Annotated in this window: 223 protein-coding genes and 1 pseudogene (1 of these 224 cut by a window edge); 120 read left to right on the top strand and 104 right to left on the bottom strand. The window is 55.1% G+C overall.

Going from position 1 to position 230686, the window contains the following annotated elements; all coding sequences use genetic code 11:
• Positions 1–245 precede the first annotated feature (245 nt).
• From DSD30_RS16625 to DSD30_RS21630, 9 genes are all read right to left on the bottom strand, one after another.
• Positions 246–665, bottom strand: a complete 420-nt coding sequence (locus DSD30_RS16625; RefSeq protein ID WP_114010873.1) for a c-type cytochrome — start codon at positions 663–665, stop codon at positions 246–248.
• A complete protein-coding gene (locus tag DSD30_RS16630) occupies positions 662–1105 on the bottom strand; it encodes a DUF2933 domain-containing protein (RefSeq protein ID WP_157967747.1) in 444 nt (147 codons plus the stop codon). The genes DSD30_RS16625 and DSD30_RS16630 overlap by 4 nt, the downstream gene beginning before the upstream one ends.
• 43 nt (positions 1106–1148) lie before the next feature.
• Complete coding sequence (locus DSD30_RS16635; protein ID WP_114010875.1) at positions 1149–1505, bottom strand: hypothetical protein; 357 nt, start codon at positions 1503–1505, stop codon at positions 1149–1151.
• 47 nt (positions 1506–1552) lie between these two features.
• A complete protein-coding gene (locus DSD30_RS21625) occupies positions 1553–1789 on the bottom strand; it encodes a hypothetical protein (RefSeq protein ID WP_157967748.1) in 237 nt (78 codons plus the stop codon).
• Positions 1790–1988: 199 nt separating this feature from the next.
• On the bottom strand, positions 1989–2426 hold the full coding sequence (cueR, locus tag DSD30_RS16645) for a Cu(I)-responsive transcriptional regulator (protein ID WP_114010877.1): 438 nt from the start codon (positions 2424–2426) through the stop codon (positions 1989–1991).
• The gene (locus tag DSD30_RS16650; protein WP_114010878.1) at positions 2423–2611 is read right to left on the bottom strand and encodes a hypothetical protein; all 189 of its coding nucleotides are present in this window, start codon (positions 2609–2611) and stop codon (positions 2423–2425) included. The genes cueR and DSD30_RS16650 overlap by 4 nt, the downstream gene beginning before the upstream one ends.
• A gap of 141 nt (positions 2612–2752) precedes the next feature.
• Positions 2753–3181 (bottom strand): hypothetical protein, encoded by a 429-nt coding sequence (locus tag DSD30_RS16655; RefSeq protein WP_114010879.1) that lies wholly within the window; start codon positions 3179–3181, stop codon positions 2753–2755.
• A gap of 11 nt (positions 3182–3192) precedes the next feature.
• Positions 3193–3561 (bottom strand): EF-hand domain-containing protein, encoded by a 369-nt coding sequence (locus DSD30_RS16660; protein ID WP_114010880.1) that lies wholly within the window; start codon positions 3559–3561, stop codon positions 3193–3195.
• A 184-nt stretch (positions 3562–3745) separates the two neighbouring features.
• A complete protein-coding gene (locus tag DSD30_RS21630; RefSeq protein ID WP_157967749.1) occupies positions 3746–3916 on the bottom strand; it encodes a hypothetical protein in 171 nt (56 codons plus the stop codon).
• Between the two features lie 439 nt (positions 3917–4355).
• Between DSD30_RS21630 and DSD30_RS16670 the strand changes: the two genes are divergently transcribed.
• The 4 genes from DSD30_RS16670 to DSD30_RS22100 all read left to right on the top strand — a co-directional run bounded on the left by DSD30_RS16670 (position 4356) and on the right by DSD30_RS22100 (position 9362).
• Positions 4356–4778: a heavy-metal-associated domain-containing protein gene (locus tag DSD30_RS16670; RefSeq protein ID WP_198663004.1), complete on the top strand. Its 423-nt coding sequence runs from the start codon at positions 4356–4358 to the stop codon at positions 4776–4778.
• Between the two features lie 75 nt (positions 4779–4853).
• Positions 4854–7247: a heavy metal translocating P-type ATPase gene (locus DSD30_RS16675; RefSeq protein WP_114011117.1), complete on the top strand. Its 2394-nt coding sequence runs from the start codon at positions 4854–4856 to the stop codon at positions 7245–7247.
• A gap of 392 nt (positions 7248–7639) precedes the next feature.
• Positions 7640–8698, top strand: a complete 1059-nt coding sequence (locus tag DSD30_RS16680; protein ID WP_114010883.1) for an IS110 family RNA-guided transposase — start codon at positions 7640–7642, stop codon at positions 8696–8698.
• A 328-nt stretch (positions 8699–9026) separates the two neighbouring features.
• Entirely contained in the window at positions 9027–9362 is a 336-nt protein-coding gene (locus DSD30_RS22100) for a sunset domain-containing protein (protein WP_483458436.1), read from the top strand.
• Positions 9363–9549: 187 nt separating this feature from the next.
• On the opposite strand, the gene DSD30_RS16690 is transcribed toward DSD30_RS22100, so the two are convergent.
• From DSD30_RS16690 to DSD30_RS16705, 3 genes are all read right to left on the bottom strand, one after another.
• Positions 9550–10773, bottom strand: coding sequence for a site-specific integrase (locus tag DSD30_RS16690; protein WP_114010884.1), 1224 nt, complete (start codon positions 10771–10773; stop codon positions 9550–9552).
• 520 nt (positions 10774–11293) lie between these two features.
• Positions 11294–11620: a hypothetical protein gene (locus tag DSD30_RS16700; RefSeq protein ID WP_245418518.1), complete on the bottom strand. Its 327-nt coding sequence runs from the start codon at positions 11618–11620 to the stop codon at positions 11294–11296.
• Positions 11617–12438 (bottom strand): hypothetical protein, encoded by an 822-nt coding sequence (locus DSD30_RS16705; RefSeq protein WP_245418519.1) that lies wholly within the window; start codon positions 12436–12438, stop codon positions 11617–11619. Before DSD30_RS16705 ends, DSD30_RS16700 begins: the two co-directional genes overlap by 4 nt.
• A 499-nt stretch (positions 12439–12937) precedes the next feature.
• Here DSD30_RS16705 and DSD30_RS16710 point away from each other — a divergent pair, with 499 nt between their 5' ends.
• The 13 genes from DSD30_RS16710 (at position 12938) to DSD30_RS16770 (ending at position 28462) form a co-directional block, all read left to right on the top strand.
• Entirely contained in the window at positions 12938–13816 is an 879-nt protein-coding gene (locus tag DSD30_RS16710) for an RNA polymerase sigma factor (protein ID WP_114010886.1), read from the top strand.
• On the top strand, positions 13806–14372 hold the full coding sequence (locus DSD30_RS16715; protein WP_114010887.1) for a hypothetical protein: 567 nt from the start codon (positions 13806–13808) through the stop codon (positions 14370–14372). Before DSD30_RS16710 ends, DSD30_RS16715 begins: the two co-directional genes overlap by 11 nt.
• Complete coding sequence (locus DSD30_RS16720) at positions 14317–17745, top strand: ATP-dependent helicase (protein WP_198663005.1); 3429 nt, start codon at positions 14317–14319, stop codon at positions 17743–17745. Before DSD30_RS16715 ends, DSD30_RS16720 begins: the two co-directional genes overlap by 56 nt.
• A gap of 88 nt (positions 17746–17833) precedes the next feature.
• On the top strand, positions 17834–18685 hold the full coding sequence (locus DSD30_RS16725) for a multiubiquitin domain-containing protein (RefSeq protein ID WP_114010889.1): 852 nt from the start codon (positions 17834–17836) through the stop codon (positions 18683–18685).
• Positions 18682–20070: a ThiF family adenylyltransferase gene (locus DSD30_RS16730; protein WP_114010890.1), complete on the top strand. Its 1389-nt coding sequence runs from the start codon at positions 18682–18684 to the stop codon at positions 20068–20070. Before DSD30_RS16725 ends, DSD30_RS16730 begins: the two co-directional genes overlap by 4 nt.
• Before the next feature lies 1 nt (position 20071).
• A complete protein-coding gene (locus DSD30_RS16735; protein WP_114010891.1) occupies positions 20072–20440 on the top strand; it encodes a ubiquitination-like system serine protease family protein in 369 nt (122 codons plus the stop codon).
• A gap of 905 nt (positions 20441–21345) precedes the next feature.
• Complete coding sequence (locus DSD30_RS16740; protein ID WP_198663006.1) at positions 21346–22020, top strand: ParA family protein; 675 nt, start codon at positions 21346–21348, stop codon at positions 22018–22020.
• Between the two features lie 505 nt (positions 22021–22525).
• Positions 22526–22780 carry a hypothetical protein gene (locus DSD30_RS21635; RefSeq protein WP_157967750.1) on the top strand — a complete coding sequence of 85 codons (255 nt, stop codon included), beginning with the start codon at positions 22526–22528 and terminating at the stop codon, positions 22778–22780.
• Positions 22777–23238 (top strand): plasmid mobilization protein, encoded by a 462-nt coding sequence (locus tag DSD30_RS16750; protein WP_114010894.1) that lies wholly within the window; start codon positions 22777–22779, stop codon positions 23236–23238. The genes DSD30_RS21635 and DSD30_RS16750 overlap by 4 nt, the downstream gene beginning before the upstream one ends.
• Entirely contained in the window at positions 23228–25351 is a 2124-nt protein-coding gene (locus DSD30_RS16755) for a relaxase family protein (RefSeq protein ID WP_157967751.1), read from the top strand. The genes DSD30_RS16750 and DSD30_RS16755 overlap by 11 nt, the downstream gene beginning before the upstream one ends.
• Before the next feature lie 141 nt (positions 25352–25492).
• On the top strand, positions 25493–26041 hold the full coding sequence (locus DSD30_RS16760; RefSeq protein ID WP_114010896.1) for a hypothetical protein: 549 nt from the start codon (positions 25493–25495) through the stop codon (positions 26039–26041).
• A 107-nt stretch (positions 26042–26148) separates the two neighbouring features.
• Positions 26149–26559 (top strand): hypothetical protein, encoded by a 411-nt coding sequence (locus DSD30_RS16765; RefSeq protein ID WP_114010897.1) that lies wholly within the window; start codon positions 26149–26151, stop codon positions 26557–26559.
• 838 nt (positions 26560–27397) lie between these two features.
• Positions 27398–28462, top strand: coding sequence for a tyrosine-type recombinase/integrase (locus tag DSD30_RS16770; protein ID WP_114010898.1), 1065 nt, complete (start codon positions 27398–27400; stop codon positions 28460–28462).
• A 654-nt stretch (positions 28463–29116) separates the two neighbouring features.
• Here DSD30_RS16770 and DSD30_RS16775 read toward each other — a convergent pair.
• From DSD30_RS16775 to DSD30_RS16795, 5 genes are all read right to left on the bottom strand, one after another.
• Entirely contained in the window at positions 29117–30661 is a 1545-nt protein-coding gene (locus tag DSD30_RS16775) for an ABC transporter substrate-binding protein (RefSeq protein ID WP_114010899.1), read from the bottom strand.
• The gene (locus DSD30_RS16780; protein ID WP_114010900.1) at positions 30662–31528 is read right to left on the bottom strand and encodes an ABC transporter permease; all 867 of its coding nucleotides are present in this window, start codon (positions 31526–31528) and stop codon (positions 30662–30664) included.
• Positions 31529–32467 carry an ABC transporter permease gene (locus DSD30_RS16785; RefSeq protein ID WP_114010901.1) on the bottom strand — a complete coding sequence of 313 codons (939 nt, stop codon included), beginning with the start codon at positions 32465–32467 and terminating at the stop codon, positions 31529–31531.
• A gap of 83 nt (positions 32468–32550) precedes the next feature.
• Entirely contained in the window at positions 32551–33186 is a 636-nt protein-coding gene (locus DSD30_RS16790; protein WP_114010902.1) for a hypothetical protein, read from the bottom strand.
• Positions 33187–33199: 13 nt separating this feature from the next.
• Positions 33200–33841: a hypothetical protein gene (locus DSD30_RS16795; protein WP_114010903.1), complete on the bottom strand. Its 642-nt coding sequence runs from the start codon at positions 33839–33841 to the stop codon at positions 33200–33202.
• A gap of 125 nt (positions 33842–33966) precedes the next feature.
• Between DSD30_RS16795 and DSD30_RS16800 the strand changes: the two genes are divergently transcribed.
• The 3 genes and pseudogenes from DSD30_RS16800 to DSD30_RS16810 form a co-directional block, all read left to right on the top strand.
• The gene (locus DSD30_RS16800) at positions 33967–34530 is read left to right on the top strand and encodes a hypothetical protein (protein ID WP_114010904.1); all 564 of its coding nucleotides are present in this window, start codon (positions 33967–33969) and stop codon (positions 34528–34530) included.
• A 317-nt stretch (positions 34531–34847) separates the two neighbouring features.
• A complete protein-coding gene (locus tag DSD30_RS16805) occupies positions 34848–35339 on the top strand; it encodes a bacterioferritin (protein ID WP_114010905.1) in 492 nt (163 codons plus the stop codon).
• Between the two features lie 20 nt (positions 35340–35359).
• Positions 35360–35479, top strand: a pseudogene (locus tag DSD30_RS16810) (IMP dehydrogenase); the annotation flags it as partial.
• 263 nt (positions 35480–35742) lie between these two features.
• On the opposite strand, the gene DSD30_RS16815 reads toward DSD30_RS16810, so the two are convergent.
• The gene (locus tag DSD30_RS16815) at positions 35743–37122 is read right to left on the bottom strand and encodes a hypothetical protein (RefSeq protein ID WP_114011119.1); all 1380 of its coding nucleotides are present in this window, start codon (positions 37120–37122) and stop codon (positions 35743–35745) included.
• Positions 37123–37874: 752 nt separating this feature from the next.
• Positions 37875–38465 (bottom strand): TetR/AcrR family transcriptional regulator, encoded by a 591-nt coding sequence (locus DSD30_RS16820; protein WP_114010906.1) that lies wholly within the window; start codon positions 38463–38465, stop codon positions 37875–37877.
• Between the two features lie 69 nt (positions 38466–38534).
• Here DSD30_RS16820 and DSD30_RS16825 point away from each other — a divergent pair, with 69 nt between their 5' ends.
• Positions 38535–38960 carry a VOC family protein gene (locus DSD30_RS16825; RefSeq protein ID WP_114010907.1) on the top strand — a complete coding sequence of 142 codons (426 nt, stop codon included), beginning with the start codon at positions 38535–38537 and terminating at the stop codon, positions 38958–38960.
• A 94-nt stretch (positions 38961–39054) separates the two neighbouring features.
• Here the strand turns inward: DSD30_RS16825 and DSD30_RS16830 are convergent, their stop codons facing one another.
• The gene (locus tag DSD30_RS16830; RefSeq protein WP_114010908.1) at positions 39055–39903 is read right to left on the bottom strand and encodes a MurR/RpiR family transcriptional regulator; all 849 of its coding nucleotides are present in this window, start codon (positions 39901–39903) and stop codon (positions 39055–39057) included.
• A gap of 125 nt (positions 39904–40028) precedes the next feature.
• Here DSD30_RS16830 and DSD30_RS16835 point away from each other — a divergent pair, with 125 nt between their 5' ends.
• From DSD30_RS16835 to DSD30_RS16865, 7 genes are all read left to right on the top strand, one after another.
• On the top strand, positions 40029–40547 hold the full coding sequence (locus tag DSD30_RS16835) for a TRAP transporter small permease (RefSeq protein WP_198663007.1): 519 nt from the start codon (positions 40029–40031) through the stop codon (positions 40545–40547).
• A 3-nt stretch (positions 40548–40550) separates the two neighbouring features.
• The gene (locus tag DSD30_RS16840) at positions 40551–41834 is read left to right on the top strand and encodes a TRAP transporter large permease (RefSeq protein WP_171022110.1); all 1284 of its coding nucleotides are present in this window, start codon (positions 40551–40553) and stop codon (positions 41832–41834) included.
• 44 nt (positions 41835–41878) lie between these two features.
• Positions 41879–42919, top strand: a complete 1041-nt coding sequence (locus DSD30_RS16845; protein ID WP_114010909.1) for a TRAP transporter substrate-binding protein — start codon at positions 41879–41881, stop codon at positions 42917–42919.
• Positions 42920–43052: 133 nt separating this feature from the next.
• Positions 43053–44258 (top strand): diaminopropionate ammonia-lyase, encoded by a 1206-nt coding sequence (locus DSD30_RS16850; RefSeq protein WP_114010910.1) that lies wholly within the window; start codon positions 43053–43055, stop codon positions 44256–44258.
• Positions 44255–45502 carry a Zn-dependent hydrolase gene (locus DSD30_RS16855; protein ID WP_114010911.1) on the top strand — a complete coding sequence of 416 codons (1248 nt, stop codon included), beginning with the start codon at positions 44255–44257 and terminating at the stop codon, positions 45500–45502. Before DSD30_RS16850 ends, DSD30_RS16855 begins: the two co-directional genes overlap by 4 nt.
• A 13-nt stretch (positions 45503–45515) precedes the next feature.
• Positions 45516–46451 (top strand): N-carbamoyl-D-amino-acid hydrolase, encoded by a 936-nt coding sequence (locus DSD30_RS16860; protein WP_114010912.1) that lies wholly within the window; start codon positions 45516–45518, stop codon positions 46449–46451.
• Positions 46452–46463: 12 nt separating this feature from the next.
• Complete coding sequence (locus DSD30_RS16865; protein ID WP_114010913.1) at positions 46464–47927, top strand: pyridoxal-phosphate dependent enzyme; 1464 nt, start codon at positions 46464–46466, stop codon at positions 47925–47927.
• A 287-nt stretch (positions 47928–48214) separates the two neighbouring features.
• Here the strand turns inward: DSD30_RS16865 and DSD30_RS16870 are convergent, their stop codons facing one another.
• Positions 48215–48961, bottom strand: a complete 747-nt coding sequence (locus DSD30_RS16870; RefSeq protein ID WP_114010914.1) for a hypothetical protein — start codon at positions 48959–48961, stop codon at positions 48215–48217.
• A gap of 121 nt (positions 48962–49082) precedes the next feature.
• Here DSD30_RS16870 and DSD30_RS16875 point away from each other — a divergent pair, with 121 nt between their 5' ends.
• The 8 genes from DSD30_RS16875 to DSD30_RS16910 all read left to right on the top strand — a co-directional run bounded on the left by DSD30_RS16875 (position 49083) and on the right by DSD30_RS16910 (position 57671).
• The gene (locus tag DSD30_RS16875) at positions 49083–49610 is read left to right on the top strand and encodes a MarR family winged helix-turn-helix transcriptional regulator (protein WP_114010915.1); all 528 of its coding nucleotides are present in this window, start codon (positions 49083–49085) and stop codon (positions 49608–49610) included.
• Positions 49610–50299, top strand: a complete 690-nt coding sequence (locus tag DSD30_RS16880; protein WP_114010916.1) for an MOSC domain-containing protein — start codon at positions 49610–49612, stop codon at positions 50297–50299. Before DSD30_RS16875 ends, DSD30_RS16880 begins: the two co-directional genes overlap by 1 nt.
• A 498-nt stretch (positions 50300–50797) precedes the next feature.
• Positions 50798–51727 carry an ArsR/SmtB family transcription factor gene (locus DSD30_RS16885; protein WP_114010917.1) on the top strand — a complete coding sequence of 310 codons (930 nt, stop codon included), beginning with the start codon at positions 50798–50800 and terminating at the stop codon, positions 51725–51727.
• Positions 51728–51850: 123 nt separating this feature from the next.
• The gene (arfA, locus tag DSD30_RS16890) at positions 51851–53353 is read left to right on the top strand and encodes an arabinosylfuranosidase ArfA (RefSeq protein WP_114010918.1); all 1503 of its coding nucleotides are present in this window, start codon (positions 51851–51853) and stop codon (positions 53351–53353) included.
• An 84-nt stretch (positions 53354–53437) separates the two neighbouring features.
• Complete coding sequence (locus DSD30_RS16895) at positions 53438–54544, top strand: ABC transporter ATP-binding protein (protein ID WP_114011122.1); 1107 nt, start codon at positions 53438–53440, stop codon at positions 54542–54544.
• Entirely contained in the window at positions 54537–55412 is an 876-nt protein-coding gene (locus DSD30_RS16900; protein WP_114010919.1) for a carbohydrate ABC transporter permease, read from the top strand. The genes DSD30_RS16895 and DSD30_RS16900 overlap by 8 nt, the downstream gene beginning before the upstream one ends.
• Positions 55413–55481: 69 nt before the next feature.
• On the top strand, positions 55482–56270 hold the full coding sequence (locus tag DSD30_RS16905; protein ID WP_114011123.1) for a carbohydrate ABC transporter permease: 789 nt from the start codon (positions 55482–55484) through the stop codon (positions 56268–56270).
• Between the two features lie 90 nt (positions 56271–56360).
• Complete coding sequence (locus DSD30_RS16910) at positions 56361–57671, top strand: extracellular solute-binding protein (protein WP_114010920.1); 1311 nt, start codon at positions 56361–56363, stop codon at positions 57669–57671.
• A gap of 310 nt (positions 57672–57981) precedes the next feature.
• On the opposite strand, the gene DSD30_RS16915 is transcribed toward DSD30_RS16910, so the two are convergent.
• Entirely contained in the window at positions 57982–58194 is a 213-nt protein-coding gene (locus DSD30_RS16915) for a tautomerase family protein (RefSeq protein ID WP_114010921.1), read from the bottom strand.
• Positions 58195–58219: 25 nt separating this feature from the next.
• Entirely contained in the window at positions 58220–58957 is a 738-nt protein-coding gene (locus DSD30_RS16920; protein WP_114010922.1) for an SDR family oxidoreductase, read from the bottom strand.
• Between the two features lie 97 nt (positions 58958–59054).
• Between DSD30_RS16920 and DSD30_RS16925 the strand changes: the two genes are divergently transcribed.
• Positions 59055–59948 carry a LysR family transcriptional regulator gene (locus DSD30_RS16925; protein ID WP_114011124.1) on the top strand — a complete coding sequence of 298 codons (894 nt, stop codon included), beginning with the start codon at positions 59055–59057 and terminating at the stop codon, positions 59946–59948.
• Positions 59949–60154: 206 nt separating this feature from the next.
• On the opposite strand, the gene DSD30_RS16930 is transcribed toward DSD30_RS16925, so the two are convergent.
• Positions 60155–60814, bottom strand: a complete 660-nt coding sequence (locus tag DSD30_RS16930) for an RraA family protein (RefSeq protein WP_114010923.1) — start codon at positions 60812–60814, stop codon at positions 60155–60157.
• The gene (locus tag DSD30_RS16935) at positions 60807–61589 is read right to left on the bottom strand and encodes a FadR/GntR family transcriptional regulator (protein ID WP_171022112.1); all 783 of its coding nucleotides are present in this window, start codon (positions 61587–61589) and stop codon (positions 60807–60809) included. Before DSD30_RS16935 ends, DSD30_RS16930 begins: the two co-directional genes overlap by 8 nt.
• 132 nt (positions 61590–61721) lie before the next feature.
• Here DSD30_RS16935 and DSD30_RS16940 point away from each other — a divergent pair, with 132 nt between their 5' ends.
• The 6 genes from DSD30_RS16940 to DSD30_RS16965 all read left to right on the top strand — a co-directional run bounded on the left by DSD30_RS16940 (position 61722) and on the right by DSD30_RS16965 (position 68102).
• The gene (locus tag DSD30_RS16940) at positions 61722–62699 is read left to right on the top strand and encodes a Bug family tripartite tricarboxylate transporter substrate binding protein (RefSeq protein WP_245418520.1); all 978 of its coding nucleotides are present in this window, start codon (positions 61722–61724) and stop codon (positions 62697–62699) included.
• A gap of 20 nt (positions 62700–62719) precedes the next feature.
• Positions 62720–63190: a tripartite tricarboxylate transporter TctB family protein gene (locus DSD30_RS16945; RefSeq protein WP_114010925.1), complete on the top strand. Its 471-nt coding sequence runs from the start codon at positions 62720–62722 to the stop codon at positions 63188–63190.
• Positions 63187–64752: a tripartite tricarboxylate transporter permease gene (locus DSD30_RS16950; protein ID WP_114010926.1), complete on the top strand. Its 1566-nt coding sequence runs from the start codon at positions 63187–63189 to the stop codon at positions 64750–64752. Before DSD30_RS16945 ends, DSD30_RS16950 begins: the two co-directional genes overlap by 4 nt.
• 76 nt (positions 64753–64828) lie before the next feature.
• Positions 64829–65647: an SDR family oxidoreductase gene (locus DSD30_RS16955; RefSeq protein WP_114010927.1), complete on the top strand. Its 819-nt coding sequence runs from the start codon at positions 64829–64831 to the stop codon at positions 65645–65647.
• 101 nt (positions 65648–65748) lie between these two features.
• Positions 65749–67341 carry a fucose isomerase gene (locus tag DSD30_RS16960; RefSeq protein ID WP_114010928.1) on the top strand — a complete coding sequence of 531 codons (1593 nt, stop codon included), beginning with the start codon at positions 65749–65751 and terminating at the stop codon, positions 67339–67341.
• 14 nt (positions 67342–67355) lie between these two features.
• A complete protein-coding gene (locus DSD30_RS16965; RefSeq protein WP_198663009.1) occupies positions 67356–68102 on the top strand; it encodes an Lcl C-terminal domain-containing protein in 747 nt (248 codons plus the stop codon).
• Positions 68103–68284: 182 nt separating this feature from the next.
• On the opposite strand, the gene DSD30_RS16970 is transcribed toward DSD30_RS16965, so the two are convergent.
• The 4 genes from DSD30_RS16970 to DSD30_RS16990 form a co-directional block, all read right to left on the bottom strand.
• Positions 68285–69130, bottom strand: coding sequence for a hypothetical protein (locus DSD30_RS16970; protein ID WP_157967752.1), 846 nt, complete (start codon positions 69128–69130; stop codon positions 68285–68287).
• A 205-nt stretch (positions 69131–69335) separates the two neighbouring features.
• Positions 69336–69923: a class IV adenylate cyclase gene (locus tag DSD30_RS16975; RefSeq protein ID WP_114010931.1), complete on the bottom strand. Its 588-nt coding sequence runs from the start codon at positions 69921–69923 to the stop codon at positions 69336–69338.
• Positions 69924–70220: 297 nt separating this feature from the next.
• On the bottom strand, positions 70221–72284 hold the full coding sequence (locus DSD30_RS16980) for a putative bifunctional diguanylate cyclase/phosphodiesterase (protein ID WP_245418521.1): 2064 nt from the start codon (positions 72282–72284) through the stop codon (positions 70221–70223).
• 329 nt (positions 72285–72613) lie between these two features.
• Positions 72614–73090 (bottom strand): MarR family winged helix-turn-helix transcriptional regulator, encoded by a 477-nt coding sequence (locus tag DSD30_RS16990; RefSeq protein WP_114011126.1) that lies wholly within the window; start codon positions 73088–73090, stop codon positions 72614–72616.
• Between the two features lie 247 nt (positions 73091–73337).
• On the opposite strand from DSD30_RS16990, the gene ectA reads away from it, so the two are divergent.
• The 5 genes from ectA to DSD30_RS17015 all read left to right on the top strand — a co-directional run bounded on the left by ectA (position 73338) and on the right by DSD30_RS17015 (position 79557).
• Positions 73338–73868, top strand: a complete 531-nt coding sequence (gene ectA, locus DSD30_RS16995; protein WP_114010934.1) for a diaminobutyrate acetyltransferase — start codon at positions 73338–73340, stop codon at positions 73866–73868.
• Between the two features lie 63 nt (positions 73869–73931).
• Positions 73932–75218 (top strand): diaminobutyrate--2-oxoglutarate transaminase, encoded by a 1287-nt coding sequence (gene ectB / locus DSD30_RS17000; protein WP_114010935.1) that lies wholly within the window; start codon positions 73932–73934, stop codon positions 75216–75218.
• A gap of 4 nt (positions 75219–75222) precedes the next feature.
• A complete protein-coding gene (locus tag DSD30_RS17005; RefSeq protein WP_114010936.1) occupies positions 75223–75627 on the top strand; it encodes an ectoine synthase in 405 nt (134 codons plus the stop codon).
• Positions 75628–75657: 30 nt separating this feature from the next.
• Complete coding sequence (locus tag DSD30_RS17010) at positions 75658–77094, top strand: aspartate kinase (protein ID WP_114010937.1); 1437 nt, start codon at positions 75658–75660, stop codon at positions 77092–77094.
• A gap of 180 nt (positions 77095–77274) precedes the next feature.
• A complete protein-coding gene (locus DSD30_RS17015; protein ID WP_245418522.1) occupies positions 77275–79557 on the top strand; it encodes a Tex family protein in 2283 nt (760 codons plus the stop codon).
• 172 nt (positions 79558–79729) lie between these two features.
• Here the strand turns inward: DSD30_RS17015 and DSD30_RS17020 are convergent, their stop codons facing one another.
• Both DSD30_RS17020 and gcvA read right to left on the bottom strand, forming a co-directional pair.
• Positions 79730–80392 (bottom strand): FMN-dependent NADH-azoreductase, encoded by a 663-nt coding sequence (locus DSD30_RS17020; protein WP_114010938.1) that lies wholly within the window; start codon positions 80390–80392, stop codon positions 79730–79732.
• 182 nt (positions 80393–80574) lie between these two features.
• The gene (gcvA, locus tag DSD30_RS17025; protein WP_114010939.1) at positions 80575–81513 is read right to left on the bottom strand and encodes a transcriptional regulator GcvA; all 939 of its coding nucleotides are present in this window, start codon (positions 81511–81513) and stop codon (positions 80575–80577) included.
• Positions 81514–82179: 666 nt separating this feature from the next.
• Between gcvA and DSD30_RS17035 the strand changes: the two genes are divergently transcribed.
• Positions 82180–84126, top strand: coding sequence for a methyl-accepting chemotaxis protein (locus DSD30_RS17035; RefSeq protein WP_198663011.1), 1947 nt, complete (start codon positions 82180–82182; stop codon positions 84124–84126).
• Between the two features lie 145 nt (positions 84127–84271).
• Here DSD30_RS17035 and rhaD read toward each other — a convergent pair whose 3' ends face one another.
• From rhaD to DSD30_RS17050, 3 genes are all read right to left on the bottom strand, one after another.
• A complete protein-coding gene (gene rhaD / locus DSD30_RS17040; protein WP_157967753.1) occupies positions 84272–85114 on the bottom strand; it encodes a rhamnulose-1-phosphate aldolase in 843 nt (280 codons plus the stop codon).
• Positions 85115–85124: 10 nt separating this feature from the next.
• On the bottom strand, positions 85125–86372 hold the full coding sequence (locus tag DSD30_RS17045) for an L-rhamnose isomerase (protein ID WP_114010943.1): 1248 nt from the start codon (positions 86370–86372) through the stop codon (positions 85125–85127).
• Between the two features lie 119 nt (positions 86373–86491).
• Entirely contained in the window at positions 86492–88594 is a 2103-nt protein-coding gene (locus DSD30_RS17050) for a bifunctional rhamnulose-1-phosphate aldolase/short-chain dehydrogenase (RefSeq protein WP_114011128.1), read from the bottom strand.
• Between the two features lie 184 nt (positions 88595–88778).
• Between DSD30_RS17050 and DSD30_RS17055 the strand changes: the two genes are divergently transcribed.
• The 13 genes from DSD30_RS17055 (at position 88779) to DSD30_RS17115 (ending at position 102523) form a co-directional block, all read left to right on the top strand.
• Positions 88779–89585, top strand: coding sequence for a DeoR/GlpR family DNA-binding transcription regulator (locus DSD30_RS17055; protein WP_114010944.1), 807 nt, complete (start codon positions 88779–88781; stop codon positions 89583–89585).
• A gap of 56 nt (positions 89586–89641) precedes the next feature.
• Positions 89642–90634: a rhamnose ABC transporter substrate-binding protein gene (gene rhaS, locus DSD30_RS17060; RefSeq protein ID WP_114010945.1), complete on the top strand. Its 993-nt coding sequence runs from the start codon at positions 89642–89644 to the stop codon at positions 90632–90634.
• 69 nt (positions 90635–90703) lie between these two features.
• The gene (locus tag DSD30_RS17065) at positions 90704–92251 is read left to right on the top strand and encodes a sugar ABC transporter ATP-binding protein (protein ID WP_114011129.1); all 1548 of its coding nucleotides are present in this window, start codon (positions 90704–90706) and stop codon (positions 92249–92251) included.
• Between the two features lie 3 nt (positions 92252–92254).
• Positions 92255–93238, top strand: coding sequence for an ABC transporter permease (locus DSD30_RS17070; protein WP_114010946.1), 984 nt, complete (start codon positions 92255–92257; stop codon positions 93236–93238).
• Positions 93235–94227, top strand: coding sequence for an ABC transporter permease (locus DSD30_RS17075; protein ID WP_114010947.1), 993 nt, complete (start codon positions 93235–93237; stop codon positions 94225–94227). Before DSD30_RS17070 ends, DSD30_RS17075 begins: the two co-directional genes overlap by 4 nt.
• On the top strand, positions 94227–94541 hold the full coding sequence (gene rhaM, locus DSD30_RS17080) for an L-rhamnose mutarotase (protein WP_171022114.1): 315 nt from the start codon (positions 94227–94229) through the stop codon (positions 94539–94541). The genes DSD30_RS17075 and rhaM overlap by 1 nt, the downstream gene beginning before the upstream one ends.
• A gap of 22 nt (positions 94542–94563) precedes the next feature.
• Complete coding sequence (locus tag DSD30_RS17085) at positions 94564–95943, top strand: FGGY-family carbohydrate kinase (RefSeq protein ID WP_425359474.1); 1380 nt, start codon at positions 94564–94566, stop codon at positions 95941–95943.
• Positions 95944–96112: 169 nt separating this feature from the next.
• On the top strand, positions 96113–97168 hold the full coding sequence (locus DSD30_RS17090) for a LacI family DNA-binding transcriptional regulator (RefSeq protein ID WP_114010949.1): 1056 nt from the start codon (positions 96113–96115) through the stop codon (positions 97166–97168).
• Between the two features lie 21 nt (positions 97169–97189).
• Complete coding sequence (locus tag DSD30_RS17095) at positions 97190–98449, top strand: ABC transporter substrate-binding protein (RefSeq protein WP_114010950.1); 1260 nt, start codon at positions 97190–97192, stop codon at positions 98447–98449.
• A 62-nt stretch (positions 98450–98511) separates the two neighbouring features.
• On the top strand, positions 98512–99582 hold the full coding sequence (locus tag DSD30_RS17100; protein ID WP_114010951.1) for a carbohydrate ABC transporter permease: 1071 nt from the start codon (positions 98512–98514) through the stop codon (positions 99580–99582).
• Positions 99582–100463, top strand: coding sequence for a carbohydrate ABC transporter permease (locus DSD30_RS17105; RefSeq protein ID WP_114010952.1), 882 nt, complete (start codon positions 99582–99584; stop codon positions 100461–100463). Before DSD30_RS17100 ends, DSD30_RS17105 begins: the two co-directional genes overlap by 1 nt.
• A 6-nt stretch (positions 100464–100469) precedes the next feature.
• Positions 100470–101456, top strand: a complete 987-nt coding sequence (locus DSD30_RS17110; protein WP_114010953.1) for a glycoside hydrolase family protein — start codon at positions 100470–100472, stop codon at positions 101454–101456.
• Positions 101456–102523 (top strand): ABC transporter ATP-binding protein, encoded by a 1068-nt coding sequence (locus DSD30_RS17115; protein WP_114010954.1) that lies wholly within the window; start codon positions 101456–101458, stop codon positions 102521–102523. Before DSD30_RS17110 ends, DSD30_RS17115 begins: the two co-directional genes overlap by 1 nt.
• 101 nt (positions 102524–102624) lie before the next feature.
• Here the strand turns inward: DSD30_RS17115 and DSD30_RS17120 are convergent, their stop codons facing one another.
• The 11 genes from DSD30_RS17120 to DSD30_RS17170 form a co-directional block, all read right to left on the bottom strand.
• Positions 102625–103119, bottom strand: coding sequence for a GNAT family N-acetyltransferase (locus DSD30_RS17120; RefSeq protein WP_198663012.1), 495 nt, complete (start codon positions 103117–103119; stop codon positions 102625–102627).
• Between the two features lie 171 nt (positions 103120–103290).
• Positions 103291–104469 carry an acetyl-CoA C-acyltransferase gene (locus DSD30_RS17125; protein WP_114010955.1) on the bottom strand — a complete coding sequence of 393 codons (1179 nt, stop codon included), beginning with the start codon at positions 104467–104469 and terminating at the stop codon, positions 103291–103293.
• Positions 104470–104478: 9 nt separating this feature from the next.
• A complete protein-coding gene (locus DSD30_RS17130; protein WP_114010956.1) occupies positions 104479–105771 on the bottom strand; it encodes an ArgE/DapE family deacylase in 1293 nt (430 codons plus the stop codon).
• A gap of 59 nt (positions 105772–105830) precedes the next feature.
• A complete protein-coding gene (locus DSD30_RS17135) occupies positions 105831–106490 on the bottom strand; it encodes a 3-oxoacid CoA-transferase subunit B (RefSeq protein ID WP_245418523.1) in 660 nt (219 codons plus the stop codon).
• Complete coding sequence (locus tag DSD30_RS17140) at positions 106471–107163, bottom strand: CoA transferase subunit A (RefSeq protein WP_114010958.1); 693 nt, start codon at positions 107161–107163, stop codon at positions 106471–106473. Before DSD30_RS17140 ends, DSD30_RS17135 begins: the two co-directional genes overlap by 20 nt.
• Positions 107160–108509, bottom strand: coding sequence for an aminotransferase family protein (locus tag DSD30_RS17145; protein WP_114010959.1), 1350 nt, complete (start codon positions 108507–108509; stop codon positions 107160–107162). Before DSD30_RS17145 ends, DSD30_RS17140 begins: the two co-directional genes overlap by 4 nt.
• Positions 108506–109276: an amino acid ABC transporter ATP-binding protein gene (locus tag DSD30_RS17150; protein ID WP_114010960.1), complete on the bottom strand. Its 771-nt coding sequence runs from the start codon at positions 109274–109276 to the stop codon at positions 108506–108508. The genes DSD30_RS17145 and DSD30_RS17150 overlap by 4 nt, the downstream gene beginning before the upstream one ends.
• A 21-nt stretch (positions 109277–109297) precedes the next feature.
• Positions 109298–109954 (bottom strand): amino acid ABC transporter permease, encoded by a 657-nt coding sequence (locus DSD30_RS17155; protein WP_114010961.1) that lies wholly within the window; start codon positions 109952–109954, stop codon positions 109298–109300.
• Between the two features lie 27 nt (positions 109955–109981).
• On the bottom strand, positions 109982–110629 hold the full coding sequence (locus DSD30_RS17160) for an amino acid ABC transporter permease (protein WP_114010962.1): 648 nt from the start codon (positions 110627–110629) through the stop codon (positions 109982–109984).
• 12 nt (positions 110630–110641) lie between these two features.
• Positions 110642–111433, bottom strand: a complete 792-nt coding sequence (locus DSD30_RS17165) for a creatininase family protein (RefSeq protein ID WP_157967754.1) — start codon at positions 111431–111433, stop codon at positions 110642–110644.
• 64 nt (positions 111434–111497) lie between these two features.
• Positions 111498–112283, bottom strand: coding sequence for a transporter substrate-binding domain-containing protein (locus tag DSD30_RS17170; protein ID WP_114010964.1), 786 nt, complete (start codon positions 112281–112283; stop codon positions 111498–111500).
• Positions 112284–112437: 154 nt separating this feature from the next.
• Between DSD30_RS17170 and DSD30_RS17175 the strand changes: the two genes are divergently transcribed.
• Positions 112438–113391 (top strand): LysR family transcriptional regulator, encoded by a 954-nt coding sequence (locus tag DSD30_RS17175; RefSeq protein WP_280955320.1) that lies wholly within the window; start codon positions 112438–112440, stop codon positions 113389–113391.
• Between the two features lie 2 nt (positions 113392–113393).
• Here the strand turns inward: DSD30_RS17175 and DSD30_RS17180 are convergent, their stop codons facing one another.
• Positions 113394–114278, bottom strand: coding sequence for a MurR/RpiR family transcriptional regulator (locus DSD30_RS17180; protein ID WP_114010966.1), 885 nt, complete (start codon positions 114276–114278; stop codon positions 113394–113396).
• 251 nt (positions 114279–114529) lie between these two features.
• Here DSD30_RS17180 and DSD30_RS17185 point away from each other — a divergent pair, with 251 nt between their 5' ends.
• The 6 genes from DSD30_RS17185 to DSD30_RS17210 all read left to right on the top strand — a co-directional run bounded on the left by DSD30_RS17185 (position 114530) and on the right by DSD30_RS17210 (position 120570).
• The gene (locus DSD30_RS17185; protein WP_114010967.1) at positions 114530–115045 is read left to right on the top strand and encodes a TRAP transporter small permease; all 516 of its coding nucleotides are present in this window, start codon (positions 114530–114532) and stop codon (positions 115043–115045) included.
• On the top strand, positions 115042–116325 hold the full coding sequence (locus DSD30_RS17190) for a TRAP transporter large permease (protein ID WP_114010968.1): 1284 nt from the start codon (positions 115042–115044) through the stop codon (positions 116323–116325). Before DSD30_RS17185 ends, DSD30_RS17190 begins: the two co-directional genes overlap by 4 nt.
• A 56-nt stretch (positions 116326–116381) precedes the next feature.
• Positions 116382–117428 carry a TRAP transporter substrate-binding protein gene (locus DSD30_RS17195; protein WP_114010969.1) on the top strand — a complete coding sequence of 349 codons (1047 nt, stop codon included), beginning with the start codon at positions 116382–116384 and terminating at the stop codon, positions 117426–117428.
• Between the two features lie 176 nt (positions 117429–117604).
• Positions 117605–119080 carry a M81 family metallopeptidase gene (locus DSD30_RS17200; protein WP_114010970.1) on the top strand — a complete coding sequence of 492 codons (1476 nt, stop codon included), beginning with the start codon at positions 117605–117607 and terminating at the stop codon, positions 119078–119080.
• A 15-nt stretch (positions 119081–119095) separates the two neighbouring features.
• The gene (locus DSD30_RS17205; protein ID WP_114011132.1) at positions 119096–120151 is read left to right on the top strand and encodes a D-TA family PLP-dependent enzyme; all 1056 of its coding nucleotides are present in this window, start codon (positions 119096–119098) and stop codon (positions 120149–120151) included.
• 32 nt (positions 120152–120183) lie between these two features.
• Complete coding sequence (locus tag DSD30_RS17210; protein WP_114010971.1) at positions 120184–120570, top strand: RidA family protein; 387 nt, start codon at positions 120184–120186, stop codon at positions 120568–120570.
• Positions 120571–120727: 157 nt separating this feature from the next.
• On the opposite strand, the gene DSD30_RS17215 is transcribed toward DSD30_RS17210, so the two are convergent.
• The 9 genes from DSD30_RS17215 to DSD30_RS17255 all read right to left on the bottom strand — a co-directional run bounded on the left by DSD30_RS17215 (position 120728) and on the right by DSD30_RS17255 (position 131277).
• Positions 120728–122215 (bottom strand): inorganic phosphate transporter, encoded by a 1488-nt coding sequence (locus DSD30_RS17215; RefSeq protein WP_114010972.1) that lies wholly within the window; start codon positions 122213–122215, stop codon positions 120728–120730.
• A gap of 14 nt (positions 122216–122229) precedes the next feature.
• A complete protein-coding gene (locus DSD30_RS17220) occupies positions 122230–122895 on the bottom strand; it encodes a DUF47 domain-containing protein (protein WP_114010973.1) in 666 nt (221 codons plus the stop codon).
• Between the two features lie 61 nt (positions 122896–122956).
• On the bottom strand, positions 122957–123166 hold the full coding sequence (locus DSD30_RS17225; protein WP_114010974.1) for a hypothetical protein: 210 nt from the start codon (positions 123164–123166) through the stop codon (positions 122957–122959).
• 191 nt (positions 123167–123357) lie between these two features.
• Complete coding sequence (locus DSD30_RS17230; protein ID WP_114010975.1) at positions 123358–124866, bottom strand: tripartite tricarboxylate transporter permease; 1509 nt, start codon at positions 124864–124866, stop codon at positions 123358–123360.
• 15 nt (positions 124867–124881) lie between these two features.
• Positions 124882–125325, bottom strand: coding sequence for a tripartite tricarboxylate transporter TctB family protein (locus tag DSD30_RS17235; RefSeq protein ID WP_114010976.1), 444 nt, complete (start codon positions 125323–125325; stop codon positions 124882–124884).
• Complete coding sequence (locus tag DSD30_RS17240; RefSeq protein WP_114010977.1) at positions 125325–126272, bottom strand: Bug family tripartite tricarboxylate transporter substrate binding protein; 948 nt, start codon at positions 126270–126272, stop codon at positions 125325–125327. Before DSD30_RS17240 ends, DSD30_RS17235 begins: the two co-directional genes overlap by 1 nt.
• Before the next feature lie 349 nt (positions 126273–126621).
• Entirely contained in the window at positions 126622–127971 is a 1350-nt protein-coding gene (locus DSD30_RS17245; RefSeq protein ID WP_114010978.1) for a sigma-54-dependent transcriptional regulator, read from the bottom strand.
• 16 nt (positions 127972–127987) lie between these two features.
• On the bottom strand, positions 127988–129892 hold the full coding sequence (locus tag DSD30_RS17250; protein ID WP_198663014.1) for an ATP-binding protein: 1905 nt from the start codon (positions 129890–129892) through the stop codon (positions 127988–127990).
• A complete protein-coding gene (locus DSD30_RS17255) occupies positions 129889–131277 on the bottom strand; it encodes an ABC transporter substrate-binding protein (protein ID WP_114010980.1) in 1389 nt (462 codons plus the stop codon). Before DSD30_RS17255 ends, DSD30_RS17250 begins: the two co-directional genes overlap by 4 nt.
• Positions 131278–131588: 311 nt before the next feature.
• On the opposite strand from DSD30_RS17255, the gene DSD30_RS17260 reads away from it, so the two are divergent.
• Positions 131589–131864, top strand: a complete 276-nt coding sequence (locus DSD30_RS17260; RefSeq protein WP_245418524.1) for an ArsR/SmtB family transcription factor — start codon at positions 131589–131591, stop codon at positions 131862–131864.
• A gap of 407 nt (positions 131865–132271) precedes the next feature.
• The gene (locus DSD30_RS17265) at positions 132272–133966 is read left to right on the top strand and encodes a Na/Pi cotransporter family protein (protein WP_114010982.1); all 1695 of its coding nucleotides are present in this window, start codon (positions 132272–132274) and stop codon (positions 133964–133966) included.
• 175 nt (positions 133967–134141) lie between these two features.
• Here DSD30_RS17265 and DSD30_RS17270 read toward each other — a convergent pair whose 3' ends face one another.
• The gene (locus DSD30_RS17270) at positions 134142–135056 is read right to left on the bottom strand and encodes a LysR family transcriptional regulator (RefSeq protein WP_114010983.1); all 915 of its coding nucleotides are present in this window, start codon (positions 135054–135056) and stop codon (positions 134142–134144) included.
• Between the two features lie 103 nt (positions 135057–135159).
• Between DSD30_RS17270 and DSD30_RS17275 the strand changes: the two genes are divergently transcribed.
• Positions 135160–135885, top strand: coding sequence for an SDR family NAD(P)-dependent oxidoreductase (locus DSD30_RS17275; protein WP_114010984.1), 726 nt, complete (start codon positions 135160–135162; stop codon positions 135883–135885).
• A 65-nt stretch (positions 135886–135950) separates the two neighbouring features.
• Here the strand turns inward: DSD30_RS17275 and DSD30_RS17280 are convergent, their stop codons facing one another.
• From DSD30_RS17280 to DSD30_RS17290, 3 genes are read right to left on the bottom strand one after another with little or no spacing between them, the layout of a single operon-like run.
• The gene (locus DSD30_RS17280; protein WP_114011133.1) at positions 135951–136796 is read right to left on the bottom strand and encodes a class I fructose-bisphosphate aldolase; all 846 of its coding nucleotides are present in this window, start codon (positions 136794–136796) and stop codon (positions 135951–135953) included.
• A 14-nt stretch (positions 136797–136810) separates the two neighbouring features.
• A complete protein-coding gene (locus tag DSD30_RS17285) occupies positions 136811–137605 on the bottom strand; it encodes a DeoR/GlpR family DNA-binding transcription regulator (protein ID WP_114010985.1) in 795 nt (264 codons plus the stop codon).
• Entirely contained in the window at positions 137602–138978 is a 1377-nt protein-coding gene (locus DSD30_RS17290; RefSeq protein WP_198663015.1) for a four-carbon acid sugar kinase family protein, read from the bottom strand. The genes DSD30_RS17285 and DSD30_RS17290 overlap by 4 nt, the downstream gene beginning before the upstream one ends.
• 227 nt (positions 138979–139205) lie before the next feature.
• Here DSD30_RS17290 and pdxA point away from each other — a divergent pair, with 227 nt between their 5' ends.
• Positions 139206–140177, top strand: coding sequence for a 4-hydroxythreonine-4-phosphate dehydrogenase PdxA (gene pdxA, locus DSD30_RS17295; RefSeq protein ID WP_114010987.1), 972 nt, complete (start codon positions 139206–139208; stop codon positions 140175–140177).
• Between the two features lie 130 nt (positions 140178–140307).
• Here the strand turns inward: pdxA and DSD30_RS17300 are convergent, their stop codons facing one another.
• The 4 genes from DSD30_RS17300 to DSD30_RS17315 are packed head-to-tail and all read right to left on the bottom strand — an operon-like array spanning position 140308 to position 143692.
• Positions 140308–140850, bottom strand: a complete 543-nt coding sequence (locus tag DSD30_RS17300; RefSeq protein ID WP_114010988.1) for a VOC family protein — start codon at positions 140848–140850, stop codon at positions 140308–140310.
• A gap of 10 nt (positions 140851–140860) precedes the next feature.
• Positions 140861–142138, bottom strand: coding sequence for a TRAP transporter large permease (locus tag DSD30_RS17305; protein ID WP_114010989.1), 1278 nt, complete (start codon positions 142136–142138; stop codon positions 140861–140863).
• Positions 142135–142617: a TRAP transporter small permease gene (locus DSD30_RS17310; RefSeq protein ID WP_198663016.1), complete on the bottom strand. Its 483-nt coding sequence runs from the start codon at positions 142615–142617 to the stop codon at positions 142135–142137. The genes DSD30_RS17305 and DSD30_RS17310 overlap by 4 nt, the downstream gene beginning before the upstream one ends.
• A 40-nt stretch (positions 142618–142657) precedes the next feature.
• A complete protein-coding gene (locus DSD30_RS17315) occupies positions 142658–143692 on the bottom strand; it encodes a TRAP transporter substrate-binding protein (protein ID WP_198663017.1) in 1035 nt (344 codons plus the stop codon).
• A gap of 135 nt (positions 143693–143827) precedes the next feature.
• Here DSD30_RS17315 and DSD30_RS17320 point away from each other — a divergent pair, with 135 nt between their 5' ends.
• The 15 genes from DSD30_RS17320 to DSD30_RS17390 all read left to right on the top strand — a co-directional run bounded on the left by DSD30_RS17320 (position 143828) and on the right by DSD30_RS17390 (position 160348).
• Positions 143828–144874 carry a LacI family DNA-binding transcriptional regulator gene (locus DSD30_RS17320; RefSeq protein ID WP_245418526.1) on the top strand — a complete coding sequence of 349 codons (1047 nt, stop codon included), beginning with the start codon at positions 143828–143830 and terminating at the stop codon, positions 144872–144874.
• A 681-nt stretch (positions 144875–145555) separates the two neighbouring features.
• Positions 145556–146524 carry a sugar phosphate isomerase/epimerase family protein gene (locus DSD30_RS17325; protein WP_157967756.1) on the top strand — a complete coding sequence of 323 codons (969 nt, stop codon included), beginning with the start codon at positions 145556–145558 and terminating at the stop codon, positions 146522–146524.
• An 84-nt stretch (positions 146525–146608) separates the two neighbouring features.
• Positions 146609–147622, top strand: coding sequence for a Bug family tripartite tricarboxylate transporter substrate binding protein (locus tag DSD30_RS17330; protein WP_245418527.1), 1014 nt, complete (start codon positions 146609–146611; stop codon positions 147620–147622).
• 223 nt (positions 147623–147845) lie between these two features.
• A complete protein-coding gene (locus tag DSD30_RS17335) occupies positions 147846–148700 on the top strand; it encodes a tripartite tricarboxylate transporter TctB family protein (protein WP_157967757.1) in 855 nt (284 codons plus the stop codon).
• Between the two features lie 10 nt (positions 148701–148710).
• The gene (locus tag DSD30_RS17340) at positions 148711–150249 is read left to right on the top strand and encodes a tripartite tricarboxylate transporter permease (protein WP_114011136.1); all 1539 of its coding nucleotides are present in this window, start codon (positions 148711–148713) and stop codon (positions 150247–150249) included.
• 214 nt (positions 150250–150463) lie between these two features.
• Entirely contained in the window at positions 150464–151264 is an 801-nt protein-coding gene (locus DSD30_RS17345; protein ID WP_114010994.1) for a sugar phosphate isomerase/epimerase family protein, read from the top strand.
• A gap of 1 nt (position 151265) precedes the next feature.
• Positions 151266–153011, top strand: a complete 1746-nt coding sequence (gene dhaL / locus DSD30_RS17350) for a dihydroxyacetone kinase subunit DhaL (RefSeq protein WP_114010995.1) — start codon at positions 151266–151268, stop codon at positions 153009–153011.
• A gap of 96 nt (positions 153012–153107) precedes the next feature.
• The gene (locus tag DSD30_RS17355) at positions 153108–154163 is read left to right on the top strand and encodes an aldose epimerase family protein (RefSeq protein ID WP_114010996.1); all 1056 of its coding nucleotides are present in this window, start codon (positions 153108–153110) and stop codon (positions 154161–154163) included.
• 131 nt (positions 154164–154294) lie between these two features.
• On the top strand, positions 154295–155203 hold the full coding sequence (locus DSD30_RS17360) for a LysR substrate-binding domain-containing protein (protein WP_114010997.1): 909 nt from the start codon (positions 154295–154297) through the stop codon (positions 155201–155203).
• Positions 155200–156153 (top strand): LysR substrate-binding domain-containing protein, encoded by a 954-nt coding sequence (locus tag DSD30_RS17365; protein ID WP_114010998.1) that lies wholly within the window; start codon positions 155200–155202, stop codon positions 156151–156153. Before DSD30_RS17360 ends, DSD30_RS17365 begins: the two co-directional genes overlap by 4 nt.
• Before the next feature lie 206 nt (positions 156154–156359).
• Positions 156360–157247, top strand: a complete 888-nt coding sequence (locus DSD30_RS17370; RefSeq protein ID WP_114010999.1) for a LysR family transcriptional regulator — start codon at positions 156360–156362, stop codon at positions 157245–157247.
• Between the two features lie 106 nt (positions 157248–157353).
• The gene (wrbA, locus tag DSD30_RS17375; RefSeq protein WP_114011000.1) at positions 157354–157977 is read left to right on the top strand and encodes an NAD(P)H:quinone oxidoreductase; all 624 of its coding nucleotides are present in this window, start codon (positions 157354–157356) and stop codon (positions 157975–157977) included.
• Positions 157974–158615: a DsbA family oxidoreductase gene (locus DSD30_RS17380; RefSeq protein ID WP_198663018.1), complete on the top strand. Its 642-nt coding sequence runs from the start codon at positions 157974–157976 to the stop codon at positions 158613–158615. The genes wrbA and DSD30_RS17380 overlap by 4 nt, the downstream gene beginning before the upstream one ends.
• Positions 158616–158744: 129 nt before the next feature.
• The gene (locus tag DSD30_RS17385; protein ID WP_114011001.1) at positions 158745–159644 is read left to right on the top strand and encodes an EamA family transporter; all 900 of its coding nucleotides are present in this window, start codon (positions 158745–158747) and stop codon (positions 159642–159644) included.
• A gap of 26 nt (positions 159645–159670) precedes the next feature.
• Positions 159671–160348 carry a DUF4386 domain-containing protein gene (locus DSD30_RS17390; RefSeq protein ID WP_114011002.1) on the top strand — a complete coding sequence of 226 codons (678 nt, stop codon included), beginning with the start codon at positions 159671–159673 and terminating at the stop codon, positions 160346–160348.
• Positions 160349–160488: 140 nt separating this feature from the next.
• On the opposite strand, the gene DSD30_RS17395 is transcribed toward DSD30_RS17390, so the two are convergent.
• Positions 160489–161232 carry an SDR family oxidoreductase gene (locus DSD30_RS17395; protein ID WP_114011003.1) on the bottom strand — a complete coding sequence of 248 codons (744 nt, stop codon included), beginning with the start codon at positions 161230–161232 and terminating at the stop codon, positions 160489–160491.
• Between the two features lie 397 nt (positions 161233–161629).
• On the opposite strand from DSD30_RS17395, the gene DSD30_RS17400 reads away from it, so the two are divergent.
• The 5 genes from DSD30_RS17400 to DSD30_RS17420 all read left to right on the top strand — a co-directional run bounded on the left by DSD30_RS17400 (position 161630) and on the right by DSD30_RS17420 (position 165489).
• Positions 161630–162571 (top strand): LysR family transcriptional regulator, encoded by a 942-nt coding sequence (locus DSD30_RS17400; protein WP_114011004.1) that lies wholly within the window; start codon positions 161630–161632, stop codon positions 162569–162571.
• A 136-nt stretch (positions 162572–162707) separates the two neighbouring features.
• Positions 162708–163478 (top strand): carboxymuconolactone decarboxylase family protein, encoded by a 771-nt coding sequence (locus DSD30_RS17405; protein ID WP_114011005.1) that lies wholly within the window; start codon positions 162708–162710, stop codon positions 163476–163478.
• A 77-nt stretch (positions 163479–163555) separates the two neighbouring features.
• Positions 163556–164245, top strand: coding sequence for an NADPH-dependent F420 reductase (locus DSD30_RS17410; protein ID WP_280955322.1), 690 nt, complete (start codon positions 163556–163558; stop codon positions 164243–164245).
• A 22-nt stretch (positions 164246–164267) separates the two neighbouring features.
• Positions 164268–164663, top strand: coding sequence for a (R)-mandelonitrile lyase (locus DSD30_RS17415; protein WP_114011007.1), 396 nt, complete (start codon positions 164268–164270; stop codon positions 164661–164663).
• A gap of 118 nt (positions 164664–164781) precedes the next feature.
• Positions 164782–165489, top strand: a complete 708-nt coding sequence (locus DSD30_RS17420; RefSeq protein WP_114011008.1) for a RibD family protein — start codon at positions 164782–164784, stop codon at positions 165487–165489.
• Positions 165490–165700: 211 nt separating this feature from the next.
• Here the strand turns inward: DSD30_RS17420 and DSD30_RS17425 are convergent, their stop codons facing one another.
• On the bottom strand, positions 165701–166054 hold the full coding sequence (locus DSD30_RS17425; RefSeq protein ID WP_114011138.1) for a cyclophilin-like fold protein: 354 nt from the start codon (positions 166052–166054) through the stop codon (positions 165701–165703).
• 1140 nt (positions 166055–167194) lie between these two features.
• Here DSD30_RS17425 and DSD30_RS17435 point away from each other — a divergent pair.
• Positions 167195–169384, top strand: coding sequence for a putative bifunctional diguanylate cyclase/phosphodiesterase (locus DSD30_RS17435; protein ID WP_198663020.1), 2190 nt, complete (start codon positions 167195–167197; stop codon positions 169382–169384).
• 89 nt (positions 169385–169473) lie between these two features.
• On the opposite strand, the gene DSD30_RS17440 is transcribed toward DSD30_RS17435, so the two are convergent.
• Together DSD30_RS17440 and DSD30_RS17445 are read right to left on the bottom strand one after the other, a co-directional pair.
• Positions 169474–172566: an efflux RND transporter permease subunit gene (locus DSD30_RS17440; RefSeq protein WP_114011011.1), complete on the bottom strand. Its 3093-nt coding sequence runs from the start codon at positions 172564–172566 to the stop codon at positions 169474–169476.
• A gap of 2 nt (positions 172567–172568) precedes the next feature.
• The gene (locus DSD30_RS17445; RefSeq protein WP_114011012.1) at positions 172569–173909 is read right to left on the bottom strand and encodes an efflux RND transporter periplasmic adaptor subunit; all 1341 of its coding nucleotides are present in this window, start codon (positions 173907–173909) and stop codon (positions 172569–172571) included.
• Positions 173910–174134: 225 nt separating this feature from the next.
• On the opposite strand from DSD30_RS17445, the gene DSD30_RS17450 reads away from it, so the two are divergent.
• From DSD30_RS17450 to DSD30_RS17490, 9 genes are all read left to right on the top strand, one after another.
• The gene (locus DSD30_RS17450) at positions 174135–174548 is read left to right on the top strand and encodes a c-type cytochrome (RefSeq protein WP_114011013.1); all 414 of its coding nucleotides are present in this window, start codon (positions 174135–174137) and stop codon (positions 174546–174548) included.
• A 163-nt stretch (positions 174549–174711) separates the two neighbouring features.
• The gene (locus DSD30_RS17455; RefSeq protein ID WP_114011014.1) at positions 174712–175116 is read left to right on the top strand and encodes a hypothetical protein; all 405 of its coding nucleotides are present in this window, start codon (positions 174712–174714) and stop codon (positions 175114–175116) included.
• 133 nt (positions 175117–175249) lie between these two features.
• A complete protein-coding gene (locus DSD30_RS17460) occupies positions 175250–175873 on the top strand; it encodes a twin-arginine translocation pathway signal protein (RefSeq protein WP_114011015.1) in 624 nt (207 codons plus the stop codon).
• 106 nt (positions 175874–175979) lie between these two features.
• Positions 175980–176519 (top strand): nitrous oxide reductase accessory protein NosL, encoded by a 540-nt coding sequence (locus tag DSD30_RS17465; RefSeq protein ID WP_114011016.1) that lies wholly within the window; start codon positions 175980–175982, stop codon positions 176517–176519.
• Positions 176516–176839 carry a hypothetical protein gene (locus DSD30_RS17470; RefSeq protein WP_114011017.1) on the top strand — a complete coding sequence of 108 codons (324 nt, stop codon included), beginning with the start codon at positions 176516–176518 and terminating at the stop codon, positions 176837–176839. The genes DSD30_RS17465 and DSD30_RS17470 overlap by 4 nt, the downstream gene beginning before the upstream one ends.
• Complete coding sequence (locus DSD30_RS17475; protein WP_114011018.1) at positions 176836–177984, top strand: ABC transporter permease; 1149 nt, start codon at positions 176836–176838, stop codon at positions 177982–177984. The genes DSD30_RS17470 and DSD30_RS17475 overlap by 4 nt, the downstream gene beginning before the upstream one ends.
• Positions 177981–178688 carry an ABC transporter ATP-binding protein gene (locus DSD30_RS17480; RefSeq protein ID WP_114011019.1) on the top strand — a complete coding sequence of 236 codons (708 nt, stop codon included), beginning with the start codon at positions 177981–177983 and terminating at the stop codon, positions 178686–178688. Before DSD30_RS17475 ends, DSD30_RS17480 begins: the two co-directional genes overlap by 4 nt.
• Positions 178685–179692, top strand: coding sequence for a hypothetical protein (locus tag DSD30_RS17485; RefSeq protein WP_114011020.1), 1008 nt, complete (start codon positions 178685–178687; stop codon positions 179690–179692). The genes DSD30_RS17480 and DSD30_RS17485 overlap by 4 nt, the downstream gene beginning before the upstream one ends.
• Before the next feature lie 82 nt (positions 179693–179774).
• Positions 179775–180761 carry a D-2-hydroxyacid dehydrogenase family protein gene (locus DSD30_RS17490; RefSeq protein WP_114011021.1) on the top strand — a complete coding sequence of 329 codons (987 nt, stop codon included), beginning with the start codon at positions 179775–179777 and terminating at the stop codon, positions 180759–180761.
• 54 nt (positions 180762–180815) lie between these two features.
• On the opposite strand, the gene DSD30_RS17495 is transcribed toward DSD30_RS17490, so the two are convergent.
• Entirely contained in the window at positions 180816–181706 is an 891-nt protein-coding gene (locus DSD30_RS17495) for an NAD(P)-dependent oxidoreductase (protein WP_114011022.1), read from the bottom strand.
• Positions 181707–182196: 490 nt separating this feature from the next.
• Here DSD30_RS17495 and DSD30_RS17500 point away from each other — a divergent pair, with 490 nt between their 5' ends.
• The 5 genes from DSD30_RS17500 (at position 182197) to xylB (ending at position 188930) form a co-directional block, all read left to right on the top strand.
• Positions 182197–183165 carry a substrate-binding domain-containing protein gene (locus DSD30_RS17500; protein ID WP_198663021.1) on the top strand — a complete coding sequence of 323 codons (969 nt, stop codon included), beginning with the start codon at positions 182197–182199 and terminating at the stop codon, positions 183163–183165.
• A 68-nt stretch (positions 183166–183233) separates the two neighbouring features.
• Positions 183234–184730: a sugar ABC transporter ATP-binding protein gene (locus DSD30_RS17505; RefSeq protein WP_114011023.1), complete on the top strand. Its 1497-nt coding sequence runs from the start codon at positions 183234–183236 to the stop codon at positions 184728–184730.
• A gap of 49 nt (positions 184731–184779) precedes the next feature.
• Positions 184780–185781, top strand: coding sequence for an ABC transporter permease (locus DSD30_RS17510; RefSeq protein WP_114011024.1), 1002 nt, complete (start codon positions 184780–184782; stop codon positions 185779–185781).
• Between the two features lie 21 nt (positions 185782–185802).
• Positions 185803–187272, top strand: coding sequence for a mannitol dehydrogenase family protein (locus tag DSD30_RS17515; protein WP_114011025.1), 1470 nt, complete (start codon positions 185803–185805; stop codon positions 187270–187272).
• 158 nt (positions 187273–187430) lie between these two features.
• The gene (gene xylB / locus DSD30_RS17520) at positions 187431–188930 is read left to right on the top strand and encodes a xylulokinase (RefSeq protein ID WP_114011026.1); all 1500 of its coding nucleotides are present in this window, start codon (positions 187431–187433) and stop codon (positions 188928–188930) included.
• Positions 188931–188989: 59 nt separating this feature from the next.
• Here xylB and DSD30_RS17525 read toward each other — a convergent pair whose 3' ends face one another.
• The 22 genes from DSD30_RS17525 to nifH form a co-directional block, all read right to left on the bottom strand.
• Entirely contained in the window at positions 188990–189931 is a 942-nt protein-coding gene (locus DSD30_RS17525) for a helix-turn-helix domain-containing protein (protein WP_171022119.1), read from the bottom strand.
• 127 nt (positions 189932–190058) lie between these two features.
• Complete coding sequence (nifM, locus tag DSD30_RS17530; RefSeq protein ID WP_114011028.1) at positions 190059–190943, bottom strand: nitrogen fixation protein NifM; 885 nt, start codon at positions 190941–190943, stop codon at positions 190059–190061.
• Positions 190933–191424: a nitrogen fixation protein NifZ gene (locus DSD30_RS17535; protein ID WP_114011029.1), complete on the bottom strand. Its 492-nt coding sequence runs from the start codon at positions 191422–191424 to the stop codon at positions 190933–190935. The genes nifM and DSD30_RS17535 overlap by 11 nt, the downstream gene beginning before the upstream one ends.
• Positions 191421–191735 carry a nitrogenase-stabilizing/protective protein NifW gene (gene nifW, locus DSD30_RS17540; RefSeq protein ID WP_114011030.1) on the bottom strand — a complete coding sequence of 105 codons (315 nt, stop codon included), beginning with the start codon at positions 191733–191735 and terminating at the stop codon, positions 191421–191423. The genes DSD30_RS17535 and nifW overlap by 4 nt, the downstream gene beginning before the upstream one ends.
• A gap of 25 nt (positions 191736–191760) precedes the next feature.
• Positions 191761–192903, bottom strand: coding sequence for a homocitrate synthase (gene nifV, locus DSD30_RS17545; protein ID WP_114011031.1), 1143 nt, complete (start codon positions 192901–192903; stop codon positions 191761–191763).
• 15 nt (positions 192904–192918) lie between these two features.
• Positions 192919–194127, bottom strand: coding sequence for a cysteine desulfurase NifS (nifS, locus tag DSD30_RS17550; protein ID WP_114011032.1), 1209 nt, complete (start codon positions 194125–194127; stop codon positions 192919–192921).
• 11 nt (positions 194128–194138) lie between these two features.
• Positions 194139–194456, bottom strand: coding sequence for a NifU family protein (locus DSD30_RS17555; RefSeq protein ID WP_198663022.1), 318 nt, complete (start codon positions 194454–194456; stop codon positions 194139–194141).
• A 40-nt stretch (positions 194457–194496) separates the two neighbouring features.
• Positions 194497–194820 (bottom strand): HesB/IscA family protein, encoded by a 324-nt coding sequence (locus DSD30_RS17560; protein ID WP_114011034.1) that lies wholly within the window; start codon positions 194818–194820, stop codon positions 194497–194499.
• 239 nt (positions 194821–195059) lie between these two features.
• Positions 195060–195398 (bottom strand): ferredoxin III, nif-specific, encoded by a 339-nt coding sequence (fdxB, locus tag DSD30_RS17565; protein WP_114011035.1) that lies wholly within the window; start codon positions 195396–195398, stop codon positions 195060–195062.
• Between the two features lies 1 nt (position 195399).
• A complete protein-coding gene (locus DSD30_RS17570; RefSeq protein WP_114011036.1) occupies positions 195400–195621 on the bottom strand; it encodes a CCE_0567 family metalloprotein in 222 nt (73 codons plus the stop codon).
• Positions 195622–195633: 12 nt separating this feature from the next.
• Positions 195634–196116, bottom strand: a complete 483-nt coding sequence (locus tag DSD30_RS17575) for a NifX-associated nitrogen fixation protein (protein WP_245418530.1) — start codon at positions 196114–196116, stop codon at positions 195634–195636.
• 2 nt (positions 196117–196118) lie between these two features.
• On the bottom strand, positions 196119–196607 hold the full coding sequence (locus tag DSD30_RS17580) for a NifB/NifX family molybdenum-iron cluster-binding protein (protein ID WP_198663024.1): 489 nt from the start codon (positions 196605–196607) through the stop codon (positions 196119–196121).
• A gap of 5 nt (positions 196608–196612) precedes the next feature.
• Positions 196613–197992 (bottom strand): nitrogenase iron-molybdenum cofactor biosynthesis protein NifN, encoded by a 1380-nt coding sequence (nifN, locus tag DSD30_RS17585; RefSeq protein WP_114011037.1) that lies wholly within the window; start codon positions 197990–197992, stop codon positions 196613–196615.
• A 4-nt stretch (positions 197993–197996) separates the two neighbouring features.
• Positions 197997–199400, bottom strand: coding sequence for a nitrogenase iron-molybdenum cofactor biosynthesis protein NifE (gene nifE / locus DSD30_RS17590; RefSeq protein WP_114011038.1), 1404 nt, complete (start codon positions 199398–199400; stop codon positions 197997–197999).
• A 133-nt stretch (positions 199401–199533) separates the two neighbouring features.
• Positions 199534–200484, bottom strand: coding sequence for a hypothetical protein (locus tag DSD30_RS17595; RefSeq protein WP_157967758.1), 951 nt, complete (start codon positions 200482–200484; stop codon positions 199534–199536).
• Complete coding sequence (locus DSD30_RS17600; protein ID WP_114011040.1) at positions 200481–200768, bottom strand: DUF6129 family protein; 288 nt, start codon at positions 200766–200768, stop codon at positions 200481–200483. The genes DSD30_RS17595 and DSD30_RS17600 overlap by 4 nt, the downstream gene beginning before the upstream one ends.
• On the bottom strand, positions 200765–201463 hold the full coding sequence (locus DSD30_RS17605; RefSeq protein ID WP_114011142.1) for a dinitrogenase iron-molybdenum cofactor biosynthesis protein: 699 nt from the start codon (positions 201461–201463) through the stop codon (positions 200765–200767). Before DSD30_RS17605 ends, DSD30_RS17600 begins: the two co-directional genes overlap by 4 nt.
• 100 nt (positions 201464–201563) lie before the next feature.
• Complete coding sequence (locus DSD30_RS22105; protein ID WP_114011041.1) at positions 201564–201761, bottom strand: 4Fe-4S binding protein; 198 nt, start codon at positions 201759–201761, stop codon at positions 201564–201566.
• A gap of 29 nt (positions 201762–201790) precedes the next feature.
• The gene (gene nifT, locus DSD30_RS17615; protein ID WP_114011042.1) at positions 201791–202003 is read right to left on the bottom strand and encodes a putative nitrogen fixation protein NifT; all 213 of its coding nucleotides are present in this window, start codon (positions 202001–202003) and stop codon (positions 201791–201793) included.
• A gap of 80 nt (positions 202004–202083) precedes the next feature.
• A complete protein-coding gene (gene nifK / locus DSD30_RS17620; protein WP_114011043.1) occupies positions 202084–203655 on the bottom strand; it encodes a nitrogenase molybdenum-iron protein subunit beta in 1572 nt (523 codons plus the stop codon).
• A gap of 94 nt (positions 203656–203749) precedes the next feature.
• Entirely contained in the window at positions 203750–205222 is a 1473-nt protein-coding gene (gene nifD / locus DSD30_RS17625; RefSeq protein ID WP_114011044.1) for a nitrogenase molybdenum-iron protein alpha chain, read from the bottom strand.
• Positions 205223–205310: 88 nt separating this feature from the next.
• Positions 205311–206195, bottom strand: a complete 885-nt coding sequence (gene nifH / locus DSD30_RS17630) for a nitrogenase iron protein (RefSeq protein ID WP_114011045.1) — start codon at positions 206193–206195, stop codon at positions 205311–205313.
• A gap of 425 nt (positions 206196–206620) precedes the next feature.
• On the opposite strand from nifH, the gene DSD30_RS17635 reads away from it, so the two are divergent.
• Entirely contained in the window at positions 206621–207472 is an 852-nt protein-coding gene (locus DSD30_RS17635) for an SIR2 family protein (protein ID WP_114011046.1), read from the top strand.
• 147 nt (positions 207473–207619) lie between these two features.
• Positions 207620–207964 (top strand): zinc ribbon domain-containing protein YjdM, encoded by a 345-nt coding sequence (locus DSD30_RS17640; RefSeq protein WP_114011047.1) that lies wholly within the window; start codon positions 207620–207622, stop codon positions 207962–207964.
• A gap of 64 nt (positions 207965–208028) precedes the next feature.
• On the opposite strand, the gene DSD30_RS17645 is transcribed toward DSD30_RS17640, so the two are convergent.
• The 8 genes from DSD30_RS17645 to DSD30_RS17680 form a co-directional block, all read right to left on the bottom strand.
• Complete coding sequence (locus tag DSD30_RS17645; protein ID WP_114011048.1) at positions 208029–208622, bottom strand: nitrogen fixation protein NifQ; 594 nt, start codon at positions 208620–208622, stop codon at positions 208029–208031.
• The gene (locus DSD30_RS17650; protein WP_114011049.1) at positions 208622–208981 is read right to left on the bottom strand and encodes a 2Fe-2S iron-sulfur cluster-binding protein; all 360 of its coding nucleotides are present in this window, start codon (positions 208979–208981) and stop codon (positions 208622–208624) included. Before DSD30_RS17650 ends, DSD30_RS17645 begins: the two co-directional genes overlap by 1 nt.
• 28 nt (positions 208982–209009) lie before the next feature.
• Positions 209010–209300, bottom strand: a complete 291-nt coding sequence (locus DSD30_RS17655; RefSeq protein ID WP_114011050.1) for a 2Fe-2S iron-sulfur cluster-binding protein — start codon at positions 209298–209300, stop codon at positions 209010–209012.
• Positions 209301–209404: 104 nt separating this feature from the next.
• On the bottom strand, positions 209405–210664 hold the full coding sequence (locus tag DSD30_RS17660) for an FprA family A-type flavoprotein (RefSeq protein WP_114011051.1): 1260 nt from the start codon (positions 210662–210664) through the stop codon (positions 209405–209407).
• Positions 210665–210675: 11 nt separating this feature from the next.
• Positions 210676–210951: a 4Fe-4S binding protein gene (locus DSD30_RS17665; RefSeq protein ID WP_114011052.1), complete on the bottom strand. Its 276-nt coding sequence runs from the start codon at positions 210949–210951 to the stop codon at positions 210676–210678.
• A 24-nt stretch (positions 210952–210975) separates the two neighbouring features.
• Positions 210976–212538: a nitrogenase cofactor biosynthesis protein NifB gene (gene nifB / locus DSD30_RS17670; protein WP_114011053.1), complete on the bottom strand. Its 1563-nt coding sequence runs from the start codon at positions 212536–212538 to the stop codon at positions 210976–210978.
• A 198-nt stretch (positions 212539–212736) separates the two neighbouring features.
• Positions 212737–214377, bottom strand: a complete 1641-nt coding sequence (gene nifA, locus DSD30_RS17675; protein WP_114011143.1) for a nif-specific transcriptional activator NifA — start codon at positions 214375–214377, stop codon at positions 212737–212739.
• Between the two features lie 23 nt (positions 214378–214400).
• Entirely contained in the window at positions 214401–215279 is an 879-nt protein-coding gene (locus tag DSD30_RS17680; protein WP_114011054.1) for an ATP-binding protein, read from the bottom strand.
• A gap of 299 nt (positions 215280–215578) precedes the next feature.
• Between DSD30_RS17680 and rsxA the strand changes: the two genes are divergently transcribed.
• The 7 genes from rsxA to DSD30_RS17715 are packed head-to-tail and all read left to right on the top strand — an operon-like array spanning position 215579 to position 221027.
• Positions 215579–216160 carry an electron transport complex subunit RsxA gene (rsxA, locus tag DSD30_RS17685; RefSeq protein ID WP_114011055.1) on the top strand — a complete coding sequence of 194 codons (582 nt, stop codon included), beginning with the start codon at positions 215579–215581 and terminating at the stop codon, positions 216158–216160.
• 25 nt (positions 216161–216185) lie between these two features.
• Positions 216186–216722 carry an RnfABCDGE type electron transport complex subunit B gene (locus DSD30_RS17690; RefSeq protein WP_114011056.1) on the top strand — a complete coding sequence of 179 codons (537 nt, stop codon included), beginning with the start codon at positions 216186–216188 and terminating at the stop codon, positions 216720–216722.
• A gap of 12 nt (positions 216723–216734) precedes the next feature.
• Positions 216735–218261, top strand: coding sequence for an electron transport complex subunit RsxC (gene rsxC, locus DSD30_RS17695; protein WP_114011057.1), 1527 nt, complete (start codon positions 216735–216737; stop codon positions 218259–218261).
• 2 nt (positions 218262–218263) lie between these two features.
• Positions 218264–219352, top strand: coding sequence for an RnfABCDGE type electron transport complex subunit D (locus DSD30_RS17700; RefSeq protein WP_198663025.1), 1089 nt, complete (start codon positions 218264–218266; stop codon positions 219350–219352).
• On the top strand, positions 219349–220062 hold the full coding sequence (rsxG, locus tag DSD30_RS17705; protein WP_114011059.1) for an electron transport complex subunit RsxG: 714 nt from the start codon (positions 219349–219351) through the stop codon (positions 220060–220062). The genes DSD30_RS17700 and rsxG overlap by 4 nt, the downstream gene beginning before the upstream one ends.
• Positions 220063–220067: 5 nt before the next feature.
• Positions 220068–220757, top strand: coding sequence for an electron transport complex subunit E (locus DSD30_RS17710; protein ID WP_114011060.1), 690 nt, complete (start codon positions 220068–220070; stop codon positions 220755–220757).
• Between the two features lie 9 nt (positions 220758–220766).
• Positions 220767–221027, top strand: a complete 261-nt coding sequence (locus DSD30_RS17715; protein WP_114011061.1) for an RnfH family protein — start codon at positions 220767–220769, stop codon at positions 221025–221027.
• 9 nt (positions 221028–221036) lie between these two features.
• On the opposite strand, the gene DSD30_RS17720 is transcribed toward DSD30_RS17715, so the two are convergent.
• The 6 genes from DSD30_RS17720 to DSD30_RS17745 all read right to left on the bottom strand — a co-directional run bounded on the left by DSD30_RS17720 (position 221037) and on the right by DSD30_RS17745 (position 229041).
• Complete coding sequence (locus tag DSD30_RS17720) at positions 221037–222794, bottom strand: diflavin oxidoreductase (protein ID WP_114011062.1); 1758 nt, start codon at positions 222792–222794, stop codon at positions 221037–221039.
• A gap of 10 nt (positions 222795–222804) precedes the next feature.
• Positions 222805–224556, bottom strand: coding sequence for a NirA family protein (locus tag DSD30_RS17725; RefSeq protein ID WP_114011063.1), 1752 nt, complete (start codon positions 224554–224556; stop codon positions 222805–222807).
• Positions 224557–224662: 106 nt separating this feature from the next.
• Complete coding sequence (cynS, locus tag DSD30_RS17730) at positions 224663–225106, bottom strand: cyanase (RefSeq protein WP_114011064.1); 444 nt, start codon at positions 225104–225106, stop codon at positions 224663–224665.
• Between the two features lie 29 nt (positions 225107–225135).
• Positions 225136–226890 (bottom strand): bifunctional protein-serine/threonine kinase/phosphatase, encoded by a 1755-nt coding sequence (locus tag DSD30_RS17735; RefSeq protein WP_198663026.1) that lies wholly within the window; start codon positions 226888–226890, stop codon positions 225136–225138.
• Positions 226891–226998: 108 nt separating this feature from the next.
• Positions 226999–227835 carry a formate/nitrite transporter family protein gene (locus DSD30_RS17740; protein ID WP_114011066.1) on the bottom strand — a complete coding sequence of 279 codons (837 nt, stop codon included), beginning with the start codon at positions 227833–227835 and terminating at the stop codon, positions 226999–227001.
• A 504-nt stretch (positions 227836–228339) separates the two neighbouring features.
• Entirely contained in the window at positions 228340–229041 is a 702-nt protein-coding gene (locus DSD30_RS17745) for an ArsR/SmtB family transcription factor (protein ID WP_114011067.1), read from the bottom strand.
• A gap of 73 nt (positions 229042–229114) precedes the next feature.
• On the opposite strand from DSD30_RS17745, the gene DSD30_RS17750 reads away from it, so the two are divergent.
• From DSD30_RS17750 to DSD30_RS17760, 3 genes are all read left to right on the top strand, one after another.
• Positions 229115–229444, top strand: a complete 330-nt coding sequence (locus tag DSD30_RS17750) for an NIPSNAP family protein (RefSeq protein WP_114011144.1) — start codon at positions 229115–229117, stop codon at positions 229442–229444.
• Entirely contained in the window at positions 229441–229794 is a 354-nt protein-coding gene (locus DSD30_RS17755) for an antibiotic biosynthesis monooxygenase family protein (RefSeq protein ID WP_114011068.1), read from the top strand. Before DSD30_RS17750 ends, DSD30_RS17755 begins: the two co-directional genes overlap by 4 nt.
• Positions 229795–230238: 444 nt before the next feature.
• Positions 230239–230686, top strand: the 5' portion of a protein-coding gene (locus DSD30_RS17760) for a sensor histidine kinase (protein WP_114011069.1). It continues 1430 nt past the right edge of the window; the window shows 448 of its 1878 coding nt (coding positions 1–448); its start codon is at positions 230239–230241; its stop codon lies off the right edge, out of view.

The following is a 230686-nucleotide window of genomic DNA, read 5'->3' on the forward strand; positions in this document are numbered from 1 at the left end:
GCCACAGCACAGAACCTGCGCAAAATGGCAAAGCTGCTCCCAACTCCGGCATGAGGGAGCGTCGAGCCTCCCAAAACCGCCCTCCGTTTTGCGCTGCAGCACTTAATTTTTCAACAGAATTGGCGGAAAGTTGTCATTTCCTGCGACTGCGAGACCTCCGACATTTCAGTCTAAAGCGGACATTAAGGAGCCTTTGTGCAAATTGGTTGATGAAAGCCGAGTGCAGCCGCGATCAAATTTACCATTCAATTCGCAATGCCATTGGCTTGTTGAGTTTCTCGTACAAAGCGGACGATCTTTCTTAGATCGTTTTGTGAGATGTGAGGCAGAGCAGGCATATTGCCATACGGCCAGTGATGTTGACGCACTCCATTGGCAACAGCGAGGGAAAAGCTCATGTCTGCATGATGGCTGGGCTTGTAGATTGGGTGAATGAGAGGCGGCCCCATATCTGACCCGCGACCGTTTTCGCCGTGACAGGCTGCACAATTGTCGTTGAACAGTTCCTGTCCCCTGATTGCAAGCAGAGACAATTCCGGCACGATCACATCGACGGATCTTGCTGAAGATTGTGAAGGGTTACCCATGTGCTGGAAAGGTCTTGCGAAGATCATAAGCCCACCGGCGATCAGTATGGCTACCACAGCATATTTCATCCAGCTCATGACGGCTCCTTCCCATCGGCTTTCATTTGCGATTGCAGCTCGGAGCCCCCTCGACGCGCTGCATGGTGATTTGTATGACCCATTAGGCGGTGCATGAAGAGATGCATGACAAGGCAGCCAGCCAGTGGCAGCAAAATAGACAAGCCACTGCCCGCCGTTATGTCGTCTTTGCTGGCAACAAGCACAATGGTTGCCCCCAAAAGCATAAACACACAGCAGATGGCCATCATCCAACCGTGACCTGTTTTGGGTGTCAGGCGGCTGACGATGGAAGGTTGAACCGTTTGTTCAGTATCGTTGGTCATGGAATTTGCCCTATTAAGCCACCAAGAACCGGGGCCTATTTCAAGATTGGTTGCAGTGCACAGGAAATCTGGGAACAGTGACGAAGCCGGCTCGGTTTGAGCAAACCGGGCAGCCGCGGAACGGATCAACTCCATTCCACGACCACTGTTCACTCGGTGTAAGCAATTGCGCTAGCTATTATTTTTGAGCAGGCTCAGAGGGACGCTTTCGATTTTCATCCAAGTTATTGCCGCTCATCCATTCCCTAATTTGCTCGAGATGGGAGCTCATAAAGCCTGCCATATTGGACATCATATCCGTCATGCTGCCGGATTCAGACATCATGGTATGCATCTGCTCCATCATGGCGCCGTCCATCATGCCATTGCCCATCATGGAGGACCTCGACATCATATGGCCTGCATTGGGCATGCCTTGGAAGCGACTGGAGGGAGTAGAAGAGGCATCACTGTCGTGGGCAAAACCAGACAGAGGAAGGGCGACGGCTCCTGCCAGTGCAAGAACGGTTGCTGCTGTGATCAGCTTGAGTTTCATAGGAATTTCCTTTGATTGCGTTTCGAAAAGAGATTTACGAACGTCAATCAAAGGCGCGGAGGCGGTGGTTCTGGCGAAAAGGATTGTGCGTTGGGAGATTGTTCCCGACAGATAGGATCACGGCCACTCAGCGAAAAGGGGAAAGCCAAGGCAATCAGAGGCAGAATGGTCGCCTGAAAGCTACAATGCGCCGAAGCCCGGTTCATCATGCCTTCGCAGTCTTCGCAGCCACCGGACATCATATCGTGCATCGCGGCCATATCCATGGTTTCCATCATAGACATATGCTGCTGCACGGAAGAATTGGGGTCTTTCAATGAAGATTTGATAGCGCCCAAGCTCGCTCCGGAAAGGCCAAGCGAGATCAGGCCGAATAGCATCAGCGCATAACCAAGCTTTGCAAATCTGGAGGCGGTTTGGATCATCTGCTTTGGGCTTTACCGGATTGAAGTTTTATAATTGGGCGATCAGCTTTATTCGCACCTAGTCATCACAACAGCTAGACTTGCCCTCGCTGCCCACAGCCCAGCTCATGGTCTCGCTCGAAAGGCCATCAAGAATTGGGCAATCTGGTTTGCTGTTGCCATGGCAATGGTCAACTAGCGTTCTCAGGGTGGCTTTCAGTGATTGTAGCTCGGTGATCTTGCGGTCGATTTCAACGATCTTGCTCTGAGCGATCGCCTTCACATCAGAACTTGCACGATCCTTGTCGTCATAGAGGGACAATAGAAGCCGACATTCCTCGATGCTGAAGCCGAGGCTCCGCGAACGCTTGAGGAACGTCAGGCGATGAATGTCTTGTTCGCTGTAGGTGCGATAGCCGTTTTCTGAGCGGATCGGCGAAATCAGGTCGATCTCCTCATAGTATCGGATCGTCTTAGCGGGCAATTCTGTCTGACGTGCAGCCTGTCCAATATTCATGGTCTCTCTCTGAGTGTGTGTGAGCCATATATGCGTTTCAACTGGTCCAGTTCCTGGCGTGAAAAACCCAGACTTTCGGCCTTGGCAATGAGATGCGGTAACGTTTCAGCCTGCTTCTTTTTCGGCAGCTGCCGTTTGCCGAGCCATCCATTCTCTGGCTTCTTCATTTCAATGATCCCTTTCATGTAAGGCTTCCAGTAACAGAAAGGTCAAGCCATAAATGCAGAGGAAAGAACGCTTCTTCTACAGTCTGAAAACGCCTTTAGGGGCGAAGGTTTGGCAGGGCTGCTTGTGTAAGCAGCCCCACTTTTCGTTGCTGCAATCGATTATTTGGATTGCTTGGCTTGCTTGGTCAGAACCGTGGCCCAGCCATCGGTGAGCATGGAGATGGTGACCGTCTCGCCAGCCCGAAGACAGCGATTGACACTCATGCGGTGATTGTCGATCCCCTTCAGCTTGCTTCCATCGGGCATCTTGATCACATTCTCACAATGGTTGATGCCTTCTTCGTCGGGGGCGCAGTTGCTGTCGCTCAGAACCTTTGCCGTCACACTTGTTCCTGCTTCGGGCAGCGTCCCTTCGAGGATCTGAAGCGTGTATTTGCCCCCAGATCCATTCTCGACCCAAGATGAAATACCGGCCCCAGCAGGAATTTCAGGCTGCGCACTCATGGCAATTGGAGCGCCAAGAAGAAAGGCCGAGATGCCAGAAGCGATAAGGCCAGACTGGATGAATCTGTTGCTAAATCTTGTCATGGTCGCCGCCTTCAGTTCTGTTTGGTGCCGGAATGGGGCATGGAAAAGCTATGATGGGAAGCAAATTCAGATGCCTCGAGTTTGCCGTCTTTATTCTTGTCCATGAAAGCAAACATGCGGTCGTGCATGTTCTGGAACTCTTCAAGCGAAAGAGCCCCATCTCCGTCCGTGTCGAGCATGACGATCATCATCTCAGGGTTCATCATTCCGCCCATCATGTTGTTGCCCATCATCTTACCGGACATCATGGTGCCGGGCATCTGATCGCCCTGCATGGTCTGCGGTGGTTGATCTGGGTGATGTGCCGGATTGGCGAAGGCCACCTTGATCCCGAGTGCGAGGAGAAGGCTTGAAGTAGTGAAAAGAAGGATGTTTCGCATGGATTTCTCCGATTAATGCATTGTCTTGATTGCTCCGATTGCTCATCCCTTGAATGAAACGGGAAACAGCAACCGACCTCTGCCGTTCGTCAAATTGTCTTTGCTGAACGGCTGGCATGGGAATTCCGTCATCAATGGAGCCGCTGGATGCACCGTTGGCGCCAGCGGTCCGGCTTGGGACGGATCAGGACAACTGGATCGGAGGAGGCGTTTCAGGTGGCGAGCTGGCGCCAACAAGGTTGCCAATCGCAAACGGCAGAGGCTTTGACCGCTCGATTGGCAGGGAAATGCTGAGGGGATATTTCAGAAAATGGAAGGCGCATCCACTGTCGAAGGCACAGCTCTGTTGGCTCATGCCTTTATCGCATCCAGGAATGTCCACCGCGATTGACCCCAGAGTTTCAGCCGCCTCGCTGCAAGGAGCCATCTGCACATGTCCGAGTGCAAGGCTCTGGCCCGCTCCGGCGACAAGACCGAAGAGCAATATCATGGCAGCAAGGATGCTTTGCAATTGACGAGGCATTTTTGAAGCACTTGGTGAGTGGTGGCACAGGAAGCCAGCCTGTCAGGCTCCGCCAAACAGTCAGCGGTCAGGCAACGGATTCCTTTCTTGTTCCCCCATCCTAATGCTTCCAGCAGGGGGAAGGTCAAGGCAGAAAAGTTCGAAAATTTCGCTCTCTCATCCATTGACCCTCCAGTTACTGGAAACACCATATTGGTGCCACCACTTAAGTAAGGCAATCCAGTCAGTGGCCAAATTCCGCCATTTGGATGCCACGTCAGCGAGGATGATCATGACCCAGAGTTTGAATGGCACCTATCAATTGCAAGATATGGCCTGCGGCAATTGTGCGCGACAGGCTGAAGACGTGGCACGAACGATAAAGGGAGTTTCCCATGCGTCCGTCGATCTTTCCACTCAGACGATTTCCCTATCCTTTGAGCATCCGATTGAAGAGAGTCTTCTGGTCGAGGCTTTTGACAGGATCGGCTATTCGGCTGTGACGCCAAGCGCCGAGCTTTCGATCACAGGCATGCATTGCAGCCATTGCGTCACCACGATCGAAAAAGCTCTCAAGGCCATGCCGGGCATTTTGTCAGCCGAAGTCTCGTTGGCGGCCGAGAAGGCAATTGTCACATATTGGCAGGGTCGTACCGATCCCGAGGCGCTTGTCGCACGGGTCACGGAGCTCGGATTTCCAGCCCAGCCCGTCTAACAGGGAACTGAAACAGGGTTTCGCCCATTGATATTACGAATGCATACCAATCTTACCGAGCAACAGGAGGGTGCCATGTCCGCATCCGAACAGGAACACCGTCATCATCAACATCATGATCACAGTGCCCATCACTGCCATCATGACCATAAGCATGAGGGCGCAGCAAAGGAACTCGGAAAGGATGTAGCGACCGACCCGGTATGCGGTATGCAGGTGCGCGTCAAGGAGGGCGTTCGGTCCGGCCAATATGATGGTCAGAGCTATTATTTTTGCTCTGATGGCTGTCAGAAAAAGTTCAACGCAGACCCTTATTTCTATGTCTCAGGCAATGCAAAGAAGGCGCACCAACAGAGCCAGCCGGGCGCCCAATGGACTTGCCCGATGCATCCCGAAATCATTCAGGATGAACCGGGCGATTGCCCCAAATGTGGTATGGCGCTTGAGCCAACCGTGCCGACGGATGAGCCTTCCGAAGAATTGGTCGACTTTACCCGCCGTCTCTGGGTGAGTGCGACTGCGGCGATCCCTCTGATGATCCTCACCATGGGGGGGATGGTGGGGCTGCCCATTCGCGACTGGCTGGGCCATCAAATGGCAGCTTATGCCGAGTTTGCCCTTGCGACACCGATTGTCTTTTGGGCTGCGCAACCCTTCTTCAAGCGAGGCGTGGATTCTATTCGCAATGGGTCGCCCAATATGTGGACCCTGATTTCGCTCGGGGTGGGGTCTGCCTATCTCTATTCGCTTTTTGCGACCTTCCTGCCCGGGCTGTTCCCCGCGCAATATCGAAGCGCCGAAGGGGTAGGCACCTATTTTGAGGCTTCTGTTGTCATCGTCGCTCTGATCTTTGTTGGCCAAGTGCTGGAACTGCGCGCCCGCGAGCGCACGGGTGATGCCATTCGTGCCTTGCTCGATCTGGCGCCAAAGACTGCGCGGCGTATCTTGCCCAATGGGGACGAATATGATGCGCCTTTGGAGAATATCGCTGCGGGTGACCTGTTGCGCGTCCGTCCCGGTGACAGCATCCCGGTGGATGGCGACGTAACCGAAGGGCATTCCTCCGTTGATGAAAGCATGATCACCGGCGAACCGGTTCCCATTGAGAAGAAGAAAGGCGACAAAGTTACCGGTGGCACCATCAACAAGAATGGCACGCTTGCCATTCGTGCGACCCATATCGGGGCTGAGACGGTGCTCTCCCAGATCGTTGGCATGGTCTCAAGTGCCCGGCAATCCCGCGCGCCCATTCAGGGACTGGCTGACAAAGTCTCTGCCGTCTTTGTGCCGACGGTTGTGGGTGCGGCAGTGTTGGCCTTTGCCATCTGGCTCATATTCGGGCCAGATCCCGCTCTCGCCTTTGCCATTGCGGCGGCGGTGTCGGTGCTGATCATCGCCTGTCCCTGTGCGCTTGGTCTTGCAACCCCCATCTCGATCACCACGGCGGCGGGGCGTGGGGCACAAGCCGGTGTCCTGATCAAAGACGCTGAAGCTCTTGAGCGCATGGCACGGGTTGACACCGTGATTGTCGACAAAACCGGCACCTTGACGGAAGGAAAGCCCCAGCTGACGGATGTGGTTTCCTTTGGTGATTTTGACGAACAATCCGTTTTGGCGATGGCCGCAGCCCTTGAACGTGGGTCTGAGCATCCACTGGCCGAAGCGATTGTCAGTGGTGCGAAAGACCGAGGGGCGAGCCGTCTCGAAGCCTCAGTTTTTGAGGCCATGACCGGCAAGGGCGTCAAGGGGCGGGTTGAAGGGAAGAGTGTTGCGCTTGGCAATGCGGCCATGCTCAAGGCTCTGTCGGTTGATGTCGATGAAGCCTCACAGCAGGCAGCTCGGCTGCAGGACGCTGGCAAGACCGCGATGTTTGTTGCGATTGAGGGAACGCTGGCTGGCATCGTCGCTGTTGCAGATCCGATCAAGGAAAGCACAGCGCAGGCCATCAAGGACCTGCATGCCTTAGGTCTAACCGTCATTATGGCCACCGGCGACAATGAGCGCACGGCAAAGGCCGTTGCCAACAAGCTTGGGATTGACGATGTGCGAGCCGGTGTGTTGCCCGAAGACAAGAAAACACTGGTTGAGGAGCTGCATGGCAAAGGGTCTTTTGTGGCCATGGCCGGCGATGGGGTCAATGATGCACCCGCGCTTGCGGCGGCCGATGTTGGCATTGCCATGGGCACCGGGGCGGATGTTGCCATGGAAAGCGCTGGCATCACGCTTCTTGGCGGCGATCTCTCCGGTCTTGTTCGGGCGAGAAAGCTGTCAACCAAGACGCTGAGCAACATCAAGCAGAATTTGTTCTTCGCCTTTATTTACAATCTGGCTGGTGTCCCGCTGGCTGCAGGCATCCTCTATCCGGTCTTTGGTCTTTTGCTCTCGCCAATGATTGCGGCAGCAGCCATGAGCCTGTCGTCGGTGTCGGTCATCGCCAATGCACTAAGGTTGCGACGCATCGATCTTTAGACAAAGCTTTGTTTCGCAAAGCGAGGAAACAAGGAAGGCGTAAGATTATCAAGGCTCAGTAAGCCTTAAGAGCAAGGAGAGAAAACCATGTATGGGAATGGAATGGGTTTAGGAATGGGCTTTGGTGGTATCGGAATGTGGATTTTCATCATCATCGGCATTCTCATCATCACCGCGCTCATCAAATACCTGTTGAAGTAGCCGTCCGTCTGGATCGCAAATGTCACGCCTTGCAAAGCACTTTGCTGAAATGGTTTTGAAAGACCGCTTTGCCAAAACGACATGGAATGAAAAGACAATCATGAATGTCGGCTAATGGGATGTACCGGCTGCTTCCCCCAACTCAGCAGGTTATAGTTTGACTGTTTGACCTGCAGATTAGGAGAAGTGGCATGACGAAGAAAGCAATTGATACCTTGATGTCGATTGGTGTCGATATCGGCAAGGACACATTCCATCTTGTTGGCTTTGATTTTGACGGCCAGCTTGTTCTGCGTAAGAAGATCAAACGACTGGCCTTGCTGCAGACCTTCGAAACTCTGCCAAGATGCGTCGTTGGCATGGAAGCGTGCCTCAGTGCTCACTTTGTCAGTCGATCCTTGCGTAGGCTCGGGTTCAAACCTCGTATCATCCCCGCCATTTATGTGAAGCCGTTTATCAAGGGGCAGAAGAATGACTATAATGACGCCGAAGCTATTGCAGAGGCGGCCTTGCGACCGAACTTGCCGACAGTGCCAGAGAAAAGCCAGGATCAGCTCGACCTGCAAGCACTCCATCGTGTCAGGTCCCGCCTGGTGTCCCGCCGGACTGCAACGATAAACCAGATCCGCGCCTTTCTGATTGAACAAGGCATCACGGTGCGCAAGGGTCTGCGGGCTTTGAAGAATTCCTTCGAAACCATTCTCGAGCAGCGCAAAGATGAGGTCTCTCCCCGAATGCGCAAAATTCTGTTCGGTCTTTATGGTGACTGGCTCTGGCTCGATGACAGGATCGAAGCTGTCTCTAAAGAGATAGAAGAGATCAGTCAGAGGGAAGAGAATTGCGTCAACGTGATGACGATTCCCGGGATCGGCCCGATGATCTCGACGGCGATGGTTGCAGCAATAGGGACTGGAGAGGCTTTTGATCGAGGCCGTGATTTTGCTGCATGGGTTGGTCTGGTTCCAAGGCAATACAGTACCGGAGGCCGAACGATCCTTGGTCGAATATCCAAGCGAGGCAGCCGATACTTACGCATGCTCTTCGTTCAGGCAGCAAAGGTCATCCTGATGAGGACCAATCGATGGCCAGACTTCAGCTTTGGTGACTGGCTAACACGAGCATCAGAACGGATGCATCGCAACAAGTTGGCGGTGGCTTTGGCCAATAAACTGGCCCGGATGGCCTGGAGTATCCTCAAACACAAAACGGCGTTTGACGCGCCAAGAAATGCGGTTGTGATTGGAATCTGAAAACACTCACGACCTCAAACGAGTTCGCGATAGACAGAATGCATGGAACGGAAACATTACGCCCCCAGAATCTGACGGCCCATTCGGTCAATTTGGACCTTGCAGCTAATGAGATCACGGTGCGAGCGTAACCCCAACAAGGCCACGACCCGCGTGTCGATCAAAAGGCCGGATACATATGAGCGACTTCCAGCGACATGCAAAGAAATCTCTTGCGAACAGCAGCCGGTACATACATTTGGGCCGACACGGCAGGTTTTTCTAAAGATTGAGAAATGGTTGTTTAATCGAGCTATGCTATCAATAGGGGGGGGATAGGAGGGCTCTCATGTATAAACAGCCATTTCCCCGGAAGGGCAAATTCCGTAGGAAAAAGCGAAGTAACACAATACTGAAAATTGGTTCAGTCTTCGGCTCGCTTCTAGTGCTGGTGCTTGGAGTGCACCTGATTAGCGCAAGAGGGGATGTTAAGACCGCTGTTGGTGCCCTTGTGGGGCAGTGCCGCATAAAGGGCAACATCAGTGTTAATGGTGGCAAGAGAATTTACCACGTTCCTGGTCAGAAATACTATCTTATCACTCGAATAGACCTGATCGGGGGAGAGCGTTGGTTTTGCTCTGAAGCTCAGGCCAGAGCGGCAGGATGGCGTCGGTCTCGCGTCTAGCGTCGGATTGACCCCATGGCTGTTTTCAGGACTAATCGCTGAAATGTTGCGTTCTAAGCGAACGGCAGGTTTTGGGAAAATGCTGCACCTCGTTCGAATGACTGCAATGGGGAAGTCGCTTTGAGGTTCGTGACGGCTGGCGAGTGACCGCATTGGGCCGGAAAACACTGCACTAAGAAAGGATCCCTTAGGTCGCGCTTTCGCCGTCACCGAGCAGGTCAGCACCAATTTGATCTGCAATGCTCCGTAGTGGGTCAGCTTTCAAATGCGCATAGCGCTGAGTGGTAGCGCTGTCCCTATGTCCAAGCAATGCTCCGATCATGGGCAAGCTAGCGCCACTGGCAACGGCCAGGCTGGCAAAGGAATGCCTGAGGTCATGAATACGCAGTTTTTCGTCTCCGAACTCTTTGCGCAAATCACGCCACACTTTTGTCGTTCCAACGTAGAACCCATCTCCACGTTCGCTTGGAAAGACATACGGATTACGCCTTTCGCGAAACTGTTCAGCCTGTTTCAAAAGCTCAGCGACCGTAGCGCTTATCGGAACAGATTTCTGACCAGTTTTACTATCCTCCAAATGCAAAGTGCTCTCCGCGAGTGAAACTTCAGACCATTTAAGCTGCTCAATCTCACCTCGCCGAGCACCCGTTAATGCAAGCAGCCTGATAATCATGGCGGCTTTAGGATTTGCGCCCTGGCTTTCTCTTTCTCCCAGCAATGCAAGAAGACGCCCCAACTCCTCATGGGTCAGAAAGCGTTGATTTTTTCGATCTGGGAAACGTTTGACACCATGTACGGGATTGTCTGATCGGTACCCCAACTCTATCGCGAAAGAAAAGATCCCTCCTAGCAATCCAATGGTCCGAGAAGCCGTACCTTTCCCACCGAGGCGGTCGGCGACGGGACCTAATCCATCTTTCGGCAAGCTCCCTTCTGCCACTTTTTTCAATAGCGAGCGAACGTGGCTAGATTTGGCATCGGAAACGAGAACCTCCCCTATTATTGGCTTTATATGGCGCTCGATTCTCCCCTTATCGGTGGCAACGGTTGCAGCCTTCTTTGTTGATACGCCCTCTTCCAAATAGAGATCGCATAACTCTGCAATGGTCAGATCTTTCCGTTTCGCTTGCCGAGCGGCCATAGGGTCTTCGCCATGCGCAACCTCGCCTAACAGTCTCCTTGCCTCAGACCTAGCCTGATCTGGCGTCCAAGGTGAACCATGACGCCCGATTGAAAGCCGCCGGACGCGCCCACGCCTCCCACCCTCGCCACGATATTGAACCACATAGGTCTTCAAGCCGGACGGACTGACTTTTAGGCCAAAGCCTTTCAAGTTCTCATCCCAGAAAAACTGAACTTTTTCAGATGCCCTGGCCGCATCCACAAATCGCTTTGAAAGCCTCTGCCCCATATCGCGCCCTCAAAAAGTAAGCACCTGGTAAGCACACTATAATGATTTCAAGCCAATTTCAAGGCCAATCCGGGAACTAGATTTATCGCAAAAATTCTATATTTTATATTAAAATCAATAGATTATGTGACGATCACAAATCCCATGGGAACACAATTTCACTGCCCTCCGAAGGCAGAGGCCAGAGGTTCGAATCCTCTCGGGTGCGCCAATATCTCATTGAAATTACTGATAATTTTCAAGTCCACTTAATGGGCAGGAGAATTGCTGTACGCCAAATTTCGTTCCAATTCCCTCGAATTTCGTACAAAGCCCGTACAAGCAACCACTTCCATGATCAGCCAGTTCATCACAAAACATAGCAATCGAATGCACTGATATTTCCCGCAATTGGGTTTTGTTGTCCAGTTCTAACTAACCCCCAAGGGTGTTTTCCGTCGAGTGATTTGTGACTGATGCTGGCGGCTACCGAGAAAGCGAGGTCCCTTGCAATTGCTCTATCCTGTCGGCGCCAGATCCGTCATTCCTCAACGCTGGCGAAGCCCGCGACCTGCCAAGGTTGGATAGAGACCTGGCCGAACATGACCGGAAAGGTTAGCTTGCGGACCAGATCGACGGAGGCGGCGAAACCTATCCCAGCGCTTCGCCAGTTGGTTTCGACCTCGGGCATCATGGCGGCATAGGCGTCCATGACCCGCTTGACTTCGGGGTTCCCACCGATGCCGATGACGAAGCCCGAGCCGAGGATTTCTGACGCGGCCCGGAATGGCTGCTGATGGATATGGATGCCTTCCTTTGCATATTTCAGATGGAGGCGGCGTAAATCATCCAACGTCCATGAACTCATGCTCGATCTGCCTTTACTGCCGGCTCCCGGTTCCGATTTTGCTCGATGGGAATGGGAATAAGGTCAAGCGGTCCAAAACCACGCAAGCGCAACTGCGAGAATTTTTGATTGGAAAGGTCAATATCGAGTTCGGACGTGAAGGGGACAAGGTATGTACTGGCGTCGAAGCCGTTGAAATTTATGCCCTGAGCCTTTAGCGCCTTGAAGACCTTGCACGTAGCTGAGACAAAAATCGGCATAAGGTCGAGATATGCTTGATCGTCTGGGTATCTGTGCTGCGAACGAAAAGCGCGGATTTTTGGCAATCCCAGTTGAGAATCTATCACCGTGAACCGGTTGGCCGCTTTCGCACCTTTCACGGAGATGTCCAGATACGGCGATGAGCATGAAGGGTCGAGGCGTGCGTCCAGATCGTCCAATCTCACGTGATGGGACATTAAGATCGGAGCGCCGTGGGTCGTTGGGTGGCTGGCAAGCAAAAAAGATGCGCCGAGCCAAGGTTCCAGTCCACCTCGTTCAAGGTGCAGGCGTCGCTTAAGACTAACGAAGAGCGGGTGATCGTGGTGATGGATTGCGTTCCGTATGGCTATCATCAGGGCGGTGTCGCCATGATCGAAATAGGGAAATAGCTTATTTGAAACATCATAAAGCGTATGAAAAGCCTCAAGCTTCATCTCGAAGCCACGATCCACATTATCAATCGCTTCTTCGGCGTCGATCTTAAACAGTTCACCAAAGCGCATTTGCGCTTCAACGTAAATTCTCATGCTGTTTGCGAGCCTGCTGACTGCATTCTCGATGATTTTCCTACTATCCAAAGGCTTGTCCTTACCGATACTCGGATTTTCCGTCGTTTATTTCCATCGCGGCTGATTTAGTAAATAGGGTGTGTGCAACACGATCTGCGAGCCAACTGGGCGGGTGTGCCGACTGTGGAATTGCTAGATTGTTTCGATTGACGATTTCTACTTTAAAGTGGCACTGGTAGCTACCCCGCCGAACTAAATTACCCCTAGAATTATAGACACTTTGTTCCCTAAAAATGCTGCACCTCGCTTCAATGTCCGGAATGGCGAAGCTTGCTTTTGAGCTATAAAGGCCGACGAATGTCCGCATTGGGTCGCAGTTTCTGAGCGCCCCATTCGCGTATACTAAAGGTCCCACCATTTTCAATGTCGTGCTTGGGCTCGACCCCGACTGATGCGGTGCATCATTGCCCGAAATTGCTCATCAGGGGGCTTGACTGGCATTCGCTACAAACGTTTGATCCAGGTGTTTAGGTACAGTTCGTTGTGGCTAAATACAGGCGAATCTGCCATGAAAATAAAACAATTGAGAACAGATTACACGCATGTATTTCTCCACGAACTAGACTATCGATCGCAACGCATGAGCAACCTGCCACAACTCAGAAAGAGAACCGTCGACGGTAAGCTGTATGAGCGCAGAGCCGCGACGGAAGTCGCCATTCTCAAATGTCTCGAACTAACATTTGAGGAGTTTTGCGATCGTGCCGAATTTAGCGTCAGAAAAAGTCCTGACTATATCCCTTCGGAGGTACTGGTATACTTTATCAGGCAGACGAAGTCTCACAATCAGGATGCTCAATTCGGTAAGCTCTATAAAATTTTGCAAAAACGCATAAAGAGCGTTTGTCCTCGATCAGAAGTCCTTAGTGGATCGAAAGAGGGCGCGGTTGCACATTTATTGGACTTACAAGACTACGTGCTTGATGACTTCGCTGAACGCGTTATGTGCGACCGACAAACATATGAAGAGAGCCTTGACGCCTACGAAGTTGCATTCGACCGTATGATAGCTCGTCGGAAAGATGAGGCCCTGCGAAAAATGTACCGCCGGGACAAGCCGACCATGCCGCTCGAATACGACGCAGATGGAGACATTCCTGCTGATATCGAGAAAGGTCTTGAAGAGCTGAATCCAGATAATTCGTGCTTTGAAGACGAAATCACTTACCGGTTTCAGCTACAGCGCGCGATTGACTCCCTTCCAGTTGATGAAAGGCGGGTTATCACCATGATCTTTGCAGGAATACCAAGCGAAAGTAACGACCCTGAGGTTCAAACAATTTCGACGATCCTTCAATGCAAACCACAAACAGTCCGAAACCGCCGCAATAGAGCAGTCAAGAAACTACAGGCGATATTGGGAACGAAGGTGAAAGATGCCAACTGAGTTGAACCGCGATGCGATCTTGGACGACTTCGCCATGGAGGACCCGATCGCACCAGAAACACTGAGAAGCTACATTGAAAAGTATCCGTCTTTCGCTGTCGAGTTGACGGACCTTTACCACGAGTTGCTTCTGATGGATCTCTCATCTGCTGTGGATGGTATACAGCTAGAGACAAAGTTGGTGGTCGAGCCAGCACAGCAAGATGTTGCGTTTGTTGCAAACGCTCTCTCCGGCAGTAACCTACGGAGTTTGGCCGAGAAACTGGGCCTACCCCGAGACTACATTGCTGGGTTCAGGGATAGAAAATTTCGACTTGGAACAATCCCGGGTACATTGCTCGTAAATTTGGCCAAGTCAGCCAGCATCTCAGTTCATCAACTGATCACCTATTTCCAGGCCCCCAATAGGATTGGGGCCCAAATGGCTTATAAGGCAGATGGAAAACCACAGGGCTACTCTGAGATTGAATACGATGAGTTCGTTCAAGGACTTGGCTTGAATGTTAAAGAGCTGGAAGCTCTCAAAAGATTGTCAGTGTCAGATGGATCAGATTGAGCTCGCTCGGCAGAAAGCCACCCAACTGCATGATGACCTAGTCGCAAAGGGCGGCGATCCAACCAGTCCGCTAAACTTCATACTGCAGGAGGCCAAGAGACGTGGCATCGAAGTTCGCGCATATTCAAAGGGCCACACTCAACTCGAGGGTGGACGGGCGCTTTTTGATGCCGATGCACACGCCATCCGCCACGAGGAAACCGGCAGCGACTTTCTCAATGCGTTTTTGATCGCCCATGAAATCGGTCATGATGAGTTCGGTAATGGTGGCGAAGCCATTCCGGCTGTGGAAGTTGATCCGGCGCGCTCAGCCGACCCGGCAGCTACCGGAGCGGAGCGTCTATTGGATTACAGCCATAAGGGCCGCCAAGAAGTTCTAATGGACCTCTTCGCTCGAGAATTTCTGTTTCCAAGATCCATGGCGCGGAAATTGTACCTTGATGAGGCGCTTTCTGCAGAACAGATATCGGAACGGCTTGGCGCTCCCTACGACATGGTCGCCGTTCAACTTTTTGATGCGCTGTTATTGCCGCAGATCGCGGCAACACCTCCTAAAATGTCGAAAACCAAATCGCTCAATCCGGAACAGAAAGAAGCTGCAACCCACGATGGCGATGCGTTGCTATTAAGAGCTGGTCCTGGGACGGGCAAAACCCAAACCCTCATTGGTCGGCTTGAACATCTCAGAGATAAGGGCGTTGATCCTGCTTCGATTTTGGTGCTGACCTTCTCAAACAAGGCAGCGAGTGAGCTCTCCGATCGGGCTTTGGACTTGTGGCCCGAGGCGGGGGGTGCCATTTGGATTGGGACTTTCCACTCCTTCGGACTCGACATCGTCCGCCGTTTTTACGACCGCCTGGACATTTCAAGTGAACCAAACCCACTTGATCCGACGGCGGCGATTGCACTGCTGGAAAACGAGTTTGTTCGACTGGATTTGCAACACTTCAAAGAACTGTATGATCCGACGGAACAGCTGAAGGATATCTTGGCTGCCATTTCGCGAGCCAAAGACGAAGTGGTCAACGCGCCGCGCTACAAGGAATTTGCAGACACAATGCGTGCGGCAGCAGTCACTGACGAGGACATTGAAACGGCTGAGCGTTGCCAGGAAATTGCACAAGTCTACGAGGTCTATGAATGGCTAAAGAAGAACGGCAATTTTGTTGACTTTGGAGATCTTGTTGCGCTGCCAACAGCCCTGGTTGAAACCGATCAAGAAGCACGCACCCTACTTCAGGATCGCTACACCCATATCTTGGTCGATGAATATCAAGACGTAAACCGGGCAAGTGTGCGTTTGCTTCGCGCCCTCAAACCAGATGGCAAAGGATTGTGGGTGGTCGGCGATGCAAAACAATCGATCTATCGATTCCGTGGTGCTTCCTCGTTCAATATGCAGAGGTTCAAAGAAGAGGACTTCCCCAACGGTTCTATCATGAGCCTTGTAACCAACTACCGATCTTTCCAGGAAATTTGTGACGGGTTTGTTGAATTTGCCAATAGCAACATGTTGGCGGCCGAAGCGAATGTTCAAGCTATCGCCCATCGAGGATCGTCGCAAACAAATCCGGCTTTTGTGGCTGTCGAAGGAAAAGGCAATGAAGTTGCCGAGATAGCTACTCGGATCGGAGCTGCGGTAGAATCAGGCATACCGCTCAAAGAGCAGGCTGTGTTGTGTAAGGCTAATGACCGGTTGGCAGATGTGGCCTCAGGGTTGGAAACACTTGGTGTACCTGTGTTGTATCTTGGACCACTGTTTGATCGTCCCGAGATTAAGGAAGCTCTTTCATTCCTGTCGCTGCTAACCGATCCGCGCGCCATGGGTCTTGCTTGTGTGGCCACAATCCCGGAGTTCGGGATTCCAATCAATGATCTATCGATTTGTGCGCAACAATTGGCCACCGGCGAAAAGTTACGCCCACTTGATTGGAAAGCACGCCTTTCCAACACCACGAATTTGACCTCTGATGGGCAACGCGGACTACAATCGGTCTTTAGTGCACTTAAAGGACTTAGTGAGACATCAACTCCCTGGCGCGCATTTGCAACGATTTATCTAGACAATACGGATCTGGTGCGTGGACTGTGCAACCAGGCTCAAGACGGAATGCAATTGCCTGCTATTGCCGTATGGCAGTTCCAGAACTTCCTTCGCTCGGTCCGGATAGACGGCGAAGGATACCCTGTTACTCTACTTCTTGATCACATCCGCAGACTGGTCATCCTTTCGGACGAGAGGGATTTGCGTGATTTGCCGTCAGCTGCCCAGTCCCTGAATGCTGTTCGCTTGATGACCATTCATGGAAGCAAGGGTCTTGAGTTTAAAGTGGTGCATCTTCCCAGCCTGACAAGTCGATCAATGCCTTCCGCGTATCGGCAAACCACACCCGCACCACCTGACGGAATGATTGATGGACCGATCCATAGCGGAAAAGGCGCGGTGCGCGCTGGTCACGATGAGGAACAGGAGTGTCTTTTCTTTGTGGCTTTATCCCGGGCGGAAGATATGTTGCTTTTGTACTCCTACAACAAGCGATCGAAGTTTATCGATCGCATAGCCAGCAAGTTCGATTTTCCAGCACAGTTAGCCACGACGCAGGGAAGCACAACCACTGAGAAAACAGTTGGAGTTGCCTTTGAAACGCCTTTGACGATCACGCCGTCTCAGCTTGCGCTCTATGAGAAGTGCCCGCGACGCTTCCTTTTTGCCCATGTGCTGAAGCTAGGCGGCAAGCGTACAGAATCTGCATTCATGAAGATGCACGGAGCTGTTCAAAACACCATTGATGAATTGGTGAATCTAGAAAGTTCTGTGGGTTCGGAGGCGGAGCTTGAAGCGCTGTACAAGCAACATTGGGAAGCGAGAGGGCCGGCTGACCATGGCTATGCGTCCGACTATGAACGCGCAGGGCGCCAGCTCCTCGCTTATCTATTCAAGTTGCGGCAAGGCGAGACGCCGCAACCGCCTAAAGATCTTGTCTTGAACGTGGGTCACGCTCACATTGTCGTGCGACCCGATGAATGCACGATCAGTTCTGACGGCAAACTTGTTCTACGGCGCATAAGGACGGGCCGACAGACCAAGACGTCAACAGATACAGTGGATGCTGCCGCTTATCAACTTGCAGCGGGATCAGCAGGCGACTTCGAGATTGTCTTTCTTTCCAGCGAAAATCGCAGCTCCGTAGAAATGGGCACGACCAAGCTCAATAATCGCAGGAAACAAATTGAGGTGGCGGCGGAGCGTATCCACGGCGGATCATTCCCGGCATCGCCCAAACAGCCGGCGCGCACGTGCCCGCGTTGTCCATACTTTTTCATTTGCAAAGAGGTTCCATCGGGAGACCTCTCGAAAAAAAATCTGAACTGACTTACCGGTTTTCTGGTCCGACAGCGATTGTCCTTGTGAAGGCGCTGACATGAGGTCTGCGTTCGACAACTTCATAAGGACTAACACAATGAAACCGCAAGGAAATGATCCTCGCTTCCCAGTTCTCATCGCCGATGAGGGCCTCAACTTCAAAAAGCATGTCTTCGATGACCCAAAGGTTCTCGGTCGCCAGTTGATAGAAGCTGCTGGCGGACATCCTGTTGATGAGCATGTGGCGATCGCCATCCTGCCAAATGGGGACTTCGAAGACATTCGCCTCGACGAAAGCTATGACTTGCGCGGGCGTGGTGCTGAAAAGGTCTTGGTGACCCGCACCGATCGCGTGTTCAAGTTCAGGATCGACGATAAGGATCTTGAATGGCCACGCGCGTGCATCAGCGGCTTTGTTCTGCGCAAGCTTGCTGACCTGCCGGCGAACTACAATCTTTGGCAGGAAATCCCAGGGCAGCAGGACCGGAAGATTGCTGACAGCGATGTCATCAATCTCGATGCAAAGGGCGTGGAGCGGTTCATCTCGCTCATCGATCAGACGACGGAGGGGGACACCCTTCCGTCATTTGATCAGACTTTTCTGGTAGACCACGGTTATCAGTTCGAGGTTATTCAAGAAGCCGGCAAGACCGGCATAATCTTGAAATCGCTCGTCTTGCCCGAGGGCAAGTTCAACGTTGAAACCGCAGATATCCTCGTACTCCTGCCGACCGGATACCCTGATTGCGCACCGGACATGTTCTACGCCTCACCGCATTTGACGTTGGCTTCCGGTCAAGTTCCGAAAGCCTGTTCGGCTCAACTCAGCCATGCCGGGCGTGTTTGGCAACGCTGGTCACGTCATAACAACGCCTGGCGGCCAGGAGTCGACGGTCTGCGCACTATGGCGGCGCGGATCAAAACAGCACTGATGGAGGCACGGGCATGAAGGGCATGCTGGATGTTATTCTGGCCGGTCCGCAGGAAGCCGACATCCGGTCCCTGCTCACGCAGGGCGCCGGTGCCGAGCGTTCCGCCTACATGCTGTTCGGGCAGGCTGCGATTGAAAACGACCCGTGGACTGAAAAGGCACGAACGCGTCTGATTTCGCACCGCTTCCTCAACCTCGATGACACCGATGTTGTTTCGACCTCGGAGCGCCATGTGACCTGGCAAACCGACAGTTTTATGCGCTTGCTTGGTCGTGCCACGTCGGAAGGATTGGTTCCCGCAATTGTACACACGCACCCAAAGGGCCGGGCCCGGTTTTCCAAACAGGATGACCGGAACGAGGCGGAACTTGCCCGTACCGCGTTGATCAAAGGCGCGCCCGGCCTGATCAGTGTTTTGATTGCGGGCGATGGCGAAATCGCAGTGCGGATTTGGCGCACAGCCGACAAGCCGACGGACATCACCCGCATCCTCCACACAGGACCGCGTCTCGCGATCACCGCAAAAGACGGGAGCGATCTCGACTTCCTCGATCGCCAAACACGTCTTTTCGGTGCTCAAGCCAATGCAATGATCACGCGGTTTCGCTGCGGCATCGCAGGTGGTGGAGCCACAGGTAGCGCCGTATTGCCACAGCTTATGCGACTTGGCGTACGTCAAACGGTAATGTTTGAAAGAGACCGCGCCGAAGACACCAACCTCAATCGGCTGCATGGCGCCCGTCTCGAAGATGTGGTCGCCGACAGGTTAAAGACCGATATTCATGCTCGAACGGTTTCAGAAGCTGGGCTTGGCATGTTTTTGGTGACCATCGATGCTTGGGCTGGCGACCCATCCACATGGGACGCCCTAAAATCCTGTGACGTCATTTTTTGCTGCACGGATGACCACGCCGGGCGGCTCTTTCTGAACCGTTTTGCCCGTTTCTATGGCATCGCCGTCATCGATGTTGGCCTTGCCATGCAACGTCGAGATGATCAGTCTTTCGATCTCTTCGCACGGGTTACAACCCTTGTACCCAGGCATCCTTGCCTGCTGTGCGGCGGCTTCATCAATCCGCAGCGCGCGCGAGAGGAGGCACTCCGGCGCAACGACCCTCGTGCCTATCAGAAGCTGAAAGATGAAGCCTATGTGCTTGGCGAGGGCGATCCCTCCCCTGCTGTTGTGACTTTCACAACAGAAGCCGGCTGCATGGCAGTCAACGAATGGCTGACAGGTATTACCGGTTTTGCAGGGCCCATGACGCAGACGCGAATACGTCGGTTTCACGCCCGCGATGAACGGTTTCCAAAAATCTCATCGCGACCACGCTGTCCGAGTTGTGATGCAGCAGAAACTCTGGGTCGGGGGGATATAACGCCCTTTCTGGACATGGTGACCTAACATGAAAAAGCTACTGGCAAACTTGCTTCGGCAGCTTGGTATGCTGCGTTTTGATTTTCTGGTGACCAAGCAGGATTCCTTTCCGCAGACGCCTGAATCGGACGAGGAAGTCATTTTGGTGGAAAGCGGCGCAATTCAGAAATGGGCCTGCTTCTCTTGTCCCGGTGGCTGTGGTGAGAGAATTTCCCTGTCGCTCAATCCTGATCGACGACCACGATGGCGCATTGAGACAGATTTTTGGCAAAGACCGTCTCTCCATCCGTCTGTGCACCAGCAAAACGAATGTGGATGCCATTTCTGGGTCAAAAAAGGTCAGGTTTACTGGTGCAAAGATGGACAGCCAGAAACACACATCGGGAAAGCGAAATGATTCAAATGGAACTCGATGGAACAAGACAATCTGCGTACCTCCAGATGCGACACGCACTATTGGAGGCATACCCGATGTGTTTTTGGCAAGCCTCAACGGCGGATTTTAAGATACCGTCGCGCAGAACAAAGTTTTGACCTAAGGTGTTACCTGTTACCAGCTGATTGCCTGAAGTTTTACGCAACTCCTGTATCGCTTCGCAATGTCCGCTCTTCAGGTTGTGAGTCCAGTCGTTCCGCATACGCAGCGAATAACCGCTTTCCGCCCGAACCGGCAGCCTAAGCCCGGATGAACCTCGAGGTCCCTTGAATGGCCGCTTTGGTCGACGACACCCAAGATTTCACACCTGCAGGACATTACCGCTTCCTGCCCAAAGTGGCTTTCCAGATCAGTTTTCTGCAGCTGACAAGCATTTTGCACACCAGCCAGTGTGCCATTTCTAGAATCATATGCTTCTAGAAACCTATTTTCCTAGGATATTATAATCCTAGACTTATAGAATAGTAATAATATATATTCATATACATATACCTTTATAGATAAATATAAAAAAATATTCGCCATCATTGAAATTAACTTTCTATTAAAATTAAATAAAACAACGAATCACAATCAGAATCAACACGAAATAAGCTTCAAATTTCCCCACGACAGACCATGTTAAACTACAAATATATGATTATATGATCCTATGTTTATTCATTTATATATTCCTAGAAGTATAGAAACCTAGGATTCTATATATCTAGAAACCTAGAGATCTATGATTCTAGGCCATTCACACAAAATTTCGCGTCGCCCAACAGCGCCCTTTAAAAAAAATTCATAATTATTTTTTGGTTTCGCCAAAATCGAACCTACTTCCCTTCCATTTCAATTATTCAACCGGAATGGAAGGAAAGCCAATGCCTGAACCCTATATAATTTCTGTCGTCTCCCAGAAGGGAGGGGTAGGCAAAAGCACAATTGCCCGCATGATCGCCGTCGAATTTGCGCTGATGGATGGTGGCAGCTTCAATGTGTTGCTTGCGGATATGGATCCATCACAAGCGACTTCATATTTATGGTCAGAACGGCGGAAGGAAAACGACTATAATCCAGATATCCATGCCAGACCATATTCAAGCCCAGATCAGCTACTTGCTGATGCGGACAAATATCACATTGTTGTCATAGATGGCGCACCCAATGCATCCCGCGACACTCTCAAGATTGCGCAATTGGCCCATGTTACCATCATTCCCACCGGCACATCGCGCGACGATCTGGTCCCGACGATCAAATTAGCCTACGAACTCGAGCAAAATGGCATATCACCGGGCACCATCGTCTTTGGTCTCAACCGCCTTGGCTCCAGCCCTGTCGAAAATAATGAAGCCAGAGACTATCTCGAGCAGACTGGCTATCGTGTCGCAAAAGGTGAACTGCGCGACATGGTGACCTACCGTCGAGCAAGTGATCTTGGTCGAGCGATCACAGAAACATATCTCGGAGAACTCAATCATCGCGCCCGTGAATTCTTCCGATCCCTGTTGAAAGAGTTGCTTGACGCCGACCAGGAACAAGCGAGAGAACGGTGATGCCTCTAAAAAAGCCAGCCATCGAAAATTCAAACCGCAAAGGCAACCCTGAAGCAGACCTGCGACAGGCGCCGACAAACAATCTGATCAAGCAGCCAAGAGGCAAGATCAGACAGCTCAATATACTCGTCCCAGAAGAAACCCTGCGTGATTTCAAGATGACCAGCTTGGCTCGCAACATGACGATGGGACAGCTATGGCAGCTGGTGTGGGATGATTGGAGAGCAAAAAATCCATAAACCAACCATCGTCATTCGAAGTGACGTAGCGTCAGATGTCAAAATTGATCGAGGCCACATCCAATCAGCCTCGATCCAACCCGTTTGTCTTTACCAGTCAGAATGCGGCGAAACAGCTGCAAATTTTTTTACAAATATTTTTTTAAATTTTGAAACGAACTCATCTCTTCTGCTGAGAGGCGAATTAATCGTCTGAACCAGCAAGTTGGGTCCATGATGTCGATTTCCCGTCTCTCCTTGAACATGATTTGAACAGGAGACGGCAGATGAAATTTTCAGCTCGAAAATGCCAGACAAAAATTGACCCGAATTTGTTGACTGACACAAGTTGGCAAGGTGGTATCCCGCATCTGACCAACAGCAAGATCGGTGAAAATATCTGCGCCAAACATCACGGTCAAATTCGATCCCAACTGGTACAACTCGGTTATCATCTGGCCTTAACTTTGGCGTGGCACCACCACAAAAATCCCAAGCATCTGATCCACCAATCACACTCAAGATTGGGGGCGGATGTATGAGTGAAGAGAAGACAGCAAGGATACCCGTGTATGACACGGGGCCTTGCGAGGGGAGACAGGCCTCCCCTTCGAACCCCTCCGACAGCGCATGTGTAAACCACCGTACCAAGGTGATTACAATACGCTGCACAGCCGCGGAAAAAGAGAAGCTTTTTGCCTCGGCCAAGGCCAAGCGCAAGTCGACTTCGGAGATTTTGCGTGATGCGTTGGGGCTCATTGAAAGCCCCAAACGCACACGCCGACCACCCCCAAAGGTCGACCAGAAGCTTCTCGTTGCAATCCATGCAATTGGCACCAATTGCAACCAGATTGCCCGCGCCATCAATGTTGCTCGACGCCATGGTGATGTGCGTCAACTCGACGCAATCAACATCCTGACCACCCTTGTCTCTCTTGATCGGCAACTCTCATCCATCCGCCTGTCTCACTCCAAACAGGAGAATGACAATGATGCTTAAAAGCTTTGCCAGGGGTCAGGGTGGCGGCAATGCTCCGGTTAATTATCTCATAGCCCTAGATGTGCTGGCCTATGACGAAAACCGAAATGTCCTGCGCGATGAGAATGGCGATGTGATCATGAAACGCCGTGATCCGCCACCAGACATTATGCGTGGCGATCCCAATATCACGCGCGACTTGATCAACAGCTCCCCATTCGAATGGTCATATGTGTCAGGCGTTGTTGCCTTTGCGTCGGATGATAATCCGAATGAAGAGCAACAACAGGAGGTAATGGACGCCTTTGAAATGCTGGCATTCGCCGGCCTCGAACCCGAACAATATGACATTTTGTGGGTCAGGCACACGCACGAAGGCAAGGTCGAGCTGCATTTCTGTCTGCCTCGCCTAGAGCTGATATCGGGTAAATCGTTCAATCCGTTCCCGCCAGGGTTTGAAAAAGCCTTCAACAGCCTGCGCGATGTTCAGAACAAACTCCATGGCTGGGCTGACCCAGAAGACCCCTCCCGCGCCAGAGAGCGCAAAAATGTCAAAGAAAGTCAAAGCCGGGCCGAAACACGGGATGAGATCCATAACTGGATTGTGAGCGAGATAGTAGCCGGAACCATCAACAACCGGTCAGAGATGATCGACGTGCTGCGACAAAACGGCTTTAAAATTCCGCGCCCCGGCAAAAACTACATCACCGTAAAATTACCCAATTTCGACAAAGGTTTCCGCATGAAAGGAGAAATATACAATGAAGGATGGACAAGAAACGAGGCCATTGCACGAGCAATTGCTCAGGCAGCAACAGGAAGCGGAAAACCGCCGAAAAGACTTGATGGCATCAGCCTCGCAAAGCTTCAAGAACGACTTGGAAGCCATATTGATCGACGCAAAGAATACAATCAAAGCCGGTATCCAAGACCTCAAGTCCGAAGTCGAGACGCAGTTGAACCAGGAACGGATCGAGGCGCAACAGATTCAGACCCGATACGAGGAATTACTGCAGGACCTGTCAACAATCCTGAAGACGATCTACAAGAAACAAACGACAACTGCGGCAGCTTTGGAACAATTGAAAGCGCAGATGAAGAGACTGAAGATGATGGCAGCAGCGGCGATCATCTCAATGCCAGTCATTTTCTGGTTTCTGATGCCGGCACAACAGGATCATCTGCAGCAAGGCAAACCAATGCCCCTCCGGATTCCGGGCCGATATCTGATCATGGACAGAAAAACCGGCGAAATGGCCAATTGCTTGATGCTGCCGACCGGACGAAAGCCTCAATGCACGAAAGTGGAGTTTTGACCGATGCCACAAAACCATCAAGAAATCAGCCAGCCCACCTTGCTGACGCCACTCGAGCGCGAGTTGATGTCATCCATCGAAGAATTGGTGACACAATTGAACGGGTCAAACGAAGAGCAGAACAAAGCACTGCAAGATACCGTCAACTTGCTGATGCAACGGCAGGAAGCGCTCGAAGCCTCATTCAAAGCCTTTCAATCCTGTCAACTGGACTACAACACTGCTTTGATTGGTTGGGCTGGCACCCCGAACGATCAGAAAAGTCGGGCCCGCTTGTCTCAAGCGATCAATGCTCTGAAACAATTCGACCAAGCCGCTTCTTCAAAATGATCTTGAAAAATGCCGAGTTGCGGCAGCAACGCAAGAATCAGCAGCAAGAAATCGAAAGGGCCAAAGCTCGGCCCGCAACATCACCAAGGCCAATGGAGCAAGCCCGCTCCTTTGACCACCTCGATGCGGCCGACTTCGAACGCCGAATTGATCTGGAAACAGGTGAGATTATTGACGGTGACGATTATGTTGCTGACGCCAGCAACCACGACAAGCGCCCACCGGTGGGACAAAAAGCAGGGCAAAATAGTGTTGAGACTAACTCCATCGCACCAGCGCATCGTCAAAAGCCTGAAGGGCAAATAACAGAAGCAGTATCACGGAATGAAGAATTTCGACCGCCACGACCTGCCGCCCCAATCTCGCAGCCCACAAATGACAAACGGCAGGCTTCGCCTGTCTCATCAAGCGCTCAGGCCCCGAGCGAACCCAACGGTGCTAAAATCCCCCCTAAAAAGCGCCGCCGCGACAGAGGGTATGAGCGGTGATGCCGCACAAAGCAAAAGAGGGAGAAATCGACCAATCGGCTTTCATGTGGCGGTCCGGGTGACGCCACATTCAACCCGATTAGTCTGAATAACAGATGGGAGGAATGGATAGGCGGAGCATCTAAAACCTTAGGAGCTTCCATGAATGATGCAATTGTCCCGCAAATCACCCTTGATGACAGTATTCGACTGGGCAGCAGCGAAAAAGTTGAGGGTTCAGAACAAACTTGTAAGCCAGACACATGTTCGACAACCATCAATGACTGGATATCGGGTCCCACCCCCTTTATCCCGATCATTATCATCTCGGAAGAAAACCTGTTCGACGTGAAGATGTGCAACGACGCAGCCATCAAGCATCTGCAAACGGCGCTTTCATTGATCAATACCCTTGATCAAAGCTCGCTCGGCTCGATCAGCAAAGAAATCACCATGATGGCAGAAGTGGTGACAGAAAAGCGATTGTTCAACGAACAATACAGACGGTCAGTAGAGAGATTGCGGGAAAACCTGCGCAGCATTGCAAATCCCGACCAGAAAGATGTGCTCGATAAGATCTCAAAGCGTCTTGGAGAAGCACTGGCTCAGTCGGATCAGATCGATTACGCCCTTTGCCCACTCAACAACAGTGAACGCCTTTACAGCCTAGACCATTTCGAAATGATCGACTGCATCCTGCAGAATATGTGACAGCCCTTCAGCGGCACACTTCCCCAAACACCATGAGCCTAATTGCCGCCCCACACCATTAGTGGGGCGGTATGGAAGGCTTCAAACAAATTCTGAAAGACGAATAAATGACATCGATTCCCCAAAGCTTCAGACACAATATCTCTTTACAGCTTAACCAGGATACAACTGACATCAGCCGCATCATCGATATCGGGGCGGATGCGATCCGTGACGCGAGACTGGCGCTCGATTGGCTACCAGCCGATGTTCCGATCGAAGACCTATTTCAAGACATCGCACCTGTTCAGGCCTTGATTAAAGCTGTGCAGACCCGCGCAGTGCTGGAACCGGAATTTTCTGACATTGCTGATCAGGTATTGGAGCAGCTGCCTGCTGAATTTGATGACAGAGACCCAATCGAAAGACGCCTTGAGCGGGCAAGATCCAATCTGCGAGACGCCAAATATAATGCCAATCGATATCTGGATTTGATTGTCGCCGAGGCGAAACGGGCTCGATCACGCGGCTCTCATTGATCGCCAAATCCGATGTCCATTAGACCCCGCCCATCCTGAGGGCGGGGTTGAAAAAGCCACCATAGCAAGAGCAGCAACGTCAAAAACATGGTTTATGAAAATTCATGTTTTTCTGCGGGGCGAAATCGCGACCAGCAGGCTGAAATTTTCCGCCACTGCAGCGAGTAGTCATGAATCGTGGGCAAGGCCTGCTTCCACGAAATGAGAAAAATTAAAATAACCAACGATAACAGTACTTTATATCCTAAACAGAAATTAATTTTTGCTTCCAGCCAAACGAACCCACCTCTTAAGATTCAAGTTTTTTCTGCCATGGGCGAAATTTCCAGAGAGAAAAGTGCTCCCGCTCAAAAACCGCCGGTCTGGCCTCGTGGTGGCGAGCGAAAATTTCCGAAATTCTGCCAGATCATGGTGTCGTCAAGGAATTTCACCTCTTCAGCTCCAGCAAAATCGGGCCATTTGAATTTTTTAAGTCAATTAATTCAATAACTTGAATAAAAAATCGAGAAAAATTATTTTTAAATTTTTCAAACGGACTCACTTCGCTGATGCCGCCGAACAGAAAATTGCTTCGGCCAACATCGAAGAAGAGCCGTTGAACAATGCCATCAGGATCAGAATCAAAGGAATTGGGTTTGTTACATCAGGATGCACCGCGCCTAATAACGCACGGAAAAACTCCAGATGAATGGGCCGCTGTATTTGCCAGCCATGGCAGATCAGTAAGCGCCAAGACAATTGCCGCCAAAGCAAATCGGCTCAGCATTGGTGCCCGAATTGGCCGCGATTTGATTCTGCTTCCTGAACAAATTGATGTCATCTTAATGGAGAATGCAACATGCCGCTCAAAGCTTACAAACGTGGCAAGACATGGTGGGCAAAAGGTCGGGTCGAATTCAATGACCGGCCCATCACCGAATACATCCGCGAAAGCACTGGCGCATCTGAAAAGGCTGGCGCAGAAGACTGGATCCGGAACCGCACGGAGCTAGAATTAAGGCGCTACCACTTCGGTGATGAGCAGCCACCAATCACCCTAGAAGAAGCTGCTTTGCTAACCGACCTTGATCCCCAATCAGCGAAGCGCATAGTGCCCGTTGTCGAACTCTATGGTAAAAAGCGCATTAACGATCTGAACTCTGAGATTATTAGGGAGATATGCAGAACAGTTCAACCAAACAACTCCACTGACACATGGCGTCGCTGGATTCTGGTTCCTCTTAAAAAAATAGCCAGAACTGCTACCTCGACAGGACGCTGTCATAAAATTGAGTTTGACGGCTTCAACAATCTAGAGCGGGTGACTCAAGACAAGAAGCGCGGAAAACAAAGCCGCCCTCCCAAAAAACCAGGGTCACGCGAATGGCTGGCGGCGTTCAAAACAACCGCCTCACCCACTCTCTATGTCCTTGCACGTTTCATGTTTGAGACAGCATCGCGGGTCGGACAAGCGACAGCCATGACCCCATACCATCTTTCGCGCTTGGATGAGAACATCGTCATGATCCCTTGTGCCAAAGGTCATTCTGAAACAGAACTTGAAATCGACGACACGCTTGCAAATCTTCTCAGATCTCTCGAACCCAAGACCCCAAGAGGCTGGGCGAAGAAGCCGGAAAACCTGCGTGTCTTCGGTTACGCCTCCAAGGACGGCCCAACCAAAGCATGGAACAGCGCTTGCGAAAGAGCCAACATAACTAGACTTACACGCCACGAAGCTGGTCGCCATGGATTTGCTACCGAAACATTCACTCGCAAAGGAGTGGACCTTAAAGCCTGCACTGAATATGGCCGCTGGGCAGACCCCATGCTGTTCCTCAAAACCTACGCTCATGCCGAAGAAAGTACGGAAAAGGTGTTGACTGCAATTCGTACAACACCCGTACAGAAAAACGAGGAATAGAATAAAATGTTGATAAATAAGAGTAAAATAGCGTCGCTCGCAGCCCTCCGAAGGCAGAGGCCAGAGGTTCGAATCCTCTCGGGTGCGCCAATTATTTCAATGACTTAGATGAAAACGCGACCCAACCGGACAATCGGGTTCCTGTAGGGCTACAAACAAAATACCTGCCGGGCTTCTTGCACGTGACAGGTAACTGGAATTCGGTTGTCGCAATCATTGCCTACTGGTCTCGCGCAATACCAGAAATCTTTACCTCCCAAACGAGGGAAAGGTGGGGAGCACATCACATCGTGTCTGGTCTCCCCAAAAAATCTACGCTTCTTCAACGGAATCAGCCGCGATTGCAAAACTTGGACTTGGGTGGGCGTTCTTGCATGATAATATATAGCAAGGGTCCGCTCCTAGTCCTTTGCACGCTTGGTAAGGATGGAGTGTCAGCTAGAGCTAGGAAAAACGCCGTGAATTGTGTCTCCATAGGCTGCATTCCTCATGGATTCAACAGCTTTCGGAGGTGTGTTTTTAATGCATGCCGATGGTGTTTGAGTTTCGACAAGGCCTGTATTTGCATTGACTCCGTTCATCAAGGCGATAGTCAGCAAAGACAAAATTGGCACACGAGCAATGAGCCCACGTGCCAACTCTAACTTTCATCGTCTATTTCTTGCTAACGGCTTTGAAATTGTAGAAAAAGCCCGAAGGGTGAACCTTGTATCCTTCAACCCCGCTGTTTGAGGCTGCTACATAGATCTTGTGCACCAGAGGAATGATCGGCGCATCCTCCTGCAGGATTTGCTGTGCCTTGATATAGACGTCCATGGCGTCTGGTCCAACGTCCAGGCCGCGCCCCTTGTCCACCAGCGCATCGAACTCCGGATTGGACCAGTTCTGATAGTTGAGGCCAGCTTGGGAGTGGAATTGGGATTTCAGATGCAAGTCCGGATGACCGGTCATTTCCGGTGTCCAGAAAACGACCGAGACATCATAGGCGCCTTGTTTGACCTTATCGAGCATGCCCGCCCAGGTGAACAATTCGATCTTGGACTTGATGCCATGTTGCGCCAGCAGAGCGGCCATCGTCTCGGTAATCACCGACATTTCGGCACGGCTGGAATAGCTGACGATACGTAACTCAAGCGGCGCCCCGTCCTTGGACCAAACGCCATCGACCTTCTCAAAGCCTGCCTCGGCCAGCAGAACGGCAGCCGCTTCGGGATCGAATCTGTAACTGGAGACTTTGTCCGAGGACCAAGGGAACGCAGCCGGGAAGAATTTCCAGGCAGGCTTGCCGATATTGTCGAGAGCACCCTTGACCAACAGATCACGATCAACAAGCAGGTTCAGAGCCTGTCGCACCTTGCTGTCGGACAGTGGGCTCATCTCACCTGCATTGAAGGCACCATAATAGAGGCCAGCGCTTGGTTCCTTATACACTTTGAGTTTGTCGTCTGCTTCCATGCGTTGAACATCGGATGGCAACAGATGCACGACGAAATCCACTTCCCCCGTCTCCAACGCAAGGGCACGCGCATTGTGATCGGGAATGAAGCGATACACAATTTTGTCCAGAGCCGGACTGTCTCCCCAATAGCCGTCGAACCGTTCGACCACGGTTCGGTCCTGCTTTTTATAATCGACAAATTGCCACGGGCCGGTGCCGACCGGTTTGACAAACGCACCCTTGTCATCAAACGACGCGCGGGCATAGATGACCGTGATTGCATCGGTCAATTGATTGGGTAGGGCTGCGAAGGGTGCGTTGGTTTCGACCTCAAGGACAGCATCCGAGACAGCCGTAATGGCCTTGATATTCAGCAGATCCGAGGCGTAAGGCAGAAGTGCAATGACGCGTTCCAGCGAGTATTTTGCTGCGGCCGCGTTGAAGTCACTGCCATCATGGAATTTGACACCTTCGCGAAGCGTGAAGGACCAACGCGTTGGCGTTTCTCTTTTCCAGGAGGTCGCGAGACCGGGAATGAGCTTCATGTCGAAGTCGAGCTTGATCAGGGTGTCGAGAATCTCGCTTTCATTAAAGAAGCGGCTTCTGCGTGGTTTCATGGAGAGCGGCAACGCTTCCCACATGGTCGCGACGGTGAGGGTGCGGTCCCCTTGTTCAGCATGGCTGGCCGATAGGGGCACCGCCAATGCTGCAACAGCAAGCAAAGCTGTCGCCGCCCCTTTAAACAATGACCTGATTTTCATTCATGTTCTCCGTGATTTGAGTGGATTTGTGTGTGTGCCCCGGAGTCGGTCGCCATAGGCGTCTCCGAACAGATTGATCGCCATGACAAGCGCCATGATGGCCAGACCGGGAGCAAGAACGAGGTGAGGGTGAGACCTCAGGTGAGATCGGGATTCCGCAATCATCCGGCCCCATTCGGCCGTACCCGGCTCAACGCCAAGGCCAAGAAAGCTGAGCCCTGCAAAAGAGAGAATGGCCCAGGACATGGAAAAGGCCGTGACGGTGAGAAGCGGTCCGGCGATATTGGGCAGTAGGTGGTGCCGGATGATCCGAAAGCGCCCTGCCCCCAAGCTTTCTGCTGCTGCAACGTAAGTCTTGGCCTTTTCCACCATCACCATGTTGCGTACCAGTCGGGCATATTCGGTCCAGTGCACCGAGATCAGCGCAACAATGACCGCCCACAGACCAAGACCCAGAACGCCGGCAATGACCATGGTAATGGCCAGTGCCGGAAGGACCGACATCCCTTCGCAAAGGCGCATGACGCACTTATCCATGAGACCGCCCAGATAGCCAGACAGCGCACCGATGAGTGTTCCGATGCCACCTGCAAACAGGACAACAAGCAGGGCGCTGCCAACCGTAATCCGGGCACCATGCAGGAGGCGGGAAAAGACGTCTCTTCCCATCTGGTCCGTACCGAGCCAATGGATGAAGGAAGGGCTTGAAAGCCGGTTCAGAATGTCAATCGCATAGGGGTCGTATGGGGTAAACACCGGTGTCCCGATCGATGCGAGCACCACAACAAGGATCAACAGAGCCTTCAATCCGGTCCATCTTGAAAAGGACCGGGTCTGCAAATTGATGCCTAGGGTTTTGCGGAGCATCTATATGGCTCCCCGCACTCTGGGATCGATCAATGTGATCAGATAATCGACCACCAGATTGATCACGACATAGCCTGACGCGATCACAAGGAAGCACATCTGGATGAGCGGATAGTCCCTGTTAAACAGAGATTCAACCAGCAGACTGCCGATCCCGGGCCAGGCAAAAATGGTCTCGACCACAATCATGCCATCGAAAATCCGGGCAAACTGCAGTCCGGTCAGGGTAAGCGTCGAGGGCAAGATATTGGGCACCACATGGTGCCAGAGGATGCGCCGCCTTTTCATGCCTTTGGCGTTCGCGGTGCGCACATAGTCCTGAGACAGTTCATCAAGCAGGCGAGAGCGGACAAAGCGGGCAATGATGCCGGTGACCGACGTTGCAATAACCAAGGTCGGAAGAACCACATGCGCCAGTGTGCCATGGCCGGAACTGGGCAAAAGATCAAGAAAAAGCGAGAAGAACAACGCCATCAATAGCGCCAGCCAAAAATTGGGAATGGACATGCCCACCACACTCAGCGCGGTCAAGGCTCTGTCGATCCAAGCACCTGTATGGGTGGCACAGAAATAGCCAATTGGAATGGCCAGAATCATTGCTGTCGCCAGCGATGTAACACCAAGAATGAGCGAACGGCTAATGCGCAGGGCCAAATCACGCGAAACGGCCTCGCCCGTAATGAAGGATTGCCCGAGGTCTCCACCCAACGCATTTGACAGCCAGCGCCAATATTGAAGCGGCACGGGATCATTGAAGCCATTGTCTTGTGCAAATTGCGCAACAGCGGCCTGATCCGGCAGGGTTCCGTCCATCTGAGCAAGCAGAAGCACCTCTGCGAAATCTCCCGGAAGCAGCCGCAGCAAAGCAAACCCGACAATCGAGATGACAAACAGCAAGATCTCCGCCTGAACGAGACGCTGGAAAAGTTGGATCGCCATGAGACATCTCGGTTCTGGAGACAAAGGACAAAATATTCTTGAGTTTTATACTCATATTATAATTGCTTTGTCCAGATCCGCTGCTAACCTTCTGAAAGCCACGTGAGGAACTTGTCCAGAAAAGCCGTCGTCGCAGGCATGAAATGGCTGCCATGATGATAAAATGGATCAAGTGTGGTGACGATCAGCGTTCCCGGTGCATGTCTGGATACATCTTCAAACATCAGACATTCGCCATTCTGTGTGGCGATCAAACATGTTTGGGTCTCGGTCAGGGGATCCAGTGTTCCGTGCAGATGCCAAGTCGCGGCCTCCTTGGTGACATGGGCCGACATGGGGTGATTTGTGTCCACAATACGCACACCAAGATCTGCCCCTTTCTCAAGCCACCACCAGAAATTCGTGTCCATGCCCGTGAAACTGACGTCAGGCAACCACCGGTCAGGAAAGGTTTCCCCCATCACGACCAGCCGGCCACCGGCTTTCATGTAGCGTTGGAACTGCTCAGATAGCGGTGCGAGATGAAACGCATTCGTTCGGCACGGAATAATGAGCGTTTCGAACTGGGTCAGATCTGTGACAGGGACATCCCGGATATAGATGATCTCATCGAAGAAGTTTGCAAACGGCTCACACCGTAAGGATTGATGGTGATAAGAAAATCCACCATCAATCGCAGCGATGGATGTCTTCTGATTCTCGTGCGCGATTGTCTTCATGACAAAGTCTTTCTCAAGCAGCTACGATCGTATCTTTCAGGTTCGAGCTCTCACTCAACCAGTCGAAGAAATGTTGAACATGGGACAGATTTTCCGGTGAACCGATCATCAGGAAACCCCAGATATCATTGCCGGCATGAACGAAAATGCGCCCCCCACTCTCGCGCTCGACAATCCAGTCAAGCGGCCAATGGTCCGAACCGATGCTATTGATGACAATGGCGCCTTGGGGAGGTGGATTCATGCCTCGCCCATAAAAACCAGATACGCCTTTTCTGAATGACAACACTTCACCAGTGATGCCATCGAACGCAGGATGATCCCCTTCGCGATGCACAAGGAGATCGTTTCTGCCGCGCTTTGGCAGCGGCTGAAAGAGCCTGAATTCTGGCAGGAATGGCTGCACAACATGACCGTTGAACAGGACCGTCCCGCCGCATGCCAGATAGCCTTCGAACTTGTCCTTCAAGCCGATCAGATGAATCTGATCGGAATGGATGGTCAGAATGATCGTGTCATAGACCGCCCAGTTCAGGCGATCGATCTCGTATTGCTGCACGATATCGACCCGATGGCGTGCCAAGGGGGGCGGGAGGGCAGCCAATCCCACAGCAGTGTTGTCAACAAACAGAAAACGACCTTGAGTGGTTGCCATTGGCTTTCTTTCAGCAGAGCGTTGAAACGGGAAGATTTATCTTGAGTTCATGACTCATATTATTTATCGGTATTCTTGTATCCAAAACTCAATTTTTGTCAACCACGATAGGGGATATCACTCGAATGGAAAATCCATACGGCATTGCAGACCGTCAGGCACCGACAGTGGATCTAAGAGAGGGAGATTGCCCCCTTTCTTTCACGCGACAGGATTTCATCCGCTATGCCGGACCGGATCAGATCATTGCCGCGGCTCTCATGTTTCAGATGCTGAAAAAGGCTTCTGCTGAGTTGGCCAATGACGGCCTGATCGAAAGAAACGCACTGAAAGTGCAGTTAGGTTTCCCCGGCCCCGGAGTGACTGATATCATTGAGCTTGTTCTGCGCGGCAGCACCCGCAATGCGGGGAACATCACGATCAAAACCGAAGGGCTTCCAGAACAAGCCCCGGAAGCGCTGATCGGGCGTTTCTATTATGAGTTCGAATATGAAGGAAAGCGCATTGCCCTATGGCCCGTGGATGGCTATTTCACCGAGGAATTTCGCACCATGGTGCGAGGGTTTCAGCCACGCAAAGGGGATGTTTCTGAACAGAGTGCCTATCAATCCTTCAAACAGGACCTGATTTCAAGGCTTATGGCGACGAGCCCAGACGATCTGTTCAATGTGAAAATTCTGAGCCAATAAAATTGCTCAATTATGTCTGGCTGTGTGCCCTGTCATAGGTCTCACCGTTTCGCTTGCCTTTTCTTGCAGCATTTTGGTTGTCAAATTGGGTGTCTGGCCCTGCGGCAAATCGACTGCTTTGATCTAAACAATTGAAAAGTTTAGGTTAAATTCCTAATATCATGACGAAGTGAAAAGTCTGCCCTTCAACAAGGCCTCTATGAAATGGTCCCAAAAGCCATTCAGGGACGGCTCTTGAAAACTGGTTCTGAAAGCCACCTGTGATGAGGCAAGAGGATTGACCTATTGCTAACCGAATGCGATGCAAAGGACGCACGATGACCAACGACAAGACCATTGAAAATCTGAACACAGCTCTGCAAATGGAATTGAGTGCAGCCCATCAGTATCAGCTAAATGCTCAGCTGCTGGATGATTGGGGGCTGGGTAAGCTGGCCAACCAAATGCGCAAGGAAATGCGCGAAGAATGGGGACATTCTGACCGGTTTATCGAGCGCATTCTATATCTCAAAGGCACGCCCCGTATCGAGTTTGAGAAACCCCCTGTTCTGCATACATCCCTTGTCGATCTCTTCAAGGCGGATCTGGAAGATGAGGAAAATGCCATCGTCAGCTACACCAAAGCGGCCAAACTGGCCTATGACATCGGCGACATCGGGTCCAAAGCCCTGTTTGAAGAAATCGTCCTGGATGAAGAAGGGCACAAGGGCTGGCTTGAGTTGCAGCTTGATTTGATCGAGCGGCTGGGTGAGAAGACCTATTCTGCGAAATTCATGTCGACCGGTGATGAAGACGAAGAAGACGCATAAGGGGGCAGAGCGTTCGGAGGAGTGATGCTGCTGCGGCAGAGGCTGGCGTGCCGACCATCGCCGATGGTGGCATCAAATTCTCGAGCGATCTGGCCAAAGCTCTGGCGGGTGGAGCAATGGTGGGCATGGTCGGTTCGCTCTTTCAACGCTAAAAGCCAATAGGATTTAGGTCAATGAGCCCATGATTCTATTGGCTTTCTATTTTGGTACCTAAGGTCGTGAATGAGGCCGAGTTGGACATTGGAAATGGAGGTCCCTTTCGCATGTGCGAAAGTATTGCCCGTAAATCGCGCTCCTGAGTCGAGCTTCAACTGTCACCTGTGGCAGAGACTTAACTTTACTAAAAGCTGCTGTTCGTCGAAATCTCAGCAATACTGGCAATGTTGCTCAGTACACTTCCCAATTAATCAATCGAGGCAACATTTGGTTCAAAACTATCGGCTTCTTCTGCAAGGCCAATAGGTGAAACATCTTGACCACTTGCACGCTCTGACCTTATCTGAGGTGCTTTACGAATCCAAGCAGCCAAATTGGCTCCTATTTCTCCATAGAATTGGGGAACAATTCTTTCCAGCTCCACGATGAAGTTCATCTGTTGAGTAAACTTTCCACCCACATTTTCCGATAGGAAAACAAAAAATCCGTGCGGAACAAGGTGTTCTTTTGTTTCAGATGCTAGGTCTGGGTTTTGTCGTAACTCACTAACAAGATGTTGGGTCGGTTCGCTGGCTCCTGGCCAAAGCAAGCGAATATGGAGGCCGTCTACTTCTGCTGTCTTTATTTGCCGTAATAACCAGTTTAGGCGAGCTTTGGTCGATTTTTTATCATCGGGAGCTCTAAGGTACATTCCTATGTCGATAGAACGTCTCATCAGATCGGCAGTGACTTCAACTGGAGCGGCTGCGTCGGGAATAGCGAGAGCGCATTTTAGGCAGTGACCATCTCTTAGTTCGGCCAGTTCATCCTTTTGTCGCTGGGCTGGGTTCCCCATGTGCTTTCGTGGTAACTTCTCTGATACACCCATTCCCGTCATTCGGCTAAGAATCAAGGACAAGTCACGGGTTTCTTGGTGCCATGCTTCCAAAACGGTTTGTACTACGGGTGATTTCATTGGGATCGCACCACCACTTGCAACAAGTTTGTTTAGTTCTCCCCACTCTTTTGGCATACGCTCAAAACCTTTAACGCCGGCACTATCATGGGTCAAAAATCGACGTAACTCATTAAGCAGCAACAACTGATCAACGTCAGCAATGCCGCCTCCAGAAACTAGCAAGTCAGCAGTTGTCAGGACGTGCATCCATGACCAATGAAAGACTGGTACTTTTGATCTGCTTTTTCGAATAAGCTCGACCGGGTGACTGTCTGGTGAAGTCGCAAATTGATTGGAAATAGATATTACGCAATCGATGTCGTTATCCTTAGCGAGCTTTCGATAGCGTTCAATTTGGTCTGGATCCAAGTCATTATTACCTACCTTGGCTTCCACTAGCGCACGCCATTGCCGTTTTCCAACGTTCAACACCATCAATCCATCTGGCCGATCTCCAATTTCAGATGACTGGTTTTGGAAAACGACTTCGGTGAAAGCATCAATAGTCGCTCGCTTTCCAACTCTCTGTCCGACTGATGCCAGAAGTTGTGCGCCGAACTCATCTACTTTGCATAGGCAAGACAATACAATGGAGGTTGTTCGTCCTTCTTTGGAGGTTGTTGAAAGAACAGGAAATAGTCGAGCAGGCTCACCTTGCTTCAAATATTCGGGTAACTGTTCCGCACTCATTTCCATCCTCCTGTAAAATCTGTTTTCACAAGCTATAGGAGCAGAGTTTAGCCTATTCGGTCAACTATTGGGTGTATTGATTGAACATAACAGACCAATGTTGTTGATAATGAAGCTTTGGTTGACCTACGAGAAGGAGAAAATGTGTATCAGTTGGCCTATTTAGCTGGCAACATCAAGGATCTTGCACTCGAAACGAATGACCACTTCCCACCAAAACGGCCTGATACATTTTCGGAACACTAGAAATTGCTGCACCGCCGTGAAGGTCTCCTTCGTCCGCACACCCGCCTTTGACCCTACATATTTGCTGCGCTTCCGTCGAGTGCCTGGACTGGGGAAGCCACCTGACCAGCTCTGTCTGGTACCACATCGCAGCCAGCCTTGCCATCATTCACATTGGCAGGGATCACCACATCGACCATGATGCAATCGCCCACGCTCTTGGGATGGAATACAGCGAGATTGAGATAGTAGGGCAGTCATACATGGATCGCTGCACCTGTTCATGAATGCGATCAGATAAACGAACGCAGCTACTTCGTGATACGCATAATTGAATTGGCCCGGGTCGAAACGATCTTCCGAGCTTTTTTCAAAGATCAGTCTGACATAGCCCGTATTGCGACACTCAGCCCGATCCCGACATAACATTCAAACCAACCGCAGCATGCTCAGCGGTCAGGTGACGATCCGCTGAATTGACCGTCATTCTCATTTCCCTGAGCTCCGCCAGCATGCAAAGCGAGCGGTTACTTGAGCGACAAGAAGATGGCGTCGAGCACCTCGATGTGATTGTTGGGATCGTCACCTTCTGAAATGGCCAAGGCCGCCCTGTCGAAAAGGGCTGACAATTGAATGGTCAAGGCATCAAGCGGCAGTCGCTGGATCTCACCGGCCTCCATTGCTGCCGCAAGACCCAATCGCAACGTATCCGCCGACGTTTCTCGGTCGATCTGGTCGATCTCCCTTTGTCCAAGCACAGCCGGGCCATCACGGAGCATGATCCGAACGCGCCCCTTGTCGGCCATTGCTTTGAGATAGCCGCGACTGCCTTGCTTCAGAGCCTCCACGGCCGCTTCCGGTTCTGTCTTCGCCGATCTGGTAATTTCCTCTGCAACCGCCCGGTATTCTTGCGTGATGACGGCCCGAAAGAGCGCCACCTTGTCCTCAAAGTGATGGTAGAGCGCGCCGCGTGTCACGCCCGCAGCCCTGACGATCTCCGGTGTTGAGGTTTCAGCATAGCCTTTTTCTGCGAATAGCCGTCTGGCCGCGTTCAGCAGCGCCGAACGTGTTGCTTCGGTGCGGTCTTTGTTGGAGCGGATTACAGAATTTTGTTGCATACATGCAGCCTGTATGTTTATTGAGGTATATACATACAGACTGTATGTTTTACACAAGGGAGAAGCAACATGAAATGCACGCAATATTATCCCGTCATCCAAACCAAGGACGTTCAGGCAACGAAGGCTTTCTATGTCGACAACTTCCGTTTCAAGGTCAGCTTCGATGCGGACTGGTACTGCCATCTCCAGTCAAGCGAGGACCCCAAGGTCAACATCGCAATCCTGAAAGGCGATCACGAGACGATCCCCGCCGAGGGGCGTGGGTCCACGGCAAGCCTGATCCTGAACTTCGAGGTCGAGGACGTTGATGCCGAATTCGAGCGCATTAAGAAGGCGGGGCTACCCCTTCTGAAACCCCTGACGGATGAGGCCTTTGGCCAAAGACACTTCATCACGCGCGATCCAAACGGGGTCCTCATCGATGTGATCAAGCCAATTCCCCCTGTTGGTCAGTTCGTCGATCAGTATGCCACCGACGCTCTGCCCGCCTGACCAATGCACAGCGAGGCTCGAACGCACCATCCGGGCCTCGCATGCGATAGATACCATAAGCCCAGAATCCGGTTCAGTTCAGACCCGGCCGCAACTACTCAAACTCCCCGAGTATTTCGTGCTGAAGCTCGATCCGTTCCATATGCGCTTTGCCGCGGGCCCCGGCCTTTTGCAGACTAACGAGCGCCAGATAGCGCGACAGACTGAGCGCAGAACCAGCGCTATCCAAAGTGGAACTGGTTTCCACTTCGGTGAAAAATGTCCAACTGGCCAAACCGGGCAATCCACGCGCAGTGGGATCCGTGAGCAGAAGAATCTGGATGCCCTTTTCCTTGGCGGCCTTCAGAATGGTCTCCAGCCGAGAGGGCCGCCGCCTCAAGGCAAAAACAATCAGCAGATCTTCTTCCAGAAAATCTCCCACATATTCGCCCATTGTTTCTCCACCCGTCGGTAGCAAGTGGACATCGCCGCGAAACTGCAACAATTGCCATCGCAAGTAATTGGCCAGAAAATGGCTGTTGCGGTAGCCGAGCAAATAGATCCGCCTCGCTGCAACAATCCGCTCTGTCACGACCTCCACATCTTCTGGATTGAGCCGCATCAGGCTTGACTGCAACAGATAGGTTTCCTCGGCCAGATAATCGGCCACCGAAAGGATATGTTGCGGCGCCTTGCTTTCCATATAGAGGGGGGAGCCCCAATGGGTTGTCTCGCGCGCCAGAAGCTTGGCCTCATCGAAGCTGGCAAATCCCAAGCGGCGAAACAGACGGGTTCCAGCAGCCTTCGATACGCCGGCAAGCGACGTCAACTCGGTGGCCGTATACAAACTCAAATCCCCCGGCGATTCCAAGATTGCATCTGCTAATTTCCGTTCGGAATCAGGAAGTTGCTCATAGTGTTCATGAATTCTGACTTCGATTGATTTTGCGCGAGAATCGCCCATTTCGGCCTCTTTCAATTTTTTTCATCAACACTTTATTTGAAACTGACGTTTCAATCAATATTGACATTTCGATACATCAGTTTCAGTATTTCTGCAAAGTACAAAAGAAGACCGGGAACAGCGTTATGGATCTTTATGCCACGAAGGCTCTTTCATGGAGCCGGCGCCTGAATTGGTTTGTCGAGCGGCTTTGTGTCGCTCTTCTAATCCTGTTGGTTCTGGATGTCTGGCTGGGCGTCCTGGTCCGTTACCTCCTGCCGCTGGGCTGGACATTCACCGAAGAACTGGCCCGTTATCTGATGATCTGGATGGCTCTTTTGGCAGTTTCGAGTGGAATATCGCACAGAGAGCATATCGGCGTGCTGGTGATTTTCGAACGCTTCCCGCCGAAAGCGCGTAAATGGCTGGCGGTTCTGTTTGATCTGCTGGCCTTTCTTTTCTTCGCGATGGTCTTCTTCTACGGGCTTGGCTTTGTCGAACGTGGATTTTCCCGTTTCACGATGATTGCCCAGATCCCCAAGGGATGGCCCTTTATGGGCGTGCCTCTCGCTGCTGCCTTTGCCTGTGTCCAGCTCGCTTTGGTCGCCATGCATGACTTCTTTTCCGATGACGGTGTGACCGCCGCCGAACGCGTGGAGATCTAAGCGATGATTTTGGTAGCTGTAACCTTTTTTGGCCTCCTCGCCATCGGCATGCCGGTTGGCTTCGTGCTTGGCATTGCCGGCATGGTGGGCATCATGGATATGGGGGGCGGCAAGTTCCTCTCCATGGCACCGGACCGCATGTTTGCCGGGCTCGACCTCTTTCCGTTCCTCGCTATGCCCTTCTTCATCCTCGCAGGCGAGATCATGAACCGCTCGGGCATCACCCACAATCTTGTTAAATTCGCAGACGCTCTGGTCGGCTGGCTAAGAGGTGGCATGGCCCATTCCAACATGGTCGCCTCGGTCATGTTTGCCGGGCTGACCGGCGCCGCCACCGCTGATGCCGCCGCCTTTGGCAACACTTTGGTGCCTGCCATGGTCAAGCAGGGCTATTCCAAGCCATTCGCCTGCGCTGTCACGGCGGCAGGATCGATCATCGGCCCCACCATTCCCCCCTCGACCCTTGCCGTGATTTATGGCTCACTGATGGGCGTCTCCATTGCCGGTTTGTTTGCGGCAGGCATTTTGCCCGGCCTTCTCATTTGCCTCATCTGCATGGCCGTGATTGCTGCCCTTGGCGAAAAGCTGAACCTGCCCAAATCCGGCAAACGACCAAGCCTGATGGCCATTTTGAAGGCCTTTCGCCAGAGCCTGCTTGCCCTCGTCCTTCCCGTCTTCATTCTGGGATCCATTCTAGGGGGCATTGCCACCCCGACCGAAGCCGCCTCCATCGCGGTGGCTTACGCGCTGTTTGTCGGCGGCGTCATCTATCGCGCACTGACCTTCAAGGACCTGTATGAAATGATGGTGCGGACCACCCGCATCACTGGGGTGATTTTCCTGATCATCGCGTCGGCCTCCATCCTTGGCTGGTGGCTCACCTACAACCAGATCCCCCAAGCCATCGCCGACTTCTTCCTGACGGTCTCGGACAATCCAAAGGTCATCATCGGCATGATCGTCCTGATGCTGCTTTTCATCGGCCTGTTCATGGATATCAACGCCACCCTGATCATTCTGGCCCCGGTTCTGGCGCCCCTGACGGCAGAAATCGGCATGAACCCGGTTCATGCGGGCATCATGATCATTCTGGCGCTCAATATTTCCTTGATGACACCACCGGTTGGCGCCTGCCTGTTTGTGCTGGCTTCGGTCACCAAGGAAAAAATCGAAAATATCTCCAAATCCCTTTGGCCATTCCTTCTGGCGGAAGTCATCATCCTGATGCTTGTTGCCTTCTGGGAAGACATGACTTTGTTCGTGCCGCGGCTGCTGGGCATTCAATAAACCAAAAAAAGTACGCAATCCTCTTCCAACCAACGGAGCAAGCAATGACTTTCCTTCCTTCCCTTAAGTCGCTCACCCTGGGTGCCGCAGCATTGGGCCTGATGGTTTCCTCCTCACTCGCCGCCGACGTCACCATCCGCATCGGCCATCTTAATCCGGCTGATCCGACAGAAAGCCATTCCGGTGCCATGACCGCTGTCTTCAAGTCTCTCGTTGAGACCGCATCGGGTGGCGAGATCGAAGTCAAACTCTTCCCCAACGGCCAGCTGGGCAAAGACAATGAAGTGATCCAGCAGGTGCGTGATGGCATTGTCGAGAGCTGCATCTCGTCCGCCGGTGGCGTGGCCCAGCATTATCCGCTGGTTGGTGTCTTCGACATCCCGTTCGCCTTCCCCAACATTGCTGTTTCCAACAAGGTCATGTCGTTGCAGAGTGACTTCGGCAAGAAATTTGCAGCCGATCTCGACGCCAAGACCGGCCTGAAAACCCTCTCCATGCTGGATTCAGGCGGCTTCTTTGCCTTCACCAACTCCAAGAAGCCAATCAAGACCGTCGCCGACATGGAAGGTCTGCGCATCCGCACCATGACCCTGCCAACCCATCAGGCAATGATTGACTCCCTTGGCGGTCAGGCAACCCCTCTGCCTTGGGCCGAAGTCTATACCGCCCTGCAAACCGGCGTCGCTGATGGCCAGATGAACCCGATTCCGGTCATCGCCTTCGCCAAATTTGACGAAGTCCAGAAATATCTCTCCATCACCAACCATGTCATCACCCCATATCTGTGGTTCATGAATGGCGAATTCTACGCAAATCTGAAGCCTGAACACAAAGCGATTGTTGATTGGGCAACCGAAGTGGCAACCGAAGCAGGCCGTGGCACCTCCCGCATCATCGAAGCCTCCAGCAAGGGCCTGCCGAAGCTGGCGGAAAAAATGGAAGTCAATGCGGTCTCCCCTGCAGAAGCTGCCAAATTCGCTGAAGCCGCACAGCCTGCCGTGCGCAAGCTGATCGAAGAAAAATTTGGCGCAGAAGGCACCGCCATGCTCGAAGCCATGTTGGCTGAGATCGAAAACGTAAAATAATCCTATCTAAGACGCGAGACGGCGGGCATCAGTCGGCCGTCTCACCCTCCCCCACCGGTTTTTCTGCTTTTTGCACTTTGCATCCGACACCGGGCCAAAATCAAAAGAACCGAACAAACCCTCGGACCCCATCATGCCTTCCATTTCCCTCAAAAGAGCCGCAAGCAACCCCAGCGCTGCCCGGCAATTGCCAACCATGCCGTTTGAAGCGGATGGTCTGGCCACGGCCCGCAGCGTCATCCATGGCTGGCAGGGCTACGCGCCGACCGAACTCAAAAGCCTGTCCAATCTGGCAGACGAACTCAATGTTGGCACCATCTATTTCAAGGACGAATCCACCCGCTTTGGCCTTGGCAGCTTCAAGCCCTTGGGCGGTGCCTATGCCGTCAGCCGCTGTCTGGCGCGCACCATCGCCAACAAGACAGGACAGCAGCCGCTCGACTTATTCTCTGATGAGGCAAAGGCCCATGCAGCCGAGATGACGGTGACAGCCGCCACCGACGGCAATCATGGCCGCTCTGTCGCATGGGGCGCACGGATGTATGGCTGTCGATGCGTGATTTTTGTTTGCGCCTCGGTCAGTGAGCAGCGCAAAAATGCCATCGCCGCCTATGGCGCCGAAATCCGCGAAGTGGATGGCAGTTTTGATGACGCGGTTCGTCTGGCTTCCGTGACAGCACAAAAAGAAGGCTGGCACGTCATTCCGGACACTGCAGACAGTTTGAACGAGGATGCAGCGGCGGCCCCGCGCGACGTCACCCAAGGCTATATGCTGGTCGTCGATGAAGCGCTGGCTCAGCTTAAGGACCAACCACCCATCACGCATCTCTTCTTGCAAGCCGGGGTCGGCGGTCTGGCATCGGCCAGCGCGGCCCGCTTCTGGCAAGCCTATGGCACAGAGCGCCCGATTACGGTCATTGTCGAGCCGGATCAATGCGCCTGCTGGTATGAAAGCCTTGTCGCAGGCAAGCCGGTGGCCGTGACGGGAGACATCGATTCCGACATGGCAGGGCTGGCTTGCGGCGAGGTTTCGATGATCGCCTGGCAAATTCTGCAAACCGGTGCCGACCACATGGTCACCATCACCGACGAAGCGGTCCCCATCCTGATGACCTATTTGGCAAAGAAGGGATCCGATGCCCGCCCCATCGTGGCCGGAGAAACCGGCATATCAGGTCTGGCCGGTTTCATCGCCTGTGCGCAGGACAAAGACATGCGAGCCCGCCTTGGCCTCGGGCCAGACAGCCGGATTTTCGTCATCGGCAGCGAAGGCGACACGGATCCGGACAATTACAAAACCATCGTCGGACACTCTGCCGCGGAGATTTTGGCACAATGACACAAGCTGAATTTAGCAATATGCGCATCAACCTTGATCGCCTTCTATCCCGCTTAAAAGCGCTGGGACAGGATGGGGCTCTGGAGGGCGGAGGCGTGTGTCGACTGGCGCTCAGCGACACCGACAAGCTCGGCCGGGATCGGGTTTCTGGATGGATGCGTGAACTGGGCCTTGAGGTCTCCATCGACAAGATCGGCAATATGATGGCCCTGTTGCCCGGACAGGAAGATCTGCCCCCAGTGGTCATTGGCTCCCATATCGACACGGTCGCAACCGGTGGCCTTTATGATGGCAATCTTGGCGTCTTGGCCGGGCTGGAAGTGATTTCGGTGCTCAGAGACAGTGGCTATGTGCCCCGCCGTCCCATTGTCGTGGCAGCCTTTACCAATGAAGAAGGCTCACGCTTTGCACCCGACATGATGGGCAGTGCCGTGGATCGCGGCAGCCTGCCACTCGAAGAAGCCTTGGCAATAGCGGATGCCGATGGCCTTGTGGTCGGCGATGAGCTTGCCCGCATCGGCTATGCTGGCGAGGCCGAACCGGGGCATATCAAGCCCCATTGCTTCTTTGAACTGCATGTGGAGCAAGGCCCGGTTCTTGAGGAAGAAGGCTTAGAGATCGGCGCCGTGACCGGTGTGCAGGGGATCAGCTGGACCGAATATACTGTCACCGGCGTCTCCAACCATGCGGGCACCACCCCGATGCGCCTGCGCCATGATGCTGGCTTTGCCGCCGCCAGCATATCTGTCGCCGCACGCGCTGTTGCGGGCGAGATCGGCGAGGATCAAGTCGCCACCGTCGGCGTCACCGAACTGGACCCCAATCTTGTCAATGTCATCGCCCGCAAGGCACGCTTGACAGTCGACCTGCGCAACATTGACGAAGCCAAACTGCAAGCAGCCGAGAAAAGCCTGACGGACAAAATAGAGACGATCGCAGAGAGCGAAGGCGTGGAGATCACGTCACGCACATTGGCCCGGTTCGAACCGGTCATTTTCGATGACAGCATGGTCGATCTGATCGAAAGCATGGCCAAGGATCAGGGCTATTCCGTCCGGCGCATGGCCTCAGGTGCTGGGCATGACGCGCAGATGTTTGCGCCCGATTGCCCAACGGCCATGATCTTTGTGCCCTCCGTTGGCGGCATCAGCCACAATATCAAAGAATATACGACACCGGATCAATTGCAGGCCGGTGCCAATGTGCTGCTGCAAGCAGTGCTTTCCAAGGCCGAAGAAGAATAGAAGGATCAATTGAATGTCTCGTCCCATCAAGATTGCCGCCGCCCAATTGGGCCCGATCGCCCGAGATGAACCGCGCAGCGCTGTTGTCAAACGCTGTTTGATCCTGATGCATGAAGCCAAGGCGAAAGGCGTTGAACTGATTGTCTTTCCCGAACTGGCCCTGACCACCTTCTTCCCGCGCTGGTATCTGGAAGACCAGACTGAGGTCGATGCCTTTTTCGAGACCGAAATGCCAAGCGCCGAAACCCAGCCGCTGTTTGATGCCGCCAAGGAACTCTCGATGGGATTCTATCTCGGCTATGCAGAGCGTGTGCCGGGAGAAGACGGCGACCGGCATTTCAACACCACCATTCTGGTGGACCAACAGGGCGAGATTGTCGGAAAATACCGCAAAATCCATTTGCCGGGCCATGAAGAGAATGAACCATGGCGGCCTTTCCAGCATCTGGAAAGACGCTATTTTGAATCGGGCGATATGGGCTTCCAAATCTTTGATGCCTTTGGCGGCAAGGTGGGCATGGCCATTTGCAATGACCGTCGCTGGCCCGAAACCTTCCGTGTGTTGGGGCTGAAAGGCGCAGAAGTCGTGCTGATCGGCTATAATACGCCACGCCACTATCCCCCTGCCCCGGAACATGACCATCTGCAGGATTTTCACAATCATCTGGTGCTTCAGGCAGGAGCCTATCAGAATGGCACTTGGGTGGTGGGCGTCGCCAAGGCGGGCATCGAAGAAGGCTGCGACCTGATCGGCGGATCCTGTATCATCGATCCGACCGGCACGATCGTCGCCAAGGCTGAAGGCGTCGGCGACGAGTTGGTTATTGCCGACTGTGACCTTGATCGCTGCGATGAAATCCGCAAGAAAATTTTTGACTTCCGCCGCTATCGCGAGCCGGACAATTACGCACCCATCACAGCCCCAAAGGAAACCGGGCCGAAACAATAAGGGCAGCAGGATATGACCTTCGTCTTCAAACCAGACATCATCAATGAAGAAGCCCTCAAGCCGGTGCGTGAGGCCTTTCAAAACTACAATATCCGCCTGCCGCTCTTCGCAGAATTGGCAGATCCGGTTCCGGCCTTCTCCGCACTGGCCACTGACATGGCACAGGTGGACCCGGACACGGCAGATCCCCGCAACCTCTTGCGGGTGCACTGGCACAATGATGCAAGCCGCACAGGGCTTGTTGATGTGCCCGAGCATATCGTCCTGCCTTCTGAGCTGACCGGCGTGGAGGCAAAAATCGTCGTGGCTTTGGGCAATCGCTTCCCGATGATCCATGCCCACAAGGTGCTGCCAGCCTATGCCTGCCTCGTCCAGCGACTGGTTTCGGGCAATTTCAACCCCTATTCAAACCGGGCTGTCTGGCCATCCACGGGCAACTATTGTCGCGGCGGCGTCGCCATTTCCCGCATTCTTGAATGCCACGGCGTGGCGGTTCTGCCCGAGGGCATGAGCCAGGAGCGCTTCAACTGGCTGGAATCCTGGACACTCAGCCCCAATGACATTGTCCGCACCCCCGGCACCGAAAGCAACGTCAAAGAAATCTATGACGCCTGCCACACGCTCAGCCAACAGCCGGAAAATGTCATCCTCAACCAGTTTGCCGAATTTGCCAATTACGCGGTCCATCGCGCGGTCACCGGGGCTGCTCTGGCAAAGATCTTTGAAAGCCTGAAGGGCGAAGGCAAGATGAAGCTGGCTGGTTTCGTCTCGGCCTCGGGATCCTCAGGCACCTTGGCAGCAGGCGACCACCTCAAGCAGACCTATGGCACCGACATTGCCGTGGTCGAGGCGCTGGAATGCCCTACCCTACTGCTCAACGGCTATGGCGAGCATAACATTCAGGGCATTGGCGACAAGCATGTCCCACTCATTCACAATGTGATGAATACCGACTATGTCATCGCCCTGTCTGAAGCTGGTCCTGATGCGCTCAATCTGGTCTTCAACCGGCCCGAAGGTCAGGCCTACCTCAAAGACTATCGCGGGCTGGAAACCGATCTGATCGAAAAGCTCGCCAATTTCGGCCTCTCCTCCATTGCCAACATTCTGGGTGCCATCAAGCTGGCAAAATACCAGAAGCTGGGATCGGATGACGTTGTGATCACCTTGGCGACCGATGGCGCGGAGATGTATTCCACCGAGCAGCCAAAAGCCTTGCAGAAATATTTCGGCAATCGCTTCGACACCATCCTCGCAGCGCAAGCCTTCGGCACCCAAATGCTCGGCGCCTCCACCGACAATATGATGGAACTGTCCCGTCTGGACAAAGAGCGGGTTTTCAATCTTGGCTATTATACTTGGGTTGAGCAGCAAGGGGTGTCCGTTTCGGACTTCGACAGCCGCCGCGATCAAGCCTTCTGGGATCAGTTGGTCGACGATCTGCCCCAGTGGGACGCGCTGATCAAGGCCTTCTAGGTTGGTCGCTTTGCCTGAGAACGGCGATGCAAAATTAGATCATGGACCGACATTCTGCATGCCAGCAGCACCTTTCCGGAGACAAGATATGGCATCAGGAGCACCGTCGGCATCGGTCATTTTGAAATGGCTATCGAACTTGGTCATTTCCTCCCAAGACAGATCCATGTGGTCACAACGCACATCTGTTTTTTCGGTGAGGAGCGCGTCTTAATGATTTAATTTTGAAGTCGGAATTGGTGCCGCGGGAGAAGAGAGGGGCAACGAAACCGCAGCCCCTCCGACTGTTAGTGGACTTTGCCGGGAAGGCTGAGGTCACCTGATGCAATGTCAAAGACATTCTCGACACAGACATGCGGTGCGTGGAAATTGGCATTGACCCGCAGGGCGGTGGTCACCCCATCATATTGGGCCTCGTGAAGCGCATGGATGTCCGCATTGGCCAGAACAACATTGACCTCAATGGAAGCGCCATCAAAGACGGGCGTAAAACCCGGACTGTCAAGATAGAAGGGAACACCGGGCCAGGTGGCTGGCATGACTGGGCTGGTGCCTTCCGGGACATCCCGCACCGAGAGCGCGCCGGGGCCGCATCTGTCATCGGGGGTCAAAACAACCCAGTGACTATGCCATTGGCCACCGTCATTGCCCGTATCCCCATCGACATTCTCATCCTGCAATGGTGTATCGTCAAAATCCGGATGGCTGGTTGCAGCCAATGCAAGAATACCGGTTTTCTCACCAAATCCGACAGCAGAAGGGTCGAGTGTCGTTGGCCAAACATAGGCCCAGATTGCAGCACCGGGCGCGCCGTTGCCGATCGCCAGCGGGGTCGAAGCGCCCGCCTTGCCAGCGGTCGACATCCGGAAAGTCGCAAAACGGCCATTCAGCTTGACCTTGGCGGCAACAATATCGAAATCCGCAACCTTGCTGCTGTCGACTTCGGATCTGATGTCTTGGTGATGGCCATCAGCCGCCATTGCAAGTGGACTGGTAGCGGCAAGCAGGCTTGCTGTCAGAATTGTCTTGATCATGGTGTTCCCCTGTTTGATAGCGATTCGCTATTATTAAGATAGCGAGTCACTCCATATCGAAAGCGAAAATGAATTGCAATAATAATTTTGACTCGCTATTAATATGCAATGGAGAGCGAACATGATTCATGACCTTATTGATCGTCTGGCCCGCCTTGATGCGGCCGGTGCCTGGGCTGGTGATCTCAACCCGACACAGCGCAGCATCTTGAGTTACCTTGCGCGTGCCAACCGCTTCTCGCGCAGCCCATCTCATGTCGCAGACTATCTCGGCTCGACACGCGGCACGGTTTCCCAATCCCTGAAGTCTCTGGCCGAAAAGGGCTATGTTCACGAGCTGCGGTCTGAGCATGACAGGCGGGCAATCAGCTTTGATGTAACCCCTCGCGGACATGAGACCCTGAGGCAGTCAACCCGCCTGCAACAGGCGGTGACATCGATGGATCAGCGCACGGAGCAAAGCCTACAAAACGGATTGATGACGCTGTTGCGTGAGAGTCTCGCCTTGAGCGAAGGCCGAACATTCGGGTTATGCAAAAGCTGCAAGTATCATGAACCGCGGGAGGCTGGCGGTTATTGCAAGCTGCTGAAGATCGATCTGAAAGAGCAAGAATGCACTCAAATCTGCTTTGAACAGGACTATGGATAATGACACCATTGCTGGAAAGTACAATCGAAGGGCTTTTTCTGGGAGCCGTTCAGACGCTGTGGGACGGCCGTGCGCCCTCTGCCATTGCGAAAGTGCGCGCAACGGGGCGTCGGGAGATCGGCCCAACCGGCTTTATCGACGATGCACAGGCCGACCTTGCCGTTCACGGCGGCGCCGACAAGGCCATCCATCATTATGCGTTTGATCATTATGCAAGCTGGATCGGCGAAGCTGCCATGCCGTCCGAAACGTCAGCGGGTGCCTTCGGTGAGAATATTTCCACCGTCGGCATGACAGAAGACACCCTGTGTATCGGCGACATTTTGCAGTTGGGGACCGCAGTGGTTCAGATCAGTCAGGGCCGCCAGCCATGCTGGAAACTCAACATGCATACGGGAAATCGCCAAATGGCTTTTCTGTTTCAGACGACAGGGAGAACGGGCTGGTATTATCGGGTGCTCGAAACCGGGTCTGCCGGAGTGGGTGACAGCATAACGCTGATCGAACGGCCAGAGCCGAAATGGAGCGTCAAGTTCGTCACCGATGCCCGCTTGAAACGCACAGTGAACAAGGATGATGCCGGACACCTTGCCGAGCTTTCCGTGTTGGCGGACGGTTGGCGCAAGGCCTTTGCAAAGATGGCAACAGGCAACAGACAAGAAGATACCCGCACACGGCTGGAAGGTTAGCGACACGGAGGTTGCGGGACGGATTTCGGGGAAAGAAGGCGCGTGGCACTGCCTGTTTCCCATCAGTGGCAGAGGGTCCATCGCTGAGGGGCTGTCTGGTTCAAGACATCAACGCGCCGTTTGCCACGGTCATGAAAGTGTTCCTGCAAAGCCTCCTTCAAAAGATGATTGCCACCCCCGAATTCAGATCCCCAAATCCGTGCAACGGGAATTTTCAAACCAGAAGACCTCCATTCATGGGTAATCAGGGGTCAAAACCAACCCTTTCCATTGGCCTTGGTGCTTGGTGAACGCCGCAAGACGTTCCCCGGGATACAAAGCTCTTTGCTGCCATTCGTCCCTCTCGACGACCTTCATGGCGTTGGCTCCGAAACGACATTTCAGGAAACCTGATATGAACAAGGGTTACAGCCGGCATGAATGGCCAAGAATCTGTCTAGCTGCATGGACGAATTATAAATTCTGATATATATCAATATAACAAGGGAGGGAGATATCATGCGGCAAGAGAGCAAGAAATTCATGCTGATTACACCCGAAGATGGAACCGACATACTCAAGGGCCTTTCCGCGCCAGCACGCTTGTCTATCCTGACTTTGTTGCACGAGCGCGGTCCTATGAATGTCAATGACATTGCAGAATTTCTGGGATTACCACAATCGTCAGCATCCACCCACATCAACATGCTGGAAAAGACCGGTCTCATTGAGACCGACAACAGAAAGGCGCGCAAGGGCAGTCAGAAAATTTGCCGCGCGGCCTATGATGAGGTGGTGCTGTCATTCAAGGAAGCCAAGCAAACCGACAAAGACCTCATTGAAGTGGCGATGCCCATCGGGCTTTATTCGGGCTGCGACACCAGTGCGCCCTGCGGACTGTGCTCCCTTGAAGGCATCATTGGCTATCTTGATAGCCCCGACACCTTCCATTCTCCCGAACGCATGAAAGCCGGGCTTCTTTGGTTTACCCGGGGCTATGTCTCTTATCAGTTTCCCAACAATGCGCGGATCGCAGCCCGCGAAGTCAAGGAACTGGAGCTGCTGGTTGAGCTGTCCTCTGAAGTCCCCGGCACCGCAGAGAACTGGCCGTCCGATATCAATGTGTCAATCAATGATCAAGTAATCGCTGTGTGGACTGCGCCGGGGGATTATGGTGATCAGCGCGGCAAATTCACACCCGAATGGTGGAAGTTGGCTGGCTCGCAATATGGTCATTTAAAGAGCTTTCGCGTGACACCAGATGGCACATTTGTTGATGGCATGCGGATCTCGGATATCACGCTCGGCGCGCTTGAGCTGGACGACCATCGCTCCATCCGGGTGAAGTTTTCGGTGCCCGATCGTGCAGAATATCCCGGCGGGATCAATATTTTTGGTCGGGGCTTCGGCAACTACGATCAGGATATTGTTTTGCGTCTAAGGACTTAAAAATATCAGAAAATCGGATATGAATTTCCCTCAAAAGCTTTGTTGACGCCTTTATGGGTCTCAAGTTACCATCATAAAAACGGAAATATATCACGTTTTATGATATAAATAGGGAGGCGGGCCATGCGTGCAACTGTCACGGCGCATAAGGACTATACTATCTCAAAAATTGATCCGCGCCTATATGGCTCTTTTATCGAGCATCTGGGTCGGGCGGTTTACACGGGGATTTATGAGCCGGGGCATCCAAGCGCAGACGAGAACGGCTTCCGCGAAGATGTCATCGAGCTGATCAAGGAAATCGATGTTCCTGTGGTCCGCTACCCGGGCGGCAATTTCGTTTCAGCCTACAATTGGGAAGACGGCATCGGCCCACGTGAAGATCGCCCTGTGCGGCTGGATCTGGCGTGGCACACCTCCGAGAGCAACCAGATCGGCATTCACGAATTTGCCGATTGGGCCGACAAGGCCAATACGAAAATGATGCTCGCGGTCAATCTTGGCTCCCGTGGTCTGGATGAAGCCCGTGCCTTCCTTGAATATGTCAATCATCCCGGCGGCTCCTATTGGTCGGATCTTCGCAAGAAGAATGGCCGCGATGAGCCATGGAACGTCAAGCTCTGGTGCCTTGGCAACGAAATGGACGGCCCTTGGCAGATTGGTCAGAAGACTGCGGACGAATATGGCCGCACCGCCTTTGAAGCCGCCAAGGCGATGCGCGCATTTGATAAAAATATTGAGCTGGTCGTCTGTGGCTCTTCCTCGCCCAATATGGCGACCTACCCGCAGTGGGAATATACCGTTCTGGATCACACCTATGACAGCGTCGATTACATTTCGCTGCATATGTATTTCACCAATTATGAAAAAGACATAACCAACTATCTCGCCAAATCAGCGCAGCTCGATGCCTATATCGAGACCATTGCAAGCGTCATCAAAGCCATCAAGACCAAGAAGCGCTCCAAAAAGGATGTCTATATCTCTTTTGATGAGTGGAATGTCTGGTATAACTCCAGCGAACAGGACAAGGCGATCCTTGAAGGGCAGGAAGGCTGGCCCCATGCACCGGCACTGCTCGAGGATATTTATGACTTTGCCGATGTGTTGCAGGTGGGCTGCATCCTGAACACCTTCATCCGCCGTTCCGATGTGGTCAAGGTGGGGTGTCTTGCTCAGCTGGTCAATGTGATCGCACCGATCATGACGCTCGAAGGTGGCCCGGCATGGCGTCAGACAATCTTCTATCCCTATATGCTCGCGTCACAATATGGTCGTGGCACGGCGCTCAATCTTGCCGTTCAATGCAAGGGGTATGATACGGATTTCGCCAACAACGTTCCCTACCTCGATGTTTCCGGGGTGCTTTCACAGGATGGAGAGCTCACCTTCTTTCTGGTCAACCGTCATGAAAGCGAAGCGATTTCTCTCGATCTGTCGCTGCAAGGGTTCGAGCATGGCTCGGTGATCATGGACAAGGAGATGGTTGGGCACGATCTTGATGCCGTCAATGGCCCGGATGCCGAAACAGTGACATTGGCTGATGGCAGCGGCGCCGCTGTCGCCGATGGCAAGCTGACCGCAAAAGTGGCACCGCTGAGTTACCGGATGATCCGGCTTCGATAAGGGCAGCCCGGGCCGCTTTACGGCCTCTCTCCGCTTTTGATGCCCCCTCCCCCTCTTCGAATGCTTCGGAACAAAGAGAGTCTCATATCTGCCACGATCGACATCACCAACATCTCCAAGGCCTATGGTGCCCTCACTGTCCTTGACAATATCTCGCTACAGATCAAGGCGGGAGAGTTCGTTGTGTTCCTCGGCCCGTCCGGGTGCGGAAAATCGACCCTTCTACGGATGATTGCCGGACTGGAGTCGGTTGACAACGGGTCAATCTCGATCGGCGAAGAACGCATCGACACCTTGCCACCGGGCAAACGCGGGGTGGCGATGGTGTTCCAGACCTATGCGCTTTATCCGCATATGACGGTGGCGCAAAATATGGCGTTCGGGCTTGAAAATATCAAGATTCCCAAGTCCGAAATCGATATCAGGGTGAAAGAGGCTGCAGAGACCCTTGAGATTGCCCATTTGCTGGACCGCAAGCCTGCGAAACTCTCAGGCGGGCAGAGACAGCGCGTTGCCATCGGACGTGCCATCGTCAAGGAACCCAAGGCCTTTCTGTTCGATGAGCCGCTCTCCAATCTAGATGCGGCCCTGCGCAGCCGCACCCGGCTTGAGCTGGCCCAGCTGCATCAGCGGCTTGGCTCGACAATGATTTTCGTTACCCACGATCAGGTCGAGGCCATGACACTGGCACACCGGATCGTCGTCATGCACGACAAGAAAATCGAGCAGATTGGGACGCCGATGGAAATCTATCAGCGCCCTGCCACACGGTTTGTTGCCAGTTTCGTCGGGTCTCCCGCAATGTCGATCCTGCCGGTGAAGGGCTACAGCCCCAAGAACAATGTGGTCACACTCGATGTCGAAGGTCTTGGGGCCGTAAAGGCCAGTATGCGCCTGCCTGCCGATTTCAATCTTGATGGAGCCGCGGTCGGTGTGCGCTCTGAAGACACTCATGTGCTGGAAGCGGGACAGACTGGTTATCCGCTGACTGTGACTGTCGTCGAACGGCTGGGAGAGCGCACCCTGCTTTACGGCACGCTGAGCAACGGGCTTGAGCTGATTGTCGAGGACAGCGGTCGCTCGATGGTATCGGCTGGTGAGGTCGTTCAGGTGGGATTGGACGAAACCGCGTTGCATGTCTTTGACGGCAATGGCAAGGCCTATCACACCGAGGAGGAAGCCAATGGCTGAGTCCTATCGCAGATCGCACTGGTCGAACGCCTTGTTCATTCTTCCCTATCTGACGGTCTTCGTGTCGCTGCTGGTCTTTCCACTATGCTGGGGCGTTTGGCTGTCGCTGAACAAGGTGGACCTGTTTGGTGGGGCCCGTTTCATCGGTTTGAAAAACTACGTCCGGGTGTTCAACGATCCGGTCTTCGCTCAGGCGGTCTGGAACACAATTGTCTTTGTGCTGGTTTCTGTACCGACCCTTGTTGCACTTGGGTTGTTTCTGGCTTTGGCACTCAACAAGACAAGCCGTGCCTCGTCCTTCATGCGCGGCCTGTTCTTCTCATCTTCCATCCTGTCGGTCACCATCGTGACGCTGATCTGGCGGTTTGTCTTCATTCCCGGTGACGGCCTTCTGGCCATCCTGTTCGACGCGATGGGCTGGCAGCAGATCGGCTTCCTGTCCGCCAAGGGCTGGTCACTATTCTCCGTCGGGGTGGCAACCGTCTGGTGGTGCCTTGGTTTGCCGATGATGCTTTTCCTAGCGGCTTTGCAGCAAATCCCGAATGATCTGTATGAGGCAGCAGCCCTTGATAGTGCGAGCCGCTGGCGGACTTTCACCCGCGTTACGTTCCCCTCGATCAAGTCAACCATCATTCTCGTGGCCATCATCCAGATTGTCATGCAGTTCCAGCTCTTCGGGCAGGCTCAGTTAATGACCAATGGCGGCCCGGCAGGCACATCGCGTCCGATCGTGATGTATATTTATGAGACCGGCTTCGTCCGCTGGGATGTGGGCAAGGGTGCAGCGGCGTCAGAGGTGCTGTTCCTCATCATCCTTGTTGCTGCAATGGTCCAATATTGGGTGACCTCGAACAAGGAGGAGGCGTGATCCATGGCTCGCAAGAAACAGGATAGCTACTCGCCCGAAGGGCTGACCGCCAACCGCAAACTGTTCTGGATGGCCTGCGCCTTTGCTGTGGTGATGATCGCGCCGGTGCTCTGGATCCTGGGACTGTCGCTCAAGGACAACACGCTTCTGATGCGCGGCACCGATGCGGTTTTCTCCTCCCCCTATACGCTGGAGAATTATGGCAACCTGTTCCATTCGAGCCTTGTCTTCCGCTGGCTTCTCAATTCCACGATTGTTGCCATCGGGCAGACGCTTGGGGTGTTGACGCTGTCCTCGCTGGCTGGCTATGCCTTTGCACGACTTGAGTTTCCATTTCGCAAGACGCTGTTCGTCATCGTGCTGTTCGGCCTTGCTGTGCCCGAGCAGGCTGTGATCATCGCCCGCCACCAGATGTTCAGCTGGCTCAACATGCACAACAGCTATCTGGGACTGATGCTGCCCGGCATGTCGTCGGCTTTCGGGGTGTTTTTGATGACCCAGTTCTTCCGGGCGATCCCCAAGGAGATTGACGAAGCAGCTTTGCTCGACAACACACCGCGCTTCCGGATTTTCTGGCGCGTGCTGTCGCCGCTGACCATTCCTGCACAGGCGACATTGGGGATTTTCACCTTCCTGCTTGCCTGGAACGATTACTGGTGGCCGCTGATTTCAGCGACCAAAAAGGAAATGTTCACGCTGACCATCGGCATTGCGTCAACGCAGACCAACTTCGCTCAAAGCGAGGGGCTTGGTTTCCTTGCGGCGCAGGCGGTCTTTGCCTCGCTGCCTGTGGTGGTCGTCTACATCTTTTTCCAGCGTCACATTGTGACCGCTGTATCGGGAGGCGCCGTCAAATAGGCGGCGAACCAATTTTGCCGCAGTCGGATATCTGGGAGAGTTTCGGCAGGCTGCATCTAACGGGGGGGACCCCAAACTAGGGAGTGAGAAATGAAACGCATACTTCTGGCAACGGCGTCGGCTGCTTTGATGAGCATGTCATCGCCAGTATGGGCTGATACGACTATCGAGCTTCAGCGCTTCTTCGGTGCATGTGACGCGGACTATGGCGATGTAACCGATGTGTCCAAGGCTGTTGGCGAATGCGGCATCATCACCGCGCTGGTCAATAAGTTTGAAGCGGACAATCCGGGCATCGATGTCAATGTCACCACTGTGGAATGGCCTGGTTATGACCAGCTGAACGCACAGCTGGCCTCCAACGCTGCACCGGATGTTGTTTCCATGCATTATTCGGTCATTTCAGATTATTCGTCCCGCGGTCTTTTGATCTCGCTTGATGATGTTCTGAAGTCGCAAGACCTCAACCCTGCCGACTTTACCGACGCTGGTCTTGGTGGCGTGACCAAGGAAGGCAAAGTCTATGGCCTACCGTTTGATAACTGGACCATGCTGTTCCATGTCAACCTGAACCTGATGAAGGAAGCAGGCCTGGTCAACGCTGACGGCACGCCGGTTCTGCCCAATTCCCCAGATGAACTCTTTAAAATCGGCAAGAAATTCAAGGAAGCCACCGGCAAGCCTTATCTGGTGCAGATCTATGCCAACGAAACGTCGGCCTATGCGCGGATCTTCTACACGCTTCTGCAACAGCAGAAATCGGATTTCTTCTCCGATCCAACAAAGATCAACCTCATGACACCAGAAGCCAAGGCTTCTGCTGAATTCATGAAAAAAATCCATGATGAAGGTCTCAGCACCCTCGGTATGGATTATTCGGCAGCGGTATCCGGCTTTTCCAGCGGCAAAGGCGGTATTGCAGTCAACGGCACCTGGCTGATTGGTGACTTCGACGCCCAATCCAAGGAAGAAGGCAATGCACTGTCTGGTGGCTACACGGTTTATCCGGTTCCACAATTCTACGCAGCAAAGGACAGCACCTATGCGGATGGTCATGGCTGGGTGGTACCCCGTGGTGATCGTGACGACGAAAAAATGGAAGCAATCGGCAAGCTATTCAAATTCCTGAAGGAAAATAACTTCCAGTGGGCACGCACCGGCCACCTTCCGGCGGTCAAGTCGGTGTTTGAAATGGACGAATTCAAGTCCCTGCCGCATCGCGACAATATCGCGAAAATTGCTGAAATCGGGCAATCCCTGCCTCAGGAAGTGCTGCGTCAGTTTGCCATTCAGGACATCATTGGCAACGAGCTTGCTGCTGCAGTAAATGGCGATAAAACCGTTGATGAAGCATTAGAATCTGCTCAGGCGCGCGTCAACGATCTGCTCGAGGATATTTAATCTCGAGCTGTTTGATATGGCCAGATGGCAGGCCGGATTTCCAACCTTTCCGGCCTGCCTCCCATCTTCGCACATAGCCTTTGACCGCGCCCACGTCTCTTGCACCTTTGAAACGGTCCAGCAGCAGTGCGCCACCGGACCGTCGGCCGTTTTGCCGCCAGTCAGCATGACTGCGAAGGAGCGGCCAGCTCATCGGTCAGACTATGCATTCCCCGCCTGAATGGCTGGCAACGGTCAACCGAAAAGGGGCCCAACGGCGATATACAAGAAAGGGCAGCGGCGGGTGCCGCTGCCGATTGCGAAACCTGATTTAGGACTTGGCGCGATACGCATCTGGCATCACAAAAACCTCGTCAGCCCGTCCATAGCCACCATCCTTGACTTCTTCAACAAGGACCATAGTGTTCGGACGAGAGACCTCTCCAAAGAAGCTGACCATCAGTTCGGTTGTCTTGTGGATCAGATCTTCCTTCTGTGCCGAGGAAAGCGCGTCTTGTGGCAATTTGTAGTTTGCAAATGGCATTGGATTTTCCTTGTTTGAGTAAGGGTTAGACGAGACCGCCGTTGGCGCGAAGAGTTTGTCCACTAACCCAGCGGCCATCAGGGCTGGCCAAGAAGGCCACAGCGGCCGCGATGTCTTCCGGCGATCCGAGGCGCCCAAATGGGTTCATATCCTTGATATTCCTGACCAGTGCTTCGGGTTTTCCGGCCAAGAAAAGTTCGGTTTCCACCGGGCCAGGGGCCACCGCATTGACCGTGATGCCGCGCGGGCCAAGTTCCTTCGCCAACACATGGGTCATGGCCTCGACAGCGGCTTTGGTTGCGGCATAGATGCCATATGCGGGCTGGTAGAGGCCAACGACGCTGGAGGACAAGCTGACGATGGCACCGCCCTCCCCCATGCGATTGGCCGCCTCCCGCATCCCCCTGAACACGCCGCCCAAATTGATGGCGCATTGCGCTTCAAAGTCTGTGTCTGTCGCCTTGTTGATCGGACCAAGGCGCATGATGCCGGCATTGTTCACCAGGACACCAACGGTCCCATAGTCTCGCTCTGCGATATCGAACAGAGCCGCCATGCAGGTTGGATCGGCAACATCCCCTTGGATGGCAATGGCTTGACCACCCGCATCTTTGATCCTTTCGGCAATCTGGTTTGCGCCTGCTTCATCACGCGCATAATTGACTAGAATTTTATGACCGTCCTTTGCAAGGCGTAGCGCGATGGCGGCGCCGATCCCCTTGCTCGCACCTGTCACAATTGCGCTTTTGATTGGCTGTTTCATGTCGGTCTCCTTTGTGTTTACACAAGAGATAAACCAACATAGAATCCAGATAATTATACAAAATTCGGTTATATAATTCGGAAATTACGAACAAATGATGGACCGCCTTGATACGATGCGCCTGTTCGTCCGTGTGCTTGAGCGCGGAAGCTTCACAAAAGCAGCGACTGATCTGGGCATTCCCCGCTCAACAGCAAGCGAAGCCATCCAAAGGCTGGAGCGCGATTTGGAAAGTCGCCTGCTCGAACGCACCACGAGACACATCGCGGCAACCCCCGATGGTGCGGCCTACTACCAACGCTGTCTGACGATTTTGGCGGATCTGGAGGAAGCAGAAGGGGCGTTGCGAGGCCATCAACCTTCCGGCCTTTTGCGCATAGATGCCCCCGGCACACTGACACGGGCCTTTCTGTTGCCACAGCTGTCGACCTTTCTCACCCGATATCCCAAAATCTCGCTGCAACTTGGCCAGACGGAGAGACTGGTCGATCTGGTGCGTGAAGGCGTGGATTGTGTCATCCGCGCCGGAGATCCGGAGGACAGCTCCATGGTGATGCGAAGGCTTGCCAGCATTCCGGAGATCACCTGCGCCAGTCCCGCCTATCTTGAAACGTTCGGCACACCAATATCCGTCGAAGATCTCGAAGGTCATCGAATGGTTGGTTTTTTATCGTCACGCACCGGCGCGGTTATGCCGCTTGAATTCAAGGTCGGCAGGCATTTTGAAGAAATCCCCTTGCCTGCAACGGTGACGACCAATGACGCTGACACCGTGCACCACTTGGCACGAGAGGGATTTGGCCTGGCGCAAGCGCCAAAATATCGCTTTCTGGAAGATCTTGACTCTGGGCGTTTGGTGGAAGTCTTGGCCATGGCACCACCCCCGCCCTTGTCTCTTGCAGCCTACTATCCACAAAATCGACAGCTTTCCCCCAGAGTGCGGGTATTTCTGGATTGGGTGATCGACATATTTGAAGACGCCGCCCTTTGAACGCCAACCGTTATTTCCAATTGGGCCTTTATCCGAGCTTCAGGGTCAGAGCATCTTTGATAGTTTGCCAATCCGCAGTTTGAATCCATTCACGCCTGCAGCAAGGCTTTTGTGGCGTTCGCAACGAGACAAAAAGAAACCCGGATGAGCCAAAGCCTGTCTTGGGAGAGCTTGGGCACATCCGGGCATTCGAGCAGATAGTTGGATCAGGTTGGCCAGACCTGTTGAAGTTTTTCGCCAGACAGGATGCGGTCGCGAGCGGCGGCTTCCTCTTTACCAAGGGCATCGGCCTGATCAGCGACGGCTTTCACATGGGCTTTGGGAATGACGACGACACCGTCAATATCCCCAAAAATAACATCGCCGGGGGCAACCGTTGCCTTGCCGATCTTGACGGGAACCTGGCTTTCGACCGGCTCCTTCTTGCCCGTCACGCCAATCGGGCTGGGGGCGGTGCCGAACAACGGATAGCCAAGGCTGCGCACCTGCGCCAGATCGCGGACGGTGCCATTGACAATCGTCGCAGCCGCGCCGGCGGTTTTGGCACCCGTGCTCATCAATTCGCCAGAACAGGACCCCGGCGCACAGGAGGCTTCGCAGACAAGGATGCCGCCTTGCGGCACATTGTCGATGGCATTGTGATAAACGTCTTGCGGTTCGCCTTTGCGATCGCTTGGGGCAAATTGCACGGTGACGGCCGGACCGCACACCACATCGCCAGGTGCCAGAGCACCGAGCAGGGAAATGCCTTCCAGACATCCCCAAAGTCCGAGGGCTTCCATGCTGTCATGGATGTCACCCGAATACCATTTCTTCAGACGCTCAATGGCCTCCCAATCGGTGTCTGAATAATCGAAATCAGCCATCTTGATCCTCTTTCTTGGCTTGCTTCATGTTCGATTTTTCAATGGCTTGACGTAGATAATTAGCACTGGTGTCGATTTGCGTCCGTACCCGCAAGACTGCAGCGGCGGTCTCCCGGTTGCGAATGCTCTCAAAAATCTCGGCATGCTCTTGATAAGCGGTGCTGAGGGATTTGATCGGCACGCGGCTCGTCACGTGAATGACATCATTGATCAAGCCCGAAAAATTGTCGTAGATCCGCATCAGGATCTGGTTTTCTGTCGCGTGGACCAGCGCCAGGTGAAAGGCCACATCGGCGTCGACAAAGGCCGGAAAGTCCTCATCGTCACGCGCGGTCTTCATGGCTTTGAGTGCATCTTCGACCTTCGAGAAATCCGGCTTTTCCATGCCATTCAGGATTTCCAGCGTCTCGGATTCGATCATCCGGCGCACCGCCATCAATTGCAGCAGATAGTTGGAGTCGGAATAGAATTGCTGCCGGACGGAAACCGCCAGCGTTTCCAGATAATTGTTCACATCATCGCGCACGATCTCGGTGCGTTCGCCATGACGGCGCTGCACCAGACCCTTGACTTCAAGCTCCTGAACCGCTTCGCGGACAGCTCTGGTGGAGACGCCAAATTCCTTTGCAATGGCACTTTCCGATTCAAGTCTGTCACCGATCTTCAACTCACCGTTCAAGATCCGGCTTTCCAAAACCGAAGAGACCACGGAATGCAATCGACCACGCTTGAGTTGGGTCTGAACCATTTCCTGTGTTTGCGATGTGCCAGCCATTGTTTGTTTCATTCCCGTCATATGGTTTCGGTTGACAATACTCATGACATAAGTCATAAGTCAAGAGTATTTCATGCCTGCCGCCCTGTCACTGCGGCAAGCATAGGAGGATCATTCAGGGAGGTTACTTAGATGAGCCCACAATTCAAGCGGATCATGTCCACATCCGTCGCTGCTATCGCTCTTTGCACTCTGGCTGGCGCTGCGTCCGCAGCTTGGCCTGAGCGTGCGGTCACGATCATCGTGCCTTGGTCGGCCGGTGGTGGCACCGACGCTACGGCCCGCATGGTTGCAGCCAATCTGCAAGAGCATTTCGGCCAACCTTTCAACGTCGTCAACCGCACTGGCGGCGGTGGCCTTGTCGGCCATGCCGCACTCGCCAACGCCAAGCCTGATGGCTACACACTGGGTGTGATCACCATTGAAAGCACCATGTATGAAAGCCAGGGGCTACCAGGCGTAACCCCAAGTGATTATGACTATATCGGTCGCTACAATGCTGACGCAATTGGCATCAACATCTCCACCAAGGCTGATTTCGGCACGGCTGAAGAGCTGATTGCAGCGGTCAAGGCAACACCGGGCAAAATCAAGGCGTCTGGCGCAAACCGCGGTGGCCTGTCCCATCTGGCATGGGCTGGCCTGCTGAATACTTTGGACATCAGCCCCGACGCCAGCACCTGGGTCGCCTCAGCCGGTTCGGCTCCTGCCATGCAGCAGATCGCTGCCGGTGCCATTGACGTGGTCTCGACCTCTCCGGCAGAAGCACGCTCACTGGTAGAAGCAGGTGAAGTGAAGACCGTGGCACTGATTTCCGGTGAACGCAGTGAACTGTTCCCGGACATTCCGACCACGGATGAAATCTTCGGCATCAAATGGTCGCCGATGCCATTCCGCGGACTGGCTGCACCTGATGGCATTCCCGCAGACGTCATCAAGGAACTGTCCGTAGCGCTCAAAGACATCACCGAGAATGCCGAATTCAAGGACTTCATGAAGTCGCGCGGTTTCTCCGTCGCCTATCAGGATGCAGAAGGCTTCAAGGCAACCGTTACGGCGGCTCACAAGGGCCTTGCTGAAACCATGAAAGCTGTCGGCCTGGCCAAATAGGCCGCTGTGGAGACTGACACATGAGAATGAGTGACCGGGTCATTGGACCCGCATTGCTGCTCTTCGGAGTGGTGGTGATCTGGGGAGCCTATGGGCTCCCCTCTGTCCCCGGCGTGCGTTTTGGCGCAGACCTCATGCCGACTCTGATCGGAGCCTGTCTGATCGGGCTTGGCCTCGCCATCACCATCGGCAGCGTTTGGTCGCCGCAAAAAGGTTTGATCGACCTGTCCGAGTGGCAAGTGCCAGCACGCCACAAGCTTGCAGCCTTGTGGAGCATGATAGGCCTCGTGATTGGTGGCCTGCTGTTCGAAGAGATCGGCTTTCCTCTGCTTGGCGTCATCTACATGTCTGTGCTGATGACCCTGATGGGAACACGGCCGAAAACCACCGCAATCGTCTCGATTCTGGTTGTAGCAGCGCTTTATCTTGGCTTCTCCAAGGGCCTTCTTGTACCGCTGCCAGCCGGTCTGCTGGGAGGGCTTTTGCCATGAGTTTCGATATTCTCGCTTCTGCTCTGGGCATTGTTCTGCAGCCTGCAGTCCTGCTGTCCATCACCTTGGGGGCGATCTATGGCCTTTTCATTGGTGCCCTGCCGGGCCTGACGGCGACCATGTCCACCGCTTTGTTGGTGCCCATCACCTTTTATATGGATCCGCTGCCTGCCATTTCCCTGATTGTCTCCAGCACTGCCATGGCGATATCTGCCGGTGACATTCCCGGCACGCTCTTGCGCATTCCGGGCACACCGGCTTCGGCGGCCTATACTGATGAATCCTATCAAATGACGCTGAAGGGCAAGGCCAGTCAGGCTTTGTCTCTGGGATTCTTCTTCTCTGCCATGGGCGGTTTGATCGGTGCGACGGTGCTGTTGCTGATCGGGCCGATGCTGGCGCGGATCTCGCTGAATTTCTCAAGCTTTGAATTTTTCTGGCTGGCTGTGCTGGGGCTTCTGACCTGTGCACTGGTTAGCGGCAGCAACATCACCCGCGGCTTCGTCTCGCTGATGTTCGGCCTTCTCATCGCAACGGTCGGTCTGGATGTGACCACCGGCGCCCCACGTTTCACCTTTGGCCAGATCGAACTGATGGGAGGCGTCTCCTTCATTCCGGTAATGATCGGCATGTTTGCTTTTTCCGAGATTTTGCGCGGCTTCACCACCAGCAAAACCGGGGCTCAAAAAATGCCGGAACTGGGACGCATTGTCCCCTTCAAGGGCATCGGACAATTGTTGCGCAAATATCCCTTCTCGGCCCTGCGCGGGGCGGCCCTTGGCACATCTGTGGGCGCATTGCCCGGAGTGGGTGGCGATCTGGCGGCCTGGATTGCCTATGGCATGAGCCGCCGCTTCTCCAAGACGCCGGAGAAATTCGGCACCGGCCATCCTGAGGGTCTGATCGAGGCGACTTCCTCCAACAATGCAGGCCTGTCAAGCGCCTGGATCCCTGCTCTGGTGTTCGGCATTCCCGGTGATGCAGTAACCGCCATCGCGGTTGGCGTGCTGTTCATGAAGGGGGTTGCTCCCGGGCCTCGGCTGTTTGTCGAGAATCCGACCATGCCGACCGCCATCATCATGACCTTCTTTGTTGCCAACCTGTTGCTCTTCCCACTCGGCTTTGTTGCCATCAAGGTGGCGCGTCATGTTCTGAGCATTCCGCGCTCGGTGATCGTCCCGATCATCCTGATCTGCTGTTTTCTCGGCTCCTATGCCGTCAACAACACCCTGTTCGGTGTCTGGATCATGCTGATTGCCGGGATCGTCGGTTATCTCATGGAACGCAACGGCTTTCCCATTGCTCCGGTCATTTTGGGGCTGGTTCTGGGCCCGGTTCTGGAGCGCAACTTCATTATGTCGATGCAGATTGCCAATGGCGACCTGATGGGCTTTTTCGAACGCCCCATTGCCTGCGGGCTCGGCATCCTGATTTGCGGGATTTTCTCCCTGGCAGTGCTTAATGGTCTGCGACGCTGGATGACCGGTGAAACCGCCAAAAGACGGCAGAAATTGCTGACCGAGGCCGAACAGGTGGCACGGACACAGAATGGTGACGCCTGACGTCACAACAGATTGATACGCATGACTGCAAAGCTCCCATTCCGGTCATGCTGGAAATAAGTGAAAGGAAACCAAGATGTACAACCCTTTTTCCGTTGAAGGACGCGTGGCCATTGTGACCGGCGGTCTCGGACAGATCGGGACCCAGATTTCGACAACCCTTGCTCAGGCAGGCGCCAAGGTGGCGATCTATTCGCGCCGTCCGTTTACCGCAGAGCAGATTGCCGAGAAGTTTCCCGGCCTCGAAGGCAATATCAAGGTCTATGAAGCCAGCGTCACCGACAAGGATGCGCTGGAAGCGGCGACCGAACAGCTGATCAAGGACTGGGGTGTTCCTGACATTCTCGTCAACAATGCCGGTATCGACTCCAAGCCGGACGGTGATGCCGATCAGAATGCCCCCTTCGAAGTCTATCCGAAGAAATATTGGGATGACATCATCGAGACCAACCTGACCGGCGCCATGCTGACATCGCAGGTGGTTGGCACCAAGATGGCCGAAGCTGGCAAGGGCTCCATCATCAATATCGGCTCCATGTATGGCATGGTGTCCCCCAATCAGGCCCTTTACGCCTATCGTGAAGAACGCGATGGCAAGCCCTTCATCAAAGCCATCTCTTATGCGGCTTCCAAATCGGGCCTGATCAATATGACCCGCTATCTGGCCACCTACTGGGCCAAGAAGGGGGTCCGCGTCAATCTCGTCACGTATGGTGGGGTTAAGACCGGGTCCTTCGACAAGGAGTTCATCGACGCGTTTCTTGAGCGCGTCCCAATGGGCCGTCAGGCTGATCTCGGAGAATTCAGCCCGATCATTCATTTCCTTGGTTCCGATGCCTCCACCTATATGACCGGAGCCAATCTGGTTCTCGATGGTGGCTTCACCAGCTGGTAGGCCGTTCGAAACAGTCCCCGAAGTTCCCTCCCAGGAACCGCGCTCAGGCCTTCGGCGGGCCCCCGCCTGCCGAAGGCCACCTTTTGGAGAGGAGACAAAATATGACCAAAATTGCACTTGTAGTCAGTGGCGATCTGCGAGAAAGCGCCAACACCACTTGCTGGCCTGCACAAAAGGCCATGGAAGCCAAGCTTTCTGCCGTGCTTGCTGATCTGGGACACGAGTTGTGGCGCGCCCACCCGATCAAGCCTGAGGGCCATGGCTTCATTTCATCCCAGCGCGAAGGCATGGATGTCTTTGCCGGGATTGATCCGGACATGCCGCTCATCATTGCGGAGGCGGTCTGGCAATATTCTCACCATGTCTTGCCCGGTCTGACGACCCACAAGGGGCCGATCCTAACGGTCGCCAACTGGTCGGGACAATATCCCGGTCTGGTCGGCATGCTCAATCTCAACGGTTCTTTGACCAAGGCGGGGATTGCCTATTCGACGCTCTGGAGCCGCGACTTCGACGATGCCTTCTTCCTCGACGGCCTGAAAACATGGCTCGCAGACGGGAAGCTGTCCCATGATCAGAGCCACGTTAAACCCTTCAGCCCGGCGCTTGCCGACGAATCCGATCGTGCTGCGGCCGCCCAGATTGCCGATGAGTGGCGTCGCGACAAGCTGATCATGGGTGTGTTCGATGAGGGCTGCATGGGCATGTATAATGCCATCATTCCCGATGAGCTGTTGATGCCGATGGGGGTTTTCAAGGAACGCCTGTCTCAATCCGCCCTCTATTTTGCCGCCACGCAAGTGCCCGACGATGAGGCGAACGCTGCCTATCAGTGGATGCTTGATCGCGGCATGACCTTCCATTTCGGTGCTGACCCGAAAACCGAGCTGACCGAAGATCAGGTCATCGATCAGTGCCGCATGTATATCGCAGCGGTGCGGCTTGCCGATCAGTTCGGCTGCGCGGCCATCGGCATCCAGTATCAGCAGGGCCTGAAAGATCTCTGGCCCGCCTCCGATCTGGTCGAAGGCATGCTCAACAATTCCGAGCGCCCGCCAGTCGCGCGCGCCGATGGATCCGTCATTCGCGATGGCGAGCCGGTGGTGCATTTTAACGAGGTCGATGAATGCGCCGGACTTGATGCCCTGTTGATCAACCGCGTGCACGCGGCCCTTGGCCAGCCGGTCGAAACCACCTTGCATGACATTCGCTGGGGAGATGATGACGCCTCCGGAACGATGGATGACTTTGTCTGGGTCTTCGAGATTTCAGGCGCCGCACCACCCGCGCATCATCCGGGCGGCTGGGCCGGTTCAGAAAGCTATCGCCAGCCTGCGATGTTCTTCCCTGCCGGTGGTGGCACCCTGAAGGGATATGCCAAACCCGGAGACATTGTCTGGAGCCGTATTTTCGTCAAGGACAATGCGCTGCATATGGACATCGGTCGCGGCAAGGCGGTTGACCTGCCAGCCGAGGAATGCGAACGCCGCAGCAAGGCAACCGACTATCCTTGGCCGATCATGAGCGCCGTGCTCAGTGGCGTCAGTCGTGACACCATGATGGGCCGACATCAGGCCAACCATGTGCAGGTTGCCTATGTTGATGACGAGGCAGCCGCCCGCCGCGCCATTGGCATACGCGCTGCTCTGGCGACAGAGCTGGGGATTGCCGTTTCTCTGTGCGGTGACATCTAGAAGCCACAAATGCGATGAAAAACAAAAGCCGCGCTCACACTGTGGGAACGCGGCTTTTGCTTTTGCTGCATTGGTTTGGGAGAGACAGACCCCACTGCGAGGCAGGAAAGGAATGGTCCAGCCGTCGTTGCCACACACATTCCAACACTTCTGCTCCGGGTCACCATCCAGATGGGGTGAGCCAGAACACGCTGAAATCCCTCCTGTCTTGCCGTTTGGCACTCTCAATCAAAACCAGTCAACGAAAGCAAATCCAAGTGCGATCAAAAGTCATTCCGCTCTTCTTGTTGTCCCTTCTCGCTCTTCCTCTTGGTGCCCATGCAGATTGTAGCACAGGGAAACGTTCCAGCTACATCTTGCAGGGGGATGAAGCAATTGACCCCCAACACGGATTGATCTGGAAAAGATGTGCGGTAGGCATGCGATGGGATGCAAATGGCAAAACCTGCATCGGTGAGGTACAAAATCTCGGGCTCAATGCAGCTCTTGACTTCACAAAGCAGGAAGGCAATGGGTGGCGCGTGCCATCCGGCCAAGAATTGGAGACACTGCTCGTCAACAGCTGTGATCATCCGGGCGTTGATGCAATCGCCTTTCCCTCTATTGATGCCTCCGATTTTGGTGAAGGCGCCAAATTCTGGACATCGACAGAAGCAATTCCAGGCATGTTCTATTATTTTGACTTCACCAACGGCTTTGTGGACATGCACAGCCAGGGCTTCCGGTTGTCAGTACTGCTTGTGAAAGACATCAAACGGTAGGAAAGGAACGACACTCTTGTCACACATCCCCCCCACAGCAAGCTCAGACCATCAACCCAAAGCAGCTGTGTGATCAACAGGAGGGCGACGCGTAAAGCGCCGGTTTGGCTGAGTTTTCTCGGCAAGTTGTTCCCCCTACGGGCAAGACTTGCCGGGAAGAATGTGATGGCGCGGCGGGAGCGTCAGATGTGGTACCCGTAGCGTTTTAATATGTCGACGGCCGTCTTTTTATCCATGAAGCCTCTATGCACTTCATTTACAACATCCTTCACACCACTTTCAGCGCTCTTCATCATGTCATATTTTGCATCATCCGGCGTCAGCATGATGTAGGATTTGTCGACATGGCTATAGACCAGCTTCACATCTTGCCCATATTTCGCACGGAGCTGACGCTCCGCATCAACCGAATTCATCAGGGTTTCAAGGCGAACCCTGCGATCCTCTGCGATGGATCGCTCGGAGTTGCTCAATTCCAAGGGGTTCTCGTTGGTCCAGCGGCCACGACTATGTGTGAAATCCTCATTCATGTAAGCGAATGTAGCGCCATCCGGCAAAGCCTCCAGCGCCTCCGTTTCCACTTCCATGAGGAAGCCCTGCTTATCTAACCTGATGATATCACTAGCGTATTTTGACGCTGCTCCCTCTGCACTTTCAGCATCGTCATCCATCGCCGCAACAATTTCCATCATCGCCCTGGTATCGGATGGGGAGAGCGTGCGCAGCAGAGACACCCCATCCCGCTCGTCGACGCTATGACCTGCCACGATAATTGACAATCCATTGATATGAACCGATTGCACGGAGCTTTCCGGGGCTGCGTCTTCCTGCAACGCCAAAAGAGCGGCTTTTGTTTCAGCCGCGACGAATGGTGTTGGATAGGCGCCATCAGGCGCTTTGGGGGGCGAGGCAGCTTTGGCATTTGGCTCAACAGAGGACTTCGCGTACGCCTCCGACTGGGATGCGCTCTTTGCCAAAAAGCTGATAGACACCTTCGTCGGTATGGTGCCAAGAATGGGGAGTTGCATAATGCCATCCTCTAACGTCAAGAATACGCCTTGGAGCAACTCAAGCAAAAGATGTGCCAAAATCTGACAAATAGCGAAAATTGCAACCCGCCAGTCACAATGAACAGGGATTCTGTATTTTCGAGGGGGCAATCTCGATGGAATGTTGCGGATCTAAAGGCCAGAAGACCGACGCACCATCGGCTCCGGTCTCTGACCGATCATTTCATCCATGAAGCAATTGCCGATAGGACAAATGCACTTCTGGAAACTTCAGCAGATCGAGCTGTGACGCGGCATCCTGAATATCGTCTCTCAGCGCAGGAAGTGCGCTTTGATCATCCGTCATGATCGCAATCTCCACGAATGAACCAAGCCCGTCAATTCGATCCAGGGTCACGTGGAATTTCCCGACAAAGTAGATATCTCTGTGTTTCCGGATCTGCCATTTTTCCTCAAAACCGAGAGACTTCAACATGGACAGGGCCTTGTCATAGTCAGGCAAGCCCATAGCGATGCACTCGTCCTTGGCCGGCCCCTTCGAGATCCAGAGAACCCTGCCGGATGGTTGCATATGCCTCAGAGTCTGAAACTGATTGTTGGCCTCAAGCCGATTATCCGCAAAATCGAGACATGTATCGGTTTCCGTGTTGCCGATCGTGAAGGGAATGGCCGCCATAAGCTCAAGGCGTTTCAGGACAGATGGGAGATCGTCGACCTGAAACTTCCTTTCCACCTCAAAGCGCCCTTTGAAATGGTCACCGGGATCAGCCAGCATTCCTTTGGTTTGAAGACTTGAAGAGATTGGTTGCATGGGATCAGCTCTGCTTTGTTGTTCTGACGCCCAACTATGTGGAAACGACCCCAAGACCATTCATCGGTTATCCAGCATTTGCAATTGGGGATCGAACGATTAATCGGGTTTGATCACATCTAACACGAAGCATGTGACGCTTCCGCAAGTCCATTGCAATGAGCCCCAAAAGAAACCCATTCGATCAACCCCAAACCAACAAAGTCATGGCGCCAGAGATGGTCCCGCCTTTTCGGATAATGAGCAGTCGATCCTCTGCCATTATCTGGATCTGCACCTCACATTGATCGAAACACCCTATTTGATGCCATTCATCACCAAGCGCTTCAAGTCCGTGGTGCGATAGGGTGCGTTGCGAGCACCATAGCCATTATTGCCGCCATGCTTCTCGATCGAAGCTTCGGTCGATTGCTCCGTTTTGAACGCCAGTTTGCCCTCAGCGAGAAGCTCTGTCAGAGGACGAGGATGCCCCAACAAATAGCCTTGCCCTTCATTGCATCCTTCGATCCTTAAAATTTCCATCTGGCTCGAGGTTTCAATGCCCTCAGCAAGAACCGGAATCTCAAGGCTCTTACCCAGAGCCAACACAGCGCGCACGATGGCCTTGGACTGGATATCCGTCTCGATTTCATCGACGAAGGATTTGTCGAGCTTGATTTTGTCGAAGGGATAAGTCCGCAAGATTTCAAGTGACGAATAGCCCGTGCCGAAATCATCCAGTGCAATACCGACACCCAGTTGCTTGATCTGCCGCATGATATGCAAGGAGCGCAGCTTGTCTTTGACCAGCGCGGTTTCCGTCAGCTCCAGCTCCAGCCGACTTGGCGACAGACCGGTCTCCAGCAATATCTCATGGACCTGCCGTGGCAGATCAGAATCCACAAACTGGACTGCCGAAACATTCACCGCAATACGATAGGAATTATCCCAGGAAACAGCATCCATGCAGGCTTTGCGCAACACCCATTTCCCCAAGGCGCCAACCAGGCCACTTTCCTCAGCAATCGGAATGAAAATGGCAGGTGAAATGGGGCCTTCTTCGGGATGGGTCCAGCGCAACAAGGCTTCAAACCCACGGATCGCAAGTTCAGGGCCCAGAGACGTCTGAACCTGATAATGCAAGGTTAGCTCATCCCGCTCCATGGCCTGTCTCAAAGCGTCAGCCATCTGGCGCCGCCTGCGCAAGTCGGCACCGATTTCGGCGTCATAAAAGCACAGATCCTCAATCATATTGTCTTTGGCATAGTACATCGCGATGTCAGCATTCTTGGCCAGCTGATCAAGATCCTGCGCATCGTCAGGCCAAATCGCGGCCCCCAGACTTGCACCAATCGCGGTTTCAGAATCCCCAACCGGGATAGGCTGCCTGACAGCCTCTCCCAACCGGCGGGCAAGCGCCAAGACTTCCTGTTTGTCGGAAAAAGGCTTGAGCACCGCAAATTCGTCTCCCCCCATGCGGGCAACAAACTCGCCATTGGTCAGAAGAGCCTGCAAGCGACGAGCCACAACGCGCAACACTTCATCGCCATGCACATGCCCCAGCATATCGTTGACTTCCTTGAACCGGTTCAGGTCAATACAAACCACAGCCAGTTTGTTGTTCGATGTCTCGTGCCAGTCGAGCATTTCGATCAGTTCATGTTGGAAACCGGTTCGATTGGGCAAACCCGTCAGCGCATCATGAACAGCCAAATGGTGAAGCTGGCGGTTCGAAGTCGTCCGCATGTTGCTATCGATCAGATAGCTGGTCAGACCTGCACCGATGATGATCAACGCAGCAATGGTGATGGCCAATGCGAGGGCTGAAACAGCCTGTGAATCAATGTCCGAAAAGGACTGACTCATAGGCGTGACACTAAGGGCTGTCATGCCAGAAAAATGCAGACTGACGATGCCGAACACGAAGAGACCGACCGCAGCGGAAAACCGGCGACGATCAAATTTTTCATGCCAGATCAATGCCGTCGCAGCAGAGCTGCAGACAACGGGAATAGCGATTGAGACATAGACAAAATCGAGATTCCATTCCACCAAACCGACAATACGATAGGCAAACATGCCAACATAATGCATGGCAGCAAATGACAAGCCAGCCAAGGCACCACCAATCCAGCGTGACACGGGACTGGCAACAAGGCTGCAGGCACCAAAACTGATGAAAAGACCGAGCATGGCCACAAGGAGCGACAGAATAGTCAACGTCGGATCAAACGACACGGGGGCTTCTGGCTCATAGGCCAGCATGGCCACAAAATGGGTTGCCCAAACTCCGCCAGCCCCGGCAACAGACGCCAGAAACTGCCAGCCAAGCCTTTGCGGATCACTGGAAACGACACTCCGATGCAGCAGTTGCACCGTCACAGTTGCCCCAACCGGGCAAATTAAGGCCGCGACCAACACAAGAACGAGATTATGATCAAAATAGATACAGCTGAGGACCGTTAGCATTCAGAAGGGGCCTTCATGAGGTTAATTATGACCCCATCTGTACAAAGCAAATATTGTTATCCCCTTTATATTCTAGGAAAAATACGTGCTTTCCGGTTTGAAATTTGTTTTCTGCATCAACGACAAAGTTCGGAAGATCCACGTCAGACCCGCACAAAACAGCGCCATTCGACACGCCCCAAAACGGAACCGCCGCATTCTGAAGCCGACGACAATTCGGACACAAAACAAACCGTCTGACCTTATTCTGTGGGTCTTATTTCACCAGTATCCAACACCGGAGAGGCGTCCATATCCTCTGCATCCAGCATCGTGGCCACCCTCTCAAGGCTGGCCACCAGCATGGCTTGCTCCCAATCTTCCATGGCTGCGAATTTTCGCACAAATCTTTGCTGCAAGGGGTCAGGCGCATCACGCAACACAGCGCGTCCCGCATCCGTGAGCAGAATGTTGATCTGCCTTCGATCCTGAGTGGATTTCTCACGCACAGCCACCCCGTCACGCACGAGCTTGTCTACCAGAGATGTAACCGTGCCCTGCGAGACGCGCATGCGCAGTGAAATGGTCTTGGCCGTGGCATATCCGTGCTCCGCGACAATTTGCAAAACACGAAACTGGGTGGGAGTGACGCCACTGGACTGTCGGATTTCGCGACCGAACAATTCTGTCGCACGCACAATCCGTCTCAGGGCAATCAAGCTGCAGTCGATGCGGTCCAAGTGGCCTCCAATGATCTGACTGGTGAAGAACACGACTTTGTTTGAACACGGCAATATTACTTGGATTACTTTGTGAAAGCAAAACTTTATTTAATTTGAAAATCAAAGCATATAAACGCAAATATCTCCCGAAACTCGGCGAAAATGGCCGATTTTCGCCATAAATCAATTTATATTGCTTTGATTGTTGAAATTATTAAGCAGCCATGTTAGTTCGATACGCAAAGCGAAAAGGAGCTCATCAAATATGCAACATCCCGCTAAAAACATGCGCCGTCCCCGCCCTGTCCTGCGCACGCCCTGCGCCAAAGATGGTGCCGAGATCTGGAAACTTGTTCGGGATTGCCAACCGCTTGACGAAAACTCGATGTACTGCAACCTGCTGCAATGCGATCACTTCGCGCAGACCTGTGTGTTGGCGGAACAGTCAGGCGAAGTCGTTGGCTGGATTTCAGCCTACATCATGCCCAATGAGCCAGACACACTATTTGTCTGGCAGGTCGCAGTTGCAGAAAAAGCGCGCGGGCTTGGACTGGGCAGCAAGATGTTGCAGTCCATTGTCGACAGGCCGCTCTGCGAAGACGTGACCAAGCTGCAAACGACCATCACGGCCGACAACGAGGCATCCTGGGCCTTGTTCGGCAAGTTTGCAAAAAGTCAGGACTGCAAGTTGGCCATCCAGCCCTACTACACGCAGTCGAAGCACTTTCAGGATCGCCACGACACTGAGAACCTGGTCACGATCCGGCTCACCGAGCGTGCGGCACTGGCGGCTTGAACCATCGCCCCATCAATCCTGAACCCTGCACTCTTCTCATTTTTCAAATGCCAAGGAAACCGTATGTCTTCAACACCCGTCAACACTGAAATTTTCACACGCCGCGAGTCGCAAGCGCGCAGTTACTGTCGGGGCTTTGACACAGTGTTCACCTCTGCGAATGGTTCAGAGATGACCGACCATAACGGCACATGCTACATCGACTTTCTGGCAGGCTGCTCTTCCTTGAATTATGGGCACAACGACCCCGATCTCAAACAGGCCCTCATTGACCATATTCAGGCCGATGGCATTGCCCATGGCCTCGACATGCACACGGATGCCAAAGCCGCGTTCATCGAAGCATTTGAGACGCATATCCTTGCCCCGCGCAAGATGTCGCACAAAATCATGTTCACTGGACCAACGGGCGCCAACGCCGTGGAAGCTGCGATGAAGATTGCACGCAAGGTCACAGGACGCTCCAACGTGATCGCTTTCACCAACGGGTTCCACGGTGTCACCCAAGGTGCACTGGCGGCAACCGGCAACGGCTATCACCGCGAGGGATCCGGGGTGCCTTTGCACAATGTCACCCGCATGCCTTTTGACGGTTTCATGGGGGCCCCGGCGGATACGTCAGCTTTCATCGAAGCCATGCTCACCGATCCCTCTTCAGGAATGGATGCACCTGCAGCCATCATTCTCGAAACGGTGCAGGGCGAAGGCGGCCTGAACACGGCCTCTGCTGAATGGCTGCACCGCATTGCCAAAATGGCCAAAAAGGCAGGTGCGCTGCTAATCATCGACGATGTGCAAGCCGGGTGCGGGCGCACCGGGCGCTTCTTCTCCTTTGAAGAGATCGGGCTTTCCCCTGACATCGTAACATTGGCCAAATCGATCTCCGGCTTTGGACTGCCAATGGGGCTCGTCTTGGTCAAACCGGAACATGACGTCATGGGCCCGGCAGAGCATAACGGCACCTTTCGCGGCAACACCCATGCCTTTGTCACGGCGCGCGCCGCGATTGAAAAATTCTGGACCGACAAGAGCTTTGAACAGGATATTGCCCGCCGAGCCAGACTGATCGAGCAAGGCTTGCAAGCCATCGCCGACATGATCCCTGGCGCACGTCTCAAGGGCCGCGGCATGATGCGCGGCGTTGATGTGTGCAGTGGTGCGTTGGCTGGCGAGATTTGCGCCCGTGCCTTTCAGAACGGCCTCATCATCGAGACCTCTGGGCCAGAGGATGAGGTGATCAAGATCCTTGCTCCCCTGACGACACCGGATGAGATGCTTCAATCCGGTTTGGACATTCTCATCGATGCCGCACAGACTGTGCTGGGCATTCACAAATACGCAGCGGAGTAAGACAATGATTGTGCGCAACCTCAACGAGATCATCAAAACGCAACCCGATCGCGTGGTGTCAGATGCCCAATGGAGCAGCATTCGCATGCTTCTGGCGAATGACGGCATGGGCTTTTCCTTCCACATTACATTCTTGCAAGCGGGCTCCGAGCACACCTTCGAATATAAGAACCATTTCGAGAGCGTCTTCTGCATGCAGGGAACCGGGTCGATCACCGATATTGCGACCGGGGAAACCCACGAGATCAAGCCCGGTGTGATGTATGCGCTGGACAAGCATGACCGACACATCCTCAAAGCAGAGGAAGAGCTGGTCATGGCCTGCTGCTTCAACCCGCCCGTAACCGGCAAGGAAGTGCATCGCGAAGATGGCTCCTATGCCGCCGCAGAAGATCTAGAATCAGCTTGAAAGGCTCCGACATTGCTCGGATGACATAGTTTGACCTTCCCAAAACACACCGTCGAGAAAATTGGCGGCACCTCCATGTCGCGCATCAATGAACTGCGAGACACACTGATCATCGGCGATCGCGCTGCCGACGCCCTGTTTCACCGGATTTTCGTGGTTTCCGCCTTTGGCGGCATCACCAATTTGCTGTTGGAACACAAGAAAACCGGCGATCCGGGCGTCTATGCCCTCTTTGCGAACGACGACAATGATCACAGTTGGCTGGATGGCCTCACCCGCGTCAGCAAAGCCATGACAGAGCGGCACAATGCAATCTTGCACAATTCCGCCGATCGCACACTGGCCGAAAATTTCGTGCGCGACCGGATCGAAGGCGCGCGCAATTGTCTGTTCGATCTGAGACGCCTGTGCTCCTACGGACATTTCAGGCTTTCCAACCAGATGATGATCGTGCGCGAACTGCTGTCAGGCCTTGGGGAAGCGCATTCCACTTATGTGACAACCTTGATGCTCAAACGCGCCGGGGTCAATGCGCGGTTTGTCGATCTCAGCGGTTGGCGCGATGAAACCGAATGCAGCTTGCAAGAACGCATTGCCGGCGCTTTCAAGGATGTGGATCTGGCGACGGAACTGCCCATCGTGACGGGCTATGCACAATGCCGCGAAGGCTTGATGCGCGAATATGACCGCGGCTATTCCGAAGTCACTTTTTCCAACATTGCCGCCTATACCGGCGCAGAAGAAGCGATCATTCACAAGGAATTCCACCTCTCGTCCGCCGATCCCGCGCTGGTTGGCGTCGACACGGTGCGCAAGCTTGGTCACACGAATTACGATGTGGCGGATCAGCTCTCCAATATGGGCATGGAAGCCATTCACCCCAATGCGGCAAAGACCTTGCGCCAAGCGCAGGTCGCCCTGCGTGTCACCAATGCCTTTGAGCCGTCCGATCCGGGCACACTCATTGACGATCAGCCAGCGGACAGCCCTGCGGTAGAAATCATCACCGGGCTAAATGTTGTGGCGCTGGAATTGTTTGAGCAGGATATGGTCGGTGTCAAAGGCTATGACGCCGAGGTGCTGGCTTGCCTCAAGCGCCACAAAGTGCGCATTGCTTCGAAAACCTCGAATGCCAACGCCATTACCCACTATGTTGAAGCTCCATTGAAGACAGTGCGGCGGGTGGTATCGGATCTGGAAGCAACCTTCCCTTCTGCTCAGGTCAGCATCCGCAACGTTTCAATCGTCTCAGCGATCGGGCGCGATCTTACCGGGCTGAAGGCCTTCAGCAAGGGCTTGGTAGCGCTGGAAAAGGCCGGCATCGATGTGCTGGCAGCACAACAGTCGCCGCGCAATGTCGACATTCAGTTTGTCGTACCGCAAGAGGCTGCCGGGGACACAGTGGTTGCCCTTCATGAGACGCTGATTGGCACCTCAAAAGCCAGCCACCTGAAAAGCGCGGCTTGACCCCTTCTCTCGCGGTCAAACGCCTCACTCCTTGAGGCGGGTTGTTCGGTCATTTGTCCCAAGGCTGTCGCACTTTTTTCCCTTCGGCAGCCTTGCACGATGCGCAAGGCCTCATCTATTCCGCTTTCATATGGTTCGCAAATGCATCAATATCAGCGCGAACCAACCAAGATTCGGATGATGAATTTGATCGAAGAAATGTCCATTCCAAATCTGATCGCCGCTGAAATTGGCTGTCAGGTCAAACAGGTCATCGCCGCTGTCGAGCTGATAGACAATGGCGACACCATCCCGTTCATTGCTCGGTATCGAAAAGAAGTGACCGGCGGGCTTGATGATGTGCAGTTGCGCAAACTGGATGAGCGGCTCCTATATCTGCGTGACTTCTCGAAGCGGCGCGAGGCTGTCAAATCAGCCATCGAAGCGCAAGGCAAGCTAACAGATGACATTCTCGCCCGCCTTGGCAAGGCGACGACGAAGGCCGAGCTCGAAGACATTCACGCCCCATATCGCGTCAAATTGAAAACCAAAGCGCAAAAGGCAATCGATAACGGCCTGCAGCCTTTGGCCGAAGCGATTCTGGCTCAGCCACAAAGCGACCCCGAAGCCTTGGCCAGCCCGTATCTGGGCGAGACAGTCCCAAGCGTCAAAGCCGCTCTGGATGGTGTGCGGGATATCCTGTCGGAACAATTTTCCCATCACCCGGATACGGCTGCAAAGATCCGCCCTGTCGCCAAGAAGTCGGCCCGGCTGCGGGCGACGGTTGTCGCAGGCAAGGAAGAAGCAGGCAACAAGTTCGCGGACTATTTCGACCATACGGAAAACTGGGCCAAGGCACCCGGACATCGCATTCTGGCCATGCTGCGCGGGCAGGAAGCCGAAATGTTGTTCGTTGATGTCGAGTTTGATGACGAGACCGTCACTTTTGCCAAATCGGCAATCCTCAATGACAACGAGGTGCCGCGCGGCAGTGTCTTTCTTGACAAGGTCATCGACTGGACTTGGAAGGTGAAATTCACCACAAGGCTGATTTCGGAAATGCGCTCCGAGATGCGCGAACGGGCCGAAAAAGAAGCGATTGACGTCTTTGTCACCAATCTCAAAGCGCTTCTGATGGCCGCCCCGGCGGGGATGAAGGCCACCATGGGCCTTGATCCCGGCATCCGCACCGGCGTGAAGGTTGCTGTCGTGGATGCAACGGGCAAGCTTTTGGCGACCAGCACGGTGTACCCTTATGCCCCGCGCAACGATGTGCGCGGCACTCTGGCTGAACTGGGCGCCCTTGTCAGAAAGTTTGACGTCGAGCTGATTGCCATCGGCAATGGCACGGCTTCGCGTGAGACGGACGCCTTGGTCGGCGAGCTGCTCAAGGAAATGAGCGGCCAGAAACCCACCAAAGTGGTTGTCAGCGAAGCTGGCGCATCGGTCTATTCGGCCTCGGAATTTGCCTCTCGCGAGTTTCCCGATCTTGACGTTTCCCTGCGCGGGGCGGTGTCCATTGCCCGCCGCTTGCAGGATCCGCTTGCCGAACTGGTGAAGATCGATCCCAAGGCGATTGGCGTCGGGCAATATCAGCATGATGTCGACCAGTCCCGCCTTGCCCGGGCGCTGGCTGGTGCCGTCGAGGATGTGGTGAACTCGGTCGGTGTCGATGTGAATACCGCCTCCCCGGCCCTGCTGTCCTATGTGGCAGGTGTCGGCCCATCGCTTGCAGAGATGATTGTCAGCTACCGCGATGAAAACGGCATCTTCACCAAGCGGTCTGAACTGAAATCGGTCCCGCGTCTTGGCCCTCGTGCCTTCTCGCAATGCGCCGGCTTCCTGCGTGTGATCGGGGGACCTGAGCCGCTCGATTCATCAGCCGTGCATCCCGAAGCCTACAAGGTTGCCAAACAGATTGTTGCCGACTGTGGCCGCGACCTTCGCGACATTATGGGCGACGCCAGCAGCCTCAGGGATGTGGACCCGGAAAAATTCGTCACCGGCGAGTTTGGCATCCCGACGATCAAGGACATCATTGAAGAATTGCGCAAACCGGGTCGTGACCCGCGGCCGGAATTCAAGACAGCCTCTTTCATGGAAGGCATCAACGAGATTTCCGATCTGCGCCCTGGCATGAGGCTTGAAGGCACCGTGACCAATGTCGCCGCTTTTGGGGCATTCGTTGATATCGGCGTCCATCAGGACGGCCTGGTTCACATCTCGCAGCTGTCCGACAGTTATGTTTCCGACCCCTCCAAAGTCGTCAAGGCAGGGCAGGTCGTCAAGGTTGTGGTGACCTCTGTTGATGTAAAAGCCAAGCGCATTGGCCTGTCCATGAAGTCAAACCCCGAAATTGGCGAACCGGTTCGGGGCAAAAAACCGGCTCCCCGACAACGCGACAACAAACCAGCCAAAACACAAAGCAAAAGCGATGGCATGGGACAATTGGGGGAGGCGCTGGCCAAGGCATTTCGCAAGTAGCAAAAAGCCGGCCTTCTGACTGACAGTGGTCAGATGAAACCAGACAAGAGCCAGATAAGGACCAGATAAGAACCAGATAAGGAGATGGGCCGCAAAGCCTGTCCCCTTATCCGTTCGCTCTGTATGCATTGCCGGTTGTGCGGTGTGCCAAAATCTCCTCCCAGCACGCCCCTCACCCGACAAGCTTACGCGCAATGTCTCTTGCACAAGCGTGGGCTGAAGCGACAGATGCTTTGTGGCGTTCGTCCGCAAATTCCTGATATTCCGCTGCCGCCTCAAACATCTCTTCGGCCCCCAGATATTTGCGCAGGGTGTCAATATGGTTGGACAAATGCCCCGACCCGTGCCGAATGCCTCCCTTTTCAAATCCGAACTCCCCGGCTGAGGTCAGCAGCACCAGCGTCTTGCCCGAAAAGACAGGTTCGAGCGGAAAATCGCCGCGCGCCAGATCAAACGTAAAGGTCTTGTTGACCCGAACAACCTGATCAAACCAGGCTTTCAGTGCCGCCGGCATGCCATAATTATACATCGGCGAGGAAATCAGCAGAATATCAGCGCGATCAATCTCGTCGATCAGTCTGTCCGAGAGGCTCACCAAGGCTCGTTGTGCATCTGTGCGCTTTTCTTCTGGGGTAAAAACGGAGGCGATCCAGTCGTTGGAAATGAAGTCCGGAGGATTCATGCCAACATCACGCAGGATTATCTCAACGTCTGGCTCAACCCTTTTCCATTCCTCGACAAAGCCATCAGCAAGGGAACGGGATATGGAGTTATAGGCTTCAACACTATTGTCAGTGCGACGCACACTGGCGTCTATTCTCAAGATTGTGGTCATTGTCTCACCTGTTCGAAATGAAATATTCTTCGTCAGGGTGAAGCAACCAGCAGGCTCTCACAAATGAAGAGATTTCTCGCTCAGCTGAATGAAACTCATCCGTCCGATGGGGCTTTGGAGGATCATATGCTGGGCGTACGAAGTCTTGGATAGTGGCGACAATCCGGGGAGGAATGGCGGCATTACGCGGTTTCTTGATTTTCAAAAAATCTTTGACCAACGGTGCTATCGCGAAACGCATCGGCCTGATCCAGAAGCCATTCTCTGAACACACGCACCCGGGCACGATTTGCATGGGTTGCCGGACAAACCAGATAATAGCTTTTGTTGTCCAGAGCTGTATCAAAGGGAGCAACCAGCATGTCTCTTTCCAGAAAACGCGCAGCCGCCAGCAAACTGACCAAAGCCACACCGTGGCCATCGCTGGCCGTCAAAAGGCAAATATGCTCCTCCGAATAGGTAACGTAAGGCTCCACGCTTGCGCCGGTCAGCCCGACAGCTTCGACCCAGTCTTGCCAACTTGGATCCACATCAGAAAATCCGCTCCACTGATATTCGATCAGCCGGGACGTCAAGAGATCCTCTGGAGCGGTCAGCGATGGTGCTTTTTCCGGACTGCAGACGGGTGCGACCCGGTCATTCAAAACCCACGCCACATGACAGTCGGGATAGTCCCCATACCCATAGCGAATAGCGACATCGACACCGCCTGATTTGAAGTCCACCAGCGCATCACTGGACAAGAGCCTGACCGAAATGCCCGGATATTTCTCGTAAAAATCGCGCAGCCTCGGACTAAGCCAATTGGCAGCAAAGGATCCCGTCGTTGAAATGGTCAAAGACCCTTCGAGCACATCCTCTTCAAGCGCCAGAGAGGCTGCTTCGAAATTCTTGAATGCAGCAACAATGTAAGGGGCATAATTGGCTCCGTCTTCGGTCAACTCCAAAGCTCGGGTCAGGCGGTGAAACAACCGAACACCAAGCTGCTCTTCAAGCGATTTGATTTGATGAGAGATTGCAGTTGGTGTGACGCATAGCTCGTCAGCCGCATCTTTGAAGCTTAAGTGTCGACAAGCGGCCTCAAAGGCCTGAATGCTTTTCAAGGACGGTATCTTCGCCATTTTTCTGAAACCCACCCCTCTGACTGACCCGCACGGTTCGCCCTCTAGCCTACTATATTGCGTCCGCTTGCGTGGCTCAAATTTTCAGCCATGAGGTGACAATATCCAAAGTCAACAAGAAAGCCATTGCCTGACGGATGCATTGCCGTCACCAGATCCTTTGAAAAGCTCAACACTCCAACCAAGAAATAAAACACTGCAGGATCGAATGGCATAACCCAATCCAGTTCAGAACAGTCGAGCACAGTCCAGCCCGGCGGCATGAAGCAATCCGGACAAAATAGGGATGCAACATACGAACAGCAGCCACAGCAATCCTCCGACGACGAAAAATCAAACACAATCGCTCAAAACAAAGTATTGCTTCGACATTCGAAATATAATTATTTTTCAACCGCCGTAAAAAAATAAAAATTAAATAGAAATATTTGTCCAATACTATGTATTTACGATCTGTTAACCATATTATTCAAAAATATTTCTTGCAAAGTGCTAATTCAGACTGACATCCCCATACCTTCGAAAGAAATAGTCATGCGAACCCAAAACATGCAAAACCACACACCAAGCCCATCCAGTCAAGGAATGGTTGCGCAACCCAATTTCCTGTCTCGCTTTATGATCGGGCAGAGAATCTATGGTGGTTTTTTGGTTCAAATCTTCTTGATGATCACAATATCATTGCTGGGCATCTTTGCCTTTCGCGATCAGGCAAGTCAGTTTGATGCCTATAGCGAGATGGCAACGGATGCCAATCTAGTTGACAACCTGAACACCGAGGTCATCAAGGCACAACTGGCTCAGAAGAACTATTCCTCCACCTCGGGAGACGCGGAAAAAGCGTCCTTCAATCAACAGATGAAAACGGTCCAGTCGCTGATGGACAAGGCGCAGAGTGCGATCAAAAATCCCGAACGGGTTGCTCATCTGAACGAGATTGCCGCATCTCTGGATAGCTACAAATCCGGCTTTGCAGAAGTGTCGGGTTTGATCAACCAGCGGAATGATCTCGTTTACAACACGCTTGGCCCCAAGGGACTGAAAATGCGTGAGAATTTGACATCTATCCGCGAAGGAGCCTTCAAGGCTGGCGATTTCGAGTCTGCAAGTTTTGCTGGTGATGCGCAAGAACATCTTCTTCTGGCACGCCTCTTCGTCATGAAGTTTCTTGACGATAACAGCAAGGAAGCGGCAAAGCGGGTGCAAACGGAACTGACCAATTTCAATCAGTCTCTTCAAGAGTTACGGCAATCACTCAACGATCCTCAAAGACGCAAACTTCAGCAAGACACATCGGTTCTGGCAGGAGAATATGAGGCGGCAGCAAAGGAACTGACCGCGGTGATCTTGAACCGCAATGCCATTCTGACCGGCAAACTGGACAAAAGCACAGATACAATCTTCTCTTCTGCTCTGGCGACATCCACCTCCGCAGACCGCGACGAGAAGCGCATACGTGAACAGGTCTATGCCAGCCTGACCAGCGCGGAATATCAATTGATGATCATCGCCGCCATTGCTGTTGCGGTTGGTGGCCTCTTTGCAATCGTCATCGCCCGTGGCATCACCAAACCCGTCAATGATCTGACATCCTCCATGAAACGTCTGGCCAACGACGATATCGAGGGGGACATTCCGGGATACGGCAGACAGGATGAGATTGGCATGATGGCTGCGACGGTCGACGTCTTCAAGCAGAATATCATCAAGGCCAAACAGCTTGAAGCCGAGCAACAGGAGATGAAACGCAAGGCCGAAGAAGACAAACACAAACTCATGATGCAACTGGCAGACGAGTTCGAACAACAAGTCGGATCCATCGTTCAGGCCGTCTCGTCCAATTCTGTGGAGCTCAATGCCAGTGCCAAATCCATGACCGACATGAGCGAGCTGACCCTAGAGCAGGCGACACAGGTAGCAACCGCCTCGCAACAGACCACCAGCAGCGTCCAGACCATCGCCACAGCCACCGAGGAAATGACCAGCACCATCGCGGAAATTGCCCAACAAGTCGCGACAGCATCCAAGTCGGCATCCGAAGCCGTCGCCAAGGTTGGCAGCACCAGTCAGCAAATGGCTGTTCTGTCCGAGACAGCATCAAACATCGGCAAGGTGGTCGAGATGATTTCAACCATTGCGGAACAAACCAACCTTCTTGCACTCAACGCAACGATCGAATCCGCAAGAGCAGGCGAGGCAGGCAAAGGATTTGCCGTCGTGGCGGGAGAAGTGAAGGCTCTGGCAGGTCAAACCGCCAAGGCCACCGAAGAAATTTCAGCCCAGATTTCTGAAGTGCAGAATGCGACCAGACAATCATCGGCTTCCATGGATGAAGTCAGCCATGTCATTCAGCATCTCAATGAGATCTCGGCTGCCATCGCAGCCGCCATGGAAGAGCAGAATGTCGCCATCAACGAGGTCTCGGGCAACATTCATCAGGCCGCTAAAGGCACCGAACTCGTCAACCAGAATATCTTCGAGGTGAACAAGGCGTCGCAAGAGGCCGGCGGGGCATCCAGTCAGGTTCTCGCATCCTCAGAAGAGTTGGCTGAGCAATCGGAAATGCTAAGGGCAGAAGTAGACAAGTTCATCGAACAGGTTCGCGCGGCATAACGATTTAAATCATGCCCTGCACCCAAGTCTCCAGCAATTCGAGGGAGGCACTGAAGGGTAAATCCGGCTCTATGCCGCCATCAGCATCAGGGCTGTCTTGGCGGCATAGGCATTTGACGTACAATTGCTCGGGTGCCCGGATCGGTCAGCCATCCAGAAGATCTGGCTGACAAACCATAATCGACGCGAATTGTGCCGACAGGTCTTTAAGATCCTGAACGCTCAGCTGCTGCTTCGGGCCGCCAGCGGCCAGAACCTTGCGGTGAATGGAGGCCGCCTTCTCAATGGTTTCCACCAGAGCAAACACCTTGTCGGGATTTTCCTCCGAGACAAAGATACCGTGATGGCTCCATGAGATCACCCGGCTTTTCTCAAGCTCCGCAGTGGAGGCTTCGGCGATGGCCACCGTGCCGGGCACAAGAAACGGCACCACACGGACCCCGTCAGGAAAGATCACGACGCATTCCGGCATCTTGGTCCACAAGGCAAGCGACAAGGCGCGGCTGTCCAGCGGCTCAAGAAAGGACAACGCAATGAACTCAGGCAAATGGGAATGCAGAATGATCCGCTCTCTGTCCCCGGATTTTTTCTTGCGCACCGCATGAGCCACGAGATGGGTTGCAAATTCCGAGGTCGGTTTGGCCCCGGATGAAAAGCCCCAGACATGACGGTAGGCGGTCCCGCCCTCAACAATCTGGACAATGCCCAAAACCTGATTGGGGCGATCCAGCGCATGCCGGAAAAACTGGCCCGACCCGGTGACCAGAAAATATTCTCCGTCAAGCTCGGGTTCGTTGATCGGCGCGGCGACAGGCTCCCCGGGCTTGAGTTCAGGATAATGACGTGCAAGAATTTGCTCGATTTCACCTGTCGGCAGCCGCCAGGACAGATTACCGCCATTGGCTTCGTTCCAGCCATATTCCCAGCAGAGATGCAGCAGTCGGGCAGCTTCCTTCACGAAGGAAATGGTGTGGGTGAATGTATTCACGAAACGCTCCTTATCCGCGCGATGCGACACTGGCTTGATAGGCATTCAGATCCGAAATCAGAGCCGCCCCGACGGGCACATCCATCCGGCGACAGAATTCAGCCCAAACCGCAGAAAATGGCAGATCCTTCAGCTCCTCGGTCAAAAGCAGCCGCGTCGTAAAGTCAAGCGCTTCTTCGGCAGCCTTCAGAGGCTGTTGCGGCATCAGAAGCGCCCGGCACAGTGCCTTTTGCATGTTGCGCGTTCCGATGACCCAGGCCGCAGTCCGAGAAATGGTTGCATCGAACCAGTCGAGCCCGATATGGGTGCGCCCCAACAGATCACCAAAAACAAGCTCCTGCGCCATGGCGAGAATATCGTCATTGAGCAGAATGACATGATCGCTGTCCCAGCGCATCGGACGCGAGACATGCAGCAGGATCTCGTCGACGGACAGGGAGACGGAGGACAGCTTGTCCGCCACATTCTCGGTTGGATGGAAATGCCCCATATCAAGGCACAGCACGGTCCCCTTGCGGATTGCATAGCCCAAATAGAATTCATGGCTGCCGATTGTGCAGGCCTCGACTCCAATGCCAAACAGTTTGGATTCGACCGCATCCAGCATTTGGGACTTGTCAAACGGCGTGGCCAGAATCGCGTCGAGCGATGCCTCCAGCCGCAGCCGCTCCTTGAGGCGATCCACCGGAATATCCTTGTAGCCATCAGGCACCCAGATATTGTTGACCGCTGCCGAGCCGAGTTTCTCGCCCATACGGGCCGCGATTTCGCGTGTCCGGCGCCCATGCTCGATCCAGAAGTCACGAATGCCCTGATCCGGATGTGAGAGGGTCAGATTGTCATCCGCCTTGGCATGCGCAAAGAAGGTGGGATTGAAATCAAGCCCGATCCCCAAATCCTTAGCCCAGTCGACCCAGGACGTAAAATGGTGATACTCGATCTCGTCACGATCCGGTGTCTCTTCAGTGTCCATATAGCAGGCATGAAGATTAAGGCGGTGGGTGCCGGGAATATGCGCATAGGCAAAGTCCAGATCGGCCCGCAACTCGTCCGGCGTGCGGGCGCGACCGGGATGATTGCCCGTCGCCTGAATACCCCCACCGGACGTCCCGGTCTGCTTTTCAAACCCGACCACATCATCCCCCTGCCAGCAATGGACAGAGATTGGAATGGTGGCCAGCTGAGCGAGGGTTGCTTCGGTATCGACGCCCCAGTCGGCAAACTGGGATTTTGCTGCCTCATAGGAACCGGTTGTCATATTTCCTCCTTCGTGACGCGTCTTGCGCCCCGCGATCTTAAAGTGATGTATCTGATCCTGATAGGTGTGTCAGAGGACCGCCTGCCCCAGACTCGCCATTGGCTGCGCCAGCTTTGGGCTCAGCGTGTGAAGGCCTCCTTGTTGCCAGCGTCGACATTGATGATGTTCCCCGTCGACTTGGCCGAAATCTCGGATGCGAAGAAATAGGCTGCCTCGGCGATATCCTCAGGCAGAACCGAACGCTTCAGCATCGAGCGCTGACGATACATGTCTTCCAGCCCCTCTTTGTCAGTGCCATATGTCGAGGCGCGTTGCTCCAGCCACTCCCCTTCCCAGATCCGACTGCCGCGCAGCACCGCATCCGGATTGACCACATTCACCCGGATCCCGTCAGGCGCCCCTTCCAGCGCCAGACAGCGGGCGAGATGGATCTCGGATGCCTTGGCGGTGCAGTAGGCCGAGGCATTCGGGGATGCAGCAAGACCATTCTTCGAAGCAATGAACACAATGGAGCCGCCAATCGTCTGCGCCTTCATCAGTCTGAAGGCAGCCCGCGAAACGAGGAAATAACCAGTCGACAAGATCGACATATTCCGGTTCCACAAGTCGAGCGTGGTATCCTCGATCGGAGCCGAAGAGGCGATGCCTGCATTGGACACCAGAATATCAAGGCCACCATAGTGAAGGGCAACCTGCCCATAGGCCGCCTCGACCGCAGCCTCGCTGGTCACATCCATCACCACAGAGCGCACGACATCGGGCGAATAGCGCAAGGCCAGCTGCTCGGCGGTTGCCCGCACAGCCCCCTCATCGATATCGGCCAGAATGACACAGGCCCCTTCCTGGAGATATCGCTCGGCCGTTGCGCTGCCAATGCCGCCAGCCCCGCCAGTCACAAGAGCGATCTTGCCCGCAAGGCTCTTGGGCTTTGGCATGCGCTGGAGTTTGGCCTCCTCAAGCAACCAATATTCAATATCGAAGGCTTCCTGCTCGGGCAAACCACAATAGGTCGAGACACTGGACGCGCCACGCATGACATTGATGGCATTGACATAGAACTCACCGGAAATCCGGGCAGTTGCCTTGTCCTTGGCAAAGGTGATCATGCCAACACCGGGGACAAGATAGACCACGGCATTGGGGTCCCGCAGCGCAGGACTGTCATCATGCTTGCAGCGCTCGTAATAGGCAGCATAGTCCTCGCGATAAGCGGATACGGAGCTCTCAAGTCCTGCAAGAGCGGCCTCCAGATCAGGAGCGGCCGGATCAAAATCCACGATCAACGGCTTGATCTTGGTTCTGAGAAAATGATCGGGACAACTCGTACCCAATGCCGCAAGTTGCGGCATCTGGTTGGCACAGACGAAGTCCAGCACAGCCTCACCATCATCGAAATGCCCGACCATTGGCTGCTTGCCACTGACCATGCCACGAATGGCAGGCATCAGGCGCCCCGCCACCACCTTGCGCTCATTGGCAGACAGGGGCTGATGCCGGGCTCCCCCAAAGGCCGGTGTGGCGGCGGTTTCCTTTGCAAACCAGTCGATGGCCCGGTTGATCATCTCGACGGTGGTCTCATAACAGGTCTTGGCATCATCGGCCCAGGTGAACAGGCCGTGACTTTCCAGCACCACCCCTTTGGCATCGGGATTTTCAAGGCAAAATTTTTCCAACCACAGCCCCAGCTCATAGCCGGGACGTTTCCATGGCAGCCAGCCGATCTCATCGCCGTAGATCTTGCGGGTGATCTCGCGACTGTCAGCCGTGGCCGCAATGGCAATCACCGCATCAGGATGCATATGGTCGACATGCTTTTTGGGTACATAGGCATGAAGGGGGGTATCAATCGAGGCGGCGCGGGGATTGAGATTGAAGGTGCAATGCGGCAGGTAGCCGACCATTTCATCTTCAAACTCGGGGCCGCGATACAGCCCCTTGAGGGCATGGAGTTTCTCCATATAGAGCGTGGCGAAACCATCCATCTTGATGGTGCCGACATCCCCTCCCGAACCCTTGACCCAGAGAATTTCCACCGCTTCGCCGGTCAGTGGATCGGTCTCGATCACTTTGGCCGATGTGTTGCCGCCGCCATAATTGGTAATGCGTTTGTCCGAGCCGAGAAGGTTGGAGCGGTAAAGCAAAAGCTCGGATTGGGTCATCCCGGATGCAGCCGCCTCCTCCCATTGGAGCGTCAGCCGCAGATCATCATTGTTGTTAGGCATGTCATCCTCCCTTGACGGCCATTCAGCCAGATGCTTTTTCGCATCGACTTTGCTTTGCGCAAGAATCATTGTCAATCAAAAACGATCATATACACTCGAAGATGATCAGATGAAGCCCATTTTCCAATATTTTTGATTGACAATGATTGTTTTAGGTGAAAAGTTGACAATCAGGGAGAGAAAAATGCACGAAAAAGAGCGCCATCGAGTCATCCTGTCAGCCGTACAGGAGCGACCGGTCGTAACAGTTCAGGAAATGGTGACGTTAACCGAAGCATCGGAAGCGACCATTCGCCGGGACATTGCGACGCTTCATTTGCAGAAGAAGCTGCGCCGTGTGCGGGGTGGAGCGGAATCGATCCATCCACCAGAATTTGTCGGGCTGGCAGGTCGCCCCTTTTCCGTCAATGAAACAATCAATATCCATCAAAAGAGAGCGATCGCACAAAAGGCCGTCGAATTGTGTGAGGATGGAGACCCGATCATCATCAATGGAGGCACCACCACCTTCCAGATGGTTCATCCGCTCGCCTCCATGCGACTGCAGGTCTTCACCAACTCTTTCCCCATTGCCGAGCACCTGCTCAAACACTCGAAAAACACCATTATGCTGTCCGGCGGCGCGATCTATCGCGAGCAGAATATTATTCTCAGCCCGTTCGATAATGACGTGACACGGAACTTCTATGCCAAGCGGATGTTCATGGGGGCCAAGGGCCTCGGACCGCTTGGTCTGATGGAGACCGACCCGCTGCTGATTCAGGCCGAACAGAAACTGATTGGTCAGGCGGACGAACTGATCGTTCTGGTGGATTCTTCAAAATTTCAGGCAAGATCCAGTCTGATCCTGTGTCCGCTGGACCGGATCTCGACGGTCATCACCGATGATCGGATTCCGGATGCGGCGGCGAACATGCTCGAACAGGCTGATATTACCCTGATTGTTGCGCAATCAGGAACTGCGAAAGAAAGGGCGACCGAAGGAGGGTAGCCTGATGGTTTGACGCGCCGGACCTGGGAGGGCCGGCATTCATTAGGGAGGAAATCATGAAATTCATTAAGGCAATTCTGTCAGCTGCGGTCATTGCCGCAGTCTGCATCGCAGCCCCCGCTCAGGCCGCACCAAAGCGCATCGCTCTGGTGGTCAAGGCTCTGGGCAACGGATTCTTCGAAGCCGCAGCCCGCGGCGCAGAGGAAGCCGCAAAAGAGCTGGGCGATGTAGAAATCATCTATACTGGGCCAACCGACACCACCGCTGAAGGGCAGATCGAAGTCATCAACTCGCTGATTGCCCAGCGCGTCGACGCCATCGCCATCTCCGCCAATGACGCCGAAGCCCTTGTCCCGGCACTCAAGAAAGCCATGAACCGGGGTATCACCGTCATTTCATGGGATTCCGGCGTGGCTCCGGAAGGCCGTCAGGTGCATCTCAACCCCTCGTCCAACGCCCTCATCGGCAACATGATCATCAAACTCGCAGCCGATCATCTGCCGGACGGCGGTGAAGTGGCTGTTCTCTCGGCAACCGCGACCGCCACGAACCAGAATATCTGGATCGAGGAAATGAACAAGGTGATGGGCAACTATCCCGGCATCAAGGTTGTCGCAACCGTCTATGGGGATGATCTGGCGGATAAATCCTACCGCGAAGCACAGGGCCTGATGCAGACCTATCCTGATCTGGATGCGATCATCGCCCCGACCTCCATCGGCATCGTTGCTGCTGCGCAGGCGGTTGTCGATGCAGGCAAGGTTGGCAAAGTCAACGTCACCGGCCTTGGCCTGCCGTCCGAGATGGCCGGTGCCATCGAGTCCGGAGCCTCCAAGTCCTTTGCGATCTGGAACCCCATCGATCTGGGCTATTCGGCAACCATGATCGCTCATGCCCTCGCCAATGGTGACGCAACCGCAGAACCCGGTGCAAAAATCCCGATGGGCCGCATGGGAACCCTGACGCTGGATGACGACCGTGCGGGCGCAATGTCTGACCCGTTTGTCTATGACAGCTCCAACATCGACGCCTTCAAGTCGATCTTCTGACATGTCCGCTTGTCCCGGCGGGTTTCACTCCGCCGGGACACCCCAACCCTCTGAAAACTCGCCATGTATATGCAGACACAGACTGACAGCGCCTCCGGGGTCTCGGTCGACGCGTCGCAGGACGCCGCGCCGCTTCTCACGCTCGAGGGCATCACCAAGAGTTTTCCGGGCGTGAAAGCGCTCTCGGACATTGCACTCTCCCTCTATCCCGGCAAGGTCACCGCTCTGGTGGGAGAGAATGGAGCAGGCAAATCCACGGTCGTCAAAATCCTGACGGGCATCTATCAGCCTGACGAAGGCACCATCACGGTCGATGGCCAAGCCCGGCACTTTCCCACGGCACAGGACGCTGCCGATGCAGGCATCACCGCCATTCATCAGGAAACCGTTCTGTTTGACGAGCTGTCCGTTGCCGAGAATATCTTTCTTGGCCATGCCCCCAGAGGCCGGTTCGGCCTGATCGACTGGTCCGAGATCAATCGGCGTTCCAGCGCGATCCTTGCGGAAATCGGCGCAGACCTCGACCCCTCAACCAAGCTGAAGGATCTGGGCATCGCCAACAAGCATCTGGTCGCCATCGCCCGCGCTTTGTCTATCGATGCCCGCGTGGTGATCATGGATGAACCAACCGCGGCCCTCAGCCACAAGGAAATTCAGGAGCTTTACGAACTCGTCGAGCAGCTCAAGAAACAGGGCAAGGCGATCCTCTTTATCTCGCACAAATTCGACGAAATCTTTCGCATCGCCGACAATTATACCGTCTTTCGCGATGGTCAGTTCGTTGGTGCCGGCGCGATGACCGATGTGACCAATGACGATCTTGTCAAGCTGATGGTCGGGCGCGAGATCGCCCATATCTTCCCAGAACGAACCAGCAAAATCGGCAACGAAGTCCTCAAGGTGGTCGGCTACGAGCATCCGACCGAGTTTGCCGACATCCGTTTCGAGTTGCATCAGGGGGAAATTCTGGGTTTCTATGGCCTTGTCGGCGCAGGCCGGTCGGAATTCATGCAATCCCTGTTCGGCATCACTCGCCCGTCCAAGGGGGCAATCCGCATTGACGGCGACGTCGCGGTCATTCGCTCCCCCGCCGCCGCCATCAAGCACGGCATCGTCTATGTGCCCGAAGACCGTGGCAAGCAGGGAGCAATCACTGCCCTGCCGATCTTCCAGAATGTCACTCTGCCCTCGCTCGGCCGGACCTCGCGCGGCAGCTTTTTGCAGCTGGCCGAAGAGTTCAAGCTGGCACGCGATTATTGCGAGCGTCTCGATTTGCGGGCGGCCTCGCTCGATACCAATGTCGGCAACCTGTCGGGCGGCAATCAACAGAAGGTGGTGATCGCAAAATGGCTGGCAACCCAGCCCAAAGTCATCATTCTGGATGAACCGACCAAGGGCATCGACATTGGATCGAAAGCCGCCGTGCACGAATTCACCGCCGAGCTGGCGGCTCAGGGACTGGCGGTCATCATGATCAGCTCCGAAATCCCGGAAGTTCTGGGCATGTCGGATCGTGTCATCATCATGCGTGAAGGCCGTATCGTTGCCGAAGTCAGCGGTGACGACATGAATCCTGAAACGCTCGTGCGTCATGCAGCAGGGATCAAGGATCACTAAGCCATGCTGAAACGACTTGCCACTTCGCGAGAAGCGCTGTTGCTGGGAGCCATTCTGGTTCTGCTGGCGCTGATCTCGACTCGCTTTCCTGCTTTCATTACGCCATCCAATCTTGTGGGCGTTTTCAATGACACCTCGCCGCTCATCCTGTTGGCGTTGGGGCAGATGATTGTCATCCTCACCAAATGCATTGACCTGTCCGTCGCCGCCAATCTTGCCCTCACTGGCATGGTCGTCGCCCTCGTCAATGTGGCGGCTCCCGGCGTGCCTGTCGCGGTGATCCTGCTAGTTGCCATCACCCTTGGCACCATCATGGGCATGTTCAACGGCCTGCTGGTCTGGAAGGTGCAGATCCCACCCATCGTGGTGACGCTTGGCACCATGACCATCTATCGCGGCATCATCTTCCTCTTGTCCGATGGCAAGTGGGTCAATGCCCATGAAATGAGCCCTGCCTTCAAGGCCTTTCCCCGCATGGAATTGCTGGGATTGCCGATGCTCAGCTGGTTCGGCATCCTCGCGGTGATCCTGTTTTATTTCATCATGACCCGCACCACATTGGGACGCGCTTTCTATGCCGTGGGCGGCAATCCCCATGCAGCAGTCTATGCCGGAATCAATGTCGGCTACACGCAATTCTGGGCCTATACCATCTCGGGCGCATTGTCCGGTCTTGCAGGCTATTTGTGGGTGTCCCGCTATGCGGTCGCCTATGTGGATCTTGCCGGAGGGTTCGAGCTGGAGGTGGTCGCTGCCTGTGTCATCGGCGGGGTGTCCATTGCTGGCGGTCTTGGAACGGTTGCTGGCACCCTGCTTGGCGCACTGTTCCTTGGCATCGTCAAGAATGCGCTTCCCGTGATCAACATCTCCCCCTTCTGGCAGTTGGCTATCTCCGGTGCGGCCATCATCATCGCCGTGGTCTTCAATGCGCGCGCCAATCGCACCAAAGGCCGGGTCATTCTCAAAAGTGCGGAGCAAACGGCATGAGCATCGCATCCAATCACTCCATTCCAGACCGTCTGCAGTCTCCTCTCCAGCGAAGGCTCAAGAGCTGGGAAATGCTCCTGTTGCTTGTGGCCATCGCCATCTTTATCGCCAATTCCTTCGCGTCCCCCTACTTCCTGGATGCGTGGAACCTGTCCGATGCCACCTTCAACTTTACCGAAAAGGCGATGATTGCCTTTGCCATGGCGCTGCTGATCATATCCGGAGAGATCGATCTCTCCGTTGCCTCGATCATCGCTTTGGCATCCACTGCCATGGGGGCCGCGGTTCAGATTGGGGCCGACACCCCGACACTGATCATCGTCGGACTTGCCGTTGGCCTTGCAGCCGGGGCTTTCAACGGCTTTCTGGTCACCGGACTGGGACTGCCATCGATCGTAGTCACGATCGGCACCATGAGCCTGTTCCGCGGCATTGCCTATATCGTGTTGGGTGATCAGGCCTATCGCGGCTATCCGGCGAGCTTTGCCTATTTCGGGCAGGGCTATGTTTATTGGGTCTTCAGCTTCGAGCTGGTGCTGTTCGCCATGCTGGCCATTCTTTATGGCATCCTCTTGCACAAGACCAACTTCGGCCGCGCGGTCTTTGCCATCGGCAACAATGCCACCGGCGCTCTCTTTTCCGGCATTCGGGTCAACCGGGTCAAATTCTCGCTGTTCCTGCTGACCGGACTGATGTCCGGGGTGGCTGCCATCTGCCTCACGTCGCGCCTTGGCTCGACCAGACCCTCCATCGCCCTTGGCTGGGAGCTGGAAGTGGTAACCATGGTGGTGCTCGGCGGGGTCAACATTCTGGGAGGCTCCGGTTCCATTCCCGGCGTTGTCATTGCTGCCTTCGTCATGGGCCTTGTCACCTTCGGGCTCGGCCTGCTCAATGTTCCGGGCATCGTTATGTCGATCGTCATCGGGCTGCTGCTCATTTCGGTGATCGCCCTGCCACGCCTATGGGCCAAGATGAGGAGAAAAAGCTGATGGAGAAGTTCGCCTTCAAGATGAAGCTCCTGCCCGGCATGGAAGCCGAGTATGAGACGCGGCACGACGCCATCTGGCCCGAGCTTGTCCAGTTGCTCAAGCAGGCAGGCATATCGGACTATTCCATCCATCTGGACCCGGAGACCAACATCCTGTTCGGCGTGCTCTGGCGCGAGGATGATCACGGGATGGATACCCTGCCCCAAGAAGAGGTGATGCAGAAATGGTGGGTCTATATGGCCGACCTGATGGAAACCCATCCGGACAATGAGCCGGTGGCAAAACCCCTCAAGACCGTTTTTCATCTGCCTTGAAGCGACATGTAACAAGACCATGATCAAACCCCGTCACATTGCCGTCATCGACATCGGCAAGACCAACGCCAAAGTGGCTCTGGTTGATACTGAGCATTTTGAGGAAATAGCCGTCGTCACCCGCGCCAACAGGGTGCTGGAGGGGCCGCCATGGCCACACTTCGATCTGGAGGGCCATTGGGCCTTCATTCTTTACGCATTGAAGGCGTTCCATGCAGACCATGGAATTGACGCCATATCGACAACAACCCATGGTGCATCTGCAGTCTTGCTCGATCAAAATGGGGATCTGGGCGCTCCCATGCTCGACTATGAGCATCACGGACCGGACAGTCTGCGCGAGGAATATGATGCCCTTCGTCCTGCCTTCTCCGAGACCGGATCGCCACGGCTCGGTATGGGGCTTAATCTGGGTGCGCAACTGCACTGGATCTTTGCCACACAACCGGATCTGAAGGCGCGAACAGCGACCATTCTCACCTATCCGCAATATTGGGGCTATCGCCTGACGGGGCAAATTGCCAGCGATGTCAGCTCCCTTGGCTGTCACACGGATTTGTGGGACCCGTACAAACGCCACTATTCCAGCCTTCCCGAGACTCTGGGCATCCGCGAGAAGATGGCCCCACCCCGTCCTGCGACGGACTGTCTTGGGACGGTTCTGCCCGCCATTGCCAAGGCAACGGGCCTGTCCGCCTCGACCCCGGTTTTTGTTGGCATTCACGATTCGAACGCCTCCCTGCTTCCCCATCTGATGGATAGCACGCCCCCCTTCTCGGTGGTCTCCACCGGCACGTGGGTGATTGCCATGGCGGTCGGCGGCGAGCAGAAGGACCTTGATGCGGCAAAGGATACTCTGATCAACGTCAATGCCTATGGTGCTCCCGTTCCCTCGGCCCGGTTCATGGGCGGGCGAGAATATGAAATTGCCATGCAAGGGCAAAAAATCACCCCGACCAACGAGGATATTCGCGCCGTTCTGGACAAAGGCATTTGCCTGCTCCCGGCTCTGCAGAATGACAGTGGCCCCTTCATGAGCAGGACAACCAAATGGATCGGCGGCGAGCCAGCGATCGACAGCGGCGTGCGTGCCGCAGCCTTGTCGCTTTATCTGGCAATGGTCACAGCGCATTGCCTTGAGATGATCGGTCACCGTGGCACGATTATCGCGGAAGGCCCCTTCACCAAAAACCGCCTGTATCTCGACATGCTTGCGACCGCGACCGACAGCGAAGTGCACGCCTGCAAGGCCAGCACGGGCACATCAATCGGGGCTGCGATGCTGGCGGTCGATGGCAATCCCGACATACCCGCCTCAACATACCATCACCCAAGGCAAGACCTCAGCGCCTATGCCCGCCTCTGGTGGGATCTGGTCGCAAGGCAGGACGACGGTCCGTAGGCACCGCATCACGAACAGGCGCGTCAAACCCTTCAAACAGCCCTCAATCCGGACCAGACAGCAAGGCCGAGACCCCCACCCACCTTGACAGCAACAAACAGGAGGTGATATGACACCGATGTCATGACACCGATGTCATAGTCGTTTGATGTCTTGTCGAGGAGGATCTATGGCTACAATCTATGATGTCGCCAAGAAAGCGGGTGTTTCCCCTAAAACAGTATCCAGAGTGCTGAATGGGGATGCTCCGGTGCGGCAACAGACGCGAGATGCGATTGAAGCGGCCATCAATGCGCTGGGATATGTGCCATCCAACGCAGCGCGGATGATGCGCTCGAACAAATCCGGTCTGATCGGACTGATCACCGGCGCAATCTCGCATGGTCTTGAACCGACCGAGCCCGAAGGCCTCCCCGACCTGTTCATCGTGCAGGGCATTCAGCAGATGATGGCTGAAAGCGGCAAAACACTGATGATAGCCGATACCAACAATGTTGCCGGACGGGTGCCTCACCTCATCAAAACCTTTCTGCAACATCGGGTCGAAGGTCTCATCTATGTGGCCGACCATCACAAGAAAGTCGAGCTGCCAGACATCCCCGCCGCCTGTCCGATTGTTTTGGCCAACTGCTTTGATGATGTCGGCCATCCCGCCATTCTGCCCGATGACCGGACCGGTCAGAGGGAGCTGGTGACAAAGCTTATTGAGAATGGACACCGCCGCATAGCCTATCTCACCCTCGACAAGACCCTTGTTGCGACCGGATTGCGGACAAAGGGCTATTGCGATGCCCTGGCCAAGGCAGGTCTGCCCTATGACGATGATTTGGTGATGATGGGATATGAGGAAGGCCGGGAGAAGGACAGCCAGCTATTGGTGCAGGCCGTTGAGCGCCTTGTCTCTCTGGACCAGCCACCCAGTGTTATTTGCTGCGGCAATGATGAAATGGCCCTGCGCCTCTATGGCATTCTGCGCTCGCGCAACATTCGCGTTCCGGACGACATCTCGGTTGCCGGCTACGACAATTATCGCGTCATTGCCGAAACGCTTTTCCCACCTTTGACAACGGTCGAACTGCCCTATTTCAAACTCGGCCAGACGGCTGCCGACCATTTGCTCAGATTGATTTCTGGAGAAGAGGACGTTCCAGAAAGTCCCGGACTCTTGCAAGGGCCCGTTTTCTGGCGGGATTCGGTCATCAAACCGGATCCCACACTTACCTAAAATTCTATGGGAGGAATTTCAATGAAACTGACCAAGACATATCTTGCCGTTCTATGCGCATCAACCTTGCTGTCCGGTGCGAGCTTTGCGCAAACCGACCTGTCTCTGTGGTACCATGGCGCAGGGAACGAGGTAGAGAGCAAAATCATCAATCAGATCGTCAGCGACTTCAATGCAAGTCAATCTGACTGGAATGTGGTTCTGGAGAGCTTTCCGCAGACCAGCTACAACGACTCGGTCGTGGCAGCAGCACTGGCCAAGAACCTGCCGGACATCATTGATGTCGACGGTCCTGTCATGCCCAATTGGGCCTGGTCGGGATATATGCAGCCGCTGCAGATAGATGAAGCCAAAGTTGCAAACTTCCTGCCCGGCACCAAGGGCATCTGGAATGGAAAGCTTTATTCCATCGGACTTTGGGATGCGGCGGTTGCCCTTTATGCACGCAAATCGACGCTTGAAGATCTCGGCCTGAGAACACCGACGCTCGACAAGCCATGGACAAAAGACGAGTTCATGGATGCGTTGGAGAAAGCCAAGGCGTCCGGCAAATACAAATATGCCCTCGATCTGGGCATGAATGATCAGGGGGAATGGTACCCATACGCCTTTTCACCCTTCCTGCAGAGCTTTGGCGGCGACATCATTGATCGCTCCACCTACAAAACAGCAGAAGGCACTCTCAACGGAGACGAGGCACTGGCCTTTGGCGAATGGTGGCAGAGCTTGTTCACCAACGGCTATGCGGCAGGCACCAGTGAAAGCCCGGCCGACCAGCAAAATGGCTTCATAGACGGCAGCTTCGCCTTCCAATGGAATGGCAACTGGCGGGCCGTGGCCACGATGGCTGAAGTCGATGATGTGGTCTTCCTGCCTGCCCCTGATTTCGGCAAGGGGTCAAAGATCGGTGCCGGTTCGTGGCAGTTCGGCGTCGCGGCAACCTCCAAACATCCCGATGGTGCCTCCGCCTTCATCGAGTTTGCATTGCAGGATAAATACCTGGCCGCCTTCTCCGATGGCATCGGGCTGATTCCATCGACCGCCACCGCCGCGCAAATGACCAAGAACTACAAGGATGGCGGTCCATTGGCCGTGTTCTATGGCCTGTCCAGCGCCCAAGCCCTCATTCGTCCGGTCACACCGGGTTATGTCGTGCAATCCAAGGTCTTCACCAAGGCCATGGCCGACATCGCCAATGGGGCTGATGTCGCCGACATGCTTGATGCTGCGGTGGACGAAATCAACGCTGACATCGAAAAGAACAGCGGTTACGGACACTAGCAATCACAAAGGAAAGTCCGCACTTCGGTGCGGGCTTTCGGCTTATCCGAAGGGAGGATTGGATGGCATCGAAATTGACTCGGTCCAACCGGGCAGGATGGGCCTTTGCGCTTCCGGCCTTCACACTGCTGTTCCTGTTTATCATCTTGCCGTTTTTCTTTGCATTTTGGTTTTCATTGACCAATCAGCGCCTGATCTCGCCAAACCCCACTGAATTTGTCGGCTTGCAGAATTACGAAAATCTGCTGGGCGTCGCCATCGTCACGCTCAAGCCAGACCGCGATGAAAACAATCAGATCATTCGCGATCGCGATGGTGAAATCTCCTATCCACGCGTCCGAACGATCACACGAAGCCCCGACTTTCCGCAATATAAGGGCATGCGCGAATGGTTCCGATGGCAGTCGGGAGACGAAGCGAAGGTGGTGGTCGCCAAAGATGTGGTCTTCATGAAAGCCCTCGTCAACACCATGCTCTTTGTCTTGATCATTGCCCCGTTGCAAGGGGGTGGTGCCTTGGGTCTGGCACTGCTGATCAATCAGAAGCTGCGCGGCATCAATGCCTTTCGCACCATCTATTTCATGCCGGTGGTCATATCGATTGTGGTCATCTCCTTGTTGTGGCGCTTCATCTATGACGGTGATGACGGGCTGCTCAACAACATCGTCTCAGCACTGACATTTGGAGCCTTCGAACCCGTTGACTGGCTGGGCAACAAGGACACGGCACTCGGTTCGATCATCGTCATGTCGGCCTGGCAGGCCATGGGTTTTCACATGGTGATCTGGCTATCTGGCCTCCAGACGATCCCGGCAACATTGTATGAAGTAGCGGCCATTGAAGGGTCGTCACGCTGGCAAACCTTCCGCTATGTGACATGGCCGGGCCTGAGAAACACGGCAGTTCTGGTGCTGATTGTCATCACCATGCAAGCCTTTGCCCTTTTCTCGCAGATTGACGTGATGACCAAAGGCGGGCCGCTCGATTCCACCCAGACACTGGTATTCCAGGCAGTTCAGCGCGGCTATGGCAAGCAGGATATTTCCGGAGGCTCGGTGATCTCGGTGATCCTGTTCTTCATTGTCCTGACGATTTCGCTGATTCAGCGCTATCTTACGAGGGAGAAACGATAATGGCTTTGGTCTCCGGGCAAAATCACGGTCTGCGCTTGCTGTCTCGCTATCTCGTTCTGGCACTGGTGGCGATGGTGTTCCTGTTCCCTCTGCTGTTCATGGTGGTTTCCTCCTTCAAACCAGATGGGCAACTGCTTGCCGACACGAGCTCGTTCAGGGCCTTTCTGCCGGTTGGCGACATCAGCCTTGATAACTATGCCGCAGCCTTCCAAAGAGCCCCCATCGGTCAGTTCATGTTGAACTCGATGTTCGTCACCATCGTGACGGTCATAGGTTCAATCGCGATCTGTTCGGTTGCCGCTTTCTCGTTTGTTTTCCTCAACTGGACAGGCCGCAATATACTGTTGACCATCATACTGGCCACCCTGATCATTCCGTTTGAAACCATCGCGGTTCCTCTTCTGCTGATCGTTTCAAAGCTTCCGTGGATGGGCTTCGAAGGCATGGAATGGGGCTGGCTCAACACATATCGGGTTCAAATCATTCCGTGGATTGTTGATGCGCTGACCATTTTCCTGTTCGTTCAGTATTTCAAGGATCTGCCGCGCGAGCTGATTGAAGCGGCCCGTGTGGAAGGTGCCAGCTGGCTATCGATTTACCGTCGGGTGGTCATGCCCTTATCCGGTCCTGTTCTGGCAACGGCAGCCATTCTCAAGTCGCTCAAAATGTATAACGAGCAATATCTCTGGCCTTTGATCGTGGTGCAGGATGAAGCGCACAGACCGATCATGGTGGGGCTTGGCTATTTCTTCCAGCTCGATGTCGCTTGGGGCGAGCTGATGGCCTATCTGACGCTGATTTCAGTGCCCGTCCTCGCCTTTTACCTTCTCATGCAAAGAGCCTTTATCGCGTCAATCGCGTCAACCGGCGTCAAAGGATAGCTAACAATGGTGATCGCACTCAAGGATCAGTGGATTTGGGACAGCTGGTATGCCCATGACGGGGCGCTTTGGCATGGCTATTTCCTCAAGGCCGACAAATCCCTCAAAGATCCCGATCTCAGACACTTCAACGTTTCTCAAGGCCATGCGACAAGCACGGACCTGATCAACTGGACCCATCTGGGCACGTGCTTTGCGCCAGCGCAGGAGCCAGCCTTCGATGACAAGACCACATGGACCGGATCGGTTGTAAAGGGGCCTGACGGCCTGTGGCACCTTTTCTATACCGGCACCAGCCAAGCGGAAAAGGCGCTCTATCAGCGCATTGGCCATGCCACCTCGACCGACATGCACAATTGGCAGCGCGTCAGCACCGAGGCCTGCCTTGATCTGGTTGGTGCAGCCGCCCGCCACTATGAAACAGACCATATGATCGGCCATTGGCACGATCGGGCAATGCGCGATCCATGGGTCATGCCTGACCCGCAAGGCAACGGCTGGCTGATGTATTTTACAGCCCGTGGGTCAGATATCGAGGAGGCCAACGCTGCGGGTGCCATTGGCTTTGCCATGTCAGAGGACCTTTATCACTGGACCCTGCAGCCACCGGTCTTCGTCGGCGACTTTGGTCAGTTGGAAGTCCCTCAAATATTTGAGGTCAACGGCCGTTGGTATTGTCTCTTTTGCACATCGGCAGAGCATTGGTCGCAAAGCAGGATCAGCAAAACCGGGATGACGCCTGTGACCGGCAACCATTACCTGATTGCCGATGATCCAAGAGGCCCCTGGCGCATGGCCCCCGGCTTTTTGGACGGCGGGCTGCCCTGTCGCCGCTATGCCGCGCGTATTTTGAAGACAGACAATGGACTGGTCATTTTGGGATTTGACGACAATGGCCGCGAGGACTTTGTCGGCGAAATCAGAGCCCCTGAACCGGTCCTGATTGATGAGGAAGGCTATTTGCAATTGGCCAAAAACGGGGAGGCCGTGTGATGGCGAAGGTGGTTCTGAAAGACATTCACAAAACATTCGGCAACGTGGACGTCATCAAAGGGGTGGATATCACGATAGAAGACGGTGAGTTTGTTGTCTTTGTCGGACCGTCCGGATGTGGCAAGTCGACCCTGCTCAGGATGATTGCCGGGTTGGAGGATGTAACCTCTGGCACTCTGGAAATTGGCGGCAAAATCGTCAATGAAGCGCCGCCCAAGGAACGAGGCATCGCGATGGTGTTTCAAAGCTACGCCATATTTCCGCACATGTCGGTGCGCGAAAATATGGCCTTCGGACTGACGATCGCAGGCGCTTCGAAAGAGGAAAAGGCGCGCAAGGTCGCCGAAGCGGCGCGCATTCTGCAAATGGAAGATTTGCTGGATCGCAAACCCAGTCAGTTGTCCGGTGGCCAAAGGCAGCGCGTCGCAATCGGACGTGCCATCACCCGCAACCCATCGGTGTTTCTGTTCGATGAACCGCTCTCCAACTTGGACGCGGCCTTGCGGATGGATATGCGCATGGAAATCGGCCAGTTGCACAATCAGCTCGACGCGACCATGATCTATGTGACCCACGACCAAGTGGAAGCCATGACACTGGCCGACAAGATTGTTGTGTTGAAGGATGGCAAGGTCATGCAGATCGGCGCCCCGATGGAGCTGTATCACAATCCCGCCAACAAATTCGTGGCCGGATTTCTTGGGGCCCCTTCGATGAATTTCATCGACGTGGATGTCCATGATCTTGATGAACAAACTGCGATAGTCGGCAACGAATCCGTAGAACCGGTCCGGGTCGAAACCAAAGGGCGTATGTTCGCCAAGGGCGGCAAGGCGATATTGGGCATTCGGCCCCAATATCTCAAACAGGCGCAAGAGACGGCCGGCCTATTGCATGGCAGTGTCACGTTGACGGAACGCCTGGGAACGGAAACCGTGGTCGACCTGTCGCTGGCCGATGGAAGCAAGATGATCGCCTCATTTGACGAAGATCTCGTTTTGCAGCCAAACGCCCGGATCGATCTCACCTTTGATCCGAAGCAAGCCCATCTGTTCGCCCCTGAATGAAGCGGACAGACAGTCCGCCTCCAATCAGAAGACCAGTCACTTAGTGCAGAGCCAAGCACAGGCGGGGCTTGAGAAACCCGCTAGACATCCCTGCTCCCCCGTCAGATTTTCTTTGCCATGGAATAGTCCGTGATCTCAAACCCCAGAGATTGATAAAGAGCGAGGGCCCGCTCATTGAAAGCGAACACATGCAAGGCGATTGTATCGATCCCCAGCCGGGACACTTCGCGCTCCAAGGCCTGCATCGTGGCACGCCCATAGCCTTTGCCCTGATGTTGATCATCGATCTGTATATCGTAGAGAAAAGCCGATCGCTGTTCAAAATCGGTTTTGACGGCAAACCAGATTGATCCGACTTTTGCACCCTGCTCGTTGATCACTTCAAAGAAATGGTGATCGGGTGTGTCCACTCCTTCAGACAGATAATGCGACATGCTTGATTTGGCAAAAGCGCGCGCAGCGTCGAGCGTGCAGCCAAAGGTCTTCTGCTTGTCTTTGGCATACTCTTCGGTGCAGATGTCAAACCAGCTTTGAAAGCGGCTGGCCGCCATGGGAGACAAGGAGACATCGATGGTGGTGGTGCGCGCTTGGGACATGGGAAACGTTCTTTCTAACCGAGAGAAGGCGAGGATGGGCAATAGGCATGACAACCACGCGCATGATAGAAAATGTCAGCGATGCCCGATAGGGACTGTCCCGACCTTTCGAAGATCGCAGACCATAGGCTAACCGCACCCGGCCGGATCGATAGGCCGTTGGGCGTCTGACTATGCCGCAATTTCAAACAGGCCCGCGGCACCTTGTCCACCACCAACACACATACTGACGACGCCATAGCGTGCGCCCCTGCGCTGGCCTTCCAGCAACAAGTGACCAGCCATCCGAGCCCCTGACATCCCGTAAGGATGGCCAATGGAGATGGCCCCGCCATTGACATTGAGCTTGTCACTGTCGATCCCGAGCGCATCGCGGCAATAGATGAGTTGCGAGGCAAAGGCCTCATTGATTTCCCAAAGATCGATATCATCGATTGTCAGGCCATTGCGTTCGAGCAATTTGGGAATGGCCAGCACCGGACCAATCCCCATTTCATCCGGCGCGCAGCCCGAGACGGCAAACCCCTTGAAGGCTCCAAGCGGCTTCAAACCTCGCCTGTCAGCTTCTCCGGCCTCCATCACCACCAGAGCGGAAGCCCCATCTGACAGTTGGCTGGCATTGCCTGCCGTGATGCATTTGTCCTCCCCCAGAACAGGGGTAAGCTTGGACAGCCCGTCCAGCGTCGTGGATGGTCGATTGCACTCATCCTGATCAAGGGTCACGGACTGTTCGATCATGTCGCCGGTCTCGCGGTTCTTGACCTGCTGGATCGTGCTGACAGGGACGATTTCGTCTGAAAACAGATTGGCCTTTTGTGCGGCTGCGGTCCGCATCTGGCTTTGCAGCGCATAGGCATCCTGCATCGCACGGGTGACACCATAGCGCTCAGCGACAATCTCTGCGGTTTCAATCATCGAAAGATAATAAGCATCCGGGACATTGGGATCGCGGTATCTGTGGCTGTTCCAATGGGCGTTCTGAACCAGCGAAATACTGTCCAGCCCCCCAGCCATTGCGACATCCACCCCTTCATTCATAACCATATGAGCTGCAATGGCGATGGCATTCAGACCAGACGCACATTGGCGGTCGATGGTCACTCCTGCGACGCTGTCAGGCAGCCCTGCGGCTTGCGCAATATGCCGGGCAACATTGATGCCCGTGCTTCCCTGCGTCAGGGCGGACCCCATCACCACATCCTCGACATCCTCGCCACGAACACTCGCACGATCCATCGCCCCCCTCACCGCATGGGCTGCCAAACCAGGCCCTTCAAGATTGTTGAATGCCCCGCGATAGGCCTTGCCAATCGGGGTGCGGGCGGTCGATACGATTACGGCTTGACGCATAGTGCTCTCCTAAAGGGCTTCCAGACCACACCAATTGGCAATGAACAGAGCCGTTGCCTTGGTGACCTTGTTGATGCTGTCGATGGACACCCGCTCATTAAAGCCATGAATGGCCTCGGCCTTCGGACCATAGACAAGGGCGGGCATTTGCCCATACAAGCCAAAAAAGCGCGCATCCGTGGTTGCGGTGATGGCGAGCTTCTCCAGTGGCTTGCCCGTGACAGACTGGTGGGCTCCCTCCAGTGTGGCGATGCTTTGCCGGGCATTGTCGCTACCATCCTCGGACAAGGCATAACCTTCGGCAAGAAAGCCGTGATAGACAATACGCGGCTGGTTGTCCCGCAAGAAGGCATTGCTCTTGGCAGCTTCCTGCAACACGGCTTCGATCTCGGCCCGCATGTCATCGATGCTCTGGCCGGGAAAGATCCCCATGCGCACGTCGAACACGCACCAGGCAGGCACAGAACTGGTCCAGTCCCCCCCGACGATCTTGCCAACATTGAGATTGAGCGGATGGTGGACATGAGCAAAATCCGGGTGACGCAGATCCGGCCCGTTCCACTTGGCTTCCAACTTGTGCAGTGCCTCGATCAGCGGAATGGCCGCCTCGATTGCATTGGCCCCATCACCGGCATAGGCAACATGGGTGGGCAGCCCCTGCAAGTGAACCTGAAACCAGATGACACCGACCTGAGCGGTGACAAGGGCACAATCAAAGGGTTCGGGGATCAGGGCGGCATCCGCGCGATAGCCCCGTTGAAGACAGGCCAGAGCGCCGTTGCCAGTGCATTCTTCCTCCACCACGGATTGGTAAAAGACATCCCCGGCGGGTGCCAGTCCAATCGCCTTCAAGGCATCAAGGGCAAACAGATTGCTGACCAATCCGGCCTTCATGTCGCCAGCGCCCCGCCCATACATCCAGTCCCCATCGACATGGGGGGCGAAGGGCGGCTGGTCCCACATGGTCAGCGGACCTTCGGGCACAACATCGATATGACCGTTGAGAATGAGGGACTTGCCGGTCTGCCGCCGACTGGTATGGCGACCAACCACATTGACGGCATCCTCATACTCCCCGATCACCGGCGAGAAGCCGGGCAGATGCCGGATGTCGGCTACATCGATCGTCCAGCGATCCACCTCCAACGACCGCGCCTCAAGAGCTTCAGCCATGAATGCCTGCGCCGATTGCTCCTGCCCCCGCGTCGAGGGATGAGAGACCAGTTCGGACAGAAAGTCGAGTTGCTCGTCAAACGCTGCATCGACAGCGCCCAGCAAGCGAGATGTTAGCTCTTGATCCATGGTACCTCCCGGTATCGCTTTGTATCTGATGCGCTTCTAACCCGCGCGACCGGCAGCTGTCAGAAGGTTGGTATGTCGCCCTTGGGCAAAGCCAGTGGCGCACCGGTTGCCGCGATGATCATGCTGAGGTCTGCATCACGCGCCCGCTCGATCAGTCGGAAGCCCTGCTCCGTCACATCAATCACGGCCAGTTCGGTGAAAATCCGGGACACACAGCACCGGGCAGTCAAGGGAAGCGAGCACTGCTCCAGCAATTTTGGATTGCCCTTGCGATCCGTATGGGTGGTCAACACGATCACCCGCTTTGCCTTTTGCGCCAACTCGATCCCTCCTCCAGCACCGGGCGAGAATTTACCGGGGATCTTCCAGTTGGCGAGATCGCCATTTTGCGCCACTTCAAACGCGCCAAGCATCGTCAGATCCAGCCTGCCCGAGCGCACAATGGCAAAGGATGTGGCGCTGTCGAAAAAGGCGCTGCCCGGCACCGTCGAGACATAGGCTCCACCGGCATCAATCAGGTCCCTGTCCGCAGCATCCGCGCTCATTGTCGGGCCAATGCCCAGCAGACCATTTTCAGTATGCAGGGCGGTTTCCATGTCATCGGGCAAATGGTCAACCACCTTGGTAGGCAGGCCGATGCCCAGATTGACAAGCATGCCCGGCGTGATCTCGCGAGCCGCTCGGGAAATCATTCTGGTCTTAGCGTCTGACAACAGCATATTCCTCATGCAACAGCGAAATGGGGACGACGTGATCCACGAAGGCACCCGGCGTATGAACGGCATCCGCATCGATGCCCCCCACCGCGACACATTGATTGCTTTGCGCGACCACACAATCCGCAGCCATCGCCATCAACGGATTGAAGTTACGGGCCGTTTTGGTGAAGCACAGATTGCCGAACACATCCGCACATTCCGCATGGACCAGTGCGATGTCGGCCCGCAAGGCCGTCTCGATCAGATAGTTTGCTCCATCCATCGCAACCACCTGTTTGCCATGCGCCAGATCCGTATCGATGGCGATGTCGGTCACAAAGCCTTTCAGGCCAGCCCCACCACACCTGATCCGTTCGGCCAGAATGCCCTGTGCACAGAATTCGACCTCGACATCGCCTCTATTCATCATGGCAATGGCGTTGGCATTGAGCCCCAGATGGGTGGTAATCAATCGGTCGACCTGCCCCGATGCCAACAGATGATCGATGCCCATCCCCTGTTCATTGGCGTCATTCTTGATGAGGGTAAGCCCCTTTTGACCTTGCCGCACCAGCTCGGCAATCAGATTGAACGGGGTGCCCGGCACCCCAAATCCCCCAACCATGATTGTCGCCCCATCAGACACCTTGCCAATGGCCGCCTCGATTGAGGCCCTTTTATCGCCAAGCCTCATGATGCCTTGACCTGCAGGTCAAACTGTTCAGCAAAAGCATCAAGGCTATCGATCAAGATGGCCATAATCTCATCAATCTGCTCTTCAGTGACGATCAAGGGCGGGCAGACGAGAATATGGTCGCCCTCGACACCACCACGGGTGCGCCGCGAATAAATGATCAATCCGCGCTCATAGGCCCGCTCGACCAGCTCCAGATAGGCGTTGTAGGCTTTGGGCAGCGGCGTCATCGTGTCCCGGTCGGAAACCAGCTCGAAGGCCAGCAACAGCCCTTTGCCCCGCACATCGCCAATGAACGGATACCGATCCATCAGAGCCGTCAGTTTGACCTTGAGAATCTCTCCCATAGCCGCGCAATTGCTGATAAGGTCAAGCCTCTCCATTTCTTCCATCACGGCCAGCCCTGCCGAACAGGCCAACGGATTGCCCGCATAGGTAAAGCCATGCAGGAATCCGCCTGCATCCAGCAAAGCCTCGACGATGCTTTCCCGTGCAACAACGGCCCCCAGTGGCGCATAGCCCGCCGCGAAGCCTTTGGACATGGCAACAATGTCCGGCACGATGCCCCAATGATCGGCGGCAATGAACTTGCCCGTGCGCCCGACCCCGGTCATGACCTCATCATAGATCAGCAGAATGCCGAACTCGTCGCAGATTTCCTGTATCCGCGCATAGTAGCTGTCAGGCGCGACCAGCGCGCCGGTTGACGCGCCGCCAATCGGCTCCATCAGGAAGGCGAGAACCGATTCCGGGCCTTGCGCAATGATTTCATCGCGCAACAGCTCGGCATATTTCAATCCGCGCTGCTCATCCGTGAGATTGTCCTTGTCCAGATAGCAGGTGGGCGCAGCAATCTTGGGCATGTCGCGCAACATCGGAGCAAAGGGGTGCACGAGCGGATCATAGCCGGTCAGGGCCAACGCCCCAAAGGTACAGCCGTGATAGGATGGAAAGCGCGAAATGACCTTCCATCGCTCCGGCTCGCCTTGGGTGATCGCAAATTGCCGGGCCAGCTTGACTGCACTTTCAACAGCCTCCGAGCCGCCGGAGACAAAGAAAACCCGATCCAGATCCCCCGGCATCAGCGTCGCAACCTTTTGCGCCAGCTTTTCAGAGGACTCAGTGCGAAAATGCAGTCGATAGCCGAAGGTCGACTTGTCCATCTGCGCCTTCATCGCGGCCAGCACATTGGGATTGGAGTGCCCGATATTCGACACCATTGCGCCAGAAGAGCCATCGATATACCGCTTGCCGGTTTCATCGAACATATAGATCCCTTCGGCGCGATCCAGAAAGGGACGCGGTTGACGGGACTGATAGAAGAGGTTTGATTTCTCGTCGGTCATTTCGCGTTTTCCAGATGCTTTCTGAGGAAGTCCTTGGTTCGATCCTTGGTCGGATTTCGGAAAATCACCTCCGGTGGGCCTTCCTCGACGACGACACCCCCATCCATAAACAGCACCCGATCACAAACGGATTCGGCAAAGCCCATTTCATGGGTGACGATGATCATCGTCATATGTTCCTCGGCGAGCATCTTCATCACCTGATTGACCTCTTCAACCAGTTCGGGATCCAGTGCCGAGGTGGCTTCGTCAAACAGCATCAATTTGGGCTGCATCGCCAAAGCACGGGCGATTGCAACCCGCTGCTTTTGCCCGCCCGACAATTGCGACGGATGGTAATCAATGCGCTCAAGCATGCCCACGTGATCGAGTTGCCGCTCAGCCAGAACATTGGCTTCGTCGTCGGAAATGCCTTTCAGCAATTTGGGAGCGAGCGTGACATTCTCCCGTACCGTCAGATGCGGAAACAGATTGAAATGCTGAAACACCATGCCGATATACTGGCGCACCTGATTGATGTGTTTCTCATATTGCGCATGGGGCAATTGTTTGTTGACCTGCAGCCCATCGAGCCAGACCTCGCCGGACGTCAGGGGATCGAGATCATTGATGGCCCGCAGCAAGGTCGATTTGCCAGACCCGGACGGCCCGATGATCGCGACGATCTGCTGGCGTTCGACCTGCAGGCTGATATCCTTGAGAACCTCAAGATCACCAAAGCATTTCTGGGCGTGGCGAATATCGACGAAGGGGTGTGTTGTGGTCATTCTATTTTCCTTCCGACATGATTAGCGTGAGGCTTGAACGCGGCGCTCAAGATTGCGCAGCACCGCTTCCATTCCCAGATTGATGATGTAGTAACAGACCGCTGCCACGGCATAGAATTCGAACGGTCGATAGGTGCGCCCGATCGCCAGCTGGGCCGACAATGTCAGCTCGGTAACGCCAATCACCGACACCAGCGCGGAATCCTTGAGCAAAGCGATCATATTGTTGCCAATCGGCGGAATCACATCCCTGACCGCCTGCGGGATGACCACATAGCGCAGTGCATGCATGCGGCTCATGCCAAGGGTGCGCGCAGCCTCCATTTGTCCCTTGTCGACCGCCAGGATACTGGTCTGGATCAGTTCGGAATTGTAAACGGCGAAATGCAGTCCCAAGCCAATGAAACCAGCCACAAAGGCGGGCAGATCAATGCCAATCTGGATCAGGCCGAAATAGATCAGGAACAACTGCAACAGCAGAGGTGTTCCCATGAACAGCCATTCAAAGGCTTTCATCGGCCAACGGACGAAGCGCGGTGCATATAGGGCAACCACAGCAAAGAAGATGCCGCCGACAAAGCTCAGGATAGCAGCCGCTGCCGTGATTGCGATGGTCCAGGCGACCCCCAACAGGATCACATCGAAAAAGCCCGGTACAACGGAAAAATCAAGCCCCATGACGGCCTCCTGTCATTGCTCTTGCTGTCATTGGATCCGCACCTTTCTATCCAGCCAACTGATGCCCCGGCTGGTCGCGTAAATGATGATCATGTATAGGGCCCCCGACAGCATGAACATCTCAAAGGGCTTGTAGGTTGACCCGATAAAGCGCTGCGCCGTGTAGGTCAGCTCGACAACCGAGATGGCGGCCACCAGCGCCGTTCCCTTGATCAGGGCATTGATGTTGACCCCCAGCGGTCGCACCATCAGCCGGAACGCCTGAGGCAGGACGACATAGCGCATGGCTTGCCACCGGCTCAGACCAAGGGTCCGGGCGGCTTCTGTTTGACCCTTCTGAATGGCGACGATCGCACCGCGAATGGTTTCGGTCATATAGGCGCCGATATTGACGCCAAGACCGATCACCCCGGCTTCGAAAGCATCGAGCTGGATACCGATCTGCGGTCCACCGAAATACAGCAGAAACAATTGGATAAGAGCTGGCGTGCCGCGAAACAGGCTGACATAGCTTGCGCCAATCAACCGGATCGTCTTGACGCGAGACAAGCGGGCCGCAGCCCCCAGAGTTCCACAGACCAACCCCAGAATGGTCGTCAGGATGGACAGCTGAATGGTGAGCCACGCAGCGTCCAAAAAATGCGGATAAACCTTGAGAATTAGGTCGATGTCCATAAATGGCATTCCTTAGTGATGGTCTTTGCGGTCAAGCAAAGGAAGTGCCTGTATCTCACGCACCAATGCTGCGGTTTCCTCGATGGCAGCCGCAAGAAAGGCCTTGCCATTGTCTGCGGTCGCGACCGTTGGATCCCCCATGGTGCCATCGGGCGAGGCCGCAGACCACCAGCGCATCAGCATGGCTTTGCCACCACCGCGCGCCAGATCAAGATTGAAGAACCGGCTATCCGGGTCATGCACCGTCTGATTTTCAGCACGGTCCAACGCCACCAGCTCGGGAAGCAGATGCATATAAATCGCGGTTTCGAATTCACCGGCATGGGCAATCCCGCCCGTGTCTGACACTCTGATCTCATTGATGCGATCAGCGCACAGATTCCAGTAGGACGCCGAAACACAGATGATGCCGGTTTCGATCACCGTTTTGCGGGCTGCCAGATCCAGAACCGGATGATTGGAGCCATGAGAATTGAGCAACAGAATGCGCCGAAACCCGTGATGGGCCAACGACTTGGTAATATCGGCAACAAACGCGATCAGCGTTTCCGGTTGAATCCAGATAACACCCGGAAAGTCCTTGTGATGCTCGTTGAAACCATAGGAAACGGGAGGCATGACCAAAACCCGGTCAGGCATGGCTTCGGCGACGCCGTTGGCGACGGCCATCCCCAGAACGGTATCAGTATCGAGCGGCAAATGCGGCCCATGATCTTCCGTCGAGGAAACATTGAGGATAACGACTCGATCCTTGTCGATGTCGCGCACCTGTTCCCACCTCAACTTACCATAGTCGGTTTGCATTGAGATTTCTTTCCAGCATGCGACCCGCCGCATTGCGCACACGGCGGGCCGAAGAGAGATCCGGTTAGCGAATATCGCCACCAACCCACTTGTTGGCAATTTCGAGATAGGTGCCGTCGGCCATCATCTCGTCCAGCGCCTTTTGCATCGCCGCTTTCAGCTCCGGATTGCCCTTGCGGATAGCAATCCCGGCACCGAATTTCTCAGCGTCCAGATCTTCGATCATCGCGTATTTCTGACCATTTTTCTTCATGGCAAGAATCGCCGCGATGGAATCATTGATGATGGCGTCCACCCGGCCATTTTCCAGCTCAAGCAGCAGCTCCGGCAACCCTTTATAGGTGCGGATCGTGTAACCCTGCTCGCGCGCCCATGCTTCATGGGTTTCACCAAGCGTGACACCCAAGGTCGCGTCACCCAGTTGCTTGACGCTGGTGATCTCGGAGCCTTCCTTGGTGAAGATGGCCCGCTGCGTATTGTAGTATGGACCAACAAAATCAACCACTTTGGCGCGTTCTTCGGTGATCGACATGGAGCCGACAATCGCATCATACTTGTTGGCCAGAAGGCCACCGATAATGCCGTCCCACGCGGTGGTGACGATTTTGGTTTTCAAGCCCATACGCTTGGCAATTTCGGTTCCCACGGATGGGTCGAAGCCGACCACTTTGTTCTCGTCATTGACGAAGTTGAACGGAGGATAGGCGCCGCTCATCGCAATGCTGATTTCGCCTTTTTCCTTGATGGATTCGAGTTCATCTGCGACGGCTGGGGCGCTGAAGCTGAGGCTTGCAAGCGCAAGGGATCCTGCTGCGAATGCAACTTTGAACGCATTGCGAGGGTTGAACATGTCTTTCTCCTGTTTGTAGCTACAAACTGTTCTCTGAATGGATTGCCTATTTTTTGGTAGTGACTATTCTTGCGCCACCTTGCGCTGACGGTCGCATGACCTGTATCATCAATCAAATAAATAATTCCAATGTTAGAAATAGACTGGATCTATAATGAGACCCTATGAGCAACGGTTTCCATGGAATTTGGACTGGAACCTGCTGAGAACATTTATGGTTCTGGTTGAACAGAAAAGCATTACCAAGGCAGCTGACTTCCTTGGCCTCAAACAACCCACTGTCAGTGCGGCCTTAAAAAGACTCGAAGATGTGACCGGCCACCGGCTGATTGTGCGCAAACCCAATCATTTCAAGGTCACATCGGCAGGCGAGATTCTATACAAGGAATGCTCGTCAATCTTTGGCAGTGTCTCTCAGTTGCCGTCCCTGATCGACAGAAGCGAGGACGAGCTTCGTGGCCATATCACCATCGTCACCGCCAGCCACGTTGTGTGCCCTCAGCTTGATGAGGCACTTGCAGAGTTTGCCAGATTGCACCGCAATGTCACCTTCGCCATTTCCGTGTCCGACAGCCGCGAGATCGTCAATCAGGTCTCCCAGAATCGGGTGAGTTTCGGCATTTGCCTGATGAACAAGCCGCTGAGCAACTTGAATGTTCAGGTGATGTATCGCGAGTTTTTCGGTCTTTATTGCGGCCCGCATCATCGGCTTTTCGGACGCAATGACATCGAGATATCGGAACTGGAGGGCGAACAGGGTGTCTCCTTCCAGACAGAGGTCGAAGGCGGCCCGCTGGAACCCGTCTCGGATCTACGCCGACGCGTGCAAGCCGAAACGCAATGGCAAGGCGTTTCCTCAAATCTGGTTGAGATCCGCCGGATGATCGTCGCCAATGTCGGCATCGGGGCCTTGCCTGTCCATGTGGCGCAGAATGACGTCAAGAAAGGCCTGTTGCATCAATTGCCGCCTTATGAGGACTTGCCTGTTGTCGATGTCTATTTGGCCAGCAACCCCAAACGCCGCTTTTCGGACGCTGAAAGAGAATTCTCCCGTTTGTGCAAGACGCATATCTTTGACAAACCAATGGCGGAACGAACTTTCTTGTAAGATCAGTCACCCAGTGGCTGGGCACCAATCTGGCCATGATAGGCCGTCAGCGAAGCTCTGATCCGCCGCAGATTCTCGTTGGCAAGGTCGGCCCGGCTTTGCGCAACCGCCAGAGCAATCGCATCAATCAGCACAAGATGGGCATAGCGCGAAGCAGTCGGTTTGTGAATATCCGGATCTTCGGGCAGGTTGGCGGTGATGGCATAGTCCGCCAGTGTTTCCAAAGTGGTCTTCGGTTTGGAAATGACGATCACCTTGGCCCCATAGCCAGACGCAATCTCTGCAGCACAGATCAGCTCACGGGCCTCACCGCTGTTGGAAATGATCAGCAGCGTATCCTCGGGCCCCAAGGTTGCAGCCCGCATTTGCATCAAATAGCTGTCACTGACGGCAACCGCCGGAATGCCGAGGCGGAAGAACCGGTTCGCCGCTTCATTGGCAACCATCGTAGAACCGCCCCCCAGTCCCAGCACCAGCAATGTCCGTGTCTCCGACAGTCGCGCCTGAGCGGCTTCAAGGCTCGCAGGGTCGATCTGTTGGCGCATGACATTGGCGGTGGCATACAAAGCCCCCAGAATCCGATCAATCGCCGAAGCGCCTTTCGCGGCCTCCACCGCAGCCTCGGGACCCAGATATTGCAAACTGACCGCCAGATTCTGCGCCAGCTTGAGCTTGAAGTCACGAAATCCCTCGCATCCCAGCGATCGACAAAAGCGGATCACAGTCGGTGAACTGACCCCCACCGCTTCGGCGAGATTGGCGATCGTCATTTCCGAGATGCGTTCCATGTTTGCGTTGACATAGTCGGCCACCCGCTGCTCGCGCGTGGCAAAGGTGCCATCCATTTGCTTGAGAGCGGAAATGATATCGACGGTTTGTTTTTGCATGTGTGGGGACAAGAAGTAACTCCGGATAAGTGTCAGTCAGGGGCATTAAGGGGTGCTCAGCACGAAATCCGGCCATGCGCCTTCCCGGCAAGTGTACTTGGATTACACAAACTAATCAAAACCAGTTTTAAATTACACCAATTTTGTCCAATTATGTACTTCAGTAACATTTTTTGATTGACTCTTGGTCAAAACAGGATCAAATTTCTAATTAAATTACATAATCACCTGCCAATCCATCGGAGGCTCATATGAGGGACTTGGCTGCGAAGGTTAGCCTGCAACTGAACCAGGTCGTTGAAATGGTCGTCGCCATTTTGATGGTTGCTCTGGTTCTCGATGTGTGGCTCGGGGTCGTGGACCGCTACTTTTTCCATTGGCAATTGCCTTGGCCCGAAGTTCTGGCCAGATATCTGATGATCTGGTCTGCGATGCTGGCAGTCTCAAGCGGCATTGCCCGCCGCGAGCATATTGGGCTGACAGCCTTTATTGCGAAATTGCTCGCCAGCATGCGCCACATCTGCCTGATCTTGATCGATCTTCTGGCACTGGCCCTGTTCGTCTATCTCTTCTGGTACGGGCTTGACTTTGCGCAGGGCGGATCAAGCCGCGTGGCAATGATCTTCGGAGCCAGCTTGCTGCCATTTTATGCCGCCATTCCGGTCGCCTCCCTTTTATGTGTCCTCCAGCTATGTCTTGTTTTGATCCGCGATCTTGGATCGCATCTGGACGAGGCATTGCCAAGCTCCGATGAGGTGGCATCATGATCGTCGCTCTCACCTTTGCCGGTCTCATCCTGTTTGGCATGCCGATCGGATTTGCCATTGGCCTGGCCGGTGTGGTTGGCCTGATCGATATGGGAGGCACCCAGTTTCTGCCCGTCGGTCCGGGCAAAGTGTTCAACGGGCTCAATATCTTTCCGTTTCTGGCCATGCCATTTTTCATTCTCGCCGGCGAGATCATGAATCACACCGGCATCACGGATCGACTGGTGACCCTCGCACGCGTTCTTGTGGGGCATTTCAGAGGTGGCCTTGCACACACCAACATGCTGGCGTCGGTTTTCTTTGCTGGCCTGACCGGCTCTGCAACAGCCGATGCCGCCGCCTTCGGCCGCACCCTCGTGCCAGCCATGGTGAAAGAGGGATATAGCCGGGATTTCGCCTGCGCCGTCACGGCTGCTGGCTCAATCATCGGCCCCACCATTCCCCCCTCCGGCTTGATGGTGGTCTATGGCTCCCTGATGGGGGTTTCGATTGGAGGTCTGTTTGCTGCTGGCATTCTGCCCGGACTCGTCATATGCGGCATCTGCATGATGGTCATTGCCCTTGGCGCCGCCCGCAACAATCTTCCCAAAGCGGAATCCAGATCGTCGACAAAAGAGATCATCGACACCTTCTTTGCTTCCTTCACGGCTCTGCTGATGCCGATCATCATCCTTGGCGGCATCCTTGGCGGCATTGTCACCCCGACGGAAGCGGCCTCCATTGCCGTCGCCTATGCGCTGTTCATCGGGACATTCGTCTACCGCACCCTGACCCTTGACGCACTCTATCGTATGCTGGTCAGCACCGCACGGATCACCGGCGTCATTTTTGTCATCATCGCTTTTGCGGGCATCCTTGGCTGGTGGATGAGCTTTGAACGCATTCCGCAAGCCATCGCCGAAGCCGTGCTGGTGATTTCCGACAATCGATATGCCGTAATCGCCATCATCATCGGCATTCTGCTGGTTGTTGGCATGGTGATGGACATCACAGCCATTCTCATCATTCTCGCGCCCGTGCTGGTTCCCTTGACCCAGCAAATCGGCCTTGAGCCGATCCATGCGGGCATCATCTTTGTGCTGGCGCTTAATATTTCGCTGATGACCCCGCCGGTCGGCGCCTGCCTGTTTGTTCTGTCTTCCGTGACCGGGGAAAAGCTTGAACGCATCGCGATGAAGCTTTTCCCGTTCCTTTTGGCGGAAGTCGGAATCCTGTTCCTGTTTGCCTATCTCGAAGACGCAGCTTTGCTGCTCCCCAGACTGTTGGGCTTCGTCGGCTAAGGAGCCAATAGAACCATAAAGACCACGCATTTCTTACACCTAACGGGGGAACTACCATGAAGAAAACAGTTTATGCTCTGACCGTCAGCGCTTTTGCCATTCTCGCGGCCAACGCCGCCATGGCTGATGGCAAAGTTCTGAAATTTGCCCATGACAACAAAGCCGATGCCTTTGAAAATCCGGCCCATGCCTGCACCGGTGTTTTTGCCAACATCGTCAATGCCGACACCAACGGCAGCGTCAAGGTCGAGGTTTTCCCATCCAACCAGCTTGGCTCGGCATCCGAACATGTTCAGATGGTGCGCGATGGCTTCATTCAGGCAACGTTGACTTCCACCGGTGCGCTTGCCAGCTATTATCCACGCATCGACGTACTCAACCTGCCTTTCGCCTTTGGCAGCAACGCCGCGACCTATCAGGTATTTGATGGAGAGTTCGGCCAGACACTGGCAACCGACATCGAGGCAACATTGGGTGACGTGGAAGTCCTCGGCTTCCCCGATACCGGTGGCTTCTTTGCTGTGACCAACTCCAAGCGGTCCATCGCCAAGCTCGAAGATTTTGACGGCATCCGCATCCGCACGATGACCCTGCCGTCCCATCAGGCAATCATCAATGCTCTGGGTGCCGAAGCCTATCCGTTGAGCTGGGGTGAAGTCTATTCCGGCCTTCAGACCGGTGTCATCGATGGCCAGATGAACCCGGTTCCGACCGTGTATTTCGCCAAGTTCAACGAAGTCCAGAAATACATGACCCTCACCAACCATCTGTTCTCACCTTACACGCTGATGATCAACAAGGCCTTCTATGATGGCCTGACCGAACATGAACAGAAGATCCTGCATTATGCAGCGGAAAGCTGTGTGACCGCATCGCGCGGGCTGGCACGTGTTATCGAAGCCTCAGATCGCGGCTTGGCAGGCTTGATGGACAAAATGGAAGTCACCGCTCTGTCTGATGACCAGCGCAAGGCCATGGCCGATGCAACCCAGCCAGCCTTCGAGAAGCATGTCAAAGACAATCTGGATGAGAAAGCAGGCGAGTTGCTCACCCTCTTCCGCGATCAGGTCATGAAGGCAAACGACAACACCTACATCAAGTAAGACACCAACGGGTTGCGCTCTTTGAAGGGCGCATCCCGCACCAGGCGGAGGAACAATCCTTCGTTCTCTCAACAAATCAATGGCCGCCCCGGCACCGGGGCTGCCTTAAATTATTGTAATAAGCGGATACCGGGGCAGACAATGGAGCCCCAAGCCGGTATCCGGAGGGATGTTTTATGCGGATTTTCTGCGCTTCCATCGCAACGGAAAGCAACACTTTTTCCCCCTTGCGTACCGATTTCAGTGACTTTGCCCAGAGCTTTTACTGCCCTCCTGGCGACCATCCCGAAACCCCGACCCTGTGCACCGGGATTTGGCCGGAATTGCGCCGCAGAGCGAAGGCCGATGAAATTGAACTGATCGAAGGCACAGCAACCTGGGCCGAACCTGGCGGTCTGGTCAATGCGGCAACCTGGACCCGTCTGTTCGACGAAGTGATCGACCAGCTCAAGGCAGAGATGCCTGTCGATGCCGTTGTGCTGGGGCTTCACGGAGCGATGATTGCCGATGGCTGTGTCGATTGCGAAGGGACACTCCTTGAAGCCGTTCGGCACATTGTCGGCCCCGATGTAACAGTCGGCGCCAGCTTTGATCCGCATTCCCATCTCAGTGAACGCCGGATCAACAATGCCGACATCATCACCGTCTTCAAGGAATTCCCACATACCGATTTCGTCGAAGCAGGCGAAGCCTGTGTTGATCTGACCATTCGCGCTGCCAACGGAGAGATCGCCCCCACCATGGCGGTGTTCGATGTCCGCATGATGGATGTGCTACCAACCAGCCGCGAACCGATGCGCGGATTTGTCGACAAGATGAAGCGTCTGGAGGCGGATGGCACGGCGCTCTCGATCTCGGCCATTCATGGTTTCATGGCAGGGGACAGCCCTGACCTTGGAGCCAAGATGATCGTGATCACCGACAACAATCAAAAAGCCGCCGACGACCTCGCCCGGTCGCTGGGGCTGGAGCTGTTCAGCTTCCGCGGACGCGCTCGTCCGGATTTCGTCAGCCCGCAGGCCGCTCTCGATCAGGCGGTGCAGCTCTCGCAGACAGCGGCGGCGCCGGTGGTGATTGCCGATGTCTGGGACAATCCGGGCGGCGGCGTGGCAGGCGATTCCACGATCATGGCGCAGATGATCCTTGATATGGGGCTTGAGGATATTGCCCTTGGCACGATCTGGGACCCGATGGCGGTCCGCTTGTGTCAGGCGGCCGGTGAAGGCACGGAATTCATGCTGCGCTTTGGCGGCAAGACCTCCGCTCATGCGGGAGCGCCCATCGATTCCAAGGTGAAGGTTCTGCGCGTTTTGCCCGATGCAGTGCAATCCTTCGGCGATTCTGTTGTGCCTCTGGGAGACAGCGCCGCCATTCAGGTCAATGGCCTGAGCGTGGTTCTCAATTCCAACCGCTCGCAGGCTTTCTCGCCCGATCTCTTCAGCAATCTGGGCATCGATTTTGCATCCAAGAAGATACTGATCGTCAAGTCGACCAATCATTTCCACGGCGCCTTCAGCCCGATTGCCTCTCACATTCTCTATGCTGCTGTCGAAGGGCCCTATCCAAACGATCCGCGCACCAACAGCTACACTCGCCTGACGCGGCAAATCTGGCCAATCGTCGACGACCCGCATCACCTTGAACAGGCCTGAACAGGATCTCCGATGATGTTTGAACAGATCTCCACACCATCAGTCCTCATCGACCTCGATGTGGCCGAAGCCAACATTGCGCGCTATCAGGATTATTGCGACGCCCATGGATTGGCGCTAAGGCCGCATATCAAGACCCACAAATTGCCCTTGCTGGCGAAAAAGCAAATCGCGCAAGGCGCTGTCGGGATCACCTGCCAGAAGATTTCCGAGGCCGAAGCCATGCTGTCTGAAGGCGGCATTTCCGACCTTCTCCTCACCTATAACATTCTGGGGCAGGACAAACGCGACGCCCTCAAGGCGCTGGCATCCAGAACGCGGCTATCTGTGGTGGCTGACAATGAAACGGTGGTGAGCGGTCTGTCGCAGACCTTCACATCGGCACCGGCCGATCTGGATGTACTCGTTGAATGCGACACCGGCGCAGGGCGCTGCGGTGTTCAAAGCCCGGAGGATGCAGCAAAGCTTGCCCTTATGATCGATCAGGCACCGGGCCTCACCTTCAAGGGCTTGATGACCTACCCGCCCGCCGGACAAAGCCATGCGGTGGATCAGTGGTTGCAGACCGCCAAGGCACAGATCGAGGCCTCAAACCTTAAGGTCGAGATCGTTTCGAGCGGCGGCTCGCCCGACATGTGGCAAGCCCATCTGGGAACCACTGTGACCGAATATCGAACGGGCACCTATATCTATAATGACCGTTCACTGGTGGCGCGCGGTGTGTGCTCATTCGATGACTGCGCATTGACTATTCTGGCAACCATCGTCTCGCGCCCGACGCCCCGTCGGGCGATCATCGATGCAGGGTCCAAAGTCCTCACATCCGATTTGCTCGGCCTTGACGGTTTTGGTCATGTTCTGGGGCATGATGAGCTGAAAATCGACCAATTGAGCGAAGAACACGGCCGGATTGTCAGCAAGGAGCCGATCAATTTGAAGGTCGGAGACAGGGTTCGCATCGTGCCCAATCATGCCTGCGTCGTAACCAACATGCTCGACGAGGTCCAACTTATACGCGGTGAGCAATTTGAAACATCCAGCCCAGTCGTCGCGCGCGGCAAGGTCTGGTGAGAAGACCCAACGAAAGAAAAATGGAGAGAAAAATGTCAATAGAGAGACTGGGCGTTGAACGCACCGGAGCAGGGGGACAACAGCTCCCATTTTCCCCAGCCGTACGCGCTGGCGATTTCATTTATGTTTCCGGACAGGTCGCAATGAACGATCAGGGCGAAATCGAATATGGTGGCATCGAGGCTCAGACCCGTCTGGTCATGGAAAATCTGATCAAGGTACTGGCCCTTGCCGACTGCACCCTTGATGATGTGGTCAAGGCCAATTGCTGGCTTGATGACACACGCGACTTCTGGACCTTCAACAAGGTCTATGCCAGCTATTTCAAGAATGGCGCCCCGGCCCGTTCCACCGTCCGCTCGCAGTTGATGGTTGACGCCAAGGTCGAAATCGACGTGATTGCCTACAAGCCTGCCTAAAGAACAGCGCTGCATCAGGCGGGTGATCCCACACCTGCCTGATGCGCCGCACCATGGATTGGGTCGGCTCAGACCGATCGGGACAACCATCCCGCCCAGCCCAATCACAAAGACCCGATGATGCGCTCGCTATTTTCTTCGGACGCGATCTGATTGCTCACTCCGAATGGGATGAGAAGGTCCGAATTACCGCATCCAGCTGGCTTCGCACCTCTTTGTTGCGCAACTTGTTCAGGGTTGTCTTCTCCAACAAGGCCCATTCATCCGATATGAGCGCCAAATCTTCCTCAAGCTGCCATGTATAGCTGAAGCGAAGCCCGGAAAGCCCCTTTATGGCTTGGAGTTGATTGGCACTTAACCATCCATCCTCGAAAACATGCATCTTGCTATAGTCGACATACAAGGGCGTCAGTTTGGCACGTTCAATGATGCGTTTCTCGATTTTGGCATCGACAGACACCACGTCCCGTAGAGCATCGCGAAAGGCCACGGCATCGGTGAATGTCTTGCCCTGCAGGGAGCGCAACGGTTCGATATCGACACCTTCCTGAGAAATGCGCTCAACACCTTCCCGTGACAGGGCATAGTGTGTTTCCTGATAAACATCCTGATTGAACACATTTTGAAGAAAGAAGAGAGCGAAGAAACATACCGTTGCGGAGATGATCGGTGTGGTGACCCAACCAACGCTGATGCCCCCCATAACACGCCAGTTGATGCCGCGCCCTCCCTGAAGCAGAGCAAGGCCAATCACAGCCCCAACCACGGCTTGCGAGCTTGAAACAGGCACCAGAGGAATGGTGGGCAGGCCGGACGAGGCCAGAAAATGCTCCAGTTGTACCGACGAGAACAGCAGCAGCACGATGGAATGAGAGATGACGACAACCCATGCAGCAAGCGGGGTCAGCGGCAGCAGCCCTTTTCCGACCGTCATCATGACGCGTTTGGAATAAGTAAAGACACCCAAACTGATCGCCAACGCACCAACCAGAAACAGTTGCTGGATCGAGGTCAGTTGGAACAACCCTGCGACTTCAAAATCCGTGAAGGGAGAAGAATCAACGAACACACCCATCACATTCGCAATATTGTTGGCACCCAGACTATAGGCACCCAGAGCCCCGGCAAAGATCAACGCCGCGCGGGTATAGGCATCCAGCCGAAACAAGTGAGGATTGGCGACCCTGAGAAACAGCTTCACCCCCTTGTAGATCGGGATCGCCACGATCCCCGCCAAGACAGGACATGCCACCCAGGTAAGAACGATCTTGATCAGGGACTCGCTGTCAATAATGGAGCTGCTGAACAGGTTCCAGCCAATGATTGCGCCCACCACGGCCTGACTGGTCGAGACCGGCAGTTCGGCACGGGTCATCCAGTAGACCGTCAAAGCGGCAGAGAAGGCCGCCATGAATGCCCCCGCCATGGTGTTGACAGAGCCAAGCTTTCCCAGAGTATGCGCGGCACCCGCACCACTGATAACAGCCCCCAGGATCAGGAAAATGCTACAGACAATGGCCGCCGTTGAAAATCGGACCATGCCCGTACCGACCGACGTACCAAAGACGTTCGCCGCATCATTTGCACCCAGAGACCATCCAAGAAACAAACCACTCGAGAGGAAAATGAGAAACGCGACTTCCATAATCTGAACCTTCTCTAGATACGGCGCTTGATTGTGCAAATCGCCAAATTATCACCCAAATCTTCAGCGCGATCGGCGATATCGTCGATTTTGCTGATGAAGTAGCGAATGTGTATCTTCTGCTCCAACGTCAGGTCGGAGCGAAACACCTTCCGAATGGTTCTGGCGCTGATATGGTCAGCTTCCGTCTCAAAGAAGCCCACTTTGTGAAGGTGGTCACGCACCTCCTCGATGTTGCGGAAGAAGGCCCTCGAGGCCAGAATTGTCGACTCCATGGATTCGACAACTGTTTCCGTCAATTCCCTGAAGTCTTTATGATATTCCTCTGGAATATTGGGAATCTCGTCCGCAAAGCGTCTGGCATTGTCCTCATAGAGATTCATCGCATCATCGATGCCCTCCATCAGCGCAAGCACATCGGCACGCAAATCAGGGATCAGCGTGCGCTCGAAAAGTTCGGCTTCGATCACGCGACGCAAGACATCGCAGCGCGTTTCCAGTTCATCAATCTGCTGAAACTTCGTGGTGAACTCTTCGCTTTCTCCCTGCGAGAGATACAACTCAATACACTGACGGAAAAGCAAGCCGGCTTCCGAAATCAAATCAAGGAACTCATCCACCTGCGCTTCCAGCCGCGACGCTTTCTTAAAAACGGTAAAATTCCTGTTCGCAAATACCATCCATCTATTCCTACGCTAGCCACGGGTCGTTTGATGAAGTCCCCCGAAAGGGAATAAATCATCACTCGGAATCCTTCTTGACGAAGTCCTTTTTCGCGACTTTCAATGTCATCAGAAGCCGTTTCGCACCAGTGCGAGCCTCCTTGCATATGACCGAAGAACAGTTGTCGGCATCATCCGTCAGGTGTTTGATCGCCTTGAGTTGCTTCTTGATTGAAGCAATCTGTTCAATCACGTCGCGATCATTTTGCTTGCGTTTGTTCTTTCCCATTTTCTCACGCCTCATAGTCAGAGCGCACACCGAGCGGACACCATCCAGATGGCATCTGGAACGGAGTGCGGAACAAGGTTGACAGGGTGGCAGACCTGCAGTGCAGGCTGTCTTGGTCGGGACCGACCGCCTCCCAGAAGACCAGTGTCATGCACCGGCCCTCCAGGGAGGTAGAAAGATCGCTTAAGGCATCATCCAGCGTTTTCGCTGTCTGATACGCTCTTGTTATGGTGATGCCGGATCGTCTTGAAGTAGCTGTAAAGCGGCGGCAGCAGAAGGAGGAGGATGATCACCCACATGAGCTTGGCAATGTTGCTTTCAAAGAAGACCCAAGGCGATCCATGACCGATGATCATGCCTTGCGAGAATCCGCCTTCGGCGATTGGACCAAGGATAAGGCCCAAGATCAGCGCTTCCAGAGAATAGCCCACTTTTCTCAGCACCAGACCACCCACTGCAAAGGCAATCATCAGATAGATATCGAACACCGAATTGTTCAATGCATAAGAGCCAAGTACAGCGAAAGCACTGACCACAGGCACCATCAGAGCAGGTGGCACAAGTGCAACACGGGCGAGATACGGGGCAAACATGATCCCAACCATCAAGAACACACCATTCGCGACGAACAGGGAAATGATGAAGGGATAGGTTCTGTCCGCATATTCAGTGAACAGTTCCGGCCCGGGGATCATCCCGTGAATGATGAAGGCCCCCATCAAAGCGGCAGCCACCGAGTTACCCGGAATACCAAGCGTCAGGGTGGGCACCAGAGAGCCGCCAACACACCCGTTATTGCCTGCCTCGGCGGCAGCGATGCCCTCTGGATTGCCCTTGCCGAACATCTCTTTGACCTTGGAGATGCGTTTGGAGAAATTGTAGGAAATGAAGGCTGCAATCGTTGCGCCCTCGCCCGGCAGAATGCCGATCACGGTGCCCGTTCCGGATCCCAGAGCGATGAATTTGCTGATGCCTTTTGGCAATGGCTCTTTCTTGCTGGCCTTTTCCAGGATCGACGTGTCGATCGTTTGCTTGTGCATGCCAGCCAGTTCCAGCATCTGGATCATCGAAAACAGACCGATCAGGGCAGGCATGAAGTCGATACCATCGACCAGCTCAATCATCCCCATCGTGTAGCGAAGGCTACCCGACATATCGTCTGTACCGATAATTGCGATGATCATCCCGATCAATCCGGCGATCAGCGCCTTGATCAACGAGGAATTCTCATCAGCAATCGAAACGATGCCGGCCAAACCCATCAGCGCCAGCAAAAAGGTTTCGGCAGGTCCGAATTTCAGGGCCTGCATGGCAAGGAAGGGGGCGAACAGCAGCAGCACGAACGCGGAAAAGGTCCCGCCGCAGAAGGAGGCCACGACCGAAGTCTTGAGCGCCACGCCAGCCCGGCCTTTGCGGCTCATGCGATAGCCTTCAATCGCTGTGGCGACCGCCGCAGGTGTACCGGGCGTGTTCAGCAGAATTGCAGGGATCGAACCACCATACATGGCCCCGCAATAAATACCGCCAAGCAACATCAATCCCGGTGTCGGGTCCATGGTATAGGTAAACGGCACCAGAAGGCCCACAGCCATGGTTGCAGTCAAACCGGGCATCCCACCAATGGCGACACCAGCCACGGTCCCGATGAAGATCGTCAGCAGCGATTCGAACGATAAAACAATAGAGATATATTCAAGCATTGCGATTCCCGATTCTTAACTGCCGCCGGTTGGCAAGTTCACGGCCAGAAGCTGGATAAACACCAGATACACGAACAACAGGACCCCCAACGTTGTCAGGCCTATCGTCACGTAGCGCCGATATCCAAGGGCAACGGAAATGATCGGTATGAAAATACCCGCAGCGACGAAGAAGCCGACATGCTCGAAGGTGATCGCAAACAGGATCAGTCCGACAATCAGGCTGAGGAAACGTGGAAAGTGATCCGTCAGAACGAGCCGCTCTTGTCCCTTGTCACGAGAAATACTGAAGCCGAGTTGAACAGTGCAGAGTAGGCCAATGGAAACTGCCAGGAACTGGACATACTTAGCCGACGTCGACACGGCGATACCGGTGTAGGAAGCTGTGCTGTTAAACAACAGCACAGCACCCACGATCATCAGTATGAGAACTGATCGATCTACGAGTTTTCTAGTCATTACCAAGGCGCTTTGTCATAGACGCTTTGCGTTTTGGTCTGCAGATCTTTCAGATATGCGTGATAGTCATCGCCATTTTGCAGCAGCAAGAAAATGTTGCTCTTCGCAGCTTTGGCTTTGAACGCGTCGCTCTCGGTAACCTCTTGCAGAATGGTGTCGAGCTTGCCCTGAATAGCAGGATCGATACCGGCAGGTGCCACGAAACCGCGGGTTGCGCGCATCTTGACGTCGTATCCCTGCTCAAGAGCGGTCGCAACTTCTTTAAGATGCGGGTCACGCTCTTCGGTCAACAAAGCAATGATGAGCGCATCACCAGCAGCATGCTGTTTGATCATCTGCGACAGGTTCATAAAGGCGGCATCCACATGGCCACCCAAAACGCCGGCTTTCTGCTCGGTCGAGCCTTTGGTTGGCAGCAGATTGAAGGAAACACCAGCGGCTTCTTCAAACGCTTTGGCAGCAAGAAAATCGTCGGAGCCGATGCCGTTGACAGCAACGGTCAGGGCTTTTTCCTTGGCCAATTTGGCCAGATCATCCATAGACTTGATTGGGCTACCGTTCGGAACCACGACAATAGCCGGATCCTGAGCAACGTTGCCCATCACTTTGAAGCTATCAAGCGTGTATTTTGCCCGTTTGGAAACAATGTGAGCAACCAGCTGTGGCGTGAAGTTCAGGCCAATGGTGTAGCCGTCCGCTTCGGCACGAGCGATCTGCTCAAAACCCTTTTGGCCACCGGAACCGGGAACATTCTTGATGACGAATTCGAATCCGGGATTGTTCTTTTCCGCCAGCTCAGCAAACATCCGTGCGGTGCTGTCAGTGGAACCGCCAGCCTTTGAAGGCACGACGATGGAGATTGGTTTGCTTGGATAATCATCCGCAATGGCGAGCGACGGCAACCCAAGCGCAATGACTGCGCTTGCCAAAAGTGTTTTTGCTAACATGTGATACTCCCTATTTAGTCTGCAAAATTTGCCTTGGTGCCACTGTGAGTTTTTTGCGTCGAATCTGGTTGTTTCGACGCCAAACACCGCCTCCCTCGCAACAGGTTTGCCGGTCTGGGGTGTGGTGGGTCTGACTTGTCGAGCAGTTGGCGCAGAAAATCCTCCCTCACGCGTTGGGTGCGCAAGCCTCCCAACGTGGCGTCAATAGAGGTAGCAAGCGTCGTGCCAAGAACTCAAAAAAGAGTCAAAGCATTGAATTATAGAAATAAATACATAAGGGACTTGTTGCTGAACTTCGCATCTTATGTCAAAAACGACCCAAAGCCAAAAGGGCTATCGGTCAATTTTGTCACATGAAGTCTTCGCGATTCAGATCATATTTTTGCATCCGCAGATACAGGGTCTTGCGGGGAAGACCGAGTGCATCGGCAGTAACGCCAATCTGCCCGTTGTGGCATTCCAGCGCCTTGGCGATGGTTGCCCGCTCGAAACAGGCCATCTGTTCACTCAGCGAACTCGACGCCCCTGCATCCTCTGCGAATCCTTCACCGGCGATGTCATCCGGCTCATTCAAGCCCAGCACAAACCGCTCGGCCACATTGCGCAGCTCGCGCACATTTCCAGGCCATGGACGCTGCATCAACTCTTGCAATGTTGCGGTGTCGATATCAGGAATTGGACGACGATATCGGACCGCCGCCGCATCGACGAAATTGCGGAACAGCAAAGGCACATCCTCAACCCGCCCCCGCAAAGGCGCCAGCATCACCTGTGCCACTTGCAGCCGGTACTGCAAATCCTCCCGGAACGAGCCTGTGGCAACCGCTTCACGCAGATCGATTTTGGAAGCGGCAATCACCCGAATGTTGACATTCACGCTTTCATTGCCACCCACGCGCTCCAGGGCTCTTTCCTGCAATATCCGCAACAGACGAACCTGCATATTGGCGGGCATGCTCTCGATTTCATCCAGAAAAAGCGTCCCACCCTCAGCAAATTCAATCTTTCCGATGCGACGCTTGCTCGCGCCGGTAAAAGCGCCCTCCTCGTGGCCGAACAGCTCGCTTTCAATCACGCTTTCCGCCAGAGCACCGCAATTGAGCGCGATGAAAGGGTGTTTTCCGCGCCGCCCGAAATCATGCAGACAACGCGCCGTGACTTCCTTGCCTGTTCCTGTCTCCCCAAGCAACAGGACATCAACATCCGTATCAGCCAGTGTCATCACCAGATTGCGCAGTTTTTCCATGGCAGCGGATTTGCCGATCAGCCGACCTTCCAGCTCTCGGGCTGTTCCAAGCTCCCGGCGCAACCCCCGATTTTCCAGCACCAGACTGCGCTTCTCCAGCGCTCGATAAATAATGGAGATCAAATAGTCAGGCTCGGCGGATTTTTCCATGAAATCATAAGCGCCGTCGCGAATGGTCTGCACAGCAATCGGGATATCGCCATGGGCCGTGAGAATGATGACAGGCAAGTCACTGTCAATCGCCATGATGCGCTTGAGGAATTCATGGCCATCCACGCGCGGCATCTTCAAGTCGGTGATGACAATGCCCGGCCAGTGTGGCGCAAGATTGCGCAAAGCGTCTTCGGCATGAGAATAGGTTTCAACGTCGAACCCGGCCAGTTCCAGCGTTTGCGCGACAGAGAGACGAACCTCTTCCTCATCATCGACCAACATGACACGATTGATATTCATGATGTCCTTCTTGCGATCACGACACACGCTTCAGTTTTATGTTGATCACGGAGCCCTCACCTATCACGCTTTCAGCCCGCATGCTGCCTCCGAATCCCTTGACAAGATTGTACGAAATCGACAATCCCAATCCAAGCCCTTCCCCGACATCCTTGGTAGTGAAGAAGGGATCAAAGATCCGCTTGATGATGGTATCAGGAATTCCGCAGCCTGTATCCCGGATGAACAGGTCGGCCCATTCCCCGCCATGCTTTGCGGTAATGGTCAGACGGCGCACCGGTGCGTCTTTCATGGCGTCGATCGCATTCGTCACCAGATTGAGAATAACCTGCTCCAAGCGCACCTGACCCGCGATGACTTGCCGACACGCCTCGTCAATCTGCACCTCGGTTTGGATATCATTTTCGCCCAAACGGCGCGCCAAGAGCGCCAACACTTCATCGACCACCACAACCATATCGGTGGGGCGCAAGTCATGCTTGGCATTGCGGGAGACGGCTCGCAAGCTCTCGGTGATCCGATTGGCTCTGGCCACTAGCTTGGTGATCTTTTGCAGATTGTCCTTTGCCTCGGCATCCCGTCCCTTGTCGATCAATAACCCGGTATTGCGGGAATAATGGCGGATCGCGGACAACGGTTGGTTGATTTCGTGGGAAATGCCAGCCGTCAATTGCCCAAGCGCGGCCATTTTGGCGGCCTGAACGAGTTCCGCCTGCGTTTCGCTCAACGTATCGCGGAATGTGCGAAGAGAGGTCGCCATATCGCCGATCTCGTCACGGCCCCTGACCGGAACCTCTGCCTTGAGATCTCCATCAGCAATGACACGCATGCTGGTATCGAGCGTCCTCAAGCGTCCAACCAACCCATGATCGACATAGAGCCACACCACAGGAACCGCAACGACAACGCCGATAAAGACAGCCAAAGTCAGCCATGCACGCCCTTTGTTGATCGACAAACGAGAGCGCTCCACAGCCCGCAGAGCGTCGGAAGTTTCGGCGGCGACCTGTTTCGAAATCAATTGATCCATATGGCTCAACAAGGTCTGGTTCTTCGCCAGCAGGGCCTGCTCTTTATTGACATCGTCCAATTCGCTGGCGCGCAGTTCAAACAAACTCGACTGCCCCTTGGCAAATGCCTGAATATCCTGAATGGACTGAAGCAGGGACAATGCCCCCGGCACAGCTTTGATCGTCAGATAGTTCTTGTTGATTTGATCGCTGATCTCTTGGAAATACAACTCGGTCCCGCGCAGGGTATCCTCATCTGGGATGTTGGCGGCCCGACCGATCAGTTCTGCCATCAGGCTGCCATCGGCATGGATCATGAACAAAGCTCTCTCCCGGACCAGTTCCTCCTTGAGATAGGCTTTGTTCTCGCCATCACGGCTCAGCGCCAGACTGATGTTGAAACGTGTATCATCGATCATCGGCTCGACTTCATTCAGGAAGTCTGACGAAGCCCAGCGCAGACGCTCGCCCAGTTCGCGTTTCTGGGAGCTGCGAAACAGCCGCCTTGAAACAACCGTGTTGAGTGTCTGCAGGTTCCCCTGCAACGCATTCACATCGTTTCGAAAGTCCTCGACCACGGCTCCGATGTCGGAATCCTCGGAATTGCTGTCCAGGAGCTGTCCCATATTGTGCAGTCGCTCGGACAAATCGGTCCAGACCCGCTCGCGATCCACATTATCCTGTGCGGCGGCCAAGGCGGGCGCCAAGCCGATGATCCCGCCGCCATATTCCGCCAGCTGTGCGGCGAAGGTCACCGCCGACACATTGCGTCCAACCACCTCATCAACGGTGTCGCCAAGCCGGGTAAACAAAACCCAGGCCATGGCTGAAGAAGCGATCATGGCGAAGGTGACGACTCCGAATGCCGAAAACAATCGCCCACGGATGCCAACGCGCAACTTGTCTCTCATGGCTGTTCGATATCCGCAACTTCGAGTTTGGTCAAAACGTCTCTGGCAATGAACAGGGCCTGATCCTGATGTGCCCGCGCAAATCGGACCCATTCTGCTTCGAGACGGACCTGAGCTTCGGGCATTGATATACCCGGTTTGTTGCGGGCGAAATGAGAGACAAACTCAGTATCCACGGCTTGAGCACCGCTTACCGGAACCGCGCTCATCAATCGGCGCGCCTCACGAATGCGCGCGACCAGATCCGGCAGGTCCCGTTTTTCAAGCAGTCTTTCGGCCTTATGAACCGCATCCCATGTGCGCCTCACCGCTGCCTGCCGGTAGGTGAGCATGACGTCAAACAGGGAATTCACCATGTGATAGCGTTGTTGCGACAGGTTCGTGTCGAACTGGATGCTCTTGCGTGCCAGTTCATCACTGAATGGATTTGGGTAACCCATCGGGGCCTGAGCATAAACCGATCGGGAAACAGGCAACCGACGGATCGTGGGTTCAAACAGGAGTGTTTGACCTTCCGTGGACAAGACAAAATCGATAAAGGCCATCGCAGCATCCCGATTGCTCGTGCGGGAAACCAGCCCGATATTTGCTGGCAGGAAAACCGTCCCCTTTGGGTAGAGAAAGTCCATGGGCGCCCCTTGTGCCTTTGCAGATTGACCCAGAAAGTCGATGGAGATGCCAATGCCAAACCGCCCCGCCCGCACACCATCAATGACACCAAAACTGCGCGCCGTGATCGTCGCCAGATTGCCGCCGATTTCCGAGAGCAATCGCCAACCTTTCTCCCATCCCTGACTTTGCAATATGCTCTCAACGATCAAATGGGTGGTGCCAGACCGTGAAGGCGCAGACATGCCGATATGACGTTTGTAGGTTGGGTTGGTCAAGTCCTCCCACTTGGTTGGTACAGGCAGGTTGCGTTTGGTGAGATAATCGTTGTTCCACACGATCCCGTACCCGGAAATTGCGCACCCCCTGTAATATCCGTCGGGATCGTCAAGCGGATAGGACCCGATGCGCGGCACCGAACTGTCCGTACGCTCGAATGCCTGCAATAAATGACCGGACTTTTTGAGAAATTCAAACGCGTCCGGTGACGAGGCCCAAAACACATCAGCAGGCTCTGTCGGACGTTCCTTGATGAAAGAAATGGCCGCCGACGTTTTCTTGCTGCGAATGAAAATTTCCAGTTCCGGATACAATTTTTCGAACTCTGTGCGAAATCGATCGAAAAGTGCCGGTGGAAATGAGGTGACTATCACCAATCTGTCATCTGTTCTGTCTACGTTCGACTGAGCGCGAGCCTGCGCCGAAGCAACCAAAAACACAGCAGCTGTTAGGCAAACCATGTACAACCAGGTCTTGATGAGGTTTCGAGAGTCCATTTTGTTCCTTGAAAGTGTGCTCAGAACCGAAAAATCGTGCGATACACGTCCAGTCGAGCGCTTTTCCACAGAAAGCTCCGTACTTTCCTCTAGGCAACAACTGGAATGATATAGGTCTTCAATCCAGTCATTTCGCCTAGTTTGAATGCTTAGGCATTCACGGATAGACTAGCACACTGACAAAAAATCACTATGCAATTTGCGACATATGCACAAACGAACATATTTCCACTTGAGCATTTGCAAAAACAAGCATATGTTACACCCAACATATAACGGCGAGCCGCAATATGTCCAATGTTGATAAAGTTATGTCAGCCCTTAGCAAGCGCGTGCGCAGGGATGTGATGCGGCTACTTGCCGATGGTGGTGAGCATCGCCTGTTTGAGTTGATGGATAAACTGGATATTCCGCAATCCAACATGTCCCGTCATCTCAAGAAACTCAAGCTTGCGGGCCTCGTTCAAGATGAACGGGATGGTCAATCTGTTCGATTCCGCATATCGAGCGCATTGGGCAAAAAGGAAGTTACCTTCCTGAAAGCGGTCCTCGCCCTGTCAGAAAACCATTCGGGTGGCAAAGAGTAGTAGCAAGCAATCCGCATTGCGAAACCCGCTCAAAACCAGCCAATGGTGCCCCGGTCAGGTTCACCATGTGGCTTTTTTTGTTTCCATTGCCATTCGGTGACCACTTTCCAGCCGTAACACTTCGGCCAAAGACAAAACTGAGGCAAACTCAGTGTCACAACCTGTTCGACTTGTCGCCATTAAAACAAGCGCTTGTTTGAGCAAATTGTGAAGCAATGTGATTCGCCAAGGGTCACATTCAAATTGATAGTAATCAGTCGATTACAGCTCGGCCCGATATCAGGTTCATCCAAACAGGCGATGGCCCGATTTCCAGTTCTCATGACACAGCCGAACCATATTGCGAACTGCAACCAAACAATTGCCGGCCGGTATATCCGTTGCTTGCCGGCAAGAAAGGAATCTTCATGCCTACGGTGATGTTTCTTCTCAATCTCATCGGAGCAACCATGCTGCTACTCTTCGCAGTCAGAATGGTGCGCACCGGCATCGAACGCACATATGGAGCGTCCTTTCAGCACCTGCTAACCAAGCACCAAAATCCATTCAACTCGAGCGCGGCAGGCTTCGGACTGGCTGTTGTTCTGCAAAGCTCGGCGGCAGTTGCGCTTCTTGTTGCCGGTTTTGCCGCCAGTAATCTGATTGGGTTTGGCGCTGGGCTGGCGGTTGTTCTGGGGGCAGATTTCGGCTCAGCGCTGGTGATTCAGTTGTTGAGTTTCAAACTGGATTGGCTCATTCCCCTGCTGTTGGCAACCGGCGGCTGGTTGTTCGTCAAGGTTGAATCCCTCCGCCCGCGCCAGATCGGCCGCATCCTGATGGGCATCGCCTTCATTCTGCTGTCTCTGCAACTGCTTCGAGATGCCATGACCCCCATTCGGGATAGCGATTTTCTGCCAGCCATCGCTCAGTATTTGTCTGAAGATTATCTGACGGCCTTTCTCGTTGGCGCGGCCCTTGCATTCGTCATGCATTCGAGTGTCGCGACGATCCTGATGTGCGTCACCTTGGTCAGCATTGGAGCGCTGCCACTGGATGCAGGGATCTCGCTTGTCATCGGGGCCAATCTGGGCAGCGCGTTCATTCCCTTGTGGTTGAGCCGAGGCATGGGCATCTCCGGACGCAGAATCATGCTCGCCAATCTTGTCGTGCGCGGAAGCTGGGCTTTGATTGCCGTCCTCTTGGTCAACAATCTGCCCATAACAGACATGTTGCCCAAACAGAATCCCGGTCAGGCGCTGATTACCAATCACTTGATCTTCAATGGCTTGCTTCTGCTCATGCTGCCCTTCTGCCGGTATATGGAATCGTTCATCATCCTCGTGATGCCTCAACGCAACGCGCCAGAAGAAGGCTACAAACTCGAAGCGGTTCACTCCGCTCTGGACCAAAGCAAGATCGGCACGCCAAACTCCGCCGTTGCCAACCTGAAGCGTGAATTGTTGCGGATGTCGGATCAGATTGATCGCATGTTCCGACCGATCATGGACATTTATGACACGGGAGATGCAACAAGGATAAAGATGGTTATCGAGCTCGACCAGAATGTGAATACCAGTCTGTCTGATGTGCGAGCCTTCATTGCAGCGATCCCGCAAAAGGACCTGGCGAAGAAACAACGCAAACAACTGCATGATCTGATGGATTACGCGATTGCCCTCAAGTCAGCCGGTGACATTGTGGCACGACGGCTGCTCCCGCTTGCTCAGGAAAAGAACCAGTCAAACCTCCGCTTTTCAAAAGAAGGGCGCTCCGAACTGGTGTATCTGCATGAAAAAGCCTTGGCCAATATGTCCTTGGCATCCAACGTGCTGATTTCCAGTGATTTGGAAAGCGCCCGCCTGCTGGTGGCGGAAAAGGGAGATGTGACACGCTACGAACGCCTGAGCCGTCGCTCCCACCTCAAACGTCTTTCCAACGGCAAAGCCTTGTCGTTTGAAAGCAGCGACATCCATCTGGAGACCCTGCGCGCCCTGCAGGACTTCAACAGCCAGATTGCCAGCATCGCCTATCCGATCCTTTATCAAAAGGGACAATTGCTCGAGACGCGCCTGATCGAAAATCTGCACGACAATACGCGCCACATGACTGGAGAAAGCTCTTAAACACCGCAACGCATCTGTGCGGTCAGCAGGACGGAGCACAGGAGCGTCGCGCCCTCTGGTCAGCTCAAATCGGTCGAAGAGTGTTTTTTCGCGGCACTCTTCGGCTGGTATCGTTGCTTTGCTTCCCTACCCCTGCCCTGAAGCCCCCGGCTATTCCCGGCAATCCGAGCCGTTCTTAGCGGCTGCTCGCTTCAACCCCGGTCAGCCTTTCCCGCAGAAAGTCGATCATGACACGGACCTTGTTTGGCAGATAGGACCGGGACGGATAGAGCGCCCAAGCGGCGGTGTCAAATTCGGTCGCCGCGCATTCATAATCGGGCAGCAGATTGACCAGCCTGCCTGTCGCAATATCGGGCCCGACCAGCCAGTCGGGCAGAAGAGCCGGTCCAAGATCATCCAGCACCGCATGGCGCAAGGACAGGGCGTTGGATATCACGATAGAACCAGAAATCGGCACCTCGACAATCTCCATCCCCGCCTGCCGAAATCGCCATTTCGTGCGATAGTCTGGCAGCGCAAAACAGAGACAGGCATGATCGCGAAGGTCTTCAGGCCGCTCGACCGCAGGATGGTTGGCCACATAATCGGGTGAAGCGCAGACAATATAGCGCGTCTTCATCAATCGCGTGCTGATCAGATCGCCTGCCGGCGCTGGGGCAAGACGGATTGCCAGATCGATATTGTTGGCGACCAGATCAATATTGGCGTCTATCGGCAAAAGCTCCAAAGCGATATCAGGATATCGTTGCGTGAATGCCTTGAGATAGGGAACCACGCAGACATGAGCAAAGGAGACAGACGTGGTCATTTTCAGGATCCCCCGAGGTCCCTTGACCACATTGCGAGCCTCCTCCTGTGCCCGGTCGAACTCTTCCAGCAACGGGATAATCCGCGCAATATAGTTGGCCCCTTCCTCTGTGGTCGACAAGATTCGCGTTGACCGCTGGAACAGCCGCAATCCCAGCCCGGCCTCGACGTTGGCCACGGTCCGCGAAACCGAAGACGGATCAACATCAAGCACTCTGGCCGCTGCCGCAAAGCTTCCATGCCGAGCAACGAGTGTCACGATTTTTAGGGCTGATAGATCCATTCGTGCAGAATACGCACGACTACAATGACAATCAATCCATTTCTCGGATGAACCCGCACGGATATCTCTTGCATCACCAACGCAAACCAATCGGAGATTTCAAATGGAAATTCAGAACTCAATTGCTTTCGTGACGGGGGCCAATCGCGGGGTTGGCAAGGAATATGTTGCACAACTGATCCTTGGCGGGGCAGCAAAAGTCTATGCTGGCGCCCGCAACGTCGACAGCCTCGCAGACGTGATTGCCATCAATCCAGACAAGGTGGTGCCCATCAAGCTGGACGTGACAAACAGCGAACTGATTGAGAAAGCGGCGCAACAGGCCCAAGACGTCACCCTGCTCATCAACAATGCCGGATCCCTGACCTTCGGCGGCGCCCTTGACATCACAAAGGACGGACTGGACCGCGACATGGCTGTCAATCTCGAAGGCCTGCACAACATGACCCGACGTTTCACGCCTGTGCTGGCTGCCAATGGAGGCGGCACCATCGTCAATATGCTGTCGCTGCTTTCCTTCCTCAGCGCTCCGGGATTTTCAGGCTACAACGCATCAAAGGCCGCAGCCTGGTCCATGACCATGTCCCTGCGGGCCTATCTGGCACCCAAGGGCATTGCCATTTTGAACGCCTTCCCCGCCGGGATCGATACGGACATGCTGGCTGGCGTTGATGGACCAAAGGACAGCGCCCATGATGTCGCCCGCGATGTATTAAAGGCGGTCATTGCAGGTGATGAGGATGTCTATCCAGCCATGGCTGCGGGAGTCTACGAGGCCTGGCGTCAGGATCAAAAAGCCGTCGAGGCTTCCTTTGCACAAATGATGTGACCCGCCCCCCAAAAAAAGGGCAGGGTTGTTTCTCCCCTGCCCGATTGCTCATCTGGTGGCGATCGTCACGGTCGCAGACCGACGAGGTCGGCAGCGTCCTGGGCCGTTTTGCTGTCGTGAATAACAGCGCGACAGGCCTTCATGAGGGCCAGAGGATCATCGGACTGAAAAACCGAACGGCCAAACAGGATGCCCGCAGCCCCCGCGCCGATAATTGTCGAGACCATTTCCAGCGTACCGAAATCGCTGTTTGTTTTTGGCCCCCCGGCCAGCATGATGGGCACCGGCAATTGTTTGGTGATGCGTTTGAGGGCATCGGCGCTCCCGGGCCAGTCCGTCTTGATGATATCGGCCCCCATTTCCATGCCGATGCGGGCGTGAAAGCTGACAAAGTCACCATCATGGATATCAGGTGCCAAAGCATGGCGTGCGCCCATCGTCTCGATAATATGAACAATGCCGAGACGGCGTGCTGCCTGATTGACGTCTGCATTGGCACGAAAGCTTGCCGTTTCGACAGCCGGATCATTGTGCCCGACAAACATGTAGGTGATCACGGCCTCTGCCCCGAGGGCAACCGCATCCTCGACGCAAGCAACCAGCCTTGAATGTCCATCTTCGTAGCTAAGGGCCGTGCCTTCTCTCCACATGGTGGTCTGATCAAGCCGCAGGATCAGCGCGGGGCCGCCATTCTGCACCAGCCTTGGCCCATAATGCAGAGCGGATCCAAGCGGCAGAATGACCGCATCCACTCCGGCCTCGTTCATATTGTCCAGCATCTGCTCTGGATGCTCCATGCCCGGACAGGTGCCCAATTGCAAGGCATGGTCAAATGCAATGCAAAAACCACGTCGGGTTGCAGGGTTCAGGATTCGGGACAGGCGAATTTGTTGGCCTAGGGTCTGAAGCATCATCTTCATCCTTACTATATGAGTTTGAAAGAGAGCGCCGTTTGATGAAGCTGACTGGCGATCGTCTCATCAAGTGTCTTGCTAATCAGGATGTGATCGAACTCGGACAATTCGGCAAACTGGTTGAGCGCCCGCGTCCTGAACTTGCCAGCCGTCAGCAGCAGAGCTGTGCGCTCCGATGCCTGCATGAAAGCACGCTTGACGCGCAAGATGTCCTGATCCTGATGGAACAGACACTCACCAATCACGGACGCTGCGGACAGAAAGGCCCAGTCAGAACGCAATTGGCCGATCACATTCTCACAGACAAGACCCGAAAAACTCTGGTGGGTATCATTATAGTCACCACCCGTGATGACCAGATGGACATTGGCAACATCCCGCAGGCGATCACACACGGCCAGTGAGTTGGAAATAACGGTGACATTCTCGATTGCCTCAAGATAGTCACACATCATCAGCGTCGTTGTGCTTTCATCCAGCATGATTACATTGCCCGGCTCGATCAACGCCACGGCAGCGCGTGCCAGCTCCCGCTTTGCGCCTTCATCCGTTTGGCGCCGATAATGAAAATTGCTTTCAAACAGCAACGAGCTTTCCGCAGTCACCCCACCGCGTTGTTTGCGCAGAAGGCCCCGACTTTCCAGCACATCCAGATCCCGGTGGATGGTCATGCGGCTGACATTCAGCTCGGTGGTCAGTTGAGTGAGGGAGACGGATTTTTGCGCCTGCACCACCGACAAGATCTTTTGGCGCCGCGCCTCGCCTTTCAACCGGGCATCATCCTGCTTCGAAGGTGCCATCGTCATGATGCGTCACCATTCATCGCCCGCCCGAAAAAGTCATCCCCGCCGACCTGCCCGCCTTTCAAGGCCACCTGCAGATTGTTGATTGCCTCATCCTCTGAGTGGATGCGGCACAAAGGAGCACCGACGACCAGCGGACCCGCAACCTCCAGAGCCTTCACATGCATCGCGCTCATCGCATGACTTGAACTGTCGCCGCCAGCCAGAACCGTACGCTTCAGGTTGGTTTGCTTCACCACCGCATGCAGGACACGCCCAAGACTGCCACCCAGAATGGCGGAGCTGTCAGCCCCTTGCATTCCATGGCGGTCCAGCGCCGCCAATGTCTCAGCAATCTTTGGATCATTGGGCCCTCTGGCGGTGTGAAGAACAACGCCCGGACGGTCTGAAGTGAGCGCCACCAGCTTTTGCACCAGCGCTTGCTCGGCTTGTGCGCCCTGTTCGATGAGAGCAACGGTGTCGACCGCCTCGACATGAAATCCATGGGCTTCAGCCCATGTGATCTGCCGATCCGTTGTTGGCGAACAACTGCCACAAATCGCAATCAGGCGATCAACCGCACCGCATGGAGCGGGCGGTGGTGCGATGGGCAGGCGTCCTGTGTCTGTAAGATAGTCGGCCAGCGCATATTCCACACCGGACGAGCCAACAACAAAGGCCGGATGGTCTCGACAATGGTCAAACAGCAACTGCCCGGTCTTGTAAGTCGTGGCCTCATCGAACGTATCCAGAATAACCAGATCATTCTGTGCGCATTCCAAGGCAAAGTCTTGTGCAGCATCGGCCTTCAGCATGCGTCTGAAATCGAAAGACCCGATCTTGCGCTGCGTCTGTCGTGCCAGATGCAAACGCAAGTCCGCTTCATCCATGGGCGTGGCAGGATGCTTGCTCATGGTCGGATGGCGGTCGATCCGAAAAGCTTCGCTCTCGCCCGCGACACTTGCAGCAGCAAACAGGGTGGAAAAAACCACATAGCGGCGCAGACGCGTCACCCCGACAACCACAGGAACACAGGCCCCAAAAATGTCCTGCCCGATCTCGATCGCCTTGCCTATGCTGCCGATCCTTGGTGAAGAATCGAAGGTGGAGCATGTCTTGTAGTGACAGAGGGGCGCTCCGAGCGCCTTCAGCTTTTCAAGAATGGGGGCCAAGTCAGTATCCATCCATTCGGGACTGCGGCTCCGACTGGTTCCGGCCACGCCGACCGCGCGCAAGTGCGGATGGGCCGCCAGATCCTCTTTTTCGGGCGGCTCAAGAAACAACATGGACGGAATCCCGGCCATTGTGACCGACTCCAGCGCATCTGTAGAGCCTGTAAAATCGTCACCATAGAAGGACAGCAGCAACTCGGACTGAGCGTCAGGCTTTTTGGTCATGATGGTTTGGAGCCTCCCGACATATTGAGACGTGATTGGATTGGTCCAGTTGCCGGAAAATGTAGCATATGAGACCATTTTTACAACATCATTCCGTTTTATTGTAACTAAATTTGTGATACAAATGCAAACCGTCTGCCATGGCATATTGGCGCAGTCCTGCAAAGGCCGATTGCACCACACAAAAGGACGCATCATGGCAGCAAGACACAAAGGAGTTGGTCGCTATGAATAGAATCGGAATCACAATGGGCGATCCGTCAGGCATAGGCCCCGAAGTCATCTGCAAAGCACTAAGCGCAATGACCCCAGAGGAGCGCTCTGGCGTGCTGGTCATCGGCGACCGGCTTTTCATGGACCGCGCAAGAGATCTGATCAAAAGTGACTTTCAGTTCTCTTGCGAAGAAAAACCAGCAGATGGCGATGTGCCATTTTTGCAGGTCGACGCCCCCAACGCCGCACAGATCCGCCCCGGTGAAATTCAGCCAGATGCGGGCGAAGCTGCCTGCCGGTGCGTGAAGAAAGCCGTGGAGCTGGCCCTCGCCGGAGAGATCGATGTCGTTTGCACCGCATCCCTGCACAAAACCGCCTTACGTGAAGCCGGATACAATCTCAGCGGCCACGCCGGTCTGCTGAAGTTGTTCACCGGCGTTAAAAAGAACTTCGCCGTTCTCGCAGGACCCAAGCTTTCCGTCATTCATGTTTCTACCCATGTTTCTTTGGCAGATGCAGCCAAATACTGCACAAAAGATACGGTGCTGGAGACGATCCGCGTGGCCAACGAGCATGTGAAGACAACAGGGATCGCCACCCCGCGCGTTGCCATTGCCGGCATCAACCCCCATTGCGGTGAAAATGGCCACTATGGGTCAGAGGATGACGACTATGTTGTCCCGGCCGTTGCCGCCGCGCGCGCAGAAGGCATCGAGGCGTTCGGCCCCATTCCCGGCGACCTGGTTTTCGAGCAGGCAATTGCCGGCAAATACGACATTGTCGTCGCCCAATATCACGATCAGGGCCACATTCCCGCCAAGCTGATTGGCGGTCATGAATGCGTCAACATCACCGCCGGCCTCCCCATCCTCCGCACCTCGGTGGATCATGGAACGGCATTCGACATCGCGTGGCAAGGGATTGCAAACCCGGAAAACATGCAGGCTGCCATCACCATGGCCCGCCGGATGAAACCTCTGAAATAGCCCCATAGGCCCACACATCAAAAAAACAACACCACAAAAAACCCGCTGAAACTGTTCTCAGCGGGTTTTCTTGTGTGGGGACCGTATAATTTATCAATTATCAGGTAACTTATAACATAAAAATGTTACATTAGATTTGCGTCAGATCAGGAAATGGCCGGACAGGATCTGTCTTGCCATCCCACCCTTCACTGGTTTCCCGGATCAGGTCGAACATGCGACCCTTGGGACCAAGAACCTCGGACAGCTCGATCACCGTTCCGGGATGGCTTTCCTGCTCAAAATAGACGAACCGACCATCGGCGCCTACTTTGCCGCTCATCTTCACGGTGAAACCCGCATCCAGCATACCCTGAAGATCTTCATCGAAATTCTGCGTCCAGTAGGCAACATGCTGAAGCCCGCGCAGTTGCCGTTCCTTGAAGTCACGATACATCGACGGTGCATCGTTACGCGTCTGGATCAGTTCCACCTGAATATAGCCATCATTGGCCAAGGCGACGGAATTGTGGACCTCGTGATGCTCACCGTCGAACTGATAGTCCTCAATCGGCACGCGAGGATTATAGAACCACGGCCCGACACCCATCACGCTTGACCAATATTCCATTTCGGCCTCGATATCGTCGACGACGAATCCGAGCTGACGAATTGGTCCAATATGCTTAGTCATGCGACCCTCCTTACTTAATCATTACACTTGGGAGCCAGTTAGACAGCTCAGGGATTGCGGATACCAAAATCAACGACATCAACAGCGGCAGGAAGAATGGCATCACACCTCGGATGACATTGGCGACCGGCATTTTGGTGATGATCGCCACCATATAAAGGCTCATGCCCACCGGTGGCGTCAGCAGACCGATCATCAGATTGAGAACGAAAACGATGCCCAATTGCAGCGGATCAACACCGGCGGATACCAGAGCGGGAGCGATGATTGGCGCAATGATCAGGATGGCCGCGATGGATTCCAGGATCATGCCAACGACCAGCAGAAGAATATTGACCAGCAACAACAACAGGAACGGATTGTCCGTGATGCCCAGCAGAAGAGCAGAAGCCTTCATGGGAACCTGATCAAGGGTCAGAACCCATGCAAACAGGGCTGCGGCCGCAACGATCATTAGGATATTGGCCGTGGCCTCCACCGTTTCACGCAGACAGTCGAGCATCTTTTTCCACGTCAGGGTGCGGTAGATGAAAATGCCGATCACAACGGCATAGGCGACTGTGATCCCGGCCACTTCTGTGGGGCCGAAATAGCCACTGAGCAGTCCGCCGACCAGCAACACAGGCGCAAGCAAGGCCGGGAAGGAAAAGACGAACTTCGACGCAACCGCCTTTTTGGTTGGTTTGACCGTGTCGCGCGGCAAATTGTAAATCCGCGCCATGATACCGATCTGGACCATCAGCAGCGCCGTTAGCAGCAAGGCTGGCACGATGCCTGCGAGCAGCAGCTTGACCGCCGAAACGTTGGCAACGCTGGCATAGATGATGATCGGGATGGAAGGTGGAAAGATCGGGCCGATCGTCGCTGCGGCAATCGTCAATCCAGCCGCAAAGTCCTCACGGTAGCCCTGCGTCTTCATCTGGCCAATCTGGATGGCACCAATCGCGCCGATATCAGCCAGAGCCGCACCGGAAATGCCGGAAAAGACGAGGGAAACAAGCACTCCAACCTGAGCAATCGCCCCGCGGATCCGGCCAAGGATCATGCGAACGAGATCAAACAGATGGGCCGTCACCCCCATGCTGTTCAGCAGGTTCGCCGCCAGAATGAACAAGGGGACAGCCAGCAGAGGAGAGCTGTCAAGCGAATTGACGGCGCGTTGCGCCAGAACGCTGATCGGAAGGTTATTGAGATACACCATCAAGGCGGCTGACAAACCAAGCGCCGCCGCAACCGGGGCGCCAACGATCAGCAAACCAAGAAAGAGGAGAAGAAGCGTAAGGCTCATAATTCAGTCTCTTCTGGTGGTATGGGCGCCGTGCCCGACAGGGTTTCAACAATCAGCAGAATGACAGTCAGGGCCAACATGATCGTGCCGACAAGAGCAAGGCTGTAGAACCACCAGTTGGGCATCCCCATCGCCGGGGTCAGAAACTTGCCCGCACGAGGCAGATAGGCCGCGAAGCCCCACAGCATGAAGCCCGCAAAGGCCAGCAATGCCAGCTCGCTCAACAGGTGCAGCAAGCGCTTGACCCGCTCGCCAACCATTTCCTGCAACAGGGTAACCGACACCATCGAACGCCGCAGCGCAAGAAGCGGAACGCAGAGGAAAACCAGAGAGAAGCTGCAAAAACGTGCCAGTTCATCGGCCCAGGGAAGCCCTTTGTCAAAAAAGTTCCTGGCAACGACCTGAACGACAATCAGACTGGCAAGAAGCGCCAAAAGCCCCACACCTGCCCAAAGGCCTGTCTGATTGAGCCGTGTCATGAAGACACGGCCCTTTGTTGTGACATTCGCAAGCATGGCGTTATTTGACCGCTGCGATTTTCTTGTACAGATCGCCATACTTCTCGCCAAAGCGCTCTTGCACAAGCTTCTGAACCGAAGACCGGAAGGCTTCAAGGTCGAGCCCTTCATCAGGACCGATGACAGTCATACCCAGATCACGCAGGGCTTGGGTTTCTTCCTCTTCCTTGTCCTGAATGGCCTTGGTAGCCTTCTGACGAGTTTCTTCAGCGGCCTGCTTCACAGCAGCCTTCTGCTCGTCGCTCAGGCTCTGCCAGGCATCTTCGTTCATGACCACGACTTCGGCGTTGGACATGTGGCCCGTCAGCATCAAATGGCTCTGCACATCATACAGTTTGACGGACAGCACAACATTGACCGGGTTTTCCTGCCCCTGCGCAACACCGGTTGCCAGAGCAGTCGGCACTTCAGACCAATCGACAGGAATAGCAACGGCGCCCATGCCTTCAACGGCGGTGGTATAGATCGGGAATGGCACAGCGCGCACCTTCACCCCGGCAAGATCCGCAGGTGACTTCACAGGCAGGTTGGCAGTCAGATTTCTGCGCCCGAAATAGTGCGCATAGATGACCCGAACATTGGCGGCTTCGATCAGCCCCTTGTTCAACTCCTGCATGACAGGAGAATCCACATCCGTCACTTTCATCAAGTGATCGATGTCCCGATAAAGATAAGGCGTGTCGAGTGCAGCAAAGGGTTCATAGAGCGAGCCGATGCCGCCTGCCGTGTTATGCGAAAATGCAATGGTGCCGATGGAAACCGCTTCAGCCAGTTCCTGCAATTTGCCCAACTGCGAGGCCGGAAAGACCTGAACCGCGATATCACCGCCAGATGCTTTCTGAAGGGCTTCGGCGAACCAATCAGCCTGCGCCCCAGCGACAGAGGCTGGCTCGTTATTGTGGCCATAGCGCAAGGTCAGCGATTGCGCATCCGCGCCAATCGGAGCCATTGCCATGATCCCGGCAGCGACACCCAAAGTCAGCGCCATCCGCCGTGTCCAACCATTCGGACGTTTCTTCGAATTTCTGTAAGTCATGATCACCTCCCATGATGCCTTTTGAGGTACTTCTTTCCCTCATACCAACTGTAAAGCTTTCAAACAATTGGCTTGACGTTGAGTGTGAGAGTTGGTCAACTTCAAGTCAAACTTCATTTAATGATGGGTTTTGATGTGTCTGAAGGATCAAACAAGAAAAAGTTCGTCGGCATGGCTGAAGTGGCCGAGCGGGCTCAGGTCTCCCTTGCAACCGTCGACCGGGCTCTCAATCGACGCAAAGGCGTTAAGCCCCGGACGCTACAGCGGGTTTTGGATGTCGCCCTTGAGCTTGGTTTCATTACGAAAGACGAGTTCACCTCTCTGTCCGGCACCAGACCGATGAATGTCGCGGTGCTTCTTCCCGCTGGCACAAATCCCTATTTGCGGTTGCTTGGCGAAAAAGTACACGAGCGCGCCGCCAAGCCAAATCAGGACACCGTATCGCTGCGTTGCTTCTTCATCGAGAGCTTTGATGCCAACGCACTGGCCGCCGCATTGCGTCATCACGCCGCATGGGCAGACGGCATCATCTTCATGGCGATCGATCATCCCACGGTGCGGGCAGCGATTGAAGACATCACCTCGAAAGGCACGCGAATCGTCACCATCATCTCGGATGTACCGCACCCCGCGCGCAGCGCCTATGTCGGACTGGAAAACCAGATGGCCGGACGGACTGCCGGTTTGTTGATGGGTCGGTTCTGCCGGACCGAAGTGGGCAGCGTCGCCATGCTGGCGGGCAGCCGAAACTATCGGGCCCATTCCGAGCGTGTCGCCGGGTTTCATGCCCTGATGGAAGAGATGTTCCCGGGCCTGACGGTAATCGGCATGCGAGAAGGCCACGACAATGCCGCGGAAAACTATCACCACTCGGTTTCCATGATCGACAACACGCCAGATTTGGTTGGGATTTACAATGTCGGAGGATCGTCCGACGGCATTGCCCGCGCCATTGCCGAGAAGCAAAGAGACGATCTCGTCTTCATTGGGCATGGCCTGACCAAAGACACCCGCCGGATGCTGGTTGACGGAACAATGGATGCGGTGATTGATTCCGATCCCGTCTCCATATTTGAAACCGCCTTGCAACTTGTCACCGACACCAAAGACAGCCAGACGCGTCACGCCGTGAAGATGGACATTTTTCTGAGGGAAAATCTGATGCCGATGAACTGTCCCTAGACCTGCGAGCGATGGCAGGGGCAGGTTTTGCACCCCCATCGCGCAACTGACAGATGCATTGCGCAGTTTTTGCATGAAAAATTCAGCACTAAATCTTAATCATCTCGTTAGACTGGCTTAATTTGCAGATAAACTGAAGTGGAGCATACGCTCACCAAGCACGCCTCTCGGCACGCCAATTAGAAGACTGTTTTTTCTTGTCCCAATAATTTATATATATATTTCAAACAACTAAAAAAAGATCCTTTTGATAGCCAGTCATTTTCACGCCTATCTGGAAATCTATCCTAGCTGCATTTCTAACAATTTAGATGAATTCATTTCATGATTTTGAGAAATGAATTTGTTTGAAATTCTCTGCCATCAATCTCACAATCATGACAACAAATGATGGTTTCTCCATCTGCGAACCCGCACCGATCGTCTTGGAAAGCGATCTGAAACAGTGCGGCATCGACTGGACCGCAGATGCAGACCCTTCACATCATTTCAGGGAGATCTGGGAGGATTGACCATGTGCCCGGCTGAATGGCTGGCGTGCAAACGGTATAACTTTGTCTGCATTCCTCTTTGCTTCTCTCAATGAACGCACCGACGCGTAGATCATCCTCTGATGGTTCCATCTTGAGGGCTTTTCTCGCGCACCGGCGCCCAAGACTGTGCGTAGCAAAGGACTCAGACATGTTCAAACATGCGGTGATTACCCCCTTCCTCGGGCAAACCAAAGACCGGTTTGCCGACTATAATTCTCCGCTCACCCTTGAAGAGAAATTCAAGCTGTTGCGGCAAATTGACGGGATGACCGGCGCTGAGCTCATCTATCCTTATGAAGTGAACTTTGAAACCATCGACGAGGTTTCCGCACTGCTGAAAAAATATGACGTCAAGCTCGCTGCAATCAACGTCAATGTGAAAGCGGAAGAAGAGTTCAAATCGGGCGGCCTCACCTCCCCCGATGCCGCTATTCGGGCTCGCGCCGTGCAGTTCATCAAGGAAGCGAAGGATTTTGCCGAAGCACTGGGCGCCGACAAGGTCACCTGTTGCCCCTTGAGCGATGGCTATGAGTTTCATTTTCAGGCCGACTATGGAGAGATCTGGAACCACCTGCTCGACACCTTTGCCGAAGCAGGCAGCTACAAGCCGCACATTCCGCTTTTCATTGAATACAAGCCCAATGAAGTGCGCGGACGCTGCTATCTCGAAAATGCTGCCAAGACCATTGTTCTGATCAAGCGGATGGGTGTCCAATCGATCGGCGTGACGATGGATTATGGCCATTCGCTTTATGGCGACAACAACCCGGCCGAAGAACTGGCCCTGCTCCATGCGGAGAGCATCCCGACCTACGTGCATATCAACGACAATGATGGCAAATGGGACTGGGACTTCTTCTGCGGCAGTCGCAACCTGATGAGCTACATCGAGTTCGTCTATTATCTCAAGAAATACAAATATCAGGACTGGCTGACCTCGGACGCGTCCCCGACCCGCGTCGACATCGCCAAGATGTTCGCAGCCAATGTCCGCATCACCAACAAGATCTCCGCTCGCATTGATGCCATCGGCATGTCCACCTTCGAAGAGCTTTTGAAGAAGAAGGAATATATGGACGTCTGGGCCGAGCTGGAAAGTGGTTTCCTCAAACTTTGAACCCTTCACTTTGCGCCATGTAAAGGCGGGAAGGAAACAGAGAAGTCTAAAGTCAATCCAACACTGTCAACCAGGGAGGATACAGTGAAATCTAAGACCCTATTTACCGGACTAGTCATCGCAGCCGCGACGTGGGCAGCAGGCTCTGCGCTTGCCGCAGAGAATTTCCCAAGCCGCAACATCACCGATGTGGTAACTTGGTCGGCAGGCGGGGGCACCGATGTGACCAACCGCGTCATCACCGCCGCCATGTCGAAATATATCGGCACCAACATCAATGTCGTCAACAAAACCGGCGGGGTGTCCGGGTCTGTCGGCCTCTTGGAAGGCTTTGCAGCCAAACCGGATGGCTACACCCTGATCGGTCTTTCCGAATCCAATACGACGGCCGCAGTCATGGGCGGCTGGGACAAGCGCGTCGACGTGTTCGATTTCTTCATCGCGACAAGCTCCCCCGACATTGTCTCCGTTGGCAAAAACACCCCTTGGAAGAGCCTTGATGAACTCGTTGCCTTCATCAAGGAAAATCCGGGCAAGGTCCGCGTCGGTGCCGGTGGCGCCGGCTCCCTGCACCACATCAACGTGCTGGCCTTTGAAAAAGGCATCGAAGGGGAAATGAACTTCATCCCTTATCCTGGATCCTCTGCCAGTCAGAATGCGGCCCTGAGCGGTGAAATCGATGTGGTCATCACCACTGTTGCCGAGCAGAACCAGCTGATCCAGTCCGGAGACTTCCGCCCTCTGGGGACCCTCACAGAAAAACCCTACGCGCTGGGTGACATGGTCATTCCGTCCGCTCTGGAAGCCTATCCGTCCCTGAAGAAGCATCTGCCAATCTCTCAGGCCATCGGCTTTGCCGTGCGCAAGGAAGTGCCAACAGACGTGAAGAAAACCATTGCCAAGGCCTTCATTTCGGCCATCGGCAGCGATGAAGTCAAAAAATTCGCAGCTGAAAACCACTATGAACTGGTTGGTGCCTTTGGCGCTGAAGCCAACAAGAAAATGACACGCCTTGAATCCCTTTTCTCCTGGACCCTCTGGGAACTCGGCGCAGCAAAAGTGGATCCCTCTACCTTGGGCATTCCAAAACCGGAATAGTCCCCCCCCAAGAAGGGCAGAGGTGCGCCGAGCGCCTCTGTCCACTTTCAAGCCAGACCTTTTTCCCTCACAGGAAGAAGCACAGAGCAACCTTAAGACCCGCACCCTTCTCTGGCACACATGCCTCACACAGCCAGCCATGCTATTGGCATTGGGAACGATGTGTGCAGCCGCAGACCATCAAGCGGCAAGGACCAGATGAAATACTGGCGGGGAGATGATCATGTCCAATCCAAGCGAGACTTCGCCTGAGCTCAATCCGAGCGAGCAGGAGAAACTGGAAGCAGAGCGGTTGATCGGTTGGGACTTCGTGTTTTCAATCGTCGTTCTCATTTTTTCCATCTTTGTCATTGCCAATTCGCTGACCATGCCCTTTTCGGGCAATGTCGGCGGGGTGACCACTGTCTGGTATGAATCACCGGGCCTGTTGCCGCTCTTCATTGGCTGTTGCCTTTTTCTGGCGGGGATCACGGTTTTCCTCAAAAGTGCCAGAGAAGGGGGCCGCAAGCTGTTCCAGCAGCATTTTGCCGATGTCAATCCGACCGGCTTCCTTCTGTCAGGCGGCGGTATCCTGAGCTACATTTTCGTCTTTATCACCTGGTTCGACTTCTTTCTGGGCTCCTTTGTTTTCCTGCTCTTCTATATCAGCCTCTATTATCTGGAAGACGACAAGCTTTCGCGCAAACTGATTGCCGTCTATTACGGCATCATCCTGCTTTGCCTGACTGTCTTTTTCAGTGGCCTCGATAAGGTGATTAACGCGCAGTATGACTATGCGACGGACTTCATTCTGGTCGCCGCCGCCCTGCTGCTCATCCTGATGCTCGCCCACTATGCACACCAGAGCAAAGGGGCCGCGAGCCGCAAGGTGCGCACCGTCATTCTGGTGGCGCTGCTGTTTCCCTCCATTCTGGTGCCTGCCTTCCGCTATTTCCTGCTGGTGCCGATGCCAAAGGAAGGGCTGGTCGTCGAACAGGTCTTCAACCACACCTATTACACCTATCTCGCGCCGGTCAAAGAAGTCGAGGATGGCAATCTCTCCGCTGATCAGCTTGATGCGCTAGAGAATGCATTCTGAGGAGGTTCTGATGGATATTCTACCGATTTTCGGCGCGACTCTGTTGGATATATTCCTGTCGCCAACCTTGCTGCTCATTCTGATCGGCAGCACCTTTCTGGGTATTGTCTTTGGCGCCATGCCGGGCCTGACGGCGACTTTGGGCGTCGCCCTGCTGACGACTCTGACCTATGGCCTTGACCATGAGACCGCCCTCGTGGCGCTGCTCGCCATTTATGTCGGCGGGGTCTATGGCGGCATGTATACCGCGATCCTGATCAACATTCCCGGCACCGCCGCCTCCGCAGCAACTGCAATGGATGGCTATCCGATGGCCCGGCAAGGGCAAGCGGGGCGCGCCTTTGGCCTTGCCACGACTTCATCCCTGATCGGCTCTCTGACGGGAATGGTCTTTGTGGCCCTGCTCTCCCCGATGATCGCACAGGTCGCCCTGCAATTCACCTCATACGAGTATTTCCTGCTGGCCCTGTTCGGCATTCTGATTTCAGGCAGCCTGACCTCCCCGGATCTGGCCATCAAGGGCTGGATCGCCGGCCTGTTCGGAATCTGGCTGTCAACCATTGGTCAGGATCACATCCAGATGTATCCGCGCTTTACCTTTGGCATGCATGATCTGGACAATGGCATTGACGTGGTGCCGGTGCTGATCGGAGCCTTCGGCATTCCGCAAATCATGATGGTTCTGGAATCCAAGCTCAAACTGGGCAACATGAGCGGCACGAAGCTGGGTCGACTGTTGCCAGATTTCAGCACAATGCTCAAGAATGGCCGCAACATCATCACCTCCGCCCTGACCGGGGTCGGCATTGGCGCGGTGCCCGGCATCGGCGAGGATATCGCCGCATGGGTGGCCTATGGTTTTTCCCGCAAAAGCAGCAAGGAACCTGAAAAGTTCGGCAAAGGCGCACCGGAAGGCGTGATTTCCACCTCGGTTGCCAATCAGGCCTGCGTCGGTGGGGCGATGATCCCGCTTTTGAGCCTCGGCATCCCCGGCTCTCCGCCAGCGGTCATGCTGCTGGGCGCCCTGATGCTGCACAATGTGGCCCCCGGCCCCATGCTGCTCAAGCAGAATCCCGATTTTGTGCCACAGGTCACCGCCATCCTGTTTGCAGCAGGCATTGCAATGTTCATCTGCGGCATGATCCTGTCCAAACAGGTCATTCACATCCTGCGCGTGCCGCAATCCCTGTTCATGCCACTGATTGCTGTGCTTTGTGTGATTGGCTCCTTCGCACTCGGTCTGCATGTCTTCAACCTGTATCTGATGGGCATCATCGGCATCATCTCCTACTTCTTCATCAAGCTTCAGCTTCCCATCGCACCTTTGGTGATTGGGGTCATTCTTGGCCCGATGGCCGACACGGCCCTCAGAACCGGACTGAAGACGACGGATGGCAGCCTCTGGCCACTGGTTCAGCGCCCCATCTCGCTCATTCTGGTGCTGATCATTCTCAGCATCGTTTGCAGTCAGATCCCGTTCGTCAACAAGGCAATCCGGTCTCTGTTCGGAGCATTGAAGTCGATCTTGTCGCGCAAGGGAGCAGCCTGACCTTCAAAGGAACAAGCCGCACCCCAAGGAAGAGCGTGTGAAGGCACTCTTCCTATCCAAACCTTGAAAAGCCGTCAGCGCACCGTCCTTTCGGAACGGCACAGGCTCCATGCGGCCTGCGTCAGGCGGAACAAAGACAGATGCAATCCTCAAACCATGCCTGAGATGGTTTGACAGCTGCTGCAAAAAGCAGGCTTAGAAACAGGAGATACCAGTGAAACTTGGACTTGGTAGCTATGCCTTCCGCTGGTCAATCGGGATCAAGGACCGCGTTCCCACACACCCCATGACAGCCTTTGATGTTCTGCAAGCTGCGAGTGAGTACGGACTGGGCGTTGTCCAATATGCCGACAACATGCCCCTGGACCGCCTCAGCGAGGCAGAGCACCATCGCCTCTATGAGCAAGCCCAGCAAAAAGGCATCGCGCTTGAACTGGGAACCCAGAGTTTCCATGCGGAGGAAATCGAACGCTATCTGGCGATTGGCCAACGCCTCCATGCCCGCATCATGCGTGTCGCGCTGGATGCCGATGACGCGAAGATGCCGGTGTCTGATCTTGTGGACCAGATGCGGCCTTTGCTGGATACCGCACGCAAGGCCGGGATCCGCATTGCGATTGAAAATCACTTCAACTTTCCCTCGCCAAGGATGGTTGAGGTTCTGGAGGTGGCCAATGACGACACCCTCGGGGTCTGCCTCGACGTCGCCAATTCCATCTGTGCGGGCGAATGGCCAGAGGAGACCGTCCAGCTGCTGGCGCCCTACACCATCAATTTTCACCTCAAGGATTATGTCATCATCCCGGATGAGCACGGCGTGGGCTTCACCATTCAAGGGGTGCCGCTTGGACAGGGGCGAGCGCCCATTGCATGGATTCTTGACCAATTGTCCCATTGCGATCCCGACATGAGCGTGCTGCTGGAACACTGGCTGCCCTATGACATGGCAGCCAGCGAACGGCAGTGGCTCGACCAGACGGTGGCGGAAGCCAAGAAGGTTTTAGGAGGACGATGACATGAGCGATATCAGGACGAAGAAACTCATCAATGAGCCTGAAGGCATTATCGCCGAAGCCATTGAAGGCATGATACTGGCCTATCCCGACAGGCTGCGTGTGGAAGGCGCGACCGGACGTGCCGTGGTGGCCATCAACGGTCCGCGCGATGACAAGGTTGGCATCGTTGTCGGTGGTGGCTCAGGCCATGAGCCGATGTTTGCAGGCTATGTGGGACGCGGTCTGGCCGATGCGGCGGCGGTGGGCAATGTCTTTGCCTCCCCAAGCCCGGACCATATCATGGATGCAGCCAGAGCCGTGGATGGGGGAGCGGGTGTCTTGTTCCTTTATGGCAACTATACCGGCGATGTTCTCAACTTTGACATGGCCGTTGAGGAATGCGAGGCCAGCGGCATCCCTGCACGCTCCATCGCGATCCATGATGACGTTGCCAGCGCCCCCGCTGACCGGATGCAAGAGCGGCGCGGCGTCGCAGGCAACTTTTTTGTCTTCAAGGTGGCAGGAGCCGCCGCTGAACAAGGCCGCAACCTTGAGGCATGCGAGGCCATCGGACGGCATGCCCTCGCCAACACCCGCTCGATGGGCGTGGCGTTGACCGCCTGCTCCCTGCCCCAGACTGGCAAGCCCAATTTCGACATCGGCCATGATGAAATGGAAATCGGCATGGGGGTCCATGGCGAGCCGGGCATGCGGCGCGGCAAACTCAAAAAGGCCGATGCGGTCACCGACGAATTGCTCGACACCATCCTTGCCGAGATGCAACTCGAACGCGGCGATAGCGTTTCGGTTCTGGTCAATGGACTGGGCGCAACGGGTCAGTTGGAGCTCTTCATCCTTCATCGCCGGGTTGCCAAGCGTCTTGAAGAGCTGGGTATTTCGATCTATCGCAGCTGGGTCGGTGAATATGCCACCTCGCTCGAAATGGCTGGTGCATCGATCTCTTTGATGAAGATGGATGACGAGTTGAAAAGCCTGCTTTCCGCTCCGTGTCAGGCCCCTTGCCTGACCGTTGCCGGACCTTTGGCCCCACAAGGCAAACACACCCCAAGAGCGTCTGAAGCCGTAGCCGGGTCCACCGCGATTGATCGGTCCAAGCTGATCACCAAGGGCCCGGTCACCCCGGTTATTTTCCGCGATGCTATGCTGTCCGTAGCGGCTGCCATAGCTGAAAATCGCGACTGGCTGTCAAAGCTCGACGGGGTGATTGGCGACGGAGACCATGGCGTTACCATGGATATCGGCTGGACTGCCGTCAAGCAGGCCCTTGCGGACAGTGGCGACGAGACGATCACCGACATTTCCAACCGGATGGCACGGGCGTTTCTGAACGCGGTGGGCGCATCCACCGGGCCTCTTTATGCCAGTGCCTTCAAAGCGGCTGCGGTGAAGGTCGAGGATCGATTGAATCTGGATGCCACCGGCATGGTGGCCTGGATCGAAGGCATCAGCACGGGCATTCTGTCGCGCGGTGGGGCGGCTGCCGGTGACAAGACGATGATCGACGCTTGGATCCCGGCGGTTGCGCAGGCGCAAACAGCGCTGCGCAATGGCGGCGATCTAATGGCATGTCTGGAAGCCGCCTGCAAAGGGGCAAAGGAAGGACGCGATTACACAGCCGGGATTGAAAGCAAACGCGGACGCTCCAAGAAGCTGGGCGCAAGATCCATTGGTCATATGGATCCCGGCGCGGCATCCGCCCACCTGATGCTGGTCGCCCTGACGCAATCAATCCGTCAGGCGACGTGATGCCTGTCCCCGCAATCAGCTCCCTGATGCCCCCATCAGGGAGTTGATACGACCCTTTGGGCAATACTTGCCCGTGGCTTCCGCAAAGAGCTTATCATGAAGATCGCATGTGACGGTTTCGGCCATTTCTACAATCAGCCGGTGCGCAAGATAAGGCTGGAAAACGACCATGGCATGTCGGTGGAGATCCTCGAGCTTGGCGGTATCATCACCTCCCTTCTGGTGCCTGATAACAAGGGGGACATTGCCGACATTGTGCTCGGCTTTGATGATCTGCCATCCTATGTGCGAGACCGGCATTATTTTGGCGCGCTGATCGGGCGGGTGGCCAATCGCGTCGAAGGAGCACAGTTCCGCCTGAATGGCGAGACAGTCCGGGTTGATGCCAATGCCCATGAGGCGCGACACTGTGTGCATGGTGGCCGATTTGGCTATCATCGCCGGGTCTGGCGCCTTCTATCATCGCAAGAAATGGCCGATAGCGTCGCCATCACCCTGGGGCTGTTGGATGGCGACGGGGAAGAAGGATTTCCCCATTCGGTTGACGTGACAGCGCGCTATCACCTAGACAATGACAATTGCCTGTCGCTGACCTTTGAGGCTGCAGCCGACGGCCTCACGCCAATCAACCTGACCGCCCACAGCTATTTCAATCTTCTGGGCCATGACACAGGGTCGATTGCAGATCACCGGCTGGATATCTTTGCCGATCATGGTCTGGAGCAAGGCGCAGATCGCGTGCCCACCGGTCGCCTGCTTCCCCTCTCGGACATGGGGCTCGCCCTTGATGGCCGATATTCGCTGCGCGAAATGGTGGACCAGGGTCTGGCTTTCAATCACTCCTACATTCCGGATCGCTCGCTGACATCGCAACCGATCGCCACCCGGCGCATGGCACGGCTCGAAGCCGGTGGCCGGGCGCTAGAAATATGGTCAAACGAGCTGACCCTGCATTTCTACAATGGGCACAATCTGGATGGGGTCAGGGGCAAGGACGGGGCGATCTATCCTCCCTTTTCCGGCCTGTGTCTGGAGCCCAAAGGCTATGTCAATGCCATCAACCAGCCCGCCTTTCCCGCTCGACTGATCGATCAGAACACGCGCTACCAGCATCGCATTGAATATCAGTTTTCTCCCGGCAACAGAGCCTAGGAACGGGATAGGGCAAGCGCCAGCCCATTCGATCATCAGTTTTGCACCCAAATCGTAAGACATAGCCAGACATCACGTCTATAGTGAGGGCGCACTCGACCAGACAAGATCCCGCGGGACGATAAAAGACCATGCGCAAGCTTCCGTCTCTCAAAGCACTTCAGGCCTTTGATGCCGCCGCCCGGCTTGGCTCCTTTTCGGCTGCGGCCGAGGAAATGAGCGTATCGCCGTCGGCCGTCAGTCATCAGATCCGGGCCTTGGAAGTGGAACTTGGCGTGATGTTGTTTGAGCGCATCAATCGCACGATTGTCCTCACCGATCTTGGCAATGCATTTGCGGACAGAGTCGGGCGGGGCTTCAGCGAACTTGAGGCTGCCTCGGTCGCCATCGGGCGCACCACACGATTTGACATTCTGACCATTCATTGCGCCCCCAGTCTGGCAAAGCAGTGGCTGATGCCAAGGCTCAAACAATTCTGCAATGCCAATCCGGATCTGGATGTGCGACTGAATGCAACGCCCAACCCGATTAATTTGCTGTCCATCGAAGCTGATTTTGACATTCGTTTTGGGCACTTTCCCTCGCAACCGGGCGTGCGACGCATCGCTTTCCCGCCAGAAACCATGCTGGTCCTCTGCGCGCCAGAACTGTTGAACGGCGCTGTTCCGATCCGGGCACCAATCGACATGGCCCGACAGTCCCTGATCCATTCGGAACTCAATTTGTTCAGCTGGAATGACTGGTTCAAGGCAGAAGGCTTGTCCGATCTGTTTGATGAAAAGGGTTTGCGATTTGATTCCTCCTTCATGGCCATCGATGCGGCCGTCGACGGACAGGGCGCAATCCTTGAAAGCCACCTTCACGTGCAGAATGAACTGAAAAGCAAGCGACTTGTCGCGCCCTTCGGGCTCGCTGGCTATACGGTTCAAGGTCATAGTTTGAATTTCGTCCAGTCCAGAACCCGGTTGCCCAAGGTCGAAGCCTTCAAAAGCTGGATTCTAGCAGAACTGGGCATTGACGATGGGAGTGAGGCATTATGATGCATCTCAGTTCGCGCCTGCCGCTCAAGGCCATTGTCTATTTCGAAGCCGTGGCGCGTCTTCGAACCCTGACGCGGGCATCCGAAGAATTATCGGTTTCCTCCTCCGCAATCAGCCAGCAGATCAAGTTGCTCGAAAATTCGCTGGGCATTGCCCTGTTTCGCCGGGTGAAGCGCAATCTGGTTCTGACCGAAGACGGAGAACGCCTGTTCAAGGCCACCTCCGAAGCCCTATCCATCATTCGCAGAACCGAACGCCAGATCTCGCGGCGCATGCAGCAACGCCCGTTGATGGTGCGTGTGGCACCATCATTCGGAACCTTGTGGCTGACCAAGCGGCTGCCTGATTTCATTCGCGCCAATCCAGACATCGACATTCGCGTTGATGCCACATCCGAGCTGACCGATTTCGACAAGGAACAGGTCGATATCGAAATCCGCTATGGGCGTGAAACCATCGACCGACAATCCTCGCAATTGCTTGTTGAAGACACCGTGCTGCCTTTGTGCAATCAGGAAATATATAGCCATTTCGCCTATCGGGACCCTGCCGAGGTGTTGCAATCCATTAGCCTGATCCAGTCGGTCAAATCGGACGTGTCTTGGGAACGCTGGATGGTCGAAAATGGTCTCAATGTCGACAATGCGGCACGGATACAGCAATTTGACCGCTCGGCGATGGCTATTTTCATGGCTCAGGAAGGGCTTGGTGTGACGTTGGAAAGCACCACATTGACCCATGATGCAATTGTCGATGGAAGCTTGCGTCCGCTCTTTCCGATGCTCAAACCAGTCCGCAATGCCTCCTATTGGATGATCTGTCCGAGCCATCATCTGTCTCGGCGCCCTGTCCATGAGTTCCGCGCCTGGCTGCTGGAGGAAGTCGCCCGTGACAAGGCGGCTCTCACCGAGTTGCAAGACCAGATGTTCCGCATTCACACGCTGGAATGACCGCACTGGTGTGAAGGAATGTTAGGGAGCGCCCCACCACCCAAGATGCGGACCAAGACACTCCGACAGCACATCAGAGGCCGCGAGGAATGGCAACATTGTCCAACTTCCGGTATACATTGCCGAACACTGAATCCACCATCGTCGGCACGAACTAACAAGCCATGCCGAAAAGGGCAGTAGTTTGGGAGAGATCAGGAACCCGAATGGACAAGCTTTCCGTCATGCACGCCTTTCGCCGCATCGTCGAGCGCGGCAGCTTTGCCCGCGCCGCAGAGGATCTTGGTGTCTCGCCCGCACTTCTCAGCCGTGAAATCAAGTTGCTTGAGGAAAGTCTGGGGACCACGCTCCTCACGCGAACCACCCGTTCCATGTCGCTCACGGATGCCGGTCGTCTCTATTACGACGAGGCAAGCGGCATTCTTGATGCGGTGGCCCAGACCGAGACCCGTATTCGTGAGGGGGCAGGCGCGATACGCGGACATCTCAAGGTCAATGCATCTAGTTCCTTCGGGCAAACGGTCATTGCGCCGATGCTTCCGGCATTTCTTGAAGCCTATCCAGACTTGCGTCTGACCATGTCGATGGATGATCGGGTGGTGGACATGGTCGAGGGAGGGTTCGATGTGTCGATCCGCATCCGTTCCGTCATGCCGGATTCCGCGCTCGTGGCCCGCAAGATCGGCACGATGCATCAGCGAATCTTTGCGGCACCTGCCTATTTGCGAAAGATGGGCACCCCAGCCACCCCCCAAGACATCAGGCAACATCGGATCATCGGCTTCCTGCTGGCCGATCATTTGACCAATTGGGCCCTGCATGGACCATCGGGTCAGGCCAGCATCGATCTCGACCCGCCTGTGCGTGTGGGCAACAGTCTGGTCTTGCGTGATCTTTTGATCGCGGGCGCAGGGATGGGAACCTTGCCGGACTTTGTCTCCAAAGACGCTGAAGCGACGGGCGCACTGGTCCGTGTCCTGCCAAATTGGGAGCTTCCAGCACCGGAGATTTATGCAGTGACGGCCTCAAGGCTGGGCATGGATGCTCGGGTGACGGCATTTCTCGATCATCTCCGAGCCGCGTTGCAATCTTAGCATTCTTCAACGGGCGTAAAGAATGAAGTGACACAGGGTCGGTTTTTCCAACCCGGCTCCTCCCCCATTCTCTCGGGCATGGAAACCCAACCCCCGAGAGGATCCCATGACCAATATTCTTGTTCTTTATTACTCCAGCTATGGCCATGTCCGCACCCTTGCCGAGGCCGAGGCTGAAGGCGCCCGCCATGTGCCGGGCACACAGGTCGATGTGCGCCGTGTCCCCGAAACCGTGCCCGATGCAATCCGTCAACAAGCAGGATTCGTCGAAGACGATACCCCGGTCGCCAGTCCTGCCGACCTCGAACAGTATGATGCCATCATTTTCGGCACACCGACCCAGTTCGGCATGATGGCCGGACAAATGAAAACCTTCCTTGATCAGGCAGGTGGACTTTGGGCCCGCAACGCCTTGGTGGGCAAGGTTGGTGCGGTGTTTGCGTCAACCGGCTCGCAGCATGGTGGCCATGAGGCAACGCTGCTCTCGACGCAAATTCCGCTTCAGCATTTCGGCATGCTGATTGCAGGCATGCCCTATAGTTTTGCTGGGCAAACGACGGCCGACGAGATTATCGGCGGTGCCCCCTATGGGGCAGGCACCATTGCTGGCGGCGACGGATCGCGCGCACCGTCCGCCATCGATTTGGCCGGAGCCCGTTTTCAAGGTGCCCATGTGGCCCGGATCGCCCGAGCCTTGGCCGGAGCCAATCTTGTTGAGGAGGCTGCATGATGTCCTCGCTCACCATTGATTTCTTTCATGATGTTGTCTGCTGCTGGTGCTTCAACATTTCCTCGCGGATGCGCTCGCTTGCCGCCGAGTTCGACCTGACGGTTCAACACAAAACCTTTGTCCTGCAAGCCAGTCGGGCAGAAATGGCACAAAGATGGGGGTCGCCGGAAAAGGCCCGTGAAACGATCCTCGGCCATTGGTCGGTTTGTCGCAATGTCAGCGATCAACCCGACCAAGTTGATATCGAGGCGATGCGGTCAGCACCCTTCGACTATCCGCACGGCATGACCGCAGCGCTTGGCTGCAAGGCTGCCGAACGCCTTGGCGGACAGACGGCCCATTGGGACATGTTTGACCGGCTCCAGCGGGCCCATCTCTCAGAGGCGCGAAACATCGCTGATCCAGACACGGTGATACAGGCAGCTCGCACGCTCGAACTCGATATACCGGCTTTCATCGGCCAGCTTGAAGATCCGTCCACCCTAAAGGCTGTTGAAGCCGACCGGCAACAGGCCCGTCGCCTTCAGGTCCAGTCTGTACCGACCCTGATTGTCCGCGAAACCGGTGCCCGACTCGTCAATGGGCCGCGCGACGATCTGGCCGCTCAATTGCGCACCGCGCTTCGATCAGTTGCTTGACAGGAGGTTCTATTGTTACTTTCCCTCTTTGGCCGCCGCAAATTTCACCCTCAGGGCCCGCAAAGACAGTCCCCTCGTGGCCTGCCCTTTCACTTGCTCAGATGAGCCACCGACAAGGAGATGAGAGCCATGTCACGAACAACTGACATTTTTCTAACGGCGCTCGCCCCGGCCATCTGGGGCAGCACCTATCTGGTGACCACCGAAATGCTGCCAGACGGCTATCCGATCACCGTCGCAGCTTTGAGGGCACTGCCTGCGGGCTTGTTGCTGATTGCCATCACCCGTTCGCTGCCTCCCCGTCACTGGTTGGGGCGAACCTTCCTCTTGGGCAGTTTCAATTTCTCGCTTTTCTGGGTTCTTCTCTTCGTGGCGGCTTATCGCCTGCCCGGCGGAGTGGCGGCAACGCTTGGTGCCCTGCAGGCCATGATCGTCATTTTCATGGCGCGTGGCTGGCTTGGAACCCCCATCCGTTCAAGCGCGGTGGCGGCCGCCGCAACGGGTGTCTTCGGTGTGGCCCTGCTTCTCATTGGCCCTGATGCAAGCCTTGATCCGATTGGGGTCGCGGCAGGGATTGGTGGTGCAGCCTCGATGGCTGCGGGCACGGTCCTCAGTCGCAAATGGCTGCCGCCGGTTTCCGCGCTCAGTTTCACAGCCTGGCAACTGACAGCAGGTGGTTTGATTCTGATGCCGCTTGCCTTGGTGTTTGAACCGGCCCTGCCACCCCTGACCACCTTGAATCTTGCTGGATTTGTCTGGTTGGGACTGATCGGGGCAGCCTTGACCTATGCGATTTGGTTTCGAGGAGTCGCTCGGATCGAACCCGGCGCGGTCTCGATGCTTGGCATGATGAGTCCGTTGACGGCGGTGCTGCTTGGCTGGGGGCTGCTCGGTCAGTCCTTGAGCCCGATGCAGATTGCTGGTGCCGTGATTATCATCGGCTCTGTCTGGGCGGGCCAACGGGCAAACCGTCCGCCGCCGACAAAAACGGCCCTGCCCCCGGTCTGTGAGCGCCCCGAGACCGCCTGATGTCTATCCCCGAAAGGAAGATTGCGATGTCTCTTCTCACTCCCACTCCGGATATGATCGCCAAGATCAGATTGGCCGGCTTGCTCTATCTGGTGGTGATCCTGACGGGACTGGGCGGAGAGCTTGGTCTGCGTGCCCCCTTGATCGATCTGGCAGATGCCGATGGCACAGCCGCCGCGATCCTCGGGGCACCGGGACAATTCCGGCTGGCCATTGCCGCCGACATCCTTATGGCACTCTGTGATGCCGGATTGGCAGTCCTGTTCTATTTGATCTTTCGCCCCATGGCACCGGCTCTTGCCTTGCTGACTATGATATTGCGATTGATCCAGACCGTGCTGATTGCGGTCAGCGTGATGGCATTGCTGACCGCATGGCTGATTTTAACCAAGGGCAATGACCTGACAAACGCGGCGCCTCTTGCCTTGATATTTCTGGATCTTCATGCCCATGGCTACGATTTGGGGCTGATTTTCTTTGGCTTCAACAGCCTTTTCATGGCAGTGCTTGTTTGGCGATCCGGGCAGTTTGCCAGAATTTTCGCACTGGGCCTCGCCGCCGCCGGTGGTGTCTATCTGGTCGGCAGTGGGCTGCGCTTCTTCGCGCCCGAATGGTCGACGCCCTTCACTCCGGTCTATCTGGTGACAATCCTCGCCGAGACGGCCTTCTGCCTGCGTTTGCTGTTCCAGAAGAAGAGCCCTTAAGCACGCGAGATTGGCTGAAAGATCATTCGATTGTGCCCTGGGCGGGCGGCCCAGGAGTGCGAAGATCAAACCCATTACAAACAGAGGAGGCAGGCCAACGGAGCGTGGCCTGCCTCCTCTGATCGGTCACTTGGTGTGCGTTACCAAGGCTGGTTTGCTGGGCCAACGGTGAATTCGTTGATCGTGGTGTCTTCCGGCAGATCCAGAGCGAACGCAACGATGTCCGCAATGCGATCAGCAGAAATTCCATAGGTATCATACATACCCTGATAGGCTTCAGCGGTCGCTTTGTCGGAGATCGTATCAAGCAGCTCGGTGTTGATCGCAGCCGGATAGATGGTTGCAGTGCGGATGTTGGTGCCTTCCATTGCGGATTCCATGCGCACAACTTCCATGAAGGATTTGACGAACCATTTGGTGCCGCAATAAACGCCATTGCTTGGATAGGCTTTGAGGCCAGCAACGGAAGATGTTGCCAGAACATGGCCTGATTTTTGCTCGGTGAAGGTTGGCAGAACAGCGGCAACACCGTTCAGCACACCTTTGATATTCACATCAACCATCTGGTCCCACTCATCGGTCTTGAGAGCCGAGACGTTGGAGGCTGGCATGACACCGGCATTCAGGAAGATCGCATCGACCTTGCCATAAGTGTCCTTGGCAAGCGCCACGATGGCTTCATTCTGGGCCTTATCGGTCACATCCAGAACCTGATAAACCGCGTTACCTCCGGCTTTGGAGATGTCTTCGGCAATCTGCTTGAGCTTGTCTTCACGGCGGGCACCCAGAACGATTTTCGCGCCTTTGCTGGCCAGCAACTTGGCTGACGCTTCGCCGATACCGGACGATGCGCCGGTGATGATGACGACTTTATCCTTGATCATGATCTCTCTCCTCATAGTCTCAAACCAGCGAACAGACGATGCTGTGCGTTTGATACAGACATGCGGCAAACAGAAACGACCCGTTTGCGTTGCTTCCAATATAATGGCACATCGACCGCCTGTTTATGGGGCTGTTTCCACAAACACTCATGACCAACACTCATCAATGGATCGCCGATCTACGATAAATATCCTCCCCCTCGCACATGCAGGGTGATGCGCGAATGGGGCGATTTGCTGCCCCGCAGCGGCTATATATGAATCCTGCACATATGTGCTATCATTTCATAGCAATTATTCCGTGATAACAGCCTGATAGAATGGATTCCTCTTCAGGATCATTCTGTCTGAAGCCCCACCCCAGTCAGGCGCTTTGACAGCGAGCATTGGTCAGCATATGCCGGAAAAACAGGATACCTACCAAAAAGATCTGTCACGCGTACTGCGCGACAACATCACCGATCTTATTGCCTTGATGGCGGTTGCCGAAGAGCGCAGCTTCACCAAGGCGGCTGCCCGGCTGAATGTGTCTCAGTCAGCCCTGAGCCACACAATCAAGGCCTTGGAAGAGCGGCTTGGCCTGCGACTTTTGACCCGAACAACGCGCTCGGTCGCCCCCACCATTGAGGGCGAGGACCTGATCGCAACGCTGGCGCCATGCCTGACCACCATCGAAGACCGCCTGATCGCCCTGACCGACAGTCAGGGGGCGCCCAGCGGCACCGTGCGCATTGCAGCCACAGATTATACGATCGAGACCCTGCTTTGGCCCAAACTGGCCCCTGCCCTGAAAGCCAATCCCGAAGTCAAAGTCGAGTTTGTCATGGACTATGGCTACACCGATCTGGCGTCCGCCCAGTGCGACGCCGGGGTGCGTTATGGGGAACAGGTCAGCGATGGAATGATCTCCATGCGCATCGGACCCGATGAGCGGATGGTCTGCGTCGGATCGCCTGACTATTTTGCCCAATATGGCAGACCCGAGACCCCCACAGATCTCGACCAGCATGAATGCATCAATCTGCGCCTGTCGACCCATGGTGCGCTCTATGCTTGGGAATTCGAGGATGAGGACGGGCGCGAGCTGCGGATCAAGGTCAAGGGACAGGCCTGCTTTGATACGGTGATGCCGATCCATACCGCTTGCCGGGACGGCCATGGTCTGGCCTTGCTGCCGGAATTGCTGGTTCAGGCGGATCTCAAGGCGGGTAGACTGGACATCTGCCTGGGGGACTATTCGCCCTATTTTCCGGGCTTTCACCTTTACTATCCCAGCCGTCTGCGCAGCTCGTCAGCCTTTCAGGTTGTCCTCGATGCCTTGCGGCAACGGGACAAGTAAGGCGGGAAAAGGAAGATTAATTAGCTCTGATCATGACTGGGATCACATCTTCAGTCATTAAGTTTGCCAACCGCATGCCCACCTTATTGAACGAAGCCCACAGCATCCAAGGCCTCTTACATAAGGATAGTGATTGATGAAAAGTCTCAAGACAATTGCAGCCGCCTCCACCTTCGCCATGATGCCTTTCAGCGCATTTGCAGAAGACGTGACCAAGACCTTCCCCAATGCCGTCGCCAAGGTTTCTCCTGCTTTGCAAGCCTATTCCGCGCAAGCCTTGGCCGGGTCCGTCTGGCAGGATGAAGCCTTGTCCAAGCGTGACCGGGCGCTGGTCACCTTTGCAGCCCTGTTGACCCGCCATGAAGCAGAGGCACTTGCCGATCATTCCGCCTTGGCTCTGGATGTTGGCGTCAAGCCGGCCGAGCTATCCGAGACCATCACCCATTTGGCTTTTTACACCGGCTGGGGCAATGCCATGGCGGCCGCCAAGGCGGTCGCTCCGGTCTTTGAAGCCCGCAACATTGCAGCCGAAGATCTGCCAGCTGCCGAAGTCGATCTTCTGGCACTGAATGAGGAAGCCGAGGCCGCTCGCCAGACCTTTGTGTCCGATACATATGGTTCGGTCAGCGCGGGGGTTGTGCGCGACACAGAACAACTGCTGTTTCTCGACCTCTGGCTACGCCCCGATCTGGCACCGCGCGACCGCAGCCTGATCACCGTCGCCGCCTTGATCGCTGCCGGGCAGCCCGAGCAAATGACGTTCCATCTCAACAGAGCCATGGACAATGGACTGACCAAGGGCGAAGCCGGTGCGGTTCTCTCTCATCTGGCTTTCTATGCGGGCTGGCCGAAAGTGTTCTCAGCCATGCCCGTCGCCAAGAAGGTATTTGAAGCCAGAACGGACTAACCGAGCACCACCTGCCAATCGGCCAAACCGAACTGGACCCAGTCATGACAATGGCCGGGTCCTTGGCCATTTGACCTCTGGCCAGCCACAGAAGCGCCACAACAGGGGCGCAACACAGGAATGGACGCATGAAAATCGCAATTGTCGGATCTGGTCGGATGGGCACAGCCCTTGGAACCATTTGGGCCAAGTGCGGCCATGACATCATCTTTTCTTATGCGCGGAGCGACAAACGGCTCGCGGCCTTGGCCGCTCGACTTGATGCCCGGTGGGCGGATGTGGCCAGCGCAGTTGAACAGGCGGATGCAATCCTGCTTGCTGTGCATTGGTCTCGCATCGAAGACGTGCTGTCGCAGACCGGTGCAATGACAGGCAAGATCGTGCTGAATTGCTGTGTGCCGCTCGATCCATCAGACAGCAGGCTGGTGCTCGGAACCGACAGGTCCGGCGCAGAATATCTTGCCGAACACCACCCCGAGGCGGCTTGGGTCGGCTGTTTCAACACCGCCCCTTCCGAAAGCTTTGACGCTGTCTTTGCCCGCAGAGACCGGCAGCCACGCCCGCAAAGCCTCTGTTATGGCGATCATCCCGAAGCCAAACGGCAGGCCAAAAAACTCATTGAACAGGTGGGCTTTGACCCGGTCGATCTTGGTGACCTTGCCAATGCTCGCTTTGTTGAACCCTTCGCCATGGTGACGGCAGTTCTGGCCTATGAGCAGACCGGCGGACCGAACCTCACCTATCGATTTGAAAAGCTGCGGGACTGAACCCGCACAGAAAGGAAAGACCATGAAAATCATTCGCGGCGGCAGCGCCCCATCCTTTGCAGGACCAAAAGACTGGTTTACCGGCACGGTGCGTGTGGATCCTCTGTTTCAGGCCGAAGATCCCGGACGCGCGGGCGGAGCCCATGTGACCTTTGAGCCCGGCGCTCGCACCGCCTGGCACACCCATCCGGCAGGCCAGACCCTGATTGTCACCTTTGGCTGCGGTCGCGTACAGCGTGAAGGTGGTCCGATCGAGGAAATCCGTCAGGGCGACATTGTCTGGTTCCCGGCAGGCGAAAAGCACTGGCATGGGGCCTCACCGGAAACCGCCATGAGCCATATCGCAATACAGGAAAGCGTTGAGGGATCAGCGGTAACCTGGATGGAGCACGTCTCTGACAAAGACTATCAAGGCTAAAAACCACGCCAGACCAAACTTGGTTTCACCCAAACAAGGCGGACCGAGAAGCAATGGTTTCGCAATCCGCCTTGCTGCTGATCGACCCATCAGCGCCGTACGAAAGCTATCCGTCCCCATGCAAGCCACGACCCCTCAAAGACCCGAAATCATTTGCCACATGATCAGTTCGCTCGATGGTCGGCTGTTGCCCGACCGGTGGCAAGGCCTGCCTGAAGCGGCCATTGATCTTTATGAAGAAGTGGCTGAAAAATACAAAGCAGACGGCTGGATTGTCGGTCGCAAGACAATGGAAGCCTATCTGCCGACCGGACCCGCTGCCCTTGCGCCGCAGCCCGCAGCCAGCTCCGCCACTTTGACCTCCTATATCGGCCAAAGAGGCAACCGCCCCTTATGCGTGTGCTTTGATCGCACAGGCGTCCTGCGCCCACAAAGCGATGAGGTGGATGGCAGTCACTTGGTGTTGGTTCTGTCTACCGGGGTTAGTCAGGACCACGTCACAGCATTGGCTGCCAAAGGCATAACGGTCTTGTTTGCTGGCGCGGATGGAGATGATATTGCCGCAGCCCTGCAATCCCTCGCATATGCCTTTGGCAAGCAGCGCCTTTTGCTCGAAGGGGGCGGCATACTCAATGGAGCCTTTCTGGCCAAAGGCCTGATTGATGAAACCAGTACCCTGATCGTGCCCTATCTCGATGGTCAATCCGGCATTCCAACCATTTATGATCATCAGAAAGAAACACAAGGCCAGCTGGTTGAACTTGTGGGTGTCGAACGCCTCGATCACGGGGTCGTTTGGCTGCGCCATCATGTGAAGCACAGATGATTCCTGCCATGCGCCTCATGATGATTGGATTTGGGCGCAAGAGCCTTGCCGGTTCGATGATTGACGGCATGGCATAGACACAGGAACTGGTCGGTTAATCCGCTTTTTCATCGACATGCGCAGCGTCTAGAGGCGCGCAACCCAACGCGTGAAGATGCCAAGGCGAGGGCAGAAAGCTGTCCTCGCCTGAATGATTTTGAACCCGGACAGCTCACTCCGCGATTTCTATGCGCACCGGACCTTTATCCAGTTTAGACAATTGGGCCACGGCTCCTGCCTCAAATCGACCAAGCCGCACAAGCCCACGTGAATAGCCGAAATCACGATAGAAAATGGCCACATCGCCCCATGGCGCATAATAGGTGATATCGCCCGGGTCTGGATCGATCCCGTCTGGTGTGTCGGTCGTCGCAAGCTTTTGGGGTGGATAAAAGATCTTTTCAATCCCCGCATAATCTTCCAGCTCCACCTCCAGCGGCAATTGCTTGAGAAAATCTCTGCTGGCCGAATTGTCTTCGATCGTTGCCCTCAAAGTGGTTTCTCCAATGACAAATTGAATCTTCATGTCGTCTGCCGCTCCTTGTCCGCTCCACAAGACCAGTGGAACCAAAATCGTCAGCGCAGAATGGAGCCTTTGTCGGCGCAAAAATCTCATCACAGCGCATCTCCTGTCATCCGGAAAGAAATCAAGAGAATGAGGCTCCCCGCCTCTTTCGGCAAGATCAAAGTCTCTCAAAACACTTATGAAGAGCACGCATGAATGTCATGGATGCAGTCTTCAGCCTGATCGAAACAGCCAATCAGCGCCATGGGCATAAACTGTGGGTTTCCAGAGCATCACGGGGCGACGGAAACCCAAAGTTAGCAGTTTACTGTTATCGACTAATTACAAAGTTGGCACATTTTAATGCGCTGACCTGAATCGAACCTTGTCGAACCATGCTGCTGATAAGCCGTTCGATGCCCAAATGCGACATGCCAACCGGTTGGACGCCAAAGGATGCCAACGAATGAATGAAACGCCATTCGGACCTGTATTGCATCACGATGGATTTCTGCAAACTGATGGGAAGCAGCAATGAATCCCCTTCATTATAGACCGGTTCAGGACTATTGGCCCGTATTTGGTGCCTTGATCTTTCTGATCGCCATGACGGTCGTTGCGTCTCATATCAACGAAACGCACAAATCGATGCTGTCGCTCGCAGACCAGAGCTTTCTGACGTCGGCTCAGAAAAAGGTCCAAGATGTCGAACTTCATTTTGACCGCTTGAAGCAGACAGGGGAGCGCATCGCCGCGTCTCATTCCGTTGAAAGCTACATAACCGGCAAAAAGAGCGAAGACGGAACCGAACAGGTCCTCTCAAAGAGAATTGACGAAATCGAGCAGCGTTTCAATCGCTTCCTGAGAAACTCAAACTCGCTCGAATACAACGTCTTCAGTTATCTTGCTTTCATTGATCGCGACGGCACACTGATAGCCAGTTCGGGCCACGCACAATCCCGCAAAACTTGCGGCGAGGCCATGTCAAAATTCGAAGCCAAGGTCAGTCTGGACTTCGAGCATCGCTTTGTCGTTGCGACCGCCCCGGTTTACCACCGCGCCGCCTATCAAGGCTGTATTCTGACACTCAGTGCCTTTGATGAGGTTCTTGATCTGCTGCAGCCCAGCCTTTCGGAACCCGACATCTTCGCTCATTTGGTGATGGATGATGGCCAGCTCATTATAGGCTCGGATGAAGTGGCTGCCTCCCACGGCGTGCATCTGAACGCCGATATACTGACGGCACATAGCAAGAAAACAGTCCTGCATGATCTCCAGCTAGCCGAAGGACGTGGCAAGATGGTGGGGGTTTCCGTGCCGCTCAGAAATATGGCTGCATCCATGCACATGCTGCAGCCCGCATCCGGGTTTGCTGGGGGGGCCTTGTCGGACAATTTCGCTCTGCCGCTGTTTGGATTTTCCTGCTTCATGCTGATCTTTACGATCGGCATTAATCATCTGAGAATAAAGAACAACCGATTGAAAACCGAGTTCGGCATCATCAGAGAGCAGAGCCGGTTGCTTGCAAGGAAAAACAACAAGCTCTCCAGAGAGATCGAGCGCAGAAAGTCGGCGGAGGCAGATTCGCGCGAAAAGGCGCTTGAGCTGGAATCGCTGAACACGGATCTGCAAATTGCAGCCACCGCATTCGAGAGCATCGAAGGGATGGCAGTGATCGATACGAAGAAAACAATTCTCAAGGTGAACTCAGCGCTGCTGGACATGCTGCAAACTGATGAAGCCACGCTCTTGAACAGACCCATTCTCGACTTGTTAGACTACACTCTGGAATTAGAGAATGCATTCTCCGAAGTCTGGGAAACCTTGGAAGCCAGACAGGGCTGGCAAAGAGAGGTTCAGGTCAGAAACAAATCCGGTGATAAAATTGAACGTTGGATGGCGGTCTCTCCGGTTTTGAACAAACACGGCAATCCAACCCACTATATTCTCACTTTCTATGACCTGTCGGCGCAAAAACAGGCAGAAGACAGAGTGCGCCAATTGGCATTCCATGACCAGTTGACCGACTTGCCCAACCGTTCCCTGCTGATCGATCGCTTGCAGCTTGCCATGAAGGCCAATGCACTGAAGGGCACCTATTCAGCGGTAATGTTCCTCGATCTTGATAACTTCAAGACCCTCAATGACACCTTGGGTCATGATGCAGGGGATGAACTCCTCATTGCCGCCGCAAGACGACTGCAAGCCAGCGTCGGAAAAGAGCAAACCGTCGCCAGATTCGGTGGAGATGAATTCGTCATCTTGATGCCGAAGCTCAATGGCCAAACGGCCAAAGAGGCTGCTCTGGATGCAGAAATCTTCTCATTCAGTATATTGGACGCTTTTGAGCAGCCATTCCAACTTGCCGGCGTCGCACATCGCTGTACGACAAGCATCGGCATCGCAACATTTGGCCCTGAAGTAAAAACCTATGAAGACATCCTGAAGCATGCCGACATTGCCATGTATCAGGCAAAGAGGGACGGGCGGAATGCCGTGCGCTTCTATGACCCCGCACTTCAGGAAAACCTGTCGCACAGGATGCGGCTGGAACGAGATCTGCGAACAGCCGTCAAACAGCAGGAATTGACGCTATTCTACCAGCCTCAGGTCAGTTTCCAAGGCGCGGTGACCGGCGCAGAAGCGCTGCTACGCTGGAAGCATACTGAACTGGGCTATGTGTCGCCCGCCGAGTTCATTCCCATAGCGGAAAGCTGCGGACTGATACCGGAGCTGGGCAACTGGATTCTGGATACCGCGTGTCAGCACCTGGCTGAATGGCAAAACAATCCGGACCTGCGCGATCTGACACTTTCAGTCAATGTGAGCGCCATTCAACTGCATCATTTCAATTTTGTCGATCAGGTCCTGACAAGGCTGGCAAAGCACAAGGCTCCCGCCACCAAGCTGAAGCTTGAAATTACGGAAAGCCATCTGGTGGACAATGTCGAAGACGCAATCACCAAGATGGAACAGTTGCGCCAACAAGGTGTCCGTTTCGCGCTTGACGATTTCGGCACCGGCTACTCCTCGCTCTCCTATCTCAAGAAGCTGCCTCTTGATCAATTAAAGATCGATCAGAGCTTTGTCCGATCGCTACCCTGCGAACCGAACGATGCCGCCATTGCCAAGATGATCGTCGCGTTGAGTGAAACGCTTGAACTGTCGGTGATCGCGGAAGGCGTTGAAACGGAAGAGCAGCGCGATTTTCTCCACTCCGTAGGCTGTGACGACTATCAGGGCTTCTTTTTCGCCAAACCATTGCCACATGACGAATATGTCGAGTTTGCCTCTCTCTTTTCAGGCAAGTCACCCCATCAGACTGATAGCGCGAACCGCGCTGCCAGTTGATCAGGTGGAGCCGAGGATGCAGGCACCCCCGGCAGAGCAATCTAGGCCCTTCCAACAAAAGCACCCGTCACCGCTGGGTTGCCCGTCCCTCATGTTTTCGGCTTGCCATAACCGAAATCCGTGAGAATGGCGAACAGGCTTGGCACCAGGAACAGAGACAGGACCGTGGCCGTCAGCAAACCGAATGCAAGGCTGTTGACGAGCGGGATGAGAAACTGCGCCTGCGTACTGCTTTCTGCCAGCAATGGCAACAACCCGGCAATCGTGGTCATTGACGTCATCACCACGGCTCTGAAGCGGGCTTTTGCGGCCTGTTTGGTGGCTTCCATCGGGTCATGCCCGGCTTCCATTTCCCCATGTATGAAGGAGACCAGAAGGATCGAATTGTTGACCACCACCCCCGACAGGGTCGCCAGACCGACAAGACTTGGAATGGAGATGTCCAGTCCCATTGCCAGATGCCCGAGGACCATGCCGATGGCCCCAAGAGGGATCGCGGCAAGGACAATGATCGGCAAGACATAACTCTTGAACTGGAAGCTGAGCAGAATAAAGACAAAGGCAAGGCCAATCAGGAAGTTGGTCCGCAAGGAGCTGCCCGTTGTTGACGCTTCTTTGCCCTGACCGTTGAAGGCCATGGACACACCGGGATAGTTCTTCTTCAGGGCCGGAGCGAACTTGCTCTTCACCTCCATCATCAATTCACGCGCATTGACGATGTTGGGCTTGATCGCCCCGATGACAGACACGGTACGCATGCCATCGACACGGTTGATGCGCGCATAGCCGCGACTTTCGGTGACATCAGCCACCGTGGCCAGAGGCACCTTCGAGCCGTCCGCGGCGGTTACATAGATCGCATTGATGCCACCACGGCTGTCAATTGCGCCATCGGCAAGCCGCACACGCACATCAACACCATAGCGACCGGTCTGAACCTCAAGGCCAGTATTGCCCTGCACGATAGAGCGCAATTCTTCTGACACGCCCTTGCCCGTCAGCCCAAGACTCCCCGCATCGTCATGCAGCTTGACAACATATTCAGGCTTGCCAGGACGCAGATCATCAAGCACATCGACAACTCCGTTATAGCCATAGAGAAAGACCTTTAGATCATCGGCCGCTTTCTTGATTTGCTCCAGATTGCCGCCCCGCAGACGCAGATCGATGGCATTGCCAGCAACACCGCGCTCCTTGTCGGTGAATTTCATGGCAAGGCTCCCCGGTACAGGCCCGGTCAGTTTCCGCCAACTCGAAAGCATCTCCTGCAAGGAGCCTTTGCGTTTCTGCGCTCGGATCAGGTCGGCACTGATGGTCGCCTGATGCGGCCCTTTCTCATGAGAGTCTGCATTGACCCCATAATAGACCAGAATATTGTTGACCAGATCGCGCTGTTCGCTCTGCAGGGGTTTGAACTTGTCATTGACCTTCTTGAGCGCTGCAACAACCTGCTGCACCGCCACTTCGGTCTCCGCAAGCGGCGTTCCCTGTGGCATCAGAATACGGGCCTGAATGGTATCGCTTTCCAGTTTCGGGAAGGAACGGAATTTCAGCATCCCACTGGAAAAGGCCCCGTAAGACAGGATCAGCATGGCAAGGATCAGCCCGGTGGTCAGATAGCGCCAGGATATCGCCCAATCGATCATTCGGCCAAAGACCCCATTGCGAAAGCCTTCGAACCCACGATCAAAGGCGGCGTGGAACCGAGATGGCTTTCTCTCTCCCTGTTTTTTGAGAGAATGATACAGATGGGACGGCAGAATCAGGAAGGCCTCGATGAGACTGATTGCCAGCGTGATGACAAGGATCACCGGCAGGACCTTGAGCACCGCCCCGATTTTACCGGCCATCAGAGCCAATGGGCCGACAATCAAAATCGTCGTGAGGAAGGACGAAATGACGCTTGGCAACACCTGCAAGGTGCCTTTCACCGCCGCATCCAGTTCATCTTCGCCCTTTTTGAGACGCGCGCCGATATTTTCCGAAATGACGATGGCATCGTCCATCAGCAAGCCAGTCGACACGATCAGCCCGACCATGGTCATGGTGTTGAGCGTATAGCCCAGCCCCTGCATGGCAAAGATGGCCCCGAGAAAGGAAACCGGCAGCCCCATCGCCACCCAGAAACTGTAACGCAGCGAGAAGAACAGCCACATCACCAGAAAGACGAGCGCCAGACCCTGAAGGCCATTCTCGGAAAGGATGCGCAACCGATCCACAATGTTGGGGGAGACATCCTGAGAGATGTTGAGACTGACGCCCGGAGGCGCCATGGACCGTTCATTTTCCAGAATGGTATCAATCAGCGCCTTGACCTTCAGGGTATCCTGTTTGGGGGTCTTGGCAATTTCGATCAACGCGGCACGCTGGCCGTTGAACGTGACCTTGTCTTCGGCAAATTCAAACGCACGGGATAATGCTGCAATATCCTTCAGGCGCACCACACCACCATTGGCCGAGCTTTTGACGACGATATTGGCAAATTCGCGCGGTTTTCTGCGCTGGTCGGCATAGCGCAGAACCAGATCACCGCTTTTGGTCTCCAACGTACCCGATGGCAAGTCGACACTCTGGGCCTTGATGGCAGACGTGACGTCATTGATGCTCATGCCCAGATCCCGCAGCGCGGCTTCGGACACGCGAATATCAATCACCGGATCAGAAAACCCCTTCAGGGTTGCCTGAGCGATCTGCTTGTTACGCATCACCCGCGAGAGGACCTTGTCGGCATAGGCAAACAAACCGCCCGGATCATCGATGCCCGTGATGGCAATCGTCGAAATGATTGCAGTCCGCTCCATCTTGGTGACTGAGGGCCGTTCAACATTGGCCGGGAAGCCGGTTATGGCTTCGATTTCGCTCTTGATGTCATTGTAAAAGGTATCGAAGTCCCGCCCCTCGATCATCGTGACCACGCCAATGGCCAGATTTTCCCGTGCTTCACAGGTCAGTTCCAGCTTGTCGGGAATGACCCCGAGGGCTTCCTCGACGCGCAAACAGATCGCCTCTTCCACATCGAGCGCCGTTGCCCCCGGATAGGTGACGCGCACTTCCACCTGCGTCGGATCAGTGATGGGAAAGGTATCCCGTTGCAGCTTGGGCAGCGCCAGCACGCCGACAAGCAGGATTGCGACCATCAGCAGATTGGCTGCTGTGGGATGCTTTGCAAAATAGCGGATCATGATTATTTTGCCCCTTTGCTTGGCGCTTTGCCAGAGGCTTCTGCCATCACGCGTTCGAGCAATTTCTTGTCAGGCTTGGGTCCCACCAGCATGCCGTCGACAGGGGCGGGCATATCGGACACGATCACCTTCTCCTTTGGCTCCAGACCAGACATCAAAACGGCGATGTCTCCCTGAATATAGGCCACCTTGACCGGCTTGAAGCGAAGGCGCTTTTCCGCATCGACCACCATCACCTTGCCTTTGCGAATGGCAGAGGCTGGAAGCGCGAACATGTTCTTTCTCGGCATCCCCTGAAGAATGACCTCGACCGCAGTATCCGTCACCAGAGGCGGTTTCTGCCCCGGGCTGGCCTGCCCATAGGGGTCCTGCACGGTCAGCACGATCCCTCGCGTTCGGGTTTTGGGATCCATCGCCGCAGTCACGCGGTCAACCCTTGCCTCCCAGAGGATGTCGGACCGGGGTGTATGCAGAACCACCTTGGCTTTCATGGCCGTGTGGCGGTTGGCATCCGCTCCCTCCTGAGAAGACAAGGCATTGAGTGGTGCGCCGTCTTCGCCCGCTTTTCCGATCAGGGGACGCAACGCCCCGATGGGCAATTGTGCGACAATCTCCGCAACAGCAATGCCATCTCCTGAAAACAGCTTCTGCCCTTTATTGACATATTGGCCCACCGAAATATCAACCGACGACAACCGCACATCAAACGGCGCCTTGAGCTCGGTGCGTTTGAGGTTGAGCAGCGAGATCTCGCGTTGCTGCTGGAGAACTTTACCTTCCGCTTCGTTGAGCTTCAGGGTGCTTTTGAGCGTCTGCACCTTGGCATCTTGAGTCAGCAATGCCCGTTCCGCAGCATCAACACCGGCCTGCGAAGTCGAGCCGCGCGAAAGCAGGGATTTCTTTCGGCCCAGATCATCCTCAAGCAGAGCCAAGGCTCGTTGTTCGATTTTCAACGAAGCCGCAATTGTGTCCGTTTTGGTGTTCAACGCCTCGATCTGGGCCTCGATCTGGGCGAGCGCCAGTTCATATTCCCGCTCGTCGATTTTCAAAAGGCTTGCGCCTTTCGCAATGAGCAACCCATCCCTCAGACTGTCTGCCGTCCAGATAACCGGACCGGCCACCTGCGCCACAGCGTCCCATTTGCGATCCGGCTGCACCTTGCCATAGGCCGACACGGACGGGACAACCGTCATTGGCTTGGCACCAATGACTTTGACCGGCGTCGGCTTTTCCTTCCCTTGCGTTGCGACTTGAGGAGATTTGGCCGATTGCCCGGACAAAACGAAAAGGCCGATTGCGAGGGCCACCGGAGGAACAATCAGGAGTTTTTTCAGGATACTCATATCGAAGCTCTTTGCGCAGCTATGGAAGGGAAAACCGCGTGCCCGCGATCATGTTTATTATTTCGAAAATACTGTAACAGAAAATTTAGCTCAAGATACAAAGCGTAACGAAGCGTATCGCTTTGTAATCGAATGTCGATCGAAGGCATCATGTGCGCTGGACAAAATAAAATAATTGCGAATAAATGAATATTATGACCCAACCCCAGAGACCGGACAAACCATATGACCAACAAACTCGGACCTATTGCCCTTGTGGCCGCAACCTGCCTTTCAGCCCCCGCCGCCGCACAGAGCGGCATCGCGCTTTATGAAGACAATTGTGCTGCCTGCCATGGCGGCTACGAAATGGGAGATGATCGTGTTGCTCCGCCGATTTTCGCGGTTCAGGGCCATTACCTTTCGGCCTATCCAGACAAGACCACCTTCACCAAAGCCATTGTGGCATGGGCAAAGGACCCAAGTCTGGCCCGCGCCCGCATGCCCGGCGCCATTCGTCGGTTCGGCTTGATGCCAGCGGTCGAACTCTCCGATGAGGATGCGGCAAAAATCGCAGAATTCATCTATGACGGTCAGTTTGATCGCCCGGGATGGTATGCCGATCACTATCGTCAAGAGCATGGCAAGGCGCCCAAATGATCGCCGGACCCTCAGCTTGGTCAAAATGACGCAGCATAACCATGCATATGTTTGTCATTTTTGACTTTCGTATAATTTCTTCACAGAGATGCATCCTGTTTGCTAACACGGAATCAAATCTGATGAAGGGGGAGCCGGTCCAAACCGGCTTCTTGATCTGACAATGCAATCCATACGCAAGGACATGTTGGCCCTGTGCATCACGCTGATCGCGCTGATCAGCCAGATGTTCTTTGGCATTGTTCATGCGACATCGATCTGGACCGCAGCCGCCGGCCCGATCGCTCAGGTTGAAGTCGGGTCCGTTGCACATAGTTTCCTTCAGATTTGTTCTGCCGGTGGTCTCGTCACCCTTGAGGGCGAGACCGAGAGCTCTGGAACCTTTGATCCAAGCCTCTGTTCTGTCTGTTCTTCTGCTGTCGCCTCTCCCACACTGGAAGGCGAGGAACCGGTTCTGCCGACGACACAGCAGGTCTTCACAACAGTCTCTTTCAAGTCCGGTGACCAAATTGGCACACCAAGGCTGGCGCAGGCCAACTTCGCTCGCGGTCCTCCTCTCTTTTCCTGACATTGATGCAAGGCCAGACCAACTGCACCCATTTCCCATGGGCGCATGCGCCAGATATTGAGCCATCGTCGGCTATTGCCCGCGGTTGGTCTTGCCTTTCCCTTTATTCCGTTTTGAAAAGAGAGACCAACTCATGAACCGTCGTACCCTTTTGACCTCGGCAGCGCTCGCCCCTGTTGCGCTGGCCCTGTCCTCCCTCGCCGCCGCTGCCAAGATGGTCACCCCTTGGGAGTGGACCCGCAAGAATGGCGTCACGGGCCATATGCAAAAAGACCCCGATCCGACCGACAAGGAATTCGAGAAATATCCGCGCTGCACCTATTGCGGCATGGTGCGTGAACAATGGAGCCACTCGCGCCATCTCATTCAGTATGACGATGACTCGACCGAGGGCACCTGTTCGATCCATTGCGCCTCCTTGTCCATCGGCCTCAATATGGATCGTGCACCCAAAAACATCTGGGTGGGAGACGCAGGATCAGACGCCGAGGTCAAACCGTTGATCAAGGTTGAAGATGCCCACTACGCCCTCGATCCCTCCAAGCCCGGCACCATGTCAGCAACGCGCAAATGGGCCTATGCCGACCCGGCCAAGGCTGCTGCGGTTGGAGCAGAGCGCGTGGTGCCTTTCGAACAGGCGCTGGAAGCGGCTTATTCCGACATGGCGAAAAACACGCTGATGATCCGCAAGCGCCGGGCTGAGAAGCGAGCCCACATGGCCAAAAAAATGAAGATGATGAAAGACAAGGCCAACTAAGCCACAACCTCCATCATCTTGATGGAATGGAGGACAAGCCAACGGCGGAGTGAGCCCCGTCACGGCTTGTCCTTTATTCGCATCCTCTTGCCGCGGGAGCGCGCCAATGTGCACAAGACCCAATCTGACCAGACGCAGCCTGATTGCCGCCGGGTTGTCAGCGCCAATGATGCTGCACGCAGCAAAGGCATCGGCCTCCGAGCTGCTTTTCACACCCTTTGGCACGCCTATGCCGCATGATCGCGACGCCTGCCCGGTTTGCGGCATGTTTCCCGCGCGGTATCCAGACTGGATTGCGACGGTGCTCTACAAAGACGGCCATGCCGACCATTTCGACGGAGCAAAGGACCTGTTCAAATATCTGCTCGATATGGACAAATATGCCTCGGGGCGCAAAAGGGAAGACATCCTGCATGTGGGCGTAACGGACTATTATGCAATCGAGCGGATAGACGCCCGTAAAGCCCTCTATGTCATAGGCTCCGACATTTTGGGACCGATGGGCCATGAACTTGTGCCCCATCCGGATCGCTATGATGCGGATGAGTTCATGAAGGACCATCAAGGCAAGCGCATCCTGACCTTTGGGGATGTGACGATGGATCTTCTGCTTGGCCTGGACAACGGGGAGTTCCGGCTCAAATGACCCTCCGTCCATCCCTCGCCATCGTCTCCTTGCTTTGCGTCCTGACGGTCCTGCTTGGTGCAGCCCTGCTCCATGCCGGCCTGTCCCCCATGCGCCAGCAACATGCAAGCAGCCCGGTCCGACAGTTGGGCTTGAGCGATCTCGCGCTGTTCACCGAAGCCCGCTACACACGCCACCCGACCATGGCTGACCTTCACACCCCCTTTCAGGATCATCCGGTCTCTATTGATCACTTTCCCACCGGCTCGCTGATCGGACCGCCACAGCATCTGCGACAGCTTGGTGGACAGATGACAATCGAGGGAGTGTCAAGACCATGACCCATTCTCCTCTCCGGCGACAGTTGAACTTGATCGACTTCACACTCGCCGCGATGCGCCGACGCCTCGGGCGCAACGCCATTCTCTTTGTCGTTTATGTGCTCGTTATTTTTCTCCTCGCCTCCGTCATGTTCTTCTCCCATGCCATCCGGCGCGAGGCGTCTGTGATGCTTGCCGACGCCCCGGAAATCACCATCCAGCACCTTGTCATGGGGCGTCACGATCTGGTGCCCCTCTCCTATCTCGACAAGATAGGCAAGATCCGCGGCGTTCGATCGGCAGAGGGGCGGCTCTGGGGTTACTATTATGACCGGGGCACCAAGGCGAATTATACCCTGATGGTGCCGGGCAAGAACGCAACAAACCTCAAGCTGGAGGAAGGCCAAACCATTCTTGGCGAAGGGGTTGCCCGTCTGCGCAAGGCCCAAAAGGGGCGCATACTGGCTCTCAGCTCACCGACAGGCAAACCGCTTGTCATGCGCATCAAGGACATTCTGACCAGCGACAGCGCTCTGGTCACCTCTGATCTGGTGCTGGTCAGCGAAGCGGACTTCCGCAAATTTTTCAACCTGCCGCAAGATGTCTATACCGATCTGGTCCTCAGCGTGCGCAATCAGCGTGAAGTCGCAACGATTGTGGGAAAAGTATCCTATCGTCTACCTGATGCCCGCATCGTCACCCGCAGCGATGTGTTGCGCACTTATGAGGCCATTTTCTCCTGGCGCGAAGGCTTGCTGCTGGCCCTGCTCGGCACCTCGATCATTGCCTTCACGATTTTCGTCTTTGACAAGGCGTCGGGTTTGTCCGGAGAAGAGAGACGGGAAATCGGCATCTTGAAAGCCATTGGCTGGGACACCGGAGACATTCTGGCGATGAAAGTCTGGGAGGCAGCACTGCTGTCCGGCCTGTCCTTCCTGACGGGAACATTGACAGCCTATGCTCATGTCTTCCTGTTTGACGCTGGATTGCTCAAGCCGGTCTTGCAGGGCTGGGGCGTGCTCTATCCCGACTTCACCCTTCCCCCCGCGATTGATGGCTTGCAATTGGCGACGCTCGCCTTTTTCACCATTGTGCCCTTCACGGCCGCCACCATTGTGCCGATCTGGCGGGCCGCCATCACAGACCCGGAACAGGTGATGCGATGATCACACTTGAAAATGTGTCCAAGTCCTATAATGACGGCCAGCCAAACGAGGTCCGGGCCGTCCAGTCTGTCTCCCTGTCCCTCCCCCTCAACCAGACGACTGTCTTCAAGGGTCCAAGTGGCTCTGGCAAGACGACCCTTCTTAGCGTGATCGGCTGCCTCGCGCGACCGACATCAGGTCGCGTGCATCTGAAAGGAGAGCTGATTTCCGGGTTGCCCGAGAAGTTCATGACCGACATTCGCCGTCAGACATTCGGCTTCATCTTCCAGCGTTTCAATCTCATTCGCGGCATGACGGCCCTTGAGAATGTCATGGCCCCGGCCTTGCCACTGGGGCTTGACCATGGAGCACTCAAGCGAAAAGCTCTGGATTTGCTCACCCAATTGCGACTTGATCACCGCGCCTCTGCCCCATCCGAGCTTCTGTCCGGCGGCGAAGCGCAACGGGTCGCCATTGCCCGTGCGCTGATCAACGATCCCGCCATCCTCATTGCTGATGAGCCGACCGCCAATCTCGACACCACCCTCACCACAGACTTTCTCGCCACCATGGACACGCTGCGTCAGGCAGGCAAGACCCTGTTGATGACCAGTCATGACCCACGCATTTGGCAGGCCCCGTTGGTCGACAGGATTGTCAGCATGGAAGATGGGGCTGTTGTCGAGATCGAGCTCGGAACCAAGACGGGACATGCGCCATCATGATTTTCCAAAGCACGATTCTGGCGCTCTTGCTGGTGGCGAGCCTTTCCAGCCTCATCCTGCTCTGGGCGGCGCATTTTTCCTATCAGATCCTCCAGCGTTGGAATCTGGAAAGCGGGTTGGCGCAGCAAATCCGGATGGAACGCAAGACCTACCTCGTCTCCACGGCGCTGGCTTTCGTCATGGGGATCGAGCTGATCAGCCTGTTGCTGTTTGTCTATAATGCGGACCGGATGGCGGTGATGTTCACCGGCGCCATGTGTGCGGTCGGCACCCTCAATGTCAACGCCTATGGTTTTCCGGCCTTGCTGTTCAAACTGGCAGCCTTTTTCGGGGCCTTTGTCTGGCTCATTCTCAACAAAGTGGATGGCAAGGGGCGCGATTATCCCCTCACCCGTTTTAAATATGCCTTCCTGATTGGATTGGCCCCCGTGATGCTCGCCAGTGCCGGGCTGCAACTGGCCTATTTCCTCAATCTGGAAACCGAAGTCATCACCTCCTGTTGCTCGCGCCTCTTCACCCCGGAGGTGGCCGGCCTTGAAGCCCAGCTGGCATCAATGGATGCCGAGTTGGCTTTGTGGCTACTCTATGCCGGTCTTGGTGTCCTGACCTTGCTGGCAACGCTTGGGCTGTGGCGATCCCGCCTGTCTGCCCTCTATGCTTTTGTCAGCCCTTTCTATTTTCTAGCGGCCATCACGGCGATCATCTCGGTGATTGCCCCCTACATTTATGCCCAGCCGCACCATCACTGCCCGTTCTGCATCCTCAAACCTGAATATGACTTTATCGGCTATGGGCTTTATCTCAGCTTGTTCATTGGCACCGGTTTCGCCTTGGCAGCGGGCTTTCTGTCTTTGCCCATCAAGGCCACACGGGCCGCAAGCCTGACATCTCACCTGCCGCAAGCTGTCTCACGCTATATCGGATATTCAATCGCCGCCTATCTGACCTTTGGCGCCCTGTGTCTCTTTGCGATCTGGACGTCCAATCTACGGCTCTTTGGCTAAATGACCTTGCCCGGTGCAGGCAAAGGTGCGATGTCACATTATCCGCCCTGTTCTCGCAGGCACTGTCATTCTGGGGGTCATCATGAAGATTCACATTCTCGACGACTGGTTCGACACCTTGAAAACGCTGCCATGCTTTGGAAAGCTGGACCAGCATCAGGTGACGGTCTGGACAGACCATGTCGAGGATGAGGCCCGTCTGGCAGAGCGCCTCAGGGAGGCCGACATGTTGGTCCTGTTCCGGGAGCGAACAAATATCACCCGCGCCCTGATCGAAAGACTGCCCAATCTCAAACTGATCAGCCAACGGGGCGCTTACCCCCATATTGATGTCGATGCCCTGACCGAAAAGCGTATATTGCTATGCTCGAAAAAGCCTGCCAATGAGCCGAATTACGCAGCGGCCGAATTGACCTTTGCCCTCATTCTGTCCGCCATGCGGCAATTGCCCCAGCAAATGGCATCGCTCAAGGCCGGACACTGGCAAATGGGTGTCGGCAAAGGCCTGCGGCACCGGACCCTTGGATTGTATGGCTATGGCAAGATCGCCAAGGCTGTCGCCCACTATGCCCAAAGCTTCGGCATGAAGGTGGTTTGGTGGGCGTCCGAGGAAGGCCGGGCACGGGCCTTGAAAGAGGGTCAAATGGTTGCAGCATCCCGGCAGGCCTTTTTTGCCAACAGCGATGTGGTGTCCCTGCATGTGCGCCTGACGCCTGAGACACGTGGGCTCATCACCGCCGATGATCTGGCCGCAATGAAACCCGACGCCCTGCTGGTCAACACGTCCCGCTCAGGCCTCATGCTGCCAAATATACTGCTTGAGGCGCTCAAGGCCGGTCGCCCCGGCATGGCCGCTGTCGATGTCTTCGACAAGGAGCCTGTCACGGATCCTCATGATCCGCTGCTCTGCCACCCCAATCTCATTGCCACTCCGCATATCGGTTTTGTCACCGAGGATGAGCTAGATATCCAGTTCGCGGACATCTTTGATCAGATCAACGCCTATGCCAACGGGGCACCTGTCCACATGATCAACCCTGAAATATGGCCTCAAGTGCAGCCCGATTGAGCAATCCTGCCCACTCTGACGAAACCCAATTTCAGGCCTCTGGCCAAAACGCAATCAGGCTTCCGGTACGAAGCCGTTATGCTTGGTGATCACCTCCAGCATGGCTGAATCATCCTCTTCTGCGACACTGGACAGAGCCTCCTTATACCAGCTATAGGCGGTCTCGCCGATGGACAGACCCGTCTCGTGCGCCTTGGCCATAGCCATGCAATAGCGCGTGTCCTTTTCCCTTAGCCCAATGGCAAGACCGGCCTGATCGGACAGTTTGTTATGCGCCATGGCGCGGATCATCCGTACCGTGTGGCGGCTCGCACAAGGGCCACTTTCCACTGCCGCAACCAATGTGTCTGGATCCAGTTCCAACTTGTGCGCCAAATGGGTGGCCTCGGCGATCGCGGCAACATGCACCGCCCCCAGCATATTGTTGATCAGCTTGAAGCTGGTGCCCGTCCCCACCGCCCCAAAATGCAGAATTGACTCCGAGAAAACCTCCAGAACGGGGCGCGCCTTTGCCAGCACGTCCGCATCGGTTCCAACCAGCAGAACAAGGCTGCCACTGGCCGCGCTGGCAGGAGGGCCGAGCACCGGACAATCGATATAATGCACACCATGGGCTTTGGCGGCTTCTGCAAGCCGTGTCACATGAACATGCGAGATCGTGGAACATTCCACCGCCATCATACCCGGCTTGGCAGCAGACAGAGCCCCATCCTCAGCCATCCAGACCTGTTCCGAAGCGCCGTCGTCGGCCACCATGGAAATGACCATATCAGCCTCTTTCGCAGCCCCTGCAGGATTATGCGCCACGCTGGCACCCAACGCAGCTAGCGCGTCGCATTTGTCCAAAGACCGGTTCCACACCGTCACCTCATGACCTGCCTTCAAAAGGCACGCCGCCATGCCGCGTCCCATGAGGCCGAGGCCCAGAAATCCGATTTTTGCCATGAGTTTCTCCTTTTTATGGGTCCCTGAAAGGGCGCACAAAACCGTGCCGCCAAGGCGGTCTGACCGACAGGGCGTAGAAAGTGACAACAAACCAGCATGCAGGATTCGCAGGAAAATTCCAGTTTGCTGATTTTTATCAGATCCCGGATCAACCACCCGACAAACGACCCCAGCGCTTTGTCCGTCATTTCGGCCCTTAAGCCATTATGGACCAAAGCCATGGCGCATCTCCCACCCAAGCATTTTACAGCAAATTTCGCGGCATGATCGTGCCAACAGCTAGGGCAAAGTGGAAATAATGCACAATGATCATGGGAGAATGCTTAGTCAGCAACTGCGACAAAAGAGTAGAAGAGGCGGCACGAAATCAGTCGGGAGGATTATGCCTTCTGGTTTCCTCCAATGGCTTTTGAGGCAGAGGGACAAAGCGTCTTCTGTCAACACTCCCACATGGTCATTGGAGATCATTCTGTCCATGATGGAGGAAAAATTGTTCAAATCTTTGAATACCTTACTCGCAGCCGCCACCGTAGCCATAGGCCTCTCCACCGCCGCTCAAGCCGCTGATGCGCTGAAGATCGGCTTCTCCAACCGCACGCTGAATGGTGCCTTCTTTGTCGGCCTGACCGAGTATATGAAGCTCAAGGGCGAAGAGGCAGGATATGAAATTCTGACCACCGATGCAGCCGGCAACCTCGACAAACAGGTCTCTGACGTTGAAGATATGCTTGCTCAGGGCATCGACTATCTGGTGCTCAATCCGCAAGATCCGGCAGCTGGTGTCCGCATCGTTGACATGGCCACCAAAGCAGGCATTCCAGTCATCGATCTGGACAGCGACATCTCGCTCAACGCCCCGGTCGTCACCCGTGTGATGGCCAACAATGCCGCCAACAACCGCCTGATCGGTGACTTCGCTGTCGAACAGTTTGGCGATGCACCTATCAACGCGGTGGTCATTTCCGGCAATCAGGGCAATCTGGTCGGCGAAGCCCGCCGCGTCAACTTCATGTCCGGTGTGATGGAAGCCCAGATCCGCGATCATGGCTCTTCCAATTTCACCATTCTTGCTCAGAGCTGGGGCAACTGGGACCAGCAGGGCGGCCTCAAAGCCATGGAAGACGCCCTTGTGGCCCACGGCGACAAGATCAACGCTGTCTATTCCGAAATGGATGACATGGCGCTGGGTGCCATTCGCGCCCTGAAAGCCGCTGGCAAATTGGGCGACGTCAAGGTCTTTGCCCATGATGGTTACAAATTCGCCCTCGACTCCATCGAACGGGGCGAGTTGCAGGCAACCGCCTCCAACAACCCCAAACTGCTGATCGAAAAAGTGATCGAAGTGATCAAGGGCTATGAGGCCGGCAAACGCGACTTCAGCGATTATGAATATATCGCGCCGCTGCTGATCACCAAAGACAACGTCACTGAATATTACGACCCTGATTCCCTTTACTAAAATTCAGGCAGGTGGGCAGATCCCTGCCCACCTGATCGTTACCGGATAAGCGACGGGAGGATCAATCCATGACACACCCTGCGATTGTCGTTGAAGGTGTCAAGAAGCGCTTTGGCGGTGTCCGTGCCCTTTCAGATTTCAACCTGCGGGTCGACAAAGGCACCATCCATGCCATTGTCGGAGAGAACGGCGCTGGAAAATCCACTTTCATGAATATCTTGTCGGGGATCATTCGGCGCGATGCCGGGCGGGTCCTGCTTGACAATGTCGACGTCCATTTCGAGAACCCGCAACAGAGCCAGCAGGCGGGTGTCGGAATTGTCCATCAGGAACTGGCCCTGTCGCCAGACCTGTCGGTTGCAGAGAATATCTTTCTCGACGATATGGGTCTGGGGCGCAGCACCATCAACTGGGCCATCATCAATGCCCGTGCAGGCGAATTGCTGAAATCATTTGGCTTTCCCATTGATCCGCGCACCCGCGCTGGCGATCTCTCGGTTGCCTATCAGCAGATGGTGGAAATCACCAAGTCGCTGGCCAAGGATGTCAGCATTCTCATTCTCGATGAGCCGACCGCCGTTCTGACCGACCCGGAAATCGACCTGCTCTTTGCCAATCTCAACAAGCTGAAGGCCAAGGGCGTCACCATCCTTTATATCTCGCACCGCTTGGAAGAAATTTTCCGCATCGCCGATGGCATCACCGTCATCAAGGATGGGGTGACCGTGCGCGATCTCGACCCCAAGACCTGCACAGAAGCCGACATCATTCAGGCAATGGTCGGGCGTGAGCTGAAATCCCTCTTCCCGATCAAGAAACCGGCCAGTGAGGAAAAACTGCTCGAGGTGCGCAACCTCACCCGCCGGGGTCTGATCGACGACATCAACTTGCATATCCGCAAGGGTGAGGTGGTCGGTCTGGCTGGTCTGGTGGGATCGGGACGCACCGAAATCGCCGAATGCATCTTTGGCTTGTCCGGCTACCAATCCGGCGAAATTCTCAAATCAGGCAAGCCCATCAAGGTCGCCCATCCGGCGGATGCAGTGGCTAAGGGCATCGGCCTCGTGCCGGAAAATCGCAAAGAACAAGGCGTCGTCCTACCCATCGGCATCGATGTCAATATGACCATGTCGCGTCTGTCCGGGGTTTCCACCTTCGGCATCTTGCAAAATGGTCGGGAAAAGTCCCTCACCCAGCGTCTGCGCGAGCAATTGGTCATCAAGCTCGGCCGCCTCAGCGACCCGGTTTCCAGCCTGTCTGGCGGCAACCAGCAAAAGGTGGTGCTGGCCAAGTGGCTCAATGTCGGCTGCGACGTCCTGATCTTTGACGAACCCACCCGCGGCGTCGATGTCGGAGCAAAGTCCGAAATCTACAATCTCATCCATAATCTGGCGGAAAATGGCTGTGGCCTGCTCGTCATCTCTTCTGAACTGCCCGAAGTCATCGGTTTGTGCCACCGCGTCTATGTCATGAGCGACGGACAAGTGGCCGGCGAGCTTCAAGGCGATGAACTGACCGAAGAGAATATCATGCACCACGCCATCCCGAAACGCAGCATCCAATGAGAAGGCGTCCGTGTCCAAACGGTCCCGATCTCAAGGGAGTGAAACAACCATGACGAATTTGACCTCGCAAAGCAGCGCATCCGCAGAGTTCGAAGGCTGGAGCCGCACCAGGATCACCCGCCTGCTGCTCAACCAATCGACCCTGATTGCCTTCATTGTCATGCTTCTGGTAGCAATGGCCCTGACGGATCGCTTTTTCACCTACCAGAACTTTGCCAACATCATGCGCCAGTGTGTGCCGCTTGGCATCGTGTCTCTTGGCCTCTTGTTTGTCATTCTGACCGGCGGCATTGACCTGTCGGTCGGCTCGCTGATGGCCATTGTCTCGGTCGGAGTGGCCCTGTCCATTCCGCTCTACGGGCTTGTCCCGGCGCTGGCCATCGGCCTGATGATCGGCACCGTCTTTGGCGCTTTTTCCGGCATATTGGTCGCCTATTTCCGCGTTGCGCCCTTCATAGCGACATTGGCGGTGATGACCATTGCCCGCGGCGGAGCGCTGATCGTCTCCAAAGGTCAGCCGCAATTCATCAACGACTATACCTTCAACGACTTCGGTGTCAGCTCGCTGTTCGGGCTGCCCTCGACGCTCTATGTGCTGCTGGCCTGCTTCATCGTCGCCCTGTTTCTCTATGGCAAGACCGTCTTTGGCCGGCTGGTCATCTCGATCGGGTCGAACGAGATCGCCACACGCTTTGCCGGCATTCGGGTCGAACGCTACAAGTTCGGCGTCTATGTGCTATCCGGCTTTGCCTGCGCCATTGCCGGGATCATCGCCTCGACCCGAACCGGGGTCGGCTCGCCCATTCTCGCCCTTGGCTTTGAGCTCGACGCCATCGCGGCAGTCGTGGTGGGCGGTGCCAGCCTGTCTGGTGGCCGGGGTCGGGTGCTGGACACCCTGATCGGTGCCCTGATCCTGTCGGTGATCTCCAACGTGATGAATCTGCTCAACATTCCCGGCTACAACCAGCAGGTCGTCAAGGGGGTCATCATCATTCTGGCCGTGCTGCTTGAAAGCCTCAAGCTGCGGCTTCTCTACTCCACCCGCTCATAACCCATTGAGGAGGGTTCGAACATGACAAAACTCAGCAACACCACGCTTGCAGCGCTACCCGAAGGCGTGAGCCGGCCAACCTATGACCGCGCAAAAGCCTCCATCGGCATCGTCCATTTCGGTGTCGGCGGCTTCCACCGCGCCCATCAGGCGATGTATCTCGACCAGCTGATGAATCGCGGCGAAGCGCTCGATTGGGGCATTTGCGGCGTCGGCGTCATGCCCGGCGACATGCGCATCCGCGATGCGTTGAAAAGTCAGGATTGTCTCTATAGCCTGATGGTCAAGAATCCCCACGGACGCTATGAAGCCAGCGTCATCGGCTCAATCCTCGACTTCAAATATGCCCCCGATGACCCGGAAGCCGTGATCGAATTGATGGCATCCAAAGGCGTGCGCATCGTCTCGCTGACCATCACGGAAGGCGGCTACAATTTCCATCACGTGACCGGCAAGTTCAATCTCGACAATCCGGACGTCGTCAAGGAACTGGCCGATGGGGCCACCCCGATCACGGTCTTTGGCTATGTGACCGAGGCGCTCCGCCGCCGTCGCGAGCGGGGCATCGCCCCCTTCACCGTGTCGAGCTGCGACAATATCCAGAGCAACGGCGATGTCGCCAAAGAAATGGTCTGCGCCTTTGCCAAGGCCAAGGATGCGGAGCTCGGCGCTTGGATAGACTCCAATGTCGCCTTCCCCAGTGCCATGGTCGACCGCATCACCCCAGTCACTGCACCCGAAGACATCACCGAGCTGGAAAAACGCTTTGGCATCGTCGATGCATGGCCCGTGGTCTGCGAGCCCTTCACCCAGTGGGTGGTGGAAGATCACTTCCCGCAAGGGCGTCCGGCCTATGAAAAGGTCGGCGTGCAAATGGTCGAAGATGTCGTCCCCTATGAGTTGATGAAGCTGCGCCTGCTCAATGCCAGCCATCAGGCCCTGACCTATTTCGGTTATCTCGCCGGGCGGCGCTATGCCCATGAAGTGGCAGGCGATCCGATTTTCGCGACTTTCCTGCTCAATTATATGGAAATCGAGGCCACCCCAACCCTGTCTCCGGTGCCGGGCATCGACCTCGATGCCTATCGCCACACGCTCATCGAGCGCTTTTCCAACCCGGAAGTCCGCGACACATTGGCGCGTCTGTGCGCCGAAAGTTCCGACCGCATTCCCAAATGGCTGCTGCCTGTGGTGCATGCCGAACTCGAAAAAGGCGGCGATATCTCCCGTTCTGCGGCAGTCGTGGCCAGTTGGGCACGCTATGCCGAGGGCAAGGATGAGCAAGGAGCACCCATCGAAATCGTCGACCGGCTGAAGGACGAACTGATGGAAATTGCATCCCATAACAACGACAATGCTATTGCCTTCATTGAGAACCGCGAGGTCTTTGGTGATCTGGTGGATCAGCCGCGCTTTGTCAGTGCCTATCGTCAGGCACTGGATTCGCTGCACAGTGTTGGCGCTCTGGAGACGGTTCGCCGCTTCTCCTGATCTTTTCCGGGTGGTGGTTTCGCGCATTTTGAGACGCAAACGACCCTCCCAAGTGTCGCTACCCGGATCCCATGTCCGCCACACCCGTTTGATAACAGACGGGTGTGGTGGCCTATCGGCCTTTGCCATCAGTTGGGAGGAAATGCGAGGAGGATTGCATGCTATTTCTGGGAGTTGACTGCGGCACGCAGGGAACCAAAGCGCTGATCATCGATGAAGACGGTAACACGCTCGGGCGAGGACAGGCTGCGCATGACCTGATCGAGCAGGCCAACGGGGCACGGGAACAACAGCCCCAATGGTGGATCGATGCCATGATCACCGCCGTCAGGGGCGCAATCAAGGATGCCGATATCGACGGGAGCGCAGTGACAGCCCTTGGCATTTCCGGCCAGCAGCATGGCCTTGTGGTGCTCGATGATGCGGTCCAGCCCATCCGCGCCGCCAAATTGTGGAATGACACCGAAACCGCCCCTCAGAATGAAGCACTGATTGAAGCCTTTGGCGGTCGCGCCAGCTGGACCAGAAAGCTCGGCATCGTACCGCGCACCGGTTACACCATCTCCAAGCTGCTTTGGCTGAAAGACAATGAGCCGGACAATTTCGCCAAAATCGCGTCCATCCTGCTGCCTCACGACTATCTCAATTTCTGGCTGACCGGTCGCCGTGTTGCCGAATATGGCGATGCATCGGGCACCGGTTTCTTTGATATCCGCAGCCGCAGCTGGGCAGCAGAACCGCTGGCCCTGATTGACGGCGGCACGGGTTTGCTGGAACGCGCCTTGCCAGAATTGGTCGCAGCCGACGCACTTGTTGGCCCTCTGACCGACGCTGCAGCAGAGGCCTTGGGCCTCTCCACCAATTGTCAGGTCTCGGCAGGTGGCGGCGACAACATGATGGGCGCCATCGGCACGGGCAATGTAAGGCCGGGCGTCGTGACCATCAGCCTTGGCACCTCGGCCACCGCCTATTGCTATTCCGACCAGCCGGTGATTGATGACAAGGATTGGGCTGCGCCCTTCTGCTCCAGCTCCGGCGGTTGGCTGCCCCTCATTTGCACGATGAATGCCACCAATGTCACCACCGGCATGGTCCATGCCTTTGACAAGGATATCAACTTCCTCTCCGATGCCCTGCTGGCAACCGAACCGGGCGCAGGTGGTCTCACCCTGCTGCCCTATCTCAATGGTGAACGGACCCCGGACCTGCCCACCGCAACCGGCAGCCTGCTCGGCCTGCGCAGCGACAATATGAGCATGGAAAACCTGACCCGTGCGATGGTTGAAGGGGTCAGTTTCGGGGTGATTGGCGGCATGAAACGCATCCTCAATGGCCGCAATGCCGAGCGGATCTTCCTTGTTGGCGGGGGCGCCAAAAGCGCGCCGTGGCGTCAGCTGATGGCGGACGCAACAGGGGCTGAAATTGTCGTGCCACTGGGCGAGGAAGCTGGCTGCCTTGGCGGTGCATTGCAGGCCATGTGGGCAATCAAGAAGGCAAACGGCCAACCCGAGAGCCTTTCGGACATTGCCGAACGCTGCATTGCCGTGGATGCTGAGAAAACCACCAAACCCGACACATCCCGTCGGACCGCCTATGAGGCAGCCATGCGACGCTATGGCGAGGCCTTAATGACCTTGCACGGCCTCTCTTCTGACTAAGCAGGCAGATAAGGCAACAAGCAAAGCGCCGGCAGCCCGCAACTGCTGGCGCTTTTGTTTCAGCGATTGGTTGAGGAAGAAAGGGGTTGACCCGGCTCGATGGTCCAGTCAAAGCCACGCTTGAGCCGAAAATCCCGCGGCGCGACGCCGATATAGCGGATGAAATTGCGGTTGAAGGTCGAGAGCACATCGAAGCCCACATCATAGCTGATCGAGGTGATCGGAATGCGGGTTTCAATCAGCAACTGGCAGGCCTTATAGATCCGCAGCCGATTGATATATTCCTGACAGGAGCAATTCAGACTCTTGGCGAAAAACCGCGAGAAGGTCGAAAATGGCATCCGCTCCCGCTCCGCCAGCAAGCCGCATGTCAGGTCCGGGCGGTTAAAATTTTCCGCAATATACTCCAAAATCGCGTCGATCCGCTCGGTATGTTCAAGCGGAATTTCCGGCATAGCTTCGCCCAGCAACCGGCGATCCTTGTCGGCAGCCAGCACGGCAAAAATCTCGAAAAACAACGCGAGACGCGACAGACCAGACATATTGATCAGACGCTGCAGTAAATCCTGCACGATCTGGGACGTTTCCATGGTGAACTCGATGCCCGAGCGGGATTGATGCAGCAGAAACTCGAACTCTTTTGTCCCCTCGAAATCACCGATGCAATTTTTCGAAAAGGCCTCGGAAAATTGCAGCACCATGTCGCGATTTTCGATGAACAGGCTGTCTTCGCGCTCACTGCAGGCCGCATCGGACACCCACATATGCGGCAGGTTGGGTCCCATCAACACCAGATTGCCCGGCTCGAAGCGCCCCGCATGGGTGCCGACAAAATAGGACCCGGTGCTGCGCCGGATGATGTGGATTTCATATTCCGGGTGATAGTGCCAGCCGGTGAAGGGATAGGGATAATTGTGCGAGAAGGCAAGCACACTGCGATCCAGCGGCGCAACAATGACTTCCCTGACCAGATTTGTTGTGACGTCGACATTCTTCAGCAACACCACCTCCTGACGACCGGCGCATTCCAACCGCTTCCCCTGACGGGAAAACCGATCTTCATCTAGCCAAATCGGCAAGCAGACGCATTGATTTAAGTCGCTTTGCAGCACGGTCCCATCGGGGCGATTACGAGACGGCCAGCCCCTCGATCCATTGCCGCTGGGCACCATGGCACCTTGCGGCTGTCAAATGGTCAATAATCCTCTGCCGCACCCTGGCAAAGGGAACGACCTGCCCGTGCAGGATATCCTCGCACAGCAAGATGTGAAAGCCCATTTCGCTCTCCAGAACGCCGCTGAGCGTTCCTTCATCCATCATAAAAAGAGTCTCATCGAGAAGGCTGTAAAGCGTGCCGCGTGGCACAGATCCAAGCCGTCCGCCGTCAAGCGCCGTCGGACATTCCGAATGCTGTTTGGCAAACTGTTCGAACTGCGGCACCGAGCCATCCAGTTGATCGCGGATGGCTTCGATCTTCAACCGGGCCTTGCCGCGGACATTGTCGGCGAGCGCCTCGTTGACGGTGATCAGAATATGGCGGACCGCTCGGGTTTCGGGCATCAGAAACCGCTCTTGATGGCCGTCATACCAACGCTTGGCCTCCGCGTCGCATGGGGTCGGCACATCCTGCACCACCTTGCCCAGAACCGCGTCCACCCACAATTCGCGCGCCAGTGCCAGTCTCAGGATTTGCAAATCCAGCCCGTTTGCCAGCAGATCCTGCTCAAAATCCAATGCACTGTCATAGCGGGCCCGAACGCTCTCAACGGCTTCATCGATCACCTTTTCAGACAGAAAAACATCCCATGCTTCCCGGCTCGATAGAACGGTGCTTTCGATGGCCATGGCTTTTTGAGCCGTTTTCTCGATCACTTGCTGCTGCTCTTCGCTCAACTGATCGAACCGGCACTCAAAGGCAGACAAGGCCGCCCGCATCAAGTGATGGGAAAAGACACCTGCCTCATTCTTGTCCGCCCGATACATGCCATCGCCAATCACACAGTCACCAATCATGCCCGTCTCCAACCACACAATCCTCAAGCGCACTTTCCGGCACCAAGAGCGTCCGGCCAGGGAAACGCACGTGATAGGCCACGGATCCGACCGCCTCAAGCGTCGCCGCGTCACGCAGCACTTTCAGAATTTCCCCTTTCGCCCCCTCCTCCACGATCACGTTGCCCTTGATGCCAAGCGCCAGACGTGCCGTTACCACTTCGCCATATTCATAACGGCTTGGTGTCCAGTCCTCTTCAATCGATAGCAATTCCCGATCGCGACAGCCAACAATCCGGTCTTCATCGGTGAAATGCACCGTATAGATCACCTGATCCTGCAAGAAGGTGCCCACATCGCGCACCACCCCGGTCGAGCCGCGCCGGATCAGCAGGGTGCCGGTCTTTTCACCCGGATAGGTGCCGTCATTACGCACATTGCGCAGGACGCGCACGACATCACCATAATCAAAGCGCGGAGGTGGCAGAGCAACGGCACTCATTTCAACAACTCCTCCAACGGAACAAAAGCAGGTTGCGACGCCTTGAAGACCTTGAACACCTTCTCGGTCTGGGCATCGGATTGGACGAAGTCTTGATAAGCAAGGCCGAGCTGACGAGTATAATAATCCCACCAGGCTTCGCCAGAAACCGGCCCATCCCGGTCCAAAGTGAGATAGTCATGGAAGCGCTGCAGGATATGCAGCCGATTGACTGTCACGACATGGGGATCATAGGCAATGTCGAAATAGTCCAGAAACTCCTCTGCACTCGACAGATCCACCAGATCCGCTTCAATTTCTTCATTTCTCATCGGGTTCTCCTGTCTGTTGTCCAGCCTAGGCGGCACGCCCTTCGCTAGCCAGATCACGGTGAAAAGCCAACAGATCTGCCTCGTTCGGCGACCTTTTGTAGATTTCCGCAAAGCGCCGCACCCGGGTCAGGATCTCCAACGCTTCGGCCACCGACAGGGTCAGCCCCAGCTTTTGATAAACATGCAGCACCGCCCGCGTGCCGGAATGTTTGCCGAGCACCAATTCATGCTGACGCCCCAGCGTCAGCGGATCGAGGCCCTGGTAATTTTTGGGATCCTTGACCAATCCGTCGACATGAATGCCGCTCTCATGGGTAAAGACGCAGGACCCGACCAGGCTTTTTTGATGTGGAACCGGCCTGCCCGAGGCCGTTGCCACCAACTCCGACAAAGCGTGGAAGCGCCGTTGATCGACGCCTGTCTCAAAGCCGTAAAGGCTGGCTGCTGAGGCGACAAACTCTTCCAGCGATGCATTGCCCGCCCGCTCCCCAAGGCCGTTCACCGTGGTGTTGACATGGGTCGCACCACCGAGCGCGGCAGCCAGACTGTTGGCCGTTGCCAGCCCGTAATCATCATGGGCATGCATTTCCAGCTCCAGATCACTATTCTGCCGCAGCGTACGAAAAATCTCCGCGGTGCCAAAGGGTTCGAGAATCCCGACCGTATCGGCGAAGCGGAATCGCTGAGCGCCTGCGGCTTGAGCCACGTCCAGCACCGACAACACAAAATCAAGATCGGCACGGGAGGAATCCTCACCCCCCATCAGCACTTCAAAGCCTGCATCGAGCGCCATCGGCACCATCCGGGCAATCTGGGTCAATACATGGTCGCGGTCCCGTTGCAGCTTGTGCTTAATCTGCTGGTCCGACATCGGGATCGACAGATCGATCATTTGCACCCCGAGCCCCTTGGCGGCCTGCAGATCCGCTTCGCACATCCGACACCAGACGATGGTGCGGATATCCAGATTGAGTGATGTGATCGAGCGGATGGTCTCTTGCTCTTCTAGCCCCATCGCCGGAATGCCGATCTCCAATTCTGGCACCCCGGCGGCGGCCAGATTGCGGGCAATGTCGCATTTTTCCCGCTGAGTGAAAGCAACGCCTGCCGACTGTTCCCCGTCGCGCAGGGTGGTGTCATCAATGACGATTGTCCGTTTCTTGCCCATGGCAAACACTCCTTGTCAGGCATAAGCCGGGTTGAAGGCCTGATCTGGGCTCTCGACCGGTCCGTTGGTGCCCCAATAGGGCGAAAGCGAGCGCAACTGGGCAACGATCGGCGGCATGATATTGATCACCCGGTCAATCTCTGCTTGGTTCGTGTAGCGCGAGAGGGAAAAGCGGATCGCTCCATTCATTGCCGTGTCGGGAATGCCCATTGCCCGCATCACATGCGACGGCTCCTGTGATCCCGAGCTGCAGGCAGAGCCGGATGAAGCCGCCACACCCATTTTGTTGAGCAGCAGCAACAGATCGTCCCCTTCGACAGCGTCAAAAGCGATCATGCTGGTGTTGGGCAAGCGATTGTCTGGATCACCGGTCACGAAGCAATTGGGAATAGCGGACAGAATGCCGTCCTCCAAGCGGTCCCGCAAAACCCTCACGCGGTGCATCTCGTCCCTCATGACGCCAAGCGCCATATCGCAGGCTTTGCCAAGCCCGATGATCGATGGAACATTTTCCGTACCAGCCCGGTGCCCACGCTCCTGATGCCCGCCACGCAACAATGGCCGGAACCGGGTGCCACGCTTGAGATACAGAACCCCGATGCCCTTTGGGGCATGTAGCTTGTGCCCCGACAGGGACAGCATATCGACGGGCAACCTTTTCAGATCGATTGGCACCTTGCCGACCGCCTGCACTGCGTCGGTGTGAAACAACACGCCCGCATCGGAAGCCAACGCAGCCATCGCGGCGATGGGGAACAGGGTGCCAGTCTCATTGTTGGCCCACATCACGGTCACCAGCGCCACCTTGTCGCTCAACAAGGCTTTGTAGGCATCAAGATCAAGCCGCCCGCGCATATCCACCTTGAGATAATGAACGCGATAACCGTCTTGCTCGAGACTCTGACACAGAGACAAAACCGCTGGATGCTCCACATTCGTGGTGATGATTTCGCGCCGCGATGGCTGCGCTTTCAAGGCGGATAGGATGGCGCAATTGTCCGCTTCGGTGCCGCAAGAGGTGAAGATGATTTCACTCTCATGAGCCGCCCCCAGCAAGGCCTGAACCTGCTGGCGAGCTGCCTTGACCGCACGTGCCACCCCATTGCCGAACTGATGCAGGCTGGACGGATTGCCAAACTGCTCGGTGAAATAAGGCAACATCGTCGCAACGACCGCCTCATCAACCTGCGTGGTGGCGTTGTTATCAAGATAGATGCTGCCCATGACCACTTGCTTCACTCCTTCGCCAGAGCGTCGACAGAAAGCATCACAGGCGGTTTCCTTTTCAGCTGACTGGCAGGCAGCACCTGAACAAAGTCCCCCAGCGCCTCGACTATTTTGTCCTGCACCCGCGACAGGGTGACGGACGCCAACTGGCAACCGACACAAGCGCCCTTCATGGAGACAAACACCTTCTTGCCATCCACTTCCACCAGCTCCATGTCCCCCCTGTCAGCCTGCAGCATCGGCCGAAATGTTTCGATGACCGCTTCAATGGTCGCAACGCGCCCTTGCGGATCTGGGTCCTTGACGACCTCCGAGTGCTTTGTCATGACGGTCTCCTTGACAGGCCAACCAGCCGATCCAATCGGATCAGGCGGCAAAACTCTTGCCGCAAGAACACATCGATGCGGCATTGGGATTGGTGAAGGTGAAACCGGAGCCTTCAAGGCTCTCCGCAAAGTCGATCTCGGTACCGATCAGCATCTCGGCATTGTCCGGCACGACATAGAGGGTAATGGCCCCCGTCTCGACCACATGGTCTCCCTCTTGCGGACCTGCGACCAAGGCGAGTTTGTATTGAAGGCCTGCACAGCCGCCAGAGATCGCGGCGATCCGGAGACCGGTGAGCGGGTTCTTGGCATCGGCCATCAGCCGTTGCAAGACGTCCTGAGCTTTGTCGGTAAGTGTGAGCATTCTGTCATCCTTGCAATCTGTCAATCAAACTGATCAGAGCATTGCAAGGGCTATGCCAAGGCAGGCAATATAGATTAAATATATGAAATAATTAACAAAAGCCATTGATCGACCCAATCATTCCTTTGTCGGATTTGCGACAAACAAGCTGCATTCTCGACAGAAGCCATTGGCGCTCTGATACAAAAATGGGGCCAGCACAGGCCGCCCCTTTTTGTCTTTCTCATGCCCTGTCCGGCTCAGGCGGCTTCCGCCGTCATATGGGTGAAGCAGCTCTTGGGGCAAATTTTTGAACAAGCCTCGCAACCAATGCAGTCATCCCGGTTTTTCAGCGCCATGACCATGCTGGTATCATCAGAAAAACCATCATCATCATCGTCATCGCCGAACGGATCGTCATCATCCAGATCGTCATCCTCATCAAGCCCGAGGCTTTCCCGCTCGACCAACTCGAACACATCGCGCGAACAGACGCGGAAACAGCGGCCACAACCAATGCATTTCTTGGCGTCGAGCGCCTCGACAAATTGTGGCACCCATTCCTCGCCGCCCAAGGTCAATCCAACAATCGCGCTCATCTCACGCCCCTTCCATCTTGGTTTCAGCCTGTTGGAGCACGGCTTCCGCCTCACTCCAGAGCTTGCAGGCCTGATAGGTTTCCTCAGCCAGCGCCGGCAGCTCTTCAAAGGCAGCGGGCAAGCGATCTTCAACCAGATCATGCAGTTCCATTGCCTTTTCCGATGCGACCCTCTTGGCTTTTCTGACAAGCTTGATCAGGGCCTTCCTATCCGCTTCATCCATCTTTTTTGGTCCTCACAATTTGGCGATATCGCGATGGGCCTCGACGAGGGCTGCAGCCTTGTCGATGATCTTGTTCGCCTCGCTCTCCATGGCCTCAAGGGACTTGAAGCCAAAGCGATGGACATCGCGCAGCGTTTTGTCCGAGACAATCAGCTTGCCCACCGCGATCAGCGCTCGGCCAAAGCCTTCATGGGTGATGTTGACAATCGGCACCGCCATCAGCCCGGTCCGCGCTTCGATGCTGGCCGACAGCGCGTTGTACCAGGCCTTGATCCGCGCCATCAGCTCCTCATCCGGGTCGCCAATGATTGGCACCGCCCGCTTGCGTTCCTTGGTCATGATGAAAGGATCAATGATTTCATGCGCCCCGACTTGATCCCATATACCGTAGGAGTCGATGGCCCGCATCTGACGCAAAATCTCGACTATAAAGGGCGATTTCAACGCGGGATCATCCTTGTCGACCACCAGTTCGTCATCCATATCAATCAGCATTGTCACTCACTCCAACCTTCCTCTTCCATCGCGTCAAACCGCTTGGCATCCGGCCCGTTGGCAGCGTTCAGCGCCCGCAAAATCCAAAGCGCCGGATCATGGCTGAGCTCATCCTGCAGCAAGGCCAATTGCGCCTTGATCGGGGTGCCATCCGCCACCTTGATCGGTTGCACACCAACCTGTTTCAACTGTCCGATGGCCGACGCTCCCACGGCCCGGCAATAGAGCGCGGCACAATCCTCCAGCGCCTTCACCCGCACCGCCAGCTTGTCCTCATTGCCATCCATCGCCGCTTCACCAAAGCTGATGCTCTGATGGAAATGCGCCTCGTCGCGTGTCACCAGAAAAACCGCCAGATTGGCACAGGTGCCAAAATGCTGATCCACATGCTTCTGATCCGAGGTGGCAAAGGCCACCCGCAAGGCACAGTCGGCAAAACCGTCTTCCATATCCTGATCCAGCAGGGTCAGCCTTCGCATGAACTGTGCCATGGCCCTCACACTCCCTTGGTCGGTTTGGCGCTTGGTGCCTGCGCATAGATCGAGCGATAGGGCGCGACCGCGCCGGGATCGGCGGTCACCAACAGATTGGCGACATCAAACAGGGTCTGGCGGCTGCCGCGATAACCGACCCAGCATTTGGCTGGCGCACCGAATGTGTCGAACTGCGGGAATCCGGCTCGCAACAGCGGAAGCCCAAGGCGCTCGGCGCTGGCAACACAATGACTATTGCCGATCACCAGCTCTGCAGCATCCTCTGCGGCAAAGGCTTCCAGCTCTTCCAGATCGCCAATCTTCACCCGCTCGGTCATCATCCGCTTGAGGATCGGGGCGTTAGAGGGCGCAATGACCGCGACCACTTGCGCCCCCATGCCCACCAGCAAATCACTCAATGCCTTCAACAAATCCGGCTCAGCGGCCAGGGCCGCCCGGCAGCCCCCCAGATGAAAATGGCTGTCCAGCATCGCATCCTGCAATTGCTGGCGCTGCCGCTCCAGCCGCGCAGGCACCGGCTGGCCCGACAGCGCATGAAGGGCGCTGATCAGACGATCCGTCGCTTCCAGCCCCATCAAATGATCAAAGCGGATGTCGGGCACGCCCGTGCGCTGATGCAACAGATCGGCAGCCTGTGTCAGACTGTCGCCAATCACCAAAGTCGCCCGCGCTTTGTGCAGGATGTCAAAATCCCCAACGCATGTGCCGCCGGTCGTCAGCGGATTGAAATCCCGCGCATTGAGGTGCCCATCAAGGCTGGTGGAAATATCCGGCAGGACCAGCGGAATGAGCCCGAAGGCTTCCACCAGCTCCTTGACTTCATCAATATCCGCAGGCGTCATCGAACCATTGACCAAAATATTGACCTGCCGATTGCTGGCGATGCCGCCTTTGGTTTCCGCCTCTGGCACCAGCCGGTTGATCATTTGATAGACCGCCTTGGCAAAGCCGCTTTCCATCGAGCCGACATAATCGGGTGTTTCCACCGGTACCACGGCAGTCGATCCGCATTCTGGGTGGGTCTTGCGAAAGACCGAAACGAGCCGCTGAACATCTGCCCCTTGTGTCTCCGACAGACCGGTGGTCGGCAGACCGATCAGCGCCGGGGCAAATTTCTCATGCAACACCTTTAGCCCCTCGACCACATTGTCATCGGCCCCCATCACAGCGCTGACCTGATCCATCGCAGTGGTTTGCAGCGGCACCGGTTCGCGGAAATGGCCAATCAGGAAAATTTTCCCATATGCCGTACAACCCTGCGCCCCATGCAGCATGGCGATGGCATTGCGGATACCCAGAAAGGCCAGCGCCGCCCCCAGCGTGCTGCTGGCTTTCAGCGGGCTGACAGACAGCGCCTTGTTGCGTTTGAGTATTTGTGTCATGGCTTCACTCCGCAGCTTCGATACTGGCTGTTGCATTCCATGGCGCAGGCGAGCGCACCGCCTGCCAGACAGGACTGTCCATGGCCTGAGCAATTTGCTCAGCAAAGGTGATCATGCCGTCATAGCCCGCATAGGCATGCTCGCGCTCCTGATTGATATGCAGGAACGGAATCCTAGCTTTGAGCGCGGTATACATGTTCCGCCCGCCCGCAATCAGAATATCCGTATCTGTCTCATAGACCATGTCGATCAGCGCCCGCGGGCCCTGACTTTCATCCAGCATCCGGGTCTTCTCGCCCATCAGGTCACGGATCTTCTGCTTGTCGGCTTCGGTTGATTTGCGCGTTGAGGTGGCCACCACCTCCATGCCCAGATCCTGCAGCGCCGAAACAATCGACCAGGCTTTCACCCCGCCGGTATAAAGCAGCGCCTTTTTGCCTTTGAGCTTCTCGCGCCAAGGGGCCAACGCCGCCGCGATCCTTGTTTCTTCGCGCGCAATCAGCGCTTCGGTCCGCTCGCTCAGGCTCGGATCATCAATCAGCCGGGCAAAGTCCCGCAAGGCAAGGCTCATGTCGCGGACGCCATAAAAGCTGCCCTCAAACCATGGGGTGCCATAGCGATCGTTGAGTTTGCGGGCGACATTGATCATCGCTTTGGAGCAGACCATCATATTGACCTCGGCCCGATGCATGCATTGGATATCGCGGAACCGCGCATCCCCGGACAAAGTCCCCAAAATCCTCAGGCCCAGCTCATCAAATAACGGCAGCACATGCCACAGCTCGCCAGCGATGTTATATTCGCCAATCAGGCTGATATCATGGACCTCAATGCCTTCCCGCTGGAGATGATCGGGCACCGGGTCAGGCTCGCGGGTGCCGATCACATGGCGCACCATGGCGTCACCGGCAATTCGGTTGCCGAGATTTTTGGTGCCGTAAAAGCCAGCCGCATCGACGGGAACCACCGGCACACCCCAGCGTTTTTCCGCCGCCTTGCAAACCATGGCAATGTCATCGCCGATCAGCGCCGGAACGCAGGTATTATAAACAAACACCGCTTCAGGATCGTGGCTGTCGATGGCCTGTTTGATGGAATGGAACAGACGCTTTTCGCCCCGGCCCATAATCACATCCTGCTCGGTCATGTCAGTGGTGAAACCGAGTTTATACAGCTGCTCGCCGGAAGATTTGCTGCCTCGATTGTCCCATGCACTGCCAGCGCAGGCGATCGAGCCATGAACGATATGAGCCACATCCGCAATTGGCAGAAGGGCGATCTGGGCGCCGTCAAAACAGCAGCCCCCTGCCGCCGCCCCGGGCTTGGGCCGGGCACAGCCGGATTTGGACTGGTGATTATGCTCGCAGGCTGGCTCATCCAGCAGTTCGGCAATCTCGCTTTGTTTCATCTGCCACAAACCCCGTTTGTAAATTGCTCTCACATCAACTTTGCAAGGCCTGTGCCAAATGTTAATTCATTGATTTACCGATGTTTTTCACCAAATCCCTTTGTCGCAAAGCCGACAGCAACCCGCCAAGCCTTCAGAAACTGTAGGGATAGCGGATCCAATGTTCCAAAACCGCCAAATCTTTCTCGGCCAAATAGCGGAAGTCATCGCGATGGTCGGCATAAACCGTCATGGCGATCTGCGGCCAGACCTTTTGCTCGGTCAGCATCGCGAAATACCAAGCCATTGGGAAACCGGCCTTGCGATCATAGTCGTGCAGATAATTGCCCAGCTCCAGCCCGGACAAGGCCAACACCGCTTGCCCCGGCACCGGCTGCGGCTTGATCGGCAGCGGTGTCGCCTCGATCTTGCGCTCGCCGAAACGATCCATGAAAGACAAGAGCTTCAAGACGAAATGGTCGCAAAAGCGCCCCTTGGATGCGGCGCTCGATTTGTCCCATTCTTCCAGAAACCGGATATAGCGCAAATCCGACCCTTCTGATGACACTTGCCGGGAGACCAGCTCACCGATATCGGTGATCGAGCGGAAATCATATTTTGCCGCCCCCAACGGCCGCGCCTCGACGCGCGCAGCAAAGGCCCCGGCAGGGTCAAGCAGATCCTCGATATCATCGGGCACCTGATCGTCAATGAACAAAGGATGGTCGACCACTTCGGTCAGTTCCTCGACTTCCAACTGCACAAAGCCCGCCGCCCCGTCTCCATTCGGGGCGACGAAATAATGGGTCTGACCATCAAACCGGGTTGTGAAATAGCCTTCCGCGCCAAACTTCTCATAAAGGGCAAAGACATCATGATCACAAGCATCCTCCGCCCATTGGCGCAGATTCATCGCCACCCGGTTAAAACCCGCATCCACCACGCCACCAATCCGGTGCCAGTCCGAGCGTGTGGTGCGATAGCGAAAGGTGTAATCAGGCAAGATGGTGCTGACGGCCTCGACCAGAGACACATGATGCACGCCGGGAGGCACCATCCGGCAAATCCTCTCCAGTGACTTGGTGCGTGGCTGCATGTCTATCATGATGGATTGTCTTCCACCTCCCCTTGTTCTAATTCGGCAATCACGATCCCCGTCGCCTGCTCCACTTGGCTGGTAAAGGCAATGCACCCCCCGCCACTGGTGACCAGATAGAGATTGAAAGCGGCCGCTTCACGCACCGGCTTTGCAGCGACAATGTCGTCATCCTGACAATAGGTGAAATGAATGTCTGGCCAGTGCGATCTGAGGCCAGCGGAAATATCCGGCCCCAGCACTTGGCCAGCCACCCGCGCGCACACCCCATCCAGAACAGCGTCATCAATCACGCGTCTTCCTCCAGAAAGCCCGTCAGGGTCTGGGCTTCCTGCCCCATCACCCGCGCCAACCAAGGCGGTGGGGATCCAGCCAGAACGCTTTGCAATTTGGCCAACAGGTCGCGCGCTTGCCCGCCTTGGGGCTGCTTGATCGGATGAATGTTGGCCCGCACGACCTTGGCCGCAGCAGGCCCACCAATCGACATAACGGCCAGCACCTGACAATCTGCAATCAGCGACGCCCGCCACTTATTCTTGTCCTCGACATCTTCTGGCTCCTCGTTGCGCCGCACATCGATCAATCGCTGTTCCGTTCCCGACAATTGATAAATGAGGAAACGGCGACAGGACCCGAAATGCCCATCCAGCTCCTCGGCCCCATTGGAGGCACAAGCCACCCGGATCGAGCCGGGCATGTCCCCTTCCTGATAGGGATCGAGAGTGAAGTCATCGACATCCGCATCCACCCCTTCCCCTTTAAGCAGACGCAAGACGGCTTTGAGTTGATCGGACGGAATGGGGATCAAGGTCTCCCCGCCTGCCTTGCGAAAGGCCTTCATGCCGAGCTGCGCAACTTTTGCTTCCGTCATCGGCACCCCGACAGCTTGCACAAGGATATCGATCAGCGACCCTGCATCCACGTCCGGCAAGTCTTGCGCCGCCAGTCCGATTCGCAGAGCCATTTCTCTGGACAAGGCTTCAGTCATTGGATCTTCCCCATAGTGAACCAACCAAAAGGGTTTGAAGAGTGAAGGAGTGCGCTTGCCAACCAGGAAGCAATCGCCAAGACGCACCCCCTCGTCGCATTCATTCAGCCGGAATGATGCAACCATCTTCAAAGCACAATTCAAGGCATTTCGGCGCGTCAAAGCTGCCCTCACACTCGGTGCATTTGGATGCATCGATGGCATAGACACCCTTGGACGGGGAAATTGCCCCGGTCGGGCATTCCGGCTCGCAGTCGCCACAGGCGGTACAAAGATCGGCGTTAATCATCATGGCCATGGTCTGGCTCCTTTCATTGAGAGGAAGAACTATCCGCGCTTGAAGCGCAGGGTCGTTGGAAAAGCGGGTGGAGGGGAAATTGGATCGATATAATATTTGGTCCCGTCCGAGAGCTCGATCACCCCGCCCCAGGCGTCCCCATTGTCGGTCTCAACGGAGGCAATGACCTCTTCGAGATCCTTTTTGGCGACATAAAAGAGCAACTCGCCCTTGTCGTTGTGCCGCAGCATGACATTTGGCATCAAAACCTCCTTCGCCGCGCCCGCATCCCCCGCTGCCAAAGATGGCAACGAGGGACAAAAACGCAACTTGTGTCGGCGCCTTAGCGCACCAGATCATAGTTGAAGTCGGTCTTGCCCATGATCATCGTTTCCCTGTCGAGCTGTTCCAGCACCGCATTGGTCAAGGTGGTCAGAATGGTCATTGCCCCTTCATAGCCAAGGGTGGTGGCCCGATGCAGGTGATGGCGATCAAAGATCGGGAAGCCGATCCGGATCAAAGGCACGCGGAAGTCTTCGCCCTTGCGCAGGGTGTCACGCTCGATGAATTTGCCGTAGCTGTTGCCGATCATGAAGTCGGGACGATCGGTGAAGATCAGCGACCGCATATGCCACAAATCCTTGCCGACATGGACTTCGCAATTGGCCCCGTAAGGGCTGTCGGCGAGCATTTTATCCATCGCCTTCTTCCAACGCTTGTTGGCATGGTGGCAGAGAATATGCCGCGGCTCGGCCCCCAATTCCAGCAAGAAGGCGGTCATGCCCATGACAAAATCGGCATCGCCCCAGAGCGCATATTTCTTGCCATGCAGCCAAGCGTGACTGTCGGTCATCATGTCGACCAACCGACCGCGCTCCAGCTCCAGCGACGCCGGGATTTCCTTGCCAGTGATCTCGGCAATTTTCATCAGGAAATCATCGGTCGATTTCAGCCCCATTGGGATATTGATGGCTGGCGTGTCATGCTTCCAGGTATTCTTGGTGAATTTGCGCGTCTTGACCGACTGCCAAGGCTGCAACAAAAGGGTGTCCTTGGCATTGGGCGCGTCTTTCACTTCATCCTGCGTGGTGCCACCCGAATACATGCGATATTTGCCATCCGCTGGCGTATCGAGCACTTCGGATGGATCGCAGAGCAGCGAATAGTCGACACCCATCTCTTCCATATAGCGGCGCATGACACGGTAATTGCCAAGATAGGTCTCAAAGCCCGGCACGATGTTGATCTTGCCATTCGAGCCGACTTCCTTGTCCTCCATATTATTGAGCGTGAAGTAGCGGATCGTGCCCTCGAACATATTGTCCCAGCCGGTCGTGTGCGAGCCGACAAAGCTTGGCGTATGGGCAAAAGGCGTCGGGAAATCGGCCTCGATATGGCCTTCCTTCTTGGCGTTGCCGATGAAGGCATTGAGGTCATCGCCGATAACCTCGGCCATGCAGGTGGTCGACACCATGATCATGTCCGGCTTATACAAAGCCTTGGCATTTTCCAGCCCGTCAAACATGTTTTTCTGGCCGCCAAACACCGCTGCATCCTCGATCATCGAATCCGAGACACAGGCGATAGGTTCTTTGAAATGGCGGTTGAAATAGGTGCGGAAATAGGCAACGCAGCCCTGCGATCCATGCACATAAGGCAAGGTCTTCTCAAAGCCCAGTGAACAGAGCACCGACCCCAGCGGCTGGCAGGCTTTGGCCGGGTTGATGGTCAATGCCTCGCGCGAAAAATTGAGGTCTTTATATTCCTCGGTCGTCGTCCATTCGAACACTTCATCAATCTTGGCCTGATCGACCCGGTTTTCAAACAAGGCCTGCTTGTCGCCAAGGGACTTGGTATATTCCTCTTCCCGAAAGAGAGGATAGCTGGGTTTGATATTCTCTACAGTCTGACTCATTTGGTCCTCCTTCGCGCCACCAATGCGTGAACAGGCGAAGTGTTTGAGAAATTGCGCTCGGCCAGATCCCACTTCGGCTCTGGCCGCTATGGGCTTATTCAGCGGCAATCGCCGCCGGCTCACCCGCCCGCTTCCAAGGCGGTGTCAGGCTGTCCCAGCATGGATTATTCAGGGTCATATCCATGTCGCGTGCAAAGATGGCAAAGCCGTCATAGCCGTGATACGGGCCGGAATAATCCCAGCTATGCATCTGGCGGAACGGGATGCCCATTTTCTGAAAAATGTATTTTTCCTTGATGCCCGAGCCGATCAGGTCCGGCTTGACGCGATTGACGAAGGCTTCGAATTCATAGCCGGTGACATCATCATAGATGAGGGTGGCATTGCCCATTTCAGGGATCGTCCGGTCGTAATCGTCATTATGGGCAAACTCATAGCCGGTGCCGACCACTTCCATGCCCAGATCTTCATAGGCACCGATGATGTGACGCGAACGCAAGCCGCCCACATAGAGCATGACTTTCTTGCCTTCGAGGCGCGGCCGATATTTGTCGACCACGGCCTGCCATTCGGGACGATATTTCTCGATGACCCGTTCGGCGCCTTCCTTGATCTTATCGTCAAAATGCGAGGCAATGTCGCGCAAGGCTTCTTCGATCTTGGTCGGGCCAAAGAAGTTATATTCCATCCATGGCACGCCAAACTTCTCTTCCATATAGCGCGAGATATAGTTCATCGAGCGATAGCAATGCAGAAGGTTCAGCTTGGCTTTCGGCGTCTGTTCCATTTCGGCCAAGGTGCCATCACCGGACCATTGGGCAATCACCCGCAAGCCCATTTCCTCAAGCATGATGCGCGAGGCCCAGGCGTCACCACCGATGTTATAGTCGCCAATGATGGTGACATCATAATCGGTCGCCTCGAACTCCTTGCCCGTTGCCGGATCAATGATCCAGTCGCGAATGGCATCGTTGGCAATATGATGCCCCAACGACTGGGACACGCCGCGAAAACCTTCGCAGCGCACAGGCACGACCGGCTTGTTCAACTGATCGGCCTTCTGTTTGGAAATGGCCTCGATATCGTCACCAATCAGACCAATCGGACATTCGGATTGTACCGAAATCCCCTTGGCCAGCGGGAACAGCATTTCGATCTCGTCGATCAGCTTGTCGAGCTTTTTGTCGCCACCAAACACGATGTCCTTTTCCTGAAAATCGGAAGTAAAATTCATCGTGCCGAAGGTGTTCACCCCCGTATCACCGACATAATAGTTGCGGCGACCGGCGCGGGAATATTGGCCACAGCCGACCGGGCCGTGGGAGATATGGATCATATCCTTGACCGGACCCCAGACCACACCCTTCGAACCGGCATAGGAGCAGCCACGAATGGTCATGACGCCGGGCAGGGATTTGCGGTTGGAAGTGATGCATTTGCTCGATTTTTCGAGATCAGGATCGTTGACGGCCAGATGCTTGGCGCGGTCGGTCTGCGCTTTCTCCGGATAGACCTCAAGCACTTCCTGGATGAGCGCTTCGGTTTCTTCTTTTGTCAGATGTGACATAGGGGTTCCCCATTGTGAAGGCGGGGACCAATCCGTCCCACACCTTGTGCAACATTTCAGGGTGTCTGATAGAGACAGGTTGGCGCGGTCAGGCAGCGGCCCCTGCATTGTCAGCGGTCTGCCCGACAATGCTCTCGTCTTCCGGTTCCATGATGCCGAATTCCATCAACAATTCTTCCAGATCGTCCATGGAGATCGGATCGGGAATGACGAACTTGTCGTTGTCGATGATTTTCTGCGCCAGATCGCGATATTCTTGCGCCTGCTTGGCGTCCGGATCGAATTCGATGACGGTCATGCGGCGAATTTCGGCATGCTGCACCACATTGTCACGCGGGACGAAGTGGATCATCTGGGTGCCAAGCTTGGCGGCCAGTGCCTCAATCAGCTCGTCTTCGCGGTCGGTGTTGCGCGAGTTGCAGATCAGGCCAGCCAGACGAACGCTACCGGAATTGGCATATTTCACGATGCCTTTGGAAATATTGTTGGCCGCATACATGGCCATCATTTCGCCGGAGCAAACGATATAGATTTCTTGCGCCTTATTCTCGCGGATCGGCATGGCAAAGCCACCGCAAACAACGTCACCAAGAACATCGTAGAAGACGAAATCAAGATCTTCCTCGTAGGCACCCTCTTCCTCAAGGAAGTTGATGGCCGTGATCACACCGCGACCAGCACAACCAACCCCAGGCTCTGGACCACCAGACTCGACGCATTTGATGTCGCCGTAACCGACTTTGAGCACATCTTCGAGTTCCAGATCTTCAACAGACCCGGCTTCAGCGGCCAGATGCATAATGGTGGTCTGGGCTTTTGCGTGCAGAATAAGGCGGGTGGAATCCGCTTTCGGATCACAGCCGACAATCATCACTTTCTTGCCGAGCTCTGCAAGTCCGGCAACGAGATTTTGCGTGGTGGTGGACTTACCAATGCCACCCTTCCCGTAAATTGCGCATTGACGAAGTGCCATAGGTCTTCTCCTTGGTGACTCGTTTGGTTCGTGTGTTCCACGAACAAACAGGTTCGCGAAACGGCGTCTGCCAATCGAATTTGCAAGGGGTGTGCCAACTTTGTTGACGGCACCTATCCACATGAATTTAAACGATAAATTTATCAATATACGGATTTATACGGCAAGGCGGAGATACGACAATTTCCAAAATTCTTTGTCGCAGATTTTACAGAATGTCTGCCCATTGTCGGGCATCACGCAAAATGCCCGCAAATGCGACAATGTCACATCCATTCGCCTGACCAGACCCTGATTGTCAGCTTTGTGACAATCTCTGATCATCCAAATTTCTCATTGCTTTCAAACTCTTAATCGGAACGCGCCCATTGGTCCAAAACTTGCTCCTGTAAAGACAAAGGTGACAAACATACAAAGAGGGCGATATGAACCGGTCAGACATCGAAACCATCATTGAAAAAATCGCAAGCGGCTCGGTCGTTCCCTATCTCGGCCCCGGTGTGCTCTATGACGTCCGCCATGACCCATCCGGGGAATCCATGCCCGCCGACAGTGACAGCCTGATCCTTGCCATGAACAGAGGACGCCCGATGGCCCCCAAGCTGATGTATGAGTTCCCGCGCGCGGCAATGAATATTGAGCTCAAGCGCGGCAGGCGTTTCATCGAGCAATTTCTAACCAAACTCTATGGTGCGGAAAAATGGAGCCGCGCCGCCCTGCATGACTGGCTCGCCAGCCTCAAGCCCGCCTATGTCATCGACATCAACCGCGATTTGCAATTGCAGCAAAGCTATCAGCAGGTGCCCCATTTGCTGGTCCGAGGCATCGCCCGGATTGGCGGCACCGATTATCGCTTCATGCTGCATCAGCATGACGGCGAGACCTATCGCTGCGTAACAATAGAGGAGGCCGACACCAGCCTGCCGATCCTCTTCAAGCCGTTGGGCTCGCCCCTGCCGCATCCGACCTATATTGCCTCGGACGCCGACTTTGTCGATTATCTCACCGAATTGATGGGCGGCTTTGGTGTGCCTGCTTTCCTCAAAAGCCAACGCAAGGGCAAGCAATATCTGTTTCTCGGCATGCGCTTCACCCGCGACACCGAGCGGATGGTGATGTCGGACATCATTCATGACGCAGCCGAGGAAGCTGGCTGGGCACTGATCCCCAATCCCACCGACAAGGAGCGTCGTTATTGTGCCAAGAAGGGCATCACCATCATCGAAATGGCATTGCCCGACTTCCTCGATGTCGCCCAAACGGCTGCCTTTGCCTGACCGCGCGGATGACGAAGCGGCCGAAAAACCAGTTGCGCCCTCGCAGGGAACATGCAAGGGAACAGGCAAGGAAGGGGCAAGACAAGGCTGACAGGCAACGCCAGACAAGCTTCGGCCCCAAAGGACCAGACCCAAAAGGACGATAAAATGAGCGAATTGCCACCCTGCCCCAAATGCGGCTCGGCCTATTGCTATGAAGATGGCCCCCTGATCATCTGCCCCGAATGCGCCCATGAATGGTCGCCTGCGGCAGCCGCCGCCGAAGCAGAAGCCAGCGTCATTCGCGATGCCAATGGCACCCCACTGGCCGATGGCGACACCGTCACCGTTATCAAGGATCTGAAAATCCGCGGCACCAATGACGTGGTCAAGGTTGGCACCAAGGTGAAGAATATCCGCGTTGTCGGCGGCGACCACGATATCGACTGCAAAATTCCGGGCATCGGCCCAATGGGTCTGAAGTCGGAATTCGTCAAGAAAGTCGCCGACTGAGCTCAGTCAGGCGAAAAGACAAAAGGGCATGACCGCTTTCCCGGTCCTGCCCTTTTTTTTGCCGTTACTCGAACATGCCTTCCTCGGCAAAGCAGACCTTATATTCTGAGCAGGTCTCACACGAAGGCGAGCGGCAGAGGATAAAGCCCTCTTTGGCACAGAGCTGGCGGTAGAAGAATTTCTTCCAGCGCATATTCTTGTCATTCTGCGCGGCCAGCGGGCGGAAATTGTGCAACAACATCTGCCCCAAAAATGGACGAGAAAAAAGCCCTAAATCCGACCAGAGATGGTCTGACCCCATGCAGCCCGTCGCGATGATCTGGGCCATCCAGACCTCGCTGTCCGACAGCCCACTGCGATGCTCCAGCAGCAGGCTGCGCACGTCATCAAGTTCCGGTGCCCGCTCCGGTTCAACTTCCAGCCGCACCTCACAGTCCATGCGATCAAGCGATGGAAAATGATAGGCCAGCAAAGCCTCAAAACTGGCCTTATCCAAACCCAGAAATCGCGGCATCGCGCCTTGGCCAACCATCCAACTGGCCAGAATCTGAGACAGAAAATCAGCATTGGAATCCGGACGCGCAGCAGCCCTCAGACGCGCATAGGGCGCCTGAGGGCTTAGAGACTGATCCAGCATCACAGCAGACCTGCTACCCATCAGGCACGCTCATAGGTGACGCGAATATCTTCATCACGCACGATCATCTGACAGGCCAGCCGCCAGTCGCTGGGCATATCATTGACGATGATCTGCTCCAGATCGTCCTTGCTGATCTTGCCGATCTCGCGCAGGACGGTCTTTTCCTTGTCGGTCATATGCACGCCCATATGGGTCGGCCCGCCGTCAATATCAGTCACCTTGATGACACAAGATCCGCATTCGCCATCGCCACAGTCAAAGGCAATCGGCACTTTGAATTCCTTGGCCAGCGACAGCACGGTTTTCTTGTGGCTGCCCGCAGGCGCATAAATTTCCATCTCGTCAAATTCGGGATGCTGGAAGATGATTTTCGGCATCTTGTTTCTCCTTCATGGTTGGAGCAAATCAGGCAGGTTTGACGATGGTCTCGCCTTCACCAATCACCTGAGCCTGACAGGCAAGACGCATATCCTTGCCCGCCATGTTTTCCTTGAGCACCTTGTCCTCCAGCGCCGAGGGTTCGGACAGATTCTCGATGCCCTCATCGACACTCATCAAACAGGTGCCACAATCCCCTTCGCGACAGCCATAAATGATGCCGGCCCCCACTTTCTCGGACACCTCGATCACCCGCGTCCCTGCAGGCACATTGACCGATACGTCGATATCTCCAAATGTCAGCTTTCCTTTTGCCATGGTCTTCTCCTTGGTCACTATGGTCCAAACCCATCGGCAACCAAGCGGTCCGTTCCGCTTGCTGATGGGCGTCAAATTCAAAATGTCAGCACCCGCCTTGGTGCCTAAAGATCGGCGAAGTCGACAACTTTCGGCTTTGCCTTGCCGCACAAGGTCTCTGCGATTGACCGGCCAAAGGCCGTGCAATCTTCCAGCTCCTGTTCGGTTGGATGAAACTTGATGCGGACCCCCTTTTCCGGCACCCGCATTTTGAGACCGCGTAGCCGGTCTTCAATCATCGGCACCGCTTCCCCGGACCAGCCATAGGATCCAAAAGCAGCACCAAATTTGCCTTTGGTTTCGATCGAAATCAGGGATGCCAAAACGTCCCAGACCGGCTTGACCGCATCGCCATTGATGGTCGGCGAGCCAAAAACCAGACAATCGGCCTCTTCAATCAGGTCGACAAAGGGATCTGTCTCACCCCCTTGCAAATCATAAAGCGACACCCGCACCCCATCGACATCGCTCGCCCCTTCATAAACCGAGCGGGCCATATCGGCGGTCGCGCCATAGGCGCTCATATAAAAGATCAGAAGGCTTTTTTCCTTGCCCTCCATCTCGTTGGGCAAGCGAGAGGCCGACAGCGAGCGATAGCTGCGCACATACTCCATCGGATGGTCGCGCAGGATAGGCCCATGCGAGGGAGCAATCAGGGCAGGCTCCAGTGGCTCGATCTTATCCATCGCCTCCAAGACAAAGCGCTTGAAGGGCCGCATGATATGCTTGAAATAATATTCAAACGAAAAGCGGAAATCCCCAACCAGATCATTGTAAAGCCGCTCATCGCAAAAGTGACTGCCAAACACATCGCAGGAAAACAGGATCTTCTCATCTTCGACCCAGGTGCATTTGGTTTCTGGCCAATGCAAATAGGGCGTATGGACAAAGGTCAGCGTCCGGTCACCGAGCGACACCTGATCCCCGTCATTGGTCAATGTGTAGGCATACATCTCCAACTCGTCCTTCAGCGTCGCATTGAGCAGCTTCAGGCCCCGATTGGAGACATAGATTCGGGCCTGTGGTGCCCGCCGCATCAATTCCGGCGCGGCCCCCACATGGTCCGGTTCCAAATGGTTGAGAATGACCGCAGTGATGTCCTCATAGGCAACCACCTGCTCGAGGCGCTCGAAAAAGGCGTCGGAAAATTCCTCCTTCACCGTGTCGATCACCGCCACCCCTTCGCTGCCGCGCACCACATAGGCATTGTAGGTCGTGCCGTTGGCGGTCTTCAAAATCAGATCGAACACCCGCAAATCAGGGTCAAAGGCCCCGACCCAATGGATATCCTTTGCAATCTCGACCGCTTTTGCATTTTTATTCATGGTCACGTTCCTTACAGGATCCCTTCGGCCACCAAGGCGGCGATACGCTCAGGCGGAATGCCGGTCAGCGAGCCGGGCGGATTGACCACCTCGCCAAATTGATCAAGGATCGCCCCTTCCACCGGGCAAATGCTGGCGCATTGGGACACCGCATAGTCCCCGTCGCAATGACTGCAGGCCCGGCTGTCGATGACAAACCGACTCTCCCCTTGCGCAATCGCCTTAGTTGGGCAGACATCCATGCAGGCATGGCAGGACACACAAAGATCACTGATCTGATAGCTCATGCTGGTTTCCTTATCTTGCCCGCATCAGGCGCTGATTGGCCGGGTTGTGGCTGCAGCGTCCAGAGCGCCGCCCTCATACAATTCGCGATAAACCGCCATCACGGCGTCAGCAATCGGCTCCATGGCATGCTCGCCATTGGGCGCGATACCCGCCGCCTCCAATTGATCCCACGGCTCGAAGCCGATCTTCGAGCAAAGCACTGCTTCGCAATCTGAAAGCATCCGGATGGTCTTTTGCAGGGTGGTTTCCCCATCGCCGCAACTGGTGTCGCCGCTGCAATATTGCTCGGTCTTGCGATGGCCAACCAGCCGCGCCCCTGTGGGAGTGGCTTCATAGATCATGAATTCCTTGGCATGACCGAAATGCTGATTGATCAGCCCCTGCCCTTGACTGGCCACAGCCATCTGCACCGGGCGCAAATCAGCAGGAAGACCAGAAAGGTCTTTGCTTGTTTGACCAACCGACAGGCCGTTATAGGTGAAGAGAGTTCGGGCGCTGCCAGCTCCCGACTGCAGCTGCAATTGTGCCTTGAGGTCGGCAGCACGCTCTTTCTTCCGCGTCCGGTCCGCTTCGATTTGCGCATGGACCTCGGCCCGCTCTTTCATTGCCGCCTGATAGTCGATCTCCAACCCGTCAATTTTGGCCAGCGTGAAGTCTTCGCCGCGGTCTTCCCCCAATAGACCAACCGCGTCGGCGCGGCATTGGCGGCAATGGCGCATCATATTCATATCGCCACAGGCATCTTGCAGCGTGGTCAACTCGGCCTGCGTTGGTCCACGCTGGCCCATCACCCCATAATAGGTGCCATGCTCGGCTTCAGCGATCAGCGGCATGACATTATGCAGAAACGCCCCCTTGGCGCGGATCACCTTGCTGACCTCTTCCAAATGGGCATCATTGACGCCGGGGATCATCACCGAATTGACTTTGACCAAAATGCCCTTCTCGATCAGCATCTCAAGGCCACGCAATTGCCGCTCAAGCAGGATTTTTGCCGCTTTCACCCCGCGCATGCGGCGATTCTTCCAAAAAATCCATGGATAGATTTGCGCCCCGATTTCCGGGTCCACCGCATTGATGGTGATGGTCACATGATCGACATTATACTGGGCCAATTCCTCAACACAGTCCGGCAAGGCCAGCCCGTTGGTCGAGACGCAGAGCTTGATATCCGGGGCTTTTTCCGACAATTGACGAAAGGTCTCGAAGGTGCGCGCCGGATTGGCCAGTGGATCGCCGGGACCAGCCACCCCCAAAACCGTCATTTGCGGGATCGAGGCGGCCACCGCCAGCGTTTTGCGGACGGCCTGCTCCGGGGTCAATACTTCAGAGACAACACCGGGACGGCTCTCATTGGCGCAATCATATTTGCGATTGCAATAGTTGCACTGGATGTTGCAGGCCGGTGCCACCGCCACATGCATACGGGCATAATGGTGATGCGCCTCTTCGGAATAGCAGGGATGATCTTTGATCCGATCGCGAATGCTGTCGGGCAACGCGTCAACATGATCCTTGGAACTGCCACAGGACACTTGCGTGCATCCCGCTGCATCATTCTGCTGGTCTGGCCCGAACACATCCATGCTCCGCGTCCCCTTATTGCCAAAAGTCAAAGTCGACCAAGACTTTGCAAGGGGCGTGCCAGCAGCTTAATTTCAAACCAAAACATTGAATTAAAAAGGAAAAATCAAACACTCATACAGATCATGATTGTCGACTATCTGACAATCGGAGGGAAGGATGTGTGCACGTTTCACAACAATCCTCTTCCCCTTCATGTATCATATCTTGCGCACCGAAATGCCGAGGATCTTGATCCGATAGGCGATCTGGCGTGGTGTCATGTCGAGCAAGCGTGCGGCCTTGGCCTGCACCCAGCCAGCCTCTTCCAAAGCGGCAATCACCCGCTCACGCTCATCGAGTTCTTCGTCATGCCAGGCCTTGGCTGGTGTGGTGGAGGGCTCGGCAGCATGCGAGGCCGTTTTGAGGATCGGCGGCAGGGGTTGAGACGGCACCCCGACCAGAGCCTTTTCCGGCAAGCCGGTCAGCGATACCGTTTCCCGGTCGATGATACCGGTTGGGCTCATCACGCTGGCCCGCTCAAGACAATTTTCCAGCTCCCGCACATTGCCCGGCCATGTATGCCGCATCAGTAGACGGATGGCACTATCCTTCAGCGTCAGCGGACGGCCTTGCTGGCTGCCGATCTTGGCGATCAGAAAACGCGCCAGATCGGGAATGTCATCCATTCGATCCTGCAGCGAGGGCATATTGATCGCCATCACATTCAGCCGGTAATAGAGATCTTCGCGGAAGTCGCCATTTTCAATTGAGGCTTCCAGATCCTTGTTGGTTGCCGCGATGATCCGCACATCGACCTTGATGGTTTTGTTGCCGCCCACCCGTTCAAACTCACCTTCCTGCAACACCCGCAGCAGCTTCGATTGAAAGGCCGGCGTGATCTCGCCAATTTCATCAAGAAACAGGGTGCCCCCATCCGCCTCCTCAAACCGTCCCTTGCGCATCGAGGTCGCACCGGTAAAGGCCCCTTTCTCGTGGCCAAACAATTCGGATTCGAGCAGATTGTCTGGTAAGGCTGCGCAATTGAGCTTGAGGATTGGCTCACGCGCCCGCGGCGAATTATAGTGGATGGCATTGGCAATCAGCTCCTTGCCCGTGCCGCTTTCCCCGCGGATCAGCACCGTGGTGTTCCATTTGGCCACCAGCCGAACCTGATCAAACACCATCCGCATGGCTTCGGTCTCACCCACAACATTCTCAAAACCATGCTGCCGTTTGACCCGGCGACGCAGACTGTCCCGCTCGGCCCGCAATTCATTCTGTTCCGCCTGCACAGCGCTAGACAGCTGCAACACGCGCCCGATGAGGGAAGCGATCATCTGCACCAGTTTGGCATTGTCTTCCAAAAAGCGATCGCCATTGTTTGGTTGCACCGCGAGCACGCCCACGGCCACATCGCCACCAGTGAAAATCGGTGCACCAATGAAGGGGAGATCCGGGTCATACATGCCCAGACGATCGAGAAAGCGCGGCTCGTCCGCAATCCGGCGCACAAGGATCAGTTTTTTCTCGCTCAGAATCGATCCGACAATGCCTTCGCCGGGTTGGTAACGCACATTCTTGGTATAGATCGAATGGTCCTGATGCATGTCGGTGATCTTAAGATCTCCGCTTGTCTCATCGACCAAACAGATCATGCCATAGTGAAGGCGTCCTTCCTCATGCAACAGCTTCAAAACCTCTTGCGAGGTTTCCTCAAGATTGAGGGATTGGCCAAGCAACTGGCTGACCTGATACAGGGTGTCCAGCTCCTGACGGTAAAAGGAGCAATAAACAGGATGAGGGCAAACGCCCTCCGTCCTGTTGGGCGGGCTTGGTCTAGAAGATGGATCGGCTCTCATATCACTCGCAATCTCCGTGCTGATCAACAAGCAGGCATTGTGATGCAGAGGAAGCAGCCGGAGCTGCCGTTGCTTCTGATCTCCATCTCCCCATGGAGTTCGGTTAAAATCTGATGGGCAATGGCCAACCCCATGCCCGAGCGATGCTTGGTCCCACGCCAAGCGGTAAAGAAGGGTTCGAACACTTTCGCACGCAGGGATTTTTCTATGCCAGGGCCACTGTCATGAATGCTAATCTCGATCATTCCATCTTGCGCGGTTGTCGAGCGAATGCTGACATCCCGCCCCTTTGCCCCCTCCTGTCCCACGGCGATAATTGCATTGGACAGCACGATACGAAGCAGGATCCTGAGGCCGATTTCGTCGCCAAAGGTCATCGGCAAATCGGATTTGGCCCGCCAGTCGACAACAATCCCGTGATAGGCAAGATCATCGGCCATGATGACCAGACAATCGCGAATGGCTTCATTCACATTGACCGGCCCATGCACCACATGCTTCTTGTCCGGCTCCGAGAGCCTGAGGGTCTCAATCGCTGCGTGGCCGGACTCCAGCGCTTCATCCAGCGCATATTCCATCGGCGTGCAATGATGCTCCCGATTCTGGTCCTGGTCCTGCAAATGACAGCGATTGAGATTGTTCGACATCGCCTGCACAACATTCAGCGGTTTTTGCAACAGATAGAGCGCCCCATCGATCATCTCGCGGGTGCGATACTCCATTTCCGTCTCCGCCATGCGGGCCCGGATGGCATGCAGCCGGGCCTTCTCATATTGCTGCTTCTGAAAGTCGATCAACTGACAGTGGCTCGCGCATTCCATCGAAGGCCCCAAAGCAGGGCCAGAGGAAGGAATCGCGGAATGGACGGGCCCCGACATTGGCTTGATAGATAGGTCTGACATGGCTATGCAGCTTCTCTTTGATCATTCACCAGAAAAGCAATGCAAAATACGTGCCGAAGAAGATTCCTTGAATTTCCTAGATATTTTTACGTCCAAATGTCACCTTTGCTACAAAAACAAGCCGATCAAAGTCAAAATTGTAGCAATCTTCTCACAAATACGTAATTGCACTACGTATATCTTCCTTCAAGATTTCCGCCACCTTTGCGCCTTCTAACCAGACCAAAAGTAACTTGGCACGGTTAATGCAGATTGCCAGTTGACGACTTGAAATCAACAAGCAATCGGCTAGGCGTATCATGGAAAATTTGTTGCTCATTCTGCTGGAAACCGCACTGGTCAACAATGTTGTACTGGTCAAGTTCCTTGGGCTTTGTCCCTTCCTCGGGGTGTCGAACAAATTGTCGTCGGCCATCGGCATGGGCTTTGCCACCACCTTCGTGCTGACCATCGCGGCGACCGCCAGCTGGACAATCGAACGCATGGTTCTCCAGCCCTTCGATCTTGGCTATCTGCGCATCCTGACGCTCATTCTGGTGATTGCCTCTGTGGTGCAGTTTACCGAACTGGCGATCAAGAAGCTGTCGCCCTTTCTGCATCAGGGACTGGGCATCTTCCTACCTCTGATCACCACCAACTGTGCGGTGCTCGGCGTCGCCCTGCTCACCATTCAGGAAGACCATTCCTTTCTCGAAAGCCTTCTGTTCGGCTTTGGCGCGGCGATGGGCTTCACCTTGGTGCTTGTCCTGTTTGCGGGTCTGCGCGAGCGCCTGAAATTCGCCGACGTGCCGACCATTTTCGCCGGCACGCCAATTGCCTTTCTGACCGCCGGTTTCCTCAGCCTGTCCTTCATGGGCTTTGCCGGGCTTGTCTCTCACTAATGACCGGATGGATGGAGCAACGCATATGATGGAAGCAACGATCACTCTTCTGACGCTCGGTCTGGTGCTGGGCGGCTGTCTCGGCCTTGCCGCTCTCTATTTGCGCGTCGAAGGCAACCCCATCGCAAGCGAGCTGGAAACCATGATGCCCGGCACCAATTGTGGCCAATGCGGCTTTTTGGGCTGCGCGGCCGCAGCCAACGCGCTGGCAAGCCGCGAAGCAGGCGTCACCCTCTGCCCGCCCGGCGGCAAGACGCTGGCAGCCGGGCTCGCAGACAAACTGGGCATCGAGGCCGACCTGACCGAGGTTGGCGACAGTGGCCCGATGATCGCTTTTGTTTTTGAAGACCTTTGCATTGGCTGCACCAAATGCCTCAAGCGCTGCCCGACCGACGCGATCATTGGCGCTTCGAAACAGCTGCACGGGGTGGTCGATGATGCCTGCACCGGCTGTGAGAAATGCGCTGATGTCTGCCCAACCGGAGCCATCACCATGCGCAGAGAAAATGCCACCCTGCAGACATGGCACTGGCCAAAACCCGAATTGCCCTTGGCAAGCTGACAGGAGCTGGTAATGAAACTGTTCAAGATCAAAGGCGGCATTCACCCCAAAGGGCGCAAGGAAGCAACGTCGAACAAAGCGATCCAATCGATCCCGCTGCCCACCATGCTGCGGATTCCCCTGCAACAGCATATCGGGGCGCCCGCCACCGCTCTGGTTGAAAAGGGTGATCTGGTCAAAAAGGGCCAATTGCTGGCCAAGGCCCGCGGGGCCGTGTCGGCCAATATCCACGCCCCCACCTCAGGCAGGATCATTGCCATTGGCCGTTTCATCGCGCCCCATGCCTCCGGCCTACCCGGCACCACCATCACCCTGCGCCCCGATGGGGAAGAGGCTTGGGCAGACCGACCACCCCCTCTTGACCCAGACACCGCCCCTGTCGATGAGTTGGCGAAGCGGGTCGCTGAGTGCGGCATTGTCGGGCTGGGCGGGGCGACCTTCCCCTCCGGCGTCAAACTCAATCTGCGCAACCGCTATGATCTGAAGCTGCTGGTCATCAACGCCGCCGAATGCGAACCCTATCTCACCTGCGACGACCGCCTGATGCGCGAACGGGCAGAAGATGTGCTGACCGGGGTGCGCATCATGGCCCGCACGTTGGGCGTGGAGCGCGTAATCGTCGCCATTGAATCCAACAAACCTGAAGCGGCAAAAGCCCTTCGCACCATTACAAAAGCGTCTGGTGACGACAAAATTTCTATCGTTGAGGTGCCCGCCCGCTACCCGATGGGCTCGGAAAAGCATCTCGTTCAGACCCTGACCGGCAAGGAAACCCCGGCCCGTGCCCTGACCGCCGATATCGGCGTGGTAGTGCATAATGTCGCCACCGCCTATGCCATCCAACAGGCTGTGTGCCATGGCCGCCCGCTCATTTCGCGCATCGTCACGCTCAGCGGCGAAGCGATGGCTGAGGGCGGCAACTTTGAGGTCTTGCTCGGCACGCCGGTCTCCCATCTGGTTGAGCAAGCAGGTGGCTTGAAACATGACCCGGACCGCCTGATCATTGGCGGCCCGATGATGGGCCAGCCCCTCTCCAGCCTGCGCGCGCCAATCATCAAGGGCATCAATGGCATTTTGGCCTTGGGCCAAAAGCAAAAACAGGCCCCGCCGCCCATGCCCTGCATTCGCTGCACCTCTTGCGCGGCGGCCTGCCCTTGCGGCCTTTCGCCCTTTGACATGGCCCAACGCATCCGCAGTGACGAACTCGACAGCGCCGTTGATATTGGCCTGCTCGATTGCATCGGCTGCGGCTCCTGCGCCTATGTCTGCCCGTCGAAAATCCCGCTGGTGCAATATTTCAACTATGCCAAGGGCAGCCTGACCGCCAAGCAGCGGGCCGACCACAAACAGGAAGAGACCAAGCGTCTGGTCCAGACCCGCGACGCGCGCATGGAAAAGATGCGGCGTGAAAAGCAAGAAGCCATGGCCCGCATGAAGGCGGAACGCGCAGCCAAGAAAGCGAAAGAAGAACAACAAAAGCAAGCCGCCGCTGCGGCCCAAAATGCCGACACAGAAACCAAAATCAAGGTGGAAGCATGAGTATGACCGACGTCACAAGCGGCCCGTTCCTCCATTCTGGAGCCAGCGTTTCCCGCACAATGGGGCTCGTTATCCTCGCGCTGGTCCCCTCAACAGCCTTCGGGCTTTATCTCTATGGCTGGCCGGCCATCACGCTGTTTGTGGTGACCATCAGCTCAGCTCTTTTGTTTGAGGCCATCGCCCTCAAACTGGCCGGAAAACCGATCCTGCCTTTCTTAACCGATGGCTCAGGTCTGTTGACCGGTTGGCTGCTGGCCATGACCCTGCCCCCTTGGGCCCCTTGGTGGATTGGCCTCATTGGCTCGATGATTGCCATCCTGCTGGCCAAACATGCCTTTGGCGGCCTTGGCCAGAACATTTTCAACCCGGCCATGATCGCCCGCACGGTGCTGTTGATTTCCTTTCCAGTGCAAATGACCCAGTTTCTGCCGCCCCTGCCACTCAGCAGCGCCAACGCCCCCGGCTTTCGTGAAGGGATCGAGGTCGTGCTCACCGGTCATGCAGGACTGGATGCCCTTTCGGGTGCCTCTCTGCTTGGTTCGATCAAAACGCAACTGGGTCAGGGCGAAACACTGCCCAGCATTCTCGCCAGCCTGTTTGACATGCGCGATGCAGCCATCGGGTCGATTGCGGGTTCCATGGGCGAGACCTCTGCCTTGCTTGCCCTGCTCGGTGGCCTTTTCCTGCTGATCACGCGGGTCATCAGCTGGCACATCCCGGTCTCGATGATTGCCGCGATGGTGGCTCTTTCCACCCTCTGCCACAGCCTCAACCCCGATCTCTATCTTGGCCCGGATGTGCATCTGCTCTCAGGTGCCTTTCTCTTCTCGGCCTTTTTCATCGCCACCGATTATGTCACCGCACCGGGCACCGACAGGGGCAAGATCATTTTCGGGGCAGGCATCGGCATGCTCACCTTTGTCATCCGCACATGGGCTGCCTACCCGGAAGGGGTCGCCTTTGCGGTCCTCTTGATGAATGCCACCGCGCCGCTGATTGATGCCTATGTCCGGCCCCTGATCTATGGCCGCACCCGCAAGGGCACCCCGCTCAGTTACCCTGATGACCACACCAAAGGACCAACGTCATGAGCGGCGAGGCAGACATCAATAGGGCTCCGGCAACAAGCCTTGCTGAACGGACCCACAAATTGGGCATCTGGATCGGCACCCGCTTTGAGGCCATCCGCAGCAACCCGCTCTATCTGGCCCTGTTGCTTGGTTTCTTCTCGGTCGTCAGCGCCCTCACCCTGTCCTCGGCCTTTCTTGCCACCGAAGAGGCCATTGACCTGCGCCACAAGGAAGATTTGCAAAAGTCTCTCGCGCTGGTGATCCCGGACGATCGCCATGACAATGATCTGGTCACCTCTGCCTTCACCCTCAAATCAGAGGATGGCATCGAAAAGCTGGTCTATCCGGCTCGGCTGGGCGGTCAGCTGGAGGCGGTTGCCTATCAGACCACAGCACTCGGCTATGGCGGCCCAATCCTCGTCTTGCTCGGCGTTGACAAGGATGGCCAATTGCTTGGTGTCCGGGTCTTGCAGCATGCAGAAACTCCGGGACTGGGCGACAAGATCGAAGCCGACCGCAGCGACTGGATCACACGCTTTGCCGGTCTGTCTCTTGGCAATCTGCTGCCGGAAAAATGGGCGGTGAAAAAGGATGGCGGGGCCTTTGACCAATTTTCTGGCGCCACCATCACCCCGCGCGCCGTGGTTCGCTCGGTCAAGCAAGGCCTTCAGTTTTTCGAGCAGAACAAAGCCAAGCTGCTGGCCCAGCCCTCGGACAATGGAAAAGGATAGACATCATGCGCTATCGTGACATCACACTGGAAGGCCTCTGGACCAACACCATCGTCTTCTCCCAGACCTTGGCCCTTTGCCCGCTTTTGGCGGTCACCAGCACCGCCACCAACGGTCTGGGTTTGGGTTTGGCAACAACGGCGGTTCTGGTGGCCTCGGCCTTTGTCATTGCCTTGCTGCGCACCATGATCGAACGGGAGATCCGCATCCCGGCCTTTGTGCTGATCATTGCGGCGCTCGTCACCATCGTCGACCTCTATATGAATGCTTATCTGCACGATCTTTACAAGATTCTGGGCCTCTTCATCCCGCTCATTGTCACCAACTGCGCCATCCTTGGCCGGGCCGAAAGCTTTGCCTCCAAAGCCAGAATTCTGCCCGCCATGGTGGATGGCTTGATGATGGGGGTCGGCTTCACCATCGCGCTGGTGCTGCTAGGCTCGGTGCGCGAGATCCTCGGCTCCGGCACCTTGTTCGCGGGGGCTTCTCTGCTCTTGGGGCCGTCTCTGGCTTTTCTCGAGCTTGAAATCCTCCCGAATTATGACGGTTTTCTGCTGTTTGTCCTGCCCCCCGGAGGCTTCATCCTGCTTGGTCTGATCCTCGTCGGCAAACGGCTGATTGACCGGACCATTGAGGAAAGGGCCAAACCTCAGGTGACCCCTGAAAAGCCGGTTGGCAAGCAGATCACTCTATAGGAGCCTCCCATGAATATCGGCGTTGCTTATGTCACCCCCATTCACAAGGTCTGGATCCGAATGGAAATGCCAGATGATTGCTCGGCAGAAGAAGCGATCACCCGATCAGGCATCCTGACCCAGTTCCCCGAGATCGATCTCAGCGCACAAAAGGTCGGCATCTTTGGCCGCATCGTCAAGCTCAACCAGCGGCTGGAAGACGGGGACCGGGTTGAAATCTATCGCCCCATCACGGTCGATCCCGATCAGGTGGAACGCCGGGACATGTAATCACGCGCCCTAATAAACATCCCGCTGATAGCGATGGTCCTTCGTCAGCTGATCCATATAGGCATCGACCCCCGCGGCATCCAGTTTGCCGTGGGTCGCGATAACCCGCCGGATGGCTTTATCGACATCGGACGCCATGCGGCTGGCATCGCCGCAAATGTAGATCGCGGCCCCAGCCTCAAGCCAGTCAAAGAAAGTCGCTCCGTCCTTCTCGATCAAATGCTGGACATATACTTTCTCTGTGCTGTCCCGTGACCATGCAAGGCTCAACCGGGTCAGAAGACCACTCGCCGCCCAACCTTCGATCTCGCCCCGATAGAGATAATCCGTCGCCTGATGTTGGTCGCCGAAGAAGAGCCAATTGTCGCCGGTTGCCTGCCGCATTTCACGTTCTTCCAAAAAGGCATGGAACGGCGCGATGCCTGTGCCCGGGCCGATCATGATCACCGGCTTGCTGTCGTCTTCGGGCAGATGGAAATGTCCCGATCGCTGGACATAAACCCCGACGCTGCCGCCAAGCGCCAGCCTTTTGCCCAGAAAGGTTGAGGCCACCCCCTGCCGTTTGTGACCCTCCAGATCATAATGGACCTCTCCGACCGTCAGATGCACTTCACCGGGATGTTTTTTCGGGCTGGAGGCAATCGAGTAAAGGCGCGGCTGCAGCGGTCGCAGCCCATCGACAAAGGCCTGCGCATCAAGATCTGGAACACCAGCTCTGAGCAGATCAATCACATGAGCATCCGCAAACGGACGCTCGACGCCCCATGCCTCAAGGGTCGCGGGCGTCACCGTCACGATATCAAGCTTGGTCAGCACCGCCGAACGCAGCTTGCAGGCACCGGATTTGAGATTGACCACCTCCCGACCTGTGAGCCCAAGCAAGGCAAGGATCTCATTGGCCAGCTCCGGCGCATTAACCGGCCAAACCCCTAGAGAGTCGCCGACTGAATAATCAAGATCCTCGCCACCGCCGGCGAGTGAAATCTCCACATGATTGACCCTCTTGGCCGATCCATCGCCACTCAGGCAATCAGCACCCATCAGGGAGGCAAGGAAAGGATGGTTTTTGTCAAAGGCAGGCCCGGCTTCTTCTGCGTCTGCCACGCCCGCTGCCCCTGCGGCAGAAGCAAAAGGCTCAGACAGGAAAACCGCCTCTTTCCAGGCGGCATAATCCTCATCATAGGCCACATCGCAGCTCACCAGCGCTGCGGCCCGCGTTGCGCCCAACTCGGCCAGACGCGCATCCAGATCGGTGCCCACCTTGTTGAAATGCGGATAGGAACTGTCTCCCAGCCCACAAACACTGAAATTAAGGCTGGCAGGCAGTGTGGGCGCATCGACCGCCATCAAAGCCTCATAGAATTTCTTTGCATTGTCCGTTGGTTCCCCCTCGCCGAACGTCGCCGCAAGGATCACCACATGATTGAGGCTGACCAGATCCTCTGGCGTCACGGAATCCAACTCTCCAATCTCCGCCTCAAAGCCCTTGGTCTTGGCATATTTGCGCAAATCCTTGGCCAAGGATTCCGCCGTGCCGGACTGGGAGCCAAACAGGATTTTCAGTGCCGTGCCCGCCTCATTTTCAGCACCGTCCCCCTTTGCCGCTGCGGCAATGGCAAAGAGGCCAGTCATCAAACCATTCAACCAATTGCGTTGCTCGCTGTCGAAAGGCGCGTCCTCCGGGATAAAGTGCGGTGCATTCTGGGCATTGGCCTGACCAATCGCCGTAGCGAGCCGGGCAAGCATCTCTGGATCTTGTTTGGTCATCTCACATCCCTCAACTTGCTCGCTCAAGCAGGCTCGGCAATTGCTCGTCCGTCAGGCTGCGGGCATAGCTCAAAAAGCTCTGGCCGGGTGCCCTCTGGTCCAGATAATTGCCGACCACAGTGCCCACGATGGCCTCCAGTTCATCAGACCCGATCGGACCACACAGGGGCCGCCCAATCCCACGATCTGAGTCACTGCCCCCGCCCAGCACCACGAAATAGCCCTCGCCGCCATCGGGCATGGTCGCCCCCACCAATCCAATATCGCCGATATAATGCTGTGCGCAGCTATTTGGGCAGCCGGTGAGGTGAATATTGAGGGGCTGATCGAGACGGAAGGTCTGCTCCAGATGCCGGATCAGCCGCGTGCCATCGGCCTTGGTATGGGCAAGACCAAACTTGCAGCCCCATTTTCCTGTACAAGCCACGCCACCTGCCGCGAAGGCCGTCGCCTTGGTCGCGATGCCAGCGGCATTCAGCTCGGCCTCGGCAAGGGAAAGCTGATCATCTGGCACATGCGGAATGAGAATATTCTGCCAGACAGTCAGCCGCAGATCATTGCCGCCATAGTGCATCGCCACCTTGCCAATGGTCCGCATCTGCTCCGACGACAAGCGCCCCATTTCCAGCGCGACGCCGATATAATTGATCCCCACCTCACGCTGGGGATGGACACCAATATGGCCAGACCGGTTCACCGGCGCGCGCGGCGCGTCATGGGCGTCATCAAGCCGGATCAGCTGGAAATCAGCGTCCATTTCCAGCAATTTCTCATCGGTCCGCTTGAGGAACCATTCCACGCCCTTGGCGTCGAGCAGATATTTGAGCCGCGCCTTCTTGCGATTGGTCCGATCGGCATGCTCGACAAAAACATGCAGCATGGCGGCCCCGACCATCACCGTCTGGGCCGGAGTGCAAAGGGCTCCGGTCGCACGGGCCAGATCCTTGTGACCGGAAATGCCACCGAGCGAAATCCGGCAATAAAGTCCAGGCTCGACGCCCGCCTCATTCATCCCGACCCTGACCGCCTGAAAGCAAATATCGTTGCTGTCGCTCACCGACGAAATGGCGCCGCCGCCATCAAAGGAAATGTTGAATTTGCGCGGCAAGCCCTGCAAGGCGCGGCTATTGAGCACCAGATTGGACAGCCGGATCGTGTAGGGCGACAGGTCAATCAGCTCTTGCGAGTCAAAGCCAGAAGTCGGAGCAGCGGTCATATTGCGCGCACTATCGGCCCCCGATCCATGACAGGACAGGCCTGCCTGATGGATCCTGTCGAGGATCTCGAGCACATTTTTGGGTTCAATTTCGCGCAGCTGCAAATTGCCGCGCGTCGTCACATGGGCATAACCGCCAGCAAGCTCATCAGCAATCTCGGCCATAACCAGCATCTGGTCGCCGCGCATCTTGCAGGCCGGTATGCGCATCCGCATCATGTAACCGGGGCTGTTGGGCGCCACATTGAAAAAGCCCCAATGGCGAAGCAGGAAATTGTCCAGCCCCTCAGCCATTTCATTGCGGTCCGTCCAGCGCTCCAACCGCAAACGCAGATCAAGCGGATGCTGCTGATATTTCGCCAGTTCTTCCTTGCACAAATCCTCAATCGGCGTGCCATGCACCATCTCTGGTTCTGAGCCACCCTGAGCCGTCGACCCATTGCTCGGTGCAAAAGCCTCATGCAGATTGAGCTGCGCAATGGCATCAACGAGATAGGCGATCTGGTCCGGGCTGAAACCCTTCTTTTTCTCAAGCGGTGCATGCATGGCGTGACGATCCTTGCGTCCAGAGGGCTATTGGTCGAAGCGGCATATAACCCAGTGGGGAACATCGATATTTTGGTCCCCACTGGGCTCCTTGCAGGTAGGCCTCCTACCAGGCGTTATATTGCAGATACTTGCCGCACATCTCGACCTTGACCCTGTCCCCTTTGGGGCTTGGCACGCGGGTCACACTCATGTCGAAATCGATGGCAGACATGATACCGTCACCAAATTCTTCATGAATCAGCGCCTTCAATGTTGGCCCATAGACGCCGACAATCTCATAGAAGCGATAGATACAGGGATCCGTCGGGACCGCTTGTTCCCAAACCTTGTTCGGGCTTTCCGCCAGCACCTCGGCCGCCTCGTCCGGCAGCCCCAAAACGGACACCAAGGCCTTGGCTTTCTCAAGCGGAAAGGCATTCATTCCAACGCAGGCAGAATGGGTAAAAACCGGCGACATTTCGATCTTCGCGGCAATATCACTCCAGCCCATACCAGCCTTTTTCTTGGCTTCCAGAATAAGAATTGTCACATCATCTTTGGTCAACATCTTGTCTCTCTCCTGTTATTGAATACGGTTTATTGACTGGCAATATAGATGGTCTGGATCAGGCAGATCAGCAGCAGCAAAGCCGAGATGGCTTTCCAAGCCTGCTCCGGCAGCCTGTCAAACAACGGCCTCTTTGATTGGGATTGATAGCGAAGGCTGGGGGTCCGCATGGCTGCCTCAAACTCAGACAAGGCGTCAAACCGATGCGCCGGAGACGGAGCGACCGCACGCCGCAATGCATCATCGAGCCAATCGGCGATGGCTCGCTTGTCACTGTGGGCGCGTTTGTATCTCAGACGCTTGAGGTCGGAGGCCTTGCGCATCTGCGAAACCTGAATGCCGTAAGGCAACGCGCCAGTCAAAAGTTCATAGGCGATGACACCTAGGGAAAACTGATCCGATTGCCAGCTGATCGCGTCATGAATGTAATATTCCGGTGCGGTATATTGCACCGTACCCATGATCTCGGCTTCGCAGGCATCAGGGCCTGCTTCCTGCACACCGGCCACATAGACCGATCCGAAATCAATGATGGTCACCCCGAGATCCGGCGTGATGATGATATTTTCTGGCCGCAGATCCTGATGCAGCATTTCCCGCCGATGCAAGGCACGCAACCCCTTGATGATCTGCTCAAGGATTTCCCGGCACATCTCAATGCTGCGATCGGGATTGTCATGCATCCATTGGCGAAGGGTCTGTCCGGCCACATAATCGGTCAGAATATACAGGTGCGAGCGTTGTCCATGGGCCTTGGGTGCGGACATCAGATAGTCACTATCCAGTCGTCTTGCGACCCATTCCTCAATCATGAAACGGCGCATGGCCCGCTCGTCGGCAAGAACTTCGCTGGCCGGTATCTTGAAAGCCACTTTCTGCCCATCCGGCAGAGCAGCCAGAAAAATGTGTGAGCGGTGATTGGCATGCAGCTCCCGAAGGAGCATGATGCCGTCAATCACATCTCCTGCCTTTGGGGCAACCGGGAAGGGCTTGAGATCCCCGTCAGGCGAAAAGACCAACGCGTCATCATCAGGCACGCGATCAATCAGCAAGATTTGCAGAGTGGCATTGTCATCACAGCCCCGCGCCATCGCCGCCTCGATGATCTGCCCGGCAGCCCGGTCAAGATCGTCAGACGTCGCGATGGCGTCAATAACCAGATCCTTGTCCCAGAATTCGTGCGCCCCATCGGTGCTCAGAATAAAGACGTCGCCTTGCGATAGCCGCTCCTGCCGATAATCGATCTCGACCGCACTGTCGACGCCAAGGGCACGGGACAAGACCGTCTGGCCATCAGCCGTTACGCTGCGATGCGCCCGCGTCAGGGGTTCCAGCGCACTGCCGGAAAGACGCCAGATTCGGCTGTCACCAACCGTGAACAAGTGGGCCGACGGCCCCTTGAAGACAGCCGCGGCCAGAGTGCAGACATAACCATGGTCCGGATCGCTGATACCCTTGAAGCAACTTTGCGCATGCAGCCAGCTGTTGGTCGCGCTGATAACACGAGAAATGGAGTTTTTGACCGACCAGGCCTCCGGCGTCGCATAATAATCGCTCATCAGGGATTTGATGGCCGTGTGCGCCGCGGTCCGGCCATGATCCGAGCTGGAGATTCCGTCGGCAATCGCAATCAGAATACCCTTCGAAACCAAGGCCGAACCTTCGGGCAAGCTGGCGCCGTAAAAATCGTCATTGCGTGCCTTGGGACCAGTCGCACTCGCCTGACCAAGGGAGACCATGGCCTTTGCCTTATCAAACAGGTTTGGTGCACTGGATTTCAACAAAGCAAACATCTCTGACTGGGCGTGGAAAGAGCAGGCTGGATGGCCAGGCTGGATGGCAAGACACCACCCAGCCCTTTGGTTTCATCTCACCTCAAGGGTGACTGCGCATCACTCAGCCGGTTCAGCAACCGTGCCGACTGGACGGCGCGATGGCGAGGTGCGGAAATGAGTCGCGTAGATCATGCCGCCCACGAAGGTCAGACCACCAACGAGGTTGCCGACAATGACCGGAATTTCGTTGTAGGCGAGATACTCGAACCAACCGAAATTGCCGCCCAGCATGATGCCTGATGGGAACAGGAACATGTTGACGATGGAATGCTCGAAGCCGAGATAGAAGAAGACAAGGATCGGCATCCACATGGCCATGATCTTGCCCGACACAGTGTTGGACATCATCGCAGCAACCACGCCGGTGGACACCATCCAGTTGCACATCACCGCCCGAATGAAGACCGTCAGGAAGCCAGCAGCACCCGCTGCCGCATATCCCACCGTACGGGTCTCACCGATCACTCCGATTTTTTGCCCAACCGCATTCGGCTCTTGCGAGAAACCCATGGTGAAGATGATCGCCATGAAGATGGCTGTGGTCATCGCACCGGCAAAGTTGCCGATAAAGACCAGTCCCCAGTTGCGCAAGACGCCGCCCCATGTCACGCCAGACCGTTTGGCAAGAAGCGCCAGAGGGGCAAGCGTGAAGACACCGGTCAGAAGGTCAAAGCCCAGCAGATAGAGCATGCAGAAGCCGACCGGGAACAACAAAGACGCAACAAGGAAGTTGCCGGTATTCACCGCAATGGTCACTGCAAAAGCCGCAGCCAGCGCCAGAATGGCACCCGCCATATAGGCCCTGATCAGCGTATCCTTGGTGGACATGAAGACTTTTGCTTCCCCAGCTTCAATCATCTGGACCGCAAATTCAGAGGGTTTCACATATGCCATAGAACAACTCCTAAAAGGCTCATTCGCTCCCGCAGGAGCAGTTGGGATCTAGGCAAAATGGGGCTAGCCAGCCTGAGCGGGTGAATTGTCTGAAAAGGGAGCAACGAAGGGAATCCGTGTGCGGTCACGCCGCAAGAAAGACCGCGTGTTTGTCAGGGCTGGATAGCAACATTGCCTATGGATGTCCGCCGTTGGACAATCAATAAAAGGTTCAATAAACCTGATCTCACTTATGCATGGAGCGTGCCAGTTCCCGGAGTTATTCGGTAAACTACTTAGTATCAAACACTTAATAAGAAGACTGAAGAAGAAGACTGAAAAAGAAGGCTCACATCGGTCTGGGCGACCGGCCTCAAGCATGAACAAAAATTAATCTATTTTTCCATGATGGCTAAAATTTAACCAACCTGTCATGGTGGGGCTGCCTTCTACCAACCACCATATGCAAGCCCAACCTACACGAGGACAGATCGTTCGGCTTGCCCGCTTCATGACACCCGGACATCACCTGTCAGCAGAGATGGCCTCAAGGGGAAACAACGCCTCAAAGGCCTTCGTCCCTTTTGGCGAGAAGGCGATGACCCGTGTTGCCTGATCGCGCCTGAGCCACGCCAACGCTTCAAAACGCGCCAGAAAGGCGCGCCCGAGACTACCCGCCAAATGCGAGCGCCGCTCGCTCCAGTCAAGACACTCCCGGCACAAAGACGCCCGCCCTTTGCTGAGCGACGCGAGGTCGATACCAAGCTCGGCGACAAAAGCTGCACCGGATGCAGTGAGAACCAGCGCATCATCCTCAAACACCAGATGACCTTGTGCAACCAGACTGTCGAACATCTGCGTGCCCATGTCACCGGCCAGATGATTGTAGCAAACCCGCGCCTTTCTGAGCGCATCATCCTTCGGCCCGGTGCGTCGGCGCAAATGGCCCGCTCCAGCCGCAAGCCCCATCAACCCTTCGAGCACATGAGCAACCTCATCGCTTGCCAGCGAGAAATATTTGTGTCGCCCCTGCTTGCGCTGCCGCAACAGGCCTCCGCGATCAAGCTTGGCAAGATGGGCACTGGCAGTCTGCAAGGTAACACCGGCTTCTGCCGCCAGTTCACTAGCCGTCAAGGCCTTGCCCGACATCAGCGCGGTCAACATGTTGGCACGCGCCGGGTCGCCAATGAGGGCTGCAATCTGGGCTATGTTTGGTCCTTCTTTCATAGTTCGACCATAACCGAAGCATCAACGTCAGGCAATGGGCTATCCTCGCACCAATCAACCAAAGGAGATCACCATGCTGACCTGCATCATCCGCTATCACATCGACCCGACGAAAAAGCAGCAATTCATCGACTATTCTCAAAATTGGGGTCAGGCCATTCCTCGCTGTGGTGCCGGCCTCATTGGCTATTATGCCCCGCACGAGGGATCCTCGACGCTGGCCTATGGTATCTACAACATCCCCAGTCTTGCCGCCTATGAAGCCTATCGCGAACGCCTGAGGGCCGACCCGCTGGGGCAGGAAAACTATGCCTTTGCGCAGAAAGAGAAATTCCTGCTGCGGGAGGACAGAACTTTCCTGAAATGCGTCTCGTCTCCCACGCCATCGGAGCCGCACTCATGATTGCGGTGATTTTCGAGGTTTATGTCACCGAGGGGCGCAAGGCCGATTATCTCACCATCGCCGCGGCCATTCGCCCGATGCTCGAACAGATTGATGGCTTCCTCTCGGTTGAACGCTTCCAGAGCCTGACCGAGCCGAACAAGATGCTCTCCCTGTCTTTTTTCGAGCATGAAGACGCCATAGCCCAATGGCGCAATCTTGCAACCCACCGGCAAGCACAAGGCAAGGGACGAGCTGAGGGGCATGACGCAGTGTTTGACGATTATCGCCTGCGTGTCGCCAGTGTGTTGCGGGACTATGGCAAATTCGACCGACAGCAAGCCCCAATAGACAGCGAGGAAAAAGATTAGTCGCGAAAAAATCCGCCAAGCAACATGCGCTCTCCCACCCATCCAGCAAAGCAGTCACCTCTGGTGGATGGGTGGGGAGCGACCACACGCCAACGCCCTCATACAACCGCTTGAGCAAAGATCCAATAAGTCAGAGCAATAAATTGGACGAATATTTACAAAACAAACCAAGAAAAGCACAAATAATCTTTCAAAAAGATCCGGTCATTCGATCATTGATTTAAATCCATTGAAGAACAGCCCCATTTACATATAAGTTAAAAGAAATATTGAATCTTCAAACGAATAACCAACAATGTTTTTGCAAAGACGGTGCATGCCTTGAGGAGCGCCCCAAACAATGGGAAGGCAAATCGCGTGAAGACTTCAAGACAATTGGAACCATCAAAAATCCCGGTCCTGCTTCTGGTTGGCATAACAACCGCACTGGGGGGGCTAACAGTCATGGGAATCTGGCTGTTACAACTCGAGTTTTTTGTCACCACCTTCCCAATCATCTTTGCGATGCAGTTCAACACCGCTTTGTGCTTTGTGTTGACAGGCGGGGCCTTCATTGTCACTGCCATCTATCAGCCGGTTACGCCCCACTTCCTGAGCGCCCCGGCGGGACTTCTCGCGGGTCTCTCGCTCCTTCAATATTGGTTCGGCACGTCAATCGGCATCGACACCTTGCTGCTTGATCCCTTCGTGAGTATCGGCGCGTCAGAGCCCGGACGAATGTCTCCCACCACAGCGATTTGTTTTTTGCTTGTGGCTATCGGCCTTTCCCTGTCCCGCGCGGACAGTTTCAGAAAGGCCCGCATGGGGTTGGGGCTAGCGACTATCTGCATTGCCACCTTCACCGTGATCGGTTATGCCATTCATCTGGAATCCAGCCTCGACTGGATCGGCG

The sequence above is a fragment of the Cohaesibacter intestini genome (genome assembly GCF_003324485.1).
Classification (GTDB): domain Bacteria; phylum Pseudomonadota; class Alphaproteobacteria; order Rhizobiales; family Cohaesibacteraceae; genus Cohaesibacter; species Cohaesibacter intestini.

Excerpts from the sequence above, each read along its gene's own strand:
- DSD30_RS16625 (WP_114010873.1), bottom strand. The coding sequence starts at position 665 with ATGAGCTGGATGAAATATGCTGTGGTAGCCATACTGATCGCCGGTGGG.
- DSD30_RS16630 (WP_157967747.1), bottom strand. The coding sequence starts at position 1,105 with ATGGAGTTGATCCGTTCCGCGGCTGCCCGGTTTGCTCAAACCGAGCCG.
- DSD30_RS16635 (WP_114010875.1), bottom strand. The coding sequence starts at position 1,505 with ATGAAACTCAAGCTGATCACAGCAGCAACCGTTCTTGCACTGGCAGGA.
- DSD30_RS21625 (WP_157967748.1), bottom strand. The coding sequence starts at position 1,789 with ATGTCTATGATGGAAACCATGGATATGGCCGCGATGCACGATATGATG.
- cueR (WP_114010877.1), bottom strand. The coding sequence starts at position 2,426 with ATGAATATTGGACAGGCTGCACGTCAGACAGAATTGCCCGCTAAGACG.
- DSD30_RS16650 (WP_114010878.1), bottom strand. The coding sequence starts at position 2,611 with ATGAAAGGGATCATTGAAATGAAGAAGCCAGAGAATGGATGGCTCGGC.
- DSD30_RS16655 (WP_114010879.1), bottom strand. The coding sequence starts at position 3,181 with ATGACAAGATTTAGCAACAGATTCATCCAGTCTGGCCTTATCGCTTCT.
- DSD30_RS16660 (WP_114010880.1), bottom strand. The coding sequence starts at position 3,561 with ATGCGAAACATCCTTCTTTTCACTACTTCAAGCCTTCTCCTCGCACTC.
- DSD30_RS21630 (WP_157967749.1), bottom strand. The coding sequence starts at position 3,916 with ATGAGCCAACAGAGCTGTGCCTTCGACAGTGGATGCGCCTTCCATTTT.
- DSD30_RS16670 (WP_198663004.1), top strand. The coding sequence starts at position 4,356 with ATGACCCAGAGTTTGAATGGCACCTATCAATTGCAAGATATGGCCTGC.
- DSD30_RS16675 (WP_114011117.1), top strand. The coding sequence starts at position 4,854 with ATGTCCGCATCCGAACAGGAACACCGTCATCATCAACATCATGATCAC.
- DSD30_RS16680 (WP_114010883.1), top strand. The coding sequence starts at position 7,640 with ATGACGAAGAAAGCAATTGATACCTTGATGTCGATTGGTGTCGATATC.
- DSD30_RS22100 (WP_483458436.1), top strand. The coding sequence starts at position 9,027 with ATGTATAAACAGCCATTTCCCCGGAAGGGCAAATTCCGTAGGAAAAAG.
- DSD30_RS16690 (WP_114010884.1), bottom strand. The coding sequence starts at position 10,773 with ATGGGGCAGAGGCTTTCAAAGCGATTTGTGGATGCGGCCAGGGCATCT.
- DSD30_RS16700 (WP_245418518.1), bottom strand. The coding sequence starts at position 11,620 with ATGAGTTCATGGACGTTGGATGATTTACGCCGCCTCCATCTGAAATAT.
- DSD30_RS16710 (WP_114010886.1), top strand. The coding sequence starts at position 12,938 with ATGAAAATAAAACAATTGAGAACAGATTACACGCATGTATTTCTCCAC.
- DSD30_RS16715 (WP_114010887.1), top strand. The coding sequence starts at position 13,806 with ATGCCAACTGAGTTGAACCGCGATGCGATCTTGGACGACTTCGCCATG.
- DSD30_RS16720 (WP_198663005.1), top strand. The coding sequence starts at position 14,317 with ATGTTAAAGAGCTGGAAGCTCTCAAAAGATTGTCAGTGTCAGATGGAT.
- DSD30_RS16725 (WP_114010889.1), top strand. The coding sequence starts at position 17,834 with ATGAAACCGCAAGGAAATGATCCTCGCTTCCCAGTTCTCATCGCCGAT.
- DSD30_RS16730 (WP_114010890.1), top strand. The coding sequence starts at position 18,682 with ATGAAGGGCATGCTGGATGTTATTCTGGCCGGTCCGCAGGAAGCCGAC.
- DSD30_RS16735 (WP_114010891.1), top strand. The coding sequence starts at position 20,072 with ATGAAAAAGCTACTGGCAAACTTGCTTCGGCAGCTTGGTATGCTGCGT.
- DSD30_RS16740 (WP_198663006.1), top strand. The coding sequence starts at position 21,346 with ATGCCTGAACCCTATATAATTTCTGTCGTCTCCCAGAAGGGAGGGGTA.
- DSD30_RS21635 (WP_157967750.1), top strand. The coding sequence starts at position 22,526 with ATGAAATTTTCAGCTCGAAAATGCCAGACAAAAATTGACCCGAATTTG.
- DSD30_RS16750 (WP_114010894.1), top strand. The coding sequence starts at position 22,777 with ATGAGTGAAGAGAAGACAGCAAGGATACCCGTGTATGACACGGGGCCT.
- DSD30_RS16755 (WP_157967751.1), top strand. The coding sequence starts at position 23,228 with ATGATGCTTAAAAGCTTTGCCAGGGGTCAGGGTGGCGGCAATGCTCCG.
- DSD30_RS16760 (WP_114010896.1), top strand. The coding sequence starts at position 25,493 with ATGAATGATGCAATTGTCCCGCAAATCACCCTTGATGACAGTATTCGA.
- DSD30_RS16765 (WP_114010897.1), top strand. The coding sequence starts at position 26,149 with ATGACATCGATTCCCCAAAGCTTCAGACACAATATCTCTTTACAGCTT.
- DSD30_RS16770 (WP_114010898.1), top strand. The coding sequence starts at position 27,398 with ATGCCGCTCAAAGCTTACAAACGTGGCAAGACATGGTGGGCAAAAGGT.
- DSD30_RS16775 (WP_114010899.1), bottom strand. The coding sequence starts at position 30,661 with ATGAAAATCAGGTCATTGTTTAAAGGGGCGGCGACAGCTTTGCTTGCT.
- DSD30_RS16780 (WP_114010900.1), bottom strand. The coding sequence starts at position 31,528 with ATGCTCCGCAAAACCCTAGGCATCAATTTGCAGACCCGGTCCTTTTCA.
- DSD30_RS16785 (WP_114010901.1), bottom strand. The coding sequence starts at position 32,467 with ATGGCGATCCAACTTTTCCAGCGTCTCGTTCAGGCGGAGATCTTGCTG.
- DSD30_RS16790 (WP_114010902.1), bottom strand. The coding sequence starts at position 33,186 with ATGAAGACAATCGCGCACGAGAATCAGAAGACATCCATCGCTGCGATT.
- DSD30_RS16795 (WP_114010903.1), bottom strand. The coding sequence starts at position 33,841 with ATGGCAACCACTCAAGGTCGTTTTCTGTTTGTTGACAACACTGCTGTG.
- DSD30_RS16800 (WP_114010904.1), top strand. The coding sequence starts at position 33,967 with ATGGAAAATCCATACGGCATTGCAGACCGTCAGGCACCGACAGTGGAT.
- DSD30_RS16805 (WP_114010905.1), top strand. The coding sequence starts at position 34,848 with ATGACCAACGACAAGACCATTGAAAATCTGAACACAGCTCTGCAAATG.
- DSD30_RS16815 (WP_114011119.1), bottom strand. The coding sequence starts at position 37,122 with ATGAGTGCGGAACAGTTACCCGAATATTTGAAGCAAGGTGAGCCTGCT.
- DSD30_RS16820 (WP_114010906.1), bottom strand. The coding sequence starts at position 38,465 with ATGCAACAAAATTCTGTAATCCGCTCCAACAAAGACCGCACCGAAGCA.
- DSD30_RS16825 (WP_114010907.1), top strand. The coding sequence starts at position 38,535 with ATGAAATGCACGCAATATTATCCCGTCATCCAAACCAAGGACGTTCAG.
- DSD30_RS16830 (WP_114010908.1), bottom strand. The coding sequence starts at position 39,903 with ATGGGCGATTCTCGCGCAAAATCAATCGAAGTCAGAATTCATGAACAC.
- DSD30_RS16835 (WP_198663007.1), top strand. The coding sequence starts at position 40,029 with ATGGATCTTTATGCCACGAAGGCTCTTTCATGGAGCCGGCGCCTGAAT.
- DSD30_RS16840 (WP_171022110.1), top strand. The coding sequence starts at position 40,551 with ATGATTTTGGTAGCTGTAACCTTTTTTGGCCTCCTCGCCATCGGCATG.
- DSD30_RS16845 (WP_114010909.1), top strand. The coding sequence starts at position 41,879 with ATGACTTTCCTTCCTTCCCTTAAGTCGCTCACCCTGGGTGCCGCAGCA.
- DSD30_RS16850 (WP_114010910.1), top strand. The coding sequence starts at position 43,053 with ATGCCTTCCATTTCCCTCAAAAGAGCCGCAAGCAACCCCAGCGCTGCC.
- DSD30_RS16855 (WP_114010911.1), top strand. The coding sequence starts at position 44,255 with ATGACACAAGCTGAATTTAGCAATATGCGCATCAACCTTGATCGCCTT.
- DSD30_RS16860 (WP_114010912.1), top strand. The coding sequence starts at position 45,516 with ATGTCTCGTCCCATCAAGATTGCCGCCGCCCAATTGGGCCCGATCGCC.
- DSD30_RS16865 (WP_114010913.1), top strand. The coding sequence starts at position 46,464 with ATGACCTTCGTCTTCAAACCAGACATCATCAATGAAGAAGCCCTCAAG.
- DSD30_RS16870 (WP_114010914.1), bottom strand. The coding sequence starts at position 48,961 with ATGATCAAGACAATTCTGACAGCAAGCCTGCTTGCCGCTACCAGTCCA.
- DSD30_RS16875 (WP_114010915.1), top strand. The coding sequence starts at position 49,083 with ATGATTCATGACCTTATTGATCGTCTGGCCCGCCTTGATGCGGCCGGT.
- DSD30_RS16880 (WP_114010916.1), top strand. The coding sequence starts at position 49,610 with ATGACACCATTGCTGGAAAGTACAATCGAAGGGCTTTTTCTGGGAGCC.
- DSD30_RS16885 (WP_114010917.1), top strand. The coding sequence starts at position 50,798 with ATGCGGCAAGAGAGCAAGAAATTCATGCTGATTACACCCGAAGATGGA.
- arfA (WP_114010918.1), top strand. The coding sequence starts at position 51,851 with ATGCGTGCAACTGTCACGGCGCATAAGGACTATACTATCTCAAAAATT.
- DSD30_RS16900 (WP_114010919.1), top strand. The coding sequence starts at position 54,537 with ATGGCTGAGTCCTATCGCAGATCGCACTGGTCGAACGCCTTGTTCATT.
- DSD30_RS16905 (WP_114011123.1), top strand. The coding sequence starts at position 55,482 with ATGGCCTGCGCCTTTGCTGTGGTGATGATCGCGCCGGTGCTCTGGATC.
- DSD30_RS16910 (WP_114010920.1), top strand. The coding sequence starts at position 56,361 with ATGAAACGCATACTTCTGGCAACGGCGTCGGCTGCTTTGATGAGCATG.
- DSD30_RS16915 (WP_114010921.1), bottom strand. The coding sequence starts at position 58,194 with ATGCCATTTGCAAACTACAAATTGCCACAAGACGCGCTTTCCTCGGCA.
- DSD30_RS16920 (WP_114010922.1), bottom strand. The coding sequence starts at position 58,957 with ATGAAACAGCCAATCAAAAGCGCAATTGTGACAGGTGCGAGCAAGGGG.
- DSD30_RS16925 (WP_114011124.1), top strand. The coding sequence starts at position 59,055 with ATGGACCGCCTTGATACGATGCGCCTGTTCGTCCGTGTGCTTGAGCGC.
- DSD30_RS16930 (WP_114010923.1), bottom strand. The coding sequence starts at position 60,814 with ATGGCTGATTTCGATTATTCAGACACCGATTGGGAGGCCATTGAGCGT.
- DSD30_RS16935 (WP_171022112.1), bottom strand. The coding sequence starts at position 61,589 with ATGGCTGGCACATCGCAAACACAGGAAATGGTTCAGACCCAACTCAAG.
- DSD30_RS16940 (WP_245418520.1), top strand. The coding sequence starts at position 61,722 with ATGAGCCCACAATTCAAGCGGATCATGTCCACATCCGTCGCTGCTATC.
- DSD30_RS16945 (WP_114010925.1), top strand. The coding sequence starts at position 62,720 with ATGAGAATGAGTGACCGGGTCATTGGACCCGCATTGCTGCTCTTCGGA.
- DSD30_RS16950 (WP_114010926.1), top strand. The coding sequence starts at position 63,187 with ATGAGTTTCGATATTCTCGCTTCTGCTCTGGGCATTGTTCTGCAGCCT.
- DSD30_RS16955 (WP_114010927.1), top strand. The coding sequence starts at position 64,829 with ATGTACAACCCTTTTTCCGTTGAAGGACGCGTGGCCATTGTGACCGGC.
- DSD30_RS16960 (WP_114010928.1), top strand. The coding sequence starts at position 65,749 with ATGACCAAAATTGCACTTGTAGTCAGTGGCGATCTGCGAGAAAGCGCC.
- DSD30_RS16965 (WP_198663009.1), top strand. The coding sequence starts at position 67,356 with ATGAAAAACAAAAGCCGCGCTCACACTGTGGGAACGCGGCTTTTGCTT.
- DSD30_RS16970 (WP_157967752.1), bottom strand. The coding sequence starts at position 69,130 with ATGCAACTCCCCATTCTTGGCACCATACCGACGAAGGTGTCTATCAGC.
- DSD30_RS16975 (WP_114010931.1), bottom strand. The coding sequence starts at position 69,923 with ATGCAACCAATCTCTTCAAGTCTTCAAACCAAAGGAATGCTGGCTGAT.
- ectA (WP_114010934.1), top strand. The coding sequence starts at position 73,338 with ATGCAACATCCCGCTAAAAACATGCGCCGTCCCCGCCCTGTCCTGCGC.
- ectB (WP_114010935.1), top strand. The coding sequence starts at position 73,932 with ATGTCTTCAACACCCGTCAACACTGAAATTTTCACACGCCGCGAGTCG.
- DSD30_RS17005 (WP_114010936.1), top strand. The coding sequence starts at position 75,223 with ATGATTGTGCGCAACCTCAACGAGATCATCAAAACGCAACCCGATCGC.
- DSD30_RS17015 (WP_245418522.1), top strand. The coding sequence starts at position 77,275 with ATGAATTTGATCGAAGAAATGTCCATTCCAAATCTGATCGCCGCTGAA.
- DSD30_RS17020 (WP_114010938.1), bottom strand. The coding sequence starts at position 80,392 with ATGACCACAATCTTGAGAATAGACGCCAGTGTGCGTCGCACTGACAAT.
- gcvA (WP_114010939.1), bottom strand. The coding sequence starts at position 81,513 with ATGGCGAAGATACCGTCCTTGAAAAGCATTCAGGCCTTTGAGGCCGCT.
- DSD30_RS17035 (WP_198663011.1), top strand. The coding sequence starts at position 82,180 with ATGATCACAATATCATTGCTGGGCATCTTTGCCTTTCGCGATCAGGCA.
- DSD30_RS17045 (WP_114010943.1), bottom strand. The coding sequence starts at position 86,372 with ATGACAACCGGTTCCTATGAGGCAGCAAAATCCCAGTTTGCCGACTGG.
- DSD30_RS17050 (WP_114011128.1), bottom strand. The coding sequence starts at position 88,594 with ATGCCTAACAACAATGATGATCTGCGGCTGACGCTCCAATGGGAGGAG.
- DSD30_RS17055 (WP_114010944.1), top strand. The coding sequence starts at position 88,779 with ATGCACGAAAAAGAGCGCCATCGAGTCATCCTGTCAGCCGTACAGGAG.
- rhaS (WP_114010945.1), top strand. The coding sequence starts at position 89,642 with ATGAAATTCATTAAGGCAATTCTGTCAGCTGCGGTCATTGCCGCAGTC.
- DSD30_RS17065 (WP_114011129.1), top strand. The coding sequence starts at position 90,704 with ATGCAGACACAGACTGACAGCGCCTCCGGGGTCTCGGTCGACGCGTCG.
- DSD30_RS17070 (WP_114010946.1), top strand. The coding sequence starts at position 92,255 with ATGCTGAAACGACTTGCCACTTCGCGAGAAGCGCTGTTGCTGGGAGCC.
- DSD30_RS17075 (WP_114010947.1), top strand. The coding sequence starts at position 93,235 with ATGAGCATCGCATCCAATCACTCCATTCCAGACCGTCTGCAGTCTCCT.
- rhaM (WP_171022114.1), top strand. The coding sequence starts at position 94,227 with ATGGAGAAGTTCGCCTTCAAGATGAAGCTCCTGCCCGGCATGGAAGCC.
- DSD30_RS17090 (WP_114010949.1), top strand. The coding sequence starts at position 96,113 with ATGGCTACAATCTATGATGTCGCCAAGAAAGCGGGTGTTTCCCCTAAA.
- DSD30_RS17095 (WP_114010950.1), top strand. The coding sequence starts at position 97,190 with ATGAAACTGACCAAGACATATCTTGCCGTTCTATGCGCATCAACCTTG.
- DSD30_RS17100 (WP_114010951.1), top strand. The coding sequence starts at position 98,512 with ATGGCATCGAAATTGACTCGGTCCAACCGGGCAGGATGGGCCTTTGCG.
- DSD30_RS17105 (WP_114010952.1), top strand. The coding sequence starts at position 99,582 with ATGGCTTTGGTCTCCGGGCAAAATCACGGTCTGCGCTTGCTGTCTCGC.
- DSD30_RS17110 (WP_114010953.1), top strand. The coding sequence starts at position 100,470 with ATGGTGATCGCACTCAAGGATCAGTGGATTTGGGACAGCTGGTATGCC.
- DSD30_RS17115 (WP_114010954.1), top strand. The coding sequence starts at position 101,456 with ATGGCGAAGGTGGTTCTGAAAGACATTCACAAAACATTCGGCAACGTG.
- DSD30_RS17120 (WP_198663012.1), bottom strand. The coding sequence starts at position 103,119 with ATGTCCCAAGCGCGCACCACCACCATCGATGTCTCCTTGTCTCCCATG.
- DSD30_RS17125 (WP_114010955.1), bottom strand. The coding sequence starts at position 104,469 with ATGCGTCAAGCCGTAATCGTATCGACCGCCCGCACCCCGATTGGCAAG.
- DSD30_RS17130 (WP_114010956.1), bottom strand. The coding sequence starts at position 105,771 with ATGGATCAAGAGCTAACATCTCGCTTGCTGGGCGCTGTCGATGCAGCG.
- DSD30_RS17135 (WP_245418523.1), bottom strand. The coding sequence starts at position 106,490 with ATGCTGTTGTCAGACGCTAAGACCAGAATGATTTCCCGAGCGGCTCGC.
- DSD30_RS17140 (WP_114010958.1), bottom strand. The coding sequence starts at position 107,163 with ATGAGGCTTGGCGATAAAAGGGCCTCAATCGAGGCGGCCATTGGCAAG.
- DSD30_RS17145 (WP_114010959.1), bottom strand. The coding sequence starts at position 108,509 with ATGACCGACGAGAAATCAAACCTCTTCTATCAGTCCCGTCAACCGCGT.
- DSD30_RS17150 (WP_114010960.1), bottom strand. The coding sequence starts at position 109,276 with ATGACCACAACACACCCCTTCGTCGATATTCGCCACGCCCAGAAATGC.
- DSD30_RS17155 (WP_114010961.1), bottom strand. The coding sequence starts at position 109,954 with ATGGGGCTTGATTTTTCCGTTGTACCGGGCTTTTTCGATGTGATCCTG.
- DSD30_RS17160 (WP_114010962.1), bottom strand. The coding sequence starts at position 110,629 with ATGGACATCGACCTAATTCTCAAGGTTTATCCGCATTTTTTGGACGCT.
- DSD30_RS17165 (WP_157967754.1), bottom strand. The coding sequence starts at position 111,433 with ATGCAAACCGACTATGGTAAGTTGAGGTGGGAACAGGTGCGCGACATC.
- DSD30_RS17170 (WP_114010964.1), bottom strand. The coding sequence starts at position 112,283 with ATGTTCAACCCTCGCAATGCGTTCAAAGTTGCATTCGCAGCAGGATCC.
- DSD30_RS17175 (WP_280955320.1), top strand. The coding sequence starts at position 112,438 with ATGAGACCCTATGAGCAACGGTTTCCATGGAATTTGGACTGGAACCTG.
- DSD30_RS17180 (WP_114010966.1), bottom strand. The coding sequence starts at position 114,278 with ATGCAAAAACAAACCGTCGATATCATTTCCGCTCTCAAGCAAATGGAT.
- DSD30_RS17185 (WP_114010967.1), top strand. The coding sequence starts at position 114,530 with ATGAGGGACTTGGCTGCGAAGGTTAGCCTGCAACTGAACCAGGTCGTT.
- DSD30_RS17190 (WP_114010968.1), top strand. The coding sequence starts at position 115,042 with ATGATCGTCGCTCTCACCTTTGCCGGTCTCATCCTGTTTGGCATGCCG.
- DSD30_RS17195 (WP_114010969.1), top strand. The coding sequence starts at position 116,382 with ATGAAGAAAACAGTTTATGCTCTGACCGTCAGCGCTTTTGCCATTCTC.
- DSD30_RS17200 (WP_114010970.1), top strand. The coding sequence starts at position 117,605 with ATGCGGATTTTCTGCGCTTCCATCGCAACGGAAAGCAACACTTTTTCC.
- DSD30_RS17205 (WP_114011132.1), top strand. The coding sequence starts at position 119,096 with ATGTTTGAACAGATCTCCACACCATCAGTCCTCATCGACCTCGATGTG.
- DSD30_RS17210 (WP_114010971.1), top strand. The coding sequence starts at position 120,184 with ATGTCAATAGAGAGACTGGGCGTTGAACGCACCGGAGCAGGGGGACAA.
- DSD30_RS17215 (WP_114010972.1), bottom strand. The coding sequence starts at position 122,215 with ATGGAAGTCGCGTTTCTCATTTTCCTCTCGAGTGGTTTGTTTCTTGGA.
- DSD30_RS17220 (WP_114010973.1), bottom strand. The coding sequence starts at position 122,895 with ATGGTATTTGCGAACAGGAATTTTACCGTTTTTAAGAAAGCGTCGCGG.
- DSD30_RS17225 (WP_114010974.1), bottom strand. The coding sequence starts at position 123,166 with ATGGGAAAGAACAAACGCAAGCAAAATGATCGCGACGTGATTGAACAG.
- DSD30_RS17230 (WP_114010975.1), bottom strand. The coding sequence starts at position 124,866 with ATGCTTGAATATATCTCTATTGTTTTATCGTTCGAATCGCTGCTGACG.
- DSD30_RS17235 (WP_114010976.1), bottom strand. The coding sequence starts at position 125,325 with ATGACTAGAAAACTCGTAGATCGATCAGTTCTCATACTGATGATCGTG.
- DSD30_RS17240 (WP_114010977.1), bottom strand. The coding sequence starts at position 126,272 with ATGTTAGCAAAAACACTTTTGGCAAGCGCAGTCATTGCGCTTGGGTTG.
- DSD30_RS17245 (WP_114010978.1), bottom strand. The coding sequence starts at position 127,971 with ATGAATATCAATCGTGTCATGTTGGTCGATGATGAGGAAGAGGTTCGT.
- DSD30_RS17250 (WP_198663014.1), bottom strand. The coding sequence starts at position 129,892 with ATGAGAGACAAGTTGCGCGTTGGCATCCGTGGGCGATTGTTTTCGGCA.
- DSD30_RS17255 (WP_114010980.1), bottom strand. The coding sequence starts at position 131,277 with ATGGACTCTCGAAACCTCATCAAGACCTGGTTGTACATGGTTTGCCTA.
- DSD30_RS17260 (WP_245418524.1), top strand. The coding sequence starts at position 131,589 with ATGTCAGCCCTTAGCAAGCGCGTGCGCAGGGATGTGATGCGGCTACTT.
- DSD30_RS17265 (WP_114010982.1), top strand. The coding sequence starts at position 132,272 with ATGCCTACGGTGATGTTTCTTCTCAATCTCATCGGAGCAACCATGCTG.
- DSD30_RS17270 (WP_114010983.1), bottom strand. The coding sequence starts at position 135,056 with ATGGATCTATCAGCCCTAAAAATCGTGACACTCGTTGCTCGGCATGGA.
- DSD30_RS17275 (WP_114010984.1), top strand. The coding sequence starts at position 135,160 with ATGGAAATTCAGAACTCAATTGCTTTCGTGACGGGGGCCAATCGCGGG.
- DSD30_RS17280 (WP_114011133.1), bottom strand. The coding sequence starts at position 136,796 with ATGCTTCAGACCCTAGGCCAACAAATTCGCCTGTCCCGAATCCTGAAC.
- DSD30_RS17285 (WP_114010985.1), bottom strand. The coding sequence starts at position 137,605 with ATGACGATGGCACCTTCGAAGCAGGATGATGCCCGGTTGAAAGGCGAG.
- DSD30_RS17290 (WP_198663015.1), bottom strand. The coding sequence starts at position 138,978 with ATGACCAAAAAGCCTGACGCTCAGTCCGAGTTGCTGCTGTCCTTCTAT.
- pdxA (WP_114010987.1), top strand. The coding sequence starts at position 139,206 with ATGAATAGAATCGGAATCACAATGGGCGATCCGTCAGGCATAGGCCCC.
- DSD30_RS17300 (WP_114010988.1), bottom strand. The coding sequence starts at position 140,850 with ATGACTAAGCATATTGGACCAATTCGTCAGCTCGGATTCGTCGTCGAC.
- DSD30_RS17305 (WP_114010989.1), bottom strand. The coding sequence starts at position 142,138 with ATGAGCCTTACGCTTCTTCTCCTCTTTCTTGGTTTGCTGATCGTTGGC.
- DSD30_RS17310 (WP_198663016.1), bottom strand. The coding sequence starts at position 142,617 with ATGACACGGCTCAATCAGACAGGCCTTTGGGCAGGTGTGGGGCTTTTG.
- DSD30_RS17315 (WP_198663017.1), bottom strand. The coding sequence starts at position 143,692 with ATGACTTACAGAAATTCGAAGAAACGTCCGAATGGTTGGACACGGCGG.
- DSD30_RS17325 (WP_157967756.1), top strand. The coding sequence starts at position 145,556 with ATGTTCAAACATGCGGTGATTACCCCCTTCCTCGGGCAAACCAAAGAC.
- DSD30_RS17335 (WP_157967757.1), top strand. The coding sequence starts at position 147,846 with ATGTCCAATCCAAGCGAGACTTCGCCTGAGCTCAATCCGAGCGAGCAG.
- DSD30_RS17340 (WP_114011136.1), top strand. The coding sequence starts at position 148,711 with ATGGATATTCTACCGATTTTCGGCGCGACTCTGTTGGATATATTCCTG.
- dhaL (WP_114010995.1), top strand. The coding sequence starts at position 151,266 with ATGAGCGATATCAGGACGAAGAAACTCATCAATGAGCCTGAAGGCATT.
- DSD30_RS17355 (WP_114010996.1), top strand. The coding sequence starts at position 153,108 with ATGAAGATCGCATGTGACGGTTTCGGCCATTTCTACAATCAGCCGGTG.
- DSD30_RS17360 (WP_114010997.1), top strand. The coding sequence starts at position 154,295 with ATGCGCAAGCTTCCGTCTCTCAAAGCACTTCAGGCCTTTGATGCCGCC.
- DSD30_RS17365 (WP_114010998.1), top strand. The coding sequence starts at position 155,200 with ATGATGCATCTCAGTTCGCGCCTGCCGCTCAAGGCCATTGTCTATTTC.
- DSD30_RS17370 (WP_114010999.1), top strand. The coding sequence starts at position 156,360 with ATGGACAAGCTTTCCGTCATGCACGCCTTTCGCCGCATCGTCGAGCGC.
- wrbA (WP_114011000.1), top strand. The coding sequence starts at position 157,354 with ATGACCAATATTCTTGTTCTTTATTACTCCAGCTATGGCCATGTCCGC.
- DSD30_RS17380 (WP_198663018.1), top strand. The coding sequence starts at position 157,974 with ATGATGTCCTCGCTCACCATTGATTTCTTTCATGATGTTGTCTGCTGC.
- DSD30_RS17385 (WP_114011001.1), top strand. The coding sequence starts at position 158,745 with ATGTCACGAACAACTGACATTTTTCTAACGGCGCTCGCCCCGGCCATC.
- DSD30_RS17390 (WP_114011002.1), top strand. The coding sequence starts at position 159,671 with ATGTCTCTTCTCACTCCCACTCCGGATATGATCGCCAAGATCAGATTG.
- DSD30_RS17395 (WP_114011003.1), bottom strand. The coding sequence starts at position 161,232 with ATGATCAAGGATAAAGTCGTCATCATCACCGGCGCATCGTCCGGTATC.
- DSD30_RS17400 (WP_114011004.1), top strand. The coding sequence starts at position 161,630 with ATGCCGGAAAAACAGGATACCTACCAAAAAGATCTGTCACGCGTACTG.
- DSD30_RS17405 (WP_114011005.1), top strand. The coding sequence starts at position 162,708 with ATGAAAAGTCTCAAGACAATTGCAGCCGCCTCCACCTTCGCCATGATG.
- DSD30_RS17415 (WP_114011007.1), top strand. The coding sequence starts at position 164,268 with ATGAAAATCATTCGCGGCGGCAGCGCCCCATCCTTTGCAGGACCAAAA.
- DSD30_RS17420 (WP_114011008.1), top strand. The coding sequence starts at position 164,782 with ATGCAAGCCACGACCCCTCAAAGACCCGAAATCATTTGCCACATGATC.
- DSD30_RS17425 (WP_114011138.1), bottom strand. The coding sequence starts at position 166,054 with ATGAAGATTCAATTTGTCATTGGAGAAACCACTTTGAGGGCAACGATC.
- DSD30_RS17435 (WP_198663020.1), top strand. The coding sequence starts at position 167,195 with ATGGATGATGGCCAGCTCATTATAGGCTCGGATGAAGTGGCTGCCTCC.
- DSD30_RS17440 (WP_114011011.1), bottom strand. The coding sequence starts at position 172,566 with ATGATCCGCTATTTTGCAAAGCATCCCACAGCAGCCAATCTGCTGATG.
- DSD30_RS17445 (WP_114011012.1), bottom strand. The coding sequence starts at position 173,909 with ATGAGTATCCTGAAAAAACTCCTGATTGTTCCTCCGGTGGCCCTCGCA.
- DSD30_RS17450 (WP_114011013.1), top strand. The coding sequence starts at position 174,135 with ATGACCAACAAACTCGGACCTATTGCCCTTGTGGCCGCAACCTGCCTT.
- DSD30_RS17455 (WP_114011014.1), top strand. The coding sequence starts at position 174,712 with ATGCAATCCATACGCAAGGACATGTTGGCCCTGTGCATCACGCTGATC.
- DSD30_RS17460 (WP_114011015.1), top strand. The coding sequence starts at position 175,250 with ATGAACCGTCGTACCCTTTTGACCTCGGCAGCGCTCGCCCCTGTTGCG.
- DSD30_RS17465 (WP_114011016.1), top strand. The coding sequence starts at position 175,980 with ATGTGCACAAGACCCAATCTGACCAGACGCAGCCTGATTGCCGCCGGG.
- DSD30_RS17470 (WP_114011017.1), top strand. The coding sequence starts at position 176,516 with ATGACCCTCCGTCCATCCCTCGCCATCGTCTCCTTGCTTTGCGTCCTG.
- DSD30_RS17475 (WP_114011018.1), top strand. The coding sequence starts at position 176,836 with ATGACCCATTCTCCTCTCCGGCGACAGTTGAACTTGATCGACTTCACA.
- DSD30_RS17480 (WP_114011019.1), top strand. The coding sequence starts at position 177,981 with ATGATCACACTTGAAAATGTGTCCAAGTCCTATAATGACGGCCAGCCA.
- DSD30_RS17485 (WP_114011020.1), top strand. The coding sequence starts at position 178,685 with ATGATTTTCCAAAGCACGATTCTGGCGCTCTTGCTGGTGGCGAGCCTT.
- DSD30_RS17490 (WP_114011021.1), top strand. The coding sequence starts at position 179,775 with ATGAAGATTCACATTCTCGACGACTGGTTCGACACCTTGAAAACGCTG.
- DSD30_RS17495 (WP_114011022.1), bottom strand. The coding sequence starts at position 181,706 with ATGGCAAAAATCGGATTTCTGGGCCTCGGCCTCATGGGACGCGGCATG.
- DSD30_RS17505 (WP_114011023.1), top strand. The coding sequence starts at position 183,234 with ATGACACACCCTGCGATTGTCGTTGAAGGTGTCAAGAAGCGCTTTGGC.
- DSD30_RS17510 (WP_114011024.1), top strand. The coding sequence starts at position 184,780 with ATGACGAATTTGACCTCGCAAAGCAGCGCATCCGCAGAGTTCGAAGGC.
- DSD30_RS17515 (WP_114011025.1), top strand. The coding sequence starts at position 185,803 with ATGACAAAACTCAGCAACACCACGCTTGCAGCGCTACCCGAAGGCGTG.
- xylB (WP_114011026.1), top strand. The coding sequence starts at position 187,431 with ATGCTATTTCTGGGAGTTGACTGCGGCACGCAGGGAACCAAAGCGCTG.
- nifM (WP_114011028.1), bottom strand. The coding sequence starts at position 190,943 with ATGATTGGTGACTGTGTGATTGGCGATGGCATGTATCGGGCGGACAAG.
- DSD30_RS17535 (WP_114011029.1), bottom strand. The coding sequence starts at position 191,424 with ATGAGTGCCGTTGCTCTGCCACCTCCGCGCTTTGATTATGGTGATGTC.
- nifW (WP_114011030.1), bottom strand. The coding sequence starts at position 191,735 with ATGAGAAATGAAGAAATTGAAGCGGATCTGGTGGATCTGTCGAGTGCA.
- nifV (WP_114011031.1), bottom strand. The coding sequence starts at position 192,903 with ATGGGCAAGAAACGGACAATCGTCATTGATGACACCACCCTGCGCGAC.
- nifS (WP_114011032.1), bottom strand. The coding sequence starts at position 194,127 with ATGGGCAGCATCTATCTTGATAACAACGCCACCACGCAGGTTGATGAG.
- DSD30_RS17555 (WP_198663022.1), bottom strand. The coding sequence starts at position 194,456 with ATGACAAAGCACTCGGAGGTCGTCAAGGACCCAGATCCGCAAGGGCGC.
- DSD30_RS17560 (WP_114011034.1), bottom strand. The coding sequence starts at position 194,820 with ATGCTCACACTTACCGACAAAGCTCAGGACGTCTTGCAACGGCTGATG.
- fdxB (WP_114011035.1), bottom strand. The coding sequence starts at position 195,398 with ATGAGCGCGATTGTTGGATTGACCTTGGGCGGCGAGGAATGGGTGCCA.
- DSD30_RS17570 (WP_114011036.1), bottom strand. The coding sequence starts at position 195,621 with ATGGATGAAGCGGATAGGAAGGCCCTGATCAAGCTTGTCAGAAAAGCC.
- DSD30_RS17575 (WP_245418530.1), bottom strand. The coding sequence starts at position 196,116 with ATGCTGATTGATATGGATGACGAACTGGTGGTCGACAAGGATGATCCC.
- DSD30_RS17580 (WP_198663024.1), bottom strand. The coding sequence starts at position 196,607 with ATGGCACAGTTCATGCGAAGGCTGACCCTGCTGGATCAGGATATGGAA.
- nifN (WP_114011037.1), bottom strand. The coding sequence starts at position 197,992 with ATGACACAAATACTCAAACGCAACAAGGCGCTGTCTGTCAGCCCGCTG.
- nifE (WP_114011038.1), bottom strand. The coding sequence starts at position 199,400 with ATGAAACAAAGCGAGATTGCCGAACTGCTGGATGAGCCAGCCTGCGAG.
- DSD30_RS17595 (WP_157967758.1), bottom strand. The coding sequence starts at position 200,484 with ATGATAGACATGCAGCCACGCACCAAGTCACTGGAGAGGATTTGCCGG.
- DSD30_RS17605 (WP_114011142.1), bottom strand. The coding sequence starts at position 201,463 with ATGACTGAAGCCTTGTCCAGAGAAATGGCTCTGCGAATCGGACTGGCG.
- DSD30_RS22105 (WP_114011041.1), bottom strand. The coding sequence starts at position 201,761 with ATGGCCATGATGATTAACGCCGATCTTTGTACCGCCTGTGGCGACTGC.
- nifT (WP_114011042.1), bottom strand. The coding sequence starts at position 202,003 with ATGCCAAATGTCATGCTGCGGCACAACGACAAGGGCGAGTTGCTCTTT.
- nifK (WP_114011043.1), bottom strand. The coding sequence starts at position 203,655 with ATGAGTCAGACTGTAGAGAATATCAAACCCAGCTATCCTCTCTTTCGG.
- nifD (WP_114011044.1), bottom strand. The coding sequence starts at position 205,222 with ATGTCACATCTGACAAAAGAAGAAACCGAAGCGCTCATCCAGGAAGTG.
- nifH (WP_114011045.1), bottom strand. The coding sequence starts at position 206,195 with ATGGCACTTCGTCAATGCGCAATTTACGGGAAGGGTGGCATTGGTAAG.
- DSD30_RS17635 (WP_114011046.1), top strand. The coding sequence starts at position 206,621 with ATGAACCGGTCAGACATCGAAACCATCATTGAAAAAATCGCAAGCGGC.
- DSD30_RS17640 (WP_114011047.1), top strand. The coding sequence starts at position 207,620 with ATGAGCGAATTGCCACCCTGCCCCAAATGCGGCTCGGCCTATTGCTAT.
- DSD30_RS17645 (WP_114011048.1), bottom strand. The coding sequence starts at position 208,622 with ATGGGTAGCAGGTCTGCTGTGATGCTGGATCAGTCTCTAAGCCCTCAG.
- DSD30_RS17650 (WP_114011049.1), bottom strand. The coding sequence starts at position 208,981 with ATGCCGAAAATCATCTTCCAGCATCCCGAATTTGACGAGATGGAAATT.
- DSD30_RS17655 (WP_114011050.1), bottom strand. The coding sequence starts at position 209,300 with ATGGCAAAAGGAAAGCTGACATTTGGAGATATCGACGTATCGGTCAAT.
- DSD30_RS17660 (WP_114011051.1), bottom strand. The coding sequence starts at position 210,664 with ATGAATAAAAATGCAAAAGCGGTCGAGATTGCAAAGGATATCCATTGG.
- DSD30_RS17665 (WP_114011052.1), bottom strand. The coding sequence starts at position 210,951 with ATGAGCTATCAGATCAGTGATCTTTGTGTGTCCTGCCATGCCTGCATG.
- nifB (WP_114011053.1), bottom strand. The coding sequence starts at position 212,538 with ATGGATGTGTTCGGGCCAGACCAGCAGAATGATGCAGCGGGATGCACG.
- nifA (WP_114011143.1), bottom strand. The coding sequence starts at position 214,377 with ATGAGAGCCGATCCATCTTCTAGACCAAGCCCGCCCAACAGGACGGAG.
- DSD30_RS17680 (WP_114011054.1), bottom strand. The coding sequence starts at position 215,279 with ATGTCAGACCTATCTATCAAGCCAATGTCGGGGCCCGTCCATTCCGCG.
- rsxA (WP_114011055.1), top strand. The coding sequence starts at position 215,579 with ATGGAAAATTTGTTGCTCATTCTGCTGGAAACCGCACTGGTCAACAAT.
- DSD30_RS17690 (WP_114011056.1), top strand. The coding sequence starts at position 216,186 with ATGATGGAAGCAACGATCACTCTTCTGACGCTCGGTCTGGTGCTGGGC.
- rsxC (WP_114011057.1), top strand. The coding sequence starts at position 216,735 with ATGAAACTGTTCAAGATCAAAGGCGGCATTCACCCCAAAGGGCGCAAG.
- DSD30_RS17700 (WP_198663025.1), top strand. The coding sequence starts at position 218,264 with ATGACCGACGTCACAAGCGGCCCGTTCCTCCATTCTGGAGCCAGCGTT.
- rsxG (WP_114011059.1), top strand. The coding sequence starts at position 219,349 with ATGAGCGGCGAGGCAGACATCAATAGGGCTCCGGCAACAAGCCTTGCT.
- DSD30_RS17710 (WP_114011060.1), top strand. The coding sequence starts at position 220,068 with ATGCGCTATCGTGACATCACACTGGAAGGCCTCTGGACCAACACCATC.
- DSD30_RS17715 (WP_114011061.1), top strand. The coding sequence starts at position 220,767 with ATGAATATCGGCGTTGCTTATGTCACCCCCATTCACAAGGTCTGGATC.
- DSD30_RS17720 (WP_114011062.1), bottom strand. The coding sequence starts at position 222,794 with ATGACCAAACAAGATCCAGAGATGCTTGCCCGGCTCGCTACGGCGATT.
- DSD30_RS17725 (WP_114011063.1), bottom strand. The coding sequence starts at position 224,556 with ATGCATGCACCGCTTGAGAAAAAGAAGGGTTTCAGCCCGGACCAGATC.
- cynS (WP_114011064.1), bottom strand. The coding sequence starts at position 225,106 with ATGTTGACCAAAGATGATGTGACAATTCTTATTCTGGAAGCCAAGAAA.
- DSD30_RS17740 (WP_114011066.1), bottom strand. The coding sequence starts at position 227,835 with ATGGCATATGTGAAACCCTCTGAATTTGCGGTCCAGATGATTGAAGCT.
- DSD30_RS17745 (WP_114011067.1), bottom strand. The coding sequence starts at position 229,041 with ATGAAAGAAGGACCAAACATAGCCCAGATTGCAGCCCTCATTGGCGAC.
- DSD30_RS17750 (WP_114011144.1), top strand. The coding sequence starts at position 229,115 with ATGCTGACCTGCATCATCCGCTATCACATCGACCCGACGAAAAAGCAG.
- DSD30_RS17755 (WP_114011068.1), top strand. The coding sequence starts at position 229,441 with ATGATTGCGGTGATTTTCGAGGTTTATGTCACCGAGGGGCGCAAGGCC.